General features: G+C 67.4%; 223 protein-coding genes, 3 tRNA genes and 1 riboswitch (1 of these 227 running past the window's edge). Of the genes, 119 read left to right on the forward strand and 107 right to left on the reverse strand.

Annotated features, from left to right (window positions below):
- The first annotated feature begins 49 nt into the window (after positions 1-49).
- The 4 genes from O3139_RS05835 to O3139_RS05850 all read left to right on the forward strand — a co-directional run bounded on the left by O3139_RS05835 (position 50) and on the right by O3139_RS05850 (position 4,380).
- A complete protein-coding gene (locus O3139_RS05835) occupies positions 50-967 on the forward strand; it encodes a DnaJ C-terminal domain-containing protein (RefSeq protein WP_269516053.1) in 918 nt (305 codons plus the stop codon).
- 2 nt (positions 968-969) lie between these two features.
- Positions 970-2,124 carry a phosphoserine transaminase gene (locus O3139_RS05840; protein WP_269516054.1) on the forward strand — a complete coding sequence of 385 codons (1,155 nt, stop codon included), beginning with the start codon at positions 970-972 and terminating at the stop codon, positions 2,122-2,124.
- A gap of 80 nt (positions 2,125-2,204) precedes the next feature.
- Positions 2,205-3,500, forward strand: a complete 1,296-nt coding sequence (locus tag O3139_RS05845) for an adenylosuccinate synthase (protein WP_269516055.1) — start codon at positions 2,205-2,207, stop codon at positions 3,498-3,500.
- Between the two features lie 73 nt (positions 3,501-3,573).
- Positions 3,574-4,380, forward strand: a complete 807-nt coding sequence (locus O3139_RS05850) for a response regulator (RefSeq protein WP_269516056.1) — start codon at positions 3,574-3,576, stop codon at positions 4,378-4,380.
- Positions 4,381-4,392: 12 nt separating this feature from the next.
- On the opposite strand, the gene rpoH is transcribed toward O3139_RS05850, so the two are convergent.
- Positions 4,393-5,280 (reverse strand): RNA polymerase sigma factor RpoH, encoded by an 888-nt coding sequence (rpoH, locus tag O3139_RS05855; RefSeq protein WP_209321251.1) that lies wholly within the window; start codon positions 5,278-5,280, stop codon positions 4,393-4,395.
- A gap of 291 nt (positions 5,281-5,571) precedes the next feature.
- Positions 5,572-6,564, reverse strand: a complete 993-nt coding sequence (locus O3139_RS05860; RefSeq protein ID WP_420022347.1) for an RluA family pseudouridine synthase — start codon at positions 6,562-6,564, stop codon at positions 5,572-5,574.
- Positions 6,565-6,676: 112 nt separating this feature from the next.
- Between O3139_RS05860 and O3139_RS05865 the strand changes: the two genes are divergently transcribed.
- Positions 6,677-7,315: a DUF2799 domain-containing protein gene (locus O3139_RS05865; RefSeq protein WP_269516057.1), complete on the forward strand. Its 639-nt coding sequence runs from the start codon at positions 6,677-6,679 to the stop codon at positions 7,313-7,315.
- Positions 7,316-7,369: 54 nt separating this feature from the next.
- On the opposite strand, the gene fba is transcribed toward O3139_RS05865, so the two are convergent.
- The 6 genes from fba to O3139_RS05895 all read right to left on the reverse strand — a co-directional run bounded on the left by fba (position 7,370) and on the right by O3139_RS05895 (position 13,590).
- On the reverse strand, positions 7,370-8,455 hold the full coding sequence (fba, locus tag O3139_RS05870) for a class II fructose-bisphosphate aldolase (RefSeq protein ID WP_269516058.1): 1,086 nt from the start codon (positions 8,453-8,455) through the stop codon (positions 7,370-7,372).
- Positions 8,456-8,535: 80 nt separating this feature from the next.
- A complete protein-coding gene (locus O3139_RS05875) occupies positions 8,536-9,744 on the reverse strand; it encodes a phosphoglycerate kinase (protein ID WP_269516059.1) in 1,209 nt (402 codons plus the stop codon).
- Positions 9,745-9,783: 39 nt separating this feature from the next.
- A complete protein-coding gene (locus O3139_RS05880; RefSeq protein WP_269516060.1) occupies positions 9,784-10,179 on the reverse strand; it encodes a hypothetical protein in 396 nt (131 codons plus the stop codon).
- The gene (gene gap / locus O3139_RS05885) at positions 10,179-11,186 is read right to left on the reverse strand and encodes a type I glyceraldehyde-3-phosphate dehydrogenase (protein WP_269516061.1); all 1,008 of its coding nucleotides are present in this window, start codon (positions 11,184-11,186) and stop codon (positions 10,179-10,181) included. The genes O3139_RS05880 and gap overlap by 1 nt, the downstream gene beginning before the upstream one ends.
- 146 nt (positions 11,187-11,332) lie before the next feature.
- The gene (locus tag O3139_RS05890; RefSeq protein ID WP_269516062.1) at positions 11,333-12,874 is read right to left on the reverse strand and encodes an ATP-binding protein; all 1,542 of its coding nucleotides are present in this window, start codon (positions 12,872-12,874) and stop codon (positions 11,333-11,335) included.
- Positions 12,871-13,590, reverse strand: coding sequence for a response regulator (locus O3139_RS05895; RefSeq protein WP_269516063.1), 720 nt, complete (start codon positions 13,588-13,590; stop codon positions 12,871-12,873). The genes O3139_RS05890 and O3139_RS05895 overlap by 4 nt, the downstream gene beginning before the upstream one ends.
- A 127-nt stretch (positions 13,591-13,717) precedes the next feature.
- Here O3139_RS05895 and O3139_RS05900 point away from each other — a divergent pair, with 127 nt between their 5' ends.
- A complete protein-coding gene (locus O3139_RS05900; protein WP_269516064.1) occupies positions 13,718-14,383 on the forward strand; it encodes an EF-hand domain-containing protein in 666 nt (221 codons plus the stop codon).
- 53 nt (positions 14,384-14,436) lie between these two features.
- On the forward strand, positions 14,437-15,729 hold the full coding sequence (locus O3139_RS05905) for a S41 family peptidase (protein ID WP_269516065.1): 1,293 nt from the start codon (positions 14,437-14,439) through the stop codon (positions 15,727-15,729).
- Here the strand turns inward: O3139_RS05905 and O3139_RS05910 are convergent.
- Together O3139_RS05910 and tkt are read right to left on the reverse strand one after the other, a co-directional pair.
- Positions 15,726-16,541, reverse strand: a complete 816-nt coding sequence (locus O3139_RS05910; protein ID WP_269516066.1) for a hypothetical protein — start codon at positions 16,539-16,541, stop codon at positions 15,726-15,728. The genes O3139_RS05905 and O3139_RS05910 overlap by 4 nt on opposite strands.
- A gap of 141 nt (positions 16,542-16,682) precedes the next feature.
- Entirely contained in the window at positions 16,683-18,632 is a 1,950-nt protein-coding gene (gene tkt, locus O3139_RS05915) for a transketolase (protein ID WP_269516418.1), read from the reverse strand.
- A gap of 139 nt (positions 18,633-18,771) precedes the next feature.
- Here tkt and O3139_RS05920 point away from each other — a divergent pair, with 139 nt between their 5' ends.
- The 7 genes from O3139_RS05920 to O3139_RS05950 all read left to right on the forward strand — a co-directional run bounded on the left by O3139_RS05920 (position 18,772) and on the right by O3139_RS05950 (position 21,971).
- Positions 18,772-19,026, forward strand: coding sequence for a hypothetical protein (locus tag O3139_RS05920; protein ID WP_269516067.1), 255 nt, complete (start codon positions 18,772-18,774; stop codon positions 19,024-19,026).
- On the forward strand, positions 19,026-19,343 hold the full coding sequence (locus O3139_RS05925; RefSeq protein ID WP_269516068.1) for a cell division protein ZapA: 318 nt from the start codon (positions 19,026-19,028) through the stop codon (positions 19,341-19,343). Before O3139_RS05920 ends, O3139_RS05925 begins: the two co-directional genes overlap by 1 nt.
- 356 nt (positions 19,344-19,699) lie before the next feature.
- Positions 19,700-19,921, forward strand: a complete 222-nt coding sequence (locus O3139_RS05930) for a hypothetical protein (protein WP_269516069.1) — start codon at positions 19,700-19,702, stop codon at positions 19,919-19,921.
- A gap of 14 nt (positions 19,922-19,935) precedes the next feature.
- Entirely contained in the window at positions 19,936-20,475 is a 540-nt protein-coding gene (locus tag O3139_RS05935) for a 5-formyltetrahydrofolate cyclo-ligase (RefSeq protein WP_269516420.1), read from the forward strand.
- A 31-nt stretch (positions 20,476-20,506) separates the two neighbouring features.
- Positions 20,507-20,740 (forward strand): type II toxin-antitoxin system VapB family antitoxin, encoded by a 234-nt coding sequence (gene vapB / locus O3139_RS05940; protein WP_209321233.1) that lies wholly within the window; start codon positions 20,507-20,509, stop codon positions 20,738-20,740.
- Positions 20,740-21,150: a PIN domain-containing protein gene (locus tag O3139_RS05945; RefSeq protein WP_269516070.1), complete on the forward strand. Its 411-nt coding sequence runs from the start codon at positions 20,740-20,742 to the stop codon at positions 21,148-21,150. Before vapB ends, O3139_RS05945 begins: the two co-directional genes overlap by 1 nt.
- Positions 21,147-21,971, forward strand: coding sequence for a TIGR00282 family metallophosphoesterase (locus O3139_RS05950; protein ID WP_269516071.1), 825 nt, complete (start codon positions 21,147-21,149; stop codon positions 21,969-21,971). Before O3139_RS05945 ends, O3139_RS05950 begins: the two co-directional genes overlap by 4 nt.
- 3 nt (positions 21,972-21,974) lie before the next feature.
- On the opposite strand, the gene O3139_RS05955 is transcribed toward O3139_RS05950, so the two are convergent.
- From O3139_RS05955 to purL, 3 genes are all read right to left on the reverse strand, one after another.
- Complete coding sequence (locus O3139_RS05955; RefSeq protein ID WP_269516072.1) at positions 21,975-22,424, reverse strand: DUF305 domain-containing protein; 450 nt, start codon at positions 22,422-22,424, stop codon at positions 21,975-21,977.
- A 103-nt stretch (positions 22,425-22,527) separates the two neighbouring features.
- Complete coding sequence (locus O3139_RS05960) at positions 22,528-24,090, reverse strand: alkaline phosphatase D family protein (protein ID WP_269516075.1); 1,563 nt, start codon at positions 24,088-24,090, stop codon at positions 22,528-22,530.
- Positions 24,091-24,241: 151 nt separating this feature from the next.
- The gene (gene purL / locus O3139_RS05965) at positions 24,242-26,440 is read right to left on the reverse strand and encodes a phosphoribosylformylglycinamidine synthase subunit PurL (protein ID WP_269516076.1); all 2,199 of its coding nucleotides are present in this window, start codon (positions 26,438-26,440) and stop codon (positions 24,242-24,244) included.
- Between the two features lie 67 nt (positions 26,441-26,507).
- Between purL and O3139_RS05970 the strand changes: the two genes are divergently transcribed.
- Both O3139_RS05970 and O3139_RS05975 read left to right on the forward strand, forming a co-directional pair.
- Complete coding sequence (locus tag O3139_RS05970) at positions 26,508-26,768, forward strand: type II toxin-antitoxin system VapB family antitoxin (RefSeq protein WP_269516077.1); 261 nt, start codon at positions 26,508-26,510, stop codon at positions 26,766-26,768.
- A complete protein-coding gene (locus tag O3139_RS05975) occupies positions 26,768-27,154 on the forward strand; it encodes a type II toxin-antitoxin system VapC family toxin (protein WP_269516078.1) in 387 nt (128 codons plus the stop codon). The genes O3139_RS05970 and O3139_RS05975 overlap by 1 nt, the downstream gene beginning before the upstream one ends.
- A 13-nt stretch (positions 27,155-27,167) precedes the next feature.
- Here O3139_RS05975 and O3139_RS05980 read toward each other — a convergent pair whose 3' ends face one another.
- A complete protein-coding gene (locus O3139_RS05980) occupies positions 27,168-27,977 on the reverse strand; it encodes a hypothetical protein (RefSeq protein WP_269516079.1) in 810 nt (269 codons plus the stop codon).
- 144 nt (positions 27,978-28,121) lie between these two features.
- Between O3139_RS05980 and O3139_RS05985 the strand changes: the two genes are divergently transcribed.
- On the forward strand, positions 28,122-28,346 hold the full coding sequence (locus O3139_RS05985; protein WP_269516080.1) for a hypothetical protein: 225 nt from the start codon (positions 28,122-28,124) through the stop codon (positions 28,344-28,346).
- Here O3139_RS05985 and purQ read toward each other — a convergent pair.
- The 7 genes from purQ to purC all read right to left on the reverse strand — a co-directional run bounded on the left by purQ (position 28,343) and on the right by purC (position 31,431).
- On the reverse strand, positions 28,343-29,005 hold the full coding sequence (gene purQ / locus O3139_RS05990; protein WP_269516081.1) for a phosphoribosylformylglycinamidine synthase subunit PurQ: 663 nt from the start codon (positions 29,003-29,005) through the stop codon (positions 28,343-28,345). The two genes, O3139_RS05985 and purQ, sit on opposite strands and share 4 nt — an antisense overlap.
- 150 nt (positions 29,006-29,155) lie before the next feature.
- Positions 29,156-29,386: a hypothetical protein gene (locus O3139_RS05995; protein WP_269516082.1), complete on the reverse strand. Its 231-nt coding sequence runs from the start codon at positions 29,384-29,386 to the stop codon at positions 29,156-29,158.
- A gap of 35 nt (positions 29,387-29,421) precedes the next feature.
- Positions 29,422-29,886, reverse strand: coding sequence for a YbhB/YbcL family Raf kinase inhibitor-like protein (locus O3139_RS06000; RefSeq protein WP_269516084.1), 465 nt, complete (start codon positions 29,884-29,886; stop codon positions 29,422-29,424).
- 60 nt (positions 29,887-29,946) lie between these two features.
- On the reverse strand, positions 29,947-30,180 hold the full coding sequence (gene purS, locus O3139_RS06005) for a phosphoribosylformylglycinamidine synthase subunit PurS (RefSeq protein WP_269516085.1): 234 nt from the start codon (positions 30,178-30,180) through the stop codon (positions 29,947-29,949).
- Positions 30,177-30,461 (reverse strand): virulence factor, encoded by a 285-nt coding sequence (locus O3139_RS06010; protein ID WP_269516086.1) that lies wholly within the window; start codon positions 30,459-30,461, stop codon positions 30,177-30,179. The genes purS and O3139_RS06010 overlap by 4 nt, the downstream gene beginning before the upstream one ends.
- Positions 30,461-30,628, reverse strand: a complete 168-nt coding sequence (locus O3139_RS06015; RefSeq protein ID WP_269516087.1) for a hypothetical protein — start codon at positions 30,626-30,628, stop codon at positions 30,461-30,463. Before O3139_RS06015 ends, O3139_RS06010 begins: the two co-directional genes overlap by 1 nt.
- 44 nt (positions 30,629-30,672) lie before the next feature.
- Positions 30,673-31,431, reverse strand: coding sequence for a phosphoribosylaminoimidazolesuccinocarboxamide synthase (gene purC, locus O3139_RS06020; protein ID WP_041762193.1), 759 nt, complete (start codon positions 31,429-31,431; stop codon positions 30,673-30,675).
- A gap of 302 nt (positions 31,432-31,733) precedes the next feature.
- On the opposite strand from purC, the gene O3139_RS06025 reads away from it, so the two are divergent.
- The gene (locus tag O3139_RS06025; protein ID WP_269516089.1) at positions 31,734-32,057 is read left to right on the forward strand and encodes a DUF1476 domain-containing protein; all 324 of its coding nucleotides are present in this window, start codon (positions 31,734-31,736) and stop codon (positions 32,055-32,057) included.
- Positions 32,058-32,106: 49 nt separating this feature from the next.
- Here the strand turns inward: O3139_RS06025 and O3139_RS06030 are convergent, their stop codons facing one another.
- The 5 genes from O3139_RS06030 to purB all read right to left on the reverse strand — a co-directional run bounded on the left by O3139_RS06030 (position 32,107) and on the right by purB (position 36,188).
- The gene (locus O3139_RS06030; protein ID WP_269516090.1) at positions 32,107-32,676 is read right to left on the reverse strand and encodes a fasciclin domain-containing protein; all 570 of its coding nucleotides are present in this window, start codon (positions 32,674-32,676) and stop codon (positions 32,107-32,109) included.
- A gap of 254 nt (positions 32,677-32,930) precedes the next feature.
- Complete coding sequence (locus tag O3139_RS06035) at positions 32,931-33,551, reverse strand: fasciclin domain-containing protein (protein ID WP_269516091.1); 621 nt, start codon at positions 33,549-33,551, stop codon at positions 32,931-32,933.
- Between the two features lie 106 nt (positions 33,552-33,657).
- The gene (locus O3139_RS06040) at positions 33,658-34,152 is read right to left on the reverse strand and encodes a DNA-deoxyinosine glycosylase (RefSeq protein ID WP_269516092.1); all 495 of its coding nucleotides are present in this window, start codon (positions 34,150-34,152) and stop codon (positions 33,658-33,660) included.
- The gene (locus O3139_RS06045; protein ID WP_269516093.1) at positions 34,152-34,889 is read right to left on the reverse strand and encodes a 2OG-Fe(II) oxygenase; all 738 of its coding nucleotides are present in this window, start codon (positions 34,887-34,889) and stop codon (positions 34,152-34,154) included. The genes O3139_RS06040 and O3139_RS06045 overlap by 1 nt, the downstream gene beginning before the upstream one ends.
- Positions 34,890-34,892: 3 nt before the next feature.
- A complete protein-coding gene (gene purB / locus O3139_RS06050; protein ID WP_269516094.1) occupies positions 34,893-36,188 on the reverse strand; it encodes an adenylosuccinate lyase in 1,296 nt (431 codons plus the stop codon).
- Between the two features lie 69 nt (positions 36,189-36,257).
- Between purB and O3139_RS06055 the strand changes: the two genes are divergently transcribed.
- Together O3139_RS06055 and O3139_RS06060 are read left to right on the forward strand one after the other, a co-directional pair.
- A complete protein-coding gene (locus O3139_RS06055; RefSeq protein WP_269516095.1) occupies positions 36,258-36,926 on the forward strand; it encodes a glutathione S-transferase in 669 nt (222 codons plus the stop codon).
- An 84-nt stretch (positions 36,927-37,010) separates the two neighbouring features.
- A complete protein-coding gene (locus tag O3139_RS06060; protein ID WP_269516096.1) occupies positions 37,011-37,142 on the forward strand; it encodes a hypothetical protein in 132 nt (43 codons plus the stop codon).
- Here O3139_RS06060 and O3139_RS06065 read toward each other — a convergent pair whose 3' ends face one another.
- Together O3139_RS06065 and O3139_RS06070 are read right to left on the reverse strand one after the other, a co-directional pair.
- A complete protein-coding gene (locus O3139_RS06065) occupies positions 37,143-38,888 on the reverse strand; it encodes a lytic transglycosylase domain-containing protein (protein ID WP_269516097.1) in 1,746 nt (581 codons plus the stop codon). It abuts the gene before it with no gap.
- A 133-nt stretch (positions 38,889-39,021) separates the two neighbouring features.
- Positions 39,022-39,831 carry a uracil-DNA glycosylase gene (locus O3139_RS06070; protein WP_269516098.1) on the reverse strand — a complete coding sequence of 270 codons (810 nt, stop codon included), beginning with the start codon at positions 39,829-39,831 and terminating at the stop codon, positions 39,022-39,024.
- A 195-nt stretch (positions 39,832-40,026) separates the two neighbouring features.
- Between O3139_RS06070 and O3139_RS06075 the strand changes: the two genes are divergently transcribed.
- The gene (locus tag O3139_RS06075; protein ID WP_269516422.1) at positions 40,027-41,679 is read left to right on the forward strand and encodes an electron transfer flavoprotein-ubiquinone oxidoreductase; all 1,653 of its coding nucleotides are present in this window, start codon (positions 40,027-40,029) and stop codon (positions 41,677-41,679) included.
- Between the two features lie 55 nt (positions 41,680-41,734).
- Positions 41,735-42,865 (forward strand): mechanosensitive ion channel family protein, encoded by a 1,131-nt coding sequence (locus O3139_RS06080; RefSeq protein ID WP_269516099.1) that lies wholly within the window; start codon positions 41,735-41,737, stop codon positions 42,863-42,865.
- A gap of 149 nt (positions 42,866-43,014) precedes the next feature.
- On the opposite strand, the gene O3139_RS06085 is transcribed toward O3139_RS06080, so the two are convergent.
- From O3139_RS06085 to O3139_RS06100, 4 genes are read right to left on the reverse strand one after another with little or no spacing between them, the layout of a single operon-like run.
- On the reverse strand, positions 43,015-46,452 hold the full coding sequence (locus O3139_RS06085; RefSeq protein ID WP_269516100.1) for an AAA family ATPase: 3,438 nt from the start codon (positions 46,450-46,452) through the stop codon (positions 43,015-43,017).
- Positions 46,453-46,461: 9 nt separating this feature from the next.
- On the reverse strand, positions 46,462-47,079 hold the full coding sequence (locus tag O3139_RS06090; RefSeq protein WP_269516101.1) for a thioredoxin domain-containing protein: 618 nt from the start codon (positions 47,077-47,079) through the stop codon (positions 46,462-46,464).
- Between the two features lie 4 nt (positions 47,080-47,083).
- Positions 47,084-47,695 carry a DsbA family protein gene (locus tag O3139_RS06095; protein WP_269516102.1) on the reverse strand — a complete coding sequence of 204 codons (612 nt, stop codon included), beginning with the start codon at positions 47,693-47,695 and terminating at the stop codon, positions 47,084-47,086.
- A gap of 7 nt (positions 47,696-47,702) precedes the next feature.
- On the reverse strand, positions 47,703-48,347 hold the full coding sequence (locus tag O3139_RS06100) for a DsbA family protein (RefSeq protein ID WP_269516103.1): 645 nt from the start codon (positions 48,345-48,347) through the stop codon (positions 47,703-47,705).
- 215 nt (positions 48,348-48,562) lie between these two features.
- Between O3139_RS06100 and O3139_RS06105 the strand changes: the two genes are divergently transcribed.
- A complete protein-coding gene (locus O3139_RS06105; protein ID WP_269516105.1) occupies positions 48,563-48,934 on the forward strand; it encodes an EF-hand domain-containing protein in 372 nt (123 codons plus the stop codon).
- A gap of 289 nt (positions 48,935-49,223) precedes the next feature.
- On the opposite strand, the gene O3139_RS06110 is transcribed toward O3139_RS06105, so the two are convergent.
- Positions 49,224-49,781, reverse strand: a complete 558-nt coding sequence (locus O3139_RS06110; protein ID WP_269516423.1) for a DUF721 domain-containing protein — start codon at positions 49,779-49,781, stop codon at positions 49,224-49,226.
- A 192-nt stretch (positions 49,782-49,973) separates the two neighbouring features.
- Here O3139_RS06110 and mutY point away from each other — a divergent pair, with 192 nt between their 5' ends.
- Positions 49,974-51,014: an A/G-specific adenine glycosylase gene (gene mutY / locus O3139_RS06115; RefSeq protein WP_269516106.1), complete on the forward strand. Its 1,041-nt coding sequence runs from the start codon at positions 49,974-49,976 to the stop codon at positions 51,012-51,014.
- A gap of 316 nt (positions 51,015-51,330) precedes the next feature.
- The gene (locus O3139_RS06120) at positions 51,331-51,792 is read left to right on the forward strand and encodes an Ltp family lipoprotein (protein WP_269516107.1); all 462 of its coding nucleotides are present in this window, start codon (positions 51,331-51,333) and stop codon (positions 51,790-51,792) included.
- Between the two features lie 122 nt (positions 51,793-51,914).
- Here O3139_RS06120 and O3139_RS06125 read toward each other — a convergent pair whose 3' ends face one another.
- From O3139_RS06125 to O3139_RS06135, 3 genes are all read right to left on the reverse strand, one after another.
- Entirely contained in the window at positions 51,915-54,062 is a 2,148-nt protein-coding gene (locus O3139_RS06125; RefSeq protein ID WP_269516108.1) for an amylo-alpha-1,6-glucosidase, read from the reverse strand.
- Positions 54,063-54,140: 78 nt separating this feature from the next.
- Positions 54,141-55,247, reverse strand: coding sequence for a glycosyltransferase family 4 protein (locus tag O3139_RS06130; RefSeq protein WP_269516109.1), 1,107 nt, complete (start codon positions 55,245-55,247; stop codon positions 54,141-54,143).
- A gap of 169 nt (positions 55,248-55,416) precedes the next feature.
- Entirely contained in the window at positions 55,417-56,511 is a 1,095-nt protein-coding gene (locus O3139_RS06135; RefSeq protein WP_269516110.1) for a site-specific DNA-methyltransferase, read from the reverse strand.
- Between the two features lie 106 nt (positions 56,512-56,617).
- Between O3139_RS06135 and murC the strand changes: the two genes are divergently transcribed.
- The 7 genes from murC to O3139_RS06170 all read left to right on the forward strand — a co-directional run bounded on the left by murC (position 56,618) and on the right by O3139_RS06170 (position 65,861).
- Positions 56,618-58,048 (forward strand): UDP-N-acetylmuramate--L-alanine ligase, encoded by a 1,431-nt coding sequence (gene murC / locus O3139_RS06140; protein ID WP_269516111.1) that lies wholly within the window; start codon positions 56,618-56,620, stop codon positions 58,046-58,048.
- Positions 58,049-58,080: 32 nt separating this feature from the next.
- Complete coding sequence (locus O3139_RS06145; RefSeq protein WP_269516112.1) at positions 58,081-58,533, forward strand: DMP19 family protein; 453 nt, start codon at positions 58,081-58,083, stop codon at positions 58,531-58,533.
- On the forward strand, positions 58,530-59,444 hold the full coding sequence (gene murB, locus O3139_RS06150; protein WP_269516113.1) for a UDP-N-acetylmuramate dehydrogenase: 915 nt from the start codon (positions 58,530-58,532) through the stop codon (positions 59,442-59,444). The genes O3139_RS06145 and murB overlap by 4 nt, the downstream gene beginning before the upstream one ends.
- Positions 59,445-59,459: 15 nt before the next feature.
- Positions 59,460-60,398 carry a D-alanine--D-alanine ligase gene (locus tag O3139_RS06155; RefSeq protein WP_269516114.1) on the forward strand — a complete coding sequence of 313 codons (939 nt, stop codon included), beginning with the start codon at positions 59,460-59,462 and terminating at the stop codon, positions 60,396-60,398.
- Positions 60,386-61,270 carry a cell division protein FtsQ/DivIB gene (locus O3139_RS06160; RefSeq protein WP_269516116.1) on the forward strand — a complete coding sequence of 295 codons (885 nt, stop codon included), beginning with the start codon at positions 60,386-60,388 and terminating at the stop codon, positions 61,268-61,270. Before O3139_RS06155 ends, O3139_RS06160 begins: the two co-directional genes overlap by 13 nt.
- Positions 61,271-61,297: 27 nt before the next feature.
- Complete coding sequence (gene ftsA / locus O3139_RS06165; RefSeq protein WP_269516118.1) at positions 61,298-62,623, forward strand: cell division protein FtsA; 1,326 nt, start codon at positions 61,298-61,300, stop codon at positions 62,621-62,623.
- Positions 62,624-62,795: 172 nt separating this feature from the next.
- Positions 62,796-65,861 carry a TonB-dependent receptor domain-containing protein gene (locus O3139_RS06170; RefSeq protein ID WP_269516119.1) on the forward strand — a complete coding sequence of 1,022 codons (3,066 nt, stop codon included), beginning with the start codon at positions 62,796-62,798 and terminating at the stop codon, positions 65,859-65,861.
- Positions 65,862-66,463: 602 nt separating this feature from the next.
- Here O3139_RS06170 and O3139_RS06175 read toward each other — a convergent pair.
- Positions 66,464-68,524: an alpha/beta hydrolase family protein gene (locus O3139_RS06175; RefSeq protein ID WP_269516120.1), complete on the reverse strand. Its 2,061-nt coding sequence runs from the start codon at positions 68,522-68,524 to the stop codon at positions 66,464-66,466.
- A gap of 272 nt (positions 68,525-68,796) precedes the next feature.
- Here O3139_RS06175 and ftsZ point away from each other — a divergent pair, with 272 nt between their 5' ends.
- From ftsZ to O3139_RS06215, 8 genes are all read left to right on the forward strand, one after another.
- Positions 68,797-70,356, forward strand: coding sequence for a cell division protein FtsZ (gene ftsZ, locus O3139_RS06180; RefSeq protein ID WP_269516122.1), 1,560 nt, complete (start codon positions 68,797-68,799; stop codon positions 70,354-70,356).
- Positions 70,357-70,580: 224 nt separating this feature from the next.
- Positions 70,581-71,480 (forward strand): UDP-3-O-acyl-N-acetylglucosamine deacetylase, encoded by a 900-nt coding sequence (gene lpxC, locus O3139_RS06185; RefSeq protein WP_269516123.1) that lies wholly within the window; start codon positions 70,581-70,583, stop codon positions 71,478-71,480.
- Between the two features lie 197 nt (positions 71,481-71,677).
- Positions 71,678-73,120: a M20/M25/M40 family metallo-hydrolase gene (locus O3139_RS06190; RefSeq protein ID WP_269516124.1), complete on the forward strand. Its 1,443-nt coding sequence runs from the start codon at positions 71,678-71,680 to the stop codon at positions 73,118-73,120.
- Positions 73,121-73,134: 14 nt separating this feature from the next.
- A tRNA-Leu gene (locus tag O3139_RS06195) sits at positions 73,135-73,219 on the forward strand.
- Positions 73,220-73,296: 77 nt separating this feature from the next.
- Positions 73,297-74,829 (forward strand): acyl-CoA carboxylase subunit beta, encoded by a 1,533-nt coding sequence (locus tag O3139_RS06200; protein WP_269516125.1) that lies wholly within the window; start codon positions 73,297-73,299, stop codon positions 74,827-74,829.
- Positions 74,826-75,980: a TIR domain-containing protein gene (locus tag O3139_RS06205; protein WP_269516126.1), complete on the forward strand. Its 1,155-nt coding sequence runs from the start codon at positions 74,826-74,828 to the stop codon at positions 75,978-75,980. The genes O3139_RS06200 and O3139_RS06205 overlap by 4 nt, the downstream gene beginning before the upstream one ends.
- 56 nt (positions 75,981-76,036) lie before the next feature.
- Positions 76,037-76,324: a low molecular weight protein tyrosine phosphatase family protein gene (locus O3139_RS06210; RefSeq protein ID WP_269516128.1), complete on the forward strand. Its 288-nt coding sequence runs from the start codon at positions 76,037-76,039 to the stop codon at positions 76,322-76,324.
- 220 nt (positions 76,325-76,544) lie between these two features.
- Positions 76,545-78,527 (forward strand): acetyl-CoA carboxylase biotin carboxylase subunit, encoded by a 1,983-nt coding sequence (locus O3139_RS06215; protein ID WP_269516129.1) that lies wholly within the window; start codon positions 76,545-76,547, stop codon positions 78,525-78,527.
- 6 nt (positions 78,528-78,533) lie between these two features.
- On the opposite strand, the gene ispH is transcribed toward O3139_RS06215, so the two are convergent.
- A complete protein-coding gene (gene ispH / locus O3139_RS06220) occupies positions 78,534-79,517 on the reverse strand; it encodes a 4-hydroxy-3-methylbut-2-enyl diphosphate reductase (RefSeq protein WP_269516130.1) in 984 nt (327 codons plus the stop codon).
- Between the two features lie 138 nt (positions 79,518-79,655).
- Between ispH and O3139_RS06225 the strand changes: the two genes are divergently transcribed.
- The 10 genes from O3139_RS06225 (at position 79,656) to O3139_RS06270 (ending at position 89,928) form a co-directional block, all read left to right on the forward strand.
- Positions 79,656-80,315, forward strand: a complete 660-nt coding sequence (locus tag O3139_RS06225; protein ID WP_269516131.1) for a Tat pathway signal sequence domain protein — start codon at positions 79,656-79,658, stop codon at positions 80,313-80,315.
- Entirely contained in the window at positions 80,312-82,114 is a 1,803-nt protein-coding gene (gene argS / locus O3139_RS06230; RefSeq protein WP_269516132.1) for an arginine--tRNA ligase, read from the forward strand. The genes O3139_RS06225 and argS overlap by 4 nt, the downstream gene beginning before the upstream one ends.
- Positions 82,115-82,139: 25 nt before the next feature.
- Entirely contained in the window at positions 82,140-83,147 is a 1,008-nt protein-coding gene (locus O3139_RS06235) for an adenosine deaminase (protein ID WP_269516133.1), read from the forward strand.
- An 88-nt stretch (positions 83,148-83,235) separates the two neighbouring features.
- A riboswitch (glycine riboswitch) is annotated at positions 83,236-83,346 on the forward strand.
- A gap of 172 nt (positions 83,347-83,518) precedes the next feature.
- Complete coding sequence (gcvT, locus tag O3139_RS06240) at positions 83,519-84,634, forward strand: glycine cleavage system aminomethyltransferase GcvT (protein WP_269516134.1); 1,116 nt, start codon at positions 83,519-83,521, stop codon at positions 84,632-84,634.
- A gap of 41 nt (positions 84,635-84,675) precedes the next feature.
- Positions 84,676-85,041 carry a glycine cleavage system protein GcvH gene (gene gcvH, locus O3139_RS06245; protein ID WP_269516424.1) on the forward strand — a complete coding sequence of 122 codons (366 nt, stop codon included), beginning with the start codon at positions 84,676-84,678 and terminating at the stop codon, positions 85,039-85,041.
- 145 nt (positions 85,042-85,186) lie between these two features.
- Complete coding sequence (gcvPA, locus tag O3139_RS06250; protein WP_269516135.1) at positions 85,187-86,548, forward strand: aminomethyl-transferring glycine dehydrogenase subunit GcvPA; 1,362 nt, start codon at positions 85,187-85,189, stop codon at positions 86,546-86,548.
- A gap of 2 nt (positions 86,549-86,550) precedes the next feature.
- Entirely contained in the window at positions 86,551-88,128 is a 1,578-nt protein-coding gene (gene gcvPB / locus O3139_RS06255; protein ID WP_269516136.1) for an aminomethyl-transferring glycine dehydrogenase subunit GcvPB, read from the forward strand.
- Positions 88,129-88,169: 41 nt separating this feature from the next.
- Positions 88,170-88,565 carry a type VII toxin-antitoxin system MntA family adenylyltransferase antitoxin gene (gene mntA, locus O3139_RS06260; RefSeq protein ID WP_269516137.1) on the forward strand — a complete coding sequence of 132 codons (396 nt, stop codon included), beginning with the start codon at positions 88,170-88,172 and terminating at the stop codon, positions 88,563-88,565.
- Entirely contained in the window at positions 88,562-88,981 is a 420-nt protein-coding gene (gene hepT / locus O3139_RS06265; protein WP_269516138.1) for a type VII toxin-antitoxin system HepT family RNase toxin, read from the forward strand. Before mntA ends, hepT begins: the two co-directional genes overlap by 4 nt.
- Before the next feature lie 5 nt (positions 88,982-88,986).
- Positions 88,987-89,928: an SDR family oxidoreductase gene (locus tag O3139_RS06270; protein ID WP_269516139.1), complete on the forward strand. Its 942-nt coding sequence runs from the start codon at positions 88,987-88,989 to the stop codon at positions 89,926-89,928.
- 197 nt (positions 89,929-90,125) lie between these two features.
- Here the strand turns inward: O3139_RS06270 and O3139_RS06275 are convergent, their stop codons facing one another.
- Positions 90,126-90,869 carry an ImmA/IrrE family metallo-endopeptidase gene (locus tag O3139_RS06275; protein WP_269516141.1) on the reverse strand — a complete coding sequence of 248 codons (744 nt, stop codon included), beginning with the start codon at positions 90,867-90,869 and terminating at the stop codon, positions 90,126-90,128.
- 99 nt (positions 90,870-90,968) lie between these two features.
- Between O3139_RS06275 and O3139_RS06280 the strand changes: the two genes are divergently transcribed.
- Complete coding sequence (locus tag O3139_RS06280) at positions 90,969-91,838, forward strand: helix-turn-helix domain-containing protein (RefSeq protein ID WP_269516142.1); 870 nt, start codon at positions 90,969-90,971, stop codon at positions 91,836-91,838.
- 209 nt (positions 91,839-92,047) lie between these two features.
- Here O3139_RS06280 and O3139_RS06285 read toward each other — a convergent pair whose 3' ends face one another.
- The 7 genes from O3139_RS06285 to O3139_RS06315 all read right to left on the reverse strand — a co-directional run bounded on the left by O3139_RS06285 (position 92,048) and on the right by O3139_RS06315 (position 98,388).
- Positions 92,048-93,154 (reverse strand): alkaline phosphatase D family protein, encoded by a 1,107-nt coding sequence (locus O3139_RS06285; RefSeq protein WP_269516144.1) that lies wholly within the window; start codon positions 93,152-93,154, stop codon positions 92,048-92,050.
- 78 nt (positions 93,155-93,232) lie between these two features.
- Positions 93,233-95,599: a TonB-dependent receptor gene (locus O3139_RS06290; protein ID WP_269516145.1), complete on the reverse strand. Its 2,367-nt coding sequence runs from the start codon at positions 95,597-95,599 to the stop codon at positions 93,233-93,235.
- A 179-nt stretch (positions 95,600-95,778) separates the two neighbouring features.
- Positions 95,779-96,294: a F0F1 ATP synthase subunit B gene (locus O3139_RS06295; protein WP_269516146.1), complete on the reverse strand. Its 516-nt coding sequence runs from the start codon at positions 96,292-96,294 to the stop codon at positions 95,779-95,781.
- A 1-nt stretch (position 96,295) separates the two neighbouring features.
- The gene (locus O3139_RS06300) at positions 96,296-96,886 is read right to left on the reverse strand and encodes a hypothetical protein (protein ID WP_269516147.1); all 591 of its coding nucleotides are present in this window, start codon (positions 96,884-96,886) and stop codon (positions 96,296-96,298) included.
- Positions 96,887-96,966: 80 nt separating this feature from the next.
- The gene (locus O3139_RS06305) at positions 96,967-97,191 is read right to left on the reverse strand and encodes a F0F1 ATP synthase subunit C (protein ID WP_269516148.1); all 225 of its coding nucleotides are present in this window, start codon (positions 97,189-97,191) and stop codon (positions 96,967-96,969) included.
- A gap of 55 nt (positions 97,192-97,246) precedes the next feature.
- A complete protein-coding gene (locus O3139_RS06310; RefSeq protein WP_269516149.1) occupies positions 97,247-98,020 on the reverse strand; it encodes a F0F1 ATP synthase subunit A in 774 nt (257 codons plus the stop codon).
- A gap of 8 nt (positions 98,021-98,028) precedes the next feature.
- Positions 98,029-98,388, reverse strand: coding sequence for an AtpZ/AtpI family protein (locus O3139_RS06315; RefSeq protein ID WP_269516150.1), 360 nt, complete (start codon positions 98,386-98,388; stop codon positions 98,029-98,031).
- Positions 98,389-98,656: 268 nt separating this feature from the next.
- Between O3139_RS06315 and tgt the strand changes: the two genes are divergently transcribed.
- A complete protein-coding gene (tgt, locus tag O3139_RS06320) occupies positions 98,657-99,769 on the forward strand; it encodes a tRNA guanosine(34) transglycosylase Tgt (RefSeq protein ID WP_269516151.1) in 1,113 nt (370 codons plus the stop codon).
- A 117-nt stretch (positions 99,770-99,886) separates the two neighbouring features.
- Here tgt and O3139_RS06325 read toward each other — a convergent pair whose 3' ends face one another.
- Entirely contained in the window at positions 99,887-100,060 is a 174-nt protein-coding gene (locus O3139_RS06325) for a YdcH family protein (RefSeq protein WP_209321166.1), read from the reverse strand.
- Positions 100,061-100,198: 138 nt separating this feature from the next.
- On the opposite strand from O3139_RS06325, the gene O3139_RS06330 reads away from it, so the two are divergent.
- The 3 genes from O3139_RS06330 to O3139_RS06340 are packed head-to-tail and all read left to right on the forward strand — an operon-like array spanning position 100,199 to position 101,550.
- Positions 100,199-100,807 (forward strand): UbiX family flavin prenyltransferase, encoded by a 609-nt coding sequence (locus O3139_RS06330; protein ID WP_269516152.1) that lies wholly within the window; start codon positions 100,199-100,201, stop codon positions 100,805-100,807.
- Positions 100,804-101,286, forward strand: a complete 483-nt coding sequence (locus O3139_RS06335) for a TIGR02444 family protein (RefSeq protein WP_269516153.1) — start codon at positions 100,804-100,806, stop codon at positions 101,284-101,286. Before O3139_RS06330 ends, O3139_RS06335 begins: the two co-directional genes overlap by 4 nt.
- Before the next feature lie 39 nt (positions 101,287-101,325).
- Positions 101,326-101,550, forward strand: coding sequence for a YdcH family protein (locus O3139_RS06340; RefSeq protein ID WP_269516155.1), 225 nt, complete (start codon positions 101,326-101,328; stop codon positions 101,548-101,550).
- Between the two features lie 158 nt (positions 101,551-101,708).
- Here O3139_RS06340 and O3139_RS06345 read toward each other — a convergent pair whose 3' ends face one another.
- Positions 101,709-102,284 (reverse strand): GGDEF domain-containing protein, encoded by a 576-nt coding sequence (locus tag O3139_RS06345; RefSeq protein WP_269516156.1) that lies wholly within the window; start codon positions 102,282-102,284, stop codon positions 101,709-101,711.
- Positions 102,285-102,411: 127 nt separating this feature from the next.
- Here O3139_RS06345 and purE point away from each other — a divergent pair, with 127 nt between their 5' ends.
- From purE to O3139_RS06370, 5 genes are all read left to right on the forward strand, one after another.
- Positions 102,412-102,903, forward strand: a complete 492-nt coding sequence (purE, locus tag O3139_RS06350; protein ID WP_269516157.1) for a 5-(carboxyamino)imidazole ribonucleotide mutase — start codon at positions 102,412-102,414, stop codon at positions 102,901-102,903.
- Positions 102,904-103,998: a 5-(carboxyamino)imidazole ribonucleotide synthase gene (locus O3139_RS06355; RefSeq protein WP_269516158.1), complete on the forward strand. Its 1,095-nt coding sequence runs from the start codon at positions 102,904-102,906 to the stop codon at positions 103,996-103,998.
- 70 nt (positions 103,999-104,068) lie between these two features.
- The gene (coaD, locus tag O3139_RS06360; protein WP_269516159.1) at positions 104,069-104,551 is read left to right on the forward strand and encodes a pantetheine-phosphate adenylyltransferase; all 483 of its coding nucleotides are present in this window, start codon (positions 104,069-104,071) and stop codon (positions 104,549-104,551) included.
- A gap of 16 nt (positions 104,552-104,567) precedes the next feature.
- On the forward strand, positions 104,568-105,434 hold the full coding sequence (locus O3139_RS06365; protein ID WP_269516160.1) for a peptidylprolyl isomerase: 867 nt from the start codon (positions 104,568-104,570) through the stop codon (positions 105,432-105,434).
- Positions 105,431-106,321, forward strand: coding sequence for a peptidylprolyl isomerase (locus O3139_RS06370; RefSeq protein ID WP_269516161.1), 891 nt, complete (start codon positions 105,431-105,433; stop codon positions 106,319-106,321). The genes O3139_RS06365 and O3139_RS06370 overlap by 4 nt, the downstream gene beginning before the upstream one ends.
- On the opposite strand, the gene O3139_RS06375 is transcribed toward O3139_RS06370, so the two are convergent.
- Positions 106,288-107,409 (reverse strand): Ppx/GppA phosphatase family protein, encoded by a 1,122-nt coding sequence (locus O3139_RS06375; protein WP_269516162.1) that lies wholly within the window; start codon positions 107,407-107,409, stop codon positions 106,288-106,290. The genes O3139_RS06370 and O3139_RS06375 overlap by 34 nt on opposite strands.
- Before the next feature lie 148 nt (positions 107,410-107,557).
- Between O3139_RS06375 and hspQ the strand changes: the two genes are divergently transcribed.
- Genes hspQ through O3139_RS06390 form a run of 3 tightly spaced genes read left to right on the forward strand, consistent with a single transcriptional unit; the run spans position 107,558 to position 109,147 of the window.
- Positions 107,558-107,872 (forward strand): heat shock protein HspQ, encoded by a 315-nt coding sequence (hspQ, locus tag O3139_RS06380; RefSeq protein ID WP_269516163.1) that lies wholly within the window; start codon positions 107,558-107,560, stop codon positions 107,870-107,872.
- A 52-nt stretch (positions 107,873-107,924) separates the two neighbouring features.
- Positions 107,925-108,800, forward strand: a complete 876-nt coding sequence (gene phhA, locus O3139_RS06385; RefSeq protein WP_269516164.1) for a phenylalanine 4-monooxygenase — start codon at positions 107,925-107,927, stop codon at positions 108,798-108,800.
- Entirely contained in the window at positions 108,797-109,147 is a 351-nt protein-coding gene (locus O3139_RS06390) for a hypothetical protein (protein WP_269516166.1), read from the forward strand. Before phhA ends, O3139_RS06390 begins: the two co-directional genes overlap by 4 nt.
- 380 nt (positions 109,148-109,527) lie before the next feature.
- On the opposite strand, the gene O3139_RS06395 is transcribed toward O3139_RS06390, so the two are convergent.
- Genes O3139_RS06395 through O3139_RS06420 form a run of 6 tightly spaced genes read right to left on the reverse strand, consistent with a single transcriptional unit; the run spans position 109,528 to position 116,489 of the window.
- Positions 109,528-110,826 carry an MFS transporter gene (locus O3139_RS06395; RefSeq protein WP_269516167.1) on the reverse strand — a complete coding sequence of 433 codons (1,299 nt, stop codon included), beginning with the start codon at positions 110,824-110,826 and terminating at the stop codon, positions 109,528-109,530.
- Positions 110,823-111,275: a hypothetical protein gene (locus O3139_RS06400; protein ID WP_269516169.1), complete on the reverse strand. Its 453-nt coding sequence runs from the start codon at positions 111,273-111,275 to the stop codon at positions 110,823-110,825. Before O3139_RS06400 ends, O3139_RS06395 begins: the two co-directional genes overlap by 4 nt.
- 11 nt (positions 111,276-111,286) lie before the next feature.
- Entirely contained in the window at positions 111,287-112,618 is a 1,332-nt protein-coding gene (astB, locus tag O3139_RS06405; protein WP_269516170.1) for an N-succinylarginine dihydrolase, read from the reverse strand.
- Positions 112,619-112,643: 25 nt separating this feature from the next.
- A complete protein-coding gene (astD, locus tag O3139_RS06410) occupies positions 112,644-114,110 on the reverse strand; it encodes a succinylglutamate-semialdehyde dehydrogenase (protein ID WP_269516171.1) in 1,467 nt (488 codons plus the stop codon).
- A 7-nt stretch (positions 114,111-114,117) separates the two neighbouring features.
- Positions 114,118-115,125: an arginine N-succinyltransferase gene (locus tag O3139_RS06415; protein ID WP_269516173.1), complete on the reverse strand. Its 1,008-nt coding sequence runs from the start codon at positions 115,123-115,125 to the stop codon at positions 114,118-114,120.
- Positions 115,125-116,489 carry a hydrolase gene (locus O3139_RS06420; RefSeq protein ID WP_269516174.1) on the reverse strand — a complete coding sequence of 455 codons (1,365 nt, stop codon included), beginning with the start codon at positions 116,487-116,489 and terminating at the stop codon, positions 115,125-115,127. The genes O3139_RS06415 and O3139_RS06420 overlap by 1 nt, the downstream gene beginning before the upstream one ends.
- Before the next feature lie 93 nt (positions 116,490-116,582).
- Between O3139_RS06420 and O3139_RS06425 the strand changes: the two genes are divergently transcribed.
- Entirely contained in the window at positions 116,583-117,101 is a 519-nt protein-coding gene (locus tag O3139_RS06425) for a hypothetical protein (RefSeq protein WP_269516175.1), read from the forward strand.
- A gap of 33 nt (positions 117,102-117,134) precedes the next feature.
- Here O3139_RS06425 and O3139_RS06430 read toward each other — a convergent pair whose 3' ends face one another.
- The 4 genes from O3139_RS06430 to O3139_RS06445 form a co-directional block, all read right to left on the reverse strand.
- Positions 117,135-117,785, reverse strand: a complete 651-nt coding sequence (locus O3139_RS06430) for a hypothetical protein (protein ID WP_269516176.1) — start codon at positions 117,783-117,785, stop codon at positions 117,135-117,137.
- An 81-nt stretch (positions 117,786-117,866) separates the two neighbouring features.
- Positions 117,867-122,102 carry a translocation/assembly module TamB domain-containing protein gene (locus O3139_RS06435; protein ID WP_269516177.1) on the reverse strand — a complete coding sequence of 1,412 codons (4,236 nt, stop codon included), beginning with the start codon at positions 122,100-122,102 and terminating at the stop codon, positions 117,867-117,869.
- Positions 122,099-123,910, reverse strand: a complete 1,812-nt coding sequence (locus O3139_RS06440) for an autotransporter assembly complex protein TamA (protein ID WP_269516178.1) — start codon at positions 123,908-123,910, stop codon at positions 122,099-122,101. The genes O3139_RS06435 and O3139_RS06440 overlap by 4 nt, the downstream gene beginning before the upstream one ends.
- Positions 123,911-123,990: 80 nt before the next feature.
- Positions 123,991-124,248 carry a hypothetical protein gene (locus O3139_RS06445; protein ID WP_269516179.1) on the reverse strand — a complete coding sequence of 86 codons (258 nt, stop codon included), beginning with the start codon at positions 124,246-124,248 and terminating at the stop codon, positions 123,991-123,993.
- A 149-nt stretch (positions 124,249-124,397) separates the two neighbouring features.
- Between O3139_RS06445 and O3139_RS06450 the strand changes: the two genes are divergently transcribed.
- The 3 genes from O3139_RS06450 (at position 124,398) to O3139_RS06460 (ending at position 126,961) form a co-directional block, all read left to right on the forward strand.
- Positions 124,398-126,140: an ATP-binding protein gene (locus O3139_RS06450; RefSeq protein WP_269516180.1), complete on the forward strand. Its 1,743-nt coding sequence runs from the start codon at positions 124,398-124,400 to the stop codon at positions 126,138-126,140.
- 91 nt (positions 126,141-126,231) lie between these two features.
- Positions 126,232-126,308 (forward strand) — tRNA-Lys (locus O3139_RS06455).
- A 116-nt stretch (positions 126,309-126,424) separates the two neighbouring features.
- Complete coding sequence (locus tag O3139_RS06460; protein WP_269516425.1) at positions 126,425-126,961, forward strand: hypothetical protein; 537 nt, start codon at positions 126,425-126,427, stop codon at positions 126,959-126,961.
- Here O3139_RS06460 and O3139_RS06465 read toward each other — a convergent pair.
- A complete protein-coding gene (locus tag O3139_RS06465; protein WP_269516182.1) occupies positions 126,949-127,629 on the reverse strand; it encodes a DUF1013 domain-containing protein in 681 nt (226 codons plus the stop codon). The two genes, O3139_RS06460 and O3139_RS06465, sit on opposite strands and share 13 nt — an antisense overlap.
- A 216-nt stretch (positions 127,630-127,845) precedes the next feature.
- Between O3139_RS06465 and O3139_RS06470 the strand changes: the two genes are divergently transcribed.
- On the forward strand, positions 127,846-128,547 hold the full coding sequence (locus O3139_RS06470) for a beta/gamma crystallin-related protein (RefSeq protein WP_269516183.1): 702 nt from the start codon (positions 127,846-127,848) through the stop codon (positions 128,545-128,547).
- On the opposite strand, the gene O3139_RS06475 is transcribed toward O3139_RS06470, so the two are convergent.
- The gene (locus O3139_RS06475; RefSeq protein WP_269516426.1) at positions 128,544-129,515 is read right to left on the reverse strand and encodes an NAD(P)H-quinone oxidoreductase; all 972 of its coding nucleotides are present in this window, start codon (positions 129,513-129,515) and stop codon (positions 128,544-128,546) included. The genes O3139_RS06470 and O3139_RS06475 overlap by 4 nt on opposite strands.
- 79 nt (positions 129,516-129,594) lie before the next feature.
- On the opposite strand from O3139_RS06475, the gene O3139_RS06480 reads away from it, so the two are divergent.
- Both O3139_RS06480 and O3139_RS06485 read left to right on the forward strand, forming a co-directional pair.
- On the forward strand, positions 129,595-129,801 hold the full coding sequence (locus tag O3139_RS06480; RefSeq protein WP_420022340.1) for a DUF1192 domain-containing protein: 207 nt from the start codon (positions 129,595-129,597) through the stop codon (positions 129,799-129,801).
- Between the two features lie 99 nt (positions 129,802-129,900).
- On the forward strand, positions 129,901-130,428 hold the full coding sequence (locus tag O3139_RS06485; protein WP_420022341.1) for a DUF1465 family protein: 528 nt from the start codon (positions 129,901-129,903) through the stop codon (positions 130,426-130,428).
- Between the two features lie 3 nt (positions 130,429-130,431).
- Here O3139_RS06485 and O3139_RS06490 read toward each other — a convergent pair whose 3' ends face one another.
- On the reverse strand, positions 130,432-131,997 hold the full coding sequence (locus O3139_RS06490; RefSeq protein ID WP_269516185.1) for a L,D-transpeptidase family protein: 1,566 nt from the start codon (positions 131,995-131,997) through the stop codon (positions 130,432-130,434).
- A 148-nt stretch (positions 131,998-132,145) separates the two neighbouring features.
- Complete coding sequence (rpmE, locus tag O3139_RS06495) at positions 132,146-132,370, reverse strand: 50S ribosomal protein L31 (RefSeq protein WP_269516187.1); 225 nt, start codon at positions 132,368-132,370, stop codon at positions 132,146-132,148.
- 186 nt (positions 132,371-132,556) lie between these two features.
- On the opposite strand from rpmE, the gene O3139_RS06500 reads away from it, so the two are divergent.
- Positions 132,557-134,419: an ABC transporter transmembrane domain-containing protein gene (locus O3139_RS06500; RefSeq protein ID WP_269516188.1), complete on the forward strand. Its 1,863-nt coding sequence runs from the start codon at positions 132,557-132,559 to the stop codon at positions 134,417-134,419.
- A 9-nt stretch (positions 134,420-134,428) separates the two neighbouring features.
- Here O3139_RS06500 and O3139_RS06505 read toward each other — a convergent pair whose 3' ends face one another.
- The 6 genes from O3139_RS06505 to O3139_RS06530 all read right to left on the reverse strand — a co-directional run bounded on the left by O3139_RS06505 (position 134,429) and on the right by O3139_RS06530 (position 138,419).
- Positions 134,429-135,424, reverse strand: coding sequence for a glycerophosphodiester phosphodiesterase (locus O3139_RS06505; RefSeq protein WP_269516189.1), 996 nt, complete (start codon positions 135,422-135,424; stop codon positions 134,429-134,431).
- 86 nt (positions 135,425-135,510) lie between these two features.
- Positions 135,511-135,807 (reverse strand): hypothetical protein, encoded by a 297-nt coding sequence (locus O3139_RS06510; protein ID WP_269516190.1) that lies wholly within the window; start codon positions 135,805-135,807, stop codon positions 135,511-135,513.
- A 137-nt stretch (positions 135,808-135,944) separates the two neighbouring features.
- Positions 135,945-136,748 carry an inositol monophosphatase family protein gene (locus O3139_RS06515; RefSeq protein ID WP_269516192.1) on the reverse strand — a complete coding sequence of 268 codons (804 nt, stop codon included), beginning with the start codon at positions 136,746-136,748 and terminating at the stop codon, positions 135,945-135,947.
- Between the two features lie 189 nt (positions 136,749-136,937).
- On the reverse strand, positions 136,938-137,507 hold the full coding sequence (gene efp, locus O3139_RS06520) for an elongation factor P (protein WP_013268837.1): 570 nt from the start codon (positions 137,505-137,507) through the stop codon (positions 136,938-136,940).
- A gap of 163 nt (positions 137,508-137,670) precedes the next feature.
- Complete coding sequence (locus tag O3139_RS06525; protein WP_269516194.1) at positions 137,671-137,913, reverse strand: helix-turn-helix domain-containing protein; 243 nt, start codon at positions 137,911-137,913, stop codon at positions 137,671-137,673.
- On the reverse strand, positions 137,913-138,419 hold the full coding sequence (locus O3139_RS06530; RefSeq protein WP_269516195.1) for a DUF2975 domain-containing protein: 507 nt from the start codon (positions 138,417-138,419) through the stop codon (positions 137,913-137,915). Before O3139_RS06530 ends, O3139_RS06525 begins: the two co-directional genes overlap by 1 nt.
- Positions 138,420-138,513: 94 nt before the next feature.
- Here O3139_RS06530 and O3139_RS06535 point away from each other — a divergent pair, with 94 nt between their 5' ends.
- On the forward strand, positions 138,514-139,452 hold the full coding sequence (locus tag O3139_RS06535; protein WP_269516429.1) for an ABC transporter ATP-binding protein: 939 nt from the start codon (positions 138,514-138,516) through the stop codon (positions 139,450-139,452).
- Positions 139,452-140,177 (forward strand): ABC transporter permease, encoded by a 726-nt coding sequence (locus tag O3139_RS06540; protein WP_269516196.1) that lies wholly within the window; start codon positions 139,452-139,454, stop codon positions 140,175-140,177. The genes O3139_RS06535 and O3139_RS06540 overlap by 1 nt, the downstream gene beginning before the upstream one ends.
- A gap of 2 nt (positions 140,178-140,179) precedes the next feature.
- Here the strand turns inward: O3139_RS06540 and bfr are convergent, their stop codons facing one another.
- A complete protein-coding gene (gene bfr, locus O3139_RS06545) occupies positions 140,180-140,680 on the reverse strand; it encodes a bacterioferritin (protein ID WP_269516197.1) in 501 nt (166 codons plus the stop codon).
- A gap of 28 nt (positions 140,681-140,708) precedes the next feature.
- The gene (locus O3139_RS06550; RefSeq protein WP_269516198.1) at positions 140,709-140,894 is read right to left on the reverse strand and encodes a (2Fe-2S)-binding protein; all 186 of its coding nucleotides are present in this window, start codon (positions 140,892-140,894) and stop codon (positions 140,709-140,711) included.
- A 120-nt stretch (positions 140,895-141,014) separates the two neighbouring features.
- Here O3139_RS06550 and thiE point away from each other — a divergent pair, with 120 nt between their 5' ends.
- The 5 genes from thiE to O3139_RS06575 all read left to right on the forward strand — a co-directional run bounded on the left by thiE (position 141,015) and on the right by O3139_RS06575 (position 147,061).
- Positions 141,015-141,653 (forward strand): thiamine phosphate synthase, encoded by a 639-nt coding sequence (thiE, locus tag O3139_RS06555; protein ID WP_269516199.1) that lies wholly within the window; start codon positions 141,015-141,017, stop codon positions 141,651-141,653.
- Between the two features lie 66 nt (positions 141,654-141,719).
- A complete protein-coding gene (locus O3139_RS06560) occupies positions 141,720-143,405 on the forward strand; it encodes a sensor histidine kinase (protein ID WP_269516201.1) in 1,686 nt (561 codons plus the stop codon).
- Positions 143,406-143,578: 173 nt separating this feature from the next.
- Complete coding sequence (locus O3139_RS06565) at positions 143,579-145,030, forward strand: cytochrome ubiquinol oxidase subunit I (protein ID WP_269516202.1); 1,452 nt, start codon at positions 143,579-143,581, stop codon at positions 145,028-145,030.
- Entirely contained in the window at positions 145,027-146,064 is a 1,038-nt protein-coding gene (cydB, locus tag O3139_RS06570) for a cytochrome d ubiquinol oxidase subunit II (protein ID WP_269516203.1), read from the forward strand. Before O3139_RS06565 ends, cydB begins: the two co-directional genes overlap by 4 nt.
- Before the next feature lie 160 nt (positions 146,065-146,224).
- Positions 146,225-147,061, forward strand: coding sequence for a hypothetical protein (locus O3139_RS06575; RefSeq protein ID WP_269516204.1), 837 nt, complete (start codon positions 146,225-146,227; stop codon positions 147,059-147,061).
- A 4-nt stretch (positions 147,062-147,065) separates the two neighbouring features.
- Here the strand turns inward: O3139_RS06575 and O3139_RS06580 are convergent, their stop codons facing one another.
- The 6 genes from O3139_RS06580 to O3139_RS06605 all read right to left on the reverse strand — a co-directional run bounded on the left by O3139_RS06580 (position 147,066) and on the right by O3139_RS06605 (position 151,755).
- Entirely contained in the window at positions 147,066-147,470 is a 405-nt protein-coding gene (locus O3139_RS06580; RefSeq protein WP_269516205.1) for a YkgJ family cysteine cluster protein, read from the reverse strand.
- The gene (locus tag O3139_RS06585; protein WP_269516206.1) at positions 147,467-147,811 is read right to left on the reverse strand and encodes a VOC family protein; all 345 of its coding nucleotides are present in this window, start codon (positions 147,809-147,811) and stop codon (positions 147,467-147,469) included. Before O3139_RS06585 ends, O3139_RS06580 begins: the two co-directional genes overlap by 4 nt.
- Positions 147,812-147,876: 65 nt before the next feature.
- Positions 147,877-148,872 carry an alpha/beta hydrolase gene (locus O3139_RS06590; protein ID WP_269516207.1) on the reverse strand — a complete coding sequence of 332 codons (996 nt, stop codon included), beginning with the start codon at positions 148,870-148,872 and terminating at the stop codon, positions 147,877-147,879.
- A 4-nt stretch (positions 148,873-148,876) separates the two neighbouring features.
- Positions 148,877-150,058 (reverse strand): thiolase family protein, encoded by a 1,182-nt coding sequence (locus O3139_RS06595; protein WP_269516208.1) that lies wholly within the window; start codon positions 150,056-150,058, stop codon positions 148,877-148,879.
- Positions 150,059-150,147: 89 nt separating this feature from the next.
- Complete coding sequence (locus O3139_RS06600) at positions 150,148-150,726, reverse strand: SOS response-associated peptidase (protein WP_269516210.1); 579 nt, start codon at positions 150,724-150,726, stop codon at positions 150,148-150,150.
- Positions 150,727-150,894: 168 nt separating this feature from the next.
- Positions 150,895-151,755, reverse strand: coding sequence for an acyl-CoA thioesterase (locus O3139_RS06605; protein WP_269516211.1), 861 nt, complete (start codon positions 151,753-151,755; stop codon positions 150,895-150,897).
- A gap of 168 nt (positions 151,756-151,923) precedes the next feature.
- Between O3139_RS06605 and O3139_RS06610 the strand changes: the two genes are divergently transcribed.
- Positions 151,924-152,427: a winged helix-turn-helix transcriptional regulator gene (locus O3139_RS06610; RefSeq protein ID WP_269516213.1), complete on the forward strand. Its 504-nt coding sequence runs from the start codon at positions 151,924-151,926 to the stop codon at positions 152,425-152,427.
- Here O3139_RS06610 and O3139_RS06615 read toward each other — a convergent pair.
- The 6 genes from O3139_RS06615 to O3139_RS06640 form a co-directional block, all read right to left on the reverse strand.
- Positions 152,424-152,990 (reverse strand): hemerythrin domain-containing protein, encoded by a 567-nt coding sequence (locus O3139_RS06615; protein WP_269516214.1) that lies wholly within the window; start codon positions 152,988-152,990, stop codon positions 152,424-152,426. The genes O3139_RS06610 and O3139_RS06615 overlap by 4 nt on opposite strands.
- A complete protein-coding gene (mnmA, locus tag O3139_RS06620; protein ID WP_420022342.1) occupies positions 152,983-154,188 on the reverse strand; it encodes a tRNA 2-thiouridine(34) synthase MnmA in 1,206 nt (401 codons plus the stop codon). The genes O3139_RS06615 and mnmA overlap by 8 nt, the downstream gene beginning before the upstream one ends.
- A 108-nt stretch (positions 154,189-154,296) precedes the next feature.
- Positions 154,297-154,581 carry a DUF1153 domain-containing protein gene (locus O3139_RS06625; RefSeq protein ID WP_013268860.1) on the reverse strand — a complete coding sequence of 95 codons (285 nt, stop codon included), beginning with the start codon at positions 154,579-154,581 and terminating at the stop codon, positions 154,297-154,299.
- Positions 154,582-154,754: 173 nt separating this feature from the next.
- Positions 154,755-156,191 (reverse strand): flagellar hook-basal body complex protein, encoded by a 1,437-nt coding sequence (locus O3139_RS06630; RefSeq protein ID WP_269516215.1) that lies wholly within the window; start codon positions 156,189-156,191, stop codon positions 154,755-154,757.
- Between the two features lie 47 nt (positions 156,192-156,238).
- On the reverse strand, positions 156,239-156,901 hold the full coding sequence (locus tag O3139_RS06635) for a flagellar hook assembly protein FlgD (protein ID WP_269516216.1): 663 nt from the start codon (positions 156,899-156,901) through the stop codon (positions 156,239-156,241).
- A 4-nt stretch (positions 156,902-156,905) separates the two neighbouring features.
- Positions 156,906-158,228: a flagellar hook-length control protein FliK gene (locus O3139_RS06640; RefSeq protein WP_269516217.1), complete on the reverse strand. Its 1,323-nt coding sequence runs from the start codon at positions 158,226-158,228 to the stop codon at positions 156,906-156,908.
- 373 nt (positions 158,229-158,601) lie between these two features.
- On the opposite strand from O3139_RS06640, the gene flgK reads away from it, so the two are divergent.
- The 8 genes from flgK to O3139_RS06680 all read left to right on the forward strand — a co-directional run bounded on the left by flgK (position 158,602) and on the right by O3139_RS06680 (position 167,999).
- Complete coding sequence (gene flgK / locus O3139_RS06645; RefSeq protein WP_269516218.1) at positions 158,602-160,725, forward strand: flagellar hook-associated protein FlgK; 2,124 nt, start codon at positions 158,602-158,604, stop codon at positions 160,723-160,725.
- Positions 160,722-161,651, forward strand: a complete 930-nt coding sequence (locus tag O3139_RS06650; protein WP_269516219.1) for a flagellin — start codon at positions 160,722-160,724, stop codon at positions 161,649-161,651. The genes flgK and O3139_RS06650 overlap by 4 nt, the downstream gene beginning before the upstream one ends.
- A 56-nt stretch (positions 161,652-161,707) precedes the next feature.
- Positions 161,708-162,949 (forward strand): putative DNA modification/repair radical SAM protein, encoded by a 1,242-nt coding sequence (locus O3139_RS06655; RefSeq protein WP_269516220.1) that lies wholly within the window; start codon positions 161,708-161,710, stop codon positions 162,947-162,949.
- A 1-nt stretch (position 162,950) separates the two neighbouring features.
- Complete coding sequence (locus tag O3139_RS06660; RefSeq protein ID WP_269516221.1) at positions 162,951-164,420, forward strand: UdgX family uracil-DNA binding protein; 1,470 nt, start codon at positions 162,951-162,953, stop codon at positions 164,418-164,420.
- Between the two features lie 104 nt (positions 164,421-164,524).
- Positions 164,525-165,643 (forward strand): ABC transporter permease, encoded by a 1,119-nt coding sequence (locus O3139_RS06665; protein WP_269516431.1) that lies wholly within the window; start codon positions 164,525-164,527, stop codon positions 165,641-165,643.
- Complete coding sequence (locus O3139_RS06670) at positions 165,640-166,449, forward strand: ABC transporter ATP-binding protein (protein WP_269516222.1); 810 nt, start codon at positions 165,640-165,642, stop codon at positions 166,447-166,449. Before O3139_RS06665 ends, O3139_RS06670 begins: the two co-directional genes overlap by 4 nt.
- A 9-nt stretch (positions 166,450-166,458) precedes the next feature.
- Complete coding sequence (locus O3139_RS06675) at positions 166,459-167,397, forward strand: MlaD family protein (protein ID WP_269516224.1); 939 nt, start codon at positions 166,459-166,461, stop codon at positions 167,395-167,397.
- Positions 167,394-167,999, forward strand: coding sequence for an ABC-type transport auxiliary lipoprotein family protein (locus O3139_RS06680; protein WP_269516226.1), 606 nt, complete (start codon positions 167,394-167,396; stop codon positions 167,997-167,999). Before O3139_RS06675 ends, O3139_RS06680 begins: the two co-directional genes overlap by 4 nt.
- Positions 168,000-168,054: 55 nt before the next feature.
- On the opposite strand, the gene O3139_RS06685 is transcribed toward O3139_RS06680, so the two are convergent.
- Both O3139_RS06685 and O3139_RS06690 read right to left on the reverse strand, forming a co-directional pair.
- Positions 168,055-169,833 (reverse strand): patatin-like phospholipase family protein, encoded by a 1,779-nt coding sequence (locus O3139_RS06685; RefSeq protein WP_269516227.1) that lies wholly within the window; start codon positions 169,831-169,833, stop codon positions 168,055-168,057.
- Positions 169,834-169,864: 31 nt separating this feature from the next.
- Positions 169,865-171,349 (reverse strand): serine hydrolase, encoded by a 1,485-nt coding sequence (locus O3139_RS06690; protein ID WP_269516228.1) that lies wholly within the window; start codon positions 171,347-171,349, stop codon positions 169,865-169,867.
- Positions 171,350-171,642: 293 nt separating this feature from the next.
- Between O3139_RS06690 and O3139_RS06695 the strand changes: the two genes are divergently transcribed.
- The 3 genes from O3139_RS06695 to clpA all read left to right on the forward strand — a co-directional run bounded on the left by O3139_RS06695 (position 171,643) and on the right by clpA (position 174,996).
- Positions 171,643-172,134, forward strand: a complete 492-nt coding sequence (locus O3139_RS06695; protein WP_269516229.1) for a phasin family protein — start codon at positions 171,643-171,645, stop codon at positions 172,132-172,134.
- Between the two features lie 201 nt (positions 172,135-172,335).
- Positions 172,336-172,668: an ATP-dependent Clp protease adapter ClpS gene (gene clpS, locus O3139_RS06700; RefSeq protein ID WP_269516231.1), complete on the forward strand. Its 333-nt coding sequence runs from the start codon at positions 172,336-172,338 to the stop codon at positions 172,666-172,668.
- Positions 172,669-172,680: 12 nt separating this feature from the next.
- The gene (clpA, locus tag O3139_RS06705) at positions 172,681-174,996 is read left to right on the forward strand and encodes an ATP-dependent Clp protease ATP-binding subunit ClpA (RefSeq protein ID WP_269516232.1); all 2,316 of its coding nucleotides are present in this window, start codon (positions 172,681-172,683) and stop codon (positions 174,994-174,996) included.
- A 98-nt stretch (positions 174,997-175,094) separates the two neighbouring features.
- Here clpA and O3139_RS06710 read toward each other — a convergent pair.
- Positions 175,095-176,037, reverse strand: a protein-coding gene (locus O3139_RS06710) for an IS630 family transposase (RefSeq protein ID WP_420022311.1) whose coding sequence is annotated in 2 segments (ribosomal slippage) — positions 175,095-175,700 and positions 175,702-176,037 — 942 coding nt in all. Because the reading frame shifts where the segments join, the coding sequence is not laid out codon by codon here.
- Between the two features lie 87 nt (positions 176,038-176,124).
- Positions 176,125-176,433 (reverse strand): CsbD family protein, encoded by a 309-nt coding sequence (locus tag O3139_RS06715; RefSeq protein WP_269516233.1) that lies wholly within the window; start codon positions 176,431-176,433, stop codon positions 176,125-176,127.
- 146 nt (positions 176,434-176,579) lie between these two features.
- On the opposite strand from O3139_RS06715, the gene O3139_RS06720 reads away from it, so the two are divergent.
- Positions 176,580-176,942 (forward strand): phage holin family protein, encoded by a 363-nt coding sequence (locus O3139_RS06720; protein WP_269516234.1) that lies wholly within the window; start codon positions 176,580-176,582, stop codon positions 176,940-176,942.
- Between the two features lie 66 nt (positions 176,943-177,008).
- Here O3139_RS06720 and O3139_RS06725 read toward each other — a convergent pair whose 3' ends face one another.
- The 4 genes from O3139_RS06725 to O3139_RS06740 all read right to left on the reverse strand — a co-directional run bounded on the left by O3139_RS06725 (position 177,009) and on the right by O3139_RS06740 (position 179,460).
- Positions 177,009-177,491 carry a VOC family protein gene (locus O3139_RS06725; RefSeq protein ID WP_269516235.1) on the reverse strand — a complete coding sequence of 161 codons (483 nt, stop codon included), beginning with the start codon at positions 177,489-177,491 and terminating at the stop codon, positions 177,009-177,011.
- Between the two features lie 68 nt (positions 177,492-177,559).
- On the reverse strand, positions 177,560-178,315 hold the full coding sequence (locus O3139_RS06730) for a pseudouridine synthase (protein ID WP_269516236.1): 756 nt from the start codon (positions 178,313-178,315) through the stop codon (positions 177,560-177,562).
- A gap of 2 nt (positions 178,316-178,317) precedes the next feature.
- Positions 178,318-178,848, reverse strand: coding sequence for a GlcG/HbpS family heme-binding protein (locus O3139_RS06735; protein WP_269516237.1), 531 nt, complete (start codon positions 178,846-178,848; stop codon positions 178,318-178,320).
- Between the two features lie 15 nt (positions 178,849-178,863).
- Positions 178,864-179,460, reverse strand: a complete 597-nt coding sequence (locus O3139_RS06740; protein WP_269516238.1) for a DUF938 domain-containing protein — start codon at positions 179,458-179,460, stop codon at positions 178,864-178,866.
- Between the two features lie 257 nt (positions 179,461-179,717).
- On the opposite strand from O3139_RS06740, the gene O3139_RS06745 reads away from it, so the two are divergent.
- Both O3139_RS06745 and O3139_RS06750 read left to right on the forward strand, forming a co-directional pair.
- The gene (locus O3139_RS06745; protein ID WP_269516239.1) at positions 179,718-181,580 is read left to right on the forward strand and encodes a phosphoenolpyruvate carboxykinase (GTP); all 1,863 of its coding nucleotides are present in this window, start codon (positions 179,718-179,720) and stop codon (positions 181,578-181,580) included.
- A gap of 54 nt (positions 181,581-181,634) precedes the next feature.
- Positions 181,635-182,657: an NAD(P)/FAD-dependent oxidoreductase gene (locus tag O3139_RS06750; protein ID WP_269516240.1), complete on the forward strand. Its 1,023-nt coding sequence runs from the start codon at positions 181,635-181,637 to the stop codon at positions 182,655-182,657.
- Here O3139_RS06750 and O3139_RS06755 read toward each other — a convergent pair.
- A complete protein-coding gene (locus tag O3139_RS06755; protein WP_269516241.1) occupies positions 182,638-183,378 on the reverse strand; it encodes a TonB family protein in 741 nt (246 codons plus the stop codon). The genes O3139_RS06750 and O3139_RS06755 overlap by 20 nt on opposite strands.
- A gap of 201 nt (positions 183,379-183,579) precedes the next feature.
- Here O3139_RS06755 and O3139_RS06760 point away from each other — a divergent pair, with 201 nt between their 5' ends.
- On the forward strand, positions 183,580-184,386 hold the full coding sequence (locus O3139_RS06760; RefSeq protein ID WP_269516242.1) for a transglycosylase SLT domain-containing protein: 807 nt from the start codon (positions 183,580-183,582) through the stop codon (positions 184,384-184,386).
- Positions 184,387-184,452: 66 nt separating this feature from the next.
- Entirely contained in the window at positions 184,453-185,598 is a 1,146-nt protein-coding gene (locus O3139_RS06765; RefSeq protein ID WP_269516243.1) for a DUF2336 domain-containing protein, read from the forward strand.
- A 29-nt stretch (positions 185,599-185,627) separates the two neighbouring features.
- Here O3139_RS06765 and O3139_RS06770 read toward each other — a convergent pair whose 3' ends face one another.
- The 3 genes from O3139_RS06770 to O3139_RS06780 form a co-directional block, all read right to left on the reverse strand.
- Complete coding sequence (locus O3139_RS06770; RefSeq protein WP_269516244.1) at positions 185,628-186,107, reverse strand: Hpt domain-containing protein; 480 nt, start codon at positions 186,105-186,107, stop codon at positions 185,628-185,630.
- 65 nt (positions 186,108-186,172) lie between these two features.
- The gene (locus O3139_RS06775; RefSeq protein WP_269516245.1) at positions 186,173-186,952 is read right to left on the reverse strand and encodes an NAD kinase; all 780 of its coding nucleotides are present in this window, start codon (positions 186,950-186,952) and stop codon (positions 186,173-186,175) included.
- Between the two features lie 52 nt (positions 186,953-187,004).
- A complete protein-coding gene (locus O3139_RS06780) occupies positions 187,005-188,138 on the reverse strand; it encodes a DUF2336 domain-containing protein (protein ID WP_269516246.1) in 1,134 nt (377 codons plus the stop codon).
- Positions 188,139-188,297: 159 nt separating this feature from the next.
- Here O3139_RS06780 and O3139_RS06785 point away from each other — a divergent pair, with 159 nt between their 5' ends.
- The 7 genes from O3139_RS06785 (at position 188,298) to O3139_RS06815 (ending at position 197,437) form a co-directional block, all read left to right on the forward strand.
- Complete coding sequence (locus O3139_RS06785) at positions 188,298-189,062, forward strand: class II aldolase/adducin family protein (RefSeq protein WP_269516248.1); 765 nt, start codon at positions 188,298-188,300, stop codon at positions 189,060-189,062.
- The gene (locus tag O3139_RS06790; protein ID WP_269516250.1) at positions 189,062-189,844 is read left to right on the forward strand and encodes a hypothetical protein; all 783 of its coding nucleotides are present in this window, start codon (positions 189,062-189,064) and stop codon (positions 189,842-189,844) included. Before O3139_RS06785 ends, O3139_RS06790 begins: the two co-directional genes overlap by 1 nt.
- A gap of 126 nt (positions 189,845-189,970) precedes the next feature.
- A complete protein-coding gene (locus O3139_RS06795) occupies positions 189,971-191,125 on the forward strand; it encodes an efflux RND transporter periplasmic adaptor subunit (protein ID WP_269516252.1) in 1,155 nt (384 codons plus the stop codon).
- Complete coding sequence (locus tag O3139_RS06800) at positions 191,125-194,376, forward strand: efflux RND transporter permease subunit (protein WP_269516432.1); 3,252 nt, start codon at positions 191,125-191,127, stop codon at positions 194,374-194,376. Before O3139_RS06795 ends, O3139_RS06800 begins: the two co-directional genes overlap by 1 nt.
- 105 nt (positions 194,377-194,481) lie before the next feature.
- Complete coding sequence (locus O3139_RS06805) at positions 194,482-194,754, forward strand: FeoA family protein (RefSeq protein WP_269516253.1); 273 nt, start codon at positions 194,482-194,484, stop codon at positions 194,752-194,754.
- 2 nt (positions 194,755-194,756) lie between these two features.
- Entirely contained in the window at positions 194,757-196,643 is a 1,887-nt protein-coding gene (feoB, locus tag O3139_RS06810; RefSeq protein WP_269516254.1) for a ferrous iron transporter B, read from the forward strand.
- Positions 196,644-196,669: 26 nt separating this feature from the next.
- The gene (locus O3139_RS06815; RefSeq protein WP_269516255.1) at positions 196,670-197,437 is read left to right on the forward strand and encodes a prepilin peptidase; all 768 of its coding nucleotides are present in this window, start codon (positions 196,670-196,672) and stop codon (positions 197,435-197,437) included.
- Positions 197,438-197,471: 34 nt separating this feature from the next.
- On the opposite strand, the gene O3139_RS06820 is transcribed toward O3139_RS06815, so the two are convergent.
- Together O3139_RS06820 and gcvA are read right to left on the reverse strand one after the other, a co-directional pair.
- Positions 197,472-198,104, reverse strand: coding sequence for a TetR/AcrR family transcriptional regulator (locus O3139_RS06820; RefSeq protein ID WP_269516256.1), 633 nt, complete (start codon positions 198,102-198,104; stop codon positions 197,472-197,474).
- Positions 198,105-198,146: 42 nt separating this feature from the next.
- Positions 198,147-199,076 (reverse strand): transcriptional regulator GcvA, encoded by a 930-nt coding sequence (gcvA, locus tag O3139_RS06825; RefSeq protein ID WP_269516257.1) that lies wholly within the window; start codon positions 199,074-199,076, stop codon positions 198,147-198,149.
- A 137-nt stretch (positions 199,077-199,213) separates the two neighbouring features.
- Between gcvA and O3139_RS06830 the strand changes: the two genes are divergently transcribed.
- Entirely contained in the window at positions 199,214-200,215 is a 1,002-nt protein-coding gene (locus O3139_RS06830; RefSeq protein WP_269516258.1) for a cysteine synthase A, read from the forward strand.
- Positions 200,216-200,218: 3 nt separating this feature from the next.
- On the opposite strand, the gene O3139_RS06835 is transcribed toward O3139_RS06830, so the two are convergent.
- Positions 200,219-200,294 (reverse strand) — tRNA-Thr (locus O3139_RS06835).
- Between the two features lie 295 nt (positions 200,295-200,589).
- Positions 200,590-201,027: an HIT family protein gene (locus O3139_RS06840; protein ID WP_269516259.1), complete on the reverse strand. Its 438-nt coding sequence runs from the start codon at positions 201,025-201,027 to the stop codon at positions 200,590-200,592.
- Positions 201,028-201,283: 256 nt separating this feature from the next.
- Here O3139_RS06840 and serS point away from each other — a divergent pair, with 256 nt between their 5' ends.
- The 10 genes from serS to O3139_RS06890 all read left to right on the forward strand — a co-directional run bounded on the left by serS (position 201,284) and on the right by O3139_RS06890 (position 210,360).
- On the forward strand, positions 201,284-202,846 hold the full coding sequence (gene serS, locus O3139_RS06845) for a serine--tRNA ligase (RefSeq protein WP_269516260.1): 1,563 nt from the start codon (positions 201,284-201,286) through the stop codon (positions 202,844-202,846).
- Positions 202,833-203,240: a hypothetical protein gene (locus tag O3139_RS06850; protein ID WP_269516261.1), complete on the forward strand. Its 408-nt coding sequence runs from the start codon at positions 202,833-202,835 to the stop codon at positions 203,238-203,240. Before serS ends, O3139_RS06850 begins: the two co-directional genes overlap by 14 nt.
- A complete protein-coding gene (gene surE, locus O3139_RS06855; RefSeq protein ID WP_269516433.1) occupies positions 203,237-204,013 on the forward strand; it encodes a 5'/3'-nucleotidase SurE in 777 nt (258 codons plus the stop codon). Before O3139_RS06850 ends, surE begins: the two co-directional genes overlap by 4 nt.
- Positions 204,010-204,654: a protein-L-isoaspartate(D-aspartate) O-methyltransferase gene (locus tag O3139_RS06860; protein WP_269516262.1), complete on the forward strand. Its 645-nt coding sequence runs from the start codon at positions 204,010-204,012 to the stop codon at positions 204,652-204,654. The genes surE and O3139_RS06860 overlap by 4 nt, the downstream gene beginning before the upstream one ends.
- Before the next feature lie 236 nt (positions 204,655-204,890).
- The gene (locus tag O3139_RS06865; protein WP_269516265.1) at positions 204,891-205,979 is read left to right on the forward strand and encodes a peptidoglycan DD-metalloendopeptidase family protein; all 1,089 of its coding nucleotides are present in this window, start codon (positions 204,891-204,893) and stop codon (positions 205,977-205,979) included.
- Between the two features lie 92 nt (positions 205,980-206,071).
- Positions 206,072-206,401, forward strand: a complete 330-nt coding sequence (gene yajC, locus O3139_RS06870; RefSeq protein ID WP_269516266.1) for a preprotein translocase subunit YajC — start codon at positions 206,072-206,074, stop codon at positions 206,399-206,401.
- A 30-nt stretch (positions 206,402-206,431) separates the two neighbouring features.
- Positions 206,432-208,036: a protein translocase subunit SecD gene (gene secD / locus O3139_RS06875; RefSeq protein WP_269516267.1), complete on the forward strand. Its 1,605-nt coding sequence runs from the start codon at positions 206,432-206,434 to the stop codon at positions 208,034-208,036.
- Positions 208,033-208,995, forward strand: a complete 963-nt coding sequence (secF, locus tag O3139_RS06880) for a protein translocase subunit SecF (protein WP_269516269.1) — start codon at positions 208,033-208,035, stop codon at positions 208,993-208,995. The genes secD and secF overlap by 4 nt, the downstream gene beginning before the upstream one ends.
- A 119-nt stretch (positions 208,996-209,114) precedes the next feature.
- On the forward strand, positions 209,115-209,732 hold the full coding sequence (locus O3139_RS06885) for a hypothetical protein (protein ID WP_269516270.1): 618 nt from the start codon (positions 209,115-209,117) through the stop codon (positions 209,730-209,732).
- Positions 209,725-210,360: a squalene/phytoene synthase family protein gene (locus O3139_RS06890; RefSeq protein WP_269516272.1), complete on the forward strand. Its 636-nt coding sequence runs from the start codon at positions 209,725-209,727 to the stop codon at positions 210,358-210,360. The genes O3139_RS06885 and O3139_RS06890 overlap by 8 nt, the downstream gene beginning before the upstream one ends.
- 28 nt (positions 210,361-210,388) lie before the next feature.
- Here the strand turns inward: O3139_RS06890 and trmFO are convergent, their stop codons facing one another.
- Positions 210,389-211,786, reverse strand: a complete 1,398-nt coding sequence (trmFO, locus tag O3139_RS06895) for a methylenetetrahydrofolate--tRNA-(uracil(54)-C(5))-methyltransferase (FADH(2)-oxidizing) TrmFO (protein WP_269516273.1) — start codon at positions 211,784-211,786, stop codon at positions 210,389-210,391.
- Between the two features lie 97 nt (positions 211,787-211,883).
- On the opposite strand from trmFO, the gene O3139_RS06900 reads away from it, so the two are divergent.
- The 4 genes from O3139_RS06900 (at position 211,884) to O3139_RS06915 (ending at position 215,557) form a co-directional block, all read left to right on the forward strand.
- Positions 211,884-212,693 (forward strand): hypothetical protein, encoded by an 810-nt coding sequence (locus O3139_RS06900; RefSeq protein WP_269516274.1) that lies wholly within the window; start codon positions 211,884-211,886, stop codon positions 212,691-212,693.
- Positions 212,690-213,637, forward strand: coding sequence for a hypothetical protein (locus O3139_RS06905; RefSeq protein WP_269516275.1), 948 nt, complete (start codon positions 212,690-212,692; stop codon positions 213,635-213,637). The genes O3139_RS06900 and O3139_RS06905 overlap by 4 nt, the downstream gene beginning before the upstream one ends.
- A gap of 22 nt (positions 213,638-213,659) precedes the next feature.
- The gene (locus O3139_RS06910) at positions 213,660-214,550 is read left to right on the forward strand and encodes a hypothetical protein (RefSeq protein ID WP_269516276.1); all 891 of its coding nucleotides are present in this window, start codon (positions 213,660-213,662) and stop codon (positions 214,548-214,550) included.
- An 83-nt stretch (positions 214,551-214,633) separates the two neighbouring features.
- Positions 214,634-215,557 (forward strand): CPBP family intramembrane glutamic endopeptidase, encoded by a 924-nt coding sequence (locus O3139_RS06915; RefSeq protein ID WP_269516277.1) that lies wholly within the window; start codon positions 214,634-214,636, stop codon positions 215,555-215,557.
- A 9-nt stretch (positions 215,558-215,566) separates the two neighbouring features.
- Here O3139_RS06915 and uvrA read toward each other — a convergent pair whose 3' ends face one another.
- The 5 genes from uvrA to O3139_RS06940 form a co-directional block, all read right to left on the reverse strand.
- Positions 215,567-218,500 carry an excinuclease ABC subunit UvrA gene (gene uvrA / locus O3139_RS06920; RefSeq protein ID WP_269516278.1) on the reverse strand — a complete coding sequence of 978 codons (2,934 nt, stop codon included), beginning with the start codon at positions 218,498-218,500 and terminating at the stop codon, positions 215,567-215,569.
- Between the two features lie 209 nt (positions 218,501-218,709).
- Positions 218,710-220,299, reverse strand: a complete 1,590-nt coding sequence (locus tag O3139_RS06925) for an EAL domain-containing protein (RefSeq protein WP_269516279.1) — start codon at positions 220,297-220,299, stop codon at positions 218,710-218,712.
- 79 nt (positions 220,300-220,378) lie between these two features.
- Complete coding sequence (locus O3139_RS06930) at positions 220,379-220,819, reverse strand: flagellar basal-body protein FlbY (RefSeq protein ID WP_269516280.1); 441 nt, start codon at positions 220,817-220,819, stop codon at positions 220,379-220,381.
- Positions 220,816-221,139, reverse strand: coding sequence for a rod-binding protein (locus tag O3139_RS06935; protein WP_269516281.1), 324 nt, complete (start codon positions 221,137-221,139; stop codon positions 220,816-220,818). The genes O3139_RS06930 and O3139_RS06935 overlap by 4 nt, the downstream gene beginning before the upstream one ends.
- Positions 221,139-222,245, reverse strand: coding sequence for a flagellar basal body P-ring protein FlgI (locus tag O3139_RS06940; RefSeq protein WP_269516282.1), 1,107 nt, complete (start codon positions 222,243-222,245; stop codon positions 221,139-221,141). The genes O3139_RS06935 and O3139_RS06940 overlap by 1 nt, the downstream gene beginning before the upstream one ends.
- 182 nt (positions 222,246-222,427) lie before the next feature.
- Between O3139_RS06940 and O3139_RS06945 the strand changes: the two genes are divergently transcribed.
- The gene (locus tag O3139_RS06945) at positions 222,428-222,853 is read left to right on the forward strand and encodes a flagellar assembly protein FliX (protein ID WP_269516283.1); all 426 of its coding nucleotides are present in this window, start codon (positions 222,428-222,430) and stop codon (positions 222,851-222,853) included.
- A gap of 181 nt (positions 222,854-223,034) precedes the next feature.
- The gene (gene dksA / locus O3139_RS06950; RefSeq protein WP_269516284.1) at positions 223,035-223,469 is read left to right on the forward strand and encodes an RNA polymerase-binding protein DksA; all 435 of its coding nucleotides are present in this window, start codon (positions 223,035-223,037) and stop codon (positions 223,467-223,469) included.
- Positions 223,470-223,538: 69 nt separating this feature from the next.
- On the opposite strand, the gene O3139_RS06955 is transcribed toward dksA, so the two are convergent.
- Both O3139_RS06955 and O3139_RS06960 read right to left on the reverse strand, forming a co-directional pair.
- The gene (locus tag O3139_RS06955; protein WP_269516285.1) at positions 223,539-225,038 is read right to left on the reverse strand and encodes a replicative DNA helicase; all 1,500 of its coding nucleotides are present in this window, start codon (positions 225,036-225,038) and stop codon (positions 223,539-223,541) included.
- Positions 225,039-225,161: 123 nt separating this feature from the next.
- Positions 225,162-225,214: the end of a hypothetical protein gene (locus O3139_RS06960; protein WP_269516286.1), read on the reverse strand. 328 nt of this gene lie beyond the right edge of the window; only the last 53 of its 381 coding nucleotides appear in the window; its start codon lies off the right edge, out of view; its stop codon occupies positions 225,162-225,164.

The raw sequence follows: 225,214 nt of genomic DNA on the forward strand, positions 1-225,214 counted from the left end.
GCATGTGATGCAGGGGCGACCCTGATTCTCTGACGGAGCGGCGAACGGCGTGGCGGGCGATCCCTATAAGGAACTGGGCGTGTCCAGGGGGGCGAGCGCCGCCGAGATCAAGGCCGCGTTCCGCAAGCTGGCCAAGGAACTGCACCCCGACAAGAACCCCGGCGACGCCAGGGCCGAAGAGCGGTTCAAGCGTGCCTCTGCGGCCTTCGACATCCTGAGCGACCCCGAGAAGAAGGCGCAGTTCGACGCCGGACGGATCGATGCCGACGGCCAGCAGAAATATGGCGGCGGCTATGGCGGTGGTTCGTCGGGCGGAACGAGCGGTGGGTTCGGCGGCTTCGGCGCGGGCGGCCCCGGTGGACGGGCAGCGTTCGAGGACCTGGATCTGGAGGAGATATTCGGGCGGTTCGGCGGCGGCGGGGCCGCGCGGGGGCCGGGTCGCGGCATGGGGCGCGGGCAGGATGTGCGGGCCACGCTGGAGATCAGTCTGGAGGATTCCATCGTCGGGGCGACGCGGCGGATCCAGTTCTCGGACGGGCGCACGCTGGACGTGACCATTCCCAAGGGCGCGGCCAGCGGGCAGACGATCCGGTTGCGCGGACAGGGTGCGCCCGGGCGGACAGAAGCGGGCGATGCGCTGATCGAGCTGCGGATCGCGGTCCATCCGGTGTTCAAGGTGGACGGGGCGGATCTGATCATGGATCTGCCGCTCTCGGTGCCGGATGCGGTTCTGGGGGGCAAGGTGGAATGCCCGACCCCGGACGGGCCGGTCTCGGTGACGGTGCCGAAGGGGGCCAACTCGGGCCAGACGCTGCGGCTGAAGGGCAAGGGGGCCTATGCGGGTGGATCGCGCGGCGACCTGAAGGCGCGACTGATCGTGACCTTGCCCGAGACCATCGATCCGATATTGCAACGGATCGCGGAGGACTGGCGCAAAAGCCGTCCCTACAGGCCCGGAAAGAGCTGAGCGTGGACAAGCCGAGTGTAAAGCCGAAGCGGCCGTGGTTCTCGGCCGGGCCGACGGCCAAGCGGCCGGGCTGGTCGTCTGAAGGGCTGCCGCAGACCCTGCTGGGGCGGGGGATCCGCGCACCGGAGGTGGTGGAGCGTTTCGCCCATGGCATCCGCCTGACCAAGGCGGTGCTGGAGGTGCCCGAGGACTGGGTGCTGGCCTATCTGCCGGGATCGGACACGGGTGCGGTCGAGGCGGCCATGTGGTCGATGTTGGGCCAGCGGCCGGTGCAGGTCATGGCGTTCGAGAATTTCGGCAAGCAGTGGGCCGTCGATGCGAAAGACCACCTGAAGCTCGACGACCTGGAACTGCTGGAAGCGCCCTGGGGCGAACTGCCGGACCTTTCGCGCGTGGACCCCGACAAGGACCTGGTGTTTCCGTGGAACGGGACGACGTCTGGTGTTCGGGTGCCGAACGCGGACTTCATCTCGAGGGACCGGACGGGGCTGGCGATCTGCGATGCGACGTCGGCGGCCTTCGCGATGGCCATCGACTATTCCAGGCTGGATGTGGTGACGTTCAGCTTCCAGAAGGCGCTGGGCGGAGAGGCCGGGATCGGGGTCGCGGCCCTGTCGCCGCGTGCGATCGAGCGGCTGGACACCTATGTGCCGCCCCGGCCCGTGCCCAAGGTCCTGCGGCTCAGAGACGCCAAGGGGTTCGACCGGGCGCTGGCCACGGGGTCGATGATCAACACCTTCAGCCTGTGGACGCTGGAGGACTGGATCGATGCGCTGGAGTGGGCGGAAAGCGTCGGGGGGTTGAGCGAGCTGATCCGCCGCACCGACGCCAATGCGGCGGCGCTGCAGGCCTGGGTGGAGCGGACGGACTGGATCGAAAGCCTGGCCGTCGATCCGGCGACGCGGTCGACGACCTCGGTCTGCCTGAAGATCGTCGACCCGCGCGTGACAGCCCTGGACGAGGCGGGACGTCAGGCCTTCGTCAAGCGGATGAAGGGCCTGCTGGAGGCCGAGGGCGCGGCGTTCGACGTCGAGAGCCACCGCAACGCGCCGGCGGGCCTGCGGCTCTGGTGCGGCTGCACGGTCGAGACCGAGGACGTGCTGGCGGCAACGCCTTGGCTGGATTGGGCGTTCGGGGCGGCGGTCGCGGAGCTGTGACGGTTTAATCGTCCCGGTCGGGACGACATCCGCCCATTCGACCGCTATAGCCCTCCCCGCATTCAGCGGAGACGAATCCTTTGGCGAACGTGGCGGTGGTCGGGGCCCAGTGGGGCGACGAGGGCAAGGGCAAGATCGTCGACTGGCTGTCGAACCGCGCCGACATGGTCGTACGGTTCCAGGGCGGGCACAATGCGGGCCACACGCTGGTCGTGGACGGCAAGGTCTACAAGCTGGCCCTGCTGCCGAGCGGCGTGGTGCAGGGCAAGCCCTCGATCATCGGTAACGGCGTCGTCGTCGATCCCTGGCACCTGGTCGGCGAGATCGGGAAGATCGAGGCCCAGGGCGTTTCGATCAATCCGGACATCCTGACCATTGCGGACAATGCGTGTCTGATCCTGCCGATCCATCCGGCGCTGGATGTCGCGCGCGAGGCGGCGGCGAATGCGGTCGGGGCGCGGATCGGCACCACGGGGCGGGGCATCGGCCCGGCCTATGAGGACAAGGTGGGCCGCCGTGCGATCCGGGTCTGCGACCTGGCCAATGCCGACGACCTGAAGGTCAAGATCGACCGGTTGCGGTCGCACCATGATCCGCTGCGGGCCGGTCTGGGACTGGACCCGATCGATCCCGAGGCGCTGCTGGCCCAGCTGCTGGAGATCGCGCCGAAGATCCTGCCCTATGTGAAGCCGGCCTGGCGGGTGCTGGACCAGGCGCAGAAGTCGGGCAAGCGGGTGCTGTTCGAGGGGGCGCAGGGCGCTTTCCTGGACGTCGATCACGGGACCTATCCCTATGTGACGTCGTCGAACACGGTGGCAGGGCAGGCGGCGGCCGGGTCCGGGATCGGGCCGCGTGGGGTCGGATATGTGCTGGGCATCGTCAAGGCCTATACGACCCGCGTCGGCGAGGGTCCGTTCGCCTGCGAGCTGAAGGACGAGATCGGGCAGCATCTGGCGACCGTGGGGCGCGAGGTGGGCGTGAACACGGGCCGGGCGCGTCGCTGCGGCTGGTTCGACGCGGTCCTGGTGCGTCAATCGGTGGCGATCAACGGCATCGACGGGATCGCACTGACCAAGCTGGACGTGCTGGACGGGTTGAAGACGCTGAAGATCTGCGTGGGGTACCGGGTCGGTGACGAGGTGCTGGACTATCTGCCGAGCAGCCTGCACGCCCAGGCGGCGGCAGAGCCCGTGTTCGAGGAACTGGAGGGCTGGAGCGAAACGACGGCCGGGGCGCGCAGCTTCAGGGATCTGAACGCCAATGCGATCAAGTACGTCCGGCGCATCGAGGAGTTGATCGGGGCCCCGGTGGCGCTGCTGTCGACCAGCCCCGAGCGGGATGACACCATCCTGATCCGGGATCCGTTCCACGGCTGAAAAAGTCGTTTCGGTTCAACGTCGCCTTAACCGCCGCAGCGCTAGGTATCCCCTTCAGCCAGGAGGGCCAAGCTTGTTCTCAGCCGATACCAAGACCCTGAACCGGATCGAGCCCGTGGTGCGCCGCGTGCTGATCGCCGATCCGAACCTGGCGTCCGCACGTCTGTTGCAGGACATCATGAAAAGCATGGGTGCGCGCGAGGTCGTGACCGAGGCCGATGAGCACCGGGCGTTGGACCACGCGCGCGAGATGGAGCCAGGGCTGATTTTCACGGAGCGCAGCGGGCCCAAGCTGGACGGAGAACAACTGGCCCGACGCATCCGCCGTTCGCACCTGGCCTGCCGCCGGGCGCCGATCATCATGGTTACGGCCGACGCGACGGCGACTTCCATCAGGGGGGCCCGCGACGTGGGTGTCCACGAATTCCTGAGAAAACCCTTCGCCAGCGCCGACCTGTTCAGGCGGATCGAGAACGTGGCCCTGAAGCCGCGCGACTGGGTCGAGGGGGTTCGTTACGTCGGACCGGACCGACGCCGGTTCAACTCGGGCGAATATGCGGGGCCGCAGAAGCGGACGGCCGACAAGCCGGCTTCAGCGGCGCAAGCAGCCCTGGAGGTCAAGGATCAGGCAATGCGCATTCTGGCGGCGGCGCTGGCGAAATTCGACAACGATCCGACCCAGGCGACGCGCGCCATCAGGCAGCAGGTGGAGACGTTGAAGGCGGTGGCCACAAAGAACTCCGACGCCCGCCTGGCGATCGCCGTGGCCGGGCTGGACGGCTATATGGCGCTGGGAGCGCCGAACAAGGCCGGGCTGGCCGAACCGATCGGCGCCATCCTGGCGCTTGCCCCGCCCGAGACACTGGCCCGGGCGGGCTGACGCCGCGTCGAGTCAGGCGTCGATGAGGTTTCGCTCCTCGGCCGCAGCGCGCATGGCCTTTTGCAGCTTCTCGAACGCGCGAACCTCGATCTGACGGACGCGTTCGCGGCTGACCCCGTATTCGCCCGCGAGTTCTTCAAGGGTGACCGGATCGTCCTTCAGTCGACGTTCGGTCAGGATGTGCTTTTCGCGCTCGGTCAGCTCGCCCATGGCCTCTTCCAGCAGGCTCATGCGGATCGATTTTTCCTCTGAGTCGGCCAGAGCGGTCTCCTGCGAGACCGCGTTGTCGTCCGACAGCCAGTCCTGCCACTCGCTTTCGCCGTCGACCCGCAGGGGAGCATTGAGCGAGGCGTCGCCGCCGAGACGGCGGTTCATGTTGGTGACCTCTTCTTCCGACACGCCCAGCTTGGTGGCAATGGCGGCGAGATGCTCGGGGCGCAGATCGCCTTCCTCGAAGGCCGAGATCTGGCTCTTGGCCTTGCGCAGGTTGAAGAACAGCTTCTTCTGCGCGGCGGTGGTGCCCATTTTCACGAGCGACCAGCTGCGAAGGATGTATTCCTGGATCGAGGCGCGAATCCACCACATGGCGTAGGTCGCCAGGCGGAAGCCCTTGTCCGGGTCGAATTTCTTGACGGCCTGCATCAGGCCGACGTTGCCTTCCGAGATCACCTCGCCGATCGGCAGGCCGTAGCCGCGATAACCCATGGCGATCTTGGCCACGAGGCGAAGGTGGGATGTGACCAGGCGGTGGGCGCTTTCGGAATCCTGGTGTTCGGACCAGCGTTTCGCCAGCATGAACTCCTCGTCCTTGGTCAGCATCGGAAACTTGCGGATTTCCGTCAGATATCGCGACAGCCCCTGTTCAGGCGACATCACCGCGAGTGATTTCATTGCAGCCATGTTTGGTCCCTCCGAACCCAGATCCGAGCAGGCTCGACGCAGGCGGCCACCGGATGTGCACCGCCTCCTCACCCCTCAACCGGACAGATAGCGATGGGTTGCCGCCCTTGTCAGAGGCGGATCGTCACAGAGACCTGCGACCGTGACCCTGGCGCCACTTGCACCGTTCGGGAGGGTGTATAGCAGGTAGTGCGTAGTTAATCAAGACTTACTCAATGCCGCGCCTGTTCCGGGCAGGCGTATGTATCGTTTCGCCAACAACTCTTCGATCGTTACCCGCGTGCGTCCCCGTTAAAGGGCCGCGAGGATCGACTCGAGCCGGGCCATGTCGGCCGGCAGGGGCGTTTCGAAGCGCAGCGGCTCTCCGGTCACGGGATGGACGAAACCGAGCACAGAAGCGTGGAGCGCCTGCCGGGTCAGGCCCGACTGCTCGATCGCATGACGGACGCCGGGTGCCGGACTGCCCGAGCCATAGGTTGCATCCCCCAGGATCGGGGCCCCCTTCGAGGCCATGTGCACCCGGATCTGATGGGTGCGACCCGTGTGCAGGGTACAGGCGACCCGGGCGGCAAGCGGCGCGGCACCGACCTTGGCAGGCACGGCAAAGCGAGCCTGGACCAGGTAGTCGGTGATGGCGTTTCGTCCGCCGGACTTCAGCACGGCCATCTTCTTGCGATCCGAGGCGGAACGTCCGATCAGGGTCTCGATCCGGCCTCGTGCCGGCGAGGGCGCGCCGCGTGTCAGGGCGATGTAGGTGCGCTCTATGTCGTGGGCGGCGAAGAGTCTGGACAGACCCGAATGGGCGCGGTCGGACTTGGCGGCGACCATGACGCCGGAGGTGTCCTTGTCGAGGCGGTGGACGATACCCGGGCGGGCGACGCCGCCGATGCCGGACAGGGACGCGCCGCAGTGGTGGAGCAGGGCGTTGACCAGGGTGCCGTCAGGCGTGCCGGGCGCGGGGTGAGCGGCCATGCCGGCGGGCTTGTCGATGACGATCAGGTCGGAGTCCTCGTACAGGACGACCAGAGGGATGGCCTGGGGCGCGGGCGTGGCGGAGGCGAGGGGCGGAACGACAATCTCATAGTCCCCTGCCACGGCCTTCGCCGATCCGTTGGTGAGCACGATGCCGTTCAGCGTGACTGCGCCGTCTGCAATCAGCGCCTGGAGACGCGCGCGCGACAACGTCGGGCAGGCGTCGGCCAGAGTTTTGTCCAGCCTCGGCCCGGACGCGCCGACGTGGATGCGCAAAGGTTCAGTCAATGCGCAGTCGTCGTCGAAATTCAGGTCTGGATCGGACAAGCAGCCTCCTGCACCGGCTCTAGCATCCGCCTCCCGTCGTGACACGCCCGGGCGATTGCGGCATGGTCAAGCTTGGCATTGGGCCGGGAGAATTTCGATGAAACGACTGGCACTCGCGCTCGGCGTGGTGGGCGCAGGCATGCTGCTCGGCAGTTGTGCGACGATGAGTGAAGATCAGTGCCGTGCCGGGGCCTGGGGCGAAGTCGGCTATGCCGATGGCCAGGCTGGCTACCCGATGAGCCGTCTGGACGCGCATGCCGAGGCCTGTGCCAAATACGGCGTCGTCCCTGAGCAGTCCGTCTATCAGTCCGCGCGTGCCGATGGTCTGATGCAGTACTGCACAGAGGCCAGAGGCTTTCAGGTCGGGCGCCAGGGAGAGGCTTACAACGGAGTCTGCACACCGTCACAGGAGGCGCAGTTCCTGCCGGCCTATCACGACGGGCAGATCGTTCATGCCGCGATCGCTGCGGTCGATTCCGCGCGCAGCAACGTCGACGGGCTGGCGTCTCGCCTGAATGAGCTGGACGACAAGATTTCCGCCAAACAGGACGAAATGCGTCAGCCCCAGCTCACGGATGACGAACGCGACGCCCTTCGAGACCGTATCAGGGAAATCCGTCTGGAGCGCGAATCGACCGAACGCGACTGGTACCGCGCCCAGGCCGAGCTGGACGACGCAGAGGCGGCCGTTCGCGATGTGCGATGGCGGTTCCGGGACATCTACGGCACCTGGTAGACGACGGGCCCGGCGGTCAGTGCCGGGCTGTTCCATATGGGCTTTCCGGGCGCGTCAGGATGCTGCCTTCAGCTCGCGCCCGTAGACGGGGTCGAGATCGCCCTTGGCATAGCGCCGGGCCATCTGGGCGGTGGACATGGGGCGGATCTTGGACGCCTGGCCCTCGCACCCGAACTGCTGGAAGCGTTCCACGCAGAGTTTGCGCATGGCCTCCTTGGCGGGCTTCAGATAGGCGCGCGGGTCGAACTCGCCGGGCTTTTCGGCCAGCACCTTCCGGATAGCGCCGGTCATGGCCATGCGGTTGTCGGTGTCGATGTTGATCTTGCGCACGCCGTGCTTGATGCCGCGCTGGATCTCTTCCACCGGCACGCCCCAGGTCTGGGGCATCTCGCCGCCATACTGGTTGATGATGTCCTGCAGGTCCTGCGGTACCGACGAGCTGCCGTGCATGACCAGATGGGTGTCGGGCAGGCGACGGTGGATTTCCTCGATGACGTGCATGGCCAGGACCTCCCCATCGGGCTTCCGGCTGAATTTGTAGGCCCCGTGCGAGGTGCCCATGGCGATGGCCAGGGCATCGACCTTGGTGCGGCTGACGAAATCGACGGCCTGGTCCGGGTCGGTCAGAAGGGCGGCGTGGTCCAGAACGCCCTCGAAGCCGTGGCCGTCCTCGGCCTCTCCCATGCCGGTTTCCAGGCTGCCCAGAACGCCCAGCTCCCCCTCGACCGAGACGCCGCAGCTGTGGGCCATCTCGACCACGCGGCGCGTGACGTCGACGTTGTATTCATAGTCGGCGGGGGTCTTGGCGTCTTCCTTCAGGCTGCCGTCCATCATCACCGAGGTGAAGCCGTACTGGATGGCGGTGGCGCAGGTGGCCGGGCCATTGCCGTGGTCCTGGTGCATACAGACCGGGATGTGCGGATAGAGCTCGGCCAGGGCGTCGATCAGCTTGGCCAGGACGATGTCATTGGCATAGGTCCGCGCGCCGCGGCTGGCCTGGATGATGACCGGCGAATTGACGGCCTCCGCCGCCTCCATGATCGCCAGACCCTGCTCCATGTTATTGATGTTGTAGGCCGGCAGGCCGTAGTCGTTCTCGGCCGCATGGTCGAGAAGCTGTCGCAGCGTGATGCGCGCCATGGGGTAGGCTCCTGAGGTCTTTTGTTTTGCCCACGCTTTAGCGGGCCGGCGCACTCAAGTCACGCCGTGTTACAGCCGGTTCAGGCGCGAAGGGCCTCGACGCCGGGCAACGGCTTGCCCTCCATCCATTCGAGGAAGGCCCCGCCGGCGGTGGAGACGAAGGTCATGTCGTCGACCACACCCGCGTGATTCAGCGCCGAGACGGTGTCGCCGCCGCCGCCGACCGCGATCAGGACCCCGGCCCTGGCCAGCGCCGCCGCGTGATGGGCGACAGCGACCGTGGCGGTGTCGAAGGGTGGAACCTCGAACACGCCGAGTGGCCCGTTCCAGATCAGGGTCTTCGACGCCGTCAGGGCCTCGACGAGGCGGGCGACGGTGGCAGGGCCGGCGTCCAGGATCTTGTCGTCGGCGGACAGGGGCTGGCCGGCCATGACGACGCGGCTGGCGGCACCGGGCTTGACCTCTGTGGCCACGACGAAGTCGACGGGCAGCAGCAGCTCGCAGCCCTTCGATCGGGCTTCGGCGATGATCTCCAGAGCCGTCTCGGCCATGTCCCGTTCGGCGAGCGAGCCGCCGATGTCGATGCCTTGGGCGAACAGGAAGGTGTTGGCCATGCCGCCGCCGATGGCGAGACGGTCCAGCTTGCCGACGAGGTTCTTCAGCAGATCCAGCTTGGTCGAGACCTTGGCTCCGCCGACGATGCCGATGACGGGGGTCTTTGGATTGCCGAGGGCGGCGTCGAGGGCGTCGAGTTCGCGCCGCATGGACTCGCCAGCATAGGCGGGCAGGTGGTGGGCGATGCCCTCGGTCGAGGCGTGGGCCCGGTGGGCGGCGGAGAAGGCGTCGTTGACATAGAGGTCGCCGAGGTCGGCCAGGTTCCGGGCGAAGATCGGGTCGTTGGCTTCTTCGGCCGCGTGGAAGCGGACGTTTTCCATCAGGATGACGCCACCGGCATCCAGGTCGGCGATGGCGGCCACGGCGTCAGGCCCGATGCAGTCGTCGGCGAAACGGACGGGGGCACCCAGTAGGTCGGACAGGGGTTTGACGACGGGGCGCAGGCTCATCGACGGCACAACCTTGCCTTTGGGCCGGTCGAAATGGGCCAGCAGCGCAACCCTGGCCCCGGCGTCGCGCAGCTTCTGGATCGTGGGCAGGGCGACGCGCAGTCGGGTGTCGTCGGTGATCCGGCCATCCTCCATCGGGACATTGAAGTCCACGCGGACGAGGGCGGTCTTGCCGGCGAGGCCCCCATCAGATTTTGCGGCGTCGGCGAGGGTGCGGAAGGTCATTTTGTTTCTCGAAATTCGTCCGGCACCGCCGGTGGTCGGTCAGAAGGCATTGCAGACGGGATAGGCCATCAACCAGTTCTTCCAACAGAACCAGACAAAGGCGGCACTGATCAGAGACCCCGACACCCAGGTGATGGGCGATCGAGGGTCACGGCGCAAAAACGACACGAAGGCCCACATCCAGATCAGCATCATCAGGGCGAAGACAAGCGTCATCCCCATGTCGAACAAACTCGTGCCAGGCATGCGTCCATGCAGTAAGGCGCGGGACCCGGCCGGGTCAGACGCGCCAAAATTGTGCGCAAACTCCGCCGGCCAAAAGATCATGTTGCGGATCAGGCAGCCGAACGTGACGCCCATGCTCGCAATAAGGCCGGCCATCGCAAGGATGACGGCCTCGAGAACGCGTCGGCCATTCGGGCCGATGCGGCCCATCAGATCAGCTTGCTCATCACCAGCGCCGTGTCGGCCATGCGCGTGGCGAAGCCCCATTCGTTGTCGTACCAGGTCAGGACGCGGGCCAGCCTGCCGTCGACGACCTGGGTCTGGGGCAGGGCGGCGGTGCTCGACGCGGCGATGTGGTTCAGGTCGCTGGAGACCAGTGGCTCGTCGGTGGTGGCCAGGACGCCCTTCATCGGGCCGTCGGCGGCGGCCTGGAGCGCGGCGTTGATCTCCTCGACCGTGACGTCGCGACCGGCGACGACCTTCAGGTCGACGACCGAGACGTTCGGGGTCGGGACGCGGATGGACGATCCGTCCAGCTTGCCCTTCAGGGCGGGCAGGACAAGGCCCAGGGCCTTGGCGGCGCCGGTCGAGGTCGGGATCATCGACAGGGCCGCGGCGCGGGCGCGGTACAGGTCCTTGTGCATCGTATCCAGCGTCGGCTGGTCGCCGGTGTAGGAATGGATCGTGGTCATATAGCCGCGCTCGATCCCGAACAGGTCGTGCAGGACCTTGGCGACGGGGGCAAGGGCGTTGGTGGTGCAGCTGCCGTTCGAGACGATGATGTCGTCAGCGGTCAGGGTGTCGTGGTTGACCTTGTAGACGATGGTCTTGTCGGCGTTGTCTCCGGGGGCCGAGATCAGGACGCGCTTTGCACCGGCCTTCAGGTGCGCCTCGGCCTTGTCGCGGGCGGTGAAGATGCCCGTGCATTCGAAGGCGATGTCGACGTTCAGGTCCTTGTGCGGCAGGTTCGCCGGGTCGCGCTCGGCCGTGACCTTGATCTTGCCCAGACCCACGTCGATCCAGTCATCGCCGTGGCTGATCGTGCCGGGGAAGCGGCCGTGGACGCTGTCGTATTTCAGCAGGTGGGCATTGGTCGCCACCGGGCCCAGATCGTTGATCGCCACCACCTCGATGTCGCGACGGCCGTGCTCGACGATGGAACGCAGGACGAGGCGGCCGATGCGGCCAAAGCCGTTGATGGCGACGCGGACGGTCATGATGGCTTAGTCTCCTGGAGCGGTGGTTGCCGTTTTATGGCCTGCCGCGTGTCACGCCGCTTGAGGCCGGGATGGGCGCTTCAATGGAACCCATGGCCGCGAGGATCAACCCCGCAGGCGTCACAAGGGGTGAAGGATTGTGTCGCTCAGCCGGCGAGCGGCAAGGACAGCCGGGCCTCCAGCCCACCGCCCGGCCGGTTCGACAGGGTCACGTCGCCGCCCGCCGCCCGCGCCGCCTGACGCGCGACGGCCAGACCCAGCCCCGCCCCGCCCGTCTGGCGGTTGCGTGAGCGCTCACCCCGGTGAAAGGGTTCGAACACCGTGTCCAGTTCGTCGTCGGGCAGGCCCGGGCCGTCGTCGATGACGGTGACGATCGCGCGATCGCCCTGACGTCCGGCCTCGACGCGCGCGGTTCCGGCGAACTTCAGCGCATTGTCGATCAGGTTGGCGACCGCGCGCCGGAGGGCTGCCGGATCACCCATGACGGGCAGAGGTTCGTCTCCGACGAAGGTCACGGCCGCGCCGGTCTCGGCGAAGCCGCCGGCGCAGGTTTCGGAGAGGGCGGCGAGGTCCAGCGGCTCGCGTCGCTCGGCCTGGGCCTCGCCCCGCACGAAGGCCATCGCCTGGCCGATCAGGGCGTCCATCTCCTCGACGTCCGATGCCATCCTGTCGCGCAGGGCGTCCGGGGCCTGCTCGGCGCGGAACCTCAGACGGGTCAGGGGGGTGCGTAGATCGTGGGCGATGGCGGCAATGGTCTGGGTCCGCTGGCGCATATGGCCCCGGATGGAGGCCTGCATGTCGTTGAAGGCGGCGATGGCGGTGCGGACCTCGCGGGGCCCGGCGGGGGGCAGGGGCGCGGCATCGGGATCGGCTCCGAGACGTTCTGCGGCCTCGGCGAACACGCGAATGGGACGGGTCAGCCGACGCGCCATCAGCCAGACGAGCGGCGCCAGCAGCAGGGCGGTGATCCCCAGGGCGATCAGCAGCCGCATCTGCCAGGGATCGATCAGGCCCCGCGGCGGCTCGACCGTGGCCCAGCGGCCGTCGGGCAGGCGCAGGGAGGCCGAGAAGGGCGCGAACGTCAGGCGATCCGCTGCCACGTTGAAGCGCAGCTGGCGGTCGCCGGACGTGATGATGTGGACAGAGGACCCGCCCGGCGGCGGCGCTCCGCCCGGATCGGCCCGGCGCGCGACGATGGCCCCCATTTCGGCCATCAGGGCGTCATGGCCCGCACGACCGGCATCGTCGGGGCTCTGGGTGAAAACGAAGCTTTCCACACGCCGTTCGCCCGGGGGTGGCGGAGGTCCGGCCAGACCCGGCGGCCCGGCTTCCCGCCGCCGGATGTTGAACTCCGTGCGCTCCGGGGCCAGGCGGACCCTGACCGCACTGGCCGGCACGCCCAACCGCTGTGACAGGGCCAGGGTGATCCCGGTCTCGATCGGACCCGGGCCGACCTCGGCCACGCCCGGCTGCGCCGACACCGATCGTCTGAGGGCGCGTCCGTCCGAGGTCTCGGCCGCCTTGCCCTGCAGCGCATCGGCGGCCGCCGCGATGCTGAACCCGGCGGGACGGGGTGCCGGGGCCAGCAGGACGACCGCGAAGGTCACCGCCTGGGTGGCCACGACGGCGAACACGGCCAGCAAGGCTACCTGAACCAGGACCGACAGGGATGACAGCGGGTTCTTCACGCCCGGCCCCCGCGTTCGGCCTTCCGCACGCGCGCGTCGAAACGGTAGCCCTCGCCCCGGATGGTGGTGATCAGGTCGCGTCCCGACCCGTCGTCGAGCTTCTTCCTCAGGCGGCTGATCTGGACGTCCATGGCGCGGTCGAAGACATCGGCCTCGCTGCCGCGCGCGGCCTCCAGCAGCTGGTCGCGGGTCAGAATGCGGCCGGGCCTTTCGACGAAGGCGCGCAGCAGGCCGAATTCTCCTGCAGACAGCTGAACCGCCTCGCCGTCGGCGCGGGTGAGCTCGCGCCGGACCAGATCGAGGGTCCAGCCATCGAACGCCAGGGCCGCTTCGGCCGGCGTGTCGTCGTCTCGGGGGCGCCGCAGCACGGCGCGGATTCGGGCCAGCAGTTCGCGGGGATTGCAGGGCTTGGCCAGATAGTCGTCGGCACCGAGCTCAAGCCCCACGATCCGGTCGGTGTCCTCGCCCATGGCCGACAGCATGACGACCGGTGGCGTGCCCGACAGGCGGCGCACGACCGACAGGCCGTCCTCGCCGGGCATCATCAGATCCAGCACGATCAGATCGGTGGGGCCGGACGCGAGCGCCCGGTCCATCTCGGCGGCGGAGGCGGCCCCGCGCGCCTGATAGCCATGCTGACCCAGATAGTCGCACAGCACCTCGCGGATGCCGGGGTCGTCATCGACGACGAGGATGCGGGCGGGCGTGTCGCTCATGCCGCCTTGATGCCACCCCAACGGCGCCGCGTCATTTCAGGGCTGAAACAATCCGCATCCGGCCTGAAATGCGGCTGCAAACCGGGCATGCTCCAAAGGCATCATCATCAATCGAGGATTCGTCCCCATGACCATCGCCGCCATCGCCCTGTTCGCCGCCCTCGGCGCATCGCCCGCCCTGCCGCAGGATGCGCCCCGCACCGAGACGCGCTCGGAGGTCCGGATCGTCACCATGGGCGGACCGGGTGGCCCTGGTCCCGGTCGCCTCGATGCCGACAGCGACGGCGTGGTCACCCGCGAGGAGTTTTCGGCCCCTGTGGCCAGCGCATTCGACCGTATGGATGCGGACCACGACGGACGACTGACGACGGAGGAACTGGCCGCGGGACACGGCGAAGGCGGCCCGGCCGGCCCCGGTGTCCATGTGGTGACGATAGGCGGTCCGGGAGGTCCGGGCGGAGATCCGATGTTTTTCCGGGGCGGACCCGAAGGCGGCGACGCCCAGGTCTTCATGTTCCGTCACGGTGGACCCGAGGGTGGTCCGCCCCCCGGCCCCGGCGGGCCCGGCGAGCGCCGCGTCGAGATCCGGCGCTTCGGTGGACCCGAGGGCCACGGATCGATGGACACCAACAATGATGGCAAGGTCTCGGAGGATGAGTTCCTGGCCCCGATGCGCGAGGCCTTCCAGTCGATGGATGCCGATCACGACGGCTCGCTGGACGACAGCGAGGAACCGCACGGCCCGCCGCCGCCGCCTCACGCCCCGCATGCTCCGCGTCCACCGGCAAACTAGGGTCGACGGCGAACGCTTGAGGGGCGGGCTCGGCCCGGTCTAGGCTGGTGGGGATGACCCTCCCCGCCAGCCGCCTGCTTTCGACGTTCAGAGGCCTCGCGATCGCGTTGGCGCTCGCCGGAGGCCTGCTGGCACCCGCCCCGGTGTCGGCGCAGGTCGCGGCCGCGGAAGCCGCTTCGCACGTACCGATGCCGAGGGCGCGAGCGCGCATGAATGCGCGCGTGTTCGACACGGTCTGGAACACGGTGCGTCGCCAGTACTACGATCCCGGCCTGCATGGGGTTGATTGGCGTTCAGCCCGCCAGACCTATCGTCCGATGGCCCTGGCGGCGACCGATGACCGCCAGCTCTATCGCGCGATCGGCCAGATGCTCGATCTGCTGGACGACCAGCACGCCGGTGCCATCTCGCCCGCCATGGCCCGCCGCCAGGACGTGGCACGGACGCGGCGGGCGGTCATGGGCCTCGTTCTGTACAGGGAGACGTCCGATGTGTGGCGGGTCGATGCGGTACGCCCGGGCTCTCCGGCCGAAGAGGCGGGCATCCAGCCCGGATGGCGTCTGCAAAGCGTCGATGGACAGTCCTGGGGCGTGGATTTTGCCGTGGAAGACGGCCAGCCATTGCGACTGGACCTGACCGACGAGCAGGGCGGCCTGCATTCCGTGAGCGTCGTCCCGCGCGAGATGGAGCCGATCCCCGCCTTCAGCCTCGATGACAGTCGGCCTGGCGTCGTCGTCCTGCGGGCCGAGGGGTTCGAGCCCGGCATGGGGCGCTGGCTGGGCGAGCATCTGGCGCGACTGTCGCCCGATACGGATGTGATCCTGGACCTGCGGGGCAATCCCGGCGGACTTCTGCTCGAGGCTGACGCGACTCTGTCGTGCTTCCTGCCCGCGCGGCAGGCCTGGGCCACGCGGATATCGCGATCGGGACGGCCGGTGACGCTGTCGATCATGCCGGGGTGTGGGCCTCTGCAGGAGCCGATCGCCAATGATGTGGCCCTGCTGGTGGACGCCAACAGCCGCAGCGCCGCCGAACTGACGCCTGCCGCCCTTCAGGAAGCGGGACGCGCCCTGGTGGTTGGAGAGCACACGGCGGGGGCCGTGCTGATCTCGCAGGACCTGCGTCTGCCGGACGGTGGCCGGCTGACCCTGAGCCGGGCCGATTACATCACGGCAGGTGGCGTACGGCTGGAGAAGACCGGCGTTGAACCGGACATCCTGGCGACCCGTTCGACCGAGGATCTCCGCGCCGGGCGCGACCCCGCGCTGGATGCGGCCATCCGCGCCCTGGCCCAGCCCGAAGCGGTACAGCGTGCCCAGGCCACCGCCCGGCGACCCGATCTCTAGAGTCCCGGCTCGGCCTGTTCTGCGTCGCCCGGGTTCGGCGCGGCATGCGCGGTTTCGATCGCCTCGATCAGTTTCGGATCGGCGTTGAAGCCGCGCAGATCGGCCGCGGTCATGGTCGCCGTTTCGGCGCAGGCCTGGGACACGTGCGGGAAGTCCGGCGCGACCGACACGCCACCCGTCTCTGCATCCGCCCACATCCTGAAGCCCTGATCGACCAGCATCCCCGGCTCGAAGGCCGAGGCGCATTGTTCGACCCACTCGGGATCGGGGGTGGCGAGCATCTTCGGCCCGTACCATCGCGCCAGCGTGGCCGAGTGAACATTGACGACATAGCCGTCCGGAAGCCCTTCCAGACTGTCGTACACCAGATTCAGCCCCGGAATCGCGTCAGCCCAGTCGATCCGCCGGCCGGTCGCCAGCGCATACGTTACGGCCGTCTGGCTGGTGGCCGGATAGGCCCCGCCACAATACCAGTCCTGCGCGATCCAGAACGTGACGTAGCCAGGTCCGGTCATCGGTTTCAGGATCGAGCGGTTCCACTCACCGCCGTCGCAATCCGCAAGATTGCTCGCATCGAGGGCGTCGATCTTGTCGAGGTCGGCGTTGATGGTGGCGATCTGCGGGGCGTCGCCGACGAGGCGGGGCAGGGCCTCGGCCGTGGGCGAGAGGCCCGGCTTTGCCACGAAGGTCACGGCGTCAGCGATTTTCGGTGCCGCATCGTCGGCCCTGGCAGGATCAGCCGTTCCGCAGGCTGACAGCGCAAGGCACATCATCGCGGCAAGGCCCGGCGTGCAAGCGGTTCTGGCGTTCATGGCGGTCCCTCCGTCGAGACGTCGATGTTGGGGCCGTTTGCCGCGCTTGGCGAGTCTTCGACCCTGACGATCGATCAGGCGGGGTGGCGGCGCGTTTGTCGAAATGTCACGTCGGAGGCAGTCCAGGGCGGCGTGTCGCGCTCAGAGCCGCGCCCTGACCGCCGCCACGACCGCGTCCGCCGTGATCCCGAACTCGCGGTAGAGAACCTCTGCCGGAGCCGAGGCGCCGAAGCCGGTCATGCCGACGAAGCCACCATCCTCGCCGATGAATCGTTCCCAGCCTTGCCTGATTGCAGCCTCCACCGCGACCCGGACGGTGCCGCGTCCGATCACCGAGGCCTGCCAGGCGGCGTCCTGCTGTTCGAACAGCTCGAAGCAGGGGACCGAGACGACGCGCGTCGGCGTGCCTTCGGCTTCCAGGGTCGCGGCCGCTTTCAGGGCGACGGGAACCTCGGTGCCCGTGGCGAACAGGGTGACCTGCGCGTCACCCGACGCGGCCTTCAATTCATAGGCACCCCGGGCCGAGAGATTGCTGTCCGAAGCCGTCAAACGCACGGCCGCCGTCTTCTGACGCGACAGGGCCATGGCCGACGGCGTGGTCCTGTGCTGCAGGGCCAGTTGCCAGCACTCGAAGGCCTCGACGGTGTCGGCGGGGCGGAAGACCAGCAGGTTCGGGATCGCCCGCAGCGCCGCCAGATGCTCGACCGGCTGGTGCGTCGGGCCGTCTTCGCCGAGGCCGATCGAGTCGTGGGTCAGGACGTGAATGACCCGCACCCCCATCAGGGCTGCCATCCGGATCGCGGGACGGCTGTAGTCCGAAAACACCATGAAGGTGCCGCCATACGGGATGACCCCGCCGTGCAGGGCCATGCCGGTCATGGCCGCCGCCATGCCGAACTCGCGGATGCCCCAGTTGACGTAGCGCCCTTCATAGCCGGGCGCGTCGAAGATCGGCGTGCCCTTGACGAAGGTGTTGTTGGATCCGGTCAGGTCGGCCGAGCCGCCGACCATCTCCGGCACCGCACCGAACAGGGTCTCAAGCGCGGCACCCGACGACTGGCGCGTGGCCTGGGCCGGCTGGTCCACGACCAGCTGGGCAATCCCGGCGTTCAGGGCGTCGAACGCGCGCTCGGGCAGGTTGCCCGCCATGGCGCGGGTGAAGTCGATGGCCTGTGGCGAGGCCGCCAGACGCGCTTCCCACGCCTTGCGGTCCTTCGATCCGCGCTTGCCGACCTTCTTCCAGGCCTTGTCGATGTTTTCCGGGATGACGAAAGGCGCGTGATCCCACGCCAGGCCCAGACGGGTGGCGGCGATCTCGGCGGCGCCCAGGGCCGCGCCGTGCGTCTTGTGGCTCCCTTCCATGGTCGCGGCACCGCGCCCGATCCGGGTCTTGCAGGCGATCAGGGTGGGTTTGTCCTGTTTCGTCGCCCACTGCAGCGCCGACTTGATGGCCCTGGTGTCATGGCCGTCGATCGCCTTGACGGCCCAGCCGGCCGCCTTGAAGCGGGCCTTCTGGTCGGTGGCGTCCGACAGGGCGACGGCCCCGTCGATGGTGATGGCATTGTCGTCCCACAGCACCGTCAACTTGTTCAGGCGATAGCGACCGGCGAGGGCGATCGCTTCCTGCGACACCCCCTCCATCAGACAGCCGTCGCCGGCGATGACCCAGGTCCGGTGGTCGACCAGGTCGTCGCCGTATTTCGCCGCCAGATGCCGCTCGGCCATCGCGAACCCGACCGAGTTGGCCAGACCCTGACCCAAAGGTCCCGTGGTGGTCTCCACGCCGGGCATGTGGCCGTATTCGGGGTGTCCGGCGGTCCTGGAGCCCCACTGGCGGAAGCTGGACAGCTGTTCGGCCGTCGCGGCCTTGTATCCGGTCAGGTGCAGCAGGGCGTAGATCAGCATTGAGCCGTGACCCGCCGACAGGATGAACCGGTCCCGGTCGGCCCAGTCAGGGCGGCCGGCATCGAACTTCAGGAACTTCGAGAACAGCACCGTCGCCACGTCGGCCATGCCCATCGGCATGCCGGGGTGGCCGCTGTTGGCCTTCTCGACGCCGTCCATCGCCAGAACACGGATGGCATCGGCCATCTGTTTTACGGTAGCCTTGGTGGAGGCGGTCTTGGCGTCTGCCACGGGCGAATCTTTCGTCTGGAGGCGGAAAAGGCGGGCGCCGCGCTTTACCGCGCGGCGTGGGCGGGTTCTATAAGAAATCTGGAGGAAGCGACCGATGGCTGATGCCACCACCGCCGCGCGCGACCGTATTGATCGGGCCCTGGCCCTGCTCGAACGCCGGCTCACCGAGCTGAAGGCCGCGCCTGTCGTGGCGGACGACGACCTGTTCGCCGTCCCGCCATCACCCGTCGGACTGGCCGCCGACAAGGCGCGCATCGCCGAACTGGAGGCCGCAGGGCAGGAAGCCTCGCGCGCTCTGGCCCAGGCCGCCGAGGCGGTTCGCGCTGTCCTGTCCGAGGGTGCCGACTGATGGCCACTGTGACGGTCGACATCAATGGTCGCCCCTATGCCGTGGGCTGTGCCGATGGTCAGGAGGACCGGGTCCGGGTCCTGGCCAGACAGTTCGACGCCAATGTGCGCCAGGTCGCGGCCGACGTGGGCCATGTCGGCGATCTGCGGCTGTTTCTGATGGCGGCGCTGGTGCTGGCCGACGAATTGCATGAGGCGCGACTGGCCGTGGGCGGCGAGATCACCCTGTCAGCGACGGCTCCGTCCGCCGAACCCGGGGTGGCCGAGGCCCTGAATGCGGTCGCCGCCCGCATCGAGAAGATCGCCCAGAGCCTCTGATCTTCGCGTCGCCCGCCATTGCCGCGGGTGCATTGCGCGCCTATCTTCCTCGGTGGCGGGTCATGCTGTGGCTCACGTCGAAGGCAACATATCCTCGCGGCCTTAATTCACTCGAAGGGATCTGTCCCTGTCTGACCTCGTGGGGTCGGGTACACGGAGCCCACCTGGCTACCCAGGCTCGAGAGGATTTAAACCGTCCTTCACGGCTCTTGCGGCGCCGCCAACCTCTTTCCAACGTTTGGGCGCTACCCCTCGCGAGGTGGTCGCTTGCGGCTTGAGCGCCCGGTGTTTCCCACCTGTTTTGCTTGAGAGCGCCCCGCCCCGGGCGTAGTTTGCACCCCAAAGAGGAGCAGGCCATGAGGCGCGGCTGGTTCGGTCCGAAACGGTGGGGTTGGGGAGCCTCACCCGCGAGTTGGGAAGGCTGGCTGGCCACAGGCATCATGGCGCTGGCCATGATCGGGGCTTCGACTGTGTTGGGCGAGCGGCCCCATGGCTGGATCGCTCCGGTCCTCGTGCTCGTGGTCTATTTGGTCGTGGTGGTGCTGACGTATCGCCATGATGCCAGGCCGTGGATGTGACGCCCGCCGACAAGGTGGCTCTCCGCGTCCAGGCCCGTTGTGTTCGCCGACGGTTGGCCGAGACCCTTCCTGACGCCGCAGAACGCGCCGCATCGCATGTCGGGGCCCTGTCGTCCGGCAAGATTGTCGCCGTGTATTGCGCCATGGGGTCCGAACTCGATCCGGAACCCTTGGCCCGCGCCCTGATCGACCAGGGCCGTGTCCTGTGCCTGCCGGTGGTACTGGCCCGCGACGCCCCCATGATTTTCCGCCGCTGGTCGCCCGGCGATCCAATGGAGGTCGACGTCGCAGGGTGTCCCGCGCCCTTGCCGCTGGCGGAGAGGGTGGCACCCGATCTGGTCATCACTCCATTGCTGGCATTCGACGCAGAGGGCGGACGGCTGGGGCAGGGCGGGGGATACTACGACCGGACGTTCGCGGCGTGCGCGGAAGCGACACGGATCGGCCTGGCGTATTCAGGCCAGTTGCTGGCGGGCCTGCCGGTCGAACCCCACGATGCTCGTCTGCACGGCATTCTCACCGAAAATGGACTTCATCGGTGTATATGGCATTGATATATGCCGTCGTCTGGCCTAGGTTGTCGTCATGACCCTGCCTCGCGCCACGGTATTCAGAACCAACCGCTCCCAGGCGATCCGCATCCCGAAAGCGGTGGCCTTTCCCGATGACGTCAAGGAGTTGGTCGCCATTCGGGAAGGACGGGGACTGTTGCTTGTTCCGCCGGATGATGTCTGGACGAGCTTCTTCAACAGGCCGGGCATCGATATCGAAGAGCCGGAAGACCCGATCGACGATTCACCGCCGGTCAGCTTCGACTGATGTCACTGTTCATGGTCGATACCAGCGTCTGTATCCGGGCGCTGAGAGGGCGTTCACGCGTATTGCTGGATCGCTTTCAGGAAGAAGCAGACAGGATCGCCATCTCGTCGGTGGTCTTGATGGAACTGCTGTATGGCGCGGCGGTTTCGGCCCGCCCCCGGCATCACAGGTCCGAGGTTGAAGACTTCGTCGATCGCCTGATGGTCCTGGATCTCGACTCTGAGGCTGCCGCCCACGCTGCGGACATCAAGGCGGATCTACGCGCCAAGGGAACCCCGATCGGGGTTCACGACACCCTGATCGCCGGACATGCCAGAAGTCGGAGTGCGATCCTGATCACGGGCAACCTCAACGAGTTCAAGCGGGTCGATGGCCTGCGGTGCGACGACTGGCCGGATACACAGACATGAGACTGGCCTTCTTCGGCGATGTGATCGGCAAGTCCGGTCGTGACGGCCTGTCGGACCATCTGCCCGGCCTCAGGCGGGTGCTGAAACTCGACTTCGTCGTGGTCAATGCCGAGAACGCCGCGGGCGGCTTCGGCATCACAGAGAACACGGCGAAAGAGCTGTTCATGGCGGGGGCCGACTGCCTGACGCTGGGCAACCACGCGTGGGACCAGCGCGAGGCCCTGACCTATATCGTGCGCGAGCCGCGCCTGATCCGCCCGGCCAACTATCCCCGGCTGATGGATGCGCCGGGCGCGGGGGCCAATCTGTTCGAGACCCCGTCGGGCAAGACGGTGCTGGTCATGAACGTGCTGGGCCGGATCCACATGGACGCGGTCGACGATCCGTTCGGGGCGGTCGACCGCGAGCTGAACGCCGCCCCCCTGGGCCATGTCGCCGATGCGGTGATCGTCGACATGCACTGCGAGGCGACCTCCGAGAAGATGGCCATGGGCCACTTCTGCGACGGCCGCGCGTCGCTCGTGGTCGGCACCCACACCCATGTTCCCACAGCCGACGCCCAGATCCTGCCCGGCGGCACGGCCTATCAGACCGACGCCGGCGGCTGCTGCGATTACGACAGCGTCATCGGCAACGAGAAGGAAGAACCGCTGCGCCGGTTCACGACCCGTATCTCGCAGGGCCGCTATACGCCCGCCCATGGCCCGGCCACGATCTGCGGCGTCTATGTCGAGACCGACGACAGGACCGGCCTGGCGGTGCGCATCGAGCCGATCCGGGTCGGCGGCCGGCTGAAACAGACAATCCCCGAGGCGGCCTGACGCTCAGTCGGCGGTGGCCGGCCGCCAGGCGCGCATCTCGGCGATCTCGCGCGTCTGGGCGTCGACGACGCCTTGGGCCATGCGACGGACCTCGGGGTCGCGGCTCTCGCGAAGGGCGACCTCGGCCATGGCGATGGCCCCCTCGTGATGGGCGATCATCTTGGCGACATAGGCCTCCTCGACCGTCGCGCCGGACGCCGCGCTCATCTGCCGATGCATCTCCGCTTCCGATGCCGCAAAGGCCACATCGCCCGCACCCGGAGTCGCGGCCGGAGCCCCGGAGTCGTGAGCCGAATGGTCCTCCGGCCCCGACACCGCCCCCTCGACGACCGTCGCGGACTGGTTCCTGGACGACGTTTCCAGCAGGACCTGCTGCACCGGATCGCCGCCGCCGTCGCAGGCGGTCAGCAGAAGGGGCAGGGCGGCGACGAGGACGAGGCGAGGACGGGTCATGGGCAGGGTCCGAACGGAAAGCGACGCCGTCTACATGCCGGAAAGCCCGTCGCCGGTCTGCCCCTGATGATGCCGCAGCGGTCCGTGCCCGCGAAGGTCGGCCTCAGGCCGTGACCAGCCCCGGCTTGCCCGCTTCCACCGCGTATTTCGCGCGCGTCGTCAGGACGCCATTCCGGTCGTGGATCTGGTCCAGAACCTTGAACTCGGTCTGCCAGCGTTCCGGCGTCACGTCGCAGAGGACATAGCCGCGCTGGGCGTTGTTGAACTTCAGCTGCGGGTTCACGGCCTGGATGCGCGCCATGTCCGGCCGCTGATCGACGCCGTCACCGCCCGAGCTGATCGAGGTCGTCACGAACTCCGTCGCGATCGGCGCTCCCTCCGGATTGCGGCCGTCGATGTGAAGTTCCCCGGCATAGTTCTGGTGCTCGTCGCCGGTCAGGACGACGACATTGTCGATGCGCCGGTCCCGGATGTGCTGCAGCAGGCGGGCGCGGGGGACGCGGTAGCCGGCCCAGCTGTCGGGATTGACGCCGTAGTCGTCGCCGGGGTTCCGATCCAGATCCATGATCATGATCTGCTGGGCCAGGGTGTTCCAGGTCGCCTGCGACCGGTTCAGGCCGTCGAACAGCCACGCCTGCTGCGCCTCACCGAGCACCTGGGCGTTGCGGTCGTTGATGCCATCGCAACCGGCATTGAACTGGTCGTCGCAGGGCTGGTTCGTCCGGAACTGGCGGGTGTCCAGCAGGTGCACGTCCAGCAGGTTTCCATAGGTCGCCCGGCGGTACAGCTGCAGCGCCGAGCCGCGCGGGAAGGACGACCGGCGTAGCGGCATGTGTTCGTAATAGGCCTGCATGGCGGCGGCCTTGCGCAGGGCGAAGACGGCCGGGTCGGTGCCGTCCTGGTCGATGTCGCCGACCCAATTGTTGTCGGTCTCGTGGTCGTCCCAGACGGTGAACCATGCCGCCGAGGCGTGGCTGGCCTGCAGGTCGGTGTCCATCTTGTACTGGGCGTATCGCTGACGGTATTCGGTGACGGTGTAGGCTTCGCCGCCGACGTGAACGCGGGGGTTTTCATTGGGCGTGGTCGACCCGTAGATGCGGTTGCCACGACCCTCATAGATGTAGTCGCCGTAGCAGAAGATGAAATCCAGGTCCTCGGCCGCGATCTTGCGATGGGCGGTGTAGTAGCCGCTCTCATAGGCCTGGCAGCCGACGACGCCGAACCTCACCTGGGCGGTCGAGGCTCCGGCCAGCGGCGTGGTCCTGGCCCGGCCGACGCCGCTGCGCTCGTTCCCGGCACGGAAGCGATAGAAATAGGGGCGGGCGGGCTCCAGTCCCTCGACCTCGACATGGACCGCGTGGCCCAGCTCGGGTCTGGCCACCACCTCGCCGGTCCGCACGATGGTGCCGAAGCTGGCGTCGGCGGCGACCTCCCAGGTCACGGCCATGGGCTGCGACGGCATGCCGTGATCGGGTTCCAGAGGGCGGGGGCACAGGCGCGTCCAGATCACGAAGCCGTCGGGCAGGGGATCGCCCGCGGCGACGCCCAGCTGGAACGGATTATCCTCGAACACGGCCTGGGCCAGGGCCGGACGGCTCAGGGCGACGCCCGCAACGCCCAGGCCGGTTCCGGCGAGCAGGGACCGGCGGGATAGAAGGAGCGACATCTGGAGCCTCCTGGAATCGATGTGCCTGACTATCGCGCGCCTGTGACGGTTCGTCGAAGGGCCGTCGAAAACAGGAGGGTTGTGCGGTCGGGCCTGGCGCGAGGCCGTATCCGCGACCCATCATGGTACCGAAACGCCCTGGGTCCCCGCGTCAGCCTTCGATCCAGGACGGCATCCAGCCCTCGTGGATTTCGCGCAGATGTTTCAGGGGAATGCGGAACAGGTCGGTCGAGGCGAAGGCGTCGCCCCGGGCATGGCCGACCACTGCGGCATGCAGCCCGGCTGCGCGCGCGTTGGCCAGCACCTCCTGCGGGTTCGGCACGGCCACCAGGTAGCGGGCCTGATCCTCTCCGAACAGAAAGACGTGGGCATGGGTCGCGCTGGACGCATCCAGCACCACCCCGGTATCGGACGCCAGCGCCATGTCCGCCGCCGCCCCGATCAGCCCGCCGTCCGACAGATCGTGGACGCAGGTCAGCCGCCCGGCCTCGATCTCGCCGCGGATGAAGTCGCCCGTCCTGCGCTCCAGTTTCAGATCGACCGGCGGCGGCGCACCGTCCTCGCGGCCCAGAACTTCCCGCAGATACAGCGACGCCCCCAGCTCGCCGACGGTCTCACCGATCAGGACCAGGGTGTCTCCGTCCGCCATGGTCGAAAAGCCGGCCACGACGTCATAGTTGGGCAACAGGCCGACCGCGCCGACGGTGGGGGTCGGCGGAATCGCCACGCCATTGGTCTCGTTGTAGAGGCTGACGTTCCCGCTCACGACCGGGAAGTCTAGGTCCCGGCAGGCCTCGGCCATGCCGTCGATGGCCCGCACGATCTGGCCCATGATCTCGGGCCGCTGCGGATTGCCGAAGTTCAGGTTGTCGGTGATGGCGATCGGGCGTGACCCCACGGCCGTCAGGTTGCGCCAGGCCTCGGCCACGCACTGTTTGCCGCCCTCGTAGGGGTCGTTCTGCACATAGCGCGGCGTACAGTCCGATGTGACGGCCAGGCCCTTGTCGGTGCCGTGGACCCGGATCACGCCCGCATCGGCACCCGTGGCCGAATCCTGCAGCGTATCGGCCATCACGTGGCGGTCGTACTGTTCCCAGATCCAGCGCTTGGACGCCATGTCCGGGCAGGCCAGCACCTTCAGCACGGCGTCTTCCCAGACGTCGGGCGCAGGCACCTCGCCCGGCGACAGACGGGGATGCAGGTCCGGCTGGACCCAGGGACGATCGTACAGCGGCGCGTCGTCGAACAGCGGGGCCAGCGGCACGTCGCACACGACCTCGCCATGGTGGTTCAGCACCAGCCGTCCGGTCTCGGTGGTCATGCCGATGACGGCGGCGTCCAGACCCCATTTCTCGAAGATGCGATGCCCGTCCGCCTCGCGGCCCGGCTTCAGCACCGCCAGCATCCGCTCCTGGCTCTCCGACAGCATCATCTCATAGGCGGACATGCCGGTTTCCCGCTGGGGAACGGCGTCCATGTTGAGTTCGATCCCCACGCCGCCCTTGCCGGCCATCTCGACCGAGGACGAGGTCAGGCCCGCCGCCCCCATGTCCTGGATGGCCGCCACGGCCCCCGACGCCATCAGCTCCAGCGTCGCCTCGATCAGCAGCTTCTCCGCAAAGGGATCGCCGACCTGGACGGTGGGGCGCTTCTCGTCCGAATCCTCGTCGAACTCCGCGCTCGCCATGGTCGCCCCATGGATGCCGTCGCGTCCGGTCTTGGACCCGAAATAGACCACCGACATCCCCGGCCCCGGCGCGGCCGAGTAGAAGATGGCGTCCGCCTTCGCCAGACCCACGCACATGGCGTTGACCAGGATGTTGCCGTTGTAGCCGGCGTGGAAGTTCGTCTCACCCGCCACCGTGGGCACGCCGACGCAGTTGCCGTAGCCGCCGATGCCAGAGACGACGCCCTTGACCAGCCGCTTCGTCTTTTCGTGCCCCACATCGCCGAACCGCAGCGCGTTCAGCAGGGCGACCGGACGCGCCCCCATGGTGAAGACGTCGCGCATGATCCCGCCGACGCCGGTCGCCGCGCCCTGATAGGGTTCGATGAAGCTGGGGTGGTTGTGCGACTCCATCTTGAAGATACAGGCGTCGCCGTCGTCGATGTCGATGACGCCGGCGTTCTCGCCCGGTCCGCAGATGACGCGCGGTCCCTTGGTCGGAAACTTGCCCAGATGGATCTTCGACGACTTGTAGGAGCAGTGCTCGGACCACATCACCGAGAAGACCCCCAGCTCCAGCTGGTTCGGTTCGCGCCCCAGCCGGTCCAGGATCACCTGATACTCATTGGGGGCCAGGCCGTATTCGACGGCGAGATCGGCGGTGGTCTTCTGCGGGGCGCTCATGGGAGGGGCTTCTAGCGGGCGTCGGACCGATACGCTATATTCTAGAAAGACAGTTCGGAGTTCTAGAATGGGCCTCAGCATCAAACGGGTCGAAACCGAACGCAAGGCTCGCGCTGTGGCGGCGCGGATGGGCGTTGGCGTGACGGAGGCCATCGACCGTGCGCTGGAAGACAAGTGGCAGGCGCTGACCGCCGACGATCAGGCGGAGGAACGGGAAAGAAAGCGCGAGGCTCTGTTTGCCTACCTCGCCAGCCTGCCGAAGGCGCAAGGTCCCACTGTCCAGGAGATCGAGGCCGAAATGTATGGTGACGGCGGTGAGCCGATCTGATGGTGATCGATTCGTCGGCGCTCATCGCCATCATCCAGAATGAGCCCGAGGCGAGGGCGTTCGATGCCTCGATCCGCACATCCTCGACACGGCTCATCAGCACCGCGACCGTTCTTGAGATCGTGTCGGTCCTGACCCGAAGGCTGGGGTATGATGCCCGACCGATCATCGATCATCTGCGCGCCGACTATCGGCTGGTCGTCGTGGGGGTGGATCAGGATCAGATGACGGTCGCCTGTGAGGCGATGGTCCGCTTCGGAAAAAGCCGGCATCCGGCGGCGCTGAATTTCGGCGATTGCTTCGCCTATGCCTTGTCGAAGACGTCGGGCGAGCCGCTCCTCTTCAAGGGTGATGACTTTAGTCGGACCGACGTCCGCGCCGCCTGAACCCAACCGTCTGCTACGCCGCCACCCCGGCGTGCGTCGTCCCGCGGCGAAGGCCAAGCGTGATCCACAGCGCCCCGCCCAGGACGATCAGGCTCGCTGCCAGCGCCCCGAAGGCGAGCGTCGCATTGCCCTTGGCCTGTTCGGCCACGAACACGCCGAGCAGGCCCCAGGCCACGGGCAGGGGATAGGCCAGCAGCCGCGTCGCCCAGGTGACGAACAGGGCAAAGACGGCCACGGCCACCACGGCGATCAGCGCCCAGACCGTCGGGGCCAGGGCGGTGGGCAGGTCTCCGTTGCCGGTGGCCACGGTCAGCAGATTGACCGGCGAGGCGATCGTCAGCCAGCCGGCCAGCGCACCCAGCGGCCAGGCCACCAGCCAGCGGTCGCGATCCCCGCGCGGCAGGCTTCGGATCAGCCTGGCGCTGGTCAGCAAGGGAATGATCAGCACGCTCAGGGAACCGAAGATCAGCACGATGGTCGCCACCTCGGCATCGATCGCCGCGGCGATGATCCAGCTCCCGATGCCGAGGAGGGCCAGGATGGACGGCCAGCCGAAGCGGTTGATCATCTCGCTCTCGCCCGTCTGCGGCAGGGCCTGGCGGATCGCATAGGCGATCAGTCCCAGATAGATCGGCCCCCAGATGGCAAAGGCCCAGCCGACGACCCGCAGGCTCGCATCGCTGTCGGCCGAGAATTGGGCCGGGCTCTGGCCGATGTTTCCGAACTGCTGCAGCTGACCGGCGACGACGGCAAAGGCGGCGGCGGCCAGCACGATCAGGCGGCGGGTCTTCTGGGCGGGGGTCGCGCGGACGATGGAGGACATGGACGGTCTCGAATCAGTCGCCGAAGGCCAGCTTCAGCATTCCAGCCCACTTTACGCGCAGGTCGCGGGATCGTTCATCGGAATCGTGTGGCGGAACCGCACGGCCCGGTCACGGTTGTTCTGGTGCACCAACAGGAGACCGACATGGCTGACGAAACCGGAACCCCCACCGAAACACCGCACTTCGAGACGAGCGACGTCGAGGCCAATCTGGCCATGGAGCAAGGCCTCGGTGTCGGTGCCCGCGAACTGGCCGCCCAGCGCGATCCCGGCGGCATCGTCACGCCCGACGAGGATGAAGACGAAGGCGAGGGCGACGAGGACCCCGTCGACCGCGACACCGCCGTCCAGGGCGATCCCTCGATCTAGGCGGCCGCGTAGATCGATCTGAACAGGACCGCGCCGTCGGCCGAGCCCAGCTCGGCCTCGAAGGCGCGGTCCGGGTGGGGCATCATGCCCAGGACATTGCCGCGTGCATTCTGCAGTCCGGCGATGTCGCCGACCGAGCCGTTGGGATTGTCGACATAGCGAAACACGACCTGACCCTCGCCCTCGATCCGGGCGAGGGTTTCGGCGTCGGCGAAATAGTTTCCGTCGCCATTGCCCTGGGTCATCACGACCTCGCGTTGGCCCTGATAGCCTGCGGTGAAGCGGGTCTGGCCGTTCGTGACCTCCAGGCTGATCGGCTTGCAGACGTATTTCAGCCCGGCGTTGCGCAACAGCGCGCCCGGCAGCATCCCGGCTTCGCACAGGATCTGGAATCCATTGCAGATGCCCAGAACGGCGACCCCGTCGTCGGCGGCCTTCCTGACCGCCTGCATCACCGGCGATTGCGCCGCCATGGCCCCGCAGCGCAGGTAGTCGCCATAGGAAAAACCGCCCGGCAGGACGATCAGGTCCAGCCCATCGGGCAGGCTCGTCTCCTGGTGCCAGACCATCTCGACGCGTTCGTGGGTGGAGCGTTCGATCGCGACCTTGCAGTCGCGGTCGCAGTTGGATCCGGGAAAGACGATGACGGCTGCGCTCATGGCCCGGGCGTCTAGCAGCGTTCGGACCGAATGTCAGTGGGTGGGTTCGACCAGACCCAGCCTGACCTCGATGCGGTCGACCCGATCTTCGAGAAAGACGATGACGGCTGCGCTCATGGCCCGGGCGTCTAGCAGCGTTCGGACCGAATGTCAGTGGGTGGGTTCGACCAGACCCAGCCTGACCTCGATGCGGTCGACCCGATCTTCGAGATGGCCGAGCCGATTGTAGATATTGCCCACATCCTGCTGGATGGCCGTCAGATGTGTTCGAACGGCATTCATCTGATGCTTCAGGTCGTTGACGTCATTGCGCACCACCGAGACGTCGCGCTGTACGGCCTTCAGAACCTCGTAGATCAGATCGTTTGTCGTTCCGGACATGCCGTCACTTTAGCAGCTTTTCCGCCTAGGCCCAATCAGCCCTTGTTCTCCCAGGTCGCGGTGATCGACGCCCTGGCGAGCGTGTGAAAATGCAGGTTGAAGCCGAAGATCGCTCCGGAGTTTTCGGGGGTGACCTCCAGCCGCCCGGTATCGACGGCGAAGACCGTGAAGACATAGCGATGCGGCCCATGGCCGGGCGGCGGGGCGGCCCCGCCGAAGCCCGGCGCGCCATAGTCGGTCCGGCCCTCGACCGCGCCGTCGGGCAATGGGCCGCCCGCGGGGATTTCACGGACGTCGGCCGGGATGTTGGCGACGGTCCAGTGCCAGAATCCGGACCCCGTCGGGGCGTCGGGATCGAAGACGGTGATGGCGAAGGACCTGGTCCCCTCCGGCACCCCCGACCATGCGAGGTGGGGCGATGTGTTGCCTTTCGCCTGCACCTGCGCGTCCGGCAGGGTGTCACCGTCCTGAAAGTCGTTCGAGGTCAGGGCGAAGGTCATGGGTCGCTCCTTGGAGAATCGTCTGTCCAGAAGGGCCGGCCGCGGCCGCATTTGCGACCGTCAGGCTACCTCGATCCGATAGCTTTCGATCACCGTATTGGCCAGCAGGGTCTCGCACATCTTCTTTGCCTCTGCGGCGGGATCGTCCACGCCGTCCAGATCCAGCTCGATCAGCTTGCCGACCCGCGCGTTCGACACACCGGCCCAGCCGAGGCCCTTCAGCGCCCCTTCGACGGCCTTGCCCCGCACGTCCAGCACGCCGGGCTTCAGGAAGATATGGACACGGACTTTCATCGATTGCTCTTCATGAAGGGAGTGAAGTCTGACCACTGCTCGACCCGGAACGCTCGGATGTCCTTCACCGAGTTTCCGAACCAGGGCATGGCCTTCAGCGCGGTCATCGCCGAGGTGAGGTTCGCGAGGTCTTCCAGCTCCGTCATGAACACGCTCTGCTGCACGCGGAAGAACTCATAGCGTTTCAGGGTGCGTTCGATCTCGCGATAGGCCTGGCGCAGACCGGAGGGATGGTGGATCGTCGTTTCGTCGATATCCAGATCGAAAGTGATCGCGAACATCAGGGCTTCGGATCGATTTCGGCATCAGCGAGCGGATAATCGAATTCATCATCGGAATCGATCAAGCGCGCGCGGACGCGATCGCCCTCGACGGCCATGACTTCGTAGGCCGGGCCGATCCCGCCGATCCGGCGAAAGCGGCTGGTGGTGTTCAGATCGACGGGCATGCGAAACTCCGCAGCCTCCTCTCGAACCCCGCCGTTGTCCGCCATCAGTGCAGCCCCCCCTGGATGACGGTCGGCATGTCCTTCATGATCCCCAGACGACGCGCGACCTCGGTGTAGTTCTCGATGACCTGGCCCAGGTCGCGGCGGAAGCGGTCCTTGTCCATCTTCTCGCCGGTCGCGGTATCCCACAGGCGGCAGGAATCCGGGCTGATCTCGTCGGCCAGGATGACGCGGCTGAAGTCGTTCTCCCACACCCGGCCGAACTCGATCTTGAAATCCACCAGGGTGATGCCGACGGCACCGAACATGCCGCACAGATAGTCGTTCACCCGCACGGTGGTGGCCAGGATGTCGTCGATCTCCTGGGTGTTGGCCCAGTTGAAGGCCGTGATGTGCTCTTCGGTCACCATCGGGTCGTTCAGCTCATCCTTCTTGTAGTAGAATTCGATGATGGAGCGGGGCAGGGGCGTGCCCTCTTCCTGGCCCAGGCGCGTGGCCAGCGATCCGGCGACGATGTTCCGGCACACCACCTCCAGCGGGATGATCTCGACCTCGCGGATCAACTGCTCGCGCAGGTTCAGCCGCTTGATGAAGTGGTTGGTGACGCCGATGCCGTTCAGGCGGCTCATCACGAACTCGCTGATGCGGTTGTTGATGACGCCCTTGCCTTCCAGCGTGGCCTTCTTCTGGGCGTTGAAGGCCGTGGCGTCGTCCTTGAAATACTGGATCAGGGTGCCGGGTTCGGGACCCTCGTACAGGATCTTGGCCTTGCCTTCGTAGATCTTCTTGCGCTTCGAATTCATCATCGGGGTCCCTGACGGGATGGATGCGTCGCCGGAAACGCGAATAACGCTGCCAGAGGACGTCTGGGCGGCGCGATTCTGTCTCGAGCTAGGCGGGAAATGGGTCGCGCGTCCCTTAACGGAATTCCGGATGCGACACAAACGGCCGGGCGAGACGGCGCAGCGGGGACACAGCGGCGATCTTCCCGTGACGGGCGAGCGCAATGCGAGGCGTTATCCGTTGCCTTCGAGCGGGGCGCGGCTGTAGATCACCGGCGCGGGACGTCCTGTCTTTGATCCCGCGGCGGAGCGATTGACGACTGATGACGACCTTCAACGATCGGGAAAAGGGCTTCGAGTCCAAGTTCGCACTCGATCAGGACCAGGAATTCCGGGCCATGGCCCGCCGGAACAAGCTGCTGGGCCTGTGGGCGGCCGAGAAGATGGGCCTTTCGGCCGATTCGTCGGAAGACTATGCCAAGGCCGTCGTGCGCGCCGATTTCGAGCAGCCGGGAGACGAGGATGTGTTCCGCAAGATCGCGGGCGACTTCAAGGGTTCCGGATTGACGGTGTCCGAGGGCGAGATTCGCTCCAAGATGGACGAACTGGCCTCCATGGCCCGCGATCAGGTCCGCGCGGGCGAATAGTCCGGAAAGAAGGGGCCGTCCGGGACGGCCCCTGTAACCAGCCGGCCGCTCAATGCGGGGACATCACGCCGTCGATCACATGAATCACGCCGTTGGCGGCGTTGACGTCCGTCGCGGTGATCCAGAAGCTGTCTCCGGCGGCATCATGCAGTCTCAGCCGACCGCGGCCCGCGTCGACCGCCGTGAGCTGGCCGCCCTCGACCGTGGTCAGAGTGGCGGACCCGCCACCCACGCGCACAGCCGTGGCCAGATCGGCTGCGCTGATCCGGCCGGCGACGACATGATACGTCAGGATGCGTTGCAGGTCGGCGCGGCGTGACGGCTGGACCAGGTTCTGAACCGTGCCATCGGGCAGGGTCTCGAAGGCCTCGTTGGTCGGCGCAAAGACGGTGAAGGGGCCGGGCCCCGAAAGCGTATCGACCAGCCGCGCCGCCTGGACGGCGCTGACCAGGGTCGAGAAATCGGGATTGGCGGCGGCAACTGCCACCAGCGTCATGGCCGGGGCATGGCGCGTCGATTGCGCGCGCGGGCGATCATGGGCACTGGCTGGCAGGGCCGAAGCCACGAGGCCGCAGAAGGCCAGGGCGCAGGCGGACGAGACGGCAAGACGACGAAGCATGATCTTCTCCTGAAAGACCGCCTCGACGATCGGGCGGTTCAGGGGCAGCTACTGTGCGTCTGATTGGCCGGATGCGGCAGAAAAGATTAAGAAATATCCATATTCGGCGACGGCTGCCGGAAACGCAAAAGGGCCGCAGCGGGGGGTCTGCGGCCCTTCCATTATCGGGGGCTGGGGGGATAGCCTCACCCGACGATTTCGCGTGTTGACGCCCCTTCAGAATGCGGGACCACGCGAAAGGTTCACCGGAATGATCACCCCGGCATCACGACGGTATCGATGACGTGCACCACGCCATTGGACTGGAGCACATCGGCCTCGGTCACCTTCGAGGTGCCGCCCGCCGCGTCGGTCAGGGTGACCGATCCGTCGGCATTGACCATGACCTTCAGCTTGCCACCCTGAACGGTGGTCAGCTCGGCGGTGCCGCCGGCGGCGGTGGCCTGGGCGGCCAGATCGGCGGCGGTGAGGCGACCCGGTACGACGTGATAGGTCAGGATGCCGGTCAGGTCCGCCTTGCCGGCGGGGGCCATCAGCGATTCGCGCGTCGCGGCGGGAATCTTCTCGAAGGCGGCATTATCTGGCGCGAAGACCGTGAAAGGTCCGGGGCCCGACAGGGTTTCGGCCAGGCCGGCGGCCTGGACGGCGCTGACCAGGGTCGTCAGGTTGGACGCCTTGGCGGCATTGGTGACGATGGTGTCGGAGGGGCTCATGGACGCGCCGCCGACGACGGGGTCCGTGGTGGCGGGTGCCATGGCGGCGGTATCGGTCGCGGTCGCGTCGGCCGCAGGGGCCGTCTCGGCGGGCTTGTTGCAGGCGGCGACAGCCAGCAGGGCGGCCGAGGCGACGGTAAGGGTCAGAATGCGGGGGTTCATGGGCGTCTTCTCCTGAGGGATGGCCGCTTGTGTCGCGGCTCCGGGGATAAAGACGGCTGGGCGACGCAAAGGATGCCTGCCCGATCACGAATTCCGGCGCGACAGCTTACCGCAGCGTGAAGGTCAGTTGATCCCACACCGCCGCCTTCTGCTCGAACGGCCGGGCGTGGGCCGGGCTGGATGAGGGCAGGTCGATCAGGGTCAGGCCGGATCGTTCGCCCAGCAACCGCCGCCCGTTTCGCGCCGCCAGCGCGCCGTTGAACGCCACGGCCTTCAGAGTCGGCAGGCCCGCGATCAGGCCATGCAGGTCGGTGGCCCGGGGCGACCGGATGGCGGCATCCAGACTGCCCGTCCGGTCCGCCGAGGCGATCACGTCCCACAGGCCAATGCCTGACGCCTTTAGGGTCGCAAGCCGCTCGAGGTAGGGCAGGGCGCACAGGTCCTTGCCCACGACGCGTCCGATCAGCCGCCAGAAGGCATTGCGGGGGTGGGCATAGTATTCCTGCGCCGCCAGCGAAGCGTCGCCGGGCAGGCTTCCGAGGATCAGCAGGCGGGTGCTTTCGTCGACGACCGGCGCAAATCCCTGCTTGATCGTCGGCATCACAGTTCGGCGTAGGGCTTGTCGTCCCGCAGCCAGCCCGTGATCGAAAATCGGGGTGCCCCGGCATAGGGCGCGACCGTCGCCACCGAATGCCATTGCGGGGTCCTGAAGAGCGTCAGGACATTGAACCCGGGCCTGAAGCCTCGTGACACGTCTCCGGCGGCATCGTGGAACAGCAGCTGACCGCCCCAGTCGGTTCGCCACTCCCGCGTCAGCCCGATGGTATAGGCTGCCCGGCGTTCACCCACGCCGGTATCGTCGTGCAAGGTCAGATAGTCGCCGGGCCGGAACAGGGTCGCCTGTGCGTCGATCTTGGTGATGCCGGTCTCGCCCGTTACCGCCGCGCAGAAATCCCGTGCCTCGGGACTGTTCAGCAGCTCAACCAGACCATGTGTCGGGTGCTGCGGCTCGCGCCCCGCCAGAAGAGCTTCGATGATCGGATAGGCGAGATAGCTGAAGGCGAACCCTGTCCGCGCCCCTTTCAGCGCCTCGCGTGCCCTGGACGCGACCCCTTCTCGTCCCAGCGCCTGCAGCGCCTCCGGCGACAGCCATTCCCCCTTGCCGGCCGAATTGCTGAGCGACAGACCCCATGGCGTCGCGGTTTTCAGCGCCGCCTCGATGCGGTCGGCGCTTTCGGGTGTCAGGAAATCGGCGACCTGCACCACCCCGTCGCGCTGAAACGCCGACGCGAAATCGCGGGCGTCCAGGCCGGGGTTCAGGCGGATCGGCTGGGACACGCTCTATCCGAACACGCGCTTGAAGACCGTATCGACATGCCTGGTATGGTAGCCGAGGTCGAACAGGGCCTCCAGATCGGCATCGGGCACGATGACCTCGGGGTCCTCCTTCAGGAAGTCCAGGAAGTTGCCCTCGCCGCGCCAGACCTTCATGGCGTTGCGCTGGACGGCCGCATAGGAGTCCTCGCGCGACTGCCCCAGCTGCGTCAGGGCCAGAAGGACGCGTTGCGAGTGGACGAGGCCCCCCAGCCTGTCGAGGTTCCTCTGCATGTTGTCGGGATAGACCAGCAGCCGTTCCATCACGCCGGCCAGACGGTTCAGGGCGAAGTCCAGATGCACCGTCGCGTCCGGGCCGATGCCGCGCTCCACCGAGGAGTGGCTGATGTCCCGCTCGTGCCACAGGGCGACGTTCTCCATCGCGGGGGTGACGGCGGAGCGCACCAGGCGGGCGAGGCCGGTCAGGTTTTCGGTCAGGATCGGGTTGCGCTTGTGCGGCATGGCCGACGAGCCCTTCTGGCCCTTGTCGAAGAACTCCTCGGCCTCCAGCACCTCGGTGCGCTGCAGATGGCGGATCTCGATGGCCAGCCGCTCGATCGAGGAGGCCACGACGCCCAGCGCCGCGAAGAAGGCCGCGTGGCGGTCGCGGGGGATGACCTGGGTCGAGACCGGCTCGACCTGCAGACCCATCTTCTCGGCGACATATTCCTCGACCGCCGGATCGACGTTGGCGAAGGTGCCGACGGCCCCGGAGATGGCGCAGGTGGCGATCTCCTCGCGGGCGGTCATCAGGCGACGCTTGGCCCGCTGGAACTCGGCATGATAGCCGGCCAGCTTCAGGCCGAAGGTGACGGGTTCGGCGTGGATGCCGTGCGAACGGCCGACGGTCGGGGTGTATTTGTGTTCCTTCGCCCGCGCCTCCAGCGCGGCCAGCACCCGATCGGTGCCGGCGATCAGCAGGTCGGCGGAGCGTGCCAGCTGGACGGCGAAACAGGTGTCGAGCACATCCGACGAGGTCATCCCCTGATGCAGGAAACGGGCTTCCTCGCCGACCGTCTCCGAGACATGGGTCAGGAAGGCGATCACGTCGTGCTTGGTCGTGCGTTCGATCTCGTCGATACGGTCGCTGTCCCAGACAGCATCCTTGCCCCTGGCCCAGATGGCCTCGGCCGCCTCGGTCGGAATGACGCCCAGCTCGGCCATCTTCGTGGCGGCATGGGCCTCGATCTCGAACCAGATGCTGTATTTGGTCTCGGACGACCAGATGGCGACGGCCTCGGGGCGGGAATAGCGCGTGATCATGCGGGCGGGTAAAGGCTTTGCCGGCCGACGCTGTCAAGGCGAGTCGGCGGGAAAGCAGGGGACACGGACATGGAACTGATCGTCGGCAATATGGCGTTCTCGACCTGGTCGTTGCGGCCCTGGCTGGTGCTGAAGCGGTGCGGGGCGGAGTTCACCACGACCGAGATCCCGCTCTACGGCCCGGACTCGGCCCGCCTGCTGGCCCGGCATTCGCCGACCGGCAAGGTGCCGGTGTTGAAGGTCGAGGGCGAGACAATCTGGGATTCCATGGCCATCTCGGTCTGGGCGTCGGAGATGTTCCCGGAGGTCCGGCTGTGGCCGTCCGACCGGCATGCCCGCTGGCTGGCCCGGTCCGTCGCCTGCGAGATGCATTCCTCCTTCATGGCCCTGCGCAGCGAAGGCGGCATGGGCCCGGATGCCAACGGCGTGATCCACACCATGGTCGGACCGGACCGCGCGCCGACACCGACCTCCGAGGCCGTCGCCACGGATGTGCGCCGGCTGGTCGGTATCATTCGCACGATGCGCACCCGGTTCGGCGCAGGCGGGCCCTATCTGTTCGGCGAGTGGTCGATGCCGGACGCCTTCCTGACCCCGGTCGCCGCCCGTTTTCGCCACTATCAGTTCGACCTGGCCGCCTATGGCGATGATGGCATAGCGGCAACATATGTGGCCGAACTGCTTCAACAGCCGGATTTCCTCGAATGGTCGGAACTGGCGGTCACGAAGCGGCCTTAAGCGGGCATCACCCCCGTTAACGAAACCTGCGAACCCGACTTTAAGGGAACGCCGTTATCGTTCGACTCCCATCGAGATGCCGCCATGTCCGCCCAGTCGCCCGTCGCAAATCAGCTCACGCCGGTCGCCCCGCGCCGTCCGACGCTGATGACCTATGCGATCTTCATCCTGGTCGTGTGCTGCCTGTCCGCCTCGCTGGTCGGCAGCCTGCTGTAATCAGCGCGTGCCCGCCGGCTGTGCAGCCGACGCGACCAGCACACCTTCCAGCGTATTCGGCGTGGCCGGCGGCTGGGGCGGCGGGGCCACATAGTCCAGACTGATCGGGATCAGGGTCTGACCGGCCGCGAGGGCGTCCAGGGTGTTCAGCGGTCCACCCGTCATGCGCTGATAGATCCAGTAGGCAGCGACGACCTTTTCGACGTATTCGCGGGCCTGGGGCACGTCGATCGTCTCGATCAGCAACAGGGGATCGGCATCGGGCCCCAGCCGACGCAGGGCGTCCAGCATCGGACCCGGCCCGGCGTTGTAGCTGGAAACCGCACGCAGCAGGTCACCCTGGAACTCGGGCCGCGCCAGCATGCGGTTCACATAGACCTGACCCAGACGCACATTGGTCGCCGGCTGAAACAGCTGCTGCGGGCTGGAGACGAAGCTGCGATCGCCGGTCATCTCGGCCGCCGTCGTCGGCATGACCTGCATCAGGCCATACGCTCCCACGGGCGAGCGGGCCTGGGCGTTGAAACCGCTTTCCTTGCGCGCGATGGCATAGACCAGCGAGCGTTCCAGCGTCCAGCCGCCGTCCGGCGCCAGCTCGGGCATCGGATAGTTCTCGGCATTGATCCGGCTGACGTCGCCGCCGTTCGACCCCATGAGTCTCGGGGCGAGGACGCGGGCCAGACCGGTCCAGAGACGCCGGGTGCGGTCCGTTGCCGTGCGCAGGCCGGTACGCAGCTCGTCCTGGGCATCGCCGCGCCGCCCGATCTCATAGAAGGCGACGGTGCGACGGGCGCGGGGGTCGTTCTGGACGAAATTGTCCAGTTCGCGCTGGTTGACCCCGACCGGCTCGTCCGTGACCGAAACCGTCCGGACCACGGCGGAATAGGGAACCGGCCCGCCGTTCAAGACGACCGGCTCCTCGCCCATCTGGCGCAGGGCGATCTGGCCGTAGAAGGTTGCCGGCCAGCGGGCGGCGAGAACGAGGAACTCGTGGATCCGGTCCTGGCGGCCCGACCGTCCGGCGGCGCGTGCGGCCCAGACACCGGCTCCGGCCCGGATCCAGGCGTCTTCCGTCGGGTCGTTGGCGACGCGCTCGAAGGCGGCAAAGGCGCGCGAATAGTCCGCGGTTCGCCAGGCGGCCAGTCCCACCGTCCACCAGTCGCCGATCTGCTCGCCCAGCGTCAGGGCGCTGGTCAGATCGTCATGGTTCAGGGCGACGCGCGCGGCCTTGGCCGGGTCGGCCTCGGAGTTTCCACCGGCCGCCGCGACCGCATCCCAGGTGCGGCTGAAGAAGGTGCCGGTCGGGCGGCGAGGCTCCTCGGCACCATCCGGGCGACGACGCATGGCCAGGGCATAGACCCGCTGGGCACACGGAAGGTCGGCATAGGTCTGGAGCCAGGCCGCCAGCTCTTCATAGGTGGCGGTATAGTCGGCGTGGAACAGGCGCTCGAACTCGACCTGACCGACCAGGACACGGTCGCCCGCTGCTTCTGCCGAGGCGCGGGCCCTGGCCAGATCGCCGCGCCGCAAGGCGTCGAAGGCATTGGTGTAGCTCAGGCGGTCGGCGTTCGACAGGGCGGTCGGTGTGATGCGCGGGCCGTTCTGGTCATCGGAATCGGAGACGGTCGCCTCGGGTCCAGCAACGTCACCGGACGCGGCGAACGCCGGGGAGGCGACACCCGACAGAGCGGCCAGAACCAGGGCAAGCGTCGGCGCGAGACACGCGCGGCGGCGGATTTTGAACAAGGCGGCGGCCCCCTCGTGCGACGCGTCCCCCGGGATCAATTCAGTCTCGATTCGGGATCAAACGCGCGGTCTGCGATCGGTCGTCAAGCAGGGACTATGCCGGAATCCCCTGTTAACTTCAATCACATCGGCGTCAGACGTCAGATAGCGCGGGTCCGTCGGTGTCGCCGTCCAGCCGGGCGGCCAGTTCCAGCATGTCGGCCCACGCCTGCCGTTTGGCCTGGGGCTGCCGCAGCAGGAAGGCCGGATGCAGGGTTGCGATGACCGGTGCGGACACGTCCCCCTCGGTCGAACGCCAGTCCCGCCACTGGCCGCGCACCTTCATGATGCCGTCCTCGGTTCGCAGCACCGACCGTGCGGCCGCCGCCCCCAGCAGCAGAACGGCGCGGGGTTTCATCAGGACGAAGGCCCGCTCCAAGAAGGGCGCGCAGACCGCCTGCTCCTGCGGGGTCGGGGTGCGATTGCCGGGTGGACGCCAGAAGACGGTGTTGGTGATGAAGACCCGGTCTGCCAGCCCGGCGGCGGCCAGCATCCGGTCCAGCAGCTTGCCTGCCCGTCCCACGAAAGGCTGACCCGCCGCGTCCTCTTCCGCCCCGGGTGCCTCGCCGACGAGCAGGATCGGCGCGTGGGGGTCGCCCCGGCCGAAAACGCAGCCGCGTGCGCCCATCCCGACCAGTTCGCAGCCCTTGAAGGCCGCGGCAGCTCCGGCCAGGGCTTCCATCGTCTCCGCGTCGTTCGCCAGCCGCCGCGCCTCGGCCGTCGCGTCCCCCATGTTCACCACCGGTGTGACCGAGGCCGTGGCCCTGGTGACCGCCTTCAGCGCGGGGGCCACGACGATCGTCCGGTCCTGCGGGGAGTCCTCGAAGCACGCGTCCACGCCCGCATCGCGCCAGAAGGCGAGCAGGCTTTCCATCGCAGCGGTATCGTGGGGCTGGGCGTTCATGGTCGGATGCGTCAGGGATAGGCCTTGACCGCCCTCGCGTCACCTTCCGATAAGGCGGGTGCACAGACAAAACCAAGGATTCCCGACCCCGTGACCGAACAAGCCTTCGAAGGCGGTGCCGAGACCCCGGCGCAGGACGCCATCATCGACAACCTGCCGCCGCTGGAGGCGCTGAAGGGCGTCGAGCGCGAGGTCATGGAATACGACGTCGTCATCGTCGGCGGCGGCCCGGCCGGCCTGTCGGCCGCCATCCGCCTGAAGCAGCGCGCGGCGAAGGACGGCAAGGAGATCACCGTCGCGGTGCTGGAGAAATCGGCCGAGGTCGGCGGGCACATCCTGTCCGGGGCCGTGATCGACCCCAAGGCCCTGCGCGAACTGTTCCCCGACTGGAAGGAACGCGGCGCACCCCTCGAGACGCCCGTGACGAAGGATCGGTTCATGATCCTGGGCCCCATGGGTCAGGCCAGCCTTCCGATGGCGATGCTGCCGCCCATGATGCACAACGACGGCTGCTACATCGCCTCCCTTGCCAACGTCGCCCGCTGGCTGGGCGAGCAGGCTGAAGCTTTGGGCGTCGAGGTCTATCCCGGCATGGCCGCCAGCCACGTCGTCTGGGACGAACCCACCGGCCGGGTGAAGGGCGTCGTCGCCGGCGTCTTCGGCATCGACAAGCACGGCCAGCCCACGGACGACTTCCAACCCGGCATCGAGCTGCACGGCAAATACGTCTTCATCGCCGAGGGCGTGCGTGGGTCGCTGGCCAAGACCATCATCGCCCGCCACAAGCTGGCCGAGGGCAAGGAGCCGCAGAAATACGGCATCGGCCTGAAGGAGCTGTGGCAGGTCCCGGCGGAGAAGCACCAGCCCGGTCTGGCCCAGCACACGACCGGCTGGCCCTTGGACGAGCACACCGGCGGCGGCAGCTTCATGTACCACTTCGGCGACAACTACGTGGCCATCGGCTACGTCGTGCACCTGAACTACAAGAACCCGCATCTGTCGCCGTTTGACGAGTTCCAGCGCTTCAAGCATCACCCCGCCATCGCCGAACACCTGGAGGGCGGCACCCGCATCTCCTACGGGGCGCGGGCGATCACCGAGGGCGGCTGGCAGTCGGTGCCGAAACTCGCCTTTCCGGGCGGGGCCCTGATCGGCTGTTCCGCCGGCTTCGTGAACGTGCCGCGGATCAAGGGCAGCCACAACGCCATGAAGACCGGCATGCTGGCTGCCGACGCCGCCTATGACGCCGTCATCGCGGGCCGGGCCGGCGACGAACTGGTCGAATATCAGGCGGCCTATGAGGCCAGCTGGGTGTTCAGGGAGCTGAAGGGCGTCCGCAATGCCAAGCCCCTGCTGTCGAAGTTCGGCACCACCCTGGGCGGGGCGTTCGGCGTGTTCGACCTGTGGACCAACCACCTGTTCGGCCTGTCGGTCTTCGGCACGCAGAAACACGGCAAGACCGATGCGGCCTCGACCGAATTGGCCTCGAAGCACAAGGCGATCGCCTATCCGAAGCCGGACGGGAAGCTGTCGTTCGACAAGCTGTCCTCGGTGTTCATCTCCAACACCAACCATGCCGAGGAACAGCCCGCGCATCTGAAGCTGCTCGATCCGTCGGTGCCGATCCGCGTCAACCTGCCGAAATACGGCGAGCCTGCGCGCCTGTATTGCCCGGCCGGGGTCTATGAGGTGCTCTACGCCGACGAGGCGACGAAGTCGGAGCCGCGCTTCCAGATCAACGCCCAGAACTGCGTCCACTGCAAGACCTGCGACATCAAGGATCCGTCGCAGAACATCGTCTGGACCACGCCCGAAGGCGGCGGCGGGCCGAACTATCCGAATATGTAGGGCGACGTCGGCGGTCGCTTTCGAACCATGGGCGTAGCCGTGCGTTTGGGGTCGGATGCCCCCCGAAATCGTCGACCTGACCCACCGGATCGCCGTGCTCTGGCGCCAGTTCTACTGGCTGCCGGAGTGGGCGGTCGTGGCCATCGTCGTGGTCGTGTTCACCGGCGCGGGCTGGCTGGTCCATCGCGTGGTGTTCTCGATCCTGCGGCGCCTGGTGAAGACCCGCGACCTGTTCTGGCGCGGCGTGGTCGAGCGGGCGCGCAAGAAGCTGCGCATCCTGATCATCCTGATCGCCATCGGCTTTTCGATCACCGTCTCGCCGCTGGACCCGGCGCCGTCGGCCAGCGTCCGCGCCGTGCTGCTGTTCGCGACCATCCTGGTGCTGGGATGGATCGTGGCCGGGGCGGTCGACATGTGGGCGATCGTCTACATGCGCAAGTTCAACATGGCGGCCGAGGACAACCTCGTCGCCAGGAAGCACATCACCCAGACCCGCATCCTGCAGCGCGCTGCCATCATCCTGATCGGGGCCGTGACGGTGGCCATGGCGCTGATGACGATCGGGGCGGTGCGCCAGTGGGGCATCTCGCTGCTCGCCTCCGCCGGGGTCGTGGGCATCATCGCCGGCCTGGCCCTGCAGCCGGTGCTGAAGAACCTGATCGCTGGCATCCAGATCGCCACCGCCCAGCCCATCCGCATCGACGACGCCGTCATCGTGGAAGGGGAGTGGGGCACGGTCGAGGAGATCACCTCGACCTATGTGGTGGTCAAGCTGTGGGACTGGCGGCGCATGATCCTGCCGCTCAGCTATTTCATCGAGACGCCGTTCCAGAACTGGACGCGCGAAACCTCGCGCCTGATCGGCACCGCGATGCTGTACGTCGATTACGAGGCGCCGATGGACCGGCTGCGGGCCGAGCTGGAGCGCATCTGTCGCGCATCGCCGCTGTGGGACGGCGATGTCGTCAATCTGCAGGTCACCGACATCACCGACCGCGTCGCCCAGGTCCGCTGCCTCGCCAGCGCCCGCTCGGCCCCGGTGGCCTTCGACCTTCGCTGCGAAATCCGCGAGAAGATGCTGGCCTTCATGCGCGATGACTGCCCGCAGGCCCTGCCGAAGGATCGGGTGTCGGCATTTCGGAACTCTGTGCTCCCTCTCCCAGCGGGAGAGGGCTTGAGCGCCTGAGAGCCGAAGGCGATCAGACTTGCGCGAAAGGGTGAGGGGGTATGCGCCAGCCGGTTCGCACCGTAACCCCTCACCCTTTCGGCTGAAGGCGCATCGCTTTCGCTCTGCGAGCCTCAAGCCCTCTCCCTCAGTGAGAGGGAAGCCAAGCATCACGCCACCAGGGTCTCCGCCTGTTTCAGGTCCACGCTGACCAGTTGCGACACCCCCCGCTCGGGCATGGTGACGCCGTACAGACGGTCCATCCGGCTCATGGTCACCGGGTTGTGGGTGATGACGATGAAGCGGGTGTCGGTGCGGTTGCGCATCGCGTTCAGCATCCGGCAGAAGCGGTCCACGTTGGCGTCGTCCAGCGGGGCGTCGACCTCGTCCAGCACGCAGACCGGGGCCGGATTGGCCAGGAAGACGGCGAAGATCAGGGCGGCCGCCGTCAGGGCCTGCTCGCCCCCGCTCATCAGGCTCATGACCGACAGCCGCTTGCCCGGCGGACAGGCGAAGATCTCCAGCCCTGCTTCCAGCGGATCGTCGCTCTCGACCAGCTTCAGTTCCGCCTGACCGCCATCGAACAGGGTCTCGAACAGGCTCTTGAAGTTGTCGTTGATGACGTCGAAGGCGGCGGTCAGCCGCTCGCGGCCCTCGGCGTTCAGCTCGTCGATGCCGTCACGCAGGCGGGCGATGGCCCCGGTCAGGTCGGACCGTTCGATCCGCATGGTGTTCAGCCGCGCCCCGTACTCCTCCGCCTCGTCCTCGGCGCGCAGGTTGACGGCCCCCAGATGCTCGCGCTCGCGCTCCAGCCCGTACAGAAGGCTCTCGGCCCCGGCCGCATCCGGCGGGCGGGCGATGGCGTCGTCGGTCAGCTTCTGACCCAGGTCTTCGGGCGACATCTGGGCCGTCTCGCGCACATTGGTTTCGGCCTCGGTCAGACGTCCGGCAGCGGCCTCGGCGCGGGCGGCCAGACCGGCGCGGGCCTCCCGGGCGACAGCGGCGGCGCTGTCGGCGGCCCGGCTGGCGCGATCGGCTTCCCCGGCCAGCCCTTCTGCGACCGACAGGGCGTCGGCGGCGGCCTTGCGACGGGTCTCGGCGGCGGTCAGGGCATCCATCAGCTTCGACCGCTGGGCCGCAAGCGTCTCTGGCGCGCGCGCGGCCTGGAGCAGCAGGGCGGCGATGCGGGTCGCATCGGCTTCCAGAGCGGCGATGCGGGCGGTGCTGTCCCGGGCGCGCGTGGCCCAGCCGTCGCGCTCGCGGGTCAGGCTGGTCAGACGCTGTTCGCGCCCGTCGCGCTCGCGGGCCTCGGCGTCCCGGTCCGCCCGCGCCGCGGCCGACGCCGATCGGGCTGCGTCCGCCGCCGTGCGGGTAGCCGTCAGTTCGTCCTTCAGCGCCTGCTGCGTCTCCGCCGGCGTGTCCACCGAGGCAGCCTCGGCCAGGGCGGCTTCCGCCGCCTCGACCTCGGCGGTCTGGCGGGTCAGGGTCTCGTCCAGCGCCTGGGCCCGGGCCTCGCGCCGGGCCTGGTCGCGGCCCAGCGCCTCGAGGCGTTCGCGGGCCGCCGTGACGGCCTTGTCGGCGGCGAAGGGCTGCAGACGGGCGGTCTTCACCGCCTCCTCGGAGGCCCGGAAGGCTTCGGTCGCCGCTTTCAGGGCCGCCTGCGCCTCCGTCAGTGCAGGCTTTCCGGCATCGATATCGGCCTCCAGTTCCGAAAGCCGCGACCGCTGGGCCAGGCGGATGGCGGCGGGGCGGGGGGCCTCGGCGCGGCTGACGAACCCGTCCCACCGGAACAGGTCCCCCTCGCGCGTCACCAGCCGGGCCCCGGGCGGCATCCCCCGGGCCAGACGTGGAGCCTCGGCCCGGTCGGCAATGCCGCAGAAGGCCAGCCGGGCCGCCAGCGCGTCCGGCGCTTCCACCTTCGCCGCCAGGGGTTCGATCCCCTTTGGCCAGACCGGCGGAATGGCATCCGCCCCGCCCCAGTGCGCCGCTGCCTTCGGATCCAGGGCGGCGTCCAGATCGTCGCCCAGCGCCGCCGCCAGTGCCGCCTCATAGCCTTTCGCGGCCGAGACCCTGTCCAGCGCGGGCGGATGATCCCGGCGGGTCGAGACGAGCAGCGACGCCAGCCCCCGCGCCTCGGTCTGCAACCGACCCAGTCGGTCCTCGGCCGTCCGCGCCGCGGTCCGCGCCTCCTGCTCGGTGCGGGCCAGATCGCCCCGCGTCGCCTCCGCAGCTTCGACGGCCGCGCGCGCCTCGGCCAGTGCCGTCGTCGCCGCCTCCAGAGCGACCCGCGCCTCTGCCAATTCCGGCGTTTCCAGCGGTCCCAGGGCCTCGCGTTCGCGGCGGGCGGCATCGAGGGCGGCCTGCGCCCGCGCCACCCGCGCCTCGGCGTCGCGTTTCCGGGCCGTCTCGGCATTGGCCCGCGCCTCGACCGCGGCCAGGGTGCCGGCGACCCGCTCGACCTCGGCATCGGCCACCCGGCGCGCATCCTCCGCGGCCGCCAGCGCCCGCTCCAGTTCGGGGCCGCGTTCCGGTGCCGCCTCGACCTCGGCCGTCAGCCCCTCCAGCGCCTCGCCCAGCCGTGCCAGTTCGGCTCCGGCATCGCCGGCCATGGCGATCTCGCGTTCGGTATCATTGGCGATGCGCTGGCGTTCGGCGGTCAGACGGTCGACCTCTGCCCGCGCTTGCTGTTCCGCCATGTCCAGCCGGTCGCGTTCCAGACTGGCCCGGTGCAGCAGGGCCGCCGCGACCGCGTCCTCCTCCCGCGCGGGCTTCAGCCCCTCCTGGGCCGCCAGGGCCGCCGTCTGGGCGCGCGCGGCGGCACCGGTCGCCTCGGCCACCGCCCGGTCGGCCTCGGCCAGCTCCTCCGCTGCCGCCTCTGCCGCCAGTCGCGCGTCGTTCCAGCGCACGAACAGCAGGGCCGCTTGCAGGGCCCGTATCTCGGCCGAGATCTTCTTGTACTTCTCGGCCTGCCGCGCCTCGCGTTTCAGCCGGGTCAGGGCCGTCTCCAGCTCGCGCCCGATGTCGTCCAGACGCTCCAGATTGGTCTCGGCGGCCTTGAGCCTCAGCTCCGCCTCATGCCGCCGCGTATGCAGTCCCGCGACCCCGCCGGCCTCTTCCAGGATGCGCCGACGGTTCTGCGGTTTTGCGGCGATCAGTTCGCTGATCTGCCCCTGACGCACTAAAGCCGGAGAGTTGGCTCCGGTCGAGGCATCGGCGAACAACAGCTGCACATCCCGCGCCCGCACCTCCTTGCCATTGATGCGATAGGTCGAGCCCTGGCCCCGGTCGATACGGCGCGACACCTCGATGACGGCGCTGTCGGTGAAGGGCTGGGGCGCCTTCCTCTGCGCATTGTCGATGGTCAGCTGGACTTCGGCATGGTTGCGGGGCGGGCGGTTCGACGCCCCCGCAAAGATCACGTCGTCCATGCCGGTCCCGCGCATGGCCTTGGCCGAGTTGGCCCCCATGACCCAGCGCATGGATTCCAGCACGTTGGACTTGCCGCAGCCGTTCGGCCCGACGACGCCCGTCAGGCCGGGCTCGATCTGCACCTCGGCCGGATCGACGAAGGACTTGAAGCCGACGAGCCGAAGGCGCTGGAATTGCACCTGGGCCCCTTAACGTCGCCGCGCAGGCGCAAGAAGCGGCGTGATCGCGGCGGTCAGACCGGTCAGGGAACTGTCGGCGACCCGGCGCCCGTTGACGAAGAAGGTGGGCGTACCCTCGACCCCGGCCGCCATCGCCCCGGTGACCGAAGCCCTCACCCCTGCCAGCGTGGCGGGGTCGGCCAGACAGGCGTCGATCTGGGCCTGGGTCCTGCCACTGGCGGCGATGCCGGATGCATACCAGGTCGCGACCGCTCCACCGGCGAACAGGGCGTCCTGCCCGTCGAAGAAGGCGTCGAGCACGTCATAGAAGCGAGCCGGGACAGCGCAGCGGGCGATCCCGGCGGCGCGGGCTGCGACCGGCGCGGGCGCGGTCGGGAGGTCGCGGAACACCAGACGGACGCGGCCGGTATCGATGAACTGGCGCTTGAATTCCGGATAGACGGTACTGTGCCACTCGCCGCAGTGCGAGCAGACCAGCGACGCATATTCGATCACCGTCACGGGGGCATTTGCCCGGCCCATGATGCGGTCGCTGGCGGTCACGGCCGGCGGGGCGGCGGTGGTCTGGGCGGCCGCGGAGATCGGGGCCAGCGCAAGAGCCAGAATTAGAAACAGCCGTCGGATCATCGGATTATTTCGCCAGTTCCGCATCGATGGCCGGGGCCAGATCGGCCATGACCGTACCCTCGCCACCCGGGCTTGCCACGCGCGTGCCGTTGACCAGGAAGGTCGGTGTGTTGATCACGCCCGCATCGGTGGCCGCCTTGACCCGGGTTTCCAGCGCCGCGATGGCCTTGGGGTCGGTGACGCAGGCGGTGAAGGCAGCCTGATCGATCCCGACGCCGCCCGCGATCCGGATCAGACTGTCGCGTGGGTTGGTCCCCGTGCGCCACTCCGACTGGCTTTCCATGATGGCGTGAATGACGTCGAAATACTTGTCCGGACCCGCGCAGCGGGCCAGCAGGAAGCCGGCGGCCGCAATGTCGGTCGGCGGGGTTGGCAGTTCGCGGAACACGTATCGGACCTTGTTGGTGTCGACATAGGCGGCCTTGAATGCCGGCCAGGTGTTCTGCTGCCAGAGAGCGCAATGGGGGCAGGTGGGCGAGGCATATTCGACCACGGTGACCTTGGCCCCCTCGGCCGCGCCCATCGCCATATCGCCCTCGGCTGGCGCCCTGGAGCCGCCTCCACAGGCGGACAGGGTCAACGCCAGGAAGGCCAGACACAGATTGCGCACGTTCATCACCGGCTCAGCTCGCCGCCAGGGCGGCGTCGATCTTCTCCGACAGACCGGCCAGGGAACTGTCGGCCACCTTTTCGCCGTTGATGAAGAAATTCGGCGTGCCGTCGACGCCCGCATCGATGGCCGCTTTGATCCGTCCTTCCATCGCCGCGATGGCGTCCTTGTCGGTTACGCAGGTCTGGAACTGTTCCTCGCTCAGGCCGGCCCCGTTGGCGATGCGCAGCAGAACCGTGCGCGGCGGCGTTCCGCCAAAGATCTCGTTCTGGCTGGCCATGATTTCGTGGATCACCGGAAAATACTTGTCCGGGCCGGCGCAGCGCGCGACCAGGAAGCCGGCCACCGCGACCGCTTCCGGGTTGGTAGGGAATTCGCGGAAGACGTAACGGATCTTGTTCGTGTCGATGTATTTGGCCTTGAACGCGGGATAGACCTCTTCCTGCCAGGCAGCGCAGTGGCTGCAGGTGACCGAGGCGTATTCGACCACCGTGACCTTGGCCCCCTCGGCGGCCCCCAGCGACATGTCGCCCTCGGCCGCTGCGCCATTGCCGCTTCCCGAGCATCCGGCCAGAGCCATCATGGCCGCCAGGGCCGCGCCCGTCGCAGCCGCACGACGGCTCATGGAGGCATATTTGAAAGGTCGTTCGGCGCGCATGGCGTCTTCCCTCAAGAACTCGGTCCGGATGATCGCGCGATTCCCCTCGGATGCGCGACGACCATGGTTGTCGAGAACAGGTGCGGCGAAGTTTTGTCAACCGACGGGGGCTCAGCGCGTGCCAATGCATCAACTGGACCGCAGGAAAACGCCTTAGCCCATTCTTAATCAAACATGTCCAGCCTGATGCCCTATCGGCCCCAGGAATTGCGCCCATGATAGTCATTGCTCTGACGACGCTCATAAGCTGCGTACCGCCGGGCATGACAATGTCGGGGAGCACAGAGCGTGTTGTCCGCGTATCTGGCCCGGATATACTCAACGGAGCCAATGCGGCAGAGGCCGAGGCTTTCTATCGCAACAGTTTCGCGCTCACCGACGCTGATAAGGACGGCTATATTTCCGGGCTGGAAACCCCGCTGGGAACCCGCGGGGATGTCTCCAGTCCGTTTGAACCTGCCGAAGCGGGTTCAAACGTTTGGATTAGTTTGATGGACACAGATGGCGACCGCCGAGTGTCCTGGAATGAATTCTCTGGTTATCTGTTGCCAATGGCCGCTATAGGTCGCTGTCAACGTGATAATTAGTTTGCCGTTGTAGTAATAGGACGACAATCGACGGACACCAAAACATATGTGCACTGATATGAACCATTTTGGCCATATCTGCATCTAGGTTCATACTTATAATCACAAACTTGACCAGTTTGCGCCGTTGAAACGTTTGAGCTCATCAGTGCCGCCAGACCTAGCGCAGCTGCAACCGAAATTTTAATTACTTTCATAATCACGCCTCCATTGCGTTCAGCTTTGTCGGTTAAGAAATTGTTAACAATTCGATCCTGAGTCAAGATCGACCTTCTGAGGGACCGGCGGCTTACCGCCCCCTTTTCGCCGCGTCCGACAGCACCGCCCGTCCCAGCCCCGCCAGCGCGGCCTTCAGCGCGTCCGGCGCGGCCTCGACCGAGCGGGCCAGTTCGGCTTCGGCGGCCGCGTCCAGCGGGTCGATCCGGCGGCGTGCGCCTCGGGTCGAGGCCGCCGCCATCGGCAACGGCTTCACCGGTCCCTGCGCGATCCGCAGCTTGTCCACGGCCCCGGCGCCCAGGAACAGGTTGACCCGCGCCAGGATGTCGGCCGACTGGTGCTGGACCAGCAGGGCGGCGGGGCCTGCGACCCTCAGCTCCAGCGTGCCGCCGCTTCCCGCGCGGCCTCTGGTCAGTTTCTGCGGCCGGGTGACGCGGGCCAGCTGGTCGCCGACGATCTCGCGCCAGCGCGGTTCCAGCGCGCCGGCGCCGCGCCCGAACTTCTCGTCCAGCTCCTTGATGAAGGGGGCCAGCGAGCGGCCGACCGGGGGGGCCGGGCGCGGCATCGGCCGGGTCCGTCGCCGCGACAGGATCTCGCGGGTTTCGCTTTCGGTGGGCAGATCGCGCTTCACGGCCGAAGAGTAGCACAGCCGCATGGATTTCTCCCTCCCCCTCGGGGGAGGGCAGGTCGCGCAGCGACCGGGTGGGGACGGCAAGGCGACCGCGCGCAGGCTTTGGGTCTGACTTGCCCTGTCCTCCCCACCCGGTCTCCGCTTCGCTGCGACCACCCTCCCCCGAGGGGGAGGGAGAAGGTAAGGGACGTCATGCTCTCTTCCGACGTCATGACTTTGCGCGCCGCCCTGCTGGACTGGTACGACAACCATGCCCGCAGCCTGCCCTGGCGCGCCCCGCCGGGATCGACCGCGCGCACCGATCCGTACCGCGTGTGGCTGTCGGAGGTCATGCTGCAGCAGACCACCGTGCCCCACGCCACCCCCTATTTCGAGCGGTTCACCGCCCGCTGGCCGACGGTCGTGGACCTGGCGGCGACGGAGGACGGCGAGCTGATGGCTGCCTGGGCGGGGCTGGGCTATTACGCCCGGGCCCGCAACCTGCTGGCCTGCGCCCGGGCCGTGGCAAACGACCATGGCGGAGTCTTTCCGGATACGGAGGCGGGCCTGCTGGCCCTGCCGGGGGTCGGGGCCTATACGGCCGCCGCCGTCGCCGCGATCGCCTTCGACCGCCCGGCCAACGTCGTGGACGGCAATGTGGAGCGGGTGGTGTCGCGCCTGTTCGCCGTCCAGACCGCTCTGCCCGCCGCCCGGCCGGAGCTGAAGCGGCTGGCGGGGACGCTGGTCGCGGACGACCGTCCCGGCGACTGGGCCCAGGCCCTGATGGACCTGGGTTCCACCATCTGCCGTCCGAAATCGCCCCTGTGCCTGATGTGCCCGATCAGCGGCTATTGCGCCGCCCGGAGCGAGGGACAGCCCGACCGCTATCCGGTCAAGGCCGCCAAGGCCGCGCGGCCGCACCGGCAGGGCATCGCCTGGGTTCTGCGCGACGGTCAGGGGCGGGTGGCGCTGGTGCGACGGCCGGACAAGGGTCTGCTCGGCGGCATGGTCGGCCTGCCCACCAGCGACTGGACCGAGGGCGAGCCCGACGCCACGCCACCGGTCGCCGCCGACTGGGCGGACGCCGGCACCATCGAGCACGTTTTCACCCACTTCTCCCTGACGCTTGCTGTGCGGGTGGGGCAGGGGGAGGGGGACTTCCTCTGGACGGATGAGCGGGAAGCTTCGGCGGCGTTACCGACAGTCTTCAGCAAGGCGCTTGAGCGCGCCCTGGCCATGCGAGCGGGCGCGTGAAGGAAAATATCCTATACTGCCGTTGCGTTGATCTGGCTGTCTGTGAGGGGACAAGACCGGCTGGCGTCCGGGACCGGGCGGGATTACGCGGGATGACATAGGGCCAAACCCCCGCCCTCATTGACCTCTGCACATAATTTCGTCGGCGGGCGGGCGCGTTGCACTGTCTAGAGTGCGGCCCGAAATAGACAGGCACGTTCCAGCCAAGCAGACTTCGCCACGATCCGCCCCGCGTTCATCACCCTTGCCCATTTCCCTGCGCGCTCGGTAGAGTTGAGCCAGGGCAATGGGTGCCGACCAAGGGGGACATGACGCGATGATCTGGAGCAAGACGATCCACAGAAGCCTGGTCGCGGCCAGCCTGCTGCTCGTTTCGTGCGGGGTGGAGAGTACGGCCGCCGGCAGCCCGGCGGAAGCGGCGACAGCTGACGAACGAGCCCAGGCGAACGACGAGGCTTCAACCTTGACGGGACCTCAGAGGAACGCTGTCAGGTCGGCCAGGCAGTATCTGAGCATGACCGGCTTCTCGCGTGATGGCCTGATCGCTCAGCTCTCTTCCGAGTATGGTGACGGCTATGACGTCGCAGACGCGACAGTGGCCGTGGATAGCCTCGACGTCGACTGGAACGCGAATGCCGCGAGGTCGGCCGAGCAGTATTTGAACATGACCGGTTTCTCGTGCCGAGGGCTTGTCGAACAACTGTCGTCCAGCTCTGGCGACAAATACACCGAAGCCCAGGCTCAGTACGGCGCGCAAGCCGCAGGTGCCTGTTCCTAAACTAAGGCACCGAAGGCGTTGGCGGCGACCCAGCGGTGCCGCGATCGACATCAGCCAAGCGAACGGGTCTGACGGGTCGGACGGTGTTTTTTGAACCGGCACCTAGCCGTCGCTGGTCGCCGTCACTGCGTCTGCACGATCCTGAGCTCACCCACCCGGTTCCTCGGCATCACCACCACCTGGTCACCCAGGCGCTGGAAGGCCAGGTCCACGCTGGCCTCGCCGACCTGAAGCCGACTGACGGTCAGGCGTTCGATGCCGTCGGGCAGGGTCGGGGCATTGACGGTGATCGTCCGGGCGAAGGCGTCGATCGTGATCCCCAGCGCGGCCTGCAGCATCAGGAACACCGACCCCGCCGCCCAGGCCTGGGGCAGGCAGGCGACCGGATAGGCGATGGGACCTTCGCCCGCCTGCCGCTCGAAGCCGCAGAACAGCTCTGGCAATCGCATGTTGAAGTGGCTGGCCGCAGCGTAGATCTCGCCCAGGATCATGGCGACGGCGTCGCGCTCTCCGTAGTGCGCCATGCCGGCGACGCCCAGAGAGGTATCGTGCGGCCAGACCGAGCCGTTGTGATAGCTCATCGGATTGAACCGCGGCTGGCCCCGCGCCAGGGTCCGGATGCCCCAGCCCGACCGGAACTCCGCCCCCAGCAGACGCCGCGAAACGGCGCTCGCGCGATCGGCGGTCGGCAGGCCGGTGAACAACAGGTGTCCGGCGTTGGAGCCGATGGCCTCGCAGGGGTTGCCGTCGCCGTCCAGGGCGATGGCATAGAACTGCTGGTCCTCCATCCAGAACCGTTCCTCAACCCGCTGGCGGACCTCCTCGGCATGGATGTGCCAGGCTTTGGCCCGGCCGTCGGTCAGGTGTTCGCCCAGTTCGGCCATCGCGTTCCAGGCGGCAAAGGCATAGCCCTGGACCTCCAGCAGGGCGACCGGTCCCCGGGGGAAGCGACCGTCGGCGTGGAAGATGGAATCCTCGGAGTCCTTCCAGCCCTGGTTCGACAGTCCGGTCTCGGCGGCGCGCTGATAGTCGATCAGGCCGTCGCCATTACTGTCTCCATAGTCCCGCATCCACTCGGTCGCGGCGACCAGATTGGGCCAGAGCTGGCGGATCAGGTCGAGATCACCGGTCCGGCGCGCATAGGCTCCGGCCAGGGCGACGAACAGGCAGGTCGTGTCGACCCCGCCGTAGTAGAGGCCGAACGGCACCTCGCGCAGGGCGCTCATCTCGCCGCCGCGGGTCTCGTGCATGATCTTGCCGGGCTGGGCGTCCTGGAAGGCCGAGGTCTCCGTCGCCTGACGCGCCGCCAGATAGGTCAGCACCCCCCTGGCCAGCGACGGATCCAGCCACAGCATCTGCCAGGCGCTGATGATCCCGTCGCGCCCGAACGGCGTCGAGAACCAGGGCGTGCCGGCATAGGGATAGGGGCCGGTCGGCAGGTCTGTGGTCAAAAGGGCGATGTCGGCGCGCGACTGGTCCAGCCAGGCATTGAAGCGCGGGCTGCGCGGCCCCCTCAGCGAGGCGCCCCGACGACGACGACGGCGCATCGCCAGGCGGGCGGCCACGGCATTCTCTCGCCAGCGCGCCGGGTCGGGCGTCGAGCAGGCGTCGGCACCGCATTCGATATAGAGGTCCAGCGACTTGCCCATCGGCAGGCTGAACATGAACTCGGCCCGGGTGGTGCTCAGGCGGGCGGGCGGCTCGGAGAAGGCCAGGCAGCTGGCGCGGACGACCTCGTCCAGACCAGTGTACCGGAAGGTGACGCGGCGGCCGTCGTTCGTCGGCGCATGGCCCGTGCCGCGCGTCTCACGCGGCGTGCCGCGCACCTGGAAGATGTCGGCGAAGTCGGCCCCGAAGTCGAAGGCCAGCGGCAGCAGGACGTCCTCGATCCCATGATTGGCCATCCGGATGCGCTCGAACATCCGGCGATCCCAGACGAAGCGGCGGCGCTCGATATGGAGCACTCCCGCCGGTGCCGAGCGTCCGCCCATCGGGGGCAGCGGCCGGTTGGTCGTATGGGCGGTGAAGAAGACATTGTCGCGCGAAACCCCGGAACTCAGCTTCGACGGCCGGGCCAGACCCACGGTCATGATGAAGCGCGACAGGATGCGGGTGTCGTGGTCGAACAGGCCATCAGCCCCGCCCTTCAGATCGCCCCAGCTGTCTGCCACCAGAAAGGTGTCGGCATCCTTCAGCGCCTGGAGCGTGTCCAGGCCGCCGACCTCGGCGCTCTCGGCCGCCGTCGTCTGAACCGAATAGCCGTCGTCCATGAAGCCTCGCCGGGGTTGCGCCTCACCAGCGGTCTGGCTGTCGAATGCGAGGAGAAAATGGCCCCGGCGCGGTTTGGTTCAGACGAGGGAGGCGAAGCTGCGGCTTTCGCGCAGCGGCACGACCACATCGTTCACCGCCGCCTCGGCATAGGGACGCCGCGCCAGCATGTCGCCGTAGACGTCCAGATAGCGGCGCGCCATGGCGGTAGCCGAGAAGCGCAGTTCGAAGCGGGCGCGGATCGCCTCCCGGTCCAGCAGGTGAGCGCGGTCGGCGGCGGCGATCGCCTGTTCCATGGTGTCGACCAGGAAGCCGGTCGCGCCATCCTCGATGACCTCGGTGGTCGAGCCGCACCTGAAGGCGACGACCGGTGTGCCGCAGGCCATGGCCTCGATCATCACCAGGCCGAAGGGTTCGGGCCAGTCGATCGGGAACAGCAGGGCCTCGGCTCCACCCAGGAACGCGGACTTCTGGTGATCGCCGATCTCGCCGATGAACTCGATCAGCGGATTGGCGTCGATCATGGGTTTGATCTTCGTCTCGAAATAGACCCGGTCGGCGGCGTCGACCTTGGCGGCCATCTTCAGCCGCTTGCCCAGCCGGGTGGCGATCTCGATAGCGCGGTCGGGGCGCTTCTCGGGCGAGATGCGGCCGAGGAAGGCGAGGTAGCCTTCGGACCGTGGCGAATAGACGTACTGATCGGCGGGCATGCCGTGATGGACCGTCGCCTGCCAGTTGGCGAAGGGCAGGGGGCGGCGCTGATCGTCCGAGATCGAGATCAGGCCGAACTGGGGCCAGCGTTCGTAGACCTCGGTCAGGTCCTTCATGTCGAGCCGCCCGTGGAGGGTCGTGATGGTCTTGCCCGCCATCCGTTCGAAGAACGGGAAGTGGATCATGTCGGTGTGGAAATGGATCACGTCGAAATCGTCGGCGCGGCGCAGCACTTCCGACAGCATCGACATGTGGGCGGCGAGGTCGGACTTGAACGGTGCCGGATCCAGCCGGATCGCCTGGTCGCGGACCGGCACCAGTCGGGCCTTGGTGCGTGCGTCGGCCGAGGCGAACAGGGTCACCTCATGGCCCAGATCAACCAGGGCGTCGGTCAGGTGCGCCACAACGCGCTCGGTGCCGCCATACAGTTTTGGAGGAACGGCCTCGTAAAGCGGCGTGACCTGCGCGATCTTCATGACGTCGATCTCCCGCCCGCTGAGCCGGACCGAAGACATCAATGTTACCGCAACTGCGAAGTTCCCGCCCGAACGCGGAATTTCAACAGGGATTGCGGCGGTTTAGGACTGCCTGAAAGGCCGACCTTGAGGCGATAATCCGGACCTGTGAGCCGGTTAGCGTGTTCGCCTACTGCATTCCGGCCCGGACCTCGGCCCGAAGCGCGTCGATCGAGCGAAGGCCGGTGTCGGTCCTGAAGCGCCAGTAGGTCCAGCCGTTGCAGGCGGGCGCATTCTCGAACAGGGCGCCCAGCTTGTGGATCGAACCGCTCATCGCCCCCGACACGAGCGAGCCATCGGCTCGAACCCGGGCCTCGCGTTCGCCCTTGGGGCAGTAGAGGACATCGCCCGGTGCCAGCAGGCCGGCCTCGACCAGAGCCCCGAACGGCACCTTCACCTCGGCGCGTTTGGACCCCATGACCATCAGGTCTTCGGGCCTGGCCGGGATGACGGCCTTGATGCGGGTCTCGGCGACGTCGGCATAGCCCTCGTCGCGCTCGATGCCGATGTAGTGACGACCCAGCCGCCTGGCGGCGGCCCCCGTCGTGCCGGTGCCGAAGAAGGGGTCCAGGATCACGTCGCCGGGACGGGTGGCGGCCAGGATCACGCGGTGCAGCAGGGCCTCGGGCTTCTGGGTCGGATGGGCCTTCTTGCCGTCCTCGCCCTTGATCCGCTCCTCGCCGGTGCACAGGGCGAAGGTCCAGTCGGACCGCATCTGGGTGTCTTCGTTGAAGGCCTTCAGCGCATCGTAGTTGAAGGTGTAGCGCTTCTGGTCCCGCGACTTGGCGGCCCAGATCAGGGTTTCGTGGGCATTGGTGAAGCGTGTGCCCTTGAAGTTCGGCATCGGGTTGGACTTGCGCCAGACGATGTCGTTCAGGACCCAGTAGCCGATGTCCTGGATGGCCGTGCCCAGCCGGAAGATGTTGTGATAGCTGCCGATGACCCAGAGCGAGCCCTCATCCTTGAGAACTCGACGGCATTCCTTCAGCCAGTCGCGGCAGAAGGTGTCGTAGGCGGCGAAGCTGTCGAACTTGTCCCAGTCGTCGTCGACCGCATCGACCCTGGAATTGTCGGGCCGCAGCAGGTCGCCGCCCAGCTGCAGGTTATAGGGCGGGTCGGCGAAGACCATGTCGACCGACCGGTCCGGCAGGCCGCGCAGGATCTCGAGGCAGTCGCCACGGTGGATGATGTCGGTCGCAAGATGGGGGGTCTTCAGATCGGTCACGAACGTGCCTCGGCAGTGAAGCGTGAACAGTGAATCCTTACGGTTAAGGCGGAGTTGATTCCGTCACCCCCGTGCAATCCGAAAACTCCCTCGCTATGACGCTGGAATGATCGCTCGCCTTCGCCCCGTCCCGTTCGACCTCGGTCCCGTTCATTTCGTCGGCATCGGCGGCATCGGCATGAGCGGCATTGCCGAGATCATGCTCAAGATCGGCTATGCGGTGCAGGGGTCGGACGCCAGGTCCAGCGCCAATACCGAGCGGCTGGCCGGGCTGGGGGCGAAGATCTTCATCGGCCACGACGCCGCCCATGTGGGCGAGGGCGTGTCGGCGGTGGTCTATTCCACGGCGGTCAAGGCCACCAACCCAGAGATGATGGTGGCGCGCGAGCGGCGCATCCCCCTGGTGCGGCGCGCCGAGATGCTGGCCGAGCTAATGCGGCTGCAATTCTCGATCGCGGTGGGGGGCACCCACGGCAAGACCACGACGACGTCCATGGTGGCGGCCCTGCTGGACGCGGCCGGGTTCGACCCTACGGTGGTCAATGGCGGCATCATCAACGCCTACGGCACCAACGCGAAGGTCGGCGACGGTGACTGGATCGTGGTCGAGGCCGACGAGAGCGACGGCAGCTTCCTGCGGCTGAAGTCGACGGTCGCCATCGTGACCAACATCGATCCGGAGCACCTGGATCACTACGGCGACTTCGACGCGGTGCGTAAGGCCTTCATCGATTTCGTCGAGAACATCCCCTTCTATGGCTTCGCAGCGGTCTGTCTGGACCATCCGGAGGTCCAGCGGCTGGTGGCCCAGATCGATAACCGGCGCATTGTCACCTATGGCATGAACCCCCAGGCCATGGTGCGGGCCGACAAGGTCGAGATGGCCCCGGACGGCGCCCGTTTCGATGTCCTGATTCAGGGGCGTGGTGCCGCCGCGCTGGAGGACCCTGTGCGGATCCCCGATCTGCACCTGCCGATGGCCGGCTGGCACAATGTGGCCAACGCCCTGGCCGCCATCGCCGTGGCGCGCGAGTTGGATGTGTCGGACGACGCGATCCGGGCCGGGCTGGCCTCGTTCGCCGGGGTCAAGCGGCGGTTCACCACCACGGGCGTGGTCAATGGCGTGCGGATCGTCGACGACTACGGGCATCACCCGGTCGAGATCGCGGCGGTGCTGAAGGCCGCGCGGCAGGTGGCGGAGGGGCGCGTCATCGCCGTGGTCCAGCCGCACCGGTTCACCCGACTGCGCGACCTGATGGACGAGTTCTCGACCAGTTTCTCGGACGCCGACAGCGTGATCGTCGCCGACGTCTATGCGGCGGGCGAAGCCCCGATCGAGGGCGTGGACAAACAGGCGCTGGTGGACGGAATCCGCCGCTATGGCCACCTGCGGGTCTCGGCGCTGGAGAATGCCGCTGTCCTGCCGCGCGTGATCGCGGAGGAGGCCAGGGCGGGCGATGTGGTCGTGCTGCTGGGGGCCGGCGACATCACGGCCTGGGCCTATGCCCTGCCGGCGCAGCTGGAGGCGCTGGGGTGAGCCTAAGTCAGTCGCCCCCGTATTGGGAACTGGTGGAACCCTATTTCAAGGCCGTCAGTATCTATGACGGACCGGCTGTGTTCCTCAGTCAGTTCAAGAGCATTCCTGAAAGAAGCCGCCATCTCCTTGCGACGCACTGGACCCAGAGCGAAGTCCGGAACGGAGGTCTGATCCAGTTCTTCGATAACTCCACTGGTGTGCTGGCTCCAGAGGCAGTCGAAGGTTTCAGGCACCTCGGCATGCCGGAAACAGCTGAAGCGCTGATGCAAGCGATCGATCAGCTTGGCCAACCGTATCCGCGCGTGCGCGAGATTCGCGCAGACGTCCTCTCTGATCGGTTTTCGATACGTGGTGTCGAGGAGGAGGCTGAGATTGATCCGCCTTATCCTTTCGATGACCTCGATCATCGCATGTGGACTCTTTTCGACACTGAGAACGGCGGATACGAGGCGGCGGCTAATTCTTTTGCGGCGCGCGCGAAATGAAGACCTGGCGTGACACCCTCCCGGCCGTCCGCGGCAAGCTGCTGCGCGACGAGCCGTTGGCCCCCTTCACCTGGTTCCGGGTCGGCGGGGCGGCGGATGTGCTGTTCCTCCCGGCGGATGCCGACGATCTGGCCGACTTCCTGAAGGCGCTGGACCCGGCCGTGCCGGTGACCGTGCTCGGCGTCGGGTCCAACGTCATCGTGCGGGACGGCGGGGTCGAGGGGGTGGTGATCCGGCTGGCGGGGCGGGCCTTCGCCGGCATCGCGACCGACGGCGACACCATCACGGCCGGCGCGGGGGCGCTGGACGCCATGGTCGCCAAGGCCTCGGCCAGGGCGGGTCTGGCGGGGCTGGAGTTCTATGCGGGCATCCCCGGCACGATCGGCGGGGCCCTGACGATGAACGCGGGCTGCTATGGCGCGGAGACGAAGGACGTTCTGGTGTCGGCCTGGGGGCTCACGCGCGCGGGCGAGCGGGCCGACTATGCGCTGGCCGACTTCGGCTACACCTATCGGCACTCGCAGGCCCCGGCCGACATCCTGTGGATCGAGGCGGTCTATCGCGGGACGCCGGACGATCCCGAGGCCATCGCGGCCCGCATCGCCGGGATCACCGCCCGGCGCGAGACGACCCAGCCGATCCGCGAGAAGACCGGCGGCTCCACCTTCAAGAACCCGCCCGGCCATTCCTCGTGGAAGCTGGTCGACGAGGCGGGCTGGCGCGGCAGGCTGCACGCCGTCACCGGCGGCGGGGCGATGTTCAGCGATCTGCATTCCAACTTCATGATCAACCCCGGCGAGGCGACCGCTGCCGATATCGAGGGATTGGGGGAAACTGTCCGCACCGACGTACAAAGTAAACTCGGCGTAAACCTTGAATGGGAGATCAAGAGGATCGGCCGCCCCCTGTAACCGCGCAGAACGCACATGACCCGCCCGCTTTCAGAGCTGCACGTCGCCGTCCTGCTGGGTGGGCTGTCGTCCGAACGGGAGGTTTCTTTGTCGTCGGGCAAGGGATGCGCCGATGCGCTGGAGGCCCAGGGTGCGCGCGTGACCCGCGTCGACGCCGGACGCGACCTGGCCCAGGTGCTGGCGAGCCTGAAACCCGACGTCGTCCTGAACGCCCTGCATGGGGAGTGGGGCGAGGACGGGTGCGTCCAGGGCATTCTGGAGACCTTGCAGATTCCCTATACCCACTCCGGCGTGCTGGCCTCGGCCCTGACGATGGACAAGGACAAGACCAAGGCCGTGTTGGGCGCGGCGGGCGTCAGGGTGCCGGGCGGTGGTCTGTTCGATCGACACGAGGTCGCCCGTCGCCACGTCATCGAGCCCCCCTACATCATCAAGCCGAACGCCGAGGGATCTTCGGTCGGCGTCTATCTGGTCCTGGCAGGCGCAAACGGGCCTCAGACCGACGTCGGGGCCGACGACTGGACCTATGGCGACCGGGTCATGGTCGAGCCCTATATCCCCGGCAGGGAACTGGCGGTCGCCGTGATCGGCGAGCAGACCGGCCCGCGCGCCCTGACCGTGACCGACATCACCCCGGTGAAGGGGTTCTACGACTACGAGGCCAAATACGCGCCGGGCGGATCTGTCCACAAACTTCCGGCCGACCTGCCATCCCATGTTTTCGAAGCCGCCATGCGGCAATCCGAGCTGGCGCATGCCGCGCTGGGCTGTCGCGGCGTGTCGCGGTCCGATTTTCGTTATGACAATGTTAAGGACGACCTCGTCTTGCTGGAGGTCAATACCCAGCCCGGCATGACGCCGACCTCTCTGGTGCCAGAGCAGGCCGCCTATTGCGGGATGTCGTATCAAGATCTGGTCCGGTGGATGGTGGAGGACGCCTCATGCCCGCGGTAGTTCGCGGCGGTCGGCGCGCGAATGTCGCGTCGGCTCCCAAACGCAGCGCGGGGCCGAAAGGGCAGGGGCGTGGCCGTGGGCGCGCCCCCCATGTCGGCGGTGGCGTGCCGGGCAAGATGGCGGCCCTGGGCCGGCTGGACCTGACACCGCGTGCGGTGGTGATCTCGATCTGCGCCGGTGTGGCGGTCCTCGTTCTGGTGCTGGCGACCGGCGCGCGCGCCGAGCGGATCGGGCAGTCGCTGAGCCACGGCATCGATGGCATCACGACCGGCCTGGGGCTGAAGCTGAACCGCGTCCATATCAGCGGGGCGTCGGCCGAGGCGACGCCGGCGATCCAGCGGGCCCTGGCGGTCCAGGCCGGACAGCCGATCACCTCGCTCGATCTCGACGCTTTGAAGGCCAGTGTCGAACAGGTCGGCTGGGTGAAGTCGGCGCGCGTCGTGCGCCTGCTGCCCGACACCCTGATCGTCGACGTTGTCGAGCACGACCGGCTGGCCGTCTGGCAGACGCGCGGGCAGGTGTTCGTCATCGACGGCGAGGGCAAGGCCATCCCCGGCGCGGACGCCGGTCGCTATCCCAACCTGCCGCTGGTGGTCGGCACCGGGGCCGATGCGGCGGCCGGGGCGATCCTGCCGCTGCTGGCCGAACGGCCGCGGCTGATGAGCCGGATCGACGCCCTGGTGCGCGTCGACGAACGACGCTGGGACCTGCGGCTGAAGGACGGCAGTCTGATCCAGCTGCCCGCCACGAAGCAGGAAGCCGCCCTGATCCAGCTGGATGCGCTGGACCAGCGCGAGCGGCTGCTGGAACTCGGATTTTCGCGCATCGACCTGCGCACGGAGGGTCAGGTCGCGGTGCGGCCGGGCGCTTGACGACAGTAGATTGGGGAACGGCGGGCCATGACGAACAGAAAGGGTGATCCCTCGGTCGAGGCGGGGCGGGCGGCGACGCGTGCACCGGTTGTGGCCGCGCTGGACCTCGGCCAGTCGAAGGTCGCCTGCTTCATCATGAAGCCCGACGGCGTGCGCCACGCCGACCGCACCATCCGCGTGGCGGGTGCCAGCCATGTCCAGTCCAAGGGGGTGCGCGGCGGCTCCATCGTCAATATGGACGAGGCCGCCCAGGCCATCGGCCATGCGGTCGAGCGGGCTGAGCGCACGGCCGGTGCGCCCGTCTCCGGCGTCATCGTGACCACGGCCATCGGCCAGATGGCCAGCCATCGGGTGCAGGCGCGCGTCTCGCTGGGTGCCAACCCCGTCGGCGACGCCGACCTGGCCCGGGCCATCGGCATGGCTCTGGCGCAGATCCGGCTGCCCAACCGCCGCCCGATCCATGTCCTGCCCGTCGCCTGGTCGGTGGACGGGGCCAAGGGGGTGCACGATCCGCGGTCGATGCGGGGCGGCTCGCTGGGGCTGGACCTTCTGGTGGTGTCGATGGCCGAGGGCGCCTTCGCCTCGCTGAGCCACTGCCTGGAACTGGCGCATCTGGATCTTCAGGGCGTGGCGGCGGCACCGGTGGTGTCGTCCCTCGCGGCGCTCGAAGAAGACGAAATGGACCTCGGCTGCGTCTGCATCGACATGGGCGGGGGATCGACGTCCGCGGCCGTCTGGGGCGGGCGCTCGCTCCTGCATATCGAGTCGCTGAACGTCGGCGGCGATCACGTGACGGCCGACATCGCCCGCGGCCTGTTGACCTCGAAGAGCGGGGCCGAGCGGCTGAAGACCCTGCATGGCTCGGCCATGGCCGGAGCCCATGAGGATCGCGAGATGCTGGAGGCCCCGCCGCGCGGGGAAGATGCGTCCGCCGGACCGGTGATCGTTCCCCGCGCCATGCTGAAGACCGTGATCGCCCCGCGTGTCGAGGAGACACTGGAGCTGCTGCGCGACCGGTTGCGGAATGCCGGCGTCGGCATGGATCCGGGGGCCGGCCTGGTCCTGACCGGCGGCGCCAGCCAGCTGAACGGCGTCCGGGAGCTGGCCGTGCGCGTGTTCGACCGGCCCGTCCGCCTCGGCCGTCCGCAGCGTGCGCCGCATCTGGCGGATGCCGCGTCCGGCCCCGCCTTCTGCTCGGCGTCCGGCGTGTTGCTGCGCGCGGCCTACGGACCGCGCGAGGCCGTCTCGGCGCGACGTCTGATGTCCCGCCAGGTCACAGCCGCCGACGCCCCGCGGGTGCATCAGGGCAATCTGATCCGCCGGGCCGCAGGCTGGCTGAAGGACAATCTCTAGGGCGCATTCGTGCGTAACGCGACTGTGTCTCGATTGTAACAAATATGCGTTCGCGTTGCCGCACCGTGGCCTCAATGGTTGCGATGCGTCCGAATGTTGTTAGCAATGGGACCAGATGCGACGGCTCCATCCGTGGACTCGTGGCCAAATTTTCCATCACGGGGCGAGGTTCATGATTTCCAATCGCAAGTATCTTTTCGGCACGACCGTCCTCGCGGGCGTCCTGTCGATTGCGGCACCGACGTTCGCGCAGTCCACGACGTCATCGACGTCTTCGTCGCAGTCCTCGACCTCGCAGGACGACGAAGAGAAGGACAGCGCGTCCGTTGAAGACGTCGTCGTCGTTGGATCGCGCATCCGTCGCGACGTTTACAACTCTCCGTCGCCCGTTCAGGTGATCACCCGCCAGGAAGCGACCCTCGCCGGCCTGGCCTCGACCGCCGAAATCCTGCAAAGCAACGCCGTCACCGGCGGGACGCAGCAGATCAACAACCTGTTCTCCGGCTTCGTGACCAACGGCGGTCCGGGCGTGAACACGATCGGCCTGCGTGGCCTCGGCCCGAGCCGCACCCTGGTTCTGCTCAACGGCCGCCGGGTTGCCCCCGCCGGTTCGCGCGGCTCGGTCGGTTCGGCCGACCTGAACGTGTTGCCTTCGGCGCTGATCGACCGGATCGAAGTGCTGCGCGACGGCGCATCGTCGATCTACGGCTCTGACGCCGTCGCCGGCGTTATCAACATCGTGACCCGGGACAACCTCGAAGGCATCACGGTCGAGGCGCAGTACAATGCGACGACCGACGCCAACGGCGGCGGCGACCAGTCGCGCTTCTCGCTGTCGGGTGGCCTGCAGGCCGACAACCTGAGCATCATCGGATCGGTCGAGCGTTACACGCAGGAAGCCCTCTATGTCGGCGACCGCGACTTCGCCCGCTGCCCGACACAGGGCTTCCTGAACACCAACCCCTCGTTCCAGAACTACATCGATCCCCTGACCGGCCAGCCCAAGTGCTTCACGCTGGACAACGGCGGCGTCACGATCAACACCCTGGGTCTCAGCAGCCGTAGCGGCATCGGTGCTGCTGGCAGCCTGACGCCGAACGCACTGGGCACGTTCAACCGCTTCCGCCCGAACGTGGCGGTCTCGACGGGCGTCGTTGGGTTCGAGGGCGTCGGTGGTGCGTCGTCGCCGAACACGAGCGTTCGCGACACCGGTCAGGGCGATCCGCGCCTGCTGCAAGAGACCCTGTTCTCGCCCGCCACGACGACGACGGCCTTCCTCGCCGCCACGCTGGATGTCGGTAACGCAGAAGTCTACTCCGAGACCCTGGTGAACCGCCGTGAGTCCTCGCAGAAGCAGTTCCGCCAACTGACGCTCGACTATGCCGTCGGCAGCCTGCTGATCCCCGCCAACCTCTCGACCGGCGGTGCTTTCTCCGTCGACCAGGGGCTGAACGGCGGTCGCAACGTTCAGGCGCGCGCCTTCATTGGCTTCGGCATCTATGACGCCAACCAGGAAGTCGACTTCTTCAAGCAGGTGGTCGGCGTCCGTGGTGACCTGCCGTTCCGCGACTGGGAATATGACGTCTACGGCAGCTTCACGAAGTCGCATTCGGAATACACCTACGACCAGTTCCTGACGAACCAGCTGATCCGGTCGCTGGATGTTGTCGCTGCTCCTGTTGGCACGGCGGCCAATCTGACCCGTGCGGGCGTTGGCCCGACCGGTGCCGTGACGGTCACCTGCGCGATCAACGTCACCACCCCTGGCACCAACTGTATTCCTGCGCCGTTCCTGACCAGCGACACCATCGGCGGCCGTCTGCCGGCCGACTGGCTGGCGCAGGTGCTGCGTCCCGTCACCGGGATCACGGAATACGAAGAAAACGTCATCTCTGCCGGCATCGACGGCACACTGCTGACCCTTCCGGCCGGCCCCGTCGCCTTCTTCCTGGGCGCCGAGTACCGCACCCAGAACATCGACGATACGCCCGGCTTCGATTCCCAGAACGCCAACACCTACAACTTCTCGACGGCTGCCATCACTCGCGGCAAGGACAACGTCACGGAAGTGTTCGGTGAACTGGAGGTTCCGCTCCTGGCCAATACTTTCCTGGCCAAGGACCTGACGCTGTCGGCATCGGCCCGTTATACCGATTACGACTCCTACGGTGACGACACGACCTACAAGGTCGGACTGAACTATGCGCCGAACGACTGGGTCCTGTTCCGCGGCACCTACGGCACCTCGTACCGTGCCCCGGCGCTGTTCGAACAGTTCCTGGGTGCGACGGCCGGCTTCATCGGCAGCACCAACGACGTCTGCAACAACTACGACGCCACAAACGTCAACCCGAACCGTGCTGCCAACTGCGCCTCGCAGGGTCTGCCGGCAGGCTTTACCGCCACCTCGAGCGTTCGCGTGCTCCAGGCCGGTGGTGCGGCGGCCGGCCTTGGCGCCGAGACGTCCACCAACTTCACGGGTGGTGCGGTCTTCACGCCGCAACTGGCCGAGCAGTACGGCAACCTGTCGTTCGCGGTCGACTACTACAAGATCGAGATCGAAAACTCGGTCGCCCAGGTGGGCACGGCGTACATCCTGTCGCAGTGCTACAACTCCTCGACCGCTGATTTCGCGGCTCGCGTCGGCTACTGCGCTCTCGTCAGCCGCGACTCGGCGACCCGTGCACTGACCGTCACCAACGGTTACGTGAACATCGCCACCAACTACGTCGAGGGCCTGGATTACAACGTCCGTTACACCAAGGACGACGTGTTCGGTGGTCGGATCGTGTCGAACCTGGCGGTGACCCAGTTCATCGATCGCTACACCCAGCTGTTCTCGACCGACACGATCTACAGCGTGATCGGCACGACCGGTGACCCCGAGTACACGGCCCAGTTCGACATCAGCTATTCGTGGGACAAGTTCCGCGTTCGCTACGGCGTCGAATGGGTGGCAGCGACCACGGACGAGGATGACTACTTCGCCCGCAACGGTGCCAGCCTTGAGAACGACTTCGGCATCGATACGAGCCTGGAGGACTACTTCAATCACAACGCCTCGGTTCAGTGGGCCAATGACGATGTCTCCGTCGTGATCGGCGTCCAGAACCTGTTCAACGAAGATCCGCCCTCGGGTTCGGGCTACTGGTTCGCTGGCATCGGCAACTCGCCGCTGTATTCGGGCTATGACTTCAAGGGCCGCACGGCGTTCGTGAACGTCAGCAAGGCCTTCTAGGAAGAAAGCCAGTCGACTTCGGGTCAGGGCGGCGAACTCCGGTTCGCCGCCCTTTCTTTTGCCCTGGTGCCGACCTCGCTGATTCCTGCATTCAGCCGGGCGTGCCCGTCAGTCCCGTGCACCACCCGGTCCACCGGTCGCCGAGCGGCCATGCCAATGTCTGGACGGTCAGGTGTGTGCGCCGGGCCCCGGATCTCCGACGGTGTCTCGTGAGGGGCCGCGGTCTTTTGCCAGAGGTGTTGCGGCACCACGCCCGCAAGGGCCGAGCCTTGCCGGGTTAGATCATCGGGGCGTGCCCGCCCCGGCAGCAGTCTGCCGACATATGCATGGGCGTGCTCAGGGGGCCTCTGTCGGACGGGGACTGTCAGCCGAATTCCGACGCCCGGCACTACCCGCATCAGGCCAGGCGCTGGTCATTCAAGAATAGTCCAGGTGCCGGCCTGCATTCCCGCCACCGACTTCAAAACCCGAGCCTCACCCCCAAGGGACGGAAAAGCCGCCGCCATTCCCTCGCTGCGGTGAGCGAAGGCCGGGTCCAGCAAGGGCGGAGGTGATGCCGTCGGCGGACGCACGACGTGCGCCCGCCCTGGCCGACCCGAGGTCTAGAGACCGCCCGGTCCGCAGTCGGTTCGAAGATAGCTTTCCAGCAGGCCCAGCTGTTCGGCGGCCGTCTCGCGGGTCCAGGCCGGCCCGTGCGCATAGTCGGTCAGCACGTGATAGGCGACGGGCTGGCCGCTGTTGTTCGCGCCGCGAACAAACAGCTCGGATTGTTCGAGCTGCACGGTCTGGTCCCGATCGCCATGGAAGACCATCATCGGGATCTGGATCTCCCTGGCCCGTGTCACAGGGCTGAGGCCATCGACCGTGTCTCGCTGGGCCTCGCGCGTGTACGGGTTCTGAAAGAGGCTGGACCGGATCCGCGACAGGTCTGAAACCCCGGCCCCGGCGATGGCGCACTGGTAAAGGCCGTTTGGCCGGATCCCGGCCACCATTGCGGCATAGCCGCCATAGGAGAAGCCGAACATGGCCACGCGGTCGGGAGCAGCCACGCCCTGGGCGGTGGCCCAGAGGACGGAGTCGTCAAGATCGTCCTGCATCTTCTGGCCCCACTCGGCATCGCCGGCGGTCCACAGGCGGCGACCCCATCCGTCCGACCCGCGGAACTGCGGCTGGATGACGGCATAGCCGCGCGACGTCAGCAACTGGGGCCACCAGGAGCCGTCAAAATCCATGTCATCGCGTGACCATGGCCCGCCGTGGGGAAGGATGACTGTCGGCCACGGGCCGGAGCCATAGATCGCCTCCGACGGACGGGTGACGAAGACCGGGATATCGAGTCCGTCCCGCGCCTTGAAATACTCCAGCGATGTCGTGCCGAGCGTCTCCGGCCGGACGTCGGGATAGGGGCGTGACAGCAGGGTCAGGTCCGTCTTGTTGCGCAGCAGATAATAGGCACCCGGATCGTTCGCCGACCCGGTCCAGACGATCGCCAGATTCAGGTCCTGGGACGCGGCCTCAATCCGCATGTAGCGGCCCTGGGGATAGGCGATGGTCCTCTGGCGACCGTCGGCCGGATCCGTGACCCGCAGGGGCGTCTCGGTGATCTGCAAGGCCTGCTCCAGACCTTCGTAGAGCGAGGCGTAGTCCGGGGCGATCGGATATTCGGTCGTGCGCGGTCCGGCGTAACTGAAGCTCATGATCTCGCCGAAGGTCGGGCCCTCGGTCCGGTCGATCCACATGCCTGTCGCCTCGAACAGCGGATGCTCGAACGCCACCTCTCCCAAGGTCCGTGACGCGACATTGTATTCGAAAATCGCTGCACGATCGCGGCCGCGGTTGGAGATGACATAGGCAATGTTGGGATCGGGGGCGAAGCCGACGACGCTGAAGACATCGCGCTCCCGGATGTGGTTGCGCAGGTGCTCATCCCAACCCCCATCCGCATTGCGGAACTGGGTGGCGATGTAGAGGCCTTCGCCATCCCGGTCTGCGATGTTGCGCACGCGCAGCGCGCCCTGCAGGTCCGTCTGATAGCCGATCACGCGTTCGCCGGACCGCTGGATGCGCTCGCCCCGACGCCGGTGGACATCCAGCCGGTAGACATCGGCTCCGATCGTGACCAGCACGTCGTCGGGATCGTTCTCGAGGGCATCAAGCAGGGCCGGGCTCTGCAGACGGGCGAAATCGGCCTCGCCCTCGGACCGTGCATTCAACAGCTCCATGGGGTCGTACCAGGAGCGACCCTGCAGGTCCGTGAGGTAGAATTTCGAAACGAAGGTCTTGATGAGGTTGCCGCCCTGGTTCAGATCGAAGGGCTGAAACAGGCTGACACCCAGCACATCGTTCTTGAGAAAGGACACATCCCGGATTTTCATCCTGCTGGCATTGATCACTGTGGGCGCGACGTCCAGGTGATCGGCCTGCCAGATCAGGATCGACCGGTTCTCGCCGTCGCCCTGGAGTGCGGCGACATGTTGACCGTCCGGAGAGATCGAAAAGGACGCAATTCTGGGAAATGCGGCCATCTGTTCGATGGTGGGGAGTCCGGCTGCGCCTGTCGCTGCAGGGGCGGCGGTGGTGTTGCCCGAGCCCGTCGCCGTCTGTGCCAAGGCCGTTGTGGACATGAGGGCGATGCTCAGGATCGCCGCTGGTAGCTTGAGCATTCGTAACCCCCGAAGCTTCATTGAACTGGCATCGTAACAAATCGGAGACCGGGCCTGGCCGCAACGCCAATCGGCGGGGTCGAAGACATTTTCCGGATAAAAAGCCGTCGTAACTTGTCGCAGTGACCTTTCAAGCCGCCCGACTCACCGTATTCGGTAACCTTCCCTTAAGGGCGTTGGGTGATTCTTAACGCGCTCATAACCAATGCGGATCTGCGGGGACTTCGCATCGGTACCTTGGGGGCAGGGTCGGAACAAAGGTCGGTTTGGATATGTCTCTTTCGCTGGTGCGGCCTTCGGCCACGGAACTGAAGCCCCGGATCGTCGTGTTCGGCGTGGGGGGCGCGGGCGGAAACGCCGTCAATAACATGATCGATGCCGGCCTCGAAGGGGTCGAGTTCGTGGTCGCCAACACCGACGCCCAGCACCTGTCCTTTGCCAAGACCGACCGCCGCATCCAGCTGGGCGAGACGATCACCCAGGGCCTGGGGGCCGGGGCTCACCCCGAAGTCGGCATGAACGCCGCCGAGGAAAGCGCCGACGAGATCCACGCGCACCTGGAAGGCGCGCACATGATCTTCATCACCGCCGGCATGGGCGGCGGCACCGGCACGGGCGCGGCGCCGATCATCGCCAAATGCGCGCGCGATCGCGGCATCCTGACCGTCGGCGTCGTGACCAAGCCCTTCACCTTCGAAGGCCGTCACCGCATGCGCCTGGCTGATGCGGGCATCGCCGAGCTGCAGCGTTATGTCGATACCCTGATCGTCATTCCGAACCAGAACCTGTTCCGCGTCGCCAATGAGCGCACGACCTTCGCCGACGCCTTCGGTATGGCCGACCAGGTGCTGCACTCGGGCGTCCGCTCGATCACCGATCTGATGATCCTGCCCGGCCTGATCAACCTGGACTTCGCCGACGTCCGCGCCGTCATGTCCGAGATGGGCAAGGCGATGATGGGCACGGGCGAGGCCTCGGGCGACGACCGCGCCCTGCTGGCGGCCCAGAACGCCATCGCCAACCCGCTGCTGGACGAGACCAGCCTGAAGGGTGCCAAGGCCGTGCTGGTCAACATCACCGGCGGCCTGGACATGACCCTGCTGGAAGTCGACGAGGCCGCCAACGCCATCTCCGCCGAGGTGGACGGCGACGCCAACATCATCTTCGGAGCGGCGTTCGATCCGGCCCTGGACGGCAAGATCCGCGTCTCGGTCGTGGCCACCGGCATGGACGAGGTCGGTGTCGTGCGTGCAGAGCCCGCCGCGCCGACCTCGACCACCTTCCCGGACACCCGCCGTACGGCCCCCGTCACCCCGGCTGCGGCCGCCCGCGCGCCGGAACCCGCCTACCGCGAGCCGGCCTATCGCGAGCCGGTCCGCACCGAGGCCGCCTATCGCGCACCCGAGCCCGCGCCGGTCGTGCCGACCTTCCAGGCCCCGCCGCCCGTTGCCCGCACGCCCGAGCCGGTCATCCGCGCCGCCGAAGAGCCGCGCACGCTTGAGCCCATCGTCGATCCCTGGGTCGAGGAGTTCGAGGCCGCTCCGGCCCGTCCGACCGCCGCCGCGCAGGATCAGGGCGAGCTCTATATGGACGGCACCCCCCAGGCACCGCGCGAATATGACGAGTCGGCCTATGATGACCGCGATCACCGGAAGTCGGGCTGGAGCCTGTTCGGCAAGAAGCCCCGCGCCCCGTCCGCCTATGCGCCGGTCCAGCAGACTCCCCAGCGCGGCCAGCCCCAGTTGCGCACGACGGCCCAGCCCGCGCCCGAGCCCCAGAAGACGGAAGACGATCTGGAGATTCCTTCGTTTCTGAGGCGGCTGGCCAACTAGGGATTCGGCAGTAGGCAGTAGGAAAGGGGCGGTCCTGCTGGATCGCCCCGTTTTCGTTTTGCCGGCGAAGGTCGCGACAATCACGCCACTGCCCGCTGCCTCCGCCACCATCCGTAACATTCCGAAACCCGACTTTGGTTTATGGTTTCCGAACGGACGGCTAGGCATCGATCTTCGGATATTGCGCTGCACACTGGCGCAGGTCGACGATCGAGTTGAACGCCTTGCCCGCACGCCACGATCATCGTGAACGGACCCTGGTCGCCCCGGCGATCTGCGCCGGCGTGGGCGTGCACACGGGCCAGCGCGTGCGCCTGGTCATCCGTCCCGCCCCGACCGGCACCGGCATCGTCTTCATCCGCACCGACATCACGGACCGCGACAACCGCATCGTCGTCTCGGGCGACGCCGTCGTCGATGCCCGGCTGAACACCATGATCGAGAATGCGGCGGGCGTGCGCCTGTCGACGATCGAGCATCTGATGGCGGCCTTCTGCGCGCTCGGCATCTCCAACGTCGTGGTGGAGGTCGACGGGCCCGAGCTGCCGATCCTCGACGGTTCGGCCCTGCCGTTCGTCCAGCTGCTGGACCGTGCCGGCTTCCGCCGTCAGGAGGCCCCGGTCCGCTACATCGAGATTCTGGAGCCCATCCACGTCACCGACGGCGACAAGCATGCGGCCCTGCTGCCGTGCGACCGCTACGAGATGCGGTTCGAGATCGATTTCGACAATGCGGTCGTCGGCAATCAGGTCATCGATTTCGTCGTCGACGAGGAGACCTTCCGCACCGAGATCATGTCGGCCCGCACCTTCGGTTTCGCGCATGAGGTCGAGGCCCTGCGTCAGGCCGGACTGGCGCGCGGCGGCAGCCTCGAGAACGCGGTCGTCATCGACGGCGACGAGATCCTGAACCCCGGGGGCCTGCGGATGGAACGCGAGTTCGTGCGGCACAAGGCGCTGGACGCCATCGGCGACCTCTACGTCCTGGGCGTGCCCCTGCTGGGCCGCTACGAGGGCTACAAGGCCGGGCACGCGGTCAACAACCTGCTGGTCCGCGCCATGCTGGCGGTGCCGCACGCCTGGCGCGAGGTCGTGCTGGAGCCGCAACTGGCCCGCGTCGGCTAGAGCATGATCGTTTGAGGTGGACCCACGTCGTGGGTCCAGCCGAAAGCGTGAATCATGCTCTCGCTGTTCTCTGGAGCCTGATTCACGGCATCGGCGGAATCGCGGAGCGATTCCACCTCAGCCGATCAGGCTCCGGACGGCCTTCTCCCCGCCGGTCGCAGTCGCTAGGGTCCGCGTCTGTCCTGTGGAGATTCCCCATGTCTGTTTCCCTTCGTTTCGCGGCGTCCGGCGCGATCTCGGCCCTGGCGCTGCTCGCCGGTCTGCCCGCGCCGGCCGTGGCCCAGGACTCAGCGACCATCGCGGCGGCCGAGCGTGTCCGTGATGCCGCCATGGCCGACAACATCGCCCTGGACTACGTCACCCAGCTGACCACCCGGTTCGGGCCGCGCCCGGCCGGATCGTCGCACGAGACGGCAGCGGCGGAATGGGCGGCGGGCTATCTGCGCGAGCACGGCTTCAGGAACGTCCGCATCCAGGAATTCCCTCTGGTCGGCTGGGAGCGGGGCGAGGAAAGCGCCGCCATCGTGGGCGCGAACCCGCAGCGGCTGGTGGTCGCCGCCCTCGGTCACTCGCCGGGCACGCCGGAAGGCGGCATCGAGGCCGAGGTGGTGCGCTTCACCTCGCTGGAGGATTTCCAGGCGGTGCCGGACGGATCGCTGGCGGGCAAGATCGCCTATGTCGATGCCGGCCAGATGGTGCCGATGCAGACGGGCGCGGGCTACGGGCCGCTGACCCGCATTCGCGGTGCCGGACCGGGCGTGGCGGGACAGAAGGGGGCGCTGGCCTTCATCATGCGCTCGGCCGGATCGGACGAGCACCGCATGCCGCACACGGGCACCACCCGCTATGTGAACGGCGTCGTACCGGTCCCGGCCTTTGCGCTGAGCGCGCCCGACGCGGACCAGCTGAGCCGTCTGATCGGCTATGGGGAGCCGGTGCGGATACACCTGTCCTCGACCGCCCACACCTATCAGACCACCTCGCGCAATGTGATCGGCGACCTGCCGGGGCGGACCCGGCCCGAGGAGATCATCGTTCTGGGGTCCCACATGGACAGCTGGGATCTGGGCACCGGGGCTATCGACGACGGGGCAGGGGGGGCCATCACCATCGGCGCCGCGCGGGCCATCGCCGACCAGGGCCGCACGGCCCGCACCATCCGCGTGATCCTGTATGGATCCGAGGAAGTGGCCCAGCCGACCAATACCGGTAACGGCGGCGGAGCCTATCTGCGAAGCCTGTCGCCCGAGGACCTGGCCAACCACGTCTTCACCGGAGAGAGCGATTTCGGGGCCGACCGGGTCTATGCGCTGCAACTGCCCGCCGGAGCCCAGACGGGAACGTTCGCCGATGCCGCGAACCGCGTGCTGTATCCGATCGGCGTGCTGCGCTCGTCCGAGCCGGAAACCGAGGGCGGGGCCGACATCGGGCCGATCGTCCAGGCCGGCGTGCCGGTGTTCGGCCTGATGCAGGATGGCCTGCGCTATTTCGACCTGCACCACACCGCCGACGACACCCTGGACAAGATCGACCCGGAACAGCTGAACCAGAACGTCGCCGCCTGGGCGGGGCTGATCTGGCTGGCGGCGGATTCGGACGTGGATTTCCGGGCCCTGGCTCCGGGCAAGACCGCGCCCTGAGGCGGACGTCGGCCGCGAGCGTGGCGAAACTGGTAGACGCAAGGGACTTAAAATCCCTCGACTTCGGTCATGCGGGTTCGATCCCCGCCGCTCGCACCATCCCCCTGCGCGCAGGGCCCGGTGGGTGACGACGCCGGGCGTTCCGCCTATGACCGCTCCATGACGAGAGGATCGAGATGAAAGCCATCCTGGAACAGCTGGAAGCCCGCCGCGAGGCCGCGCGTCAGGGCGGCGGGGCCGCGCGGATCGCCGCCCAGCACGCCAAGGGCAAGCTGACCGCGCGCGAGCGGATCGAGGTGCTGCTGGACGAGGGCAGCTTCGAAGAGACGGACATGTTCGTCGAGCACCGCAGCCACCAGTTCGGCATGGAGCATCAGCGGGTGCCGGGCGACGGGGTGGTGACGGGGCGCGGCACGATCGGCGGGCGGCTGGTCTATGTCTTCTCCAAGGATTTCACGGTCTTCGGTGGCTCCCTTTCGGGCGCGCATGCGGCCAAGATCGTCAAGCTGCAGACCATGGCCCTGACCAATGGCGCGCCGATCATCGGCCTGTTCGACGCGGGCGGGGCGCGCATCCAGGAGGGGGTGGAGAGCCTGGCCGGATACGCCGACATCTTCCTGCAGAACACCCTGGCCAGTGGCGTCATCCCCCAGATCAGCGTGATCATGGGGCCGTGCGCGGGCGGCGACGTCTATTCGCCCGCCATCACCGACTTCATCTTCATGGTGAAGGACACGTCCTACATGTATGTCACCGGCCCCGATGTGGTGAAGACGGTCACCAACGAGGTGGTCAGCCACGAGGACCTCGGCGGTGCCCGTGTCCATGCCGGCAAGTCGGGCGTCGCCGACGGCGCGTTCGAGAACGATCTGGAGGCCCTGTCGGAGGTCCGCCGCCTGATCGGCTTCCTGCCGCTGTCGAACCGCGAAAAGCCCCCGGTGCGCGAGAGCTATGACGACCCGGACCGGGACGAGGCGTCGCTGGACACCCTGGTGCCCGCCAATCCGAACCAGCCCTATGACATCAAGGAGCTGATCCTGAAGACGGTCGACGAGGCCGAGTTCTTTGAAATAGGGGCCGATTTCGCCCGGAACATCGTCTGCGGCTTCGGTCGTCTGGACGGCCAGCCGATCGGCATCGTCGCCAACCAGCCCCAGGTGCTGGCCGGGGTGCTGGACATCGACAGCAGCCGAAAGGCCGCGCGCTTCGTGCGGTTCTGCGATGCCTTTTCCATCCCGCTGGTGACCTTCGTCGACGTCCCCGGCTTCATGCCCGGCACGCGCCAGGAATACGGTGCCCTGATCAAGCACGGGGCCAAGCTGCTGTTCGCCTATGCCGAGGCCACCGTGCCCAAGCTGACGGTGATCACGCGCAAGGCCTATGGCGGCGCCTATGACGTGATGAGCTCCAAACACCTGCGCGGCGACGTCAACTACGCCTGGCCCAGTGCCGAGATCGCCGTGATGGGGGCCAAGGGCGCGGTGGAGATCATCTTCAGGAAAGAGGCCGGCGACCCCGAGGCCCTGGCGGCGCGCGAGGCCGAATACAAGGAACGCTTCGCCAACCCCTTCGTGGCGGCGGGGCTGGGCTATATCGACGACGTGATCATGCCGCACGGCACGCGGCGGCGGCTGATCCGGGCGCTACGGACGCTGAAGGGGAAGGTGCAGAGCAACCCGTGGAAGAAGCACGATAATATTCCGCTATGACAATCACTAGCGCCGAATTACTTGACCTTGCCGACAAAGCGGATGCTCTCGGTGATCGAGCAGAAGCAGTGGGACTTGCCCCACAACAGCTTGACTCTTTGAAGGCAGTCGCTGGAGATTTTGGCCGATCTTGGAGTGGATCGAACCTTGGCTACCACTCGTCTGTCTACTTTCGTGACTTCAAAACTCCGCCGCCCGGTGCCCATTTCAGCACTGAATGGGGTCTACAGCGCAGTTGGCCGAGCCCGGGCTCCTCGGGCGATTGGGTTGAGTACGGCTTCGATGAGGTCCGAGAAGCCATCAAGAAGCGAGCAGCTGTTTCCGGGTTAGATGAGGCTGCAGAACGGCTGAAGCCCCTTCGGGCAGAGGTTGAGGCCCTGCAAAAGGACCTGATCTCAATTCTGACGTTGACTGTATCCGAACATTCTCAAGATGCCTTCTTGGCCAATCTCCTCGTCAAGGCGAATCAGACCAAAGTTGAGACATATGGAGAATACGGGTCGAAGTTCCTGCGTTCTGGTCGGGTGATAAGCCGTGACTCGCTCGCCGTGAGCCAAGGCTTCGCTATCGCCGCCCATCAATCGATTGATGCTGAAATCTCGGCTCTGAAAGCGCCTTCGCGAGCTGCCAGAGAACTCTCGTTGACAGCCCGGCAGGCTGGTTCGCATTTGTCGCGTGTGCAGCGCTCAACCAACCGACAGGCGATGATTGGGACGAACGTTTTCATCGGGCATGGCCAGTCTCCCGTTTGGCGTGACCTCAAAGACTTTATCAGTGAACGCCTTCATCTGCCCTATGACGAGTTTAACCGCGTCCCGGTCGCGGGCGTGACCAACATTGCACGCCTATCGGAGATGCTGGACTCCGCGGCTTTGGCCTTCGTTGTTTTGACTGCTGAGGACGAACAGTCCGACGGTGATGTTAGGGCTCGCCAAAATGTGGTCCATGAGGCTGGCCTTTTCCAGGGACGGCTTGGATTCAGTAAGGCGATAATTCTTTTGGAAGAAGGCTGTCAGCCATTTTCCAATATTGACGGGCTCGGCCAGATTCGATTCCCGCGAGGCGATCTCAAGAGTAAATTTGAGGAAATTCGGCGGGTCCTTGAGCGTGAAGGTCTCTTGGCAACGCCGACTTCGATAGACGCAAGCTGACCAACCTCCTCTTCCTCTGCGCCCGCAACCGCCTCCGCTCGCCGACGGCGGAGCAGGTGTTCGCCGCCTGGCCGGGGGTGGAGACAGCGTCGGCGGGGCTGGCCCCCGATGCGGACGAGCCCTGCACCGATGAACTGGTCGAATGGGCCGACATCGTCTTCGTCATGGAGCGGACGCACCGGGCGAAGCTGCAGCGGCGGTTTCGCAAGAGCCTGAAACGGGCGCGGGTGGTGTGCCTCGACATCCCCGACGACTACGCCTTCATGCAGCCCGAGCTGGTGGCGCTGCTGGAGAAGAAGGTGGGTCCGCATCTCCGCTCCCTCCCCCGGAGGGAGAGGGCTTGAGGCTCGGGGAGCGGAGCGATCCGTCAAGCCGAAAGGGTGAGGGGTTAGGCTGCCAACCGGTGAGGGCTTTACCCCTCACCCTTTCGCGTTTCCAATCGCTGCGCTCCTGGACGCTCAAGCCCTCTCCCTCCGGGAGAGGGGTCGTGACACGGACGTCCCACCCACGGTTTGCCTTGCCCGCCGCGTCTCGCTAAGCCCTGAGCCGCAAGCAGAGGCCAGAATGTTCTCCAGAATACTCATCGCCAACCGGGGCGAGATCGCCGTCCGGATCATCAGGACGGCCCGTCGGATGGGCATCCAGACCGTGGTCGTGCACTCCGACGCCGACGCAGGCTCGATGGCGGTCGAGATGGCGGACGAGGCGATCCATATCGGGCCGTCGCCGGCGTCCGAGAGCTATCTGGTGCAGGACAGGATCGTCGAGGCGGTGCGTCGCTCGGGGGCCGAGGCTGTGCATCCGGGTTTCGGCTTCCTGTCGGAGAACCCCGTCTTCGCCCGGCGGCTGGAGGCCGAGGGCATCGCCTTCATCGGCCCGAACCCCCACGCTATCGAGGCCATGGGCGACAAGATCACGTCCAAGAAGTTCGCCGCCCAGGCGGGCGTCTCGACCGTGCCAGGCTATATGGGGCTGATCGAAAGCGACGAACACGCCATCCAGATCGCCAACGAGATCGACTATCCGGTCATGATCAAGGCCTCGGCCGGGGGCGGGGGCAAGGGCATCCGCGTGGCCCATTCCGACGCCGACATGGCCGAGGGGTTCTCTGCCGTGAAGGCCGAGGCCCTGACGGCGTTCGGCGACGACCGGGTGTTCCTGGAAAAGTTCATCATCGACCCGCGCCATATCGAGATCCAGGTGCTGGGCGACAAGCATGGCAACATCGTCAGCCTGTTCGACCGCGAATGCTCGATCCAGCGCCGCAACCAGAAGGTCATCGAGGAGGCACCGTCGCCCCTGCTGGACGACGCGACGCGCAAGGCCATGTCCGAACAGGCCGTCGCCCTGGCCCGGGCGGTGAACTACGACTCGGCCGGGACGGTGGAGTTCGTGGCCGGTCAGGACCGCAGCTTCTTCTTCCTGGAGATGAACACCCGGCTCCAGGTGGAGCACCCGGTCACCGAGCTGATCACCGGCGTCGATCTGGTCGAACAGATGATCCGCAGTGCCGCCGGAGAGCGGATGGCCTTCGGTCAGGACGATCTGAAAATCAACGGCTGGGCCATCGAGAGCCGCATCTATGCCGAGGATCCCTATCGCGGCTTCCTGCCCTCGATCGGACGTCTGGTCCGCTATGACCAGCCCGAGGAAGGCGAACAGGACGGCTATGTGGTCCGGAACGATTCCGGCGTCCGCGAGGGCGACGAGATCTCGATGTTCTACGATCCCATGATCGCCAAGCTGAACACCTGGGCCCCGACCCGGATCGCCGCCATCGACGGCATGAAGCGCGCGCTGGAGGACACCCATCTGCAGGGCGTCGGCCACAACGTCCCCTTCCTCGCCGCCGTGATGGATCAGGAGCGGTTCCGCTCCGGCGCCCTGTCGACCAGCTACATCAAGGACGAGTTCCCCGACGGCTTCAGGGGCGTGGCCCCCGACCGGCGGCGCACCGACATCCTGATCGCCACGGCCGCGGCGATGAACGAGATCCTGACCGAACAGTCCGGCGACCCGTCCGACCGCACCGACTGGATCGTCCTGATCGACCGCGACGCGCACGGGGTGTCGCTCGGGTACGACGACGGGGAGGCGCTGACGCTGGAGCTGGCGGGCCAGGACCGCGCCTTGCAGCTGTCGGAAATCGACTGGCATCCGGGTCTGGCCCAGTTCCGCGCCGTGCTGGACGACGAACCCTATACCGCCGAGGTCGCCCGCATCGCCGACGGCTTCCGCATCCGCACCGGCCCGGTCACCGCGCGCGTCCGCGTCCTGACGCCCCGCATGGCCGAGCTGTTCGCCCGCCTGCCCGAGAAACAGGCGGCGGATACCTCGAAGCTGATCCAGTCGCCCATGCCGGGCCTGGTCGTCTCCATCGCCGTAGAAGTCGGCCAGGAGGTGAAGGCCGGCGAGACCGTGGCCGTGATCGAGGCCATGAAGATGCAGAACATCCTCAAGGCCGAACGCGACGGGGTGGTGAAGGCTGTGGGGTCGAAGGCCGGCGATCCGGTCGCAGCCGACGACGTGCTGGTGGAGTTCGCCTGAGCCGGTTCAAGTCGTCAGGGCGCGGGGCAGTTTGAAGGTGACGGTTTCCGGCTCGCCCGGATCGTCGGCCAGGGTCACGGCGAACCGCGCCTGCATCGCCGAGACGACGGCCTGAACCAGCGGTTCCGGTGCCGAGGCGCCGGCCGTGACGCCGACCGTGTCCACGTCCTCGAACCAGCTCCAGTCGATCTGGGTCGCATCGTCGATCAGACGCGCATCGCGGGCCCCGGCGCGCAGGGCCACCTCGACCAGACGCACGGAGTTGGACGAGTTCTTCGATCCCACCACCAGCACCAGATCGGACCCGTCGGCCAGTTGCTTGACCGCCTCCTGCCGGTTGGTGGTGGCGTAGCAGATGTCTTCCTTGTGCGGATCGGGCAGTTCGGGAAACCGGCGCTTCAGCACGCCGACGATCTCGGAGGTATCGTCCAGCGACAGGGTCGTCTGGGTCGCATAGGCCAGGGGCTGGTCGCCGGGACGCTGGAAGGCCATGGCGTCCTCGACCGTCTCGACCAGGCTGATCGCGCCGTCGGGCAACTGGCCCAGGGTGCCGACGACCTCGGGGTGGCCGGCATGGCCGATCAGGATGATGTGCTTGCCCTGGGCGTGATGGCGCTCGGCCTCGACATGGACCTTGGACACCAGGGGACAGGTGGCGTCCAGGAACAGCAGGTCGCGCGCCCGGGCCGTGGCCGGCACCGACTTGGGCACGCCGTGGGCCGAGAAGACCACGGGCCGGTCGTCCGGGCAGTCGTCCAGTTCCTTGACGAAGACCGCGCCCAGACCCTTCAGCCGGTCGACGACATGCCGGTTGTGGACGATCTCGTGGCGGACATAGACGGGCGCCCCGAACTTCTCGATCGCACGCTCGACGATCTGGATGGCGCGATCGACCCCGGCGCAGAAGCCGCGCGGCGTGGCCATGCGCACGGTCAGCGGACGGGCGGCTGCGAGCGAGGCGGCGACGGGCGAAGGGTCGAGAGCGTCCATGCGCCGAACCTAGTCCTTCTGCGGCTTCCTCGCCACCGGGACGGGCTTCACGGTTTGCGACGCCTCGCTTTAGCCGCTATCAGGCGGGAAGCCTGACCGGGTTTCCCGCCAGCGGTTCAGATTTCCGGATTTCGATACATGCGTCTTGCGACCGTCGCCCTCGCCGCCCTGGCCGTTCTCGCCTCCGCCGGTGCCGCCTCCGCCCAGAGCAGCCAGAGCCAGCGTGACCGCCAGGGCCAGCAACAGGACCGGGAAGACGAGCAGGAGGCGCGGCCCCCGCGAATCGCGCCGCTCCGTACCCGCCCCAATGCCGGACCCTGCCCGTTCGTGAAGGTGCTGTACGATGCCGCGCGCTATGTCGAGCTGGACGGAGGCCGCGCCACAGCCAGTGCCGTCGGCTATACCGGCGAAATCCAGGGCGTGACGGCCGGGTGCCGCTACTTCAACGACGACCCGATCGAGGTCCAGATGAACATCCTGTTCGATCTGGGGCGCGGCCCGATGGCCCAGGGCGATCGGCGCACCTATCGCTACTGGATCGCGGTCACGGAACGGAATGAAGCTGTCCTGGCCAAGGAGTATTTCGATCTGCCGGTGAATTTCGACGGGTCCTCGACCACGTCGGTGACCGAAGCACAGTCCGTGGTCATCCCGCGCGCGTCGGCGACGACCAGCGGCGGCAATTTCGAAATCCTCGTCGGCTTCGAGGTCACGCCTGAAATGGCCGAGTTCAACCGTTCGGGCAGCCGCTTCCGGATCACCGCCGGCACGACCACGGCGACCCCTCCGGCCCAATGACGGACCTCAGGACCGCACTCGGCGAAGCGGTCGCGGCCGCCTTCGCCGCCGAAGGCGTGGACGCGGGCCTGGCGCGGGTCACGACCTCGGACCGCCCGGACCTGGCCGACTTCCAGTCCAATGGCGCCCTGGCCGCCGCCAAGGCGCTGAAGGCCAATCCGCGCGAACTGGCGGGCCGGGTGGCCGGACGGCTGGGCGGCGACGACCGTCTGGCCGCCGTCGAGGTCGCGGGACCCGGCTTCATCAATCTGAAGGTCGCCGATGCGGCCCTGTCGGCGCGGGCGGCCGAGGTGGCGTCGGATGCGGACCGGGCCGGAGCCTCGCCGGTCGCTGCGCCGCGCAAGGTGGTCATCGACTTCGGCGGGCCGAACGTGGCCAAGCCCATGCACGTCGGCCATCTGCGCAGCGCGATCATCGGCGAGAGCCTCAAGCGGTTGTTCCGGTTCCGGGGCGATGCCGTAACCGGGGACGCCCATTTCGGCGACTGGGGCTTCCAGATGGGGCTGCTGATCGTGGCCTGTGGTGACGAGGGTCTGGCCGACGCCTTCATGGCCGAGGGCGAGGGGCCGTTTCCGGCCGAAAGCCCGGTGACCCTGGCCGATCTGGACCGGCTGTACCCGCTGGCCGCCGGGCGAGCCAAGGAAGACCCCGCGTTCCGGGACCGGGCGCGCAAGGCGACAGCGGAACTGCAGGGCGGCCGTCCCGGCTATCTGGCGCTGTGGCGGCATTTCGTGGCGGTCAGTCGCGAGGCCCTGGTGCGGGAATACGGCACCCTGGCCGTCGATTTCGACCTGTGGAACGGCGAGAGCGACGCCGATCCCCTGATCGCGGGCATGGTCGTGGACCTGAAGACCAAGGCCCTGCTGGTCGAGGACGACGGAGCCCAGGTGGTGCACGTCGCCCGGCCCGGCGAGACCCGCAAGAAGAAGCTGGCCGACGGTTCGGTGGTCGAGGCCCCCAGCCCGCCGCCACTGCTGGTCGTCTCCTCGGAAGGATCGGCCATGTATGGCACGACCGACCTGGCCACGATCCTGGACCGCAAGAACCGGATCGATCCCGACCTGATCCTGTACGTCGTCGACGAGCGGCAGGCCGAGCATTTCGAACAGGTGTTCCGCGCCGCCATCCTGGCCCGCTATGCCGAGCCGGGTGCGCTCGAGCATCTGGGCTTCGGCACGATGAACGGCACGGACGGCAAGCCGTTCAAGACCCGGGCGGGCGGGGTGCTGAAGCTGAACGATCTGATCACCCAGGCCACCGACAAGGCACGCGACCGCCTGCGGGAGGCCGAACTGGGGGCCGATCTGGACGCGGCGACGTTCGAGGACACGGCGCACAAGGTGGCCATTGCGGCGCTGAAGTTCGCCGACCTGTCGAACAGCCGCACGACCAGCTACGTCTTCGACCTGGACCGGTTCATGAGCTTCGAGGGCAAGACCGGGCCCTATCTGCTGTACCAGGTCGTGCGCATCAAATCGCTGCTGCGCCGCGCGGGCGAGCAGGGAGCCAGGGCCGGGCTGGTGGCGATCTCCGAACCCGCCGAGCGCGATCTGGCCCTGACGCTGGACGCCTTCGACCAGGCGGTCGGCGAGGCCTATGACAAGCGCAGCCCGCATGTGATCGCCGAGCACGCCTATCGGCTGGCGCAGGCCTTTTCGAAATTCTATGCGGCCTGCCCGGTGCTTGCGGCGGCGGATGCGGCGACGGTGGCCTCGCGGCTGACCCTGTCGAAGGCGGCGCTGGACCAGCTGGTGATCGCGCTGGGCCTGCTGGGGATCGACGCACCGGAGCGGATGTAGTCTGCTCGCGGTCAACGGAGCGACCATGACCGACCTGAACGCCTTCATCGACGGCCTGCCCAAGGCCGAGCTGCATCTGCACATCGAGGGTTCGCTGGAGCCGGAGCTGATGTTCGCCCTGGCCGAGCGGAACGGGGTCGCGATCCCGTTCGACAGCGTCGAGGCCGTGCGGGCGGCCTATGACTTTTCCAACCTCCAGGATTTCCTCGATATCTACTATGCGGGGGCGAACGTGCTGCTGACGCGGCAGGATTTCGAGGACCTGGCCTTCGCCTATTTCCAGCGGGCGGCGGCGGACACTGTGCGCCACGCCGAGATCTTCTTCGATCCCCAGACCCATACCGATCGCGGCGTACCTTTCGGGGTGGTGGTCGAGGGGTTGATCTCGGGGATGGACCGGGCGAGGGCCGAGCTGGGCGTGACGTCGGGCCTGATCCTGAGCTTCCTTCGGCACCTCAGCGAGGAAGAGGCCTTCGCCACGCTGGAGATGGCCAGGCCGTATCTGCATCATTTCGTCGGGGTGGGGCTGGATTCGTCGGAGGTCGGGCATCCGCCGTCGAAATTCCAGCGCGTTTTCGCCGCCGCGCGTGACCTCGGTCTGAAGCTGTGCGCCCACGCAGGCGAGGAAGGTCCGCCGGCCTATGTGTGGGAGGCGCTCGATCTGCTGCGCATCGACCGGATGGATCACGGCAACCGGTCGATGGAAGACCCCGTACTGGTGCGCCGGATCGTGGCCGAGGGGATGACGCTGACTGTCTGTCCGCTGTCGAACCACAGGCTCTGCGTCGTCGACGACCTGAAGGACCACCCGGTGCCGGAGATGCTGCGCCAGGGGATCAGGGTCACGCTGAACTCGGACGATCCCGCCTATTTCGGCGGCTATGTGAACGAGAACTATCGGCAACTGACGGCGGCCGTCGGCCTGACGCAAGAGCAGCTGACGCTGATGGCGAAGAACAGTTTTGCCGGCTCCTTCCTGAGCGAGGCCGACAAGGCCGCGCGGATCGCCGAGGTCGAGGCCTACGCGGCCTGACGTTTGTCATCCCGGCCGGAGCGCGGCGTGTGGTTCCGAGGTCGGTTTGCCGCGCTTGACTTGGCGGCAGAGTCGGGGCCTAGGTCGTCTCGCTCTCGCGGGAGAGATCGGGCCGTCCAGCCTCCCACTTTCGGACGGACCCGGAGCCGAAGGCGCAACCGCCCCGGAAACGCTCAGGCAAACGGACCGCGAGGACACTCGGACGCTGGAAAGTCACCCTTCGAGGGTGCGCCGACGGAGCAAGCCCTGTCATCCCGGACGGCACCCGCCGAGCCGGGACGGGGCGGAATCTCTCAGGTTTCACGGACAGCGGGGGCGCAGATGGCGGCGGAGCCTTCCGCCTCAACACGCGACCCCGAGAGTCTGACAGAATGACCGACCCGACGCTGAAGACGACCGTCCTGAACGCCGCGCATCGTGCACTGGGCGCGCGCATGGTCGGGTTCGGCGGCTATGACATGCCGGTTCAGTACGAGGGGGTGCTGGCCGAGCACCGCTGGACCCGCGAGCATGCCGGTCTGTTCGACGTCTCTCACATGGGCCAGGCCAGGCTGACCGGGGCCGATGCCATCGCCCAGTTCCAGCGGTTCGTGCCCGGCGACTATGCCGCGCTGAAGGCCGGGCGTCAGAAATACAGCCTGCTGCTGAACGAGAGCGGCGGCATCATCGACGATCTGATGGCCGGAAAGCCCGATCACGGCGGACTCTATATCGTCGTCAACGCGGGCAACAAGGACGAGGACTTCGCGTTCTGGCGAGCTCATCTGTCGGGTGACGCGACCCTGACTGTGCTCGACGACCGCGCCCTGATCGCCATTCAGGGACCCGAGGCGGCCGAGGTGATGGTCGCGCATGAGCCGGTGCTGGCCGAGTTCGGCTTCATGGACTGCGCCCGTCTGATGCTGTTCGGGGTCGACTGCTACGTTTCGCGCTCGGGCTATACGGGCGAGGACGGCTATGAGATTTCCGTGCCGGCCGCCGAGGCCGAACGGATCTGGAACACCATACTGCAAGACGCCCGGGTCAAGCCGATCGGCCTCGGCGCGCGGGACAGCCTGCGTCTGGAGGCCGGGCTGCCGCTGCATGGCCACGACATCGATGCGACGACCTCGCCGGTCGAGGGGGCGCTGACCTTCGCCCTGTCGAAATCGAGGAAGGACGCCGCGGACTTCAACGGGGCCGGGCGCATCCTGAAGGAGCTGGCCGAGGGCCCGTCGCGGGTCCGCGTGGGCCTCAGCGTCAAGGAAGGCGCCCCGGCCCGCGAGGGTGCGGAGATCGCCGATGCGGACGGCACGGTGATCGGCGTGGTCACCTCGGGCGGCCCGTCGCCTACGCTCGGCCGCAACATCGCCATGGGCTATGTGCCGCCGTCGCACGCCGCCCTCGGCACCAACCTCAAGGTCATCGTGCGCGGCAGGGCCTCGGCGTGCGAGGTCATCGACATGCCTTTCGTCGCCCAACGCTACCACCGCAAACCCGCAGCCTGATCCTCCGGTCGAGCCGGAGGATGACGAAGAAGGAACACCCCATGCATTTCACCAGCGATCACGAATGGGTCCGGCTGGATGGCGACATCGCCACCGTCGGCATCACGAAGCACGCCGCCGACCAGCTGGGGGACGTCGTGTTCGTCGAGACGCCGGAAGCCGGCAAGACCTTCGGCAAGGGCGACAGCTTCGCCGTCGTCGAGAGCGTGAAGGCGGCCTCTGACGTCTATGCCCCCGTGTCGGGTGAGGTGGTCGAGGGCAATGCGGCGCTCGCCAGCGCGCCGGAGACCGTCAATGCCGACCCGGAAGGCGAGGGCTGGTTCGCGAAGATCAAGGTGTCGGATGCCTCGCAGATCGACGGCCTGATGGACCGCGCCGGCTACGACGCGTTCCTCGCCACGCTGTAAAATCTCCGCTCATCCCCGCGAAAGCGGGGACCCGGTTCTGTCGTGAGGCAGGGTGGCTGGGATGAGCGGTTCGACCTCCCCGGCGACAGTCTTCGCCCAAAGCACTGGTTCCCCGCTTTCGCGGGGATGAGCGGAAAAAAACAGAATGCGCTATCTGCCTCTGACCCCCGACGACCGCACGGCGATGCTCGCCGCCATCGGCGTGACCTCCATCGACGACCTGTTCGTGGACGTGCCCCGGGCGGCGCGGCGCGACGGCTTCGTCGACCTGCCCCGCGTGATGGGCGAGCTGGAGGTCGAGCGGGCGCTGAAGGCGCTGGCGGGCAAGAACACGGCGGCGGGGGATGTGCCGTTCTTCTGCGGGGCCGGGGCCTATCGCCACCATGTGCCGGCAACGGTGGACCACATCATCCAGCGGTCCGAGTTCCTGACCAGCTACACCCCCTATCAGCCCGAGATCGCCCAGGGGACGCTGCAGTACCTCTATGAGTTCCAGACCCAGGTGGCGAACCTGACCGGGATGGAGGTGGCCAATGCCTCGCTCTACGACGGCTCGACCGCCACGGCCGAGGGTGTGCTGATGGCCACGCGGGTGACGCGCCGGAACAAGGCGGTCTTCTCGGGCGGGGTGCATCCCCACTATGTCCGGGCGTCGGAGACGGTCGTTCATGCCGTGGGCGTCGAGACCGTCAGCCTGCCGGCCGCGATCGATGCCGAGGCCGCCGTGATCGACGCCATCGACAGGGACACGGCCTGCGTCGTGGTCCAGACCCCGAACGTGTTCGGCACCGCCACCGACGTGACGAAGATCGCGGAGGCCGCAAAGGCCGCCGGGGCCCTGCTGATCGTCGTGGTGACCGAGGCTGTGTCGATGGGTCTGCTGAAGTCGCCGGGCGAGATGGGGGCCGACATCGTCGCCGCCGAGGGCCAGTCGATCGGCAATGCCCTGAACTACGGCGGGCCCTATGTCGGCCTGTTCGCCTGCAAGCAAAGCCTGATCCGCCAGATGCCCGGTCGCCTGTGCGGCGAGACGGTGGATGCGGACGGGGAGCGGGGCTTCGTCCTGACCCTGTCGACCCGCGAACAGCATATCCGCCGCGACAAGGCGACCTCGAACATCTGCACCAACTCCGGCCTGTGCTGCCTGGCCTTCTCGATCCACATGAGCCTGCTGGGCGAGACGGGATTGCGCAAACTGGCCCTGCTGAACCACGAGAAGGCGCTGGCCACGCGCGATGCCCTGGCCGCCATCCCCGGTGTCGAGATCCTGACGCCGCGCTTCTTCAACGAGTTCGCCGTGCGCCTGCCCAGGCCCGCCGCCGAGGTGGTCGAGGCGCTGGGCAACCACCGCATTCTGGCCGGCGTGCCCTACAGCCGTCTGGCCCCCGGCGTCGGCCCCAATGGTGAAAGGTGGGACGACGTCCTGCTGATCGCCGCCACCGAGACGACGCTGGATGCCGACATCCAGATCCTCGCCAAGTCGCTGACCAAGGTCCTGGGAGCCTGAAGATGAGCACGATGAACACCGTCGGCCGCCCGACCGCCCCCACTGTCGTCGATCACGACTACAAACATCCGACCCTGACGGGCGGGCGCGGCCTGTTGCAGGACGAGCTGCTGATCTTCGAGACGGATGGCTGGTACAAGACCGGGGTCGATCTGCCGGAGCCGACGTCGGATGGCGGCGATCTGGGCGCTCTGGTGCGGCGCGATCCCATCGGCCTGCCGGGGCTCTCCGAGCCCGAGGCGATGCGCCACTATGTGCGCCTCAGCCAGAAGAACCACGCCATCGACCTGGCCCTGTATCCGCTGGGCTCGTGCACGATGAAGCACAATCCGCGGCTGAACGAGAAGATGGCGCGTCTGCCGGGCTTCTCCGACATCCACCCGCTGCAGCCCATCTCGACCGTGCAGGGCGCGCTGGAGCTGATGGATACCCTGGCCCACTGGCTGAAGACCCTGACCGGCATGCCGGCGGTGGCGATGTCGCCCAAGGCCGGGGCCCACGGCGAGCTGTGCGGACTGATGGCCATCCGCGCCGCGCATGAGGCCTCGGGCCAGCATGAGGTGCGCCGCAAGGTGCTGGTGCCGACCTCGGCCCACGGGACCAATCCGGCGACCGCCGCCTTCGTCGGCTATACGGTGGTCGAGGTCGCCCAGACCGACGACGGCCGCGTCGATGTCGCAGACCTGGCCTCCAGGCTGGGGCCGGACGTGGCCGCCATCATGGTGACCAACCCCAACACCTGCGGCCTGTTCGAGCGCGACATCGTCGAGATCGCGCGGCTGACGCACGAGGCCGGAGCCTATTTCTACTGCGACGGGGCCAATTTCAACGCCATCGTCGGGCGGGTGCGGCCGGGCGATCTGGGCGTCGATGCCATGCACATCAACCTGCACAAGACCTTCTCCACCCCGCACGGCGGGGGCGGGCCGGGCGCCGGTCCGGTGGTGCTGTCCGAGGCCCTGGCCCCCTTCGCCCCGGCCCCCTGGGTCGTCAATGACGGCGACGGCTTCAAGCTGATCGAGCGCGAGGAGGACGAGGCGGCCCAGGCCTTCGGCCGCATGTGCGCCTTTAACGGCCAGATGGGGATGTTCGTCCGGGCGCTCAGCTACATGATGAGCCATGGCTCAGACGGCCTGCGTCAGGTGGCCGAGGACGCGGTCCTGAACGCCAACTACATCAAGGCCCGGCTGTCCGACGTCATGTCGGCCGCCTTCCCCGATGGCCCCTGCATGCACGAGGCCCTGTTCGACGACGAATGGCTGAAGGGCACGGAGATCACCACGCTCGACTTCGCCAAGGCGATGATCGACGAGGGCTTCCATCCGATGACCATGTATTTCCCGCTGGTCGTTCATGGTGCCATGCTGATCGAGCCGACCGAGACGGAATCGAAGGCCGAACTGGACCGGTTCATCCACGCCCTGCGCCTGCTGGCCGCGGCCGCGAAGGCCGGCGAGGTCGAACGCTTCAAGGGCGCGCCCTTCCATGCGCCCCTGCGTCGTCTGGACGAGACCCGCGCCGCGCGTTCGCCCAGGTTGCGCTGGACCGCCCCCGAGGGCCACAATATGGCGGCGGAATAGGGCGGTTTGGCAGGGGGCGGGGGAAGGGCTAGGCTCAGCCCATGTCGCCAGACGCCGCCGTCCCGATTCTGGAGCGCCTGATCCCCGGCCTCGCCGCTGTCTATGTGTTTGGCAGCGCCGCCCGGGGCGATGCGCGCGCTGACAGCGATCTGGATCTGGCATTCATATCGGACGCTGTCGTGCGCCCCATGGTGCGCCACGAGGCTCGTCTTGCGGTCGAGGCGATGTTGAAGATCGACGTCGACCTGGTCGATCTGATGACGGCTTCGCCCATTCTCGGACGGCAGGTTCTGCTCGAAGGGCGGCGACTCGCCACGCTGAAACCCATCACCGCCGATTTGGCCGAGATCCGTCTGATGCGGGACTACGAGGACCTCAAGACGCGGCGCAGGGGCATAGAAGCCGACATCGTGGCGCGCGGGCGGGTACTGGCGTGACCGACGACATTCTTGTCGCCAAGGCTCAAACCGTTGAACGCTGCATCGCCCGCGCCCGGGAAGAACTGGCTGAAAGCGTCGATTTCGCTACGGAGTTCACGCGGCAGGACGCCGCCGTCCTGAACGTCCAGCGCGCCTGTGAGGCGACGATCGACATGGCGTTCCGGCTGGTGCAACTGGAAGGGCTGGGGGCACCGGCAAACACCCGCGAGCCCTTCGATCAGCTGACCCGCGCCGGGTTGATCGACAATGCGCTGGGCGAAGTCCTCATGAAGATGGTGGGCTTTAAAAACGTGGCTGTGCATCAATACATCGATCTGGACATCACCGTGGTCGAAAGCGTCATCCGGCTCAGCCTTGATGATCTGCTGACGTTTTCGAGCGTCGCCCTCAGGCTCTCGCCGAACGCAGGATAGACCCGATGCCTCACTGGACCACCGCAAACATTCCCGACCAGAGCGGAAAGCTGGCGATCGTCACGGGGGCGAACAGCGGGACGGGCTATGAGACGGCGCTGGAGCTGGCCCGCAAGGGGGCCGAGGTCGTGATCGCGGCGCGCAACCCGGGCAAGGGCGAGGACGCCCTCCGCCGCATCCGCCGCGCGGTGCCCGGGGCCAGCGTGCGGTTCGAGGCGCTGGACCTGGCCGATCAGGCCTCGGTCGCGGCCTTTGCCGACCGGCTGCTGGCGACCGGGCGGCCCATCGACATCCTGGTCAACAATGCCGGGGTCATGGCCCTGCCGACGCGCGAGGTCACCGGCGACGGGTTCGAGATGCAACTGGCCACCAACTATCTGGGCCATTTCGCCCTGACCGCGCGGCTGCTGCCCGGGCTCAGGGCGGGTCGGGCGCGGGTCGTCCAGCTGTCCAGCATCGCCCACCGCCGGGGGCGGATCCGGTTCGACGACCTGAACCATGCCACCGGCTACAAGGCCTGGCCCGTCTATGCCCAGTCGAAACTGGCCATGCTGATGTTCGGGCTGGAGCTGGACCGGCGCAGCGCGGCGAACGGCTGGGGCCTGACCAGTGTGGTGGCGCACCCCGGCTATGCCCGGACCGGCCTGATCGCCAATGGCCCTCTGGTTCGCTCGCCCTTCCAGCGGGCGGTCATGGCCGTGATTTTGCGGCCGCTGATCGAGCCCCTGATCAGCCATTCGGCGGCGGCGGGCGCCCTGCCGATCCTGATGGCGGCGACCGACCCTTCCATAGCCGGCGGGGCCTATGTCGGGGCGACGCGTCTGATGGAACTGAAGGGCCCGCCGGGACCGGCCAGGGCCGAGCCACAGGCGCTGGACACAGCAGCGGCGGCGCGGCTGTGGGAGGCGACCGAGGCGATGGTGGGGGTGCGGTTCGTCCAGGGCTGATTCGTGCCAGTCCAGAGGCTTGCAGCGCCTCGCGTGGCGAAGCAAAGCGCCAGGTGGATGCACGGTCGGCCTCACGGCGGCCCCGTCTTGCGCGCCCGGGCGGCATGGCGGCGGAACAGGGTGGCACCCCCAGGGCGTCAACCCGGCATCCGTCCCGGTCAGATGCAGATGGCGGCCGCTCTGACAGGGTAAGGTCATCAAGCTCCGGAGCGCGGCGACCAGTCGGGGTTTCGCCCCGCCGTATCCGGCGGCAGTTTCACCAGCGCGCAGAAATCGGCCGTGTCGCGCTGTTCCCACGCCAGCTGCATCAGCCGACCCTGGAACCAGCTGTAGCCAATCGGATCGCGGGTCGCGAGCGTCTCGTAGTTCTCGTCGAAATACGTCCGCTCGTCCTCTCCAGCCGGGGTCGGCCCCGGACCGGCGTGCAGGAAGTCGAACATGGCGACGGTCCGTTCCAGCTCAGCGGCCGTGGTCGGATCCAGCTTCGCGAAGGCAATGGCGAAGCGATTGGCCTCCATCTCGCTGTCCCAGCGATCGAGCGTCGCCCAGCGCCCGGACCAGTCCCCCACCCAGTGGCCCAGCTCGTGCCCGACCAGGAAGCCGTTGAAGATCCTGTCGTACAGGGCCTGCCCGCCCTCGCCGGGCATGACCTGGGCGGCCCAGGCGTCGGCGAAGCCCTGGATGGGCGGCGGCAGCTCTTCCCATCGGCCGACGATCAGGGTCTTGCGGTAGTAGGAAATCACGCTGGCGTCGGTGGAGATCGACACGGCAGGCACGAACGCCGGCTCGACGCCGCAGGCCTTCACGGCGTCGACGAAACCGTCGCGGAGCACAGTCACCCTGGTCTCCAGCGGATCGGTTGTCGCCTGGGCGGATGTGACCTGAGGAAACAGGGATCCCGACGCGGCCAGGGCGACGGCGATGTAGGAGCCACGCATCATCAATCTCCATGCCCCGAACGGGTCTGCTGCTTGACAGGGTAGAGCCGGCGGACCGACGCTGTCTTTTGAATCCTTGCTTTTTTTCTCTGGAATCCTGCGGTGGCGAACCTCGAAGGCGAAGACGCGGTCGTCGCAGCCCCGCCCATGGACCCGACGGTGAGCGTCGATCTGGTCTCGGCCGGGCAGTGGTCGCTCTGTCGCATGGAGCATACGGTGATGGGGCCGGTCAGCTTCGACCAGCCGCCGCCGCCCGTGCATCACCTGGCCATGCCGCTCGGTACCGCTCGACCCCGGATGACCATGGTGGTGGAGGGGCGGGTGCGCCGCCCGGCCTTCGGTCCTGATGAAATCATCGCCATCGAGGCGGGCTCGTGCGGGCGGGGCGGCTGGGACGACGCCTTCGAATCCGCCTGCTTCTATTTCCAGCCCGAGGCGATCGAGGCCGCGCTGGGCCGACCGGTCGGCGCAGGAGACATCACCCTGCACACTTCTACGGGTCTGAAGGCCCCGATCGTGGTCCATCTGCTGCAGGCGCTGCATGCGGATGCGGCGGCAGGCCAGCCCCATGGCGTGATGGTTGGAGACGCCATCTTTTCGGCGCTCGCAGCCCAGTTCGTGACGCAGCCGGTGCGCGACGGAGGGTCCGCCGGAGCAGACTGGCGGGTGCGCCGGGCGCTGGATTACATCCACGCCAATCTGACCGATCCGATCGACCTCAACAGCATCGCCATGGCCGCTGCCACCAGCCCGTACCACCTGGCTCGCAGCTTTCGCGCCGCCACGGGTTCGACGATCTGGCGATATGTCCTGAAGCAGCGCGCCCGACGGGCCGGGCGCCTGATGCTGACCACCGAAATGTCGCTGACGCAGGTGGCCTATGCGGTGGGATTCGAGACCTATTCCAGTTTCGTCGCCGCCGTCCGCGAGGAATACGGGATGACACCCATGGCATTGCGGCGTGGCCGTTAGCCAGGACACGTTCGTCCTCGCCGAGCGGCGTTCGCCCCGCGCGTCGCACCCTCACAGCCTGGTTCAGGTGCCTGCCGATCTGGCCGATGGCGGCGTCGAGGAGGGGGTCGGTGGTCCGGGTCGCGAGGTGGGCGGCCAGGGTTTCCTCCAGCCGGACCCTGGCCTCGGCCTCCATGATGCGGGCATCGGCCTCGGCGACGACGCGGGGATCAGACGACGAGGTCGGCGATCCGGATCGGCTGTTCCAGTCGGACGGTGCCATTGACGTCGCGGATCTGGGCCAGGACCGTCGGGCTTTCCCCCTGCCAGCCTATGGTCAGCAGGCCGAAATTCTGATCGCGGAACACGTCGCCGACGCGCAAGGCGTTGGGTGGGGTCACCGGCCAGACCTCGGTCAGGCCGGAGGAGGTGATGTCCCACAACGGATAGGGCGTGTTGACGTCCAGCCTCGAAATCTCGGCGTAGTGGGTGTCGCCCGAGAGGCAGAACAGGCCATTCGCCTTCCGGTCCCGGATGGCGGCAATCAGCCGCTGGTGGTCATGGGCAAAATTGATCCAGCCCTCCCAGCCGGCGAAATCGGCCAGGACCTGCAGGCTGGAGGCAAGGATGCGAATGTCGGCCGGAACGGACAGCTGCTCTTCCAGCCAGCGCCACTGGGTCTCGCCCAGCTGGGTCGCGGTCATCTCCGGATTGCGCATATAGGGGCCGGGCGTGCTCAGCCCCGCCTGGGCGCGCTGCTGGACCCAGGTGCCATAGTCCTGATTGCCGAGCTCCAGCGGCACCAGCGGCGTACGGTTCCAGCGCAGGTCGGGCAGCAGAATCTGCACCTGCCGTCCCGCCGGGCCAAAGACGGGGGCGGTATAGATGCCGTCGCGGGTGCGTCGGGGGCTGTCGGCCGGCTCGTCGAAGAAGTCGAGGAACTGCCGACGGGTTTCCTCCTTCATCGGATAGTCCGCCCCGGCGTCGTTCTCGCCGTAGTCGTGATCGTCCCAGATGGCCAGGATCGGGACCGAGGCCTTCAGCTTCTGGAATCCGGGCTGGGCCGCCAGCTCTGCATATTTGCGACGCATCACGGCCGGGTCGCGTGTGTCCAGATAGACGTTGTCGCCCAGGAAGATGAACAGGTCCGGCTCGGCCGCCAGTACGGCGTCCCAGATCGGCTGGGGCTTGTCGCTTTTGGCGCAGGAGCCGAAGGCGATCCGGGTCAGGGTCCGGGCGGACTCCCTGTGGGGATCGGCAGACGCCGTACCGGCCCCAGCCGCCAGGCCAAGCCCGGCCGTGCCGGCCATCAGGCCCCGTCGAGAGAGAGTCTTCATTGCCGATTCTCCATTGCGTTAACGCGAACGGAGCGCGCCGCATGGACGCGCCCCGTCACAGTTACTGGCGTCGCCGGCCTAGAAGTGGCGACGCAGGGTCACGAAGGCCTGACGGGGCGCGCCCGGCAGGAAGGTCTGGCGACCGGCATCGTTCTGGAAGCCGCCCGAACCGACGGTCGAGATGTAATCCTCATCCAGCAGGTTGGTCACGTTCAGCTGCAGTTCGGTGCCGTCCAGCCAGTTGCCCGTGTCCGCCACCCGGTAGCCGGCCGTGAACTCGACCACGGTGTAGCCGTCGACGCTCTCTTTGTTCAGATAGGTCGAGAAGCGTTCGCCGGTGTAGGCCGCTGCCAGGGTGCCGAACAGGGTCCCGTTGTCATAGGCCAGTTCGGCGCGGAACAGGGTGTCCGGTGTATTGACGACGGTCTTGCCACCGGTCCTGATAATCCCGGTGGGATTTGCGGGGGTGACAGCAGCGAGGTCAATGTAATCGTTATCATAGGTCGAGTCGTTGTAGCTGAAGGAACCGAAGGCAGACCAGTCATCCGTGAGGTTCCACACGACCGCTGCTTCAAAACCTCGGCTGGTAACCGCTCCGACGTTCTGGATCCCGGAGCCCAGGCCCAGGATTGGCGCGCCGATCGAGATACCCAACAGGCGATCCTTAAACTCCACATTGTAAGCGGCCAGCGATCCCTGGAGCTGGTCGAAGCGGAAACGCCAGCCCGCCTCAATCGTTTTGGAGGTTTCCGGTGAGAGCGTGTCACGAAGTTTCGCGAACCCGCTAGGGGATGCGGCGAAGGGGCCACCCGTGTTGGAGGATTCGAAAGCCCGGATGTTTTCCGAGTACGAAACAAAGAGCTGGTGATCAGGGTTGACATCGTAGGTCGCGCCGAGTTGAGGCACGAAGTTGTCTTCTGCCTTGATCGTGCCGGTCTTGTTCAGACCGGTGATGGTCCGGGCCGTATTCTCGACCGACAGCGACTTGAACCCGCCGAATACCGTCAGGGCGTTGGTGACGGACCAGCTGTCCTGCACATAGAACATCCGGGTTTCGGTCTCGAACGCATATTCCCACTGGGTGCGGAACGGATTTTCCAGGAATTCCAGCGAGTTCCGGGTGTTGGCCGCGCGCGCCAGGCCATAGAACCGGCGCGCCTGGTTGAAGTCGTTGTTTTCCAGCCAGAAGCCGGCCTCGACCGAATGGGCGCCCAGGTCCAGCGTGGCCGACCCGATCGCGCCCTTTCGGGCGATGTCATACTCGGTGGTGCGAACCGAAAGGGGGCTCGGAGTGGTGATCGCCGTACCGTTCTGGTCGGGGGCGCCGACGGGCGTCACCTCATAGGGCGTCCACCACAGGCCCTGGCCCTTGTTCTCGTGACCATAGCCGGTCAGCGACACCGAGAGCGCGTCCGAGATGGGATAGTTGAACGTCAGGGCGCCGATCGTATCGTCACGCAGGCCCGAGGCGTCGAAATAGGCGTCGTCGATGCAGCTGCTGCCCCCGACATAGGCGTTCGAGCCATTGCCGCCGCCGAGCTGAGGGCAGTCCCCGCCGGGGGTTGCCTGATAGATCAAGGCATTTCTGACCGCATCGGCGTAGTTATCGGAGTTGTTGTCCCAGTCCCGTCCAAGACGCGAGATCTGCTCCAGGGACATGTCCTGGTAGTCGTTCTCGCGGCGCTCGGACCAGTTGATGAAGCCGGTGATCTCGCCCTCGCCGACCGGCTGGAGCAGTCTGGCGTTGAACTGGCGCTGGTTCTGCTCGCCCACGCCCTTCCACTTGTCCATCTGATGATCGACATAGGACAGCGACAGTGCCGTGCCGGCCGGGCCGAAAGCCCCCGTATCCAGGCGGATGAACCCGCGCCAGGTCTGGTCGCTGCCATAGGTCCCCGCCACATCGACGCCGAAGTCATCGGCCGGGCGACGGCCGATGAACTGGACGGTGCCGCCCAGGTTGCTGCTGGAGGCGGTGCCGAGCGCGCCGGAGCCCTGCGCCACGTCCACGCGACCGACGTTCTCGGAGATGATGGCGCGCGAGATGTGCAGGCCGTTGTGGTTGCCATAGCTCATGTCGCCCAGCGGCACGCCGTCCAGGGTGAAGCCGAGCTGGTTCTGGTTGAAGCCGCGCAGAACGATGCGCGCCGACCATTCGTAGTTTCCGAAGGCGTCGGCGGACTGGAAGCTGACGCCGGGCAGGCGTTCGATCGCCTTCAGAGGGCTGGTGCCGGGAGCCTCGACGGCGATGGCCGCCTCGGTGAGCGAGGTCTGCTGGCGGCTCTGGCCGACGCCAAAGACGACGACCTCATCAAGCTGGGCGGCGTCGCCCGGCTCGGAAACAACAGCCTGGGCCTGGGCCTGTGCGGCACCCGGCATGGCAAGCGCGCCCGTCAGCACCAGAGCCAGCGTCGAAACACCGGCGAGAAGTCGATAATCAGTCATGGTCGCCCCCGATCCTCAGGCCCCATTGGCCTTTGGCGGCCTTAGACGGGGCCGGCGACGACGTCGTTACGGTCAAGATTCCGTTTCGTGACGTCCGCGCAGGGCGATTCAAACGGCTGCAGACCGTGTCCCGATGGCTACGCCGGATGGTCCGCGGCCCCGGCCGCGGTCGTGGCCGCCTAGTTCAGCCGCGTCCCGATCTGGCCGATGGCGGCGTCGAGGAGGGGGTCGGTCTTCTGGGTCGCAAGGCGGGCGGCGAGGATGGTCTCTGCGGCCTGGGCGGCGATCTCGGCGGCGGCGGCCTTCACCTCGGCCGAGGCCTGGGCTTCGGCGGAGGCGATGCGGCGTTCGGCCAGGGCCTGGCGGCGGGCCAGGGTTTCTTCAAGCCGGACCCTGGCCTCGGCCTCCATGATGCGGGCATCGGCCTCGGCGGCGGCCAGCATCTCGCGGGCCTGGATGTCGGCCGCGGCCTTCTCGGCGCGGATCTGGGTCAGCAGGGCCTCGGCCTCTGCGCGCAGGCGCTGGGCCTCGTCCAGCTCGGACTGGATCTTCTGCGCCTTGGCGTCGAGCATGCCGCCGACGAGCTTCGGCACGCCGACGAAGATGCAGATTCCGATGAAGATCAGCAGGCCGATGCCGACCCACAGCTCGGCCTCGGCAAAGTTGTAGAAATGCGGTTCGAGGAAGGCGGGCATATCAGGCGGCTCCCTTGACCGCGGCGGTCGCCTCGGCGGGCGTAGGGGCCTTGCCGGTGAGGCGTTCGACGATGGCGGCGGCGGTGTCGGCGGCGATGGTCGAGACATTGGCCATGGCGGCGTCGCGGGTGCGGCCGATGGCGGTCTCGGCCTCGGCGATGCGGGCGTTGACGACGGCCTCTTCCTCGGCGGCGCGACGATTGGCTTCCTCGGTGACGCGCGCCTTTGCGGCAACGGAGGCGGCGCGGGCGTCGGCGCGGGCCTTTGCGACCTCGGCCTTGGCGGCTTCGGCCTGTCCGGCGGCCTCGGCCTGGACCTGGCGGGCGGTGGAGACGGCGGTGGCGATCGTGGTCTCGCGCTCGTCGAAGACGCGGCGCATGCGCGGGGCGAAGACCTTTGCGATCAGCCAGTAGAGAATGGCGAACAGGAAGATCAGATAGACGATCTGGCCCAGCCAGTGCTGGAACTCGAACTGCGGCAGACCACCGCCGCCCTCATGCCCGGCCGCTTCGGTCGAGGCATGGGTCTCGCCCGCTGCGTGGGCCGCAGGTGCGCCGTGAACGACGGTCGAGGGTTCGGTAGGATCAGCCATGGTCCATCAGGTCTGGAGAAATCGGTCGAACAGGCGCGACGCCAGATATCCGGCGCCGCGCCCGATCGGAAATCGGCGCTTTAGGCCGAGTAGATCAGGATGCCCAGAACGAAGGACAGGATGCCCAGGGCCTCGGCCAGGGCGGCGCCCACGAACAGGTTGCCGATCTGCGAGCCGGCGGCCGACGGGTTGCGCAGGGCACCCGTCAGGAACGAGCCGAAGATGTTGCCGACGCCGATGCCGGCGCCGATCATGCCGGTCATTGCGAGGCCGGCGCCGATGAGCTTGGCGGCTTCTGCTTCCATAGTCTTTAGTCCTGGTTTGGGGTTGGTTGGTTGGGGATGGAACTGGGGGTGGGCTTTAGTGCCCGTGGCCCAGGTTGACCACATCGTTTAGGTAGATGCAGGTCAGAACGGCGAAGACGAAGGCCTGGAGGAAGGCCACCAGAAACTCCAGCGCGGTCAGGCCGACGGTCATGCCCATCGACAGCAGGGCGATCGGAATGCCCAGCAGGCCGACAGCCCCGCCGACGCCTACGACCACGAAGCCGGCGAAGACCTTCAGGGCGACGTGGCCGCCCATCATGTTGCCGAACAGACGAAGCGTCAGGGTTACGGGGCGCAGTAGGAACGACACGAACTCGATGATGATCACGAACGGCAGGACCGGCCACGGCACGCCCGACGGCACGAACAGCTTGAAGAAGCCCAGGCCGTGTTTGGCAAAGCCGATGATCAGGACCAGCAGGATGGTCAGCACGCCGAAGGTGGCGGTGACGGCGATCTGCGAGGTGGCCGTGAAGGTCAGGAACAGGCCGATGAAGTTCATGGCCAGGATGAAGGTGAAGACGGTGAAGACGAACGGGAACAGCTTGCGCCCGTCATGGCCAATGATGGAATCCACCAGGCCGTCGATCATGCCGAACAGGGTCTCGCCCGCCGCCTGGGTGCGGGTGGGGACCACCTTGGCATTGGCGGTCACCAGCTGAAGGAACAGGACGACCAGGCCGAAGGCGATGGTCATGGCCAGATGCGAATTGGTGAAGGCGATCTGCTGCTCGCCGACGACGGGCAGGTTGACGGTCCCGAAGTCAATCAGGGGTTCGATCTTGAACTGGTGAAGCGGATCAGCCATGGGCCCCTTTAGTCTTCTTCGTCATCGTCGAAGGGAACCGACTTCGGCTCCACTCCGCTTGCTCTCGCCTGGGCCATCAGGCGTTGCGCCGTCGACCAGGCCATCCAAACCGAAACGGCGAAGCCCAGAAGGACGCCGCCGATCAAACCCCATGGCGCGGTCGCGAAGAACCGGTCCACGATGAAGCCCAAAGCCAGGCCCACGAACACACCGCCGAACAGGTCGGCGATGATCCGCCACGCCTGACCGGCCGCAGCCTGACCCGCAGCGTCGTGCGAGATCGCCCTGGCGTTGCGCGCCTCCAGTGCGGATGCGCTTTCGGTGAGGCGTTTGATCGCCTCTTCGCGCGATTCCGTAGGCTGGGACATGGACTTTGTTGGCTTCTGATCCCGCCCGGCCACGCATGGATATGCGGGCCCCGACAGGGGTCTGAATTCGGCGCGGAACCTATAGGCGGGGGCACGGAAGGTCAAGGCGGGCGAGCGCATCGTTAACCTCCTGAAATAAAACGGCTCTTTCCCGGCTTCTATGCCTGTCGGCCATATTCGCCGGGCTGCACGGAGGTTGGAGGCGTCGCGCGCTTCCCACGCCCGTGCCCCCGGCCTATAGCCCCTGCCTTTACCGGAGCCGCCCGCCGTGCCTTTTCCCTTCACCCTGACTGCGACCGAAGGGCGCGCCCGGACCGGCGTGCTGACGACGCCGCGCGGCGACATTCGCACGCCCGCCTTCATGCCCGTGGGCACGGCCGCGACGGTCAAGGCGATGAGCGTGGACCAGGTGAAGGCGACGGGGGCCGACATCATCCTGGGCAATACCTATCACCTGATGCTGCGCCCGGGGCCCGAGCGGATGGAGCGGCTGGGCGGGCTGCACGCCTTCATGGGCTGGGACAGGCCGATCCTCACGGATTCGGGCGGGTTCCAGGTCATGTCCCTGGCCGGCATATCGAAGGTGAAGGAGGAGGCGGTGACCTTCTCCAGCCACATCGACGGATCGAAACACGTCCTGTCGCCCGAGCGCTCGATCGAGATCCAGGCCGACCGGATCGGGGCCGATATCTCCATGCAGCTGGACGAATGCGTCGCCTGGCCGGCCGAGGAATCCCGAGCGCGGGCCGCCATGGAACGGTCGGCGCGATGGGGGGCGCGATCAAGGGTCGCGTTCGGGACGCGGGAGACGCAGGGTCTGTTCGGCATCCAGCAGGGATCGACCTTCGAGGCCCTGCGGCGCGAGTCGTCCGAGCGGCTGATCGAGATCGGCTTCGACGGCTATGCCATCGGCGGCCTGGCGGTGGGGGAGGGGCACCAGGCGATGTGCGAGGTGCTGGACTATGCGCCCGACATGCTGCCCGCCGACCGGCCGCGCTATCTGATGGGGGTCGGCAAGCCGGTCGATCTGGTCGAGGCGGTCTGGCGCGGGGTCGACATGTTCGACTGCGTCCTGCCGACGCGGGCCGGCCGCCACGGTCAGGCCTGGACTTGGGACGGGCCGATCAATCTGAAGAATGCGAAATTCGCCGAGGATCGCACGCCGCTGGATCCCTCGATCGACTGCATCGCCTCATCCGGCCATTCGAAAGCCTATCTGCATCACCTGATCCGCGCCGACGAGATCCTCGGCAAGACCCTGCTGAGCTGGCACAACATCGCCTTCTATCAGGCCCTGACGGCAGCGATGCGCGACGCCATTGCCCAAGGCCGGTTCGAGGCGTGGCGCAAGGCCTTTCACGCGCGGCATGTGTCGAACTGAGCGGCCTCCTGCTTTCGTCATCCCCCGGTCTGCGCTTCGCTTCGCCGGAGGATGACGACATGAAAAACGGCCCCGGAGCGATCCGGGGCCGTTCGGTTTTCTGACGGAGACCCGGGGCTAGCCTGCCCTGGCCTCCAGACTGGTGATTTCTTCCTTCAGGCGGAGCTTTCTTCGTTTCAGCTCCCTGACCTGCAACTCATCCACGGCCGGTCGACTGAACTCCCGCTGGATCGTCTCGTCCAGCTGGCGGTGACGGTTTCCCAGTTCGCGGATACGAGCTTCGATGGTCATGGCTTGCGCCTCCATGTCTAAGGGACCACACAGTGAGCGCCCGGATTGGCGGTCTGTGAAATCACGGTTCGGTGACGTAAACGGACCGTTAAAATCTTCCGGGCACCGATCAGCCTGACCCCCAATTTGGACCATGATGTGAACGGAGCCGTACGCAACCCGCCGAGCCGACTGGTGGTCGGCATTTCGGGCGCATCGGGCGTGATCTATGGCGCGCGGGTGCTGGATGCGCTGAACGAACTGGGTGTCGAGAGCCACCTGGTCGTCACGCGCGCGGCCCTGCTCACATTGTCGCAGGAAACCGATCTGACGCCCGACGAACTGACGGCAAAGGCGAGCGTGCTTCACAGGCTGAACGACGTCGGCGCGACCATCGCCTCGGGCTCGTTCCGGACCCTGGGCATGATCGTGGCCCCCTGTTCGGTACGGACGATGAGCGAGATCGCCACGGGTGTGACGTCGACCCTGCTGACGCGGGCGGCAGACGTGGTGCTGAAGGAGCGCCGCCCTCTGGTGCTGATGGTGCGCGAGACGCCGTTCCACCTGGGCCACCTGCGGACCATGACGGCCCTGACCGAGATGGGGGCGGTCATCGCGCCGCCGTTGCCGGCCTTCTATGCGCGGCCCGAGACCATCGCCGACATCGTGGACCAGTCGGTCGGGCGGGCGCTGGACCTGTTCGGACTGGACTGGGGATCGGTGCGGCGCTGGGACGGGCTGAAGGGTCCGGCGGCCGAAGAGGCATGAGCGAAGGGTCCGACGGCGGTCTGTGGGCCTGGGCACTGACCGCCTATCGCGCGCCGGGCGTGTCCGAAGCGTGCCTCGGCCTTCAGGATGTGAACGGGCAGAATGTGCCCCTGCTGCTCTGGGCGGCGTGGGCGGCAAGCACGGGTCGGGCGCTGGACGAGGATACGGTCGAGGCGGCCTGCGACGCCGCGCGCGCGTGGGACCGGGTCGCGGTGACCCCGCTGCGGGCCGTGCGGCGGACCCTGAAACTGCCGGTACCGGACATCGACGATACGGCGCGCGAGGCGCTGCGGGATCAGGTCAAGGCGGTCGAACTGGCGGCTGAGCGACATCTGCTGGCCGGACTCGAGGGTCTGGCAGCGACGGTCGAGGGCCCGCCGCGGCCGGCGATCGAGGGTCTGGTGGCGGTGGCCAGGGCGTGGAGCCGGGTCGTGCCGCGCCCGGCGCTGATCGCGCTTTCCGAACGGCTTCCGGCATGACCGACGAAGCGCTATAAGCCGCCGCGCGCAGGGTATCCGATGAACGACGATCAACCGTTTCTGACCGAGGAAGAACTGGCGCTGCATGCCCAGGTCAAGCTGCTGCGGCTGGAGCATTCCGACCTCGACGCCTCGATCGAGGCCCTGTCGCACATGCCGATCCCCGACCAGCTGCTGATCGCCCGGCTGAAGCGCAAGAAGCTGTCCCTGCGCGACGAGATCGTGAAGATCGAAAGCCGGATTCTGCCCGATATCATCGCCTGAGTTCGCTGGACTCCCTGAGTCCAACGCAGTGCATCCATGCTATTGAATTCTATACAATTGTACGCGTTGCACCCGGTTTTTCTGAGTCCATTTCTGACGCCTGGGCGACCTTGGCCGCAAGCGTTCAGAAACGCGCCTAATCATCTGAAAAACAGGGGCTATCGCCCGCGCTTCCTCACCCACATGGCCGCATCAGCTTCGGCCAGCCAGGTCTCGACGTCCGTCTGGCCGGCGAAGGCCCGGACGCCGAAGGAGCCGGCCAGGGGCGCGGGCCGGTCGTCGTAGCGGAAGTCGGCCTCTTCCAGCGCCGCCGTCAGCCCGGCGGCCTTCTCGCGGCCCTCGTCGATACCGGCGTTCAGCAGCAGCAGGCCGAACTCGTCGCCGCCCAGGCGTCCGACGGCATCGGTGGCGCGCACATTGTCCAGCAGCAGCCCGGCCACGCGCACGAGGGCGGCGTCGCCCGCGGCGTGACCCAGACGGTCATTGACCCCCTTGAACCCGTCGAGGTCGAGATACAGCAGGACGGCGGGAACCTTGTAGCGGCTGCAGTAGGCCATGGTCCGCTGCATGGCCGCAACGAAGCCGCGCCGGTTCAGGACCGGGGTCAGGACGTCGTGGTCGGCCGCGGCCTCGGCCGCTTCGGCGCGGGCCCGCAGGGTCGCAACCTCGGCGCGGAGGCGGGCGATCTCGGCCCGGGGATCAAGCCCGCTGTCGATGTCGGCGTCGTCGGTCACGAGGGGCGAAGGCTCCGGGGGGCGCGACTCAGACGGATGAGGCACAGTCCTAGGCTAACGCCGTCAGTTGCGGGCGCAACGTGCGTGCTGTAACCGGCCGCTTTCGTAGCCAGGGGCCTCATCGACCATGACGACGACGACCGCGCCGGTGGCGATCATCATGGGCAGCCGCTCGGACTGGCCGACAATGAAACACGCGGCCGACGCGCTGGATCGGCTGGGCGTGGCCTGGGACGCGCGGGTGATCTCCGCGCACCGGACACCCCGGCGCCTCTATGAGTTCGCGACCACGGCCCGGGTGGCGGGATTCAAGGTCATCATCGCGGGCGCAGGCGGGGCCGCGCACCTGCCGGGCATGGCGGCGTCCATGACGCCCCTGCCGGTGCTGGGCGTGCCGGTGCAGTCAAGGGCGCTGAAGGGGCTCGATAGCCTGCTCTCCATCGTCCAGATGCCGGGCGGGGTGCCCGTGGCCACCCTGGCCATAGGCGAGGCGGGGGCGAAGAATGCGGGCATTCTGGCGGCGCAGATCCTGGCCCTGTCCGATGACGATCTGGCCGGTCGGCTGGAGGCCTTCCTTGAGGCCCAGACCGAGGCCGTGCACGAGACGGTCGAGGACTGATTGAGCGCCGTGTCCGATCCTTCTCCCCTGGCCCCGGGATCGACGCTCGGGATCCTCGGCGGCGGCCAGCTGGGCCGGATGCTGTCGCAGGCGGCTTCGCGCCTGGGGTTCGACGTCGTCATCCTGGACCCGGAGGAGAACAGTCCGGCGGGGCGGGTCTCGCGCGGCCAGATCGTCGCCGCCTATGACGATCCGACGGCGCTGAACGTGTTCGGCCGGGTCTGCGACGTGGTGACCTTCGAGTTCGAGAACGTCCCCGCCAGTTCGGTCGAGCGCCTGGCGGCGGCCGGGGCCCTGGTCGCGCCGGGACCGACGGCCCTGGCTGTGGCCCAGGACCGGGTGGACGAAAAGACCTTTCTGAACGCCGTCGGCGCGTCGACGGTCGGCTTCGTCGCCGTCGAGGATCTGGACGACCTGATGGCCGGGCTGGAGACGCTCGGCCTGCCCGCGCTGCTGAAGACCCGCCGCGACGGCTATGACGGCAAGGGCCAGGTCTGGATCAGGTCGGCGAAACAGGCCGGGGCTGCGCTGGCGTCGCTGGGCGGGCGGCCTGCTATCCTGGAGGCCCGGGCCCCGTTCATCCGGGAGCTTTCGATCATCGCCGCGCGCGGCCGGGACGGGTCGGTCGCGGTCTATCCGCTGGGCGAGAACCGACATTCGGGCGGCGTCCTGCGGACCACCCGGGCCCCGGCCGGGCTCGACAGGAAGACGGAGCGGCGTGCCCGGGCGATCGCGGCGGCCGTTCTTGATGGGCTGGCCTATGTCGGGGTGATCGGCATCGAGCTGTTCGATCTGGGGGGCGGCACGCTTCTGGTCAACGAGATCGCGCCGCGTGTGCACAATACCGGGCACTGGACCCAGGACGGCTGCATCTGCGACCAGTTCGAGCAGCATATCCGCGCCATCGCGGGCTGGCCTCTGGGGCCGACGGCGGCCCATGCAAGGGTCGAAATGACCAATCTGCTCGGCGACGAGGTGAATCAGTGGTCCCGCGTCGTCGCCCGCGCCGACCAGCGGCTGCATCTGTACGGCAAGACCGACGCCCGGCCCGGTCGCAAGATGGGCCACGTCAACCGGGTACGACCCCTGGGCTGAGGCCCTGAACATCTGGACCGCATCGGTCGGCGGATGCTAGATCACACGCGTCCGGGGAGAACATATCGCCATGCGCATCGGTCTCTATCCGGGCACCTTCGATCCCGTCACCAACGGGCATATGGACATCATCGGCCGGGCCGTGAAGCTGGTGGACCGGCTGGTGATCGGCGTGGCCCAGAACGACGACAAGGGGCCGCTGTTCACCACTGCCGAGCGCGTGGAGATGGTGCGGGCCGAGGTCGCGGGTCTGGGAGGCGACATCGATGTCCAGCCGTTCTCGACCCTGCTGATGCATTTCGCCGAGCGGCTGAACGCCAACGTCATCGTGCGGGGCCTGCGCGCCGTGGCGGATTTCGAATACGAATTCCAGATGACGGCCATGAACCAGCGCCTCAATGACGACATCGAGACCGTGTTCCTGATGGCCGATCCGCGCCACCAGGCGATCGCCTCGCGGCTGGTCAAGGAGATCGCCGGGCTGGATGGCAACATCGAAAGCTTCGTCAGCCCCGCCGTCGCCGCCGCCGTGCGCGAGCGGGTCAAACGCTAACCCCAGGATGCCTCGCTTGAAGCTCACGCCGTTCGCCGTCGCCGCCGTCCTCTCGGTCCTGATGCCCGCCGTCGCGTCGGCGCAGACCGGCCCCGCACCCGCCGCCACGGACTGGCGGACGGTCGCGCCCGAGAACCTGCTGGTCATCGATACGTCCAGGGGGCGGATCCTGGTGGAGCTGGATCCGCTGGTGGCCCCCAACCATGTCGTCCGCATCCGCACCCTGGCCGATCAGGGCTTCTATGACGGACTGACGTTCCACCGCGTGCTGACAGGCTTCATGGCCCAGACCGGCGACCCCCTGGGGACCGGGGCAGGCGGGTCGGAGCTGCCGGATATCGCAGGGGAATTCAGCTTTCGGCGCGGCCGGGATGCCGGTTTCGCTCCTGTCGAGGGCGATTCCGGGACGGGTCTTTTCGGTTTCATCCATTCGATCCCCGTCCTGACCCAGCCCGACGCGCAGATGATGGTCACGTCGGACTTCAAGACCACCGCCACCGGTTTGTTCTGTGGCGGAGTCGTGGGGATGGCCCGCGCCGGCAGCCCCGACAGCGCCAACAGCCAGTTTTTCCTGATGATGGCTCCGAATGCCACTCTGAACGGAACCTACACTGTCTTCGGGCGGGTGGTCTCGGGGCTGGAGGTGGTCAGCCGTCTGAAGGCCGGTCCGGCGAGCGAGGACGGCAAGGTCGCCGACAACCCCGACACCATGACCCATGTCCGCACGGCCTCCGCCCTGCCGGAGGCGGAACGTCCGACGGTGCAGGTTCTGGATCCGCGTTCGCCGGCCTTTCAGGCCCATGTGGCCGAGGCGCGCAGGGCCCGGGGCACGACCTTCAACGTTTGCGACGTGCAGCCCGTGACCGAGGTGATCGCTCCATGATCCGACCGACCGTTCTGGCCCTGGCCCTGCTGGCCTGCGCCCCCATCGCTTCGGCGCAGGACATGGGGACGACGGCCACAGACGCACCCGTGGCCGTCGCCACCGACTGGCGCACCGTGCCGGCCGAAAACTTGCTGGTCATTGACACGAACAGGGGCCGGATTCTGGTCGAGATGACGCCGGAGATCGCGCCCCTCCATGTCGAGCGGATGCGGCTGCTGGCCCGGCGCGCCTTCTTCGACGGCATCGTCTTCCACCGCGTGATCGACGGCTTCATGGCCCAGACCGGCGATCCGCTCGGGACGGGAGAGGGCCAGAGCCCCTATCCCGACCTGAAGGCAGAGTTCACCTTCCGGCGCGGGCCGGACATGCCCTTCGCCCTGGTCGCAGCCCCGGCCGGCGCGGCGCTGGGATTTCTGAACAGCCTGCCGGTCCAGACCCAGCCCAACGCCCTGATGGCCACGACGGCGGATGGCAAGGTCCACGGCTGGGGCACCTATTGCCCGGGCGTGGCGGGCATGGCGCGCGACGAGGCGAACGACAGCGCCAACAGCCAGTTCTTCCTGATGCGCCAGCCCTATCCGGCTCTGGACAAGCGCTACTCCATCTGGGGTCGGGTGGTGTCCGGCCTGGACATCGTCAGGGCGATCAAGGTCGGCGACGGCGACAACGGCATGGTGACGACCGATCCCGACCGAATGACCCGTGTCCGGGTCGCCTCCGACCTGCCGGTCGACCAGCGGCCGGTGGTCCAGGTGATGGCGACGTCGTCGCCGGCCTTCCTCACCCTGGTCGAGAGCGTGCGGATGGTGCGGGGCGCGGATTTCTCGATCTGCGACGTCGACCTGCCGGTTCAGGTCTCGGGACCGGCCGCGCCCGCCGTCTGAGGCCGACCCCGGCCGCGTCCGCGCCGCCGCCGTACGGGTCGTCTGGCCAGACGCATCTGCTGCAGCAGCAGGCCCTCGCGCAGGCCGCGATCGGCGACGCGGACACGCTCGCTGGGCCAGGCGCGCTGGACGGCATCCAGGATCGCGGCACCCGCCAGCACCAGGTCGGCGCGGTCTGGCCCGATGCACGACTCGGCGGCGCGACCCGTGGGCCCCATGGCCTTCAGCCGGTCGGCCGCCGCGTCGCAATCGGCCCGCGTCATCCACAGGCCATCGACCCGGTCGCGCTGATAGCGGGGCAGGTTCAGGTGCACGCCCGCCAGGGAGGTGATCGCGCCGGAGGTCCCCACGAGGTGGCCTTGGCCGCCCTCATACAGGCGCCGGAATTCCGGATCCTCGAATCCGTCGGCGGCCAGGGCTGCGGACATGTCGGCCACCATGGCCTCGTACCAGGCCTGACCCGACCCCTCAGGCTCGGGATGGCGCTCGGCCAGGGTGACGACGCCCAGCGGCACCGACAGCCAGGCCGCCGTCTTCATCTCGCTGCCCGACTTGCGCAGCCAGGACAGTTCGGTCGATCCGCCGCCGACGTCGATGACCAGGACGGCCTCCGCCGCCGGGTCGAACAGGTTCAGACAGCCTTCGACCGACAGGCGGGCCTCCTCGACCGGATCGATGATGCGAAGCTTCAGCCCGGTGCCCTTGCGCACCCGCTCCACGAAGGCGGCTCCGTTCTCGGCCTGGCGACAGGCCTGGGTGGCGACCGCGATCAGACGGCTGGAGTCGACGCCGCGCCGGATCACCCGGTCGGCGCACTGGGCCAGGGCGTCATAGGCGCGATCCATGGCCGCCTCGTCCAGGCGACCGGTGCGCGACAGACCCTCGCCCAGACGCACGATCCGGCTGAAGCTGTCGACCACACGAAAGCCGTCCCGCGCCGGACGCGCGATCAGCAGACGGCAGTTGTTGGTCCCCAGATCAAGCGCGCCATAGACGGGGCCGTCGCGAGCCGACGCATCCCCGTTCCACGCCCGCTGGACCCGGGACCGTTCGTCGCGCCGTCGTGGCGCGCCGTCGGGTGCCGGCATGGGCCGAACTTTCACATGGGCGCAACCGGGAAGGGCGCCCGTCCCGATCAGCCTAATGCGCGTTGATCGTCCGTGCCAAGCCTATCTGACGCCAGGATGAACGGATCTGACAGCGTCCCGCTCAGGCCGGCCGTCGTACATGAGGGTCATGACCCAGTCCCTGACTGCCAAATTCGGCCTCGGCCAGATCGTGCGCCACCGCGAGGACTCGTTTCGCGGGGTCGTGGTCGATGTCGACCCTGTCTATGCCGGCCCCGCCAGCGAGCCCGGCCCGGACCAGCGGGACCAGCCCTTCTATCGCGTCCTGGCCATGGGCGAGGACACAGGCTTCCTGGTCTATGCCGCCGAGGCGGTGCTGGAGCCCGACACGGAGATCGCCCCGATGAATGCCGCCGATCGCGCCCGGTGGTTCACCATCGACGCCGCCGGCCACCACGCACCGAGGGCCCAGCCCATTCATTGACGCTTGGAGGGCGGGCGGGGGGCCTCTAGATTGGGGGGCAGGGAGTTTCGCCATGGCCGATTTCGAACACGTCTTTCAAAGCCCACCCGAAGGCGCGGCCGCCGACTGGACGATCAGCCAGAACTGGCGGGCCTATACCCAGGTCGAGCACGACACCTGGGACACCCTGTACGCGCGGCAGATGGAGATTCTGCCCGGTAGGGCCGCCGACGCCTTCATGAAGGGGCTTAACGCGCTGGACCTGAACACCGGCGGTATCCCGGATTTCGCCCTGATGAATCCGAAGCTGAAGGCCCTGACCGGCTGGACTGTGGTGTGCGTGCCCGGATTGGTGCCGGACGAGGTGTTCTTCGACCACCTGGCCAACCGGCGCTTCCCGTCGGGGCAGTTCATCCGCAAGGCCGACCAGCTGGATTACCTGCAGGAACCGGACATCTTCCACGACGTCTTCGGCCATGTGCCGATGCTGACCGACCCCGACTTCGCCGACTATATGCAGGCCTATGGCAAGGGTGGGCAGCGGGCACAGAGCCTGGGCATGCTGAGGAACCTGGCCCGGCTGTACTGGTATACGGTCGAGTTCGGCCTGATCGACCAGGGCGAGGGCCTGCGGATCTACGGCGCGGGCATCGTGTCCTCGGCGTCCGAGAGCGTGTTCGCGCTGGAGGACCCATCGCCCAACCGCATCGCCTTCGACCTGGAGCGGATCATGCGGACCGACTATCGCATCGACGACTTCCAGCAGGTCTATTTCGTCATCCCCTCGATCGAGGCCCTGAACGACGCGACGCTGGAAGACTTCGGCCCGATCTACGACCGGCTGAAGGGCCAGACCGACATCGGCATCACGGCCATCCAGCCTTACGACCGGGTCGTCACGCGCGGTACACAGGCCTATGCGGCCAAGGGCGGGAGGTTCGCGGCATGAGAAAGACCTTCGTCGTCCTTCTGGTCACGGGGCTGACGGTGTCGGCCGCAGCCTGCACCGATGCCAGGCGCGCGCGGAACGCCGCGACCTTTGGCGACAAGCCTGCGGACATCACCTGCTGGACCTATGGGACCGAGACCTTTGCCGGCCGCTCGACGGGCAAGGTCGAATACAACGACGGCGGGCGTATCGCCTTCGTCGACGCCGCCAACGGCCGCTACACGACCATCGATGGCGAGTGCCGCGTGGTCTATCTGGCTGATGGTGATGAGGCTGCGAAGGCCGCCGTAGCACCGGGTGAAGCGGGCGGGCCGGTCGCGCCGCCGCCCGCCGTGCCGGAAGCCTAGTTCCGTTTGTCATCCCCCACGGCGCGCAGCGAAGATCGGTGTCTTGTCATCCCCGACGAAGCGCAGCGGAGATCGGTGTCTTGTCATCCCCGACGAAGCGCAGCGGAGATCGGGGACGGCGAAGGCCCCATCTAGTCTGGCCACGCCCGGACAGCCTGCCAAGGCTGAGCCGGGCGACGGCGTGGGACCGCAGGAATGGCGGGCACTACTCCTGAACGCCGCGGCGAGGCGTCATACACCCGCGTCGCGCCCACCCGTCTCCCGGCCCAGCCCAGGCGGGCTGTCCGGGAGGGGACCACAGAGAGAGGAGCACCGTCCCGGCTCTTCGCTTCGCTACGGCCGGGATGACAAGCCATCCGGGTGCCGGATGCCGATCGCGCCTAATCCTCAACAATGAGACTCTTCGCCTTCGTATCCCGCATCAGGACGTAGGTGATCAGCGAAATCCCGATCATGGCGGTGACGTACCAGAAATACAGGCTCTCGCGACCGTCCAGCTTGAACCACAGGGCGACGTATTCGGCCGTGCCGCCGAACACGGCATTGGCGATCGCATAGGGCAGGGCGACGCCCAGCGCCCGGATATGGGCGGGGAACAGCTCGGCCTTCACCACCGCATTGATGGCGGTGTAGCCGGAGACGATCACCAGGGCGGCAAGGCTCAGGATGAAGGCGGCGAAGGGGTTGGTCGTGACCGCCAAAGTGCTCATGATCGGCACGGTGCAGACCAGACCCATCACCCCGAAGGCGATCATCACCGGCTTGCGGCCGATCCGGTCCGACAGCGCCCCTACGGCGGGCTGCAGCAGCATGAAGAGGAACAGGGCGGCGGCGCTGATCTCGGTCGCCTGGGCCTTGGAGAACCCGGACGTGTTGGTCAGGAATTTCTGCAGGTAGGTCGTGTAGGTATAGAAGGCCAGCGTCCCGCCAGCCGTCAGGCCGATGACGATCAGCGCCTCCTTCGGATGGCGCAGGACCAGCTCCAGCGCGCTGGATTTCGGCGCGGCGCGGGTGCCCGGGTCCTTGAAGGCGGTGGTCTCGTCCAGGCCCCGGCGCAGCCAGAACACCACGACCGCCAGGGCCGCGCCGACGAAGAAGGGGATGCGCCAGGCCCAGTCCGACAGGGCATCCTCGCCCAGGGTCCTCTGCAGCAGGATCAGCAGCATCAGGGCCAGCAGCTGGCCCGAGATCAGGGTGACGTACTGGAAGCTGGACCAGAAGCCGCGATCTTTCGCCGTCGCCATCTCGGACAGATAGGTGGCGCTGGAACCGTATTCGCCGCCGACGCTCAGGCCCTGCATCATGCGGGCGATCAGCAGCAGGACGGGGGCGGCGATGCCGATGGTGGCATAGCCCGGCGTGCAGGCGATCAGCAGGGAGCCCGCGCACATCAGGCTGACCGACAGCGTCAGGCCGGCCTTGCGCCCCTTGCGGTCGGCATAGACCCCCATCACCCAGGCCCCGATGGGGCGCATCAGGAAGCCGACGGCAAAGATGGCGGCGGTGCTCAGCAGCTGGGCGGTCGGCTCGCCCTTCGGGAAGAAGACCGGGGCGAAATAGACGGTGAAGGCCGCATAGGCGAACCAGTCGAACCACTCAACCAGATTGCCGGCCGAGCCGCCGATGATGTTCTTCAGGCGGCGGGCGGGGGTCATGATGGTGGGGGTCGTATCGGTCATGCGGCCGGACCCGCAACCGGGGACGACAGGCCCGGCCAGGCGATCCAGGTCCCGACCCCATAGGCGATCCCATAGACCAGCACGATCAGCGAGCTCCAAAGCACGAAGGGCAGGACGCCGCCCGGGTTGAAGATGAAGGCGGGAACCAGCACCAGGCCTCGCAGCAGATAGACCGTAGAGATCAGCACGAGGACCGTGCGCATCAGCGGCAGCCGGGGGATCAGACCGGCCCCCGCGAAGGCGTAGGCCGACCAGACCGCCAGCACGCCGGCGATGCCAATGGTCATAAGCGTCGGGTAGGGGGAGCCCCGTTCGGCCATCCGGGCTATGCCCTCGCCGGCGCCAAAAAACCGGTACCAGGCGGGGCCACCGGCGATGACGGCCAGATGCAGGATCGAAGCGGCGGCGCTGAGCACACCGCCGGCGATCAGGAACGGGTTCGGGGCCATCGCGGGTCCGATCAGAGGCGCTGGAACGGATAGAATCCGGACCCGAGCTTAAGCAGTCCGGTCAGTTCGTCCAGCGCGCCCCGGGTTTCCGCGATCAGGGCCGGGTCGGCGAGGTCGGCGGGGGCCAGCGTGTCGCGGTAATGGCGGTTCGCCCACTCCGACAGGCCGGCGTGCAGGGCGTCGGTCAGCCGCATGGCCGGGTTGGTGGCGGCCAGCTCGGCCTCGGTCAGGACGACGCGCAGGCGCAGGCAGGCCGGGCCGCCGCCGTTCCGCATCGACTGGCGCACATCGACGTATTCGACCCGGCCGATGGGGCCGTTGGAGGCGGTCAGGCCTTGGGCAACGGCGTGGGCGCGGGGGTTGTCGCGGGTCTCGGTCGGGCAGATCAGGGTCAGGCGATCCTTGCCCGGGATCTGCACCAGCATGGAGTTGAACAGATAGCTGGAGATGGCGTCGGCCAGCGGCAGGTCGGCGGAGGCGACCTCCACGAAGATCGGCTCGAAGCCCTGCGCGGCCGCGCGGATGGCGGCGTGGGTGGCAGCGGTGTCCTCGAAGGCAAGGTCGTGGTGGAACAGGGTGTCGAGGGCGCCAACGCAGACCACGTCGTTGTGGAAGGTGCCCCCCGCGATAGCGGCGCGGGACTGCTGGGCCAGCACTGCTCCGCTGGCACCGTGGCGGCGGACGATGGCCTCGGAGGCCTGACGCGTCTGGCGGGCGGGGAAGGGGCCGTCCCAGGCCTGATGCGCGTCGCGGCCCCAGACCAGCAGGTTGACCCCGGGCGACCCATGCTCGGCGCACAGGCGGACATGGTTGGCGGCGCCTTCATCGGCCAGATGGGCGACGGCGGGCAGGGCATCGTGGACGGCAAAGCGGGTGGGGTCGGGAAACAGGGCGTCCAGTGATCGTTTCGTCTGGGCGTGCTCCAGCGACCGATGCAGGTTGGTGTGCAGGTTGGCGGGAGTGAAGTGGACGCGGCCGTCGGCGGCGTCGGCGCTGGGCGTCACGGTGGCGGCATTGGCGGCCCACATGGGGCTGGCGGAACAGGCGGCGGCGGCGAAGGCCGGGGCCTCCTGCCAGGCCTTCTCCAGCACCCGGGCGTCCGGGCCGGTGAAGCCGAGGCTGCGCAGGAAGGGGATGTCGGGCCGTTCGTGCGGGGGCAGGACGAATTGGGGCAGGCCGAGGTCGGCGAGCCGCTTCATCTTGTCGAGCCCCTGCAGAACGGCCGCGCGGGGGTTCGACGCCTCGCCCTTGTTCAGGCTGGAGGCGAGGTTGCCGGGGCTCAGACCGGCATAGGAATGGGTCGGGCCGATCAGGCCATCGGCATTGGCTTCGAGGGCTTTCACAGACCCCTCTCCCGGCGGGAGAGGTTCATTGTCGCAACCCCTTGATCTCGCTTTCAGTGTTCTTCACCGCCCCGGCCTCGAAGCTGGCGACCGGATAGGCGCAGTAGTCGGCGGCGTAGTAGGCCGACGGGCGGTGGTTGCCGCTGGCGCCGAGGCCACCGAAGGGCATGTCGCCGGCGGCGCCGGTGGTGGGGCGGTTGAAGTTGACGACGCCCGCGCGGATGCGGCGGATGAAATGGTCCCAGTTCTTCGGATCGTCGCTGACCAGGCCGGCGGACAGGCCATAGCGGGTGGCATTGGCGGCGGCGATGGCGGCCTCGAAGGTCGGGACGCGGGTGACGGACAGGAAGGGGGCGAACATCTCCTCGTCCGGGACGTCGATGCCGGTGACGTCGAGGATCGCGGGCTGCACGAAGGCTCCCGGCAGGTTGTCGACGGGCCCGGAGGCGCGGATCACCCTGGCGCCGATGTCGATCCGCTGCTGCAGGGCGGCCAGCGCCTGTTCCGCCGCGCGCTGCGAGATCAGGGGCCCGCCATAGGGTTCTGGCGTCGAGTCCCAGGGGGCGAAAATCAACCGGTCGACGAGGCTGTTGACCGCTTCGACGATGGCGTCGCCCGCCGCCCCCTCGGGCACGATCAGGCGGCGGGCGCAACTGCAGCGCTGGCCGGTGGTGACGAAGGCGGACTGGACGACGATGCCTGCGACGGCTTCGGCATCCGCGGCGTCCCAGACCACCAGCGGATTGTTGCCGCCCAGCTCCAGCGCCAGGATGACGTGCGGATCGTCGGCGAACTTGCGCCGGAAATGGGCCCCGGCCGCACCGGAGCCGGTGAACATCAGGGCGTCGATGGGCTGGTCCAGCAGGGCGGCGCCGACGTCGCGGCCGCCCTGAACGAGGTTGAACACGCCCGAGGGCAGGTGGGCTTCCTCAAGGCATTCGGCGATCAGCTGACCGGCGTGAGGGGTCTCCTCCGACGGCTTGAACACCACGGTGTCGCCGGCCAGCAGGGCAGGGACGATGTGGCCGTTGGGCAGGTGGCCGGGGAAGTTGAACGGACCCAGCACCGCCGCCACGCCGTGCGGACGGTGGCGCAAGGTGGCGTGGCCGAAGGCGGTCTCGGCCGTGCGCTCGCCGGTGCGCTCGTCATAGGCGCGGATGGACAGGTCGACCTTTCCGGCCATGGATCCCAGTTCCGCCGTGGTCTCCCACAGGGCCTTGCCGGTCTCTCTGGAGATGGCTTCGGCGAAGGCGGGGGCGCGGGCCTTCAGGGCGGCCTGATAGCGTTTCATCGCGTCGATGCGGTCGGCGCGGGGGCGGTCGGCCCAGTCGGGGAAGGCGGCGCGGGCGGCCTCGACAGCGGTGCCGACCTGGGCGGTCGAGGCCTCGTTCCCGCGCCAGACGCGGCCTTCGGTCGCCGGATCGAAAGAGGCGAAGCCGTCGCCCGCGCCCTCGGTCCAGCGGCCGTCGATATAGAGTTTGCCGTCGGTCATGGGTGCCTCAGGATTTCACGCGCACGGTGTCGCCCGTGCGCACTTTCAGGGCCTCTGCCACCTCGGCGGGCAGGCGCACGGTGTCGCCGTCGATCGCGGCCCGGCCTCGCACCGCGCGGAAGTCGCCGACGCTGTCGGTCGATACCAGCGACGGCAGCTCGGCCTCGACGTCGTCGACCACGGAGGCCGTCAGGCGGCGGGCGTCGCGGACGGTGCGGATGTGGTCGCGGGGGCAGCTGACGGTGGGGCCGGCATCGAAGATGTCGATCAGGCCGTTGGGGCGGAAGCCTTCGCTCTCCAGCAAGGCCATGGCCGCCACCCCCTGGGGGTGCACCTTGCCGATCACGGCGCGGGCGGGCTCGGGCAGCAACTCGACATAGATCGGGTGGCGCGGGGCGAGGTCGAGGATGAACTGCTTGTCGGTCGAGCCCGTCATCATGTCCGCCTGGTCGAACGGCATGGGAAAGAATTTGTGCGCGACGTGGTCCCAGAAGGGGCAGGCCCCGTCGGGGGTGAAGACGCCGCGCAGCTCTGCGAGGACCGTCTCGGCGAACAGGTCGGGCTCGGCACCGATCAGCATGTAGCGGGACTGTGACAGCAGCCGCCCCGCGCCGCCCTTGCGCCGGTCGGCCTTCAGGAACAGCGAGCCGACCTCGCTCCAGCCGGTGCATTCGTTGACCAGCTGCAGCGTCTGGTGCTCCAGCCTGATGTCCAGCGAGGGCGAGGACGAGGCGTTGTTCACCAGCCGGAACGAGAAGAAGGGCCGGTTCAGCCCCACCGCCGCCTTGACCGAGGCGATGCCGTCCACGTCGCCGGTGTCGGTCTCCTCCATCATCAATGTGTACCAGCGCTCTTGCGGCGGCAGCGTGCCTTCGAAGCTGTCGCGGCTGAGATCCAGCCGCTCGGCGAGCTGGTCCGGATCTTCAGGCAGGCTGGTGAAGCCCGGCCCGGACAGGATGGCCAATTCGAGCAGGTGATCCAGGTCGGCGGGACCGGCGGGGCGGACGACGAGCATTACGGGATCCTCCCCCGTTGGGGGAGGTGGCGCGCAGCGACGGAAGGGGCTTGCCGCGAAGAGCCGTGTCCGGGGTTGGCCCCCTCCACCGCTTCGCGGTCCCCCTCCCCCGATGGGGGAGGATTGAGACGCAGCGACTTCAGTTTCAGCGCGTCGATCTCGCCGGACGCGATCTTGCACAGCATCAGGGTCGACAGCCGGGCGCGCTCGACGAAGCTGTCGGGCCAGGCGAACTCCTCGGGCGAGTGGATCAGGCCGCCCCGGACGCCTAGAGTGTCGATATTGGGCAGGCCCGCCGCGTGCAGGTTGTTGCCCTCGCAGACGCCGCCCGAGGGCGACCAGGCGATGGTCTGGCCCAGCAGAGCACCGGTTTCGCGCACTGCCTCGAACAGGGCGGTCTGGGACGCATCCATCGGCTTGGGCGCGCGGGTCATGCCGCCGTGCAGGTCCAGGGTCAGGCCGTCGAACGGGGGCGACGCGACGATTTCGGCGATGGCGTCGGTGATCCAGGCGGCGGCCCGGGCGTCCGGGACGCGGACGTTGAAGCGGACGACCGCATTGTCGGCCACGACGTTCAGCGCCCCGCCGCCCGAGATGCGCGCGACATTGACCGTCACGCCTTCACGCCGGCCGTTCAGCGCGTGAAGCGATGCGGCGACGATGGCGGCCCCGGCGACGGCGTTGGCACCTTCGTGGAAGGCGCGACCGGCGTGGGCGGCCTTTCCCGACACGATCAGGTGGAAGTTGCCGCTGCCCTTCCTCGCCCCCGCCAGGGTGCCGTCGGCCAGGGCGGGTTCGTAGGTCATGCCGACATGACCGCGCGCGCCCAGTTCGGCCAGAAGGGGGGCAGAGGCGGGCGAGCCGATCTCCTCGTCCGGGGACAGCAGGACGGTCCAGCCCACGCCGTCGCGGGCGGGGTGGGTTTCGAAGGCGGCCAGGGCCCCGAGCATGACCGAGATGCCGCCCTTCATGTCTGCGATGCCCGGGCCGTTCAGGGCACCGTCGGGACGGTTTACGACCGTCTGGAAGGCGCTGTCGGCCGGATAGACGGTGTCATAGTGGCCGGTCAGGACGACCTGGATCGGCGCATCGGGGCGGGCGGTGATTTTCAGGGCGTCTGCGCGGGCCTGGGGGCTAACGGTGCCGTCGTCGGCCACGGTGGAAAAGCCCTGGGTGGGGATGCGGGCGACCTCGGCGGGCAGGCGGCCGGCCTCGGCCTCCAGCAGGGCCAACATGTCGTTCAGGCCGTCGGGATTGTCACTGCCGGAATTGACGTTCGACCAGGCGACCGCACGATCGATCAGGACCGCCGCGCCCCGCCCGACCAGGTCGAGGGCGGCATGATCCTGTGGGAGAATCCGCATGGCCAGACCTTAGCCGGGTCGATCCGAAAGGTGAAGGCTTGCGATACCTCCGGATTGTGTGTAAAGCCTGCTTGTCATTTTGGGAGAATTTCGATGACCGACTGGATCAAGGCCTTCAACCCCACCAGCCCGATCACCACCGAGGCCGAAGCCGAGGGTGCAGCGCGTTCCAGCGCGGTGGCCATGTTCATCGGCGCCGTGGTCGGCGTCGTCAGCGTGGCATGGACCCTGACCAATCCGGGCGAGATCCAGGCGGCGGTCGCATCGGCCGAGGCCGCCAATGCGGGCGCCTCCGGGGCGGCGTCTGCGGCGATTCAGGTCGGCCTGTGGATGGCGGGCGGGCTGTCGTTGCTGCAACTGGTCCTGGGCATCGTGCAGTGGCGCAATCCGGGCAAAGTGCTGGCGATCCTGTTCCTTGTACTGGTGATCTTCGGGATCGTGTCGGCGGCCGCGGCGCCGCTGATGGCCAGCGCCATGCCCAATATCCCCGCGACGCCGATCTGGCAGGTCGCCCTGTCCATCGCGATTCTGGTGGTCCAGCTGATCCTGCTGATCGCGGGCCTTCGCGGCATCGGCCGGCTGGACCGGCTGCAGATGGAAAGCGCACGCTGAGGCGCTTCGGCCGTTGAGGTTGGCGTCCGACGCCTATTCGAAATCGAACGAATAGGTGTTGTCGCCAACCTTGACCACCGCGTTGCGAATCTGCCCGCACGAGGGGATTGGCACGAGCAGATAGTCGGTGTTTGCGATGTCGCTGAACACCTTGATGTCGCAATTGGTGTCGCCCGCCTGGCCATTGGCGATAACCTGATCGACCCGCACCACGGCTCCGGTCTGATTGGTCAGCTCAATCGCGGGACCGTAGCCATCACTGCTGAGCCGCGCCGTGAGGAAATCGGAATCCTGCAGCTTCAGGCTCTTGTCGCCGATCCCTGTCTTGACGTCTACGCTGCGCACGACGCCGCAGCGCGGGAAATCCACCACCTGCGATGCGTTTGCCGCGAGCGAGGTGAATACCTTGACGTCGCAGTCCGGGTCGCCGGCCAGGTTATTCGCGATCACCTGATTCAGCTGCAGGGGCACGGTGCCCGTGTTCTTCACGGTCACGCTCCAGACTCCGAGCAGGGATTTCAGCTGGATGTCGATCGGAGGCGGCGCGGGCGGAGCCACGGCGGTGTCCGCAGTCGCCGCAGCATCCGCGTCAAGGGCCGCAGGGTCTGCGGGGACTTCAGCCGGCGGAGAACAACCGCAAACCACCAGCAGGCCAACCGCTGGCCAGGCCTTCGCAATCCGCATGGTGCCCCCCGTTCAGACGTCCGGTAACCAACATACTGAAGGCTTCAAATCAAGAGAACCCCGGTCACGGAACGAGAGAATTCAACGATTCGGGCGGCGGTCGTCATCACCGGCGGCCGCCCCCGGCACACGCGACTGACGACGCCACCGGATCGACAGGGTGGCGTCTCCCTGACCGCCGAATTTGGAGCTGATGGCCACGTTCCGGCGCACCTGCCATTCGACGTTGACGGCGGCGCCGCCTTCCCCCCCGCCGATGATCTCCAGATAGACGTCGTCGGTGATGTAGCGACCGCCCGAGACCGTCAGGGCCGAGGCCTCGCCACTGAATGACAGCCGGTCCAGGCCGGCCAGTTCGCGCAGATTGCCGATCACGTCGAACCCGCCGCCGCCCGCCAGGGACGCCACCCCGGCCGCAAGCTGCGCTGCCTCGAACGGCGACAGCTGCGAGGCCGAGCGGCCGAACAGGACCTGGGACAGGATCTCGTCCTGGGGCAGCTGGGGCGTCGATGTCAGGACGATCACGGGCAGGGCAGCGGTGCCGGTCACGCGGATGGTGGCGGCAAGGGTCGGGTCCTCGCGCACGGCCGCAAGATTCAGCCGGATCCGCGCCGGATCGGTGGACAGGGCGACGGTGCCGCGGTCGTCGAACACGAACCGCTTGCCCGCGAAATCATAGTCGCCGCGCACGATCCGCGCCGTGCCGCTGAGGGCCGGCCGGGCGACCGTGCCGCGCACCCGCGCATTGACGCTGAGATAGACGTTCAGGCCGCGTCCGACCACGCGCACGGCATTGCCGGTCGAACGCAGGCGAATGTCCAGACCGATCTGGGGCCCGCGATGGATCGTGACTTCATCGCTCCCGGCCGGGTCGTCTCCCGGCCGGTTGATCTCGACGACGTCCATGGCGGTGACGCCGCTGGGAACCGGGGGATTGGCCTCGATCCGGGCCTCGTCGATCGCCATCTGGCCCGCCAGCTGGATGTTGCCGTCGGCCCCGCGCGTGACGGTCAGGGGGCCGGTCGCGCGACCCTGGGCGATGTCATTGTCGATGATCCGGAAGCGGGTCAGGGCCAGCTGGAAACTGGAACCGGAGCCCTGGCGCAGGCCGATGCGGCCTTCGCCCGAGACAGTCCCGGCCGAGCCGTCCGTGGCGGTGAAGGTCTGGATCAGCGCCGTCGTGTCGTCGAACCGGCTGGCCAGGGTGACGTCGTTCAGCACCAGGCCCGTGCCGTTGTCGCGGAACCGTCCCTGGGCCAGGTTCAAACGGCCGGTGATCAGGGGGGCGTTCATCGTGCCGTTCAGGATGGCGCGACCGTCGACCTGACCGGCCAGGGTGCGCTCGCCGCCGAAGAAGACATCCCAGATCGGCTGGATCTGGCCGTTGAGCACCACCTCCCCGGACATGGGCCGGGTCTTGTTGATGGCGAGGCGTAGGGGCGCGGCCGAGGCCTCGACCGGTAGGGTGACATCGGCGGTGGCGCGCACGGCGTCGGTTCCGGCCGCATTGGCCTGGATGCGCAGCGTGTTGTTGACCAGGGTCGCGTTGACCGTGCCGTCGACCGACAGGCCGCGCGGGGCATCGACGCTGCGCAGCTGGGCCAGGGTGACATTGGCGGACCCCGACAGGTCGTCGCCCGAACCGCGCAGGGAGACCCGGCCCGTGACGCGGCCGCCGAGATCGGGCGCGATGGAGCCCAGTTCGACGCTGGTCAGATCGGCCTGGATCACGGCCGCCTCGGCGTCCTGGCGCATCTCGCCCAGCAGGATGCCGCCACCGACCGTCATGTCGACGCGGACCACCCGACCGTCGCCGGCCAGGGCGATCACCGCCGGGCTGCGCGTGGCGAAGGCCACCTCGCGCACGCGACCGTCGCCGGACAGGGTCAGGCTCTGGGCCGCGGCCTGGCGCGAATACACACCGGTGCCGTCGAACGAGACCGGGGTCGGACCGCCGACGTCGGCGACGACGCGGAAGGGCAGGCGGTCGAGCGTGCCGCGTCCGTCCAGACTGATGCGGCGGATCACATAGGGCGATCCGGAGAAACCGAGGTCGCGGCCGGTCACGTCCAGAATGGCGCTCTCGCTGCCCGGTCCGTCGGTCAGGCGGATGCGGCCGTCCGCCGTGCCGGACGTCAGGAAGGCCCCCGGCCGCGCTGTGAAGGTCAGATCGGCGCTGGACGGTGTATTGTTGTTCAGGGCCAGGGCGCCCTGGGCCGTGATGCCGCCCGCATTCAGATCGACGTCGGTCAGGCGGAGCGCATTGCCGCCGAGGAAAAAGTTGCCCGAGGCGGTGGCCGGGCCGTAGTTCGATCCGGCGGTGAGCACGATCCGGCCATCCGAGGCGTCCGCGCCCTTGCGGAAGCTGAGGATCAGCCTGGCGTCCGTCAGGGTCAGGGACCCGGCGGCGACGCTGGCGAAGTTCGCGGTCAGGTCGGCGCGGGGCCGGGCGAGGGTGCCGGTCAGGGCCCCGTTGCCGGTCATGGCACCATCGATGGCTAACGGCCCCACGCCGAAGGGCCCGCGGGCATTCCAGTCCAGCGCCAGGCGCAGGCGACCGGCGGACTCGATCAGGCCCTTTGCGCTGGCCTGGCCCGCCGCCCCGGTCAGCAGGCCCTGCTCGACCTCGATCCGGCCACCATTCAGGCCACCGGCCAGTTGCAGGCGAGGCGCGGCGCCCAGCAGGCGATCCAGCTCGGCCATGCCCGTGGCCAGACGCGCCGCACGACCGTCGAAGGTCACACGCCAGGGTGCGCCCGATCGGGCGGAGGACGCCTGGATCGGTCCACCGAATGTGCCGCGCGCGCCGGGGCGAAGGCGGCCGACGTCGGTGATCTCGGCCCTACCCCGGAAGCCCAGACCGCCCAGCAGGTTGCGACCGCCCGAGCCGGTCAGCGTCAGGGCCTGACCGCGTGCGTCGATGTCTTCCAGCAGGATCGCGCCGTCCTTCGCGCGGGCGGCGGCGAACCTGAAGCGCGGTTGGGACCCGAGCAGGGCCCCGACGATGCCGGCGCTGCGACCGCCCGTCACCGACAGGTCGCCGCCCAGGGTGAAGCGGCCGTTGTCGGCGGCGATATCGAGCGGGCCGGACACCTGACCAGCCGCATAGCTGGCGATGTCGGCGTTCGACAGGCGGACATCGCCGTCCAGCTTCCACACTTTCGCATCGCCCTTGAACGTCGCCGAATAGGTCGCCGCCCCGCCGATGGTGGTGCCCGCCAGCCGGGACACGGATCCCGTGGAGATGGACACCGCGACGCCGTCGTCGGCCGTCTGGTTCTTCAGGTCGATGATCCCGCGCGCGCTGGAGGTCAGATTGTCGGCGATCAGCCGCCAGGCCAGACCCTGGACGTTCCTGTCGTCCGCCGTCGGCACGGAGGCGAAGCCGAACCGGGCCGTCCGCCCGATCCGCTGCACGAAGGGCTCCAGCAGATCCGAGCCACCGAAGTCGAAATAGCCGGAGATCCGCGATCCCGTGACGCCATAGCGGCCGCGTACCGTCAGGGGGACGAACGCGCCCGTGCGGACCGTCGCATTGACGATCTCTCCGTTCACCAGGGCGACGGCGGAGAAGGGCTGGTCCGGCGAATAGCCCAGCGACCCGGCCAGGGGGCCGCCCTGGGCCTCATTGGCGCGAAGGTTCAGGCGCAGGTCCTCGACCTTGCCGCCGAAGGTGGTGGTGACGCGCAGATAGTCGCCGGGCCGGTTCTGGCTATAGGCGTTCAGCGACGCCGACTTGTTTCCGGACCGCGGGATCAGGGCGTCGCCGCTCAGACGCCACTTGCCATATTCCTTCGAGAAGCCTTCCAGCAGTTCGACGTCGGCCGAGAACCGGTCGATGTCGACGCCGATCGGGCTGGGCTGCGGCGGCTTGCCGTCGGGTGGATCGAGCGTCGGGCGGCGCAGCAGGCGGATGGACCGGGCGCTGATGTCGGTCGCATGGAAGCGGCGCGTGACGAGCGGCCAGAAATCCCAGTCCACGCGGACACCGCTCGCTTCCAGCCAGACGCCGTCCTTGTCGGTGACGGTGACGCGCGCCAGGGTGAAGTCGTCGAACAGGTCGCCCGTCAGCCCCTCCACATTGATGCGGCCATAGCGGCTGATCTTCTTGCCGGCGACGAAGCTGGTGACCAGATCGCGGCCGGGCCCCGAGACCAGATACATCCGTCCGCCGACCGCCAGGATCAGGGCCAGGGCCGCCAGACCGGCCAGCAGGAAACCGGCGATGAAGCCGAAGGCCTGAAGGCGCGTGCGACGACGCTTCTCGGCCTTCGCCGGCGTCTCGATCTGGGGCGTTTCGAGGTCCGGATCGGTCAAAACGCCTGACCGATGCTGACATAGACCTGGAAGCTGGCGTCGCCTTCACGCTTGTCCAAGGGGATGGCGATGTCGGCGCGGATCGGGCCGAAGGACAGATTGTAGCGGCCGCCGACACCGACCGAATAACGCAGGTTCGAGAAGTCCGGGGTTTCGCCGAAACCGATGGATCCCGCGTCGATGAAGGCCACCGCGCCGAAATTCCTGCCCAGATCGCGGCGGACCTCGGCGGAAACCTCGAACAGGGAGATGCCGCCGCGCGGGGTGTTGTCGGGCAGACGCGGGCCGACGCCCTGGTATTCGTAGCCGCGCACCGAACCGCCGCCGCCCGAGTAGAACAGGCGATCGGACGGCGCGCTGAGCTCGCTGCCGCCGAGGATGGAGCCCAGTCTCACGCGGCCTGCCAGGACCGTCCGGTTGCGCGGGTCCAGCGGCCGATAGCCGGTGACCTGGGCCTCGTTGCGCAAAAACAGGACGGTGTCTTCGCCCGCCACCGCGGTCGGCTGGATGTTGACGGTCAGCCGCCACCCGTTCGTGGGGTTCAGCGGATCGTTCGAGTGGTCGATGTAGGCGCTGGCGCGGCCGGTGAAGATGGCCAGGTCGCGATCGAGGCTGACTGGCAACTGGGTGACCGGATCGAACCGGTTTTCATAGTAGCGGCCGAAGTCCAGGCCGATGCCGTAGCTGTACCAGGACGTCTTGCCCATGCGCTGGCGCAGGTCGGCGGACAGGACCCCGGCCGTGCGGATATAGGCGTCGGTGTCCTCGTTCACGACGGCGGCGGACAGGGCCAGGGTCTGGCCCGGCGCGCGCCAGTGGGGCAGGGACAGGTCGGCCCCGATCCGGCTGTCGATATTGGCGATGCGCGCCTGAAACCGCAGGGTGTCGGCTCGACCGAAGCGGTTGTACCAGGTCCACAGTCCTTCGACGCCCGACCCGTCTGCGGTAGAGAAGGTGGCACCAGCCTCCAGAATCTTGCGCGGGCGATCGGTCAGGGTCACCACGATCGGGCGGTTGCCGTCGGGCGTGGTCTGGTCCGGGCCGGTCAGGGCGACGGCTACGCCGTCATAGACGCCGGTCTCCAGCAGGCGGCGCTCCAGCTCGCCGACCAGTTCGGGATCGTAGCGCTGGCCCGCGGTCCAGGGGGCCAGATTGGCGACCCATTCGGGACGGGTCGGACCGCGGGTCTCCACGCGGACGCCGTCCAGACGCACCAGGGCACCGGAGGTGATGTTGAAGGTCGGTTGCACCGTCATGGCGGCATGATCGACCACCACGCGGCGCGGCTGGGTGGCGGCGTCAGGATAGCCTTCGCGCGTCAGGCTGGCGATGATTCGACCCTCGGCGGCGACGACCTCGGCCGCCCGACCGGGATCGCCGGGGGTCAGGCCGATGTCGGCCTGGGCCGTCTGGATGACCTCGGGCTCCGGCTCCGGTGCGACCCACTGGATCGTCGCGGGGGCCAGGACGAAACGGGGCCCGGGGCGCACGCTGACGATGGCCACGGGAGTGTCCTCGCCCTCGACGATGTCCTCGAGGATCGACTGGTAGTAGCCCTCGGACCGCAGCAGGGCCTCGGCGGACTCCATCGCCCCGCGGGCGCGGCGTCGGGCCTCGAACCGGTTTCCCGGCGCGGCGTCGACCTCGCCGATGGCCTGGACCAGACGGGTTCGGAGATCGGCGGGCAGATCGCCCCGGACCTGTGCGCGGGGGTCGGCACGGGCGTCATCGACACCGCCCAGCCAGCCGCAGGCCGTCACGAGGACGGCCGACAGGCACAATACGGAGCGGTGACGACGCAACCTCAATCTCGATCCTTCATCGCCGACCCTCGCGGTCGACGGGCGCGGCTTGTGAGACCCAATCGCGACGAGGTTGCGGCAAAGGCTCAATAGAAAAGGGTTTCGCTTTCCGGCTGAACCGACTGTTCCGAAGACCGTTCGTCGGCGGGCAGGGTGGTCGTCGATGGTGCCGTCGTCGGCGCGGTCGTGTCGGCGACGGGTGCGGTCTGGTCGGTCGCCGACGGCGCAACCGGCGCCTCGATGGGCGGCGGTGCCGTTTCGGTCTGCTCCTGAAAGGGCTGGTCACAGGCCGACAGGGTCAGGGCGGCCACCCCGATCGCCACAACAAACATCAATGACTTCATCTGCATCTCCCCCGGATCGGCGTCAAAACGCCCCGTGCGCTGGGCCGTTCCATAACGCGACACCGCGCCGGGGTCACGCCAGTTCAGCCTGACGGAAACCAATCCTTCGTCTCTTTCAGCTTATGGTGTTCGGTGAAGAGGGGTGTGCAATGACCACCAACGGCTATTCCATGATCGCGCAGGTTCGCTTTCGTGAGCTGAAGACGCGGATCGCCCTTGCCCTGTTCATCGCCGGGACAGCCTGTTTCCTGTCGAAATCACTCTGGCCGGCCGCCTGGTTCGGGGCGGTTCTGGTGGGTCAGTTCATCGACTGGCTGGTATGCCGACCCATCCGGCGCAATCCGGAGATCGCGCCATCGCCTGCCTATCGCGTGGCGATGTGTGCCACCACCAGCCTGAACGTCGTCATCTTTTCGGGCATCGCCGCCTATCTGTGGATGACCGGCGGCGAGGCGGGACGGCTGTTCGCCATGATCCAGGTGGCGGGAGGGCTGCTGCACGTCAGCCTGCATATGCACCATATGCGCGCGCTACTGCTGTCGGCGGTCATCCCCCACAGTCTCTATTTCCTGGGCCTGCCGATCATGGGAGCCATCGCCGGGCGCCAGCCCCAGGATGTGCTGATCGCCATCGGTGGCGTCCTGTACATGACCCATCTGATCGTCGCCGTGCGCCAGAGCTCCATGACCACCCGCGCCATGCAGGCCGCCAATGACGAGGCACGGGCCGAACGCAGAAAGGCCGAGGTCGCCAGCGCGGCCAAGTCGGACTTTCTGGCCGTCATCAGCCACGAGATCCGCACACCGATGAATGCCGTGATCTCGGCCGCCAATCTTCTGCGCCGGACGCGCCTGGACCGCGAGCAGCGGGAACATGTCTCCATGCTGCTGGATGCGGGTGATGTGCTTGTCGGTCTGCTCAACGACGTCCTGGACTTTTCCAAGATCGAAGCCGGGCGGATGCAGCTGGAGGCGGCCGATATCGATCTGCGCGAAAAGATCGGCTCGCTGATCCGACTGTGGGAACCCAGGGCCAGCGCCAACAGCGTGCGGCTGAAGGTGTCGATTTCGGACGCGGCACCGATCCGCATCCGCACCGACCCCCTGCGGCTGCAGCAGATTCTCTTCAACCTGTTGTCCAATGCCGTGAAGTTCACCGGGAATGGCACCATCACCCTTTCGGTCGACTGGCAGGCCGGGCCGGGTCGGCTGGTCGTGTCGGTCACGGACACGGGATGCGGCATTCCCGCCGATCGGCTGGCGAACATCTTCAACAGTTTCGAACAGGTCGATGCGGGCACGACCCGCAAATACGGCGGCACCGGTCTGGGACTGGCGATCAGCCGTCGCCTGGCCGAGATCATGGGCGGCCAGCTGACCGCCGAAAGCGTCGAGAACGAGGGTTCGACCTTCACCCTGATCCTGCCCGTCGAGGTGGCCGAGGCCGCCAGATCGACGCCGAAGCGCCGGGCCGCGTCCAGCGGATCCCTGACCGGCAAGATCATCCTGGCAGCGGACGACCACGCGGTGAACCGCCGGATCCTGACCCTGCTGCTGGAGCCGCACGGCTGCCGCCTCGTTCTGGTGGAGAACGGCGCGGAGGCGGTCGAGGCTGCGTCCGGCCAGAAGTTCGACGCCATCCTGATGGACATGCAGATGCCGGTGATGGACGGGCTCGATGCCTCGGCCCGGATCCGGTTGTCCGGCCTGAACCGCCGCACGCCGCTGATCGCGCTGACGGCCAACGCCATGGACGTGCACCGCGCGGCCTGGGACGCGACGGGCGTCCATGCCTTCCTGACCAAGCCGATCGATCCGGTCCTGCTGGCCGAAACCCTGGCCGAGGCCTGCGCCTCCGTCGAGGAAGACGCCCCCGGGCAGAACGCGGCCTGAATCCGCGAAAGCGGTGCCCGGCCTTGACCCGGCTGCTGCGATGCACCAGAAGGCGCAACCGCGAAACGGCGACGCCGTTCAGCCGCGATGCGCGTCCTTAGCTCAGTTGGTTAGAGCATCTGACTTTTAATCAGAGGGTCCTCGGTTCGAGCCCGAGAGGACGTACCATCCGCATGCCGACGTGCGATCGCGCCTGACGCGGTCGATCGTGACTTCGGTACGGTCTTGCCTTCCGGGACATGACGGTGGAAGCGTTGGGGCATGGTGGTCGGAGTGCGGTCTTGGTGAAGCTCGGCGTGGTGTCGGTCCTGGTGGCCGTGGCTCTTGCGGGATGTTCGGCGGCGACCCAGGTGCGCGATGGCGTCGGTGCGGCGGTCACGGCCCCGCTGAACGACTTCAACCTGAGGCGGGAGTTCATCCCCACCGTCCTGCTGCAGGCGGAAAGCAACCCCTACGACATCCGCAACCTGAACCAGTGCACCACGATCGCGGCCGAGGTCATCCGGCTGAACGATGCGCTGGGTCCCGACACCGACGAGCCGCCGCACGAGGACGGGACCCTGATGAGCGAGCGCGCCCAGGACGCGGCCGCGCGCGCGGCGCTGGACGCCATCCGCAACAGCGTGACCGACTTCATTCCCGGGCGGAACTGGATCCGGCAGCTGTCGGGGGCCGAACAGCACAGCCGGCACGTCCAGTCGGCGATCCAGGCCGGGCGGTCGCGCCGGGCCTATCTGAAGGGACTGGGGATGCAGCGGAACTGCGCGCCCCCCGCATCCCCCAGCTGGTACCGGCCGCGCAGCGCGGCCTACGCCCGGTAGTCCTGGTCGCGGTTGCCGAACACGGACGCGGCTGTGGGTTCGGCGGTGCGCCGCTCGCGCTCCTCGGGTACGAATTCCGGCTCGACGGGTTCCGGAGCGATCGGCTCCAGGGCCGGTCCGCCCTTTTTGGCGTCGTCGCGGTTCTTCTTTTCGGCCGCCTTGGAGATCAGGTCGTCCAGCACCAGCTGACCGACGAGGCCCAGGGTCACCGGATCGACCGGCTTGATGTTGGGGCTGTTCCAGTGGGTGCGGTTGCGCACGCTGTCGATCGTCGACTTGGTGGTGCCCAGCAGTTTGGCGATCTGGGCGTCGGTCACCTCGGGGTGGTTCTTGACGAACCAGCTGATGGCGTCCGGCCGGTCCTGACGACGCGAGACCGGCGTGTATTTCGGCGCGGGCTTGTTGGTCTTCAGCAGTTCGGCGTGGCGGCTGACGATCGCGGTCATCCGATACGTTTCGTCGGCCTGGGCCTTGTCCAGTTCCTCGCGGGTCAGCTGACCGCCCGTGATCGGATCGACGCCCCGGATGTCGCGGGCCACGTCGCCGTCGGCGATGCCGCGCACCTCCAGCGGGTGCAGGCCGCAGAAGGCGGCGATCTGCTCGAACGTCAGAGAGGTGTTGTCGACCAGCCAGACGGCGGTCGCCTTGGGCATCAGGATGTCGGTCATGGGCGGTGGTCCCGAAAGTGTGCGAGGGCCCGGCGATCCCGGGCTCCGGATACGACGGCGCCCGGCCTTTCGACCGGGCGCTTGATGCTGGCGATATAGTCCGTTTCGCGCGAAAAGAAAACGACGTCCTGCAGCGGCATACAGCTACGGTTCATCCAGACTGTAAAACAATGGGACATCGGATGCGCAAGGCATCTTCCCCGGAGGAGGAAAACCATGAAGACGATCGCTCTCATCGCCGCCAGTGCCGTTCTGGCCACGGCCGGTGTCGTGGCGGTGCCGGACGCGGCCGAGGCCCAGTCGCGGGGCGCACCGCGCGGCAGCTATGCCCAGACCTGTTCCGGGGCCTATGTGAACCAGGGGCGGCTCTATGCCGACTGCCTGGACACGCGGAGCCGGGCGCGGTCGAGCTCGATCGAACTGGCGCCCTGTTCGTCCAGCGACATCGCCAACATGGACGGTCTGCTGGCGTGCGGTGACCTTCGGGGTCGTTTTGAAAACAACGCCGGTGGCGGTGGCTGGAACGGCGGCGGTAACAATGGCGGCGGCAACAACGGCGGCGGTTGGGGCGGTGGCGGCAACAACGGCGGCGGCTGGGGCGGCGGCGGCAACAACGGCGGGGGCGGCTGGAACGGCGGCGGCAGCAGCGGCGGCCGCAACAGCATCACCGTCTTCGCCGATCGCGACTATCGCGGCGCGTTCCAGACGTTCCGGGGCGAGCAGTACAATCTGTCCAACACAGACTTCAACGACCAGATCAGCTCGATCCAGTTGAACGGCCCGTGGGAGGTGTGTTCGGACTCCGGCTTCCGCGGCTATTGCCAGGTCATCGAGGGCAATGTGCGCAACCTGAACAACACCGGCCTGAACGACCGGATTTCCTCGATGCGGCCCTTGCGCGGCGGCGGTCGCTACTAGACCGTCAGGACGATCTTGCCGACGTGCTCGCCCGCTTCCAGCCGGAGGTGGGCGAGACCGGCCTGGTCCAGCGGAAAGGTGGCGTCGATCGGCGGGCGCACCTGGCCGGATGCGACCCAGGGCCAGGCGCGGGCCTCGATGGCGGCGGCGAGGCGTGCCTTTTCGTTCGCCGGGCGGCGGCGGAGGGTCGAACCCGTCAGGGTCGCCTGTTTCATCATGACCTTGCCCAGCTCGATCCGGGACAGGCCGCCGGTCAGCGTCGCGATCACGACCCAGCGGCCGAAGGGCCTGAGCGCGTCCAGGTTCAGCCCGGCATAGTCTGCGCCGACCATGTCGAGGATGACGTCGGCCCCGCCAGCATCAGCGATTCCCTGCGCCAGATCGCCTGAGGTGGCATCAAGACTGACATCCGCCCCCAGATCGAGCGCGGCCCTGGCCTTGGCGGCCCCGCGGGAGGTTGCGATGACGCGGGCCCCAGCGGCCTTGGCCATCTGGATCGCCATGACACCGATGCCCGAGGTGGCACCGTGGACCAGCAGGGTTTCTCCGGCCGCGAGGTGCCCGCCCTCGAAGACGTTCGTGAAGACCGTGAACAGGGTCTCGGGCAGGGCGGCGGCCTGGACGAAATCGATGTCATCGGGGACGGGCAGGGCATGGCGGGCGTCGACGACGGCGTATTCGGCATAGCCGCCGCCGCCCAGAAGCGCGCAGACCCGGTCGCCGGTCGTCCAGCGGGATACGCCATCGCCGACCTGATCGACCGTGCCGGCGACCTCCAGTCCCATGATGTCCGAGGCCCCCGGTGGAGGCGGATAGGCCCCGATCCGTTGCAGCAGGTCCGGCCGGTTCACCCCGGCGGCGGCGACGCGGATGCGGATTTCACCGGGCCCCGCCTGCGGGTCCGGGCGCTCGGCGATCTGCAGCGCGTCGGCTGGCCCGGAGCCGCCCTTGATCTCGATCACCCGCATGCGGCGTTCCCTGTCTTGCAATCGTCCGTGTCCGGGCGCTCAAATGGGGCGTTTTCCGACGATGGCCAAGGAGGCGACGGTGAGTTTCGAAGATCTCGATCCCCGGCCGCAGCGCGGGGCGATGCTGACGGCGCTGGGTCGAGAGGACCTGGACCTGTATTCCGTCGAGGAACTGAACGAGCGGATCGCGGCCCTGACCGGCGAGATCGACCGCGCCAGGGCCGCGATCGCCGGAAAGAATGCCAAGAAATCGGCGGCGGACGCCCTGTTCAACTTCGAGTCCTGATGTCATTCCGCCGCGACCCGATCCGTGGCATGGCCGTTGCAGGCGAAACGGCTGCGGTGCCGATACGGCCCGACGAAACAGCGGACGTCGATCGTTTTCATGAGTATGGTTGAGTTGATGGCGAGCGACGAGGAACAGTCGGCGGTGCGGTCGCGGGCAGGCGAGGTGCGCGATTTCGCGCGCTCCGAACTGTTCGAGCGGACCTTTCAGGAAGGCATGGACCTGGTCGAGGAGACCGCCGCCTATCTGGACGGCGATGGACGGCGCGAATCCAGGCTGCTGTCGCGCGCCTCGGCCCTGGCCTATGCGGGCGAGAGCATGAAGCTGACCACCCGGCTGATGCAGATCGCGTCCTGGCTCCTGGTGCAGCGGGCCGTACGCGAGGGCGACATGGCGCCCGAGGCCGCCTGCGACGCCCGCTATCGCCTGACCGAGCGCAAGGTCGAGACGGAGCCGACCCATCCGGAAATCCCGATCGCCCTGGTCGAATACCTGGTGCGGACCGAGAAGCTGCACGACCGGGTGCTGTACCTGGATCGTCGCCTGTATCTGGACGCTCCGGCCGAGCCCGACACCAATCCGGTACTGAGCCAGATGGGCCTGCTGGAAGCCGCGTTCCGGCTCTAGATCCTACGGCCCGACGTCGTTGGCGACGCGCGCGCCGTCGTCGACGACAGTCGGCAGGCTGACCGCGATGCCTAGGGCCTCGGCCAGCTTCTGGTCGCGGCTATAGATGTCCTCGCGGAAGGCCACGCGGCCCTGACCGTCGACGAAGGCGGTCCAGTAGAGCAGGCGCACGGTGATTTCGCGGCCGGTCTGGATGCGCCGGGTCTCGCGGGTCTGCTGGGCCGTGTCGAACTCGGCCAGCAGCGTCGGATCGGGCGCGAGCAGGATCCGCGCGAACTCCACCGCATTCTGCACCCGGACACAGCCGTGCGACCGCTGGCGGGTCGACAGGTTGAAGGCCGCCTTGGACGGCGTGTCGTGCAGGAAGATGGCGTAGCTGTCGCGCAGCTCGAACTTCACATAGCCGAGGGCGGCGGTCGGGCCGGCGCGCTGGATGACCTGGCCGTTCTGCACATACATGTTCTGGCTGGCCAGATAGGCCGGTCCGCGCGGCAGGATCTCGCGCCGCGCGATGCCGGCGGGCACATACCAGGGCGGATTGGCCACGACCGAGGCGAACGGCTTTTCGAGGCTCGGCGTCTGGGTCGCGGGCGCGCCGCACACGACGCGGTTGGAGTGAACGGGGCGACCGTCCTTCCAGTAGACCATGATGGCGGCGGCGGTGTTGACCTCGATCCGTTCGGGATTGAGCTCGCGCTTCAGCCAGCGGCGACGTTCGAGGTTGAGCGCGATCTGGCGGGCCCGGTCTTCGGCCGAGGCCCCCAGAGAACTCTGCGTGCCCGCGCCGATCCGGCCGTCGGGGGCCAGGCCGTGCCGGGCCTGGAAGCCCCGGACGGCCGTCTGGAGTTCAGGGCCATAGACCAGGCCCTGGGCCGTCAGGCGGGTGCCGTCGGCCTCCGACAGGTCGCCTTCTGCCACCAGACGCTGGATGATGATGGGCACGCGGGTGTCGCTGTTGCCCGGCTCGATCGCGGCTCCCGCACGGAACCGCGCCCAGCCGCCGTTGCGGATGATGCGGCGATAGCGAACGTATCCGGCCGACAGATTGTTGTAGCCGATGTCGGTCGGGGCCAGGCCGTCGAACCATTCGACGACCTTGTTCTGGACCATGGCGTCGTTCAGCCCGGCGGGCAGATCGACGACGTTCTTCTGCATTTCCCACAGGTCTTCGACCGATTCCGGACGCACCCGGCCCCGGGCCAGGACGCCGGCATAGGCCATGGCCGCGCCCGTAGTCCGCACGTCGGCGCTGGCGGGATCAGCGGCCAGCCCCACGAAATCGAAGAAGTCCGACTTGGCCAGACCATGACGCTCGGCCCGGTTCGACGCTTCGTTCAGCCTGCGCAGACGGTCGGTGTTCCACACCGGGCGCCAGCCATTGAGTTCGTAGAAGGCCCGCACGTCCGCCTGTACGGCCTGGGGCAGGCGACCGATCTGGTCGCTGTAGGCGGTGTAATAGGGGCTGTTGATCGAATTGGCCTGGGCCAGCTGTGCCGGGACCGTCTGGGCCGAGGCCCCGCCGGCCAGCGCCGCCGCGGCCACGCCGAGGGTCAATTCACGTCGATTCATGGTCGTGTCGCTCTGTGTTCGACGCCGCGTTGAACCCGGCGTTCGCGCCCCGGTATCGAACCGCTGCATGTTATCGACGTTCCGCCCAAACAAAAAGCGCCGGTCGAGAAACCGGCGCTCTTCGTGTCGTCCGTGCCGCAGTTTGCGACTACTTCTTGATGAAGCCGCCGAACTTGTTGTTGAAGCGCGAAACGCGGCCGCCGCGATCCAGCATCTGCTGATTGCCGCCGGTCCAGGCCGGGTGCGTCGACGGATCGATGTCCAGGTTCAGCACGTCGCCTTCCTTGCCGTAGGTCGAACGCGTTTGGTACGTCGTGCCATCGGTCAGGGTGACGGTGATGAAGTGGTAGTCGGGGTGCGTATCGGCCTTCATGGTCGTGTTCCAGTCTCTGTACGCGATGACGATGCCGACCGTCGGTGCGTGTGCATTTTTTGGCGCTAACGCTCGGCTCGCGGAGCCTCGCTGCTTTAGCTGGATAAGAAAACCCGCCAGAAGGTCCAGCGGGAATGAGCGGCGGCGTTTACACCGGGGGGCCTTTGGGAGCAAGAGGCGCGCACCATGACAGACAGTGCCGCGCCGAACCGTGATTCCATGACAGGACAGGCGGAGGCGGCCGGGCGTCCCGGTGCCGGTGCCATCCTGGTCGAACAGATCGGCGAGGCCAAGCAGCGCCGTGCCAAGGGTCGCAGCGTCAAGCCCTTGCTGCGCCTGTGGCCCTATCTGTTGCGGCACCGGCTGAACGCCCTGTTCGCCATGTTCTGGCTGCTGGGCTCCACGGCCGCCTCCCTGGCCCTGACCGGGACGGCGCGGGGGGCCATCGACCACGGGTTCGACAACGGCGGCCAGGACATTGATCGCTGGTTCCTGATCCTGGGCCTGAACGCGGTCGTTCTGGGTGTCGCCACCGCCGTCCGTTATTTCTATGTCACCAAGACGGGCGAGAGGGTCGTGGCCGATCTGCGCAAGGGCCTGTTCGACCGCATCCTGACGCTCGATCCGTCCTTCTTCGCGCAGATGCGGACGGGAGAGGTGCTCAGCCGGCTGACGACCGACATCGCCCTGGTGGAGACGCTCCTGACGACGTCGGTGTCGTTCGCCCTGCGGAACTTCCTGACCCTGCTGGGTGGAGTGGCCCTGCTGTTCGTGGTCAGCCCCAAGCTGACCGGGCTGGTGCTTCTGACCGCGCCCATCCTGATCGCGCCGATCTTCATTTTCGGCCGGTCGGTGCGGAAGCTGACCGTCAGGTCCCAGGACCGGTTCGCCAATGCCGTCGGCTTCGCGGGCGAGAGCGTCGACGCCATCGAGACGGTCCAGGCTTTCGGACGCGTCCAGAGTGCCATCGACCGGTTCGGGGCGGTGGTCGAGGAAGCGTTCGGCGTGTCGCTGGTTCGCATGAAGGCGCGGGCCTGGATGACGGCGGTCATCATCGTGGTGGTGTTCGGCGGGGTGACTTTCGTGCTGTGGCTGGGTGCCCAGGACGTGGCCCGGGGCGTGATGACGCCGGGGGCCCTGCTGCAGTTCGTGCTGCTGTCGGTCTTCACGGCGGCGGCGGTCGGGGCGCTGGGCGAAAGCTGGGGCGACGTGCAGAAGGCGTCGGGGGCCATGGAGCGGATCGACGAGCTGATGCGGGCGACCCCTTCGATCGCGCCGCCCGCCCACCCCGTGGCCCTTCCGAGACCCGCCGAGGGCCGGGTCGCCATGGCAGGCGTGCGGTTCGCCTATCCGGGCCGCCCGGATCTGCCGGCGCTGAAGGGCTTCGATCTGGCGGTGCAGCCGGGCGAGACGGTGGCTCTGGTCGGTCCGTCGGGCGCGGGAAAGTCGACCGTGTTCCGCCTGTTGCTGCGCTTCTACGATCCGCAGGAAGGGGCCGTCAGCGTGGACGGCGTGGATGTTCGTGCCGCCGACCCCGTAGAAGTGCGCGGACGCTTCGCCTGGGTATCGCAGGAGGCCCCGCTGTTCTCGGGTTCGGCGCTGGAGAACATCCGTTTCGGTCGCGAGGCTGCCAGCGAGGCGGAGGTCCGTCAGGCGGCCGAGGAGGCCCAGGCCCTGGGCTTCATCGAGGCCCTGCCCGAAGGGTTCGGCACCGCATTGGGAGAACGCGGTAAGAGCCTGTCGGGTGGCCAGCGTCAGCGTCTGGCCATCGCCCGCGCCCTGGTCCGGGACGCGCCGATCCTGTTGCTGGACGAGGCGACCAGCGCGCTCGATGCCGAGAACGAACGTCTGGTCCAGGCCGCGCTCGACCAGGCCATGGAAACCCGGACCACCCTGGTCATCGCCCACCGCCTGGCCACGGTGCTGCGCGCCGACCGGATCGTGGTGATGGAGGACGGAGCGGTCGTCGAGACCGGCACCCACCACGAACTGGTGGCGAGGGGAGGGCTGTATGCCCGCCTGGCGGAGCTGCAGTTCCGGGAGGGGTGATCCCTCTCCCTATGGGAGAGGGTGGGTTCTGGCCCTCACCGCCACGCCCGGGAAGTCGCTGAACACGGCGTCGATGCCCAGCCCGTAGAACCGGCGCAGCCAGGCCGGAAGATCGCCGCGATAGTCTGTCGGCAGAAACGGGTCTTCCGCACGAAAGGTCCAGGCGACGACCTTCAATCCGGCGGCATGGGCGTCTTCGATCAGGGGCGTCGGGGTCGTCGTAACGCCGGAGGCGTCCCGGGGCACGATCATGGCGGTATCGACCCCGATGGCATCGGCATAGGTGGCGATCTCGGCCAGCCCGCCGGGCGTGACCATGGCGGCATAGGTCATTCCAGGCTGGTCTGCGGGGCCGCCCTCGTTCGACATCAGCTGAAGCAGGGGGGCATCGGTGCTCTGGTCCAGGGATCGCAGGGTCTCGACCTCGAAACACTGGATCAGGACCGGACTGTCGGCCGCCATCAGGGCGTTCGTGCGCAGGGCCTCGATGAAGGGAGGCTCCATCGGCAGGCCAAGCGAGGCAAAATAGGTCGGATGCTTCAGTTCGGGCGCGACGCCGATCACCCGGCCGGTGCGTGCCGATCCGGCGCGGGCGATGTCGATGACCTGCTGGAACGTCAGGATGGGCTCGTCCACGAAAGCCGTATTGCCGGGGCGAAGATCCGGCAGCCGCTCGCGGGCGCGCAGCGTCCGGAGTTCGGCCAGGGTGAAGTCCTCGGTGAACCAGCCGGTCGTGGCGACGCCGTCGATGGTCCTCGTCGTGCGTCGGGCGGCGAACTCGGGATGGTCGGCGACGTCGGTGGTGCCGGAGATCTCGTTCTCATGCCGCACGACGAGGGCACCGTCACGGGACATGACCAGGTCGGGCTCTATGACGTCCGCGCCCTGGTCGATCGCCAGTTCATAGGCCGCGCGCGTGTGTTCGGGCCGCTCGCCGGAGGCACCACGATGGGCGATCACCTGGATCAAGGTCAGTCCGGCGGCCAGGGCAGCAAACAAGCTCATGCTTTAGACCTAAGCCAAACTGACGACCGTCTGGTGACGGTGGCGGACGAACCGCGACCGTCCCCAGCCCCGATCGATCGTCGGCCTCAGTTCCGGGCGAGGCGCTCGCGCAGTTCGCGGTGCTGACGACCCGTCATGCAGCGGGCCTGGGCCCAGCGCTCGCCGGCATCGCGGGCGGCCAGAACGTCGTTGGCCGTGACGTACTGCGGGCTGGGGCCATGCTGGTCGCGGAATGAGGCCTGGGTCAGGGCGTCGCGCTCGCAGACGGTCACGGCGATGCGGGCCGTTGCGCCCGGGTCACGCGGCGCGGCACCGGGCACTTCGCCGGCGAACGCGGGTGCCGAGGCGAGCATGAGGCAGGCGATCAAGGCGGTACGGGACATTGGTGAAATCCTCCCAAACCTGAAAAACGTCAGGACAAGGACGATTAATGCGCCACTTCGCAGATTTGTAAAGACCGTGCGACGACTTTATTACATTAGTGCGACAAGCCGTCTGATAACAGACGATAATCGGGATCTCAGCCGCGTAGGACCTTGCCGAGCTGGGGATGCAGTTCCGGGTTCGACGCCAGAATGGACACGCCGGTCTTTGGGTCGCCATCCGGATCGATGGTGGTGACGATGCCGCCCGCCTCGGTGACGAACAGAATGCCCGCCGCTACATCCCAAGGCTTCAGGTTGCGCTCATAGTAGGCGTCGTAGCGACCGCAGGCGACCCAGGCGAAATCCAGGGCGGCGGAGCCCAGGCGACGGATGCCGGCGACGCGCTGGCCGATGGCGTGGATGTCCTTGATCGACTGGGCATGGCCCGACTTGCCGATGAAGGGCAGGCCGGTGGCGATCAGGCTTTCCGACAGGTCGCGACGCCCGGCGACGCGGATGCGGGTGTCGTTCAGATAGCAGCCCTTGCCCTTTTCGGCCCAGAACAGCTCGTTCATGATCGGGTTGTAGGTGACGCCGGCGACGATCTCGGACGATCCATCCGGTGCATAGCGTTGCAGCCCCACCGTGATGGCGAAATGGGGCATGGCGTGCATGAAGTTGGTGGTGCCGTCGATCGGATCGACCACCCAGGTGTGGGACTTGTCGGTTCCCTCGATCATTCCGCGTTCCTCGCCGAGGAAGCCGTAGCCGGGGCGGGCCTTCATCAGCAGTTCGTAGAGGGTGTCCTCGGCCTTGATGTCGGCGGCTGTGACGAAGTCGCCGGGGCCCTTCCGCGACACCTGCAACTGCGCCACCTCGCCGAAGTCGCGCAGCATGGGTCGGGCGGTCTTGCGGACCGCGTCGATGATGACGGAAACGAGGGCGGAGGCGAGGGCCATGGGGGGTATCCTAGCACGACATCTCCCTCCCCGTCCGGGGAGGGTGGCTGAGTCGCAGGCGAAGCCGGGTGGGAAGGGCCAGGCGATACGGACTCTGATTTGTGCGGCGTTACCGAGCCGCCCCCACCCCGTCGTCGCTATGCGCCGACGACCCTCCCCCGAGGGGGAGGGAGAGGCTCCGGTGCAGTTCTATTCCGCGCGGCGGACGTATTCGCCGGTGGTGGTGTCGACAACGATGCGCTCGCCCACGCCCATGTAGGGCGGGATCATGATGCGGACGCCGTTATTGGCTTTGGCGGGCTTGTAGGACGACGACGCCGTCTGGCCCTTCACGGTGGGCTCGGTCTCGACGACTTCCAGCGTGACCTGTTCGGGCAGGGTCAGGCCGATGGGCCGGTCCTCGTGCATCTCGATGACGACCTTCATGCCGTCCTGCAGATAGGCCACGCGGTCCTCGCCGACCCAGTCCTTCTGCAGCTCGGTCTGCTCATAGGTGGCATCGTCCATGAACACGAGGGCGTCGCCCTGCTCGTACAGATAGGAGAACTCCTTCTGCTCCAGGGTGACGCGTTCGACCTTGTCTTCCGAGCGGAAGCGTTCGTTCAGCTTGTTGCCGGTCTCGAGGTTCTTGGCCTCGACGTTGGCAAACGCACCGCCCTTGCCGGGCTTGACGTGGCTGGCCTTGGTGACGACCCACAGGCCCTTGTTGTGCTCGAGCACCATGCCGGGCTTGATGGTGTTGCCGTTGATTTTCGCCATTGGGGATCACTGTCTGGAGGGGCGCAGCCGGTCCCGTGACGGGCGCGCGAAATCGGGCGCGATCCCTAGAGGAAGCCGCTCGCAAGGGCAAGCCGAGCGCAGGGGGCGGTGCCGGGTGCCTGCAGCACGAAGCGGAAGGGGCGGAGGGCGGACGGGTTCCGCCTCAGACCACCTCGTCGTCGGCGCGGATCATGTCGGCGGGATCATGGTCGTAGTCCAGCAGGTCGCCGGGCCGACAGCCCAGCACCGCGCACATCCGCGCCAGGGTCGAGAACCGGATGCCCTTGACCTTGCCGGAGCGGAACAGCGACAGCTGGGTCTCGCTGAGCCCGATCTCTGCGGCCAGGTCGCGGGCCTTGAGGCCACGCGCGACGATCATACCGTCCAGGGTGACGCGCACCGGCATCAGATCATCTCGTCCAGCTCGGCCTGGATACGGTCGGCCTGATCGACCACCCGGCCCAGCAGGAACAGCGCCCCGCCGATCATCCCCAGGGTCATGCCAGCCACATCGAAATAGGCGTAGCCGCCCTGACTGGCTCCGATCAGACGCGAGATATTGGTGATGCCGAAGACGCTGAGAAGGCCGCCCAGACCGAGGGCGATGCCAACATGGCGCAGCGCTCGGGCCAGTGTCGGCTGGATCAGGCGGCCCCTCGACACCTGACCCATCGCCGATCCGATGGACCACACGGCATACAGGTAGAACAGGGTGGGCGTGGCCCAGATCGCCTTTTCCACCAGGTCGATCGGCCAGACATCTGCGGGGAATTTCCCCCGCGACCACGCCACGGTCGGCGCGACGACATACATCAGGGCCAGGACGGCCGAAACACTGCAAACCATGAACACCGCCAGCCAGCGAAACTGGCCGCACAGGCGTCGAAACTGGGCGAGGTCGTCGGTGGGCATGAGTGCGATTTCCAGTTTTATTTTTAATCTTGACTTAAAGACGCATGCTTCGCAAGTTTATGTTAGAGTTAAATGACTGATGAGGGGGTGGCCGATGCAGGCGGCGATCGAGACACAGGGTCTGACCCGCCGGTTCGGCCGGCATCTGGCCGTGGACGGGCTGTCGATGATGGTGCCCGCGAAAGCCGTCTATGGCTTTCTGGGACCCAACGGGGCGGGCAAGACCACCACGCTCAAGATGCTGCTTGGTCTGCTGACGCCGAGCGCGGGGTTCGCGCGTGTCTGCGGCCTGGATGTTGGACGGGACCGGATCGGCGCGGCGCGGAAGGTCGGCTCGCTGCTGCAAGCGCACGGCTTCTATGCCAACCTGACGGGGCGCGAGAACCTCGACCTGACCCGTCGCCTGCTGGGCCTGCCGGCCGCCGAGATCGACCGGGTGCTGGAGATCGTCGAGCTGGCCGACACGGCGCGTCGGCGGGTCGCAGACTATTCGCTGGGCATGCGCCAGAGGCTGGGCCTGGCCCGGGCCATGCTGGGCGCCCCGCCGGTCCTTGTGCTGGACGAGCCGACGAACGGGCTGGACCCCGACGGCATCGCCAACATGCGGCGTTTCCTGAAGGCTCTGCCCGACCGGACGGGGGCGACCGTGCTTCTGTCCAGCCATCTCCTGGGCGAGATCGAACAGACGGCGACCCACATCGGCATCGTCCATGAAGGCCGACTGGTGATGGAGGGGGAGCTGGCTAGGCTGAAGTCCGATCTGGCTCCGGAGATCGGACTGAGGGTCGACGATCCGGACAGGGCAGGGCCGGTCCTTCGTCGCCACGACCTGACCTTGACACAGGACGCCAGCGGACTGGTTGCGCGGCTGCGGCCCGGCGATGACCACGATGCGGCAACCGCCGCCCTGAACCGCGACCTGGTCGAGGCGGGGGTGCAGGTGTTCGCCATCGGTGCCCGCAGCCCGTCGCTGGAAGGTCTCTATCGCAATGCCACCGCGTCCGCCCCGGCGCGCCAACGGGAGAGCGTGTGATGCTGACCGTGCTCGCTGTCGAACTGCGCAAGCTGAACCGCTCGCTGGCCCTGTTGCTGGCGCTGGCGGCCCCGACGCTGATCGCCATCTTCGTGTTCTTCAACATGTTGCGCGGCGAAGGGGCTCAGCCCTGGGAGAATTATTTCCGCGTCTCTGGCGCCATCTGGGCCTTCTTCATGCTGCCGATGAGCGTGACGGCGCTGACCGCGCTGGTCGCCCATATGGAGCACGGCCCACGCGCCTGGGATCACCTGCGCGGCCTGCCGGTCGCGCGGTGGAAGATCTATGCCGCCAAGGCGGTCTGCGTCCTCGGCGTGGTCGCGGCCATGAGTCTGCTGAACCTGCTGCTGACGGGAGGCGCCGTCGCCCTGGCGGCTGCCATCAAGCCCGTTCTGACGCCGACCGGCCCGATCGATGCGGGCGCGCAGGCGATCATGCTCGGCAAGGTCCTGCTGGCGGCGATCCTGATGATCGCCATCCAGTTCTGGATCGCGATCCGCTTTTCCAGCTTCGTCCCTGCCCTTGCGGTCGGCATCGGGGGCACGTTCTTTTCCGTCGTGGCGACGTCGGCAAAGCAGGGTGTCTTCTTTCCCTGGCAGATGCCGATCAACATGCTGGCCACCGAGGCGTGGCGCGTGAACACGGCTCTGGCCCTGGGGGGCGGCGTCGGCCTGGTCGTTCTGGTCGCCGCGATCGCCCATCTGACGCGGCGGGAGGTGCTGTAGGCTCAGCCGCCGGTGGCGGACTTGTCCGGCGCGATCTCGGTCATGGCCGACTGCAGATAGTTCTGCTCGCCCAGTTGTTCGATCAGCTTGAACTGGGCCTCGAGGAAGTCGATGTGCTCCTCGGTGTCCGCCAGGATCTCCATGAAGATCTGCCGGCTGACATAGTCGGACAACTGCTCCGCTTGGGCGACGGCGGCCAGCAGGGTGGCGCGTCCGCCCAGTTCCAGCTGCAGGTCGGCCCCCAGGCATTCGACCGCGTTCTCGCCGATCTTGAGCTTGTGCAGGTCCTGCATGTTGGGCAGGCCGTCCAGGAACAGGACGCGCTTGATCAGCTTGTCGGCGTGCTTCATCTCGCCGATCGATTCGTCGTAGATGATCTGGCCCATGTGTTTCAGGCCCCAGCTTTCGAACATGCGCGCATGCAGGAAATACTGGTTCACGGCCGTCAGTTCGTTGGTCAGCACCGCATTCAGGCTGCGGATGATCGCGGGATCGCCCTTCATGGCTCGGTTCCTTCGTGTTCGGGCCGGACTATTCGGCGGCCAGGGCGAAGGAGTCGCGGCTGTCCTGAATCATCTGGCGCATCTCGCAGACGCATTTAGCACACTGGGCGCTGCACTGGTTGCGCTGGAAAACATCGGCGGGGCGGGTGGCACCGGCCTCGATGGCGCGGGCGACGTCGCGCTGGCGAAGACCATTGCAGTTGCAGACGTACAAGGCAGGCGATCCTGTCGGCCAGTTGCGATTGGTTCTCTGTAGCAGGTGTTCTGGCGATTGCAACGCGTTCGCAACAGGCGCGCGGTTGACGGCCGGGCCGCGTTGACGCACCTCCCACGGATGTCCGTCCCTCGCTGCCAGCTCTATCTGATCACGCCATCCACCATCGACGATCTGGACGCCTTCGCCGCGCGACTGGAGCGCGCACTGGACGCAGGCCCCGTCGCGGCCGTGCAGATCCGCTTGAAGCCGGCCGATGATGCGGCGATCACGGCGGCCGTCCGGCGCCTCGCACCGCTGGCCCAGGGGCGGGGCGTGGCCGTCATTCTGAACGACCGCCCCGATCTGGCGGCCGCGCTGGGCTGCGATGGAGTCCACGTCGGACAATCGGACGCCTCGGTCGCGTCGGCACGTCGGATCATGGGCAAGTCGGCGATGATCGGCGCGACCTGTCACGACAGCCGCCACCTGGCGATGGAAGCGGCTGAGGCCGGGGCCGACTATGTGGCCTTCGGGGCCTTCTTTCCGACGAGCACCAAGCAGACGGAGCATCGACCCGATCCCGAAATCCTGACGATCTGGCAGGAGGTCATGGAGATCCCCTCGGTCGCGATCGGCGGCATAACCGCGGACAACGCCGCCGGCCTGGTCGCAGCCGGGGCGGACTTCCTCGCGGTCAGCGCCGGGGTCTGGGCGCATCCGGAGGGGGAAGCGGCCGCCGTTCGCGCATTCGCTGCGCTCATGGCCACATCGCGCTGACTTCAGGGGATATTAGGAAGCTTGTGGTTGAAGGGTGGCTGTCGCCTCCCCCCGAGTTTTTCCCCCATGGCCAATGCCCGCGCCCTTGGCGCGACCGATCTGGAGTTCAGCGAGGCACCCGGTGTGACCGTTCGCCAGGCCGTGACGACGGCCGCGAGCCTGTTCGCCCAGCCCCTGGCCCCCATGCTGACCGTGCTCGGCGTCGCGGTGCTGGTCATCCTGGCCGTCACGACGGCGAGGACGGCCGGCCTGGTCGCAGCATTGTGGGCGGCCAATGGTCTGGCGGTCGGCGTATGGCTGCGAAGTGGTCGAGGGACCAGTTTCGATTTGAGTTTCGGCGCCCTGGTGGCGCTCGGCATACTGGCGGGAGAGTTCCTGGCCGGGAACACCCCGACCCTGGCGGTGTGGTTCACCGCGGCCAATATGATCGAGATCGTCGTGGCCGTTCTGTTGGCCCGCCGGTTCGCACCGACGCTGAACCTGGCCTCCGTCGGCGGAGCCTCGCGCTTCATCTTCTGGGCCGCGATCGTCGCGCCCATCGCGGCCGGATTGATTGTCGCCTCGGTCTTGCTGGCGATCCACGGCGCGCCGTTCCTGATGAGCTTCCAGACCTGGTGGTTCGGTCATGCGCTGGGTCTGGCCGTCGTCGCGCCGTTCGTTCTGGGCTTCGAGAAGCGCCAGCTTCAGTCGATGCTCGAACCCCTCCGGGTCGCCGAAACCGTCGGGCTTTTCACGCTTCTGGCCGGCACCTGCGTCGTCGTCTATTTCTTTGTGGCGCTGCCGATCAGCTTTGCCGTCATTCCCATACTGATCCTGATCGCGGCCCGGCTGAGGGTGCCCGGCGTGACGGCGGCGCTGGTATTGGTGGCGGTCGCCGCCGTCGGTTCGATGATGGCGGGACTGGGTCCGTCGTCGCACCTGGACACACCGTTGGCCGAGCGTGCGGTGATTGTCCAACTGACGATCCTGTTCGGCTATGTGCCGATTGTGCTCGTCGCCTCGCTGCTGGAAGAGCGGGACCGCCTGTCCGAGCGCGCGAGGGCAGGGCAGCTTCGCGCCGAACGGGCGTCGGCGGCCAAGTCGCGACTGCTGGCCAATGTCGCGCACGAGATCAAGAGCCCGATCGGCGGTATCATCGGCATCGGCGACCTGTGGTCCAGCGGACAGCTGGGCCCGGTGACCCAGACCCAGGCCGAAATGGCGGCCATGCTGGTCAAGACCGCACGTCAGGTTGAGGCGCTGTCGCATGATCTGCTGGATGTCGCCCGTGCCGAGTCCGGAGCCGTGAAGGTCGAGCTTCGGCTCACCGACGTGCCAGGCATTCTTGAAGACATTCGCGCCGCGACCGTGCTGCGACCCGAGGCACGCGCCCTGTCCGTCAGTGTGCAGTGCGAGGGTGACGGGCTGATCGCTATCGCGGATTCGCAGCGACTGGCACAGGTCATCGACAACCTGGCTACCAATGCGGTGAAGTACGCCAGCTCCGGCGGGAGTCTCGTGCTGCGTGCCCGCCGGATTTACGACGGCGTCCGCATCGAGGTCGCGGATCGCGGGCCGGGGCTGACGCCCGAGAAGCAGGCCCAGCTGTTCGAGCCCTTCAACCGCCTGGGCCTGGAGCGAACGACGGTCGAAGGCCACGGCATCGGCCTGGCCCTGGCCAAGCGCCTCATCGAACTGCAGGGCGGATCGATCGGCGTGGAGTCCAGGCCGGGCGAGGGTGCAACCTTCTGGATCGAACTGCCCGCCGCCTGAAGGAGATCAGAACGGACGTCACCGGTCAGGTGCCGTGCCGTCGACGTCGACCCAAATAATCATCATCCGATGAATTCGTGCGACGCACCGTCGCGCGATGCGTTGCCGTATGGACCTGGAGGAGAAGAAGGTGCCAAGCCTGACGTTCTCTGTGGTCATGAAGGAACGCGCCCGTGGACTTCGACGCCCTGCTGCTGTCGCGACTTCAATTCGCCTTCACCATCGCCTTCCACATTCTGTTCCCCGCCTTCACGATCGGGTTGGCGGCCTATCTGGCGGTGCTGGAAGGGCTGTGGCTGTGGACCAGGCGCGAGGCGTTCAAGACGCTGTATCTGTTCTGGGTGAAGATCTTCGCGCTCAGCTTCGGCATGGGCGTCGTGTCGGGGGTCGTGCTCAGCTACCAGTTCGGCACCAACTGGTCGGAGTTCATTCGCCTGACGGGCGGCGTGATTGGGCCGCTGCTGGCCTATGAGGTCCTGACAGCTTTCTTCCTGGAGGCCTCGTTCCTGGGCGTCATGCTGTTCGGTTGGAAGAAGGTGGGGCCGAAGCTGCACTTCACCGCCACGGTGCTGGTGGCGATCGGAACGTCGATCTCGGCCTTCTGGATCCTGTCGGCCAACAGCTGGATGCAGACGCCCCAGGGGTTCCAGATCATGGCGGACGGACGGTTGGAGGCGGTCGACTATATGGCCGTGATCTTCAACCCCAGTCTGCCCTCGCGGCTGGCGCACATGATGCTGGCGGCGTTCCTCACGACCGGGCTGGTCGTGGGTGCCGCATCCGCCTTCCGGCTGCTGAAGGATCGTGCGGCCGGGGTCGTCACCAAGGGCTGGAGCGAAAGCCGCATCTCGCTGACCATGGCGGTCGGGCTGATCGCGGTACTGGCCCCGCTGCAACTGGTGGCGGGACACGCCTCGGGCGAGATCACGCACAAATACCAGCCCTCCAAGACGGCCGCGATCGAGGGCTATTGGGAAACCCGGGCGGACCAGCCCCTGCATCTGTTCGGCATCCCCGACCGCGATGCACAGAAGAACCATTTCGAGGTCTCCATTCCCGGCATCGGCAACCTGATCCAGGGCGTGCCCAGGGACGAGGTCATCAAGGGGCTGGACAGCTGGGCGCGCGAGGACCAACCGCCGCCCTTCATTCCCTTCTTCGGGTTCCGGATCATGGTGGGTCTGGGCCTGCTGATGATCGGTCTGGGCCTGTGGGGCGCGGTTCTGATCGTCCGGCGTCGCCTGTTCGACAGTCCGTGGTTCCTGCGCTTCGCCGTCGCCATGGGACCCTCCGGCTTTCTGGCCGTGCTGGCGGGATGGATGGTGACCGAGGTCGGGCGCCAGCCGTGGATCGTCTATGGCGTGCTGAAGACGCGCGACGCCGTATCGCCGGTGGTGACCAGCCAGGTCGCGACGTCGCTGATCGCCTACATCATCGTCTATTCGATCGTCTTCACCGCGGGTGCCATCTTCATTCTGCGCCTGATGGCGGAAGGACCGGTCGCGGCCAGGACCGAGCCGCCGCCGCGCGGGCAGCGGCCGCCGGGGACACCCATGGCCAAGGCCCCGGAAAACACGACCCCCGATGACAGTGGCGACGGCGGCGTGCGCGGAGTGGTGTCATGAGCCTGGACCTTCCCCTGATCTGGGCCGGGCTGATCGCCGTCGCGGTGCTGCTCTATGTAACGCTCGACGGGTTCGATCTGGGCATCGGCATCCTGTTCCCCTTCGCCCGATCGAAGGAAGAGCGGGACGTGATGATGAACACCATCGCCCCCGTCTGGGACGGGAACGAGACCTGGCTGGTGCTGGGCGGCGGCGGGCTGCTGGCCGCGTTTCCGCTGGCCTATTCGGTTCTGATGCCGGCGCTGTATCTGCCGATCCTGCTGATGCTGGCGGGGCTGGTGCTGCGGGGCGTGGCGTTCGAGTTCCGGTTCCGGGCGAGGCTTCGAGGCCGCAAGTTCTGGACCCAGATGTTCGCGGGCGGCTCGATCCTGACGGCGGTGGCGCAGGGGCTGGTCCTCGGAGGCTTCATCCAGGGCGTGACGGTGCGCAACGAGCGCTTCGCCGGCGGGCCCTTCGACTGGTTCACGCCCTATACGCTGCTGGTCGCGGCCGGTCTGGTAGCCGGTTACGCCCTGCTGGGCGGGGCCTGGCTGATGATGAAGACCAAGGACAATCTGCACGGCGACGCCAGGCGCTGGACCAGCATCAGCGCGCTGGTCGTGACGGTGCTTCTGGGGGCTGTCAGCGTGGCGACCCTGCTGATCCACCCGCGCGTCGCGGCGCGCTGGGGGTTCGATCTGAAAGACGGGTTCGCCCTCGACTGGGGCATCCTGCTGCCGCTGCTGCCGATCCCGCTGCTGGGGCTGGCCGGGCTGGCGCTGGTGTTCGTGATGTCGCGTCGGGGGTCGCATCGCTGGCCGTTCGTCGGCGCGATGCTGGTCTTTCTGTCCGGCTATCTGGGTCTGGCGGCGGGGTTCGCGCCCTATATCGTGCCCTATGCGCTGAACTTTCGGCAGGCAGCGGCTCCGCTGAACGCCCTCGGCCTGATGCTGGTCGGGACGGTGGCGATCCTGCCGCTGATCCTGGCCTACACCGGATGGGTCTATTGGGTGTTCCGCGGCAAGATCGACGAGGAGGCCGGCTATCATCATTGATCCTGTCCCCCCGCCCGACGGCGACGAGGCGACCGGGCCGCTGTGGAAGAAGCTGGCCTGGTTCGTCGGGCTTTGCCTGGCGGGCTCGGTCAGCGTGGCGGCGGTAGCCTATGTGCTGCGGAGCTTGCCGTTCGGCGGCTGAGGCGCGATGGTCGCAGCCATGTTGCATCTCCTCGCCGCCCTCGCCCTGATCGCCCAGCAGACCGCGCCCGCCACGAGTGCCAGCGATCTGACCCGGATGCTGAACGGCGCGCCGCCTGCCGCCGCCGTCGCGCCGCGGTCGACGACGCCCGCTCCGACGCCCGCGCCCGCATCGAATGGTCCTGCGGCGACCCAGCCCGTGCCGCGCGCCGCGACCAGTCCCTCGGTATCCGGCAGCGCGTCTCCGTCGGTCCGGCCGGCCCCGCCCTCGACGCCAGGGCGGGGCGCTGCCACGACCCCTTCCGGGCCATCGCCCGCGACCACGGTTGCACCGACGTCGACCGCTGCGCCGCTCCGCGCTCCGGTTTCGTCCGGCACCACCGCCGCGCCTCGACCCGTGGCGACCCCTGCACCCTCCGTCAGCACGACCCCGGCCACCGCCCCGGTCGAGGAGGTCGTTGTGGCCCCGGTCGAGCCGCCCCCGCCGGCACCTGTGGCCCTGGATGCCCGGGCCGTCGCGGCCCTGCCGTTCACCGTCACCCTGCCGACCGGCTTCTCGATCACCACGGGGCGGCCGGGGCCGGATTTCAACGTCTATACGATCCGGAGGGGCGGGCAGCCGTTCGTGATGGTCTATACCGGCTCGGCCTCACAGTTCCCGATCTACTCGGGCGAGATGGTCGAGGCGGGCGGTCGGGCCTCGATCGTGGCGAACGAGGACGGTCGACGCGTGGCGCTGGAGCACCTGTTCACCCGGACCACGGCACCGCAGGAAATCCACGTCTGGATCACCAGCCTGGAGGGGGCGGACCGGCTGCTGGCCGAGCAGATCGGTCAATCGGTGGACGCGCGCTGAGACCTCAGGCGCGGCGGACGGCCGTGTCGGTCGCGCCGAGCCGGACGCCCCGCTTTCCGGCGAAGACCAGCACCTCCTGCCCGTCGGCGGCAGCCCAGAGGCGGAGCCGGGCTTCGTAGGGATCCCGTCGCCAGTCGTGGGGGCGGGCGGCGTCGCATTCGACGATCAGACGCTGACCGCCGTTCTCGCTGTGCAGGACGAAGCCGGCCGTGGAAGGTTTCCAGGTCTCGTCCAGCGCATCGGTCAGCAGCCACAGGCAGTTGAAGGCGCGGCAGTCGTTCGGGCGGTCGTCGTAGATGGCGCAGCCGCTGGTCTTGCCGAAATGGCGGCACCAGCGGCCCGCGGGCTTGCCGAGGGCGGTGACGCCCATCAGCTTGCAGCAAAGGCCGCAGTCGCCGCAGGATTTCATCCGTTCCCGGACCAGACGGCGAGCTCATTGCCGGAGGGGTCGACGAAGTGGAATCGCCGCCCGCCGGGGAAGGCGTAGATCGGCTTGACGATCCGGCCGCCGGCCGCCTCGACTCGGGTCAGCATGGCCTCCAGATCGTGGGCATAGAGGATCGGCAGAGGGGCCTTTGCGCGGTCCGCCGCATCGGCGTCGAAGCCGCCGTCGAGGCCCTCATTGAAGCCGACGTAGCTGGGGCCGTAATCCTGGAAGGTCCAGCCGAAGGCGCCTTCGTAGAAGGCCCTGGTCTCGGGCAAATCCGTGGCGGGCAGTTCGAGGTAGTCGATTTTTCCGTCCTGTCGCATCGTTCGTGTCTCCCGGAAAGCCGCCGGATGAAGGCGTGACATGAGCGGAACAGAATAGCAACGCGTCAGCTGGCGAGCCAGCCGTTGCGCGATCCGAACGCCTGGACCAGCTCCGGCCAGACGGCGGCGGGCTTTCCGGCGATCAGGCGAATGGCGAAGCCGTGACCGCCCTCCTGGAACAGATGGGCCTCGGTCATGACGGCTGCGGCCCGCAGGGTGGCCAGCAGGTTCAGGCTGTTCTCGACCGGCACGGACGTATCGTCCAGCGCATGGATCAGGACGGTGGGGGCCACGCCGGACCAGTCCATCTGCTCCAGCGACCAGGCGGCGATCTGTTCGGGCGTCGGGGAGGCCCCCAGCAGCAACTCGCGCGATCCGGCATGGGCGAAGGGGTCGGCCATGGTGACGACGGGGTAGAGCAGGACGTTCAGGTCGGGGCGGAAGGAGGCGGCGTCGGCGGCATCGACGGCGTCGTAGGTTGCGTCGCGGCGGGCGGCCAGCAGACCGGCCAGGTGCCCCCCCGCCGAACCGCCGAGGCTGGCGATCCGGGCCGGGTCGATGCCGTAGTCGGCGGCGTGGGCGCGGATCAGACGCATGGCGCGCTGGGCGTCCTGCAGGGGCGCGTTCGGACCGGCCGTCCAGCCGTCGGCGGGCAGGCGATAGCGCAGGACGAAACAGGTGACTCCGGCGGCCGCAAAGACCCGGGCGACGTCCAGACCCTCCTTGTCCACCACGGCCCATCGGTAACCGCCGCCCGGTATCAGCAGCAGGGCGGCCCCGTTCGGGGTTGCCGGCCGCATGACGGTCAGGATCGGGTCGGTGGTGTACTGGGCGAAGCGGTCGTGGAAGGCCGGATCGGTCGAGCGTTCGGGCACGATCGGGGTGACGGTGACGGTCTCGCCACCCGGAGCGCCGTTGGGCCACAGGCGGACGACCTCGGTCGGGTCGGGCGGGGCGACGGCGGGCGTCCGGGTTTGCGCAGATGCGGACACCGGTGTCAGGGCCGGAGCGGCGGAGGCGAAGGCGGCGACGCCCAGGAGGGTACGACGATCCAGGGTCATGGGGTCAGGCGATCTCGACCGCGAGGGCGACGGCTTCTCCGCCGCCGATGCACAGGGACGCCATCCCCTTCGACTTGGCCCGGTTCTGCAAGGCTGAAATCAGGGTGGTCAGAACGCGGGCACCCGAGGCACCGATGGGATGGCCCAGGGCCGTCGCGCCGCCATTCACGTTCAACTTCGCGTGGTCGATGCCCATCTCCTGCATGGCGATCATGGGGACGACGGCGAAGGCCTCGTTGATCTCCCACAGATCGACGTCCTCGACCGACCAGCCGGCCTTCTTCAACGCCTTTTGCATGGCCGGCACAGGGGCGGTCGTGAACAGCCCGGGTTCATGGGCGTGGGCGGCGTGGCTGACGATGCGGGCGACAATGGGCAGGTTCAGAGCTTTGGCGATGCTCTCGCGCGTCATGACGAGGGCAGCGGCACCATCGGAGATCGACGAGGCATTGGCGGCAGTGATGGTGCCGTCCTTGCTGAACGCCGGCTTCAGGGTCGGGATCTTTTCCGGCATGGCCTTGCCCGGCTGTTCGTCCTGGCTGACCGTGACGGTGCCCTTGCGGCCCGCGACCTCGACCGGGGTGATCTCGGCCTCGAACGCTCCGGTTTCGATCGCCTTCAGCGCGCGGTTGAGGCTTTCGAGGGCATAGGCGTCCTGGGCCTCGCGCGTGAGCTGATAGGTCCGGGCCGAATCTTCGGCGAAATTCCCCATCAGCTTGCCGGGCGTATAGGCGTCCTCCAGCCCGTCCATATACATGCTGTCGACGATGACATCGTGGCCGATACGGGCGCCACCACGGTGTTTGGTCATCAGGTAGGGGGCACCGGTCATCGATTCCATGCCACCCGCGACGATGACATCGGCGCTGCCCGCCGCGAGGCTGTCGGAGGCCATCATCACGGCCTGCAGACCCGAACCGCACATCTTGTTGACCGTGGTCGCCTCGACGTGCTGGCCGAGACCGGCACCGATCGCGGCCTGGCGGGCGGGGGCCTGGCCGAGACCGGCGGGCAGGACGCAGCCCATGTAGATCTGCTCGATCTTCGCTGGATCGAGACCGGCACGTTCGACGGCGGCCTTGACGGCGGTGGCCCCCAGCTCGGTCGCCTTGACCCCGCTCAGAGCACCCTGGAACCCGCCCATGGGCGTCCGGGCAAAGGAGACGATGACGACGGGATCGGACATGGTGCGGTTCTCGGTTTCGATGCGATGGATTTAGCGCCGGGCGAGGGGGATTGCGAGGGGGAGGGAGAACGACGTCGCGTTGTTCCGCCTTACCCCACCGCCGACTCGAACACCCGGAACTGCCTCATCGGCGAGGGCCTCAGATGCGGCGCGCGCACCCGCTCGTCCAGCCAGGCCGCCCAGTCCCGGGGTTCGACGACGGCGGGCTGGCGGTCATGGGTGGCCACGATGTCGGGACCCGCATCCACGGTCAGCAGGCTGAAGCGAGGGCCTTCGGGTGTCGGCTTCCACAGGGCGGCGAAGGTGATGAAGTCGCCGTCCAAGGGGGCGATGGTCCATTTCGTCTTCGGGTATTTCGTGCCGGTGTATTCGTAGAACCAGCTGGCGGGGACGAGCGCCCGGCCGGTCGTGAAGCTGCGGCCCTCGCTGCGTATATTGATCAGCAGGGGGCGCTTCGGCGCGGTCGGCGGCAGGCCCCAGCGCACGGTGGTCAGGGTCGCCTTGCCTGTCCCATCGCCACGGATCAGCAGGGCCGGATCGGTCGGGCGAACGGACGCGGTGGGCTCTGCGTTGGGGGCGCCTTCCGGAAACAGCATCGGGATCGCAGCGTCGGCGAAGCTGGCCATCAGCGTCGCCGGCGAAACCTTCATCGCATAGTTGTTGCACATGATCCTGGCTCCTGCGGACCGCGCGACGCCAACGACGCGGTCGCTCGCTACTTGAGCGCATTTTCTTGAAGGGGCGCTACCGCTCGGAACGCGGTTCCTCGCTACTTGAGCGCAAAAGGGTCGGGGCGCTACTGCCCGGACCGCGGTTCCTCGCTGGTTGAGCGCGGCTCAGTCCGGGGCGATTTCGCGCGGGGGCCGCCGGGGTGCCAGTTTGCGGCGCTGACGGGCGAGGGCGAGAGGCTGGCCGGAGGGCGAGAAGGCGATGCCGTCGTCCAGAGCCCAACCGCCACCCAGATCGCGGACGGTGAACTGGAAGACCGCCCAGCCCTCGGGCGAGGTGTCCGGCGTCAGGGGCTCGATGAAATCGTAGCGCAGGTCGACGCTGGCCGAGATGATCGGCGGGGCGGGCAGGACGGTCATATAGGACGGAAAGATGCCATCCAGCAGGAAACACAGGTCCAGTTCGTCGAGCGGCTTGTGATCGGTGGTGCGCATCCACAGACGCAGGGTCGGGTCCGTGACGGGGTTCTGCTGATACAGGCGCGGCCCGCCGTCGAACCTGTGCTCGATATAGCGGGTAAACCAGGGCGCCAGGGCGGGATCGACGGGCGTGGCGTCCAGAGCGTCGAACGGGGTGAGCGGAGCGCTCAGGGGCTTGATCGTCTCTCCGTGCGAGACGGTGCCGAAAGTCGCGAGGGCCGACAGGGCGGAGCGGTCGGGCTGGCCCGCGTCGATACGGGCAAAGGCGACGTTCCGGCCGCCGCGCAGCAGTGTCGGGGTGAAGGCGCAGGTCTCGAAACGGGCGGCGGCCAGATACTGGACCGTCAGGGTCTGCAGCGGCGGCGCAATGGCCAGCCCCTCTCGCGCCGCGCGCGCTGCCAGGGCCGCCATCAATCCACCGAACGGCGCGCCCCGGGTCGGGTCCATGGCCAGGGGGGCATTGGAAAAATCGCTGGTGAGCTGCGCCCACAGGCTGCCGTCCGTGCCCGACGTCAGCGACAGGGCTTCAGCGAGCGTTTGCTGCGACATGGGCTTTGTCCGGAAGAAACGGGCGGAAGCCGTAGCCCCCGCCCGGGAAGTTGGGAATGCAGGAACGCCACGACGGATCGAGAGGTTCGTTGCCAAACAAGACTGACGGACTGGGTTCCTTTTGGCAACCCTCTTGCCAAAAGCCTGACGCGACGTCATTTTCCGGTCATGGGACGTACAGCCGACTATTCACGCCAGAGCTGCTCGATCGCCGCGACGCTGGAAGTCATCGGCGATCCGTGGACGCTGCTGGTCATCCGTGACGCCTTTCAGGGCGTGAAGCGGTTCGAGCAGTGGCAGGAACGGCTGGGCGTGGCCCGCAATGTGCTGGCCGCGCGGCTGAAGACGCTGGTGCAGCACGGGGTGCTGGAGCCGGTGCTGTATTCCGAGCGGCCGCCAAGGAACGAATATGTCCTGACGGCCAAGGGCCGGGATCTGTCGGACGTGCTGGTCAGCCTCTACGGCTGGGGCTCCAGGCACGTCTACGACAAGGAGGTCGCCGGGTTCGACATGATCCACGAGACCTGTGGTCACTCGCTGCAACCGCGCATCGCCTGCGGCTGCTGCGGCGAGATCGTCAACCGCCGCGACATCAAGCTGACCCGCGCCGAGAACTGCCCCACGGTGGGCGAGGTCCTGCCGCGGGAGACGGTCGGCGAAGAGGCGGCCTAACCGCTGAACACCTGCGCGTGGCGCGTGATGAGAGGGACGACGATATCCTCCTCGTCCTCCAGATGGCGACCCAGCACCGGACCCGCCGCGTCGAGTGCGTCGCCAAGGCGAGCGGCCGCGTCGCCGGCTGTCGATGCCTTGGCACTGATACCCTGATGGAAGGCCAGGCCGGTCTGGAACAGGCTTTCCAGGTGGCCGTGGATGACGTCATGGTCGCGGTCCAGCAGATCGATGCCTGAACCGATGCGGGGCTCCACCCGACGCATGGTCGGAAAATAGTGGTGGGTCTCGATGTTGTGGTGGCCTTCCAGGTGCTGGAGGAAGCCCTGCAATGTCGGGATCAGCTGTCGGTGCAGGTCGGGCAGGGCGAGGGTTCCGCTGCGCCACTGGTCGATCAGGGCGTCCATCCGGGCGACCTCGCAACGGAAGCCGGCATGCATCTGCAGCCAGAAGCGCGCCATGGCGGCGATCTCATGCCCATGCCAGCGTTCGCGGGGCAGGTCGGCCAGAAGGTAGCGGTAGGGTTCGGGCAGGCCCGGCCGCGTGGCGAGGTCGTCAGACAACGCAGGCCGTCGTGCTGGCGATGAAGCCGCCGCCCAGCAGGCGATCGGGGTCGGCCGGGTCGTAGAGGGCGCAGGCCTGGCCGGGGGCGACCCCTTCCTCGCCCGTCTCGAAGACGATCGAGATCGTGCCGTCCTGACGCGTCAGGCGGGCGGGAGAGGGCGGGCGGGTCGAGCGGACGCGGGCGAGAACGGGGGTCCCGGCCTCGGCGGCGGCTTCGATGGAGGCTTCGTCGCCGAGCCAGTTGGTTTCGTCCAGGGTCAGGGAGGCGGTCAGCAGGGCCTCGCGCGGGCCGACGATGACGCGACGGGTGTCGGGGTCCAGTTTGGTGACGAACAGCGGCTCGCCCACGGCGACGTTCAGGCCCCGGCGCTGGCCGATGGTGTAGTCGGTGATGCCGGCGTGAGTGCCGAGTACGCGGCCGTCCATGTGCACGATCTCGCCGGCTTCGCGGCCCTGCGGGCGCAGACGATCGATCAGGGTCCGGTAGTCGCCCGAAGGGACGAAACAGATGTCCTGGCTGTCGGGCTTGGCGGCGATGCGCAGGCCCAGCCCGGCCGCGACGCCGCGCACGGCGGGCTTCTCCAGACCGGCCAGCGGGAAGCGCAGATAGTCGAGCTGGTCGCGCGTGGTTGCGAACAGGAAATAGGACTGGTCGCGCGAGGGGTCGATCGCCTTGCGCATCTGCGCGCGGCCGTCGGCGGCGACGGCGCGGCCGACATAGTGACCCGTAGCCATGGCGGCGGCCCCCAGGTCGCGGGCGACGTCGAGCAGGTCGCGGAACTTGACCGTCTGATTGCAGCGGATGCAGGGGACAGGCGTCTGGCCCTTCAGATAGCTGTCGGCGAACTGGTCGATGACGGCGTCGCGGAAGCGGCTTTCGTAATCGAGCACATAGTGCGGAATGCCCAGCATTTCGGCGGCGAGGCGGGCGTCGTGGATGTCCTGACCCGCGCAGCAGGCCCCCTTCTTCTTCAGGGCTGCGCCATGGTCGTAGAGTTGGAGCGTGACGCCGACGACATCGTAGCCCGCCTTGTGCAGCAAGGCGGCGACCACAGTGGAGTCCACCCCGCCCGACATGGCCGCGACGATGCGCGACCCGAGCGGCAGGCCGACCGCCGCGCGTGCCGAGGCGATCGCCGCGTCCATGTCAGGCGCGGCGATATCGGGGATCGCGCAGAGGGGCTCGGCCAGCGTCATCGGGCGCATATAGAGCGGATGGGCCCGGATTTCGAGGCCGGGCCGAAAACGACAACGGCCGCCCCCGTTGCCAGGCGCGGCCGTCGTCGTGGTTTCGGGAGAGGACCTTCAGGAGCGGTAGTTCTGGATCCGCGTGGTGCGCAGGCCCTGCATGCCCCATTTGTCGATCGCCTTCTGCCAGGCGAGGAACTCCTCGGCTGTGAGGCGGTATTTGGTCAGGGCGTCGTCGAGGCTGAGCAGGCCACCGCGAACGGCAGCGACGACTTCGGCCTTGCGACGGATCACCCAGCGATCCGTGTTGGCGGGCGGCAGATCGCGAATCGTCAGGGGCGTGCCCGTCGGACCGACGACATACTGCTCGCCCTCTTTGTTGACTCTGCGTTCTTGCAACATGGGCTTTTGCCTCATTCACCACTACCGATTGAGGGTGAATGTAGCCCGGCGCCGCTAAGGGCCGGTTTAGCGTCGTGGTGAAGGAATGGATAAAATCCATTTCCCCCCAGCCGACGGTTCTTACCCAATCTAGACATGCGATTCATTCACGCTAACGGACCGTTACTTGAAGATCAGCGTTTGATGTTGATCAGTTCGGCCAACATCTCGTCGGCCGTGGTGATGATCTTGGACGATGCGGAGTAGGCGCGCTGGGTGGTAATCAGGCCTGTGAACTCGGCCGACAGGTCGACGGTCGAGGCCTCCAGCTGTGACGCACCGATCAGGCCCGCCCCGCCCGCGCCGGGCGTCTTCAGGCTGTAGGTGCCGGACCCCTGGCTGACGCGATAGGCGTTGCCGGTGGCCGAGGCCAGACTGTCGGTGCTGACGAAGGTGGCCAGTGCGACCTGGGCGATCCGGCGGGTCACGCCGTTGTCGAAGATGGCGGTGACATAGCCTTCCTCGTCGATGTCGATGTTCGACAGGTTGCCGAAGGCGGTGCCGTTGGTGACGACGGACTGGACGATGGAATCCGAGTCATATTGGGTCAGGCCGCCGGAAGCCGCCGTGAGGTCGAACGTAACGGTCTGATCGTCGATCCCCAGCGAGGTTTTCCACTTCGGTGCGGCCGCGGTGCCCGCTGCCGCATCGGACGCGGCGAGGGTGATGGAGGCGGCCGAAGGATCGGCAAACAGCATGGAGCCCGGGGTGGCGATTTCCCGCGCCTTCATGGCGGCGACGTCGAGGCGACCGTCCTGGGTGAACAGGACGAGCCCGGACTTCAGAATGCCGTTCGCCGGCGTCGAGCCGTTGTCGACGTCGCTGGCCGGAACGGCATGGACCTCGACCTGCCATTCGTTGGGATTGGCGGTCTTGAGGAATGAATAGGCCACGGTGCGCTGACCGCCCTTGGAGTCCGAGACGGGCATGGTGATCTGGTAATCGGGCTTGAAGCCCGTGCCGGCCGTCGCGCTGTAGGTCGACATCGACTTGGTCGCGGTGGAGTAGGTGGCAATGCTGGCCGAGACGGCCTGGCTGGATTTCAGGTTGGCGTTCAGCTGGGCCCGGGTCGTGGCCTGTGCCGTGCCGCCGACGGATCCGACGTTGATCGAGGTCAGCTTGCCCAGGTCCGATGCGTCCGTCGGGATGTTGCCATCGGCGTTCACCGGCCAGCCCTGCAGATACAGGCCTGCGGTGTTCTTCAGATAGCCGAAGTTATCGACCCGGAAGGCCCCCGCACGGGTGAACAGGCGAGGGTCGGCGGGATCGAGGCCTTCGGCTTTTTCGGTGGTGACGAAGAAGCCCTGACCCGAGATGCCGAGGTCGGTGTTCGACGTGGTGCGTTGCAGCTGACCGCCCTGGGAGATGAAGTTGCGCGTATTGGCCAGGACGCCACCGGCGGAGTAGCCCACGCCTTGGCTCTGGGCGTTGAACACGGTCGAGAACTCGGCGGCGGTGCGCTTGTAGCCTACCGTGTTCACGTTCGCGATGTTCTGGGAGATCGCAGCCATGGCGGCGGCGTTGGCGGACAGGCCGGACACACCGGCAATGAGGGCAGAGTTGATGCTCACGGAGTGGGCTCCTTACAAAACGCGAATAAGATTTGAGTGAACGGCAATCATGTTGCAGGCCGTGCCTTGAGCCCGATGACGGAGGACAGGGGCACCAGGGATGCGCCGATGGTCAGGTAGGGTTTGCCGTCCGCCATCTCGACGCCGGTGACCGTGCCTCTGGTCAGGACCTGGGCCTGCACGTCGTTGGTGCCGCTCTTGGCTGTGACCTTCAGCGAATAGACACCCCCGTCGGGCAACTGGCCGCCCGCCGTGGTCTTGCCGTTCCAGGCGAAGTCGTGGGTGCCGGATGAACGGTCGGGGGCGGGTCCGGTCCAGACCGTCTTGCCGGAGCCGTCGATCACGCTGAGCGTCGCCTCGGAGGCCGAGGTCCCCAGCTCATAGCTCCAGTTCGCCTTGCCGCCTTCCAGCCTGGTCGCGGACCAGACGGCCGTGGCGTCCTTGCCGATGTAGTCGGATGCGCCGCCGAGCCCCCCCTGCTGTGTCGCCAGAAGGCTGGTCAGCAGGTCGTTGGTCAGCAGTTGCTGCTCGACCCCCGACATCTGGGTCAGCTGCTGGGTGAACTGGTTGGAGTCCAGGGGCGACAGCGGGTCCTGATTCTTCAGCTGTGACGTCAACAGAGACAGGAAGGTCTCGAAGTTCGAGGTCAGGCTGGTGCGGGCCGCAGTCGTGCGGCCGGCGGCATCTGAGGCTGTGATGGCGGCGACCATGGGGTCAGACCTTCATATCGACGCGCTCTGGCGTCAGGGTGAGAGACATCCAGCGGGGGGGCACGAGGCTTGCCTCCGCATCGAGAGTGAGGCGCGAGGCGGCACCGAAGGCGCGGGCCGGATTGCGGTCATGACCCCGATCGAAGCCGCCGGCACCGGACGAGGGCTCGCGCTGGTCGAACGAGAGGGCATCGTCGGCGACGGTGAAGCCCGCGTCGGTCAGCTGACGGCGCAACTCATCGACCCGCCCGCGCAGGTCGGCGGCCGCCAGGGGATTGTCGAAGGCCAGGCGGGCCGACAGCTGACCGTCTGCATCGATGTCCAGGCTGACGTCGACACGGCCGAGGTCGTCGGGGGTCAGAGCCATCTCGAACCGCGTGGAACGCCCTTCCAGCTTCTTGACGATCTGGGCGGCGATCTGGGCCGTGGCGTAGATCGCACCCTGGGACAGGGTGGACAGCATCGGGGTCGCGGCGGCGGCGGCCTGGGCCGCGCGGGTCTCTGCCGGGGTAGCGCTCTGGAGCGTCTGTGCGGGCTCGGCGGAGTCGATCCGGGTCACGGCGGCCGAAGCGGGTTCGGTGGCGGTCTTCGATGCGGTGGCCGCGGCGTCTGTTGCCTTGCCCTCGGGTGACGATGCGTTCGCAGCTCTCGCACCCGTATCGGTCTCGCCGGCCGGGGTCCGGCCGTTATCCGACGGTCCATGAGCGGCAGCGGCGTTGCCTGTCTTCGCCTGTTCGATCGTGTCACGCAGGCGCGGCGCAGCCGGTGCCTCATCAAGGACGGGAAGCAGGGAGGTGTCAGAGGCCTCCGCCTCGGCCGACGTGGCCGTGTCTTCCGAAGGGGCCTCGGTCGTCCGGGCCTCCGGGAGGGGCAGAGGCGCTGCCACCGGCGCGGCCGACGGGGCGGGGAGGGTCATGGCCGGAGGGGGAGCGACGGCCTCCACAGGCGGCGCGGGCAAAGGCAGCAAGACAGTCTGTGAAGCGGAGGCCTGGCTATCCTCCGACGATGGCGACGCCGCGCCGTCCGTATCGATCTTCGGCAGGGGTGGAGCGACGATGAGTGGAACTGGGGTGGTCGCGGCCGGGTCGGGCTTCGCTTCTGTTCCAGCCTCGTCCGTCTTCTCGATCGCACCGTCGGCAGAGGCGGTCTCGGGGCTCTTGCCGGGCCGGGCAGGTGGACGCGGTGCCTCGGGCGCGGTCGCTCCGTCCAGAACGGTCGCGAAGGTGTCGGGCCGGGACTCGGCGCGCACGGGAGCGGATCGCCGCGACGGGGCGGCGGTCGGGGCCGTCACAAGGACGGGCGCGGGGGCGAGACCGGAAGCGGACATGCGAACGACAGGCGATTCAAGCTGGAGGTCGAGGGCGCCTGCTGCACCGGAACATTCAAATCGTCCGTCGCAAGGGTTGGGCCAGCGATATGAATCGAGTCCAACTACCTGTTTTGAATGATAATATCCCCGTTCCCGTATCTGGGCGACAGCGTTTGGGCCCGTCGCTTCTTGCCGTGTCGAAGTCGATTCTTGCCCGGTGCCGCCGGGGCTTTTTCCGACTGGCCCGACCCTTGCGCCCCTGATCCACCATGATGGATGCGTCACGTATCAGACTGAGGGATTTCAACGACTTGGCGGGATCGCCCTCCAGGACGGCTGGGCAAGACGCGCCGCTGGCCGGGCAGGGCTTGCCGGGCGGAGGGTTAATCGGATGAGCCTGAACTCGATCCTGAACATCGCCAATTCGGGGCTTCAGACCGCCCAGCAGCAGCTGCGCGTCGTCTCGGACAATGTCTCGAACGTCAACACGCCCGGCTATATCCGCAAGATCGCCGAACAGAATTCCCTGACGACGCAAGGGGTCGGGTCGGGCGTCGAGGTCGCGAGCATCCGGCTGGCCACCGATCGCTTCCTGCAGGCCGCGTCACTGAATGCAGGGGCCGAGGCCGCGCGCCAGGGTGTGCGCTATGAACTGTATGACCGCATCCAGTCGCTGTTCGGCGATCCCGGTGGCGACAGCGGCTTCTTCTCGCAGATCGACGGAATATTCTCGTCCTTCGCTGCCAGTGCGGAGGGCCCGACATCCGGCGCGCGCCGCCAGGACACGATATTCAAGACCCAGGCCGTATTCGATGAGGCGACGCGCATTTCCCGCCAGATCCAGGCCGTGCGCGAGGACGCCGATGGCCGGGTGCAGACCGCGGTCGAAAAGGTCAACGGCCTGCTGCAGCAGATCGAAACGCTGAACACCGAAATCGCGCGGGCGACGGTGGTGAACGGCGACGCGACGGGCTCGCAGACGCAACAGGCGCGGCTGGTGGACGAACTGTCGAGCCTGCTGGACGTGCAGGTCAGCCAGCGCTCGGTCGGCGGGGTGTCGATCCGGACCGGCGCCGGCATCCAGCTGGCCGGAAACGGCGCGGCGACGCTGGAGTATCAGCGGGCGAGCACGGTCAATGCCGAGAGCAGCTTCGGCGACATCTATGTGATCGAAAAGGGCGGCACGCAGCGCGCCCTGGCGGACGGACTGCAGTCGGGTGAAATCAAGGGTCTGCTGGAACTGCGGGACAAGGAGGCCCCGGCGACGGCCGAACGACTGGGCGAACTGGTCACCCGTGTCGCCGATGAGTTGAACCGCGCGCACAATGCGAACGCTGCGGTGCCCGCGCCGACGACCCTGACCGGGCGCAACGTCGGACAGGCGCTGGATACCGCTCTGACGGGCTTCACCGGCAAGACGACGATCGCGGTGGTCAATCCGACGACGGGCGCGCTCACGACACGGGCGGACATCGTGTTTTCCGGAGCCACCCTGACGATCAATGGCACGGCCTCGACACCCGCGAACTTTCTGACCGATCTGAATACGGCCCTGGGCGGGGCGGCGACGGCGACCTTCACCAACGGGTCGCTGAAGATCACGGCGGCGGGCGCGAACGGGGTGGCCATCGCCGACGATCCGACCACGCCCAGCAACAAGGCCGGGCGGGGCTTCTCGCACTATTTCGGTCTGAACGACCTGGTCTCGACCGACCGTCCCGCGCTGTTCGATGCCGGTTTGACCACGACCTCCCAGCACGGCTTCACGCCCGGCGAGACGGTGACCTTGCGGATCGCCGGCGAGACCGGGTCGCGCATCCGCGATGTCGAGGTCGCCGTGCCGGCCGGAACCGGCACCGTCAGAGAGCTGATTACCGCCCTGAACGACATGACGACAGGGGTGGGGCGATACGGCAGCTTCGCGCTGGACGCCTCGGGCGAAATGAAGTTCACGCCGATCGGCGATCCCGCTCCCAAGTTAAGCGTGGTCGGGGACACCACCACCCAGGTGCCGTCGGGCGTCTCGGTCACGGAGCTGTTCGGCATCGGCGGGGGCGTCCGGGCCTCGCGCGCCGACGGGTTCAAGGTCAGGACGGATATCCAGCAGAGCCCGTCGAAACTGGCGCTGGCGCAGCTGAACCTGTCGGCGGCGGCGGGCACCGCAGCCCTGAGTGCGGGGGACGGGCGGGGCGCGCTGCTGCTGGCCAACGCAGGTCAGGTGGCCTCGAAATTCTCGTCCGCCGGCAACAGTCCGGGCGGCAGTCTGTCGGTCTCGCGCTATGCGTCCGAGCTGTCGGGCGAGATCGGCGGGACGGCGGCGGCGCTCAAGACGCGGCAGGCCAGTGCCCAGGCTCTGGCCACCGAGGCGGACGCCCGGCAGTCGAGCCATGAGGGCGTCAACCTGGATGAAGAGCTGGTCCTGATGACGACCTATCAGCAGGCTTTCAATGCGTCGGCCCGCCTGATCCAGGCGGCGCAGGACATGTATGACACGCTTGTAGGGATGGTGAGATGAACCGCGTTTCGACCTCGGGTAACTACCAGTCGGCCCTGCTGAATCTGATGGCGTCCCAGCAGCAGCAGGCCGATGCCAACAACCGCGTCTCGACGCAGAAGAACGCCACCGACCTGAGCGGCTTCGGTCGCAGCTCCGAGGCCGTGACGGCGCTGAAAGCCGCGTCCAACCGGGTACAGGGCTTTCTCGACACGGGCGAGACCGTCGGGGCGCGGCTGGAGGCCCAGGACCTGGCACTGAACCGGGTCATCGACGGCGTCGGTGGTGCTCGCGAAGCGATCGCCGGTGTCCTCTCCACGGATTCGGCGAGCACGTTGATGCTGGACCTGGAAAGTCATTTCGCCTCGGTGACCGGGGGGCTGAACACGCGGCATCAGGGCGGATATCTGTTCGGCGGCGCCAATACGACACAGCAACCGGTGTCCGTGGCCAACCTGTCGGACCTGGCCGCCGCCCCGACCGTCGCCAGCACGTTCAACAACGACACGATCAAGCCGGTATCGCGGGTGGCCGAAAACACCTCGCTGGAGACCGGCTACCTGGCCAGCGATCTGGGCTCCACGATTTTCCAGATTTTCAAGGACATCAAGGCTTACAACGACAATCCCCTGACAGGACCGCTCACGGGCCGGCCGACGGATGCGCAGGAAGCCTTTCTGACGACCCAGCTGGCCCGGCTGGATGCGGCCAGAACCTCGGCGATCGACACGACGGCCCGCAACGGCGCGTTGCAGAAGCAGGTCGAACAGATCGGACAGAGCCACACGGCGCAACTGAAATCACTGGACGAGATGGTGTCCAAGCACACCGACGCCGACATGGCCAAGGCCGTGACGGACCTTCAGCAGGCGCAGATCGCGGTGCAGGCGAGCGCCCAGGTCATCAGCCAGCTGCGCGACGTGAGCTTGCTGAACTATCTGAGGTAGGCCTGCGACCGAACGCCTCTCGATCGCGTTGTCGAATGAGAACATAATGGCAACATATGGCTCAGCTCGATCTCAGGAAGAAACTGTCGGTTCTGGCTGACGCGGCGAAATACGATGCGTCCTGCGCCTCATCGGGAACGTCGAAACGCGACTCGAAGGGCGGCAAGGGGCTCGGGTCGACCGAGGGGATGGGAATCTGTCACGCCTATACGCCGGACGGGCGCTGCGTTTCCCTGCTCAAGATCCTGCTGACCAACTTCTGCATCTACGACTGCGTCTACTGCATCAACCGGGCGTCCTCGAACGTCCAGCGGGCGCGGTTCAACGTGGACGAGGTGGTCGAGCTGACGCTGAACTTCTATCGCCGGAACTATATCGAGGGCCTGTTCCTGTCGTCGGGCATCATCCGCTCGGGCGACTACACGATGGAGCAGATGGTTCTGGTGGCGAAAAAGCTGCGCGAGGAGCACGATTTTCGCGGCTACATCCACCTGAAGCTGATCCCTGAAGCGGACCCGAAGCTGGTCGAGCAGGCGGGGCTGTATGCCGACCGGCTTTCGGCCAATGTCGAACTTCCCCGAGACGAGGCCATGGGCCGGTTCGCACCGCAGAAGGACGTCGGCGTCATCAAGAAGGCGATGGCCGATGTGCGTCGCTCGGTCGAGGCTGCGCGGCCCCAGAAGAAGGACCGGGCCAGGCCGCCGAAGTTCGCGCCGGCGGGCCAGTCGACCCAGTTGATCATCGGCGCGGACGGAGCCCCGGATACCGAGATCATCGACCGGTCGGCGGCGCTGTACGGCGGCTATGGCCTGCGCCGGGTCTATTACTCCGCCTTCTCGCCCATTCCGGATTCAAGTGCGGCCCTGCCGTTGTCGAAGCCGCCCCTGATGCGCGAGCACCGGCTTTACCAGGCCGACTGGTTGATGCGGTTCTATGGCTTCAGTCCGCCGGAGATCGGGGAGGCGACGACCGGCGGGATGCTGGACCTGGCGATCGATCCGAAACTGGCCTGGGCCCTGAACCGGCGCGAGCGGTTTCCGGTGAACGTCAACACGGCGGCGCGCGAGGATCTGTTGCGGGTGCCGGGGCTGGGTGTGAAATCCGTCAACCGGATGATTTCGATCCGCAGATATCGGACATTGAGGCTGGAAGACGTGGCGCGCCTGTGCCGGGGCATCGACAAGGTCCGGCCCTTCATCACGGCGCTGGACTGGACACCCGGCGGCCTGACGGACGCTGTCGATCTGCGGGCGCGGCTCGTCCCGGAACCGAAGGCGGTGCAACTGAGCTTGTTCTGAGATGGCGACTGCGGAACTGGCCCACGAGACGGATTTCGACGGCTGGCGCGAGGCCGCGCGGCGGTTCCGACTGTCGGGGGTCGAGCCGGCCGGGGCGCGGTTCGTGGTCGTGGGTGGCGAGGCTTCGGGGTCGCTGTTCGACGGCGAGGGGCCCGGTCCGTCCGACCTGCCGCGAGAGTCGGCCTTCACCGTCCCCAAGGCCTTCGTCGATGTGGCGCGCGAGGTGATGCTGCATCGCTCGGCCGACCGGTTCGACCTGCTTTACCGCATCTTGTGGCGGCTGAGGGACGAACCGGATCTGATGAAGGTGACGTCGGATGCCGACGTCGCCGACGCCCTTGAGCGGGTCAGGAACGTCAGTCGCGCCGCGCACAAGATGAAGGCCTTCGTCCGTTTCCGGTTGGTCCAGGCTCCGGCCGTCGCCGGGGTGGGCGGAGAACCCGGGGACGTCTATGTCGCCTGGTTCGAACCGGCGCACCGGGTGCTGGAGAAAACCGCGCCGTTCTTCGTGCGGCGGTTCGCCAATATGCGGTGGTCGATCCTGACGCCGGAAGGATCGGCGTTCTGGGACGGCGAGGCCCTGACGACCGGCCCCGGTGCCAGGCCGGAGGACGCCCCCCGGGATGACGAGATGGAGGCGTTCTGGAAGACCTACTATGCCTCGACCTTCAATCCGGCCCGGCTGAAGACGAAGACCATGCAGGGCGAGATGCCCAGGCGGTACTGGAAGAACCTGCCCGAGGCGTCGCTGATCCCCGAGTTGATCGCGGCGTCGCGGGATCGGACCGAGACCATGGTCGATCGCGCCCCGTCAGCCCCCAACCTCAAGCTTGCTGGAGCGGTCGCGCCCGACGCCCGCCTCGGCGGACTGGACGACGGGCGGGTCACGTCTGACCCGACCGAACTCAGTCAGGCGATCCAGGGCTGTCGGCGCTGTCCCCTGTGGCGCGATGCGACCCAGGGCGTCTGTGGCGTGGGGCCCGTAGGTGCCAAGCTGATGATCGTCGGCGAGCAACCGGGGGATCAGGAAGATCTGGCGGGCCTCCCCTTTGTCGGGCCGGCGGGGCAGGTTCTGGACGCCGCGCTTCAGGAGGCGGGCATCGATCGGTCCGATGTCTATGTCACCAATGCCGTCAAGCACTTCAAGCATGAGCCGCGCGGCCAACGCAGGCTGCACAAGACGCCGAATGCGGGGGAGGTCACAGCGTGCCGGTGGTGGCTGGATCAGGAGCGCGCGATCGTGCGGCCTCGCCTGACCCTCGCATTGGGCGCGACCGCAGCGTTTGCCGTTCTGAATCAAAAGGTCGCCGTGACGAAGACGCGCGGGGAACCTTTGCCATTGCCCGACGGTTCTCGCGCCATGGTCACGGTTCACCCCTCCTACCTGCTCCGACTTCCCGACGAGGCTGCGAAGGCGCGCGAACGGGCGGCCTTCGTGCGCGACCTGATCCGGGCCCGTGGTCTGCTCTGAGCCGATGGACCCATGTTGCCGAATGATAACGCCTGTCGAACGACGTGCGTCGGCCGGGTTGGCCGGGCATGGGCGATTCAGTCGCACTCCGCTATGCAGTGCGCATGAGCATGGCTGATTTCCAGATCGAGCAGGCAAGCGGCGGAGGCTCCGTCCTCAAGCTGACCGGCGACTGGACGACCATGTCGCTGGGCCGCACGGGGCGTCGGCTGGCGGACCGCGTTTCGGGCCAGGCCATCAAATCCGTGGATCTCAGTGATCTGGGCCGGTTCGATACGGCCGGCGCCCTGGCCCTGGTTCAGGCGTCGGACCTGACCCTGCCGAAGGAAGCCTGGAGCGCGCGTCCGGAGGCCGGGCGCATCTATGCGATGGTCGAGACGCTGGAGCGCAAGTCGCAGCCCGCACCGAGGCGTCAGGCCTCGCTGACCCGCATCTTCGCCCGTATGGGCCACGGTGTGCACGACGCAGCGGCCGAGTTCCTGCTGTCGATGGCCTTTCTGGGCCGGCTGATGGCGGCGACAGGGAATGCGTTGCGTCACCCCGGCGCGATCCGCTGGCCGGCCTGGGTCAGCCAGGCCGAGCGGTCGGGCCTCGATGCCCTGCCGATCATCGCCGTGACCAACTTCTTCATCGGGGCCGTCATCGCCTTTCTGGGGGCCGATCTGCTGACCCAGTTCGGGGCGGGCGTGTTCGCTGTCGATCTGATCGGTGTCTCGATCCTGCGCGAGCTGGCGGTGCTGATCACGGCCATTCTGCTGGCCGGGCGCTCGGCCTCGTCGTTCGCGGCCGAGGTCGGTTCGATGCGCATGAATCAGGAGGTGGACGCCATGCAGGTCATGGGCGTCGACCCGTTCCAGGCGCTGGTGATCCCGCGTCTGGCGGCGATGCTGATCATGGTGCCGTTGCTGACCTTCGTGGGAATGGTGGCGGGTCTGTTCGGCGGGCTGATCGTGACCTGGAGCCAGCTGAGCCTGGGTCCGGCCTTCTTCCTGCAGCGCATGGTCGATACGCCCGAGATGTTCACCCACATGATGGTGGGCCTGTCCAAGGCCCCCGTCTTCGCCATCGTCATCGCCGCCATCGGGTGCCGTCAGGGTCTGGCGGTGTCAGGCGATGTCGAGAGTCTGGGTCGGCGGGTGACCGCGGCCGTGGTGCAGGCGATCTTCGCGATTATCTTCCTCGATGCCGTCTTCGCCCTGATCTATCTGCAGCTGGACCTATGACCGACGTCTCCCCCAGCATGCCCGCCAACGACGCGGCGAAAGAGCCCGAGGTTCTGATCGAGGTGCGGGGTCTGCGCAGTCAATTCGGCGAACAGGTGATCCATGACAACCTCGACCTGGACGTCGTCCGGGGCGAGGTGCTGGGCGTCGTCGGTGGCTCGGGCACCGGCAAGACGGTGCTGCTGAACACGATCATCGGGCTGAAGGAGCCCGACGGCGGGACGGTCAGGATCTTTGGCCACGACACGGGCGACCTCTCGGAGGCCGACAGCGCCGATATCGAACGCCGGACGGGCGTCCTGTTCCAGCAGGGCGCGCTGTTCAGTTCGCTGAGCGTGCTGGACAACGTCGCATCCCCGATGGTCGAGCATACCAACCTGCCCAGGGACACGATCCGCGAACTGGCGGAGATGAAGATCGCGATGGTCGGCCTGAAGCCCGAGAGCCACCACCAGAAGCCTTCGGAGCTTTCGGGCGGGATGCGCAAGCGCGTCGGTCTGGCGCGGGCCCTGTCGCTGGATCCGGAACTGCTGTTCCTGGACGAGCCGACGGCGGGGCTGGACCCTATCGGGGCGGCGGCGTTCGACGAGCTGATCCGCAAGCTGTCGGACGATCTGGACCTGACCGTCTTCATGATCACACACGACCTCGATAGCCTTTATGCCATCTGCGACAAGGTTGCGGTGCTGGCCGACAAGCGGGTGATCGAGAAGGCCACGGTGCAGGAGCTGGAGAAATCCGACCACCCGTGGATCAAGGAATACTTCCTGGGACCGCGCGGTCGCGCGGCCACCAGGGCCGCCTAGAGGACCGACATGGAACGAGACGCTCATTACGCCGCCGTCGGCATCGCCACAGTCGCCCTTCTGGCGGCGCTGGCCGTGTTCGCCATCTGGCTGGCCCGGCTTCAGTTCAACGACAGCTATGATCTGTACGACATCGTCTTCACCGGACCGGTGAACGGCGTGTCGGAGGGCGGCGAGGTGCATTTCAACGGTATCCGCGTGGGCGAGGTCACCGATCTGAACCTGGACCCGAACCGGGGCGATCAGGTCATCGCCCGCGTGCGCCTCGACGCCACGACGCCGGTGCGGGTCACCAGCCGCGCCCAGCTGGAGCCACAGGGCATCACGGGTCTGAACTTCATCCAGATCACGGCGGGAACCGAGGGCAGCCCTTTGCTGAAGACCCAGTACGCCAAGGACGTCGTGCCCGTGATCCAGAGCCAGGCCTCGCCCTTCGCCGAATTGTTGAGCGGATCGGGCACTGTGCTTGCCCAGGCGGTGGATGCCCTGAACCGCGTGAACCGCGTGCTGTCCGACGACAACATTCGCAGCTTCTCGACCAGTCTGAGAAATGTGGAATCGCTGTCCAACGAGCTTGAAGCGCGCAAGGGGATGTTCAGGGAGCTGGAGGAGGCGCTGGCCAAGGCCAATGCTGCCGTCGGCGAATACCAGGCCCTGGGGGCCGATGCGCGGCGTCTGGTCAATGGCGACGGGGCGGAAGCCATCGCCAGCATCAATGCCGCCGCCGGCGATGCGCGCACCGCCATCGCCAGTATCAACCGCACGGCCACCGGATTGGAAGGCCCTGTCGGCGAGCTGAGCACCAGCGGCATTCCGCAACTCCTGGAGGCGATTGAGGGGCTGCAGGAAGCGACGGATTCGCTTCAGGGACTGGTCGACGAGGTGCGGGCCAGCCCGCGAGATTTCATCGGACGGCCGCCGTCCCGGGAACTGGAGGTCCAGCCTTGATCCGTTCGCTTCTTGCCGCCGCAGGCCTTGCCGTCGCCCTGTCGGGCTGTGCCCTGCTGTCCTCGCCCGATCCGGTGCAGCTCTATCGGTTCGGCAGCCCGGAAGCGGTCGCGACCCGGGCGGTCGCCGATCCGGTGCAGGTCAAGCTGCGGGCGGTGGAGTTCCCCCAGGAGTCCCAGGGCGACCGGCTGCTGGGCGTGACCGGCACCCAGGCAGCCTACATCAAGGGTGCACGCTGGGTGTCGCCGGCCGCGCAGCTCTATGCCGACAGCCTGGAAAGCGCATTCGCCGGACAGGCCCGGTCCGTGCGCCTGATCGGCCGCCGCGAGCTGACGCCGGCCACGCGGGTGCTGGACATCGACGTGCGCAGTTTCGAGACGCGGTATGACGAGGTGGGCGGTGTGCCGACGGTCGTTCTGAGCGCCCACGCGCGCCTGCTGCGATTCCCGGATCGCACGGTCGAGGCAGAGCAGAGCTTCGAGGTCCGCCAGACAGCAACCGGGAACCGGATCGCGACGATCGTGGACGCCTATGACGTCGCCACGCGGGACCTGAACGCCCGGATCGTCGCCTGGACCGACGCGAACGCCACCGGCGGCTAGAGTCCGATCGTTTGAGGTGGACCCCGGCCGCGCGTCCACCGCGGCCGATTCGGGTCTAGGCTGGCGTCAGGGGAATGGTGGGCCCTTCCGCATCGTGCGCCGGAGGGACCAGCGCTGCCGGCGGGCGCTTGCGGACCGTTGCGATCGGGCCGTCGAGATCCGCAAGGGCGGCCACGGCCGCGGCATGGCCGGACGCGACCACGGGATCGTAGATCTTCCAGTCGCGAATGTCGGATCCCTCCGGCTCAGGCAGGATCAGGAGATCGGATTCTGCGCGCGACGTGGCCATTTCGGCATCGGTGGTGATGGTCGCTGACCGCATCAGGATGGAGACGATCGGCGGGCCCTTCTTCCATGCGCCCGAGGCGATCCAGCGCCACCAGGACGGCGGATTTTCCAGAGCACCCGGATCGACGCCACGCATCTGCGACATGTCCACGCCGATGATCGGACCGGCGTTGAACTGGCGCATCACATCGGTGGGGAAGTTCTTGATCACGGCGCCGTCCACCAGCACCTGACCGTCCATCACGACGGGCGGCATGACGCCGGGGATGGAGATGGATGCCCGCATCGCGCGGCGCAGAAGGCCGCGACGGTGCACCTCGATCCGCCCCGAGGTCAGGTTGGATGAGACTGCAAAGAAGGGCAGGGGCATGTCGGCGATGTCGATGTCGCCATAGGCCTCTTCCAGCAGCCGCGCGACCTTGCCCGCCCGGGTCATGGCGATCATCGGAAACGCCAGGTCGGACAGGGGATCGGACCGGACGAAGGCGCGGCGGATGCGGGCGTCCAGCTCGTCGTCCGACCAGTTCAGGGCCGGTCCCGCGGCGATCACCGCCCCCATGGACGACCCGCCGAGGAAATCGAAGGTCACGCCCGCTTCTCGCAGGGCACGGACGGCACCGATGTGAGCATAGGCGCGCGCCCCACCCCCGGACAGGACCAGGCCGGTCGCGGTGCCGGTGACGATGCGGGCGAGCCGTGCGGCGTCGCCGGGGTCCGCTTCCATGGCATGGAACCAGCGGCCGGGGTTGATGGCGTTCAGCCACACCGATGTGTTGGCGGGACGGGACATGCGGGGGTCGCGCAGCAGGATCAGGTCAGTGAACTGCTGAAGGCCGTGCGCCGTGCGGCTGGGAACGGACCTGGGTGGCGCGGTCAGGGCATCGCCGACGACGAACAGCCGGTCGACCTGGCGGGCGCACAGATTGGCCCAGGACGGCTCGTCGAGCTCGGCGACGTAAAGGACGAAGTCGTGCGTGTCCTCCATGCGCGAGAACCATTCCGACGCCGAGGACAGGGCCGAATGGTCGATGACCTGACAGGTGAAGCCCAGGGCCTCGACCGCCGCCGCCACGCGCTCGACGAAGGCGCGGATGGGCCGGTTGCGGACCGAGATGAAGCCGAAGACGCTGGGCTCGGTGACCCCGGGTGCGCGTTCGCGGGCGCGGTGCAGCATCAGGCGTGACAGCTCGAGCATGACCTCGGGCCGGGTGCGCACGGCCTCGAAGAAGGTCTCGGCCGGCAGGGCGAGGATTTCGGAATCGCGCAGGGCCACGACGCTGGATGTGTGGGGTGTTCCGGCGATCAGGGCCATCTCGCCCACCGGTTCGCCCGGCTTGATGACACCCAGGAACCGGGGGGCCTGATCCTCTTCCTGCCGGAACACGCCGAGGCGACCGGACCGGACGAGGTAGAGGCTGTCGGGAGCCTCGCCCGCCGAGAACAGCAGTTCGCCCCCGGTCAGGGCGAACCAGCTGGCCTTTGTGTTCTGGTCCTCGAAGACGCGCGCGAGGGCGGCTTCAAGACTGTCGGGCCGCGGGTGTCGCATGGGGGTGTGTCGTCCGGTCCGTAGCGGGGGGTTACGCCCCCGGGCGCACCACCATGCAGGTGACGTTGCGGGCGGCCAGGGCTTCGCACGCGCTTTCGGCCGACGCCTGAGTCATGCCGACGAAGCGCGAGCGGTGCCAGCCGGCGGCGTCGACGACGGTGCGCTCGGCCGTGGCGAACTGGGTGCGGAAGCGGCGGTTGACCTCTGTCAGCCAGTTGCGGGCCACGGTGGCGTCGCGGAAGGCTCCGACCTGAACGGCCCACCGGCCGGCGGCCGTCGTGGGTGCGGTCGGGCGCGGCGGATTGGCGACGGCGGTGCCGGGCCGGGCCGGGGCCCCCGTCGCGGCGGGCGTGACGCCGCTGTTCAGGCTGGCCGTCAGGTTGCCGCGGGGCGGTGAGGTCTGGGCCCGCTGGACCGGGGCAGGCTGGGTCGGCACGGTCGGCCGGGGTTCGGGCGTCCGTGTCAGGGCGGTCTGGTAGGGCACGACACCGGGGCCATTGCCCGGGGGCGTCGTCGGGGTCGAAGACGTACTGCCCTGTTCCGTCGGGGCCGGCTGGCCGTTCAGGGCGGCATAGGTGACGGGAGCGCCACTGTCGGGCTGGCCGATGCCGAAGCCGCGCTGCTCGAAGAAGGTTTGGGCCACCTGGATCCGCTCGCCGGCGGCACGACGGGTCTCGACCTCGAAGCCGGTGTCCATCAGGGCGGCGACATGGGCATTGCGGGTGATGCTGGAGCGGCCGCCCAGCACGATCGTGATGACCCGCTTGCCGCCACGCACGGCCGAGGCCGCCAGGTTGTAGCCGGACGCATTGGTGAAGCCGGTCTTGATGCCGTCATAGCCGTTGCCGCTGAGCAGCAGGCCGTTGGTGTTGCGATATTCGCGGCCCTGATAGGTCCAGTCGTGGATGCCGAAATAGCTGTAGTACTGGGGATAGTCGCGCATGATGGCGCGGGCCAGGATGGCCAGGTCGCGCGCCGAGGTCAGCTGGCGGCTGTCGGGCAGGCCGTTCGGATTGACGTAGCGGGTCTGGCCCATGCCAAGCTCTTCGGCCTTCAGCGTGGCCATGGCGGCGAAGCGGGCCTGGGAGCCGCCGACGTGCTCGGCCAGCACCATGGCCATGTCATTGGCCGACCGGACGGTCGTGGCACGCATGGCGTCGTCCAGACGGATCGTCTGGCCTGCGGCCAGCCCCAGTTTCGACGGGGGCTGCGAGGCGGCGAGGGGAGAGACGGTGATGACGTCGTCCAGATGGACGGTGCCTTTCTCCAGGGCCTCGAACACCAGATACAGGGTCATCATCTTGGTGACGGACGCCGGATAGCGGGGGCTGTCGGCGTGACGGGCAAACAGGACCTCGCCCGTGCCGGCATCTACGACGATGGCGGCATACCGGCTGTTCTCGCCCGATTGTGCCTCGACCCGCGTGGTCGTCAGCGGACCCGACAGGCCGACCAGCACCAGCAGGGTCAGGCCAAGGGCCAGAAGGCGGCGCGGGAAGCCCGAACGGTCACGCATCATCGCCAATCGAAGCCTCATCCTTTGTGGCGCGGCGGCGGCCCCCCGGCGCGTCGCAAGTGGCCTTTAGCATGGGAGCCGCAGGTTTCAGGGTGGTTAAGCAGAGATCAACGCAGATTTGAACGGGCGAATCCTGACAGGCGAGCGCGGATTTTCGCAAATATGTTGCATTGCACAATACGTCTTGACCCGTCTTCGCACTTGCACCATATGGGCGTCATCGAACCAGAATCGCCTGGGTCGAGCAACATTCCGCGGGTCAGACCGCGACCATCAGGTTCAGGAGACTTCACATGGCTGACAGCGCCGAAACCATCAAGAAGACCGTCGAAACCGCCACCACGACCGCCAAGGCCCAGGGCGAGCAGTTCAAGGCCCAGGCCGAGAAGATCCAGGCCACGGGCACGCAAGCTCTGCGCGAGACGCTTGACAAGACCTCGGCCTCGATGGCCGAACTGTCGGCCCACTCGAAGCAGAACCTGGAAGCCCTGACCGCCTCGGCCACGGCCGCCCAGAAGGGCGTCGAGGCCCTGTCGGCCCAGGCCCTGTCCTACAGCAAGTCCAGCTGGGAAAACGGCGTCGCCGCCGCCCAGACGATCGCCAAGGCCCGTTCGGTCCAGGAGCTGATCGAGCTGCAGACCAACTATGCCAAGTCGGCCATGGAAACCTATCTCTCGGAAGTCACCAAGATGACCGAGACCCTGACCGGATCGGTCAAGGAAAGCTTCAAGCCGATCAACGAGCGCGTCACCGCGACCGTCGAGACCTTCCAGGCCGCCCGATAAGGGCATTCCTGGAGGCCGCGGGCAAAAGGCTCCGCCTTTTCGCTGCGACGCGGCCCAGGCCGGAATTAGCGTAACGAGAGGGCCCCGGCGGAAACGCCGGGGCCCTTTTCGCATGCGTCACATCAACCTGTGACTGGACGTCCCTTCAAATCAGGCCATCATTACCTATCTGAACTCTCGAACTCCCCAACCGGAACGTAGATGCCGACAAGAAGGCCAGGTGAAGAAAGCGGAGGTGGCCAGGGTGCCGCCACGATCACCGAGACAAAGCCCAAGCTTCAGAAGCCCTCGCTGTACCGGGTGCTGATCCTGAACGACGACTACACGCCGATGGAATTCGTCGTCTATGTGCTGGAGCGGTTCTTCCAGAAGAGCCGCGAGGACGCGACCCGCATCATGCTGCATGTGCATCAGCATGGCGTCGGGGTCTGCGGCGTCTTCACCTATGAGGTGGCCGAAACCAAGGTCGCCCAGGTGGTCGAGACGGCGCGCCGTCACCAGCACCCGCTACAGTGCACTATGGAAAAAGACTGAGAGGATCTCCCCATGCCCTCGTTTTCGCGTCCTCTCGAAGAGACCCTGCATCGCGCGGTCTCCTATGCCAACGAACGCCGCCACGAATATGCGACGCTCGAACACCTGCTGCTGGCCCTGGTCGATGACGCCGACGCCGGTGCCGTGATGAAGGCCTGCAACGTCGATCTGTCCGCGCTGAAGACGGCGCTGACCCTCTATGTCGACACGGACCTGGCGGCGCTCGCCACCAGTGATGGCGAGGACGCCAAGCCGACCGCCGGTTTCCAGCGCGTGATCCAGCGCGCGGTGATCCACGTCCAGTCCTCAGGCCGCGAGGAGGTGTCCGGGGCCAATGTGCTGGTCGCCATCTTCAGCGAGCGCGAAAGCCACGCCGCCTATTTCCTGCAGGAGCAGGACATGACCCGCTATGACGCGGTCAATTTCATCGCCCACGGCATTCCCAAGAAGGCCGGTGTCGGCGAACCGCGTCCGCCCAAGGTGGCTGGCGGCCAGTCGCCCGAGGAGGCCGAGGATGCCGCGGCCGTCAAACAGGGCGGGGAAGCGCTGGAAGCCTATTGCGTCGACCTCAACGAGAAGTCGCGCAACGGCAAGATCGACCCCCTGATCGGCCGCCAGGCCGAGGTGGATCGCTCGATCCAGATTCTGTGCCGCCGGACCAAGAACAACCCGCTGCTGGTCGGCGAGCCCGGCGTCGGCAAGACCGCCATCGCCGAAGGCCTGGCCCGGAAGATCGTCAATCACGAGGTCCCGGCCGTGCTGGAAGGCGCGACCATCTACAGCCTCGACATGGGGGCGCTGCTGGCCGGGACCCGCTATCGCGGTGACTTCGAGGAGCGGCTGAAGCAGGTCGTCAAGGAGCTGGAGAACCACGAGAACGCCATCCTGTTCATCGACGAGATCCACACGGTGATCGGCGCGGGCGCGACATCGGGCGGGGCGATGGATGCGTCCAACCTGCTGAAGCCCGCCCTGGCGTCCGGCACCCTGCGCTGCATGGGCTCGACGACCTACAAGGAGTACCGTCAGCATTTCGAGAAGGACCGTGCCCTGGTCCGGCGCTTCCAGAAGATCGACGTCAACGAGCCGACGGTCGAGGACACGGTGAAGATCCTCAAAGGCCTGAAGACGGCCTACGAGGGCCACCACAAGCTGCGCTACACCGACGCGGCGATCCGTTCGGCCGTCGAGCTGTCGGCGCGGTACATGACCGACCGCAAACTGCCGGACAAGGCGATCGACGTGATCGACGAGGCGGGGGCGTCGCAGATGCTGCTGCCCGAATCGAAGCGCAAGAAGGTCATTGGCCAGAAGGAGGTCGAGGCCGTCATCGCCAAGATGGCGCGCATTCCGCCGAAGTCGGTGTCCAAGTCCGACACCGAGGGGCTGCGCGAACTTCAGACCGACCTGAACCGGGCCGTCTTCGGTCAGGACGCGGCGATCGAACAGGTGGCCTCGGCCATGAAGCTGGCGCGGGCAGGCCTGCGCGATCCGCAGAAGCCGATCGGGTCCTTCCTGTTCGCGGGCCCGACCGGCGTGGGCAAGACCGAGGTGGCCAAGCAGCTTGCGGCAACCCTGGGCATCGAGATGTTGCGCTTCGACATGAGCGAATACATGGAGCGGCACACGGTCAGCCGCCTGATCGGGGCCCCTCCGGGCTATGTCGGGCACGACCAGGGCGGACTCCTGACCGACGCCGTCGACCAGCATCCGCACGCCGTGGTCCTGCTGGACGAGATCGAAAAGGCCCACCCGGACGTCTACAACATCCTGCTCCAGGTCATGGACAACGGGATGCTGACCGACGCCATCGGCAAGAAGGTCGACTTCCGCAACGTCGTGCTGATCATGACCACGAATGCGGGCGCGGCCGACAACGCCCGTGCCTCCATCGGCTTCGGCCGTGGCAAGGTCGAGGGCGAGGACGAAAAGGCCATCCAGCGCCTGTTCGCGCCCGAGTTCCGGAACCGTCTGGATGCCGTGGTGTCGTTCAAGCCCCTGGCGGCCGAGACGATCCGCCAGGTGGTGACCAAGTTCGTGCTGCAGCTGGAAGCCCAGCTGGCGGACCGCAACATCACCATCGAACTGACCGACGACGCGGCCGACTGGCTGGCCAAGAACGGCTTCGACGAACTGTATGGCGCGCGGCCCCTGGGCCGGGTCATCCAGGAAAACATCAAGAAGCCCCTGGCCGACGACATCCTGTTCGGACGTCTGACGCGCGGCGGCCACGTCAAGGTCGCCCTGGTCGACGGCAAGATCGCTTTCGACATCACCCCCACCGCCGGCGCGCCGGTCAAGGAAACGGTGGACGGGGTGGCGGTGTAGTCCTCCCCCGACGGGGGAGGATCAAGACAGCAAAAAGGCCCGGGATCACTCCCGGGCCTTTCGTTCGTCTGGATGCTGCTCCCTAGAGCGCGTTCGGTTTAGTTGGACGCATATCCGGCGTGCTTAAGGTAGTTGGCGCATTCTGATGGGCTGAAGCGGTCGAGGAGGCTGCCGATGCGTCGCCATGTGGCTTCGACTGTGCGCTCGTCGGCCTTTTTCAGAAGGGTCTTCAGCTTTGAAAAGACCTGTTCGATGGGATTGAGGTCGGGGCTGTAGGGCGGCAGGAAGATCAGGTGGGCCCCGGCTTTTCGGAGGGCCTGCCTGACGGCCTTGCCCTTGTGACTGCCGAGGTTGTCGAGCACGACGACGTCGCCGGGGCTGAGCGTGGGGATCAGGAACTGCTCGACCCAGGCTCGGAACGCATCGCCGTTGATCGGGCCGTCCAGCACCATAGGGGCCTCGATCCGATCGTGACGCAGGGCGGCGATGAAGGTCAGTGTGGTCCAGTGGCCATGCGGAACCCGGGCCACCAGTCGCTCGCCACGCCGGGCTCGGCCGTGGGTGCGGGTCATGTTGGTCTTGGCCCAGGTCTCGTCGATGAAGACCAGGCGACGCGGGTCAATCCGGTGTTGATGACGCTTCCACCGCGCCCGCTTTCGGGCCACGTCCGGACGGTCCTGTTCGGCGGCGTGCAGGGTTTTTTTTGAAGCTGAGCCCCTCGCGCTTGAGGAAGGCCCAGACCGACCAGTCGCCCGCCCTCACGCCACGATCCGACAGTTCAACCACCAGCGCCCGGATCGTCAGGTCCGGCTTTTCGGCCAACCGGGCCAGAAGCCAGTCCCGCTCGCGGTCCAGCACCGAGCGGCGATAGCCGCCCATCTGGCGAGGCAAGGGACGACCCTCGGACCGTGCCCGCGCCATCCATTTCACCGCCGCAGAGGCGCTGACACCGAACCGACGCGCCGCAGATCGCCGGCTCTCGCCCGCCTCAACGGCAGCCACCAGCCGCTCTCTCAAATCCATCGAACAGGGACGAGGCATCGGAGCTGGCCTCCCATCCAGCCCCAACCTTGAATCACGATCCGACCAAAAGGGGAATCCTTCGATTCCAACTAAGCCGACGACGCTCTAGTAGCGTCGGCGGCCCGAGCCGGCGAGGAGGAAGGCCAGGCCGGCGATGATGCCCGTGGTCAGCAGCGGCTTGCGGCGCGCGAAATCCAGGCCCGTGTTGATCGGGTCCCGCAGGTCGGCCGGGGCGCGTTCCGACAGGGTCTCCAGCTTGTCGATGGCGCGGCCATAGGCGTCGAGCGCCTTGCCCTTCACTTCCTCGAACTTGCCCTCGACCTGCAGCCTGGTATCGCCGGTCAGATTGCCCAGGCCGTTCTTGAGCTTGCCACTGATGCCGTTGGCGGCACCTTCGATGCGTTGTTCGGTCATGATGAAAGTCCTTGTGTCTGAAGCGCCGGGGAGGCTGCGGTGATAGCGCATGTGACCGGCTACTGTTCCGTTAGCGAACACGGTTGCGACGCGGCCTGAGCAGAATGATATCGTCGCACCTTCATGGCGAAATCCGGGACGCAACAATGTTGAGATTCATCCTGCAGGCGTTGGTGACGGCGCTGGGGCTCTGGCTGTCGGCCTATGTTGTGCCGGGCGTGGATTTCAGCTCGACCGGGTCGCTGATCGCGGCGGCGGTGCTGCTGGGGATCGTCAATGCGATCGTGCGACCGATCCTGGTGTTGATCACCTTTCCGCTGACCGTGGTGACGTTCGGTCTGTTCCTGCTGGTCGTGAACGCCACGACGATCGGACTGGTCGCGTCCTTCCTTGGCGGATTCAGCGTGGACGGCCTGTGGGCCGGTGTGGGCGCGGCCATCATCACGGGTCTGGTCAGCCTGATCGCGGGCTCGTCGATCCAGGACGATCGGCCGCGCGCGAGGCGCTAGGGCCGCGGGAAGGGGTTTGGGTCCGTGACGCCGCGGCCGAAGATGGCCCCCCTGCATGGGCCTCCTTCAGGCCCGCGCCGCGGCGCGAAGCGCGTCCACGTCCAGCCGCTTCATCTCCATCATGGCCGCAAAGGCGCGCGCCGTGACCGCCGGGTCGGGGTCGCTCATCAGCGCGGTGAAGCCTGCCGGGATGATCTGCCAGCTCAGGCCGTAGCGATCCTTGACCCAGCCGCACTGTTCGGCGTCGGGCACTGCGGACAGGGCGTCATACAGGCGGTCGGTTTCGGCCTGATCCGCCGTTTCGATCTGAAGCGAGATGGCCTCGGTGAAGGTGAAATAGGGACCACCGTTCAGGGCGGTATAGGGGGCACCGGCCATGGTGAACTCGACCATCAGGACGCTGTCCTTCTTGCCTCCCGGATAGTCGGCGGGCGCATGCACGACCTTTTCGATCCGGCTGTCGGGGAGGACGGAGACGTAGAAATTCACCGCTTCTTCGGCCTCGGTGTCGAACCACAGGCAGGGGACGATCCTCCGGTCGGCGGGCATGGGCGGGGTCCTCTCCTTGCGGCCCAACCACGATAGTTAACTCATCAGTTAAGTGCAAGCGGAGCGGTTCAGGCCAGCAGGGCGGTGCGTTCTTCGGGGGTCAGGAGGCGCCATCGACCTTCGTCCAGCCCGTCCAGACGGATGGGGCCGATGCGGACACGCAGCAGGTCGGTGACCTCCAGATCCGCATGTTCGCACATGCGCCGGATCTGGCGGTTGCGACCCTCGGTCAGGACGAAGCGGAGGCGCTGCTGTTCCATCCGGCTGACCCTGGCGTATTTCAGCTGGCGGCCGTCCAGCATGATGCCGTGGCGCAGCAGGGCCAGCTTCTTCTCCGTCACATCCCCGGCGACGCGGACCAGATATTCTTTGTCGAGTCTGGACTCCGGCCCGATCACCGCCTTGGCCACGACGCCGTCCGAAGACAGCATCAAAAGGCCGCGTGAATCCTCGTCCAGACGGCCGATGGGGGGCAGGGAGGCGTCCGCGGCCGGCACGGCGCCGGGGCCGATCAGATTGGCAGCGGTGAGCAGGCGGACAGCGGGAATCTTGTCCGGCTCGGGCTGGCCGGAGACATAGCCGACCGGCTTGTTCATCACCACCGTGATCCCGGCGGCGAGGGCGGTTTCGGCGCGGTCGGACAGGGTCAGGGTCTGGCCCGGCTCGATCTTGCGGCCCGCATCGGTGACGACCTCTCCGTCGATCGAGACCAGGCCGTCGGCGATCAGGGCGTCGGCCTCGCGCCGCGAGCAGACGCCGGTCTGGCCCAGCCATTTGTTGATGCGGCTGGGCTCCGGACCATCATAGAGGCGGGAGAAGGCCAAGCTCAGTCTGCGGTCAGGGCGGCCGTGGCGACCTCGGCATCCTGGGCGGCCGTGGCACCCGATACGCCGATGGCCCCGACGATACGCCCGTCGACGACGATGGGGATGCCGCCCGCGATGGGCAGGGCGTCGTCGTTGGCGAGGCTGACGATCCGGCCCGCCAGGGTGCGCTCCTCCATCACCGATGTGGCCAGTCGATAGCGGGCGGCGGTGCGGGCCTTTCGCTGGGCGACCAGGATGGAGCCGTACTGGGTGTCGTCCATGCGGGCGAAGGCGACCAGTTCGCCGCTCGGTTCCACAATGGCCACGGCCATGCGAAAATTGCCGCGCGCGGCTGCTGCGACCGCGCGGTCGATCAGGGCCTGGGCGGCGTCCAGCGAGATCGGCGTGCCATAGGGCGGCGAGGGGGCGGGAGGCGTTGCCGGTGCGGTCTGGGCCGGCGCGGTCTGAACCTGTGCGGTCCGGGCCGTGGCAGCGGGCGCCGTGGCCGAGAGGGCCAGGCCGAGGGCGAGCAGGGAGGCGAGGGTCTTCATGGCAAGCTCCAGGGGTCAGCCGACGCGGCGAAACAGCAGCATCAGATTGTTGGCGGGCATTTCGGCGCGGCGGGTCAGGTGCAGGCCGTGGGATCTGGCAAGGGTCACGACGGCCTCGACCTCGCGCAGGCCCCAGGCGGGGTCGCGGGACTTCAGGCTGGCGTCGAAGGCTTCGTTGGACGGGGCCAGCGGGACGTCGGCCTCGCGGAAGGGACCATACAGGACCAGCAGCCCGCCGGGGTCGGGCAGGACGCGGGCGGCTCCCGCAATCAGGCCTTCGGTCGCCGACCACGGGCTGATGTGGATCATGTTGATGCAGACGATGGCCTGGACATCGACCGGCGGCCAGGTGTCGGGGCGGCCGGCGTCGAGATCGAGCACAGGGTTCAGATTGGACAGGGCCGCCTCCGCAGCCCAGGCGGCGATGCTGGCGCGTGCCTCGGGCGACGGATCGCTGGGCGTCCAGGTGGTCAGGGGCAGGGCCCGGGCGAAAGCGACGGCGTGCTCGCCAGAGCCGGAGGCGACCTCCAGCACCCGACCCCGGGCGGGCAGATGGGTCTTCAGCACCGCCAGGATCGGGTCGGTGTTCCGGGTCACGGCGGGAGAGGCCATGGCCCCGGCGGGAGCGGCCGGTGTGATGGGATCGAGCGTCTGCACAGCGTTGCAGATACAGGGGCTTTGTCTGTCGCGCGACCGGATTCGACCCTCCCGGTACCGGGCGCTGGCGTGATCGGGGTGAAAACCTGCAGCGGTTGACGCCGCGGCATCCCGGGTGGCATTGCGCCTGTAACAGGTCGTGAGGCACTGTTACAAAAGAGGCGGTTCACGGCGGCGTCAGACCAGCCGGGCCCACGTTCAGGAGAGTTCGCTTGGCTTCCATCCCGACCATACCGGGCCTTGCGCCCGGACCGACCCGTCATGCCCGCTTGATCGCCTGGGTGGAGCAGATCGCGGCGCTGACAAGGCCCGCACGGGTGCACTGGTGCGATGGGTCCGAGGCCGAAAAGGCTGCGATCATCGCCGACCTGATCGACAAGGGCACGCTGAAGGCCCTGGATCAGGACAAGCGCCCGGGCAGCTATTACGCCGCCTCGGATCCCAGGGACGTCGCGCGGGTCGAGAGCCGCACCTTCATCTGTTCGGCCGAGGAGATCGACGCCGGACCCACCAACAACTGGGCCGACCCGATCGGGATGCGGGCGCGTCTGGACGGTCTTTTCGACGGCTGCATGGCCGGCCGGACCATGTATGTGGTTCCCTTCTCCATGGGCCCGCTGGGCTCGGAGCTGTCGGCCCTCGGCGTCGAGATCACCGACAGCGGCTATGTCGCCGTGTCCATGGGAATCATGACGCGGATGGGCTCTGCGGCGCTGGAGGCGCTGGGTGACGACGGCGTGTTCGTGCCGGCCGTGCATACGCTGGGTGCCCCCCTGGCCGAGGGCCAGGCGGACGTGGCCTGGCCCTGCAATGCCGAGAAGTGGATCGTCCATTTCCCCGAGACGCGCGAGATCTGGTCCTACGGCTCCGGCTATGGCGGCAACGCCCTGCTGGGCAAGAAATGCTACGCCCTGCGCATCGCCTCGGTCATGGCCCGCGACGAGGGCTGGCTGGCCGAGCATATGCTGATCCTGAAGCTGACCGATCCGAAGGGGCGGTCCAAATACATGGCAGCGGCCTTCCCGAGTGCCTGCGGCAAGACCAATCTGGCCATGCTCCAGCCGACCCTGCCGGGCTGGACCGCCGAGACGATCGGCGACGACATCGCCTGGATGCGCTTCGGCGACGACGGGCGGCTGTATGCAGTGAATCCGGAAGCGGGCTTCTTCGGCGTCGCGCCCGGGACCAGCCGCAACACCAATCAGAACGCCCTGGCGACCCTGGCGACCAATACGGTCTTCACCAATACGGCCCTGACCGTCGACGGCGACGTCTGGTGGGAAGGCCTGACCCGGACGGCCCCGGAGGGCCTGACCAACTGGAAGGGTGTGCCCCACGACCCGGCCTCGGGCGAGCCCGCGGCCCATCCCAATGCGCGCTTCGCCGCCCCTGCGTCACAGTGCCCGACCATCGCGCCGGAGTGGGAAGACCCCAAGGGCGTGCCGATCGACGCCATCCTGTTCGGGGGGCGCCGTGCCTCCGCCGTGCCGCTGGTGACCGAGGCGTTCGACTGGGAGCACGGGGTGTTCCTGGGTTCGACCGTCGCATCGGAAGGCACGGCCGCTGCCGAGAACGCCATCGGTGACCTACGCCGCGACCCGTTCGCGATGCTGCCGTTCTGTGGCTACAACATGGGCGACTATTTCGCGCACTGGCTGGCGCTGGGGGCCAGGGCCGATCAGGCGAAACTGCCCGGCATCTATTTCGTCAACTGGTTCCGGAAGGGCGAGGACGGCGCGTTCGTCTGGCCGGGGTTCGGCGACAATGCCCGCGTGCTGAAGTGGATCGCCGGGCGACTGGACGGCGAGGCCGAGGCCCTGGACACCCCGGTCGGCCGCGTGCCTGCGCCGGGGGCGCTCGACATCCAGGGCCTGTCGCTGAGCGAGGCGGATCTGGCGACCCTGCTGGAGGTCGATGCGGACGTCTGGACCGAGGAGGCCGGGCTGATCCCGCCGTTCTATGTCCGTTTCGGCGACCGTCTGCCCCGGGCGCTGTGGGACCAGCACGCGGCCCTGACCGAGCGGCTGGCCGCCGTCAGGATCGCCGATCAGGCGGCCGCAATGGCGGCGGAATAGCTCGCCGGTCACTCTCGACTTGAAATGGCCGGACGGTAGGTCGAAGGACCGGCCGTGGCGGACATTTCCTGTGACATCGTCGTGGTCGGCGCGGGCGTGCTGGGGCTTTGCGTTGCCAGTGAGCTGACGGCGCGCGGGCGGGATGTGCGCGTGATCGACCCTGGCCGGGCCAATGCATCGTCCATTGCCGCCGGGATGATCGCCCCGGCGTTCGAGACGGTGCTGGACGGTGGTGATGCGGAGCGTGGAGCTTTTCTACGGGATGCGGCCGCGTTGTGGCCGGCCTTTGCAGGGCGGTTCGGCCTGTCGCTCGATCGGACACCGGCGGAGTGGCGCGGACCGCAGGCCGGGATGATGCAAGCCCGGCTCGCGGCGCTTGGTTTTGAAGCCACACTGACGGCCGGAGGGGTGGCGGCACCGGAGGATATCCGGCTGGAGGCGGGCGCTTCATTGCAGGCTATGTCCGAACGCCTCGGGCCCCGGCGCATCGGGACGGGCGTCGATCGGCTTGCGCGCCATGGCCCGGGCTGGCGGATCAATGCAGGCGACACCGGGATTCGGACGACCCAGGTGATCGTGGCGACCGGCGTGGCGGCGGCCGTGCCGGGCCTTCCTCACCTGGCATCCTCGCTGATCGCCGCCGTATGCCCGATCAAGGGGCAGATCGGCTGGACGGCCGACGTCCTGACCGATCGCGTTCTGCGAGGGCCGGGGGGCTATGTGGCCCCGGTCGCGGATGGGACCCTGATCGGCGCGACCATGGTCGAGGGCGCGCGGGATCTGACCGTCGATCCGGCGGCGACAGACCGTCTGCTTGCCATGGCGCAGCTCCTCACCGGGCATGGGGTCGTTCCGACGGTGCAGTGGCGTGTGGGGGTCAGGGGCGCGTCCGCAGACGGCCTGCCCATCGCCGGCCCCGTCGGCGACGGATTGCATCTGGCCCTGGCCCCGCGCCGGAACGGATGGCTGCTGGGGCCGATGGTGGCCCGGGTCGTAGCCGACGGGATCGAAGGGCGGCCGCGCGATCGACACGCGGCCGCCCTTGATCCCCTCCGGTTCAATCCTCCGGCAGATTGAACCGCAGGCCGATCGTGACCCGGGCCCCGTCCACCGCCTGACCATCCACGGTACGCGGGCTCATGCGGAAATAGCGCGTCAGCCCCAGGGCGGCGCGGCCGAAGCCAAAGCCGCCGGGCGTCTCGGACACGACGCTGCAGCCTGTGACCGAGCCATTGGCCTGGACCAGGCAGGTGAGCCGCGCCGACCCCGACACTGACTGCGAGAGCGCCCGGCCGGGATAGGCGCGAGCCAGCTGGTCCGCGTTCGGCTGACTGACCCAGCGGGGTGAGGTGATGACCGGCGGGCCGGGCGGCGTCGTGTCGGCGGGTTCACTGCCCGTGCCCTGGGCCGCGGTCGGGGCGACCGGTGTGGTCGTGTTGATGACCGGTCCCGTATTGGCAACGGTGGTGTCGGACGTGACCGTATCGAGAGTCTCGACCGGCTGGTCCGGCAGAGGCGTACGGTTGACATCGGGATTGGCCGCGGGCGGCGTGGTCGATCTGACCGGCTCCGGCGGCCGGGGTTTCGGGCGGAACATTGTGGTCTCGATGACCCGCGCCGGAGGCGCAGGGGCGACCTCCGTCTCCACCCTCTGGTAGTACAGCACGGCACCGACCCCGACATGGGCCAGGGCGACCACTCCGATGGCGATCCAGGTGGATCGGGGCAGGGGTCTTTTGCGTTCGGCGAAATCGATCGGGCTGACCAGTCGGGGTCCGCCTGCGGTCTGCATCATCATGGCCGTCACTCCCTCGGTTCGTTAGCCGCTCCCCAGCAACCCTCGGAGGAATGACGCGCGCGACTGATGGCGGGATTGGGGCGAAAGAAACGTCGGTTTTTGTGATCGTTGATAAGGTGGATGCGGAGGCTTCCCATGGGCCGCGCCGGGCCGTTAACGGACATTAACACTCGATTAACCACGATCTCGGAGCCTTGCTGCATGAGCGTCGGAGCGATTCCAGCATCGGGAGGGGTGGAGGCGGCGATCCGTCGTGCCGCCACCGCGACCGGCGTGGACTTCGACTTCCTGATGAAGACGGCGCGCCGCGAGAGCGCCTTCAATCCGTCGGCCCAAGCGCGGACCTCATCGGCGGCGGGGCTGTTCCAGTTCATCGAGCAGACCTGGCTGGCGACCGTCAAGCAGCACGGGGCCCAGCACGGATATGGCCAGTATGCCGACCTGATCCATCGGGGCTCGGACGGACGCTGGCGGGTGGATGGGTCGGCGCGCAATGTGGTGCTGGATCTGAGATTCGACCCGCAGGCCGCCTCGACCATGGCGGCCGAGCTTACGGCGTCGAATGCCGCCTATCTGCGCGGGCGGACCGGTCGTGAGCCGGGGGCCGGCGACCTGTATGCGGCGCACTTCCTGGGGCCGGCGGGGGCCGCCCAGATCATGGAGGCCATGCAGACCCGGCCGGGTGCCAGCGCGGCGGCCATGTTCCCGCAGGCGGCGGCGGCGAACCGCTCGATCTTCTATCGCGACGGGAGAGCGGCGACGGTGGCCGAGGTGCACGCCAATCTGCAACGGACGGCGGGCGAGGGGGCACCGGCCCTGGGCTCGGGCGGCCCCGGCCTTCCCGCGCTGGACGAAAAGGACACGGCCATCGCCGCGCGCTTGGACCGCCTGAAACAGGATCAGGGTCTGCTGGCGCTGCTGCTGGGACAGGAGGGCGACCAGAAGCCCGGTAGCTTCACCAAGGCCTTCGGATCGGGATCGGAATCGACCTCCGGAAGCGGGTGGTAAACCGCGCGTTAAGCAAGCACGGTTCATGGTAAACATCGCCTTTCGCGACTCACGATCCGAGCCCCAATGACCGCCTACCGTGCCCGTCTGACCGAGTTCGACATCCGCCGCCTGATCAAGGCGACGGACGAGGACGAGCGCGCCTCGGCCGCACACAAGCTGTGTCGCAGCATCGACCGGATCGACCTCGAAGATGCGGATCGGGAAGCCGCACAGAAGATTATCCGGGTGATGGCCAATGATTCGGCCGAGCTGGTGCGGCGTGCCCTGGCGGTGACGCTGAAGAGCTCTGACCTGGTTCCCCACGATGTGGCGCGACTGCTGGCGGCGGACGTGGATTCCATCGCCCTGGCGATCATCGGATCCTCTCCCGTGTTCACCGACGACGACCTGATCGAGATCGTGAAAGCCGGATCGGCCCTGCGGCAGGTGGCTGTCGCGGCGCGGCCACGCGTGTCGCGTGACGTGGCCGATGTCCTGGCCGCTGATGGCTGCGAACAGGCGGTGCGGACCCTGGCATCGAACGACAATGCCGACATCTCCGAAAGCGCCATGGGCCGGGTCATCGACCGGTTCGGTTCGGCCCCCGAGGTGGTGGCCGCCCTGGCCTATCGCCAGGTCCTGCCGCTGGATATCACGGAGCGGCTGGTGGCCCTGGCCAGCGAGGCTGTTCGCCATCATCTGGTCATGCGCCACGCAGTGGCGCCCGAGACCGCCATTCGCCTGTCGACCTTTGCGCGCGAACGGGCGACCGTCGACCTGGTCGATCAGGCCGCAACGACAGCGGATGTCGCCACCTTCGTCAGCCAGTTGAATGCCCGGCGTGCGCTGACCGGCTCGTTGCTGCTGCGGGCCCTGGCGCGCGGGCAGATGACCCTGTTCGAGCACGGCCTGGCCGAACTGGCTTCAACCCCGCACGAGCGCGCCTGGCTGATGGTGCACGACGCGGGTCCGCTGGGGCTGAAGGCCATCTACGACCGGGCCGGCCTGCCGCCGCGTCTGTTCATGGCCTTCCGGGCGGGGGTCGATACGTGGCGTCAGCTGTCGGCCGAGGGCATCGACACGACCGGCGAGGCCTTCCGCGAACGGATGCTTGAACGGTTCCTGACCCAGAGGCCGAACGCGTCGCGCGACGACCTGGCCTATCTGATGGAGCGTCTGGACCGGCCGGCGGAGACGCCACTGCGGCTGATGGCAGCGAACGCGGCCTGAAACGTCTCCCGGCGGGAGAAGGATCGCGTTTACGCCGCGCGGTGTGCCGCAACCTGGGCTTCGAGCGTCTCGGACAGAACGCGGCCGGTGGGGTGGTCGTCGGTCTGGATCTGATCACGGACAACAGCGCGGATGGCGTCGATGTGGGCGTCGATCAGCACCATGGGTGCTTCCATTCGCCGGATCGGATCGTCCATCAGCTTGCACAGCGATCCGGCCAGGCGCGTGACCAGCGGATACTGATAGGTGGCCCCCAGACCCTTGAGGTCGTGCGCCCTGAAATACAGGTCTTCGGCCGTCTTGCTGGTGTAACCACTGGTGCGGATCGCGGCCTGGGCGGAGTCCAGCTTGGAAATCTCGTCCTGCAGCCACTGCCCGAACTGACCCGACATCGCCTTCAGGGCCTCTTCGGCCTTGGCGATTGCATCGGCGTTGACGCCGCTGAAGCCACCGCCGACCTTGGCGAGCAGCGTGTTGGGTGGGCGGGTAACTTGAGCCGGACTGCTCATCGTGGACTCCTGAGGACGTCGATGCACCAGAATGCACAACCCCCCTTAAGAACCCGTGACCCGTTTCAGGCGGTGAATTGTTCGGCCAGGACGCGTTCCTCGAACGAACGGCCGGCATCGAACAGCATGGTCAGGGCGACGTCGCGCCGCTCCTTGATCGCAACCTTCACCACGCGCCGGATTTCCAGACTGTCGGCGACGGCGCTGACCGGCCGCTTGTCCGCCTCCAGCACCTCGAACTCGACCCTGGCGCGATGCGGCAGCAGGGCCCCGCGCCATCGCCGGGGGCGGAAGGCACTGATCGGCGTCAGGGCCAGCATCCGGGCATCCAGCGGGATGATCGGACCATGGGCGGACAGGTTGTAGGCGGTCGATCCGGCCGGCGTGGCGACCATGCAGCCATCGCAGGACAGTTCCTCCAGCCGCACCTTGCCGTCGACCCTGATCCTGAGTTTGGCCGATTGACGGGTCTGGCGCAGCAGGGAGACCTCGTTGATGGCCAGGCCGGTGTGGACCGCGCCGCTTTCGGTCCAGGCGTCCATCTGGAGCGGATGGATGACCGCGCGCCCGGCGGCGGAGATTCGCTCCAGCAGGGCGTCTTCCTCGTAGTCGTTCATCAGGAAGCCGACCGAGCCGCGGTTCATGCCATAGACGGGCGTCCGGCGCGTCATGTTGGCGTGCAGCGTCTCCAGCATGAACCCGTCGCCGCCCAGGGCCACGATGACATCCGCCTCGGCCTCGGGCGTCGACCCATAGAGGGTGGACAGTCGATCGCGGGCTTCCAGCGCCTCGGGTCGATCGCTGGCGCAGAAGGCCAGCCGCGGCGGGGAAGATGGAGCGTTCACCGCGATACGAGAAGCCGACGCGACGGTCGGAGTCAAACGGCGTTTGGAAGCATCAGCCGCCGGCGTGGCCCATCAGGGCGCGGAACTCCCGCGCAGCGGCGGCGGGGGACAGGGATGTGCGGCCGGGATAACCGGTGTCGAAGTCGCCCGGCCGTCCATCGCTCATCGCGCGGATTTCTTCCAGCAAGGCGGGGAAAACCGCCCGGTCGATACCGACAGCCGCGCACATCAGGAACAGGGCATCGGGGCTGGGACGCGCGAGAGCGGCACGGACCTGGCGAAGAGGAAAGCCGCTCAGTGCGGTCACGCCATGCTCGAACAGGCTGAGGCGCTTTTCCCGGACGGCACGGATCAGGAAGCCGGCACGCAGCTGCCCGGAGCTTTGCAGCTTGGCCACCAGGCGGCGTTCCATCTCTTCCTTGTCGACGATGGCGGCGACGGTGTTCCCGATGCCCCGGGGCTCTGCCGGGGGCGGACGGGTGACTGTGTCGACGGCGTTGGCCAGCCTGGTCTCATCGACCTGGAATCGTTCGCTGATGGCCTCGCGCAGGGCCTGACCGACCCACTGATACAGTTGCACGGCCAGGGCGCCGTTCAGGTGCGGGTGGCGGGTCAGGGGCGCACGCAGGGCGGCGATGCGGCTGGAGTGTTCGATCAGCCGCGCCAGGGCATCCTCGCTGACCTGGGCGGTGCGGTTGCCGGCGAGCGCGGTCAGGGTGGCCGGGTCGCCGCGGTCGATGATGGCATCGGCGACCGTGCCGCTGATATGCGGGCGCCGGGCGACCTCGATCTGATGTTCGATGGTCGCTTCGAGCAGGACGCGCAGAAGGTCCTGGTCTTTCAGGAGAGGACTGGCGGCGATGACGGGCCGTGCGATCTCGATTTCGTCCAGGGCCAGCATGGCGATCAGGGCCGGCGGTGCCCACTCGGCCGAGGCCAGGCTTTCGGACAGGGCCTTTCGGATATCGCGCTCGGCCTGGCGTGCGATGATCATGAAGATATCGCCAAGCAGGGGCGAAGCCTCGGCTCCCGGCGGTGTGGCGTCGCAGAGGGCAGCGATGCCGAGCAGGAGACGGCGGCGGTCGTCGGTGGTCTTGCCGCGGGCGAGATCCAGCAGGTGCGATGCCGAGGTCACCGTCCCTGCATCGGCAGGATCAAGGGTCAGCAGGCGGATGGCAGCGGTCACGGCGAGCTCCGGTCGGAGGAGTATCCGAGCGTCGTCAAGCTTGACCCGGGGGTCGTGAAAACTTGGTTAATCAAGCCTGAACGTGGTCCGCCTTGACCCCGTCCCGGGTTGGCGCGAGGGTCGCCCGACAGTCTTGTTATCGACGATCAGGAGTCAGCCATGGCCGACGGTGCCGCCCAAAGCCTCAAGTCGCGTGTCTCGGCCGGGGAATGGCAGGCGCGGGTCGACCTGGCCGCGCTTTACCGGCTGGTCGCCCTGCACGGCTGGGACGACATGATCTTCACCCACATCTCCGCCCGCGTGCCGGGGCCGGAGCATCATTTCCTGATCAACCCCTATGGCCATTACTTCGAGGAGATCACGGCCTCGTCCCTGGTGAAGGTCGATCTGGAGGGCAAGATCGTTCAGGAGACGCAGAGCTTCATCAATCCGGCAGGCTTCACGATCCATTCGGCCATCCACGGCGCGCGCGAGGACGCGCATTTCGTCATCCATCTGCACACGGTGGCGGGCGTGGGGGTCGCGGCCCAGGCGGAGGGGCTTTTGCCGATCGGACAGAACGCCTGCCTGCTGCACCATCAGGTCGCCTATCACGGCTATGAGGGGCTGGCGCTGAACCACGATGAGCGGGAGCGGCTGGTGGCGGATCTGGGGGACAAGCCGCTGATGTTGCTCCGTAATCACGGAACGCTGGCCGTGGGTCAGACGGCGGCGGCGGCCTGGGTCGGGATGTTCTTTCTGGAGCGGGCCTGTGCCCAGCAGATCGCCGCGCTGTCCGGTGGCCGCGAGCATGTCCTGATGGCCCCCGACGCCGCCCAGGCCGAGACCCGGGAACAGGGCAAGGGGATCGGCTTCGTTTCCGGCCTGGCGTGGCCGGGGGCCCTGCGCCTGCTGGACCGCAAGTCACCCGGCTACGACGCCTGATGTTCAGCCGCTGCCTTGCGGGTCTGGTACTCGCAGCAGTGGCGTCGTCGGCCGAGGCCGGAGCCTGGACACAGAAGAAGGGCCGCGCCCAGGTCATCGTGAAGGCCGAGGTGATGCGGGCGAACGACGGATATGATCCGTCCGGTCAGGTCGTATCCCTGCCCGATGCGCGCGTGGATCGGGCCATCGGTGTCTTCGCCGAGTATGGCGTCACGGACCGGCTGACGCTGCAGTTCAAGGGTGACTGGCAGTCCGGTGAGGACGCCTTCGTCGATTATGAGGGACGCGGGCCGGCCGAGGTCGGACTGATCTGGCAAGCCTGGCGCGACGATCGGGCGGCGGTCAGTCTGTATGCGGGCTACGCGCTCGCCGGTGAGGGACGAAACGCAGGCTATGCCGCTCCCGGCGTCGGGGATCAGGACTGGGAGGTCCGTGCCTCCGTCGGGCGGTCGTTCGGGGAGGGGCAGGACCCGGTCGGCCGACTGTTGCCGGGCCGGTCCTTCGCCGAGCTCCAGGTCGCGCGGCGGATGCGCGATGGATTGCCTGACGAGACGCGGGCGGATGTCACGATCGGCAGCCGGTTCGGCAAGGGCTGGTTGATGCTGGGTCAGGCCTTCGGGGGCATCACCGACGACGACGGCGCACGCTGGCTGTCGATCGAGACCTCGGTGGTGCGTGATTTCGGATCATGGAGCGTCCAGGCGGGATGGCGTCAGACCGTGACAGGGCGCGAGACTCCGGTCAGCGAAGGACCCATGATCGCGGTCTGGCGACGGTTCTGACGCTCAACAGGCCCGTGGTGGAATGCCGCGACGGAAACCGGAACGGCTCGCGTTACAAACTCTTTGGTTTCCTCGACAAGCGGAACGGCTATGTCGTCCGACGCGTATTCTGGAGTCGGTGCCCGCGTGATCAAACGTCATTTCTTTCTTGTCGCCGCAGTCGTGGTCCTGGGTCTGATGATCGTGGCCGCCGTCATGCGCGTGGCCTTTGCCGGTGACGAGGCGGGTGCGGGCGGCCCGGGCGGCGGCGGTCGCGGGGGTGGAAGGGGGCAGGCGGTCGAGGCGGCCGTCGTCGCCCAGCGTCCCTTCAGCGACCAGATCAATGTGCTGGGCGTCGCGCGCGGCCGGCGGTCGGTCAACGTCACCTCCAACACCTCTGAACTGATCACCGGGGTGCTCTTTACGGACGGGCAGCGGGTCGCGGCGGGAACGCCCCTGGTTCAGCTTCAGGCGCGCGAGGAGGACGCCGGCATCATCCAGGCCCGGGCCAACGTCCTTCAGGCCGAACGGGAATACGAACGCTATCGGGTCCTGGCAGAGCGCGGGATCGCCCCGCGGGTGACGGCTGAGGTGGCCCAGACGACGCTGGACACGGCACGGGCTTCGCTGTCGGCGGCCGAGGCGCGACGCGGCGACCGGGTCATCCGTGCGCCATTCGCCGGGACCCTGGGCCTGTCGACGGTGACGGCGGGCACGCTGATCAGCCCCGGTGCGGTCATCACGACGCTGGACGATACCACGGTGATCCGCGTCGATTTCCCGGTGCCGGAACGCTACATCGGCGTGCTTCGCTCGGGCCTTTCGATCACGGCGACCGCAGACGCCTATGGCAACGAACAGTTCTCGGGCCGCATCGCCCTGGTGGATACCCGGATCAACGAGACGACCCGCGCCGTTACCGCCCGCGCCGAGTTCCCCAATCCGGGCGGACGCATTCGACCGGGCATGCTGCTGCGTGTCGCCATCCAGCAGGGTCAGCGCATGACGCCGGCGGTACCCGAGGCGGCGGTCCAGTACGAAGGCGACGGAGCCTTCGTCTATCGCATTGCGGCAGGCGACAAGGGATCGACCGCCCAGCGCGTCGAAGTCGAGACCGGGGCCGTCGAGGGGGGCTTTGTCGAGATCGTCTCCGGTCTGAACGCCAACGATCGGGTCGTCGCGGGCGGCCTCAACCGCATCCAGCCCAATGCGCCGGTGACGGTCGGCGGTGCGGGCGGTGCCCGGCGTGCCGGAGCTACGGCACCGACCGGCACCGCGCAGCCGCAGGCCGCCGCGCGATGATGCTGTCCGACGTTTCCGTCCGGCGGCCAGTCCTGGCGGCTGTGGCCGCCATCGTGCTGTGCGTGATCGGGGCTGCGGCCTTCTTCTTCCTGCCGGTGCGCGAACTGCCCGACGTCGATCCGCCGATCGTGTCGGTCTCCACCAGCTATGCGGGCGCTTCCGCAGAGGTGATCGAGAACCGGATCACCGAGCCGATCGAGCAGCAGGTCGCCGGGATCCAGGGCGTCGAGCGGATCACCTCGTCCAGCCGTGATGGCCGGTCCAATGTGACGATCGAATTCGCTCTGGACCGCGATATCGACGTGGCCGCCTCGGACGTGCGCGACCGGGTCAGCCGGGTGCAGGGACGCCTGCCCGACCAGGCCCAGCCGCCGGAAGTCTCCAAGGCCGATTCCGACAGCCAGCCCATCATGATCCTGTTCCTGCGGTCGTCATCGATGAACCGGCTGGAGCTGACGGATTATGCCGATCGCTATCTGCTGGACCGGCTGGCGACCGTGCCGGGCGTGGCCCAGGCGCAGATCTATGGCGAGCAGCGCTATGCCATGCGTATCTGGCTGGATGCCGACGCCATGGGTGCGCGCGGCCTGACCGTCTCCGACGTCGAGAATTCGCTGAGCGCCCAGAACGTGGAGTTGCCGGCCGGGGCTCTGGAGTCGACCGACAAGGATTACACCGTCCGGGTGGCCCGCACCTATGCGCGCGCCCAGGATTTCGCCCAGTTGCCGATCGGCACGACCGGCTCGGCCTCCATCGGTTCGGCTGGTGCGTCCGGCGCGGTCTCCACCGGGTCGATCCCCAACGGATCGGGAGCCAGCGGCGCGTTGCAGCCGCGCGCCACCTATGTGACCCGTCTGGGCGACATCGCCCGGGTCGAGGAGGCACCGGCCGAATCGAGGCGCCTGTTCCGCGGAAACGGCCTGGACCAGATCGGTCTGGCCGTGACGCGTCAGGCCCAGTCCAACGACCTTGAAATCTCCAAGGGCGTCACCGCGCTCGTCGACGAAATCCGGCCGAGCCTGCCCGAGGGCACGGAACTGGTCGTAGGGTCCGACAACTCGGTTTTCACCTCGCATGCGATCGACGAGGTCTGGATCACCATCGGCATTTCCATGGCGCTGGTCGCCCTGGTGAACTTCATCTTTCTGGGCAGCCTGCGCGCGGCGCTGATCCCGTCGATCGTGGCCCCGATCTGCCTGTTGTCGACCTTCATCGTCCTCGCCCCGCTGGGCTTTTCGCTGAACCTGCTGACCCTGCTGGCCCTGGTTCTGGCCATCGGTCTGGTGGTCGACGACGCTATTGTGGTGGTCGAGAACATCCAGCGCAGGCTGGATCACGGGGAACCTCCGCTGGTCGCGGCCGAGCGCGGGACGCGTCAGGTGTTCTTCGCCGTTATCGCCACGACCATCACCCTGCTGTCGGTGTTCGCGCCGCTGCTGTTCCTGCCGGGGTATGTCGGGCGGCTGTTCGTGGAACTGGCGGCGGCCATTGCGGCGGCGGTCGCCTTCTCGGCCTTCCTTGCGCTCAGCCTGTCCCCGATGCTGGCGTCCAAGATCCTGCGGCCCGCCGCCGGGTCTGGCTGGCTGGCGCGCAAGGTCGACTGGGCGATGGACGGGCTGAAGAACTCCTATGCCGACTCGCTGAAGATGATGGTCGGCAAGCGGATCGCGGTGATCGGCGTGTCCTTGCTGATCCTGCTGGTCGGCGCGGGGGCCGCGACCATGTTCCTGACCCTGCCCGACGAATTGGTGCCGCCGGAGGATCGCGGCCGGGTCCAGGTGCGTGTCCAGGGGCCGGAGGGAGCCGGGTTCGACTACACCCGCAAGATCATGCTGGGGTTGGAACCCATCCTGGCCGAGTACAAGAACGGCGGAGAGGTCGAGAGCTATCTGATCTCGTCGCCCGGCTTCGGTGGCGGCAATTTCAACACCGGCAATGCGTCCCTGATCCTGAAGGACTGGTCCGAGCGGGACCGGACAGCCGACCAGATCGCCCAGGAGCTGAACGGCAAGCTGCGCGGCCAGACGGGGGCCCAGGTCAATGCCTCGGTGCCCGGTGCCTTCCAGCGCGGTGGGGGCGGCGGGGGCGGCGGGGGCGGCGGGTCCAACTCGCTCGAGATGATCGTCACCGGGTCCGAGTATGGCGAGATCTACGACTGGCTGCAGCCGGTGCTGGCGGCGGCGCAGGAGAATCCCGGCTTCTCGCGGCCGCGCCTGAACTATGAGCCGAACGCCCCGCGCGTGCTGGTCGAGGTCGATCCTGAAAAGGCCGCGGCGCTGGGCGTGTCCTCGCAGGAGATCGGCCGGACTCTCGAGACGATGTTCGGGTCGCGGCGGGCCACGACCTATATCCGAGGCGGTCAGGAATACGACGTCATCCTGCAGACGGATCGGGAGGACCGGTCGTCTCTGGGCGACCTGGAAACCCTGTACGTCGGTGCCGGGTCGGGTGCGCTCGTGCCGCTGTCGTCCGTGGTCACGACCCGGACATCGGGCGATACGCCGGATCGTCGGCGGCTGGATCGCCAGCGTGCCATCACCCTGTCGGCCGATCTGAACCCCGGCACCACCATCGCCGATGCCGTCGCCTTCATGAACACGCAGATCGCGGAGCAGCCGAGAGGCGTGGTCAACATCCAGTACGGCGGCGCGGCGCGCGACCAGCAGGAAGCGGGCGGTGCCGTGGCCTGGGCCTTTGCGCTGGCACTGCTGCTGGTCTTCCTCGTGCTGGCGGCCCAGTTCGAAAGCTGGATCACGCCGGCGGTCATCATGCTGACGGTGCCCCTGGCGGCGGCGGGCGGGCTGTTCGGCCTGTTCATGGCCGGGTCCAGCCTGAACATCTATTCCCAGATCGGGCTGATCATCCTGATCGGGATTGCTGCCAAGAACGGCATTCTGATCGTGGAGTTCGCCAATCAGCTGCGCGACCAGGGACGGTCGATCACCGAGGCGATCATCGAGAGCGCGTCCCTGCGGTTGCGCCCCATCATCATGACGTCGATCGCCACGGCGTTCGGTGCCCTGCCGCTGGTCCTCTGGTCCGGCGCGGGCGCTGGCAGCCGTCAGACGATCGGCGTGGTGATCTTCACGGGCGCAATGTTCTCCACCCTGCTGACCCTGTTCGTGGTGCCGGTGATCTACGGCGCCCTGGCCCGCTTCACCCGGTCGCCGGAATACACGGCCCGCAAGATCGAGGAATGGGAAGCGCAGGAGGTCACCGCCAACGATCCGGTCCCGGCGGCGGCGGAATAGCGCAGGCGGTCCGTTCCATGACGAAAAGCTGGACGGACCGCACACGCGTCTGATAAGCGTTCGCAGTAACGGAGAGGCAAGTCGATCTCCGGTAAGGCGAGCGTCATGAGCAACGTCATTTCCCTGTCGGAAGCGCGTCTGGGCGACAAGGGTGTCATCACCCGGGTCGGCACCGATGCCCGCGACGAACACGGGGCCGAGCTGGAACGCCGCCTGCTGGAACTGGGTCTGGTCGAGGGGGCCGTGATCCAGTTGCTTCACCAGGGGGCCATCGGCAGGGATCCGATGGCGCTGAAGGTGGACGACATGCGCGTCGCCCTTCGTCGCCGCGAGGCGCGCGGCCTGACCATCGAACTGTTCGCTCAAGCCGCCGAGTAGGCATGGACGTCGCCGTCAGGCCCGTCCGGGTCGCGCTGGTCGGCAATCCCAACTCGGGCAAGACCGCGCTGTTCAATGCCCTGACCGGGGCGCACCAGAAGGTCGCCAACTACGCCGGCGTCACCGTCGAACGGAAAGAGGGCCGGGTTCTGGCCGCCTCCGGCCGGTCGATGTCGGTGCTGGACCTGCCGGGCACCTATTCCCTTCGCGCCCGCAGTCCCGATGAGGAAGTCACCCGCGACGCCGTGCTGGGCCGGTTGCAAGGCGAGGCCGTGCCCGATGTCATCGTGGCCGTGGCCGATGCGACCAACCTGCGGCTGGTGCTGCGGCTGATCCTGGAGCTGAAGGCCGTCGGTCGACCGATGGTGCTGGCGCTCAACATGTACGACATCGCCCAGCGCCAGGGTCTGCGGATCGATCTGGAGCGCCTTTCGCGCGAGCTGGACGTGCCGGTCTTCACGACCGTGGCGACGAAGAAGCGCGGCATCGCCGAACTGGTGGAGGGCATCGAGACGGCCGCCGGGCCGGGCTGGTCGTCGGCCGGCGATGGCTGGATCGCGCCCGACGCCGAGGCCCTGCGCAGTGCGCACCGCCGCGCCGAGCAGATCATGCGCGACTGCGTGCGCCCGCCCGAGCGACCGGACACCCTGACCGGCAGGATCGACGGTGTGCTGCTGCATCCGGTGGCCGGACTGGCCATCCTGATGGTGCTGCTGTTCGTCATGTTCCAGGCGGTCTTCAGCTGGGCCACGCCGCTGATGGACGGGATCGAGGCGGGCTTCGGCGGGCTGGGCATCGGTGTCGCATCAGTCGTTCCCGACACCGGGCCGGTCTGGCCCCTGGTGCAGAGCCTGCTTGTCGATGGCGTCATCGCCGGCGTCGGCAGCGTGCTGGTCTTCCTGCCCCAGATCCTGATCCTGTTCCTGTTCATCATCGTGCTGGAGGACTTCGGCTACATGGCCCGGGCGGCCTTCCTGATGGACCGGATCATGGGTGGCGCGGGCCTGCACGGGCGGGCCTTCATTCCGCTGCTGTCCAGCTTTGCCTGCGCCATTCCGGGGATCATGGCGGCGCGGGTGATCGATTCGAAGCGCGACCGGCTGACGACCATCCTGGTGGCCCCGCTGATGACCTGCTCGGCCCGCATCCCGGTCTATACGCTGATCATCGCCGCCTTCATTCCGAACAAGACGGTCTGGGGGTTCGCCAACCTGCAGGGGCTGGTGATGTTCGGCCTGTACGCAGCGGGCATCGTCAGCGCGCTTCTGGTCTCCTTCGTCATCCGCAAGGTGTTCTGGAGAGGGGCCGTCGAGCCCTTCATGATGGAACTGCCGGCCTACAAGGCGCCGGACGTGAAGTCGGTGGCGATCAACCTCTGGATCCGGGCGCGCATCTTCATGGCGCGGGCCGCGAAGATCATCCTGCCCTTGATGATCGTGGTCTGGGCCCTGTCGACCTTCCCCTATCCGCCCGAGGGGGCCGCCGGTCCGGCTATCGACTGGTCGTTCGCCGGGATGATCGGCCATGCGCTGGAGCCGCTGTTCGCACCGATCGGCTTCAACTGGCAGATGGTCGTGGCCCTGGTGCCCGGCATGGCGGCGCGCGAGGTCGCGGTGGCGGCGCTCGGCACCGTCTATGCCATCGGCGATCCGGAGGCGGCGGGAAGCCTGCTGGGCGCGACCCTGGCGGCGCAGTGGTCGCTGGCGACGGGCCTGAGCTTCCTGGCCTGGTATGTCTTCGCGCCGCAGTGCGTGGCGACGCTGGGGGTGGTGAAGCGCGAGCTGAACAGCTGGAAATGGATGTGGGTGATGATCGCCTACATGTTCGCCCTGGCCTATGGCGCGGCCTTCGTGACCTATCATGCCGCCGTCGCCCTGGGTGGCGGCTGAGGCCCGAACCGGGCTAAGCGGGATCCATGTCCGCAGCCGTCGTCATTGCCATCCTGATGGGCCTCCTCGGCCTGATCATCGGCAGCTTCATCGCCGCCGTGACGGTGCGGATGCCCCGGGATGAGGACATCGTCTTCACCCGGTCGCACTGCATGAACTGCGAGGCCCCGCTGAAGGCCTGGCATCTGGTGCCGGTGGTCAGCTGGCTGCTCCAGCGCGGCCGGTGCGCGATGTGTGGAGCGGCGGTGTCGCCGCGCTATCTGCTGATCGAGTGCGGGGCGGCGGCGATCGGCGTCTGGGCCGGGCTGTCCGGGGCCGGGGCCGGGTGGCTCATGATCGCAGCCACGACGGTGCTCGGCTGGCAGTTGCTGCTGATCGCCCTGATCGACGCGGAGAATTTCTGGCTGCCGGACGAGCTGACCTTGCCGCTGATCGCGACCGGTTTAATCGGGGCGGCGGTCATCGCCCGGGGCTGGCCGGTCGCGTCATTGATCGGTGCGGCCCTCGGATTCGCTTCCCTTTGGGTGCTGGCCGCCCTCTACCGGCTGATCCGCAAGCGTGACGGACTGGGCGGCGGCGATCCGATCCTGTTCGCCGGGGCCGGGGCCTGGGTCGGCTGGATCGGGCTGCCCAGCGTGCTGCTGTGGGCCTGCGCGGCCGGGCTCAGTGTGGTTTTGACGCTGCTGATCACGCGGCGGCGCGTCAGCGGTGCCGACCGGCTGCCGTTCGGGACCTTCCTGGCCATCGGCATCTGGCTGACCTGGCTCTACGGGCCCCTGGGGGGAGTAGGCTGAAGCGTCTCCCTGCCCCGAGCGGAAGAGAGAATTCTCAGCGCCCCGTGACCAGTTTCACGACGATGTGGGCGGTGGTGTCCAGGATGGCGTCGGACGGTGTGTCGCCACGCCGCATCAGCTCGAACCCGGCGGCGACCGACTCCACCAGATTGGCGACCTCATAGGAGGCCAGGCGCGGGTCGAGACCGGGCGCGTGATAGCCGGTGGCATGGGCCACGGCGATGCGGCGCTCCAGCGACAGGTGGACCCGACGCAGGCGACGCACGCGGGCCTCGACGAACCCCGCCTCGCCCTTGTCGGCCAGCATATGCTCGATGCGCAGGACCGGGCCGTGGTCGCGCCAGATCATCAGCACATCGACGACATAGGCGCGGGCGGCAGAGAAGGCCTGCTCGGCCGACCAGTCGCCGTCCAGATGGCGCGAAAGGGGTTGAAAATCGACGGCCGCGGCTTCGCACAGGGCCAGAACAGGCTCCTCCACCGTCTTGAAATAGGTGTAGAAATTTGACGGCGATACTCCGGCCTCTGCCGCAAGATCGGCGACGCGCAGCTCGCCCAGATGTCGACGTTCCAGCAGGCGTCGGGTGGCGTCGAGGATGGCCGCGCGCGTGCGCCCGCCCCGCGCGCCGATGCGATGGCCCAGCTTGTTGATGGTGCGTTCGAGCATGGAAGTCCGGACGATCGGGAGCCGTGCGATGAAAGAGGATCTCTACAGCGGATCCATGTTGTTATCATGATCGACCGCCTGGCGCTTCAGCCAGGTCACGAAGGCAAGGGCGCTGACCGAGGCGGGGCGGTCGCGCGGCATGATGACGTGGTAGGCGAAACCGACCGCCTCCGATCCGTCGGCGAAGGGGGCGACCAGACGACCGGCGGCCAGGTCCGCCTGGGCCAGGGTGCGTTTGGCCAGGGCGACGCCGCGACCGGCGATGGCCGCTTCGATCAGCAGGCTGGACTGGTTGTAGCGCGAGCCCCGGCGCGGATCGGGGTGGCGGACCTTCCGCGCCTTCAGCCACATGGCCCAGTCCGGACGGCTCGGGTCGGCGTCGGAAGAGACGTCGTGCAGCAGGGTGTGGTGGGCCAGGTCGCCGGGCGTGCGGATGGGGTGATCGCCCTTCATCAGGCGCGGGGCGCAGACCGGCAGGACCGTCTCCGTCATCAACAACTGCGAGACATGGCCGCCGTAGTTGCCGGGGCCGTAGCGGACGGCGAGGTCTGCGGCGCCCTCGGTCAGATCGGCCGGCTCCATGTCGGCGGAAATCCAGACCTCGATCTCCGGGTGGGCGGCGTGGAAGTCGTCCATGCGGGGCATCAGCCATTTGGCAGCGAAGCTGGGCGCCACGCTGACCGAGATCTGCCGGCGCCGGGGCGGCTCGCGCAGCAGGGCCGAGGCGTCCATCAATCGTTCGAAGCCTTCGCGCAGTAGAGGCGCAGCGGCCCGGCCCAGGTCGGTGATCTGCAGTCCCTTCGCCTCGCGCCGGAACAGGGGGCCACCCACGGTGTCCTCCAGAAGGCGGATCTGCTGGCTGACGGCACCGGGCGTAACGGACAGTTCGTCGGCGGCGCGGGTGAAGTTCAGATGCCGGGCGGCGCTTTCGAAGGCGCGCAGGGCGTTGAGGGGAAGCAGGGGTCTGGCCATGCCCCTAGAAATCCTATCGGCACGCGGAAGACAATCGGGATCGGGGCGGCCGGATCGCAGGCGGGGCAGGGGCGCAGGCGTGGACAAGTCCGGGCGTCCACTTCACCCTGTCGACGACCCCGCCTTCAAGAGATTCCATGCCCGCGACGTCCGTCATCGACCTCATCGGCCAGACGCCGCTGATCCGGCTGAACCGCCTGTCGGAACAGACCGGCTGCGAGATTCTGGGCAAGGCCGAGTTCATGAACCCCGGCGGGTCGGTCAAGGACCGCGCGGCCCTGTCGATCGTCCGGACGGCGCGGGCCGACGGTTCGCTGAAGCCCGGCGGCACCATCGTGGAGGGGACGGCGGGCAACACCGGCATCGGCCTCGCCCTGGTCGGGGCGGCGCTGGGCCATCCGGTGGTGATCGTCATCCCCCGCACCCAGTCGGAAGAGAAGAAGTCTGCGATCCGGGCCCTGGGTGCGCGGCTGATCGAGGTGGACGCCGCGCCCTTCTCCAGCCCGAACCATTTCGTCCACTATTCCGGGCGGTTGGCGCAGGAACTGGATGCGTCGCAGCCGAACGGAGCGATCTGGGCCAACCAGTTCGACAACACCGCCAACCGCGACGCCCACTACACCGGCACGGGCCCCGAAATCTGGGACCAGACCGGCGGGCGCATCGACGGCTTCGTCAGCGCGGTGGGGTCGGGTGGCACGATCGTCGGGGCGGGGACCTATCTGAAGGACCGTGACCCGTCCCTCCAGGTCGCGCTGGCGGACCCGGCGGGCGCGGCGCTGTTCAACTGGTTCACCCGGGGCGAGATGACGGCCGAGGGGTCGTCGATCACCGAGGGCATCGGCGTGGCGCGGATCACCGGCAATCTGGAAGGCTTCACGCCCGACCACGCCTATCGCATCGAGGACGCCGAATTCCTGCCCCTGCTGTTCGACCTGGTGGTCCATGAAGGGTTGTCGCTGGGCGGATCGGCGGGGGTGAACATCGCCGGGGCCGTGCGGCTGGCGCGGCAGCTGGGGCCCGGCAAGACGATCGTCACCATCCTGTGCGATCCGGGCTCGCGCTATGCGTCCCGGCTGTTCAATGCGGACTTCCTGGCCGGAAAGGGCCTGCCGGTGCCGCCGTGGGCGTCCGCGTGACGCTGGTGCCGGCTGCAGGAATCGAACCCGCGACATCCAGTTTACAAAACTGGCGCTCTACCAACTGAGCTAAGCCGGCCACGCAACGAGGGCGTCGTTTAGCGGGCGCGGGCCGCGCCGCGCAAGCTGTGAAACGCCATGCCGGACACGTCCCGCATCCTGCCTGTGGTCAGGCTGGCGCTGTCGATCGTCGTTCTGAACCCCGTCATCCTCCGGCGAGCGCAGCGAGACCGGGGGACGCAGCGGCGCGCGAGAGCGCGAACCTGCCACGAAGCACGACGCTGCCGACATCGTGCCTGAACGGATCGCCTTCGGCGCCGCTGCGTCCCCCGGTCTGCGCCGCGAAGGCGCGGCTTGCCGGAGGATGACGAAAGCTAGGCAAGCGCCGCCCGGATCCGTTCGGCCGTCGCCTTCAGCGCGTCCATGTCGGCCATCCCGGCCTGGCCGTGGCCCTTCAGCGGCCTATCCGCCCAGCGGGGAATGATGTGGAAATGCAGGTGAAAGACCGTCTGGCCGCCGGCCTCGCCGTTGAACTGCATGATGGAAAAGCCCTCGGGCGACAGGGCCTTCACCACGGCTGCGGCCGTCCGCCGGGTCGCGGCGGTCAGGGCGGCCAGGGTCTCCGGCTCGACCTCCAGCAGGTTGCGGGCCTGCGAGGTCTTCGAGATCACCAGCACATGGCCCTCGGACTGGGGAAAGACATCCATGAAGACCAGGACGGCATCGTCCTCCCAGACCTTCACGGCGGGGATCTCGCCGCGCAGGATCTTCGCGAAGATGTTGGACGGGTCGTAGGGGGCGTGCAGGGTCATGGGGGCATCATAGCGGTTCCCTCTCCCAACGGGAGAGGGCTTGAGCACACGACGCGCAGCGTCGTTCTTGTGCGAAAGGGTGAGGGGTAACCGTGCGAACCGGAGAGGGCATAACCCCTCACCCTTTCGGTTTGCGGATCGCTGCGCGCTCCGAACCTCAAGCCCTCTCCCTCCGGGAGAGGGAAGGACTGGATACGATCGGCGACGCCCGCTAGGACAGCCGATCATCCCGACCGCCCCATGAAGACCGCCCGCCATGCATGACATCCGCGCCATCCGAGAGACTCCCGAAGCCTTCGTCGCAGGCTGGTCGGCGCGGGGTGTGGAGGATGCCCATGTTGTAGAGCGGTTCCTGCTCCTCGATCAGGAGTTTCGAGATGCGACGACTGCCTATGAGGCCGCTCAATCGCAGCAGAACTCGGCCGCAAAGGGAATCGGCCTCATCCAAGGACGCCTCCAGCAAGCGAAACGAGAAGAGGATTTCGAACAGATCGATGTCTGGCAGGCAGAGTTCGACCGGCTCCGTGCGTTGGCCGGGACCGAAGGCAAAGCTCAACTTGCGAAGCTAGAAGCTGAGCGGAAACGAACGGAGCATATCCGCGACGAGTATCTTGCAAAGCTGCCAAATCTGGCCGCCGCCGATGTGCCGGACGGCGCGGACGAGGACGGCAACGTCGAGGTCTCCGTCTGGCGCGAGCCCCGCCGGACGGGTCCGGCCCGGGACCATGCCGACCTGGGCGAGGCGCTGGGGCTGCTGGACTTCGAGGCGGCGGCGCGGATGTCGGGGGCGCGGTTCGCGGTGCTGAAGGGCGGGCTGGCCCGGCTGGAGCGCGCCATCGGCCAATTCATGCTGGACCTGCAGACATCGACGCCCGAGGGCGTCGATCTGCACGGCTATCTGGAGGTCAATCCGCCCTATCTGGTCCGCGACGAGGCGATGTTCGGGACCGGGCAGTTGCCGAAGTTTGAAGAGGATTTGTTCAAGGCGACATTTCTCGACAAAGATGCGGCATATCAGATTGCAAATGATCGAACGGCCGCCGCCGAGGCGTATCTAATCCATAAATTCCATCTTAGTGTAACTGATCAAGTAAATGCTGGTGCACAGATTTCCGATGTATTGCAATCTAGCTTTGAAGCATTTCAGCGCGATTCACGCAACATATGGGCTCAAAGTTACTTTGATGCTGTGGAGGGAGAACTTTCAAAAGAATGTCGTTTTCTCATTCCCACCGCCGAAGTCTCCCTGACCAACCTCGTCCGCGAGCAGATCACGCCGGAGGAGGAACTGCCCCTGCGGCTCACCGCCCTGACGCCCTGCTTCCGGGCGGAGGCGGGGTCGGCGGGGCGGGATACGCGCGGGCTGATCCGCCAGCACCAGTTCCACAAGGTCGAGCTGGTCTCCATCACCACGCCGGAAGCCTCCGACGCAGAGCATGAGCGGATGACGACCTGCGCCGAGGCCGTACTGAAGCGGCTGGAGCTGCCGTATCGCCGGATGCTGCTGTGCAAGGGCGACATGGGCTTTTCGGCGAAGAAGACCTTCGACCTGGAGGTCTGGCTGCCCAGCCAGGGCACGTACCGCGAGATCAGCTCGGTCTCCAACTGCGGGGACTTCCAGGCGCGGCGAATGGACGCGCGGTTCAGGCGGGCGGCGGGCGGCAAGCCGGAGTTCGTGCACACCCTGAACGGCAGCGGCCTCGCCGTCGGGCGCACCCTGGTGGCGATCATGGAAAACTATCAGGACGAGGGCGGCCGGATCGCGGTGCCGTCTGCACTGCTGCCCTATATGGGCGGTGTCACCCATGTCGGAGCCTGATGTCATGACCCTGCTGTCCAAGACTGCTGCCGCCGCCGTCGCCCTGTCGCTGACCGGATGCGCCGGATCCATGCCCGCCGCCGATCAGAGCATCACCGCGGACCAGACCAGCTTCACCGGCTGGGTCCGGGTGTCCGAAGGCGAGTTCCAGTTGTTTCCCACCCAGCGGCAATTGAGCGAGCCGTTCTCCCGCCCGTGCATCAGCGGTGCCCTGCCCCGGAATGCGCAACGCGCGGCGGACGACCTGAACGGCTCCCAGGTCACCTTCACCGGCCGCACCGCCCCCTGGACCCAGGCGACCAACCAGATCCTGCGACACGAGGGATCGGTCATCGTCAATCACTGCCGGGGTGATCTGGTGATCCTGGCCGATGATGTGAGGGTGAACCGCTGAGAATCCTCCTGACCAACGACGACGGGATCGAGGCCGAGGGGCTGGCGTGTCTCGAACGGATCGCCCGGACCCTGTCGGACGACGTCTGGGTGGTCGCCCCGCAGGAGGAACAGTCGGGCAAGGGGCGGGGGATCACCCTGACCGAGCCGCTGCGGGTCAACCGGTTCGGCGGCAAGCGGTTCTCGGTCACGGGGACGCCGACGGACTGCGTCGTCCTGGCGGTCAACGACCTGATGCCGGAGCGGCCCGATCTGGTGCTGTCGGGCGTCAACCGGGGGCACAATGTGGGCGAGGACTGCTCCTATTCCGGCACGGTCGCGGGGGCGCTGCAAGGCATGGCCTTCGGCATCCGCTCCATCGCCCTGAGCCAGTCGCTGGAGCGGTTTCATGACGAGGTCACCGCCCACTGGGAAACCTCGGAGGCCTTCGCCCCCGCCATCATCAGGCGTCTGCTGGCCCAGACCTGGGAGGCCGGGGTGGTGATGAACCTGAACTTCCCCGCCCGCCCGCCCGGGGACGTCACCGAGGTCGAGGTGACCGTGCAGGGCTTTCGTCAGGCGGGAGAGATGCACGCGGTCAAACGCACCGACCTGCGCGGCCGCGACTACTACTGGATGAGCTTTCGCGGGACCAAGACGGACCACGCACCGGGCACCGACCTGCGGGCCATGGACGACGGAAAGATCAGCGTCACGCCGCTGCACATCGACCTGACCCACAGGCCCAGCGTCCACGACCTGAAGGGCGTGCTGGGCGGGGTGCCACCCAGATGAACCTCCGCGACGACCGCGCCGGGCGGCTGATCCTGTCGCTGCGCAAGCAGGGGGTGACGGAGCCCAGGGTGCTGGCGGCGATGGAATCGATCGACCGCGCCGTGTTCGTGCACGCGAAATTCCTCGATCAGGCGTGGGAGGATCAGGCCCTGCCGATCGACTGCGCCCAGACGATCTCGCAGCCCTATATCGTCGGCCTGATGACCCAGGCGCTGGACGTCCAGGCCCGTCACCGGGTGCTGGAGATCGGCACCGGCAGTGGATACCAGTGCGCGGTTCTGAGCCGCCTGGCGCGCTATGTCTATTCGGTCGAACGCTATCGCAGCCTGCTGGTCGAGGCGGAAAGCCGGTTGCGGACGCTGGAGATCGACAATGTCATCACCCGCCATTCCGACGGCGGCCTGGGCTGGCCGGAGCAGGCGCCGTTCGACCGGATCATGGTCACCGCCGCCTCGCCGACCGAGCCGACCGAACTGCTGAAACAGCTGAAGCCCGGCGGCGTGCTGGTCTGTCCGGTGGGCCGCACGTCGGTGCAGATGCTGCATCGCTATACCGGCCAGGCCGACGGCTCGTTCCGGCGCGAAAGCCTCTGCGAGGTCCGGTTCGTGCCCCTGGTCGAGGGGACGGCGAAGGAGGGGTGAGGGGGAGGCAGTAGGCAGTAGGCAGTAGGCAGTAGGCAGTAGGCAGGAGCAGAAGGGCGATGTCGCGGCGCCGGCCCGATGCGGTTGAATCAGACCTCGATCGAACGAAAAACCTACTGCCTACTGCCTACTGCCTACTGCCCAATCCCCCTCTTCATTAACCACTCCGCCCAACTTTCGTGCTGTTTGCCGGTTTGTGTGCGAGGCACCGGGCGGTGTGTTGCGGGGAGGGGTCCATGCGGGTTTCGAATTGGCTGACGGCGATGCTGCTGCTGGGTGGGGCGTTGGCGACGACGGCGTGCGCCAGCTATCCGACCGAGCCGCGCTATTCGACCCGACCGATGTCGGGGTACGGCGCGGGCGCCGCGCCGGCCCAGCCCGGCGGCCAGCCCCAGTCTCCTGCCGTCGAGCCGCCGCCCTATGAAGCCCCGCCGCCTGCGACCGTGCCCTATGAGACCATCGAAGGCGGGGCGCTGCCGCCGCCGTCGTCCTCCTCCAGCACGACGACCGGCAACCTGAACGGCGGCAGTTATCCGCCGCCTCCGGCCTATGAGCCGACGCCTCCACCGCCCGCCTATCAACCGCCCGGGGCACCGGTGACGACCAGCGCCGGGGCCGCCTATACGATCCGCAGCGGCGACACGATCTCGGGCATCGGACGCCGGTTCCAGACGCCGGTACAGACCCTGATCGACCTGAACGGCCTGGGCCCCCGCGGCGCGATCACGGTCGGCCGGGACATCATCCTGCCCGACAGCGCGGTCGATACCGGACCGGACCCCTATGCGACCGGCCCCGCGCCCAGAGGCGTGATGGTGCCCGAGAACGGCGTCGTGCCGCCGCCGCCTCCACCGCCCTCGGGCAACCCGGCCGCGCCGCCGCCGCCGCGCCAGCCCGCGTCCGCGGGTCAGGTCGGCACCGCGCCCGTCGGTTCCTCGGTCGCCCTGCAGTGGCCGGTGCGCGGCGAGATCGTGCGCCGGTTCGGACCGGTCGGCATGGGCGAGCGCAACAACGGCATCAACATCGGGGCCTCGGCCGGAGCGACCGTGGTGGCCTCCGCCGACGGGCGCGTGGCCTATGTCGGCGACGATCTGGTGGGGCAGGGGCTGACGGTCCTGATCGTCCACCGCGACGGCTGGCGCACGGTCTATGGCCATCTGGGCTCGGCCACCGTTGACGACGGGGCGGACGTCCGCGCGGGCCAGCAGATCGGCACCGTCGGTCTGACCGCCGGTGACGGCCGACCCTCGATCCACTACGAGACCCGGCGGATGCAGGGCGACGAGCCGGTGGCGATCGATCCGCTGACGGTGCTGCCCCGCTAGCGGCGTTGCATTGTGGGAGGCTCGGCCCTAGGTATCGCGCCTTGTTTTCAAAGGGCGCCCGACTGAGGCCTGCCCGCGTCGGGGAATGACCTATGACACCTACCGCTGACGGCGGCCCTATGGCCCTCATCGTGCAGTTCCTGCCCTTCGTCGCCATTTTCGTGCTGTTCTACTTCCTGCTGATCCGTCCGCAGCAGAAGCGCGCCAAGGAGCATCAGGCCCTGATCGCCGCGGTCAAGCGGGGCGACACCATCGTCCTGTCGTCGGGCCTGATCGGCAAGGTGACGCGGGTGGAAGAGGCCGAGGTCAATGTCGAGATTGCGCCGTCGGTCAACGTCCGCGTCGTCAAGGCCATGATCGCCGAGGTGCGCAACCGCACGGCGATCGCGGCCAACGATACCAAGGCCATCTCCAAGTCCTGATCCCCGACCGCTGAACCGGAAATCGCGTCCATGATTCAGCTGTCCCGCTGGAAAGTCATCGTTCTCATCATCGCGCTGGTGTTCGGCGTGCTGCTGGCCCTGCCGAATGTGCTGACGCCCGCCCAGCGCGCGTCTCTGCCCGGCTTCATGCCGAAGAACGCGTTGAACCTGGGGCTGGACCTTCAGGGCGGATCATACCTGCTGCTGGAAGTCGACGTGGACGCGATGCGGACCAAACGGGTCGACAACCTGATCGAGGACGTCCGCGTGTCCCTGCGCGAGGCCGGCATCGCCACCAACCAGATCGCGCGCGAGCCGGGCGGGGCGGTGGTGACCCTGGCCGATCCGACGCGCTCGGAAGCCGCCTATCAGGAACTGCGCAAGCTGGTCGGCGCGCCAGGGGCCAACGGGGCCGCCGAACGCGCTGCGTCGCGGCTGTCCGACGGCCGCGTCCGTCTGGCCTTCACCCAGGCGACCCTCGATACCATGGGCGCGACGGCGGTGGACCAGTCCATCGAGGTTGTCCGTCGCCGGATCGACAGCCTCGGCACGCGCGAACCGTCGATCACACGCCAGGGCGCGGAACGCATCGTGGTCCAGGCCCCGGGCGAGAGCGACCCGGCCGCGCTGGAACGCGTCATCGGCCAGACGGCCCAGCTGACCTTCCAGATGGTGGATACGGAAAACTCGATCCAGGACGCCCTGGCCGGTCGTGTGCCGCCGGATGCCCAGCTGCTGATCGGCGACGACGGACAGACGCCCTATCTGGTCAAGAAACGGGTCCTCGTCTCGGGCGAGAACCTGACCAAGGCCGAGGTCAGCGCCGACCAGAGCGGCCGACCCGCCATCGGCTTCCGCTTCGACGGTCAGGGCGCGCGTCGCTTCGGCGAGGCCACCGCAGCCAACATCGGCAAGCCCTTCGCCATCATCCTCGACGGCAAGGTGATCTCGGCCCCGACGATCAACAGCGCGATCCTGGGCGGGTCCGGCATCATTGAGGGCAACTTCACCATCGCCTCGGCGTCCGAACTGGTGAACCTGCTGAACGGCGGAGCGCTGCCGGCGCCCCTGAAGGTCGAGGAACGTCGGACCGTGACGGCCGAACTGGGGGCCGACGCCGTCCAGAACGGCAAGCTGTCGACCATCATCGGCTTCATCATCATCGTCGTCTTCATGCTGCTGGCCTACGGCTTCCTGTTCGGCGGCATCTCGGTGATCGGACTGGTGCTGAACGGTATCCTGATCATCGCGGCCATGTCCTTGACCCAGGCGACCCTGACCCTGCCCGGTATCGCGGGTCTGATCCTGACCTTCGCCGTGGCCGTGGACGCCAACGTGCTGATCTATGAGCGCATTCGCGACGAGGCGCGGGCCGGACGGTCCGTGGTCGCCTCGCTGGATGCCGGCTTCAACAAGGCCATGGGCACGATCATCGACGCCAACCTGACCAGTCTGGTGGCGGCGACGATCATGTTCATCTTCGGGGCCGGACCCGTACGCGGCTTCGCCTGGACCCTGTCGATCGGCATCTTCACCTCGGTGTTTTCGTCGGTCCTGGTGGCCCAGGTGCTGCTGGCCTACTGGCTGAAGACGGCCAGGCCCAAGACCCTGCCGATCGCGGAGAGCGTGCGATGACCTGGTGGCCCCTGATCAAGGTCCTTCCCCAGAAGACCAATTTCCGGTTCGTCAAATACGCCCGGATCGCTGCCGTGCTGTCGATCGTGCTGTGCACGGCCTCGATCATCGGATGCTTCTATCCCGGCCTGAACATGGGCATCGACTTCCGCGGCGGTGCCGTGATGGAGCTGACCAAGCCCGATAGCGAGACGCTGGACCTGGCGGCAGTGCGCGAATCCGTGGCCCATCTCGGCCTCGGCGACGTGGGCGTTCAGGGCATTGATGACGCGTCCAGCGCCGTCGTTCGCTTCCAGGTGCCGGATGGCCAGGAACAGAGTGCGGTCGTCGCCCGCGTGCAGGGCGCGATCAATGAGGCGGTCGGTCCCGTGACCTATTCCGGCGTCAGCGTCGTGGGGTCCAAGGTCTCGGGCGAACTGTTCACTTCCGGCGTTCTGGCGCTTGGCGTCGCGATCGCCCTGATGTTCGCCTACATCTGGTTCCGGTTCGAACCGCAGTTCGGCTTCGGTGCCGTGGCCGGCCTGCTTCACGACGTCGTCCTGACCTTCGGCCTGATCGTGCTGTTCAAGCTGGAGTTCAGCCTGAACATGGTCGCGGCCATTCTGACCGTCATCGGCTATTCGATGAACGATACGGTCGTGGTGTTCGACCGACTTCGCGAGAACCTGCGCAAGTACAAGACCATGCCATTGCGTGAGGTCATCGACCTGTCGCTGAACGAGACCCTGTCGCGCACCATCATCACCGGTGTGACCGCCGTCATGGTGCTGGCCGCCCTGGCATTCTTCGGGGGCGAGGCCCTGTTCGGCTTCTCGATCGCGCTGATGTTCGGCATCATCGTGGGGACCTATTCGTCGATCTACGTCGGCGCGCCGATCATCCTGCTGTGGGGCGTGAAGCGTGGCGAGATCGCCGAGGACGCCAAGCCGGTGAAACTCGGTATGGCGTCCCGGCCCTGACGACCGCTTTTTTCGACTCCGACGACCATTACAGTCGCCGGCGATCTCGCCCGTGTGGCGTCCCCGGCCGATTAGGTTAGGGTCCGCCTGACTGATTCATTCCTGGGGAGGACACACCGGTGGCCAATCTGCTTTCGAACTTCCGCACGACGCTTCTGGTCAGCCTGACGCTGGCGGCGATCATGATCTTCGCCTTCGCACGGACCTCCGACGTCGATGCGCTCACCTTCGCCCAGGCCGTGGCGCGCTGGGCCCACGTCGGGTTCGGCATCCTGTGGATCGGGCTGCTGTACTATTTCAACTTCGTCCAGATCCGGATCATGCCGAACATCCCGGCCGAGCTGAAGCCGGCCGTCTCGAAACATATCGCGCCCGAGGCCCTGTTCTGGTTCCGCTGGGCCGCGCTGGGCACGGTGATCGCCGGCCTCGCCGTGATGGGGCTGAAGGGCCACGCCTATTCGGCCGAGGTCCTGAGCTTCGGCTTCGCCGGCGGGCTGGTCGAGGGCGACCAGGGCTTTGCCCTGATGGGCGTCGGCGTCTGGCTGGCCATCATCATGTTCCTCAACGTCTGGGGCATCATCTGGCCGAACCAGAAGCGGGCCCTCGGCATCGTCATCGTCGACGATGCGACGAAGGCCAAGGCCGCCCGCGTGGCCATGCTGGCCAGCCGCACCAACCTGCTGCTCAGCCTGCCCATGCTGACCTCCATGGCGATGTACCAGACCCTGTTTGGCTGAGGTCGCGGACAGTCTGGACGCCCAGGTCCGGGCGGCCGATCCGGATCGCTGGCTGTCCAGCCGGTTCGTATCCGACCCCCGGCGTCGCGCGGACCTGATCGCCCTCTACGCGTTCGAGGCCGAGCTGATGGCCATCCCGACGCGGGTCACCCAGCCGCTGCTGGCCGAGATGCGCTATGCGTGGTGGCGCGAGCAACTCGATGGCGTCTGGGCCGGGGTGGCGCGCAAGGGCCATCCGGTGCTGGAGGCCCTGACAGACATCGTGGGCCGCCACGGGCTGGATCGCGCGCCGTTCGACGCCCTGATCGAGGCCCACATCGGCCGGGTCCATGGCGAGCCGCACGATCTGGACGCCTTCTACGTCGGGCCGATGCAGACGGCCGTGCAGGTGCTGGTCGGGCCGGGCCACGCAGATCGTGTGACGGAAGCCGCGCGGGTGTGGGGGCTGTCGCAGGTGGGTCGAACCGAAGAGGCCGATGCGCTGAGGCGCACCGCCAACGGTGCCCTCGAAGGCCTCCCGTCGGATGCCTTTCCTGCCGTGGCCCATGCGACGCTGACCGCCAGGGATCGGTCCGGGGCTGCCAGACGGCTCAGGCTGATCTGGGCGACCCTGAGAGGCCGGATCTAGCGCCGGGCGATCAGGTTCCCCTGTCCGGTCAGGCCGCGTCGCGCCAGGCCTCCAGCGCTCGCAGCGCCCGGATACTCATCAGCCGCTTCTTGGCCCGGCCGCGCTCCTTCAGCGGGATCTTGACCCCGGCCTCGTCGACCTTGGGCGCGTCCAGGGGAGGCAGGAGGCCATAGTTGATGTTCATCGGCTGGAATTTCGACCCGGTCAGGTGTCCGCCGGTGATGTGCTCGACCAGGGCCCCGATGGCGGTGTGGGCGGCGGGGGCATCCAGCGGCCTGCCCAGCCGTTCCGCAGCGGCAAGGCGGCCGGCCAGCAGACCCGTCGCCGCGCTCTCGACATAGCCCTCGACCCCCGTGACCTGCCCGGCGAAGCGCAGACGCGGCATGATTTTCAGGCGCAGCTGACGATCCAGAAGCTGGGGGCTGTTCAGATAGGTGTTGCGGTGCAGCCCACCCAGCCGGGCGAACTGAGCGTTCTGCAGGCCGGGAATCATGCGGAACACCTCGGCCTGGGCCCCGTGCTTCAGCTTGGTCTGGAAGCCCACCATGTTGAACAGGGTCCCCAGCGCATTGTCCTGCCGCAGCTGGACGATGGCATGGGCCTTGACCAGCGGGTCGCGCGGATTGGTCAGTCCGACCGGCTTCATCGGGCCGTGACGCAGGGTCTCGCGGCCCCGTTCGGCCATCACCTCGATGGGCAGGCAGCCGTCGAAATAGGGAACCTTCTCCCAGTCCTTGAACTCTGCCTTGGGCCCGTCCAGCAGGGCGTCGATGAAGGCCTCGTACTGGGCCTTGTCCATCGGGCAGTTGACATAGGCGGCGGCGTCGCCGCCCGGGCCTTCCTTGTCATAGCGCGACTGTCGCCAGGCGATGTCGAAGTCGATGGTCTCGGCATGGACGATGGGGGCGATGGCGTCGAAGAACGACAGGCTCTCCTCGCCCGTCAGCGACAGGATGGCATCGGCCAGCGCCGGGGAGGTCAGTGGGCCGGTGGCGACGATGACGCTGTCCCAGTCCCCGGGGGGTAGGCCGCCGATCTCCTCGCGGACCACGGTGACCAGTGGGTGGGCGTGCAACCGCTCCGTCACCGTGCGGGAGAAGGCCTCGCGGTCCACGGCCAGGGCCCCGCCCGCCGGCACCAAGTTGACGTCGCCGCTGGCCATGATGATCGAACCCAGCGCCCGCATCTCGGCGTGCAGCAGCCCGACCGCATTGTATTCCCAGTCGTCCGAGCGGAACGAGTTGGAACAGACCAGCTCGGCCAGTCCATCCGTGTGGTGGGCATCGGTCCTGACCCCCGGAACGCCGCGCATTTCGTGGATCACGACCGGCACGCCCGCCTCTGCGATCTGCCAGGCCGCCTCCGAGCCGGCGAGGCCGCCGCCGATGACGTGGATGGGCTTCTGCGTGGGGGAAGGCGTGGTCATGCGGCTTCTTAGCCACGCCCGGCCAGTTCGTCAGCAGGTGTCTGTCAGGCGTCATCGTCGCGGTCTATGGTGAGGGGCTGCTCAACGAGGGGGCTTGATGAGCCACAAGGATGTACAGGGTCGGCGGCTGAACCTGCGCGACGCCCTGCGTGCGACGGCCAAGGCTATGCCGCGTCTCTGGCTGGGGGCCAGCGGCGTGCTGGTCGCGGCCGTGATGGCATGGACGATTCCGCTGTTCGTGGCGCTCGACGCCGGGATCGCGCCCTGGGTCTCCGGGGCGGCGGCACTGCTGACCCTGATGGCGGTCGGGGCCCTGGCGCGGTTGTCGATCAGCACGGACGCCCGCGCTGTGCGGGCGCTCGGACTGGGGCCGCTGGGCTTCCAGTTCGGTTGGCCCGAGCCGCGTCTGGTCGGTGCCGCCCTGCTGTGCCTGATCTTCCTGGGCATGATCGTCGCCATGCTGGGTCTGGTCGTCCTGGCCATCGCCGGGGTGGCCGAGCTGGACGTGGCGGCCATCCAGGCCCGCGACTGGGGGGGCGTCGGCCCGGCGTGGAAACTGGTCGTCCTGATCGTGGTCGGCCTGGGGGCCTTGCTGATCCCCCTTCTGCTGGCCGTGCGGCTGTCCCTGTTCGTGCCGGCCACCCTGGGTCGCAGGCAGATGGTGTCGCTGAACAGCATGGGCATTGCCTACGGCAGCTTCTGGCAGATCCTCGGCGGTCTGGTCGTGACGGCGGCCCCGCTTGTCGTCCTGCTGTCGCTCGCCGCAGCGGGCCTGCCGGGCGGCGTCCTCGGCCACACGGTCCTCATCGTCGGGCTCGTGGCCATACAGCTGCCCCTGACCCTCGGATTTCTCGGGACCGCCTATCGCCGGCTCGAGTACTGGAGCCCTGAGGAGGGCAAGGCATGAAACCGACATTCTCCATGGATGCGGCGCTGGGCGCGCCATTCGCCCTGATCCGGCGCCGGCCCCTGACCGTTCTGGGCTGGGGCATCGCCATGTTCGCGGTGGTCGCGGCAATCTATGCGGTGATGATCCCGCTGTTCCTGCGCCTGCCCTGGGGCGAAGGCGAAGCCATGATGGAGGCCTACACCGCCGAGGTCATGCAGCTGCAGGCCGCGATCAACGGGCTGAACATCGTCATGTATCTGGTCATGCTGGTGTTGGCGAATGCCGTGGGGCGGGCAGTCCTGTCCCAGGGGCGGCGAGACCCCTTTCTGTTCATGCGCCTGAGCATGGATGAGGTCCGGGTGGCGGTCGTGGTCGTCGCGACCTTCATCGGCTGGTATGTCGCGTTGCTGGTGCTGATCCTGATCGGGTTGGCTCTGGGGGCGGCGCTGTGGTCGGCCGGGCAGGGGGTCGCGATCGGCGTCGTCGTGATCTATGCCGTCCTTGTGCTGATCGGCGCGATCGTCGGCTGGGTGCGGGTGTCGCTGATGGCACCGGCGACATTGATCCTGGGCCGGTTCGCCTTCGCCGAAGGCTGGGCGATCGCCAGGGGACAGGTGCTGAAGCTGATCGGCATGAACCTGCTGGTCTGGCTGATCTACATCCTTTCCTACCTGGTGTTCGTAACCATCGTCGCGGCGATCCTGGTCGGCGGCTTCTTCGGTCAGGGGCTGGTCTGGCCCTCTGTCGTGGACAGCCCGCTCGATCTGATGCCGCTCGTCCGGTCGATGACGATTCCGTTCCTCGCCACCCTGCCCATCTTTGCCCTGTCGTTCGGCTTCTACATGTCCCTGATCACCGCCCCGTCGATCGTCGCCGCGCGGCAGTTGCTGGACGGGGCACCCTTGCCGGCGGCCCCCGTAGTGGCTGACGCTGCGGTCGGCGATGGGCTAGAACCCCTGTAGTGCAGTTCCCCGGAGGGATTCGATGACGTTTTCGGCCACAGACGCAGCGTTCGAGGGCTTTCGTATGGTGCGCAGGCACCCGCTGGCGGTGGTTTTCTGGGCAGCCCTGTATCTGGTGTTCCTTGCGGCCTTCTTCGGTGTGTTCGGCTCCAGCCTGGCCAGCTTCATGGCGGCGACCGAGACCCTGAAGGGCACCGAGCCCACACCCGCCGAGCTGGAGAGCCTCAGCCCGACCCTTTTGGGCCTGTTCGCCCTGGCCGCGCCTGCGGGTCTCCTGCTGGGAGCCATCCTGAATGCCGCCGTGGCGCGGGCTGTCGTCAGGCCGCAGGACAAGGCGTTCGGCTACCTGCGGCTGGGCTCCGACGAGCTGCGGGTGCTGGCGGTGACGGTTGTGATGTCCATCGTCTTCGGTGTCGGAACGATGGTCGTCTTCACTGTGGTCGGCATCTGCGCGGGTCTGGCCTCCGGCGCGAACGCGGGCCTCGGGTGGCTCGTGGGGATCGTATTGGGCCTTGGTGCCGTGGCGGCGATCGTCTGGATGATGGTCCGTCTGAGCCTGGCTGTACCGGTGACGGTCGCCGAGCGGCGGATCTCCCTGTTCGACTCCTTCGCCCTGACCAAGGGACATGCTCTGAGCCTGCTGGGCATGGGGCTCATTGCCTTCATCATGAGCATTCTGGTCGGCACGCTGATGAGCGTGGTAGCCTGGCCGCTGACGATGACGACCGGCGGGCTGGACCAGTTGGCCGCGCTGGACGGGTCTTCGACCATGGACATCCTTCGCGCCGCCGGGCCGGCCATTGCAGTGTTCGTGGTCGTGAACGCCGTGGTGTCGGCGCTGCAGCAGGCCGTGCTGTATGCGCCATTCTCGGCGGCCTATCTGGGCCTGAAAGGCCTGCCGCAGGAGGACTGATCGTCGTCAACCTGTCCAAGGCTTAACTTGGCCAGACCGGTGCGTGGCCCTAGCCTGATCCGGTCAAACGGGGAGCGGGCACCATGGCCGGACGGGAACTCTACGCAGCGGCAACAGACCGCCAACGCAGGACATGGTCGGTCGCGGCCGTCTTCCTGGCGCTGGCCTTCGTCGTGCTGGGACAGCTCGGTGCCGTCATTCCGATGCAGATCACCCATGCCCTGCCGTCGGATCAGACGCAGTGGCCCAGCCTGTCCTACATCCTGTTCGTCGCCTTCGGACTGGGTGCTGCTCTGACCCTGGCCTGGGTGGTGCTGTTCGAGCGACGCAGGCTGGCCAATGTCGGCCTAAACGGGGATTTCGCGGTCCGGTTCGGGCGAGGTTTCGGGCTGGGCCTCGCCTATCTGACCGCCGTCGTCTGCATCATCTGGGCGACCGGCGCCTACCGGGTCGAGGCCTCGGGCATCTTCCAGACCGGGCTGTCGGCGGCAGTTCTGACGCCGCTGGTGGTGCTGTTGTTCGGCTTCATCGTGCAGGGCTCGACCGAGGAGATCGTGTTCCGGGGCTGGCTGATGGGGATCATCGCCTCGCGCCACGGACTGGTGATCGCCCTGACGGTCTCCAGCCTGCTGTTCGGCCTGGCCCATGCCGGCAATATCGCGCCATCGCCGGAACTGGCCTTGGCCCTGGTCAACATAGCCCTGTTCGGTCTGTACATCGGCCTGTACGCCGCGCGCGAGGGTTCGATCTGGGGCGTTTGCGGCTGGCACGCGGCGTGGAACTGGCTGCTGGGCACAGGCTTCGGGCTGGAGGTCTCAGGCGAGGTCGTCAACGTCACCCCGTCGATCGTCGACCTGAAGGCCGTCGACGGCGCCGCCTGGTGGCTGACCGGCGGGGCCTTCGGGCCGGAAGGCAGTGTGGTCGTGACCGCCGTGCTTCTGATCAGCGTCGTCGTGCTGGTCGTGCGCGGCGGTTTCGCCCGGCACGGCGGCCTGGCGAAGGCCTGACCAGACCGGTCAGACCTTCGGCTTCGCCCGCTTCGGCTTGATGGTCTCGCCGGTCAATGCCGCGACCCGCGCCTTGCGGCGGGTTTCGTGCCGGTCCAGCACTTCCTTCAGATAGCGTCCGGTCCAGCTGGCGTCATTCGCCGCGACCTGCTCCGGTGTGCCGACCGCGACGATCTCGCCGCCGCCATCGCCGCCCTCTGGACCGAAGTCGAGCAGATAGTCGGCGACCTTGATGACATCCAGATTGTGCTCGATCACGACGATGGTGTTGCCCGCCTCGACCAGTTCCTGAAGCACGTCCAGCAGCTTGCGCGTATCCTCGAAATGCAGGCCGGTCGTGGGTTCGTCCAGGATGTAGAGGGTCTTGCCGGTCGCACGCTTCGACAGCTCCTTCGACAGCTTGACCCGCTGCGCCTCGCCGCCCGACAGGGTCGTCGCCGACTGGCCGACCTTGACGTAGTCCAGGCCGACGCGGGTCAGGGTCAGCATCTTGTCCCGGATCGGCGGCACAGCCTTGAAGAACTGCCCTGCTTCCTCGACCGTCATGTCAAGAACATCGGATATACTCTTGCCCTTGAAGACGATTTCCAGTGTCTCACGGTTGTAGCGCTTGCCCTTGCAGACGTCGCAGGTGACGTAGACGTCGGGCAGGAAATGCATCTCGATCTTGATCAGGCCGTCGCCCTGACAGGCCTCGCAGCGACCGCCCTTGACGTTGAAGCTGAACCGCCCGGGCCCATAGCCACGCGCTTTTGATTCCGGCAGGCCGGCGTACCAGTCGCGGATCGGCCCGAAGGCTCCGGTGTAGGTCGCCGGGTTCGAGCGCGGCGTGCGCCCGATCGGCGACTGGTCGATGTCGATGACCTTGTCGAAATGCTCCAGCCCCTCAATCCGGTCGAACGCGGCGGGGGCGTCCGACGCATTGTGCAGGCGGCGAGCGGCCGCCTTGTACAGGGTCTCGATCGTGAAGGTCGACTTGCCGCCGCCCGACACCCCGGTCACGCAGGTGAACAGGCCGACCGGGATCTCGCCGGTGACGTTCTTCAGATTGTTGCCGGTGGCACCGCTGATCTTCAGCGTCTTCTTGCGGTTGATCGGGCGACGGCCCTCGGGCGGCAGTTCGATCTCGCGCTCGCCGGTCAGGTATTTGCCGGTCAGGGACTTGGGGTTCGCCATGACCTGTTCCGGTGTGCCCTCGGCGCAGATCTCGCCGCCGTGGACGCCGGCGGCCGGGCCCATGTCGATGACGTAGTCGGCGGTCAGGATCGCCTCCTCGTCATGCTCGACCACCAGCACGGAATTGCCGAGGTCGCGCAGGCCGCGCAGGCTTTCCAGCAGGCGGGTGTTGTCGCGCTGGTGCAGGCCGATCGACGGTTCGTCCAGCACATACAGCACGCCGGTGAGGCCGGAGCCGATCTGCGACGCCAGGCGGATGCGTTGGCTCTCGCCGCCGGACAGGGTGCCCGAAGAGCGCGACAAGCTGAGATAGTCGAGGCCGACATTGTTCAGGAACCGCAGCCGGTCCGTGATTTCCTTCAGGATGCGGCGGCCGATTTCCAGCTGCTTGTCCGTCAGCCGCTCCGACAGGGTGGTGAACCACAGCCAGGCTTTCGAGATCGACAGCCAGCTGATCTCGGCGATGTCCTCGCCGTCGATCTTGACGGCGAGGGCCTCGGGCTTCAGCCGTTTGCCACCGCACGCCTCGCAGGGCGTTTCGGACTGGAAGCGGCCCAGCTCTTCGCGGACCCAGGCGCTGTCGGTCTCGCGCCAGCGGCGGTCGAGGTTGGGGATGACCCCCTCGAACGGCTTGGAGACCTCGTATTTGCGGGCGTTGTCGTCATAGACGAACTTGATCTTCTCACTGCCGGTGCCGTGCAGGATGACCTTGCGGGCCTGATCCGGCAGGTCGCGCCAGGGCACATCCATCGAGAAGCCGTAGTGGCGGGACAGGGCCTGCAGCGTCTGGGTGTAGAGGGGCGACGGTCCGCGCGACCAGGGGGCCACGGCACCCTTGTGCAGGGTCTTGTCCCGGTCGGGGATCACAAGGTCCGCATCGAAGGTCAGCTTCAGCCCAAGGCCGTCGCACACCGGACAGGCCCCGAACGGATTGTTGAAGCTGAACAGCCGGGGCTCGATCTCGCTGATGGTGAAGCCGGAGACGGGGCAGGCGAATTTCTCGGAGAACAGCAGCCGGCGCGGCTCCTCGCCCTCCGGTGCGGACGCCCATTCGGCCACAGCGATACCGTCGGCCAGGTTCAGCGCGGTCTGGATGCTGTCGGCATACCGCGCCTCCAGACCCGCCTTGGTGACGATCCGGTCCACGACAATGTCGATGTCGTGCTTGAACTTCTTGTCCAGCGTCGGCGCGTCCTCGATGGCGTAGAACTCGCCGTCGATCTTCAGCCGCTGAAAGCCCGAGCGTTGCCACTCGGCGATCTCCTTGCGGTATTCGCCCTTGCGGCCGCGCACGACCGGCGCCAGCAGCAGCAGCCGTTCGCCCTCGGGCAGGGCAGCCAGCTTGTCGACCATCATGGAGACGGTCTGGCTCTCGATCGGCAGGCCGGTCGTGGGCGAATAGGGCACACCCACCCGCGCCCAGAGCAGGCGCATATAGTCGTTGATCTCCGTCACCGTGCCGACGGTCGAGCGCGGGTTCTTCGACGTGGTCTTCTGTTCGATCGAGATGGCCGGCGACAGGCCCTCGATCAGGTCCACGTCCGGCTTGCCCATCAACTCCAGGAACTGGCGGGCGTAGGCCGACAGGCTTTCGACATAGCGACGCTGACCCTCGGCATAGATGGTGTCGAAGGCGAGCGAGGACTTTCCCGAGCCCGACAGGCCGGTCATCACGACCAGCTTCTCGCGCGGGATGTCCACATCCACGCCCTTGAGATTGTGCTCGCGCGCGCCGCGCACGCGGATGAAGTTGTGCTTTTCGGTCATCTGTTCCGGGAACGCGGGAAGGCCGGACAGGTGTCCGGTGCAACATCGCTATATGGGCATTGATCCCGGTGATTCAGCAAGAACAATGTGGGAACATTGACGCTGACGCATAATCGCGAGCGTCAACGCTGTCGCACGAGGGCGATGCTCCGGATCATGGTCAAGTCCCGCGATGACGACGTTCAGTCTTGCATGGACTGCGGCCGTCGTCAGCCCCAGACGGCTCCCGTCTGGCGGGCCGGTTCGGTGGAATGAAGGCGGGTGCGGGGTTCTATCTCGGCCTTTCCGAACAGCCAGCCCTGGCCGTAGTCGACCCCGAGATCGCGCAGGATGTCGGCGGTGGCTTGCGTCTCGACCATCTCGGCGATGGACTCGACCTTGAGCGAGCGGCACAGCTCGACCAGATGTTCGAGCATGGTCCGCGCGCGCGGATCGGTTTCCACGCCTTCGATAAACTTGCCATCGATCTTGACCGCGTCGACCGACAGACGGCGCAGGTAGTCGTATGAGGCGGACCCCGAGCCGAAATCGTCGATGCAGACCTTGATCCCGGCAGCGCGCAGCGCTCCAAGGCGACGGTTGGCGGCATCAACATCGGCCAGGGCGGCCGACTCGGTCACCTCGATGATCAGGCGGCGGCGCTCCACCGGGCGGACTGCTGTCATGCGCAGGACGGACTGCGCGTAGCGGTCATCCGCCAGGGAGGCACCCGAGACGTTGACGGCGAATTTCAGCAGGCCGGCGCCCGGTTGTCGCAGACGGCTCAGCGCCTTCTCGACCACCGCGACGTCGAAGCTGTCGATCAGGGCCAGTTCCTCGGCCATGTGGATGGTGTCGGCCGTGTCATCGGTCCCCTGGAACCTTGCCAGGGCCTCGAAGTGGTGAACCGCGCCTGTCTTGAGATCGACGATGGGCTGGTAATGCAGCTCGAAGCCGCGATCGCGCACCATGCTTCTGAAAGCGCTTGCGTTCTTGAGCGTGCGCGCCAGGGCGGCGGTGAAGGTCAGCTCCGGCCGATCCAGTCCGCCTTCCTTCAGGCAGCCTTCGACCGCGAACCGCAGGGCACGAAGCGTGTTCAGGGCATCGCCGCCGACATCGATGCCGACATCGACGGATCGGACATCCAGATTTTGCCCCTCGCTGAGACCGAGTTCGCGAACCTCGCCCGCGAGGTCGACGTCAATCGAACGATCGCGCAGCATGGCGAACTTCTCGGGACCCAGTTGGCCTGTGCTGTTGCCATCGACCGATGCCGCCTGAAGCGCGCCCTGGACGCGGGTATTCAGCCGTTCGCCCGCCTCGCCGAGCGCACCGATTGCCTGCAGGCCCTGAATGTCGACAAACGAGACGGCCAGGTCGCGGGACACGCCCGGCGCGGACAGGATATCGCGGGCCCTGTCCAGGAATGCTGCCGGTGTCAGCGCCGGACGCGACTGGGGATCGTGCAGCAGATAGGCCGGCCCTTCCCAGGTGACGGCTGACGAGATGTTGGGGGCCAGGTCGGGCATGAGGAACATGCGTACGCTGGCACGACGAACGTGGTTGTCACCCGCGGCAAACAGCAGTTCGACGGGAGGCGATCGGGTCCCGGGCGTGAGCTTGTTGAGTACCGCCTCGACCGCCTTGGCGCTGGCCTTGCCGACACCGTCGAAGATGGACAATCCGACGAGAGTCTCGGCCGGAATGTCCTTTGACGGACCGGAGCCCGTGGCAAAGACGATCTTGCCACCCGGAGCCAGCTCGACCAGCAGGTCGGAGGCCGCGAAGGCAAATCCCAGAAGTCGCGTGCGGATCGACATGAGTTCAATCTGCCATACAGCCCTTAAACTTCACCTGACACTCGTCGTTAAAATAGCGTTCGACCCGGTCTCGCTCCCGTCAGGCGGTGCGATTCAAGGTCACGGCGCGGCCGTCACCGGCCGCCGCGCGGCCGGATGCGCCATAGCCGGTGCCCATCGCGCGGGCACCAGCGACTTCCTGGGCGATGGCGCGAACCAGGCCCTCGGAGATGGTGCGCGCCGCCTCGACGGTTCGGGCATGAATGGCCAGGACGGCCTCGAACGTCTCGGTCGCCTTGATCAGGCTCATGCGTTCGCTGACGGGGGCGGCGGACAGCAAGCCGGGGTTCGATTTCAACTGGGCCGACTCGCGCCGGTAAAGATTGGCCAGTTCCTGGGTCTCGGCCAGGCTTGTGGTCACGTCCTGGGGGCGGCGTGAGGCGAAGGCATCGGTTTCGGCCTCCAGCCTGGCCGTCAGCCGGTCGGTCAGATCGGTCAGGCGACGCAGGTGGGCGGTGGCGGTGATCGGATCGTAGGTCACTCGGCGGCTCCTGCCTGAGCCTGAGCCTGCTGGGCCTGCATGCGAACCATCTCGGCGACCACTGTGTCGGCCAGGCCGATGCCGCCGGCCTTGACCGTCTGCTTGGCCATGGAGTCGATCATGAAGCTGCGCCAGGTGCCCTCGGCCTCGCCGCCCCCGAATGGACCGTCGGTCGACAGCCCCTCGAACATGGGTTTCAGCATCTGGGCCAGGAAGGACGCCTCGAAGTTCTCGGCCGTTTCGCGCATGCGGGCGGAGGCCGCGTTGGGAGCGGTGGGGGTCGGTGCCAGCAAGTCGGCGGAAATGGACAGGTCGCTCATTACAGCACCTCGATTTCGGCCTGCAGCGCGCCCGCTGCCTTGATGGCCTGGAGAATGGATATCATGTCGCGGGGCGAGACGCCGAGGGCGTTCAGGCCGTTGACCAGGGTGGACAGGGATGTCGCCCCGTTCACCAGCCGGATCTCGCGGCCCAGTTCCTCCTCGACCGTGACGTCGGATTGCGGGACGACCGCGGTCTGGCCCTGGCTGAGGGGGGCGGGCTGGCTGACCTGGGGACTTTCCTGAACCGAGATGGTCAGGTTCCCTTGTGCGATCGCGACGGTGGAGATGCGGACGTTCTCGCCCATGACGATGACGCCGTTGACCTCGTCGATGATGACCCGGGCGGGGGTATCGACGGCGACCGGCATGTTCTCGACCCGGCTGATGAAGGCCGCCATGCCCAGTTGCGCGGGGGCCCGCAGGGTGACGACCGACCCGTTCTCGGCCAGGGCCGTCGAGGGATAGGTCGAATTGATGGCGGCGGCGATCCGCTGGGCTGTGGTGAAGTCGGGGTTGCGTAGGGTCAGGCGGACTTCCTGAAGGCTGTCCAGGTTGAAGCCCGTCTCGCGCTCGACCGTCGCGCCCGAGGCGATTCGGCCGGCGGTCGGCACGCCGCGCGTCACCGACGAGCCGGAGGAGCCGGAACCGGACACGGAGCCGGTCTGTACCGAGCCCTGGGCCACGGCATAGACATTGCCGTCCGCGCCCTGGAGGCTGGTGACCAGAAGGGTGCCCCCCAGCAGGCTCTTGGCGTCGCACAGGCTGGAGACCGACACATCGACCCGCGCGCCCGGCGTGGCGAAGGGCGGCAGGTCGGCGGTCACCATGATGGCGGCCAGGTTCTTGGAGTTGGCGTTCGATCCCCGGATGTTGACGCCCAGCCGCTCGGTCATCCCTTCCAGTGACTGGCGGGTGAAGGGGCAGTTGCGCAGGCTGTCGCCCGTGCCGGCCAGGCCAACGACCAGGCCATATCCGACCAGCTGGTTGGTGCGCACGCCCTCGATCGAGGCGATGTCCTTGATGCGCGACTGAGCCGACGCCGGTCCGGCCACGGCGAATGCCAGGGCGAGCGGAGCGAGGAGGGCGGTCAGCAACTTCTGCATCGGGTGGTCTTTCGGCGGACGGACTCACCCGTGCGCTGCGAAAGTCGTGCCGGACAAAAAAACCCGTAAAATCAGCGCAAGGGCTTGCGGGTATGGGGTATCCCCGGCAAATCCTGCCGCGTCGTTAACCAAACGGTGACGGACGTCTGGCGATGGTGAGCCATGCCTCGGAGCACCCCGTCATGAAGGTCACTGGCCCCTCGGGTACCGGTCCCGCCACCGGTCAGCGGCCCGTACGCGCGAGCGGCGGCTTTTCCCTGTCCCAGGGCGTGTCCGCCCCGGCGACGGCTTCATCGCAAGCCGTTTCTTCGGCATCGGGGGTCAGCGATGTCTCTGCCCTGATGGCCTTGCAGGGCGTGGAGACCGCGACCGAGCGTCGACGCCGTGCCGTCCGGCGCGGAGCCGGACTGCTGGACCGCCTGGACGAGCTGAAACTGGCCCTGCTGTCGGGCGAGGCGGGGGAGGGCGCGCTGGAGCGCATGGCGCGGGGTCTGCGCGAAGAGCGTCCCGACGATCCGGATGAGACGCTGACGGGTCTGCTGCAGCAGATCGACCTGCGCGCCGCTGTCGAACTGGCCAAGGCCGAAGTTCGCCGCACTGCAACATAAACCCCGGAAATGCCGGTCAAATCCCGGGTTCGTCGAGCCGGGTGATGAAGAAATGTCACGCAGTCGGTGACAAGCGAGCTTGGCCGCGATCACGGACGCGCGATGATGGTTGCCGTGAGTCACCAACCCTGCCTATAGGCCGTCTTGCGCCATGGGGGGCGCTGTTTTGAGTGTGAGTGCGATGACCGCATTGGCCTCTGTTCCGTCGGACGAACCATCCGGTTACCGGCCTTCGGACGACGAGCCGTTCATGAACGAACGGCAGCTCGCCTATTTCAAGCATAAGCTGCTGGCCTGGCGAGACGATATTCTGCGTGAATCCAAGGGTACGGTCGTCAATCTGAAGGCCGAGACCGAGAACCATCCGGACCTGCTGGACCGGGCCTCCTCGGCGTCCGACCGGGCCCTGGAGCTGCGGACCCGCGACCGCCAGCGCAAGCTGATCTCCAAGATCGAGGATGCGCTCCGCCGGATCGAGGACGGGTCCTACGGCTACTGCGAAGACACCGGCGAGCCGATCGGCCTCGGCCGTCTGGAAGCCCGTCCCACCGCGACCCTGTCGGTCGAAGCCCAGGAACGTCACGAGCGTCGCGAGCGGGTTCACCGGGACGATTGAGGCTAATCTCTCACCCATCGGGAGGGCCGTGGATGCGGCGCGTCGATGGGAGCGACAAGGGGCCCGACTCTACTCCGGAATATCCCTGAAGTTTGAGTAGCGTCCATCGCGGGCGAGATTGCCGAACCGCGTGGTGTCCGCGTCGAAGCTGAGCTTCACGATGCCGATCGGGCCGTGACGCTGCTTGCCGATGACGACCTCGGCCTGGTGCTGCAGGATGTCCATGTCCTCCTGCCATTTCAGATGCTCTTCGGTGCCTTCGCGCGGCTCGGTGCGGCCGAGGTAGTAGCTTTCGCGATAGACGAACATCACGCAGTCCGCGTCCTGCTCGATCGAGCCGGATTCGCGCAGGTCGGACAACTGAGGCCGCTTGTCCTCGCGATTTTCCACCTGACGCGACAGCTGCGACAGGGCCACGATGGGGACGTTCAGCTCCTTGGCCAGCGCCTTCAGGCCGCCGGTGATCTCCGACACCTCCTGCACCCGGTTCTTCTGGCCGTTGCCTTCGCCCACGGTGATGAGCTGCAGATAGTCGACGATGATCAGGTCCAGCCCCTGTTCCATCCGCTTCAGGCGGCGGGCGCGTGCCGCCAGCTTGGAGATGGCCAGGCCGCCGGTGGCGTCGATATAGAGCGGACTCTCGCCGATCTCGATGGCCGCGTCCCGCACCTTGCCGAAGTCCGAGGCATCGATCTCGCCCTTGCGCAGGCGGTCGGAAGAGACGCCCGACGCATCGGCCAGAATCCGCATGGCCAGTTGTTCGGCGCTCATTTCCAGCGAGAAGAAGGCCACCACGCCGCCCGAGACCGTCTTGCGGCCATCCGGCGTCGGCTCCCAGCGATAGTTGCGCGCCACGTTGAAGGCGATGTTGGTCGCCAGCGCCGTCTTCCCCATCGACGGGCGGCCCGCCAGGATCAACAGGTCAGAGGGATAGAGACCGCCCAGCTTCTGGTCCAGATCGTCCAGATGGGTGGCCAGACCTGCCAGCTTCCCGTCGCGCTGATAGGCCTCGCCCGCCATCTGCACGGCACCGGCCAGCGCCGTCGAGAAACTGACGAAGCCGGAAGAGGGCGCGCCGGTTTCGGCCAGGGAATACAGGGTCAGCTCGGCCTGTTCGATCTGCTCGATCGCGGGCGTCTCCGGGTCCGGAGCCTCCTTGATGATCTCCCCGCCGATACGGATCAGATCGCGACGCAGGGCCAGGTCGTAGACCACGCGGGCATAGTCCGGCGCGTTCGCCCCCGGCGGGGCGCGGTCCATCAGGTCGGCGAGATAGCGCAGGCCGCCGAACTCGGCGAAGGCCGGGTCCTGCTTGAACCGCTCCATCAGGATGGTGGGCTCGGCCAGCATGCCCTGGCGGATGTGATCCTCGATCGCGTCGTACAGCCGCTGATGGAAGGGCTCGTAGAAATGCGACCCGCGCAGGCGGTCCGACAGCCTCTCGAAGATGGCATTGTCGAACATCAGCGCACCCAGAAGCGCCTGCTCGGCCTCCAGGTTATGCGGCAGGGACGGGATCGGAACCGCGCCGAAAGAGTCGGGGGCGAAGGAGGGGGAAAAGGCGTTCATCGGGTTAACGCATACCCCTCGCACGCCCCTGCGACAGCCTTGGATATGGCCTTGGCCGGGGATCGATTCGGCCCGTCTGTGGACCGCTGGAAAATCCCCAGACGGATCAGTTCGGGGCGCGGCTCAGCCGGCCGGACAGGGATAGCGATCCGCCATCCAGGCACGGATGCCGTCCG

This window comes from Brevundimonas subvibrioides, assembly GCF_027271155.1.
Taxonomy (GTDB): domain Bacteria; phylum Pseudomonadota; class Alphaproteobacteria; order Caulobacterales; family Caulobacteraceae; genus Brevundimonas; species Brevundimonas subvibrioides_D.

Bases quoted from the DNA above. Each gene is read 5' to 3' on its own strand.
- rpoH (WP_209321251.1), bottom strand. From the start codon at position 5,280: ATGGCTGCAATGAAATCACTCGCGGTGATGTCGCCTGAACAGGGGCTG.
- O3139_RS05865 (WP_269516057.1), top strand. From the start codon at position 6,677: ATGAAACGACTGGCACTCGCGCTCGGCGTGGTGGGCGCAGGCATGCTG.
- fba (WP_269516058.1), bottom strand. From the start codon at position 8,455: ATGGCGCGCATCACGCTGCGACAGCTTCTCGACCATGCGGCCGAGAAC.
- O3139_RS05875 (WP_269516059.1), bottom strand. From the start codon at position 9,744: ATGACCTTCCGCACCCTCGCCGACGCCGCAAAATCTGATGGGGGCCTC.
- O3139_RS05880 (WP_269516060.1), bottom strand. From the start codon at position 10,179: ATGGGCCGCATCGGCCCGAATGGCCGACGCGTTCTCGAGGCCGTCATC.
- gap (WP_269516061.1), bottom strand. From the start codon at position 11,186: ATGACCGTCCGCGTCGCCATCAACGGCTTTGGCCGCATCGGCCGCCTC.
- O3139_RS05895 (WP_269516063.1), bottom strand. From the start codon at position 13,590: ATGAGCGACACGCCCGCCCGCATCCTCGTCGTCGATGACGACCCCGGC.
- O3139_RS05900 (WP_269516064.1), top strand. From the start codon at position 13,718: ATGACCATCGCCGCCATCGCCCTGTTCGCCGCCCTCGGCGCATCGCCC.
- O3139_RS05905 (WP_269516065.1), top strand. From the start codon at position 14,437: ATGACCCTCCCCGCCAGCCGCCTGCTTTCGACGTTCAGAGGCCTCGCG.
- O3139_RS05910 (WP_269516066.1), bottom strand. From the start codon at position 16,541: ATGAACGCCAGAACCGCTTGCACGCCGGGCCTTGCCGCGATGATGTGC.
- tkt (WP_269516418.1), bottom strand. From the start codon at position 18,632: ATGGCCGATGCCATCCGTGTTCTGGCGATGGACGGCGTCGAGAAGGCC.
- O3139_RS05920 (WP_269516067.1), top strand. From the start codon at position 18,772: ATGGCTGATGCCACCACCGCCGCGCGCGACCGTATTGATCGGGCCCTG.
- O3139_RS05925 (WP_269516068.1), top strand. From the start codon at position 19,026: ATGGCCACTGTGACGGTCGACATCAATGGTCGCCCCTATGCCGTGGGC.
- O3139_RS05930 (WP_269516069.1), top strand. From the start codon at position 19,700: ATGAGGCGCGGCTGGTTCGGTCCGAAACGGTGGGGTTGGGGAGCCTCA.
- vapB (WP_209321233.1), top strand. From the start codon at position 20,507: ATGACCCTGCCTCGCGCCACGGTATTCAGAACCAACCGCTCCCAGGCG.
- O3139_RS05945 (WP_269516070.1), top strand. From the start codon at position 20,740: ATGTCACTGTTCATGGTCGATACCAGCGTCTGTATCCGGGCGCTGAGA.
- O3139_RS05950 (WP_269516071.1), top strand. From the start codon at position 21,147: ATGAGACTGGCCTTCTTCGGCGATGTGATCGGCAAGTCCGGTCGTGAC.
- O3139_RS05955 (WP_269516072.1), bottom strand. From the start codon at position 22,424: ATGACCCGTCCTCGCCTCGTCCTCGTCGCCGCCCTGCCCCTTCTGCTG.
- O3139_RS05960 (WP_269516075.1), bottom strand. From the start codon at position 24,090: ATGTCGCTCCTTCTATCCCGCCGGTCCCTGCTCGCCGGAACCGGCCTG.
- purL (WP_269516076.1), bottom strand. From the start codon at position 26,440: ATGAGCGCCCCGCAGAAGACCACCGCCGATCTCGCCGTCGAATACGGC.
- O3139_RS05970 (WP_269516077.1), top strand. From the start codon at position 26,508: ATGGGCCTCAGCATCAAACGGGTCGAAACCGAACGCAAGGCTCGCGCT.
- O3139_RS05975 (WP_269516078.1), top strand. From the start codon at position 26,768: ATGGTGATCGATTCGTCGGCGCTCATCGCCATCATCCAGAATGAGCCC.
- O3139_RS05980 (WP_269516079.1), bottom strand. From the start codon at position 27,977: ATGTCCTCCATCGTCCGCGCGACCCCCGCCCAGAAGACCCGCCGCCTG.
- O3139_RS05985 (WP_269516080.1), top strand. From the start codon at position 28,122: ATGGCTGACGAAACCGGAACCCCCACCGAAACACCGCACTTCGAGACG.
- purQ (WP_269516081.1), bottom strand. From the start codon at position 29,005: ATGAGCGCAGCCGTCATCGTCTTTCCCGGATCCAACTGCGACCGCGAC.
- O3139_RS05995 (WP_269516082.1), bottom strand. From the start codon at position 29,386: ATGTCCGGAACGACAAACGATCTGATCTACGAGGTTCTGAAGGCCGTA.
- O3139_RS06000 (WP_269516084.1), bottom strand. From the start codon at position 29,886: ATGACCTTCGCCCTGACCTCGAACGACTTTCAGGACGGTGACACCCTG.
- purS (WP_269516085.1), bottom strand. From the start codon at position 30,180: ATGAAAGTCCGTGTCCATATCTTCCTGAAGCCCGGCGTGCTGGACGTG.
- O3139_RS06010 (WP_269516086.1), bottom strand. From the start codon at position 30,461: ATGTTCGCGATCACTTTCGATCTGGATATCGACGAAACGACGATCCAC.
- O3139_RS06015 (WP_269516087.1), bottom strand. From the start codon at position 30,628: ATGCCCGTCGATCTGAACACCACCAGCCGCTTTCGCCGGATCGGCGGG.
- purC (WP_041762193.1), bottom strand. From the start codon at position 31,431: ATGAATTCGAAGCGCAAGAAGATCTACGAAGGCAAGGCCAAGATCCTG.
- O3139_RS06025 (WP_269516089.1), top strand. From the start codon at position 31,734: ATGACGACCTTCAACGATCGGGAAAAGGGCTTCGAGTCCAAGTTCGCA.
- O3139_RS06030 (WP_269516090.1), bottom strand. From the start codon at position 32,676: ATGCTTCGTCGTCTTGCCGTCTCGTCCGCCTGCGCCCTGGCCTTCTGC.
- O3139_RS06035 (WP_269516091.1), bottom strand. From the start codon at position 33,551: ATGAACCCCCGCATTCTGACCCTTACCGTCGCCTCGGCCGCCCTGCTG.
- O3139_RS06040 (WP_269516092.1), bottom strand. From the start codon at position 34,152: ATGCCGACGATCAAGCAGGGATTTGCGCCGGTCGTCGACGAAAGCACC.
- purB (WP_269516094.1), bottom strand. From the start codon at position 36,188: ATGATCACGCGCTATTCCCGCCCCGAGGCCGTCGCCATCTGGTCGTCC.
- O3139_RS06055 (WP_269516095.1), top strand. From the start codon at position 36,258: ATGGAACTGATCGTCGGCAATATGGCGTTCTCGACCTGGTCGTTGCGG.
- O3139_RS06060 (WP_269516096.1), top strand. From the start codon at position 37,011: ATGTCCGCCCAGTCGCCCGTCGCAAATCAGCTCACGCCGGTCGCCCCG.
- O3139_RS06070 (WP_269516098.1), bottom strand. From the start codon at position 39,831: ATGAACGCCCAGCCCCACGATACCGCTGCGATGGAAAGCCTGCTCGCC.
- O3139_RS06075 (WP_269516422.1), top strand. From the start codon at position 40,027: ATGGAATACGACGTCGTCATCGTCGGCGGCGGCCCGGCCGGCCTGTCG.
- O3139_RS06080 (WP_269516099.1), top strand. From the start codon at position 41,735: ATGCCCCCCGAAATCGTCGACCTGACCCACCGGATCGCCGTGCTCTGG.
- O3139_RS06090 (WP_269516101.1), bottom strand. From the start codon at position 47,079: ATGATCCGACGGCTGTTTCTAATTCTGGCTCTTGCGCTGGCCCCGATC.
- O3139_RS06095 (WP_269516102.1), bottom strand. From the start codon at position 47,695: ATGAACGTGCGCAATCTGTGTCTGGCCTTCCTGGCGTTGACCCTGTCC.
- O3139_RS06100 (WP_269516103.1), bottom strand. From the start codon at position 48,347: ATGCGCGCCGAACGACCTTTCAAATATGCCTCCATGAGCCGTCGTGCG.
- O3139_RS06105 (WP_269516105.1), top strand. From the start codon at position 48,563: ATGATAGTCATTGCTCTGACGACGCTCATAAGCTGCGTACCGCCGGGC.
- mutY (WP_269516106.1), top strand. From the start codon at position 49,974: ATGCTCTCTTCCGACGTCATGACTTTGCGCGCCGCCCTGCTGGACTGG.
- O3139_RS06120 (WP_269516107.1), top strand. From the start codon at position 51,331: ATGATCTGGAGCAAGACGATCCACAGAAGCCTGGTCGCGGCCAGCCTG.
- O3139_RS06125 (WP_269516108.1), bottom strand. From the start codon at position 54,062: ATGGACGACGGCTATTCGGTTCAGACGACGGCGGCCGAGAGCGCCGAG.
- O3139_RS06130 (WP_269516109.1), bottom strand. From the start codon at position 55,247: ATGAAGATCGCGCAGGTCACGCCGCTTTACGAGGCCGTTCCTCCAAAA.
- murC (WP_269516111.1), top strand. From the start codon at position 56,618: ATGATCGCTCGCCTTCGCCCCGTCCCGTTCGACCTCGGTCCCGTTCAT.
- murB (WP_269516113.1), top strand. From the start codon at position 58,530: ATGAAGACCTGGCGTGACACCCTCCCGGCCGTCCGCGGCAAGCTGCTG.
- O3139_RS06155 (WP_269516114.1), top strand. From the start codon at position 59,460: ATGACCCGCCCGCTTTCAGAGCTGCACGTCGCCGTCCTGCTGGGTGGG.
- O3139_RS06160 (WP_269516116.1), top strand. From the start codon at position 60,386: ATGCCCGCGGTAGTTCGCGGCGGTCGGCGCGCGAATGTCGCGTCGGCT.
- ftsA (WP_269516118.1), top strand. From the start codon at position 61,298: ATGACGAACAGAAAGGGTGATCCCTCGGTCGAGGCGGGGCGGGCGGCG.
- O3139_RS06170 (WP_269516119.1), top strand. From the start codon at position 62,796: ATGATTTCCAATCGCAAGTATCTTTTCGGCACGACCGTCCTCGCGGGC.
- O3139_RS06175 (WP_269516120.1), bottom strand. From the start codon at position 68,524: ATGCTCAAGCTACCAGCGGCGATCCTGAGCATCGCCCTCATGTCCACA.
- ftsZ (WP_269516122.1), top strand. From the start codon at position 68,797: ATGTCTCTTTCGCTGGTGCGGCCTTCGGCCACGGAACTGAAGCCCCGG.
- O3139_RS06190 (WP_269516124.1), top strand. From the start codon at position 71,678: ATGTCTGTTTCCCTTCGTTTCGCGGCGTCCGGCGCGATCTCGGCCCTG.
- O3139_RS06200 (WP_269516125.1), top strand. From the start codon at position 73,297: ATGAAAGCCATCCTGGAACAGCTGGAAGCCCGCCGCGAGGCCGCGCGT.
- O3139_RS06205 (WP_269516126.1), top strand. From the start codon at position 74,826: ATGACAATCACTAGCGCCGAATTACTTGACCTTGCCGACAAAGCGGAT.
- O3139_RS06215 (WP_269516129.1), top strand. From the start codon at position 76,545: ATGTTCTCCAGAATACTCATCGCCAACCGGGGCGAGATCGCCGTCCGG.
- ispH (WP_269516130.1), bottom strand. From the start codon at position 79,517: ATGGACGCTCTCGACCCTTCGCCCGTCGCCGCCTCGCTCGCAGCCGCC.
- O3139_RS06225 (WP_269516131.1), top strand. From the start codon at position 79,656: ATGCGTCTTGCGACCGTCGCCCTCGCCGCCCTGGCCGTTCTCGCCTCC.
- argS (WP_269516132.1), top strand. From the start codon at position 80,312: ATGACGGACCTCAGGACCGCACTCGGCGAAGCGGTCGCGGCCGCCTTC.
- O3139_RS06235 (WP_269516133.1), top strand. From the start codon at position 82,140: ATGACCGACCTGAACGCCTTCATCGACGGCCTGCCCAAGGCCGAGCTG.
- gcvT (WP_269516134.1), top strand. From the start codon at position 83,519: ATGACCGACCCGACGCTGAAGACGACCGTCCTGAACGCCGCGCATCGT.
- gcvH (WP_269516424.1), top strand. From the start codon at position 84,676: ATGCATTTCACCAGCGATCACGAATGGGTCCGGCTGGATGGCGACATC.
- gcvPA (WP_269516135.1), top strand. From the start codon at position 85,187: ATGCGCTATCTGCCTCTGACCCCCGACGACCGCACGGCGATGCTCGCC.
- gcvPB (WP_269516136.1), top strand. From the start codon at position 86,551: ATGAGCACGATGAACACCGTCGGCCGCCCGACCGCCCCCACTGTCGTC.
- mntA (WP_269516137.1), top strand. From the start codon at position 88,170: ATGTCGCCAGACGCCGCCGTCCCGATTCTGGAGCGCCTGATCCCCGGC.
- O3139_RS06270 (WP_269516139.1), top strand. From the start codon at position 88,987: ATGCCTCACTGGACCACCGCAAACATTCCCGACCAGAGCGGAAAGCTG.
- O3139_RS06275 (WP_269516141.1), bottom strand. From the start codon at position 90,869: ATGATGCGTGGCTCCTACATCGCCGTCGCCCTGGCCGCGTCGGGATCC.
- O3139_RS06285 (WP_269516144.1), bottom strand. From the start codon at position 93,154: ATGAAGACTCTCTCTCGACGGGGCCTGATGGCCGGCACGGCCGGGCTT.
- O3139_RS06290 (WP_269516145.1), bottom strand. From the start codon at position 95,599: ATGACTGATTATCGACTTCTCGCCGGTGTTTCGACGCTGGCTCTGGTG.
- O3139_RS06295 (WP_269516146.1), bottom strand. From the start codon at position 96,294: ATGCCCGCCTTCCTCGAACCGCATTTCTACAACTTTGCCGAGGCCGAG.
- O3139_RS06300 (WP_269516147.1), bottom strand. From the start codon at position 96,886: ATGGCTGATCCTACCGAACCCTCGACCGTCGTTCACGGCGCACCTGCG.
- O3139_RS06305 (WP_269516148.1), bottom strand. From the start codon at position 97,191: ATGGAAGCAGAAGCCGCCAAGCTCATCGGCGCCGGCCTCGCAATGACC.
- O3139_RS06310 (WP_269516149.1), bottom strand. From the start codon at position 98,020: ATGGCTGATCCGCTTCACCAGTTCAAGATCGAACCCCTGATTGACTTC.
- O3139_RS06315 (WP_269516150.1), bottom strand. From the start codon at position 98,388: ATGTCCCAGCCTACGGAATCGCGCGAAGAGGCGATCAAACGCCTCACC.
- O3139_RS06325 (WP_209321166.1), bottom strand. From the start codon at position 100,060: ATGACCATCGAAGCTCGTATCCGCGAACTGGGAAACCGTCACCGCCAG.
- O3139_RS06335 (WP_269516153.1), top strand. From the start codon at position 100,804: ATGAGCGAAGGGTCCGACGGCGGTCTGTGGGCCTGGGCACTGACCGCC.
- O3139_RS06340 (WP_269516155.1), top strand. From the start codon at position 101,326: ATGAACGACGATCAACCGTTTCTGACCGAGGAAGAACTGGCGCTGCAT.
- purE (WP_269516157.1), top strand. From the start codon at position 102,412: ATGACGACGACGACCGCGCCGGTGGCGATCATCATGGGCAGCCGCTCG.
- coaD (WP_269516159.1), top strand. From the start codon at position 104,069: ATGCGCATCGGTCTCTATCCGGGCACCTTCGATCCCGTCACCAACGGG.
- O3139_RS06370 (WP_269516161.1), top strand. From the start codon at position 105,431: ATGATCCGACCGACCGTTCTGGCCCTGGCCCTGCTGGCCTGCGCCCCC.
- O3139_RS06375 (WP_269516162.1), bottom strand. From the start codon at position 107,409: ATGCCGGCACCCGACGGCGCGCCACGACGGCGCGACGAACGGTCCCGG.
- hspQ (WP_269516163.1), top strand. From the start codon at position 107,558: ATGACCCAGTCCCTGACTGCCAAATTCGGCCTCGGCCAGATCGTGCGC.
- phhA (WP_269516164.1), top strand. From the start codon at position 107,925: ATGGCCGATTTCGAACACGTCTTTCAAAGCCCACCCGAAGGCGCGGCC.
- O3139_RS06390 (WP_269516166.1), top strand. From the start codon at position 108,797: ATGAGAAAGACCTTCGTCGTCCTTCTGGTCACGGGGCTGACGGTGTCG.
- O3139_RS06395 (WP_269516167.1), bottom strand. From the start codon at position 110,826: ATGACCGATACGACCCCCACCATCATGACCCCCGCCCGCCGCCTGAAG.
- O3139_RS06400 (WP_269516169.1), bottom strand. From the start codon at position 111,275: ATGGCCCCGAACCCGTTCCTGATCGCCGGCGGTGTGCTCAGCGCCGCC.
- astD (WP_269516171.1), bottom strand. From the start codon at position 114,110: ATGACCGACGGCAAACTCTATATCGACGGCCGCTGGACCGAGGGCGCG.
- O3139_RS06415 (WP_269516173.1), bottom strand. From the start codon at position 115,125: ATGCTCGTCGTCCGCCCCGCCGGTCCCGCCGACCTGGATCACCTGCTC.
- O3139_RS06420 (WP_269516174.1), bottom strand. From the start codon at position 116,489: ATGCGGATTCTCCCACAGGATCATGCCGCCCTCGACCTGGTCGGGCGG.
- O3139_RS06425 (WP_269516175.1), top strand. From the start codon at position 116,583: ATGACCGACTGGATCAAGGCCTTCAACCCCACCAGCCCGATCACCACC.
- O3139_RS06430 (WP_269516176.1), bottom strand. From the start codon at position 117,785: ATGCGGATTGCGAAGGCCTGGCCAGCGGTTGGCCTGCTGGTGGTTTGC.
- O3139_RS06445 (WP_269516179.1), bottom strand. From the start codon at position 124,248: ATGAAGTCATTGATGTTTGTTGTGGCGATCGGGGTGGCCGCCCTGACC.
- O3139_RS06450 (WP_269516180.1), top strand. From the start codon at position 124,398: ATGACCACCAACGGCTATTCCATGATCGCGCAGGTTCGCTTTCGTGAG.
- O3139_RS06465 (WP_269516182.1), bottom strand. From the start codon at position 127,629: ATGACCGACATCCTGATGCCCAAGGCGACCGCCGTCTGGCTGGTCGAC.
- O3139_RS06470 (WP_269516183.1), top strand. From the start codon at position 127,846: ATGAAGACGATCGCTCTCATCGCCGCCAGTGCCGTTCTGGCCACGGCC.
- O3139_RS06475 (WP_269516426.1), bottom strand. From the start codon at position 129,515: ATGCGGGTGATCGAGATCAAGGGCGGCTCCGGGCCAGCCGACGCGCTG.
- O3139_RS06485 (WP_420022341.1), top strand. From the start codon at position 129,901: ATGAGTATGGTTGAGTTGATGGCGAGCGACGAGGAACAGTCGGCGGTG.
- O3139_RS06490 (WP_269516185.1), bottom strand. From the start codon at position 131,997: ATGAATCGACGTGAATTGACCCTCGGCGTGGCCGCGGCGGCGCTGGCC.
- rpmE (WP_269516187.1), bottom strand. From the start codon at position 132,370: ATGAAGGCCGATACGCACCCCGACTACCACTTCATCACCGTCACCCTG.
- O3139_RS06500 (WP_269516188.1), top strand. From the start codon at position 132,557: ATGACAGACAGTGCCGCGCCGAACCGTGATTCCATGACAGGACAGGCG.
- O3139_RS06505 (WP_269516189.1), bottom strand. From the start codon at position 135,424: ATGAGCTTGTTTGCTGCCCTGGCCGCCGGACTGACCTTGATCCAGGTG.
- O3139_RS06510 (WP_269516190.1), bottom strand. From the start codon at position 135,807: ATGTCCCGTACCGCCTTGATCGCCTGCCTCATGCTCGCCTCGGCACCC.
- O3139_RS06515 (WP_269516192.1), bottom strand. From the start codon at position 136,748: ATGGCCCTCGCCTCCGCCCTCGTTTCCGTCATCATCGACGCGGTCCGC.
- efp (WP_013268837.1), bottom strand. From the start codon at position 137,507: ATGGCGAAAATCAACGGCAACACCATCAAGCCCGGCATGGTGCTCGAG.
- O3139_RS06525 (WP_269516194.1), bottom strand. From the start codon at position 137,913: ATGCCGGTGCGCGTCACCCTGGACGGTATGATCGTCGCGCGTGGCCTC.
- O3139_RS06530 (WP_269516195.1), bottom strand. From the start codon at position 138,419: ATGCCCACCGACGACCTCGCCCAGTTTCGACGCCTGTGCGGCCAGTTT.
- O3139_RS06535 (WP_269516429.1), top strand. From the start codon at position 138,514: ATGCAGGCGGCGATCGAGACACAGGGTCTGACCCGCCGGTTCGGCCGG.
- O3139_RS06540 (WP_269516196.1), top strand. From the start codon at position 139,452: ATGCTGACCGTGCTCGCTGTCGAACTGCGCAAGCTGAACCGCTCGCTG.
- bfr (WP_269516197.1), bottom strand. From the start codon at position 140,680: ATGAAGGGCGATCCCGCGATCATCCGCAGCCTGAATGCGGTGCTGACC.
- thiE (WP_269516199.1), top strand. From the start codon at position 141,015: ATGTCCGTCCCTCGCTGCCAGCTCTATCTGATCACGCCATCCACCATC.
- O3139_RS06560 (WP_269516201.1), top strand. From the start codon at position 141,720: ATGGCCAATGCCCGCGCCCTTGGCGCGACCGATCTGGAGTTCAGCGAG.
- cydB (WP_269516203.1), top strand. From the start codon at position 145,027: ATGAGCCTGGACCTTCCCCTGATCTGGGCCGGGCTGATCGCCGTCGCG.
- O3139_RS06575 (WP_269516204.1), top strand. From the start codon at position 146,225: ATGTTGCATCTCCTCGCCGCCCTCGCCCTGATCGCCCAGCAGACCGCG.
- O3139_RS06580 (WP_269516205.1), bottom strand. From the start codon at position 147,470: ATGAAATCCTGCGGCGACTGCGGCCTTTGCTGCAAGCTGATGGGCGTC.
- O3139_RS06585 (WP_269516206.1), bottom strand. From the start codon at position 147,811: ATGCGACAGGACGGAAAAATCGACTACCTCGAACTGCCCGCCACGGAT.
- O3139_RS06590 (WP_269516207.1), bottom strand. From the start codon at position 148,872: ATGACCCTGGATCGTCGTACCCTCCTGGGCGTCGCCGCCTTCGCCTCC.
- O3139_RS06595 (WP_269516208.1), bottom strand. From the start codon at position 150,058: ATGTCCGATCCCGTCGTCATCGTCTCCTTTGCCCGGACGCCCATGGGC.
- O3139_RS06600 (WP_269516210.1), bottom strand. From the start codon at position 150,726: ATGTGCAACAACTATGCGATGAAGGTTTCGCCGGCGACGCTGATGGCC.
- O3139_RS06605 (WP_269516211.1), bottom strand. From the start codon at position 151,755: ATGTCGCAGCAAACGCTCGCTGAAGCCCTGTCGCTGACGTCGGGCACG.
- O3139_RS06610 (WP_269516213.1), top strand. From the start codon at position 151,924: ATGGGACGTACAGCCGACTATTCACGCCAGAGCTGCTCGATCGCCGCG.
- mnmA (WP_420022342.1), bottom strand. From the start codon at position 154,188: ATGACGCTGGCCGAGCCCCTCTGCGCGATCCCCGATATCGCCGCGCCT.
- O3139_RS06625 (WP_013268860.1), bottom strand. From the start codon at position 154,581: ATGTTGCAAGAACGCAGAGTCAACAAAGAGGGCGAGCAGTATGTCGTC.
- O3139_RS06635 (WP_269516216.1), bottom strand. From the start codon at position 156,901: ATGGTCGCCGCCATCACAGCCTCAGATGCCGCCGGCCGCACGACTGCG.
- O3139_RS06640 (WP_269516217.1), bottom strand. From the start codon at position 158,228: ATGTCCGCTTCCGGTCTCGCCCCCGCGCCCGTCCTTGTGACGGCCCCG.
- flgK (WP_269516218.1), top strand. From the start codon at position 158,602: ATGAGCCTGAACTCGATCCTGAACATCGCCAATTCGGGGCTTCAGACC.
- O3139_RS06650 (WP_269516219.1), top strand. From the start codon at position 160,722: ATGAACCGCGTTTCGACCTCGGGTAACTACCAGTCGGCCCTGCTGAAT.
- O3139_RS06655 (WP_269516220.1), top strand. From the start codon at position 161,708: ATGGCTCAGCTCGATCTCAGGAAGAAACTGTCGGTTCTGGCTGACGCG.
- O3139_RS06660 (WP_269516221.1), top strand. From the start codon at position 162,951: ATGGCGACTGCGGAACTGGCCCACGAGACGGATTTCGACGGCTGGCGC.
- O3139_RS06665 (WP_269516431.1), top strand. From the start codon at position 164,525: ATGAGCATGGCTGATTTCCAGATCGAGCAGGCAAGCGGCGGAGGCTCC.
- O3139_RS06670 (WP_269516222.1), top strand. From the start codon at position 165,640: ATGACCGACGTCTCCCCCAGCATGCCCGCCAACGACGCGGCGAAAGAG.
- O3139_RS06675 (WP_269516224.1), top strand. From the start codon at position 166,459: ATGGAACGAGACGCTCATTACGCCGCCGTCGGCATCGCCACAGTCGCC.
- O3139_RS06685 (WP_269516227.1), bottom strand. From the start codon at position 169,833: ATGCGACACCCGCGGCCCGACAGTCTTGAAGCCGCCCTCGCGCGCGTC.
- O3139_RS06690 (WP_269516228.1), bottom strand. From the start codon at position 171,349: ATGCGTGACCGTTCGGGCTTCCCGCGCCGCCTTCTGGCCCTTGGCCTG.
- O3139_RS06695 (WP_269516229.1), top strand. From the start codon at position 171,643: ATGGCTGACAGCGCCGAAACCATCAAGAAGACCGTCGAAACCGCCACC.
- clpS (WP_269516231.1), top strand. From the start codon at position 172,336: ATGCCGACAAGAAGGCCAGGTGAAGAAAGCGGAGGTGGCCAGGGTGCC.
- clpA (WP_269516232.1), top strand. From the start codon at position 172,681: ATGCCCTCGTTTTCGCGTCCTCTCGAAGAGACCCTGCATCGCGCGGTC.
- O3139_RS06715 (WP_269516233.1), bottom strand. From the start codon at position 176,433: ATGACCGAACAACGCATCGAAGGTGCCGCCAACGGCATCAGTGGCAAG.
- O3139_RS06720 (WP_269516234.1), top strand. From the start codon at position 176,580: ATGTTGAGATTCATCCTGCAGGCGTTGGTGACGGCGCTGGGGCTCTGG.
- O3139_RS06725 (WP_269516235.1), bottom strand. From the start codon at position 177,491: ATGCCCGCCGACCGGAGGATCGTCCCCTGCCTGTGGTTCGACACCGAG.
- O3139_RS06735 (WP_269516237.1), bottom strand. From the start codon at position 178,848: ATGAAGACCCTCGCCTCCCTGCTCGCCCTCGGCCTGGCCCTCTCGGCC.
- O3139_RS06740 (WP_269516238.1), bottom strand. From the start codon at position 179,460: ATGGCCTCTCCCGCCGTGACCCGGAACACCGACCCGATCCTGGCGGTG.
- O3139_RS06755 (WP_269516241.1), bottom strand. From the start codon at position 183,378: ATGATGATGCAGACCGCAGGCGGACCCCGACTGGTCAGCCCGATCGAT.
- O3139_RS06760 (WP_269516242.1), top strand. From the start codon at position 183,580: ATGAGCGTCGGAGCGATTCCAGCATCGGGAGGGGTGGAGGCGGCGATC.
- O3139_RS06765 (WP_269516243.1), top strand. From the start codon at position 184,453: ATGACCGCCTACCGTGCCCGTCTGACCGAGTTCGACATCCGCCGCCTG.
- O3139_RS06770 (WP_269516244.1), bottom strand. From the start codon at position 186,107: ATGAGCAGTCCGGCTCAAGTTACCCGCCCACCCAACACGCTGCTCGCC.
- O3139_RS06785 (WP_269516248.1), top strand. From the start codon at position 188,298: ATGGCCGACGGTGCCGCCCAAAGCCTCAAGTCGCGTGTCTCGGCCGGG.
- O3139_RS06790 (WP_269516250.1), top strand. From the start codon at position 189,062: ATGTTCAGCCGCTGCCTTGCGGGTCTGGTACTCGCAGCAGTGGCGTCG.
- O3139_RS06800 (WP_269516432.1), top strand. From the start codon at position 191,125: ATGCTGTCCGACGTTTCCGTCCGGCGGCCAGTCCTGGCGGCTGTGGCC.
- O3139_RS06805 (WP_269516253.1), top strand. From the start codon at position 194,482: ATGAGCAACGTCATTTCCCTGTCGGAAGCGCGTCTGGGCGACAAGGGT.
- feoB (WP_269516254.1), top strand. From the start codon at position 194,757: ATGGACGTCGCCGTCAGGCCCGTCCGGGTCGCGCTGGTCGGCAATCCC.
- O3139_RS06815 (WP_269516255.1), top strand. From the start codon at position 196,670: ATGTCCGCAGCCGTCGTCATTGCCATCCTGATGGGCCTCCTCGGCCTG.
- O3139_RS06820 (WP_269516256.1), bottom strand. From the start codon at position 198,104: ATGCTCGAACGCACCATCAACAAGCTGGGCCATCGCATCGGCGCGCGG.
- gcvA (WP_269516257.1), bottom strand. From the start codon at position 199,076: ATGGCCAGACCCCTGCTTCCCCTCAACGCCCTGCGCGCCTTCGAAAGC.
- O3139_RS06830 (WP_269516258.1), top strand. From the start codon at position 199,214: ATGCCCGCGACGTCCGTCATCGACCTCATCGGCCAGACGCCGCTGATC.
- O3139_RS06840 (WP_269516259.1), bottom strand. From the start codon at position 201,027: ATGACCCTGCACGCCCCCTACGACCCGTCCAACATCTTCGCGAAGATC.
- serS (WP_269516260.1), top strand. From the start codon at position 201,284: ATGCATGACATCCGCGCCATCCGAGAGACTCCCGAAGCCTTCGTCGCA.
- O3139_RS06850 (WP_269516261.1), top strand. From the start codon at position 202,833: ATGTCGGAGCCTGATGTCATGACCCTGCTGTCCAAGACTGCTGCCGCC.
- O3139_RS06860 (WP_269516262.1), top strand. From the start codon at position 204,010: ATGAACCTCCGCGACGACCGCGCCGGGCGGCTGATCCTGTCGCTGCGC.
- O3139_RS06865 (WP_269516265.1), top strand. From the start codon at position 204,891: ATGCGGGTTTCGAATTGGCTGACGGCGATGCTGCTGCTGGGTGGGGCG.
- yajC (WP_269516266.1), top strand. From the start codon at position 206,072: ATGACACCTACCGCTGACGGCGGCCCTATGGCCCTCATCGTGCAGTTC.
- secD (WP_269516267.1), top strand. From the start codon at position 206,432: ATGATTCAGCTGTCCCGCTGGAAAGTCATCGTTCTCATCATCGCGCTG.
- secF (WP_269516269.1), top strand. From the start codon at position 208,033: ATGACCTGGTGGCCCCTGATCAAGGTCCTTCCCCAGAAGACCAATTTC.
- trmFO (WP_269516273.1), bottom strand. From the start codon at position 211,786: ATGACCACGCCTTCCCCCACGCAGAAGCCCATCCACGTCATCGGCGGC.
- O3139_RS06900 (WP_269516274.1), top strand. From the start codon at position 211,884: ATGAGCCACAAGGATGTACAGGGTCGGCGGCTGAACCTGCGCGACGCC.
- O3139_RS06905 (WP_269516275.1), top strand. From the start codon at position 212,690: ATGAAACCGACATTCTCCATGGATGCGGCGCTGGGCGCGCCATTCGCC.
- O3139_RS06910 (WP_269516276.1), top strand. From the start codon at position 213,660: ATGACGTTTTCGGCCACAGACGCAGCGTTCGAGGGCTTTCGTATGGTG.
- O3139_RS06915 (WP_269516277.1), top strand. From the start codon at position 214,634: ATGGCCGGACGGGAACTCTACGCAGCGGCAACAGACCGCCAACGCAGG.
- uvrA (WP_269516278.1), bottom strand. From the start codon at position 218,500: ATGACCGAAAAGCACAACTTCATCCGCGTGCGCGGCGCGCGCGAGCAC.
- O3139_RS06925 (WP_269516279.1), bottom strand. From the start codon at position 220,299: ATGTCGATCCGCACGCGACTTCTGGGATTTGCCTTCGCGGCCTCCGAC.
- O3139_RS06935 (WP_269516281.1), bottom strand. From the start codon at position 221,139: ATGAGCGACCTGTCCATTTCCGCCGACTTGCTGGCACCGACCCCCACC.
- O3139_RS06940 (WP_269516282.1), bottom strand. From the start codon at position 222,245: ATGCAGAAGTTGCTGACCGCCCTCCTCGCTCCGCTCGCCCTGGCATTC.
- O3139_RS06945 (WP_269516283.1), top strand. From the start codon at position 222,428: ATGAAGGTCACTGGCCCCTCGGGTACCGGTCCCGCCACCGGTCAGCGG.
- dksA (WP_269516284.1), top strand. From the start codon at position 223,035: ATGACCGCATTGGCCTCTGTTCCGTCGGACGAACCATCCGGTTACCGG.
- O3139_RS06955 (WP_269516285.1), bottom strand. From the start codon at position 225,038: ATGAACGCCTTTTCCCCCTCCTTCGCCCCCGACTCTTTCGGCGCGGTT.